Source organism: Gottfriedia sp. NPDC058432, assembly GCF_042721555.1.
In the GTDB taxonomy this organism is placed as follows: Bacteria; Bacillota; Bacilli; order Bacillales; family Bacillaceae_G; genus Gottfriedia.
Genome location: NZ_JBHXLC010000001.1, coordinates 1 through 230,686 on the forward strand (window position 1 = coordinate 1; position 230,686 = coordinate 230,686).

A 230,686-nucleotide genomic window follows, 5' to 3' on the forward strand; every position below is an offset into this window, starting at 1 on the left:
CACACCCGTTCCCATACCGAACACGGCAGTTAAGCTCTTCAGCGTCGATGGTAGTTGGGGGTTTCCCCCTGTGAGAGTAGAACGTCGCTTGGTTTGATGGAGGATTAGCTCAGCTGGGAGAGCACCTGCCTTACAAGCAGGGGGTCGGCGGTTCGAGCCCGTCATCCTCCACCATATGCCGACTTAGCTCAATTGGTAGAGCAACTGACTTGTAATCAGTAGGTTGGGGGTTCAAGTCCTCTAGTCGGCACTCTTTATGAGCCATTAGCTCAGTAGGTAGAGCATCTGACTTTTAATCAGAGGGTCGAAGGTTCGAATCCTTCATGGCTCACCATTTTCTAAAAAGAAAATATTTGCGGGTGTGGCGGAATTGGCAGACGCGCTAGACTTAGGATCTAGTACTTCGGTGTGGGGGTTCGAGTCCCTTCACCCGCACCATTTATCTTGTTAATCAGTATATGCGGAAGTAGTTCAGTGGTAGAATACAACCTTGCCAAGGTTGGGGTCGCGGGTTCGAACCCCGTCTTCCGCTCCATGTATACTGCCGGGGTGGTGGAATGGCAGACACACAGGACTTAAAATCCTGCGGGGGTTGACCCCGTGCCGGTTCGAGTCCGGCCCTCGGTACCATTTTTATAATATGCGCCCGTAGCTCAATTGGATAGAGCGTTTGACTACGGATCAAAAGGTTATGGGTTCGAGTCCTTTCGGGCGCGCCATATTGCTTCACCTGTAATTCTGAACGGGAAGTGGCTCAGCTTGGTAGAGCACCTGGTTTGGGACCAGGGGGTCGCAGGTTCAAATCCTGTCTTCCCGACCATTTAAAACATGGGGCCTTAGCTCAGCTGGGAGAGCGCCTGCCTTGCACGCAGGAGGTCAGCGGTTCGATCCCGCTAGGCTCCACTTGAAGAACTTAAATTAATTTATTATGGCGGTGTAGCTCAGCTGGCTAGAGCGTACGGTTCATACCCGTGAGGTCGTGGGTTCGACTCCCTCCGCCGCTACTTATTTAAGGACCTTTAGCTCAGCTGGTTAGAGCAGACGGCTCATAACCGTCCGGTCGTAGGTTCGAGTCCTACAAGGTCCACCACTTATAATGGAGTAATACCCAAGTCTGGCTGAAGGGATCGGTCTTGAAAACCGACAGGGGTGTAACAGCCCGCGGGGGTTCGAATCCCTCTTACTCCTCCATTTTTATTAAACTTTATATAAATGGAACTAACTTAGTTAGTATCCACATTATCGCGGGGTGGAGCACGAACGAATATGCTTCGAAGAAATTACTTCAGCATACCAATCGAGCTGCTACTTGCATAATCATCCTAAGATTGGGATGGTCTTAACAAAATAACTTTATTGGAACTATATTAAATAGTATCCTCATTATCGCGGGGTGGAGCAGTCTGGTAGCTCGTCGGGCTCATAACCCGAAGGTCGCAGGTTCAAATCCTGTCCCCGCAACCAAATGGTCCCGTGGTGTAGCGGTTAACATGCCTGCCTGTCACGCAGGAGATCGCCGGTTCGATCCCGGTCGGGACCGCCATTTAAGTTGGCTCGGTAGCTCAGTCGGTAGAGCAGAGGACTGAAAATCCTCGTGTCGGCGGTTCGATTCCGTCCCGAGCCACCATCTTAAATACAAAAAATGATTATTATAATAAGCCGACTTAGCTCAATTGGTAGAGCAACTGACTTGTAATCAGTAGGTTGGGGGTTCAAGTCCTCTAGTCGGCACTCTTTATGGCGGTCGTGGCGAAGTGGTTAACGCATCGGATTGTGGTTCCGACACTCGTGGGTTCGATTCCCATCGGTCGCCCCATATTTTGCGGGTGTAGTTTAATGGTAAAATAGAAGCCTTCCAAGCTTCGGTCGTGGGTTCGATTCCCATCACCCGCTTTTTATAAAATTTAATGGGCCTATAGCTCAGCTGGTTAGAGCGCACGCCTGATAAGCGTGAGGTCGATGGTTCGAGTCCATTTAGGCCCACCATTAATTTTTATAATTAGTTTTTCCGCAGTAGCTCAGTGGTAGAGCACTCGGCTGTTAACCGAGTGGTCGTAGGTTCGAATCCTACCTGCGGAGCCATATGATAGAGAAGTACCCAAGTGGCTCAAGGGGCGCCCCTGCTAAGGGTGTAGATCGGGTAACCGGTGCGAGGGTTCGAATCCCTTCTTCTCTGCCATATTTTTTTTTGGCCCGTTGGTCAAGCGGTTAAGACACCGCCCTTTCACGGCGGTAACACGGGTTCGAGTCCCGTACGGGTCATAACTAAAGCTCAGTTATTTGTGATAACACAGGTAACTGAGTTTTTTATTTGTCTTTTTTAGGACTTTAGTGAACGACATTTAATTGAATACGCCTTTCTTCATATATTAGAGTGTTCTTCTTTCATTTTAGGATGTACAGGGAGGGAGCTCTTATAGTTGTAATATGTTTGCTGTCAATTTTACAAATAAAGTAATAGAAACAGCACATCGTAGTCCTAGCTCTCCACGGGTTTGCTATTCCTCTTTTCCATTATTCTTCATTCGAGTCACAAATCCTTATTTTTCAATACTAATATCCTTTTCACTCATTTTAAATCTAAACATCATCAGTTGATCTATTAACTATTATCCTTCTTCCATAGAAATTAGAAAGCAAGAAATTGAAAGCAAGCGCAATATCTTAGTGTTAAAATGTGAATAGCTAAAGATGAGGTGATTAAATGAACGGATTAAATAATGAGGTCATGTGGAATGCAGTTGAATCATGCGATGAAAACTACGATGGAGTGTTTATTTATGCAGTTAAGTCCACTGGGATTTGTTGTAAACCTTCGTGTAAGTCAAGAACTCCATTAAAAGAAAATGTATCATATTATCCGTCATTTTCCTTGGCAATTAACGAAGGATACCGTCCATGTAAAAGGTGTCGCCCTGATTTACTTCACACAAATGAAGAGGATATTATTTTATCAGCTAAACATTTTATTGAAAAAGAATATCGAAATAGCTTAACATTGGATCGGTTAGCAAAGGAAGTTGGAGTAAGTAAATTTCACTTGCAAAGATTATTTAAAAAATCCACAGGTTTATCACCGTTAGAATACGCAACTAAGTTAAGAATGATAGAAGCTTTAGGATTGTTACAAGATACTGAGAAAACTATAACTGAAATAGCGCATAAACTTGGCTTTAAAAGCTCGGCACATTTTTCAAGCATGTTTCGTCATCATTTTCATTACACTCCAACCATATTCAGAAAGGGGTTAAATAAATGAAATTAAAAGATGGAATAGCTTTATTGAGCCTAGCTGCATTATGGGGAGCTTCATTTTTATTTATTCGAATAGCTTCACCAGTTTTTGGACCAATTTTAACAATACAAGGAAGAGTTACAATTGCAGCGTTTGCCCTGGTGCTATATTTGGTAATTACTAAAAAGTCATTACACTTTAAAAAGAGATGGAGACAATATTTAATAATAGGGGCATTAAATGCAGCAATTCCATTTACATTAATTGCTACATCAGCATTGCATCTGACAGCCTCAATGTCATCCATTCTAAACTCTTTGACGCCATTATTTACAGCGCTTGTTGTCTTTTTATGGACGAAAGAAAAGTTGAGTATGCGAAAGTGGATTGGAATAATAGTGGGAGTAATAGGAGTGATTTTGTTAGTAGGGTGGAGTTCAATTCCGTTTACTTATGATGTTAAAATAGCAATTGGACTTGCAGTTTTGTCGACTATTTCATATGGAATTGCAGGTGTTTATGCAAAGAAAGCATTTGCTTCAGTGCCACCACTATCAATTGCAGCAGGTCAACAAATTGGTGCTGCAATTTTACTTTTACCTTTTACATTTTTAAATTTTACTGCATTTACAGATAAAATTTCGGGAGTTGCTATATTAGCAGTTCTAGGATTAGCATTATTTTGTACTGCTATAGCCTATTTATTGTACTTTTATCTTATCGAAAGTGTTGGGCCAACCAAAACATTAAGTGTTACTTTTTTAATTCCTGTGTTTGGAATGATCTGGGGAGTTCTTATTTTGAAAGAACATATTACATTAGGAATGTTGTTTGGTTTTCTTGTCATTTTATGTGGTGTATTTCTAATTTCAGATATTCGTTCACGTGTAGTATCATCAAGTAAACGAATGCAAGTTTAATAAGCAATTGAAGAATATGACAAAAAAGGATTTTCGTAAAAAACGAAGATCCTTTTTACTATATTACGATTGTTATTTAAGTGAGCTTAAAGTCAGTTCAGGAAAATAATGAAATTGACACGAGCTTTAGTAAGTTTGAAGTGAACCTATATAAATGGATCTCAATAATTTTTGTTGAATTGCCTCTAACGTAAGTCAGTTAATTTAATTACACTATTTTGATCAACACATATATTTGCTTGGTCTTCCATATTACCGTATAAATTGAATTCAGTTTAGAGATTATTTTTAATTTCGCATCTGAATTTCTAAATAGTTTGTTGTTGATTTCTAAATATTTTCCCCCAAAAAACTCTCCTACTTAATCCGACAATCTTCTACAAATCTTTTTAAATATAAAGTTTATATGAGATAAAAGTGTGAAATATGTATGAAATTTTATGAAAAATCAAATTTTTACAAATTGTTACAAGGGAATTTCGGAATATGATGTATAAATATACATGAATATTCGTTCGACAAATTCGACATTTTTACGACAAGTGCAATAATGACAACGGTTTCATGAATGGTTATTCATTTTCGGAAAAATTTTTTTGAATTTTTTTTGCATAAAAACAAGGTGAATATATATATTTGTAGAATATTAAGAGATAGAAGAATTTAAGAGATTGTAATGAGGTGAGGATGTTGCTTTTGACACGGCCAACTGAGTTTGATGTGCATTTATTCCATGAGGGAAGTTTATTCCATAGCCATGAATGCTTTGGGGCACATGTAGTAAAAAAAGGGAATAAAGTTGGAACTAATTTTACAGTGTGGGCTCCACATGCGAAAGGTGTCTCAGTTGTTGGGGACTTTAATAATTGGAATGGTTCTGAACATGAAATGGAAAAGTTGAACGATCAAGGGATTTGGACGATATATATCCCCGAAATTGGTCATGGGACGATATACAAGTATGAAATATCAACCAAACATGGTGATGTTTTATTAAAAAGTGATCCTTTTGCATTCTATAGTGAACTACGACCAAGCACAGCTTCGATCGTTTATGATCTTTCGGGCTACAAATGGAAAGATGCAAAATATCGTAAGCAGAAATTTAAAAAGTCTGTATATGAAGAACCAGTTTTGATTTATGAAGTACATTTAGGATCTTGGAAAAAGAAGAAAAACGGTGATTTCTACACTTATGCGGAACTAGCGACAGAACTAATTCCATATGTAAAAGATCATGGTTTTACACATATTGAAATATTACCATTAGTTGAACATCCATATGATCGTTCTTGGGGGTATCAAGGAGTAGGATATTTTTCATCTACTAGTCGATATGGAAATCCTCATGAGCTAATGAGCTTTATTGACGAATGCCACCAGCAAGGATTAGGAGTCATTATGGATTGGGTCCCAGGTCATTTTTGTAAGGATTCTCACGGACTATACATGTTTGATGGTGAACCGACATATGAATATGAAGGTTATGATGCTAGAGAAAATGAAGTATGGGGAACAGCGAATTTTGATTTATCAAAACCAGAAGTAAAATCATTTCTTATTTCAAACGCCTTATATTGGATGGAATATTTTCATATTGATGGTTTCAGAGTAGACGCAGTTGCAAATATATTATATTGGAAAAATAGAAATGAAGAGAATCCTTTTGCAACTCACTTTTTAAGAAAATTAAATGAAGCGGTATTTGAACATGATCCACAAGTATTAATGATTGCAGAAGATTCTACTGATTGGCCATTAGTTACTGCACCTACATACGAAGGTGGATTAGGTTTTAATTTTAAGTGGAATATGGGTTGGATGAATGATGTTTTGACTTATATGGAGAAACACCCAACGGAAAGAAAGCATCATCATAATAAGATGACTTTCTCGTTTTTATATGCCTTCTCAGAAAATTTTGTTTTACCTTTTTCACATGATGAAGTAGTACATGGTAAGAAATCTTTGCTAAATAAAATGCCAGGTACATACGAGGAAAAGTTTGCTCAATTAAGGGTACTATTTGGTTATTATTTAGCTCATCCAGGTAAGAAGCTTTTATTTATGGGAAGTGAATTTGGGCAATTTGATGAGTGGAAGGATTTAGAGCAAGTTGATTGGATGATTAAAGATTATGAATATCATTCCAAGATGAACAAATATTTCAAAGAATTATTATCGATTTATAAAAAAAATAAATCACTTTATGAAGTTGATAATCATTGGGATGGATTTTCATGGATTGATGCAAATAATGCAGATCAAAGTGTATTTTCATTTATCCGAAAAGGAAAAAACAAAGAAGATTATGTCATCGTAATCTGTAATTTTAGAGAAGTTTCCTATGACACATATCGAATTGGAGTACCAGCAAAGCAGCGTTTTAAAGAATTGCTTTCAAGTGACTATGTACAATTTGGTGGCGATAGTAAAATAAATCGTTCTGCCATTGAATCAGAAGAAATACCATTTCATGGTTTACCATACAGTATTGAAATAGCATTACCTGCCTTTAGTTTTACAATCATACGTCCAGTTAAAATGCGAAAGGGGATTAGCAGCAATGGTTCAGAAAAAATGCGTAGCAATGTTACTAGCAGGGGGAAAAGGGAGTAGATTAAGTTCTTTAACAAAGGAACTAGCAAAACCAGCCGTGGCTTTCGGAGGTAAATATCGAATAATAGATTTTACTTTAAGTAATTGCACAAATTCAGGTATTGATACTGTTGGGGTGCTAACCCAATATCAACCACTAGTACTAAACTCATATATTGGTATAGGAAGTGCATGGGATTTAGATCGCTTAAATGGTGGGGTAACTGTTCTACCTCCATATTCAGAAGCATCTGGCGTTAAATGGTATACAGGTACTGCAAGTGCGATTTATCAAAATTTAAATTATATAAAGCAATATCAGCCTGAATATGTGTTGATTCTTTCAGGCGACCATATTTATAAGATGGATTATAGTAAAATGTTAGACTATCATGTTGAAAAAGAAGCAGATGTATCTATTTCAGTTATCGAAGTTCCGATTGATGAAGCTAGCCGTTTCGGGATTATGAATACAAATGATGAAATGGATATTATAGAATTTGAAGAAAAGCCTCAATATCCAAAGAGTAATTTAGCATCAATGGGAATTTATATTTTTAAATGGAATGTTTTAAAAGAGTTTTTAGAGATGGATGATCGCAATCCAGAATCAAGTAATGACTTTGGTAAAGACGTTATTCCACTTTTATTAGAAGAAAAGAAAAAAGTAGTTGCTTACCCTTTCAAAGGTTATTGGAAAGATGTTGGTACAGTAAAAAGCTTATGGGAAGCTAATATGGATTTGTTAAATGAGGATAGTGAACTAAATATATATGATCGTGATTGGCGCATATATTCAGTTAATCCGAACCAACCACCACAATATATTGCACCTACGGCAATCGTTGAAGACTCTCTAATTAATGAGGGGTGTGTAGTTGAAGGATTTATATCACATTCTGTATTATTCCAAGGAGTAACAATCGGAGAAGGCAGTATGATAAAAGATTCTGTCGTTATGCCAGGTTGTGTTATTGGAAAAGATGTTCGAATTGAAAGTGCAGTAGTAGCTCCTGGAATGGTTATTCCTGATGGAAGTCTTCTAGGTCCTGAGAAAGATTATGAAGAGGTAATTCTAGTTACAAGCGGAGAATAAGAGGTGGCTCATTCCTCAAATAGAAAAATAGATTGAGAGGGTTATTTGATGAAACATACTATGCTAGGAATAATTGAGGCGTCAACACATTTTGAATCTTTAAAGCCGTTAACACAGCATCGACCATTAGCAACACTTCCTTATGCAGGTCGATATCGTTTAATCGATTTTATGTTAAGTAATATGGTGAACTCAGGTATTACGAGTGTCGCTGTATTTCCTGATCAACCTTATCGATCAATTATTGATCACTTAGGCTCTGGTAAGCATTGGGACTTAAATCGTAAAAAGGATGGACTATTTATTTTTACGCCTGAGCCAACTGATGGAGCTTTTGGTACATTCGATTTCATCGAAAAGCATATTCAATTTTTACAACGTTCTACTCAAAAGTATGTAGTAGTAGCAAATACTTATACGATTTGTTCAGTGGATTTTAGACCAGTTTTAAAGAGACATATCGAAACAAATGCTCAAATTACTGAGTTAAAGCAGTTCGGTAAATCTTTAAATATCTATATCCTTGAAAAAGAGTTATTGTTAAAGCTTTTTGAAAACTTCCATGAAAAAGGCTATGAAACAATTATGGACGTTGTACGCGATCAAAATAATGAGGTTGATCTAAGTGCGTATGAAATACCTCAACAAGTTTCAATCATTCAAACAATTGAGGATTATTTCGAGCAAAGTATGAAATTATTAAATCCTGAGACATGGAATCAATTATTCTTAAAATCTTATCCTGTCTTTACTAAGGTTAAAGATGAGCCACCAACAAAATATTCAAAAGAAGCTATTGTAAAAAATTCAATTGTAGCTAATGGATGTGAAATTGAGGGAACGGTTGAAAATAGTATTATTTCAAGAGCTGTGAAAATTGGAAAAAATACAATTATTCGCAATTGTGTTGTTATGCAAAAATCAATCATTGGAGATAATTGTATATTAGATGGCGTTATTTTAGATAAAGATGTTCGAATTGAAGATGGTGTTGAAATAAAAGGAAGCTTAAGTGAGCCAGTAGTGCTTCAAAAAGGTTCAGTCCAAGGAGCGTTGATTCAGTGGTAAATGTTTTATATATTGTTTCAGAATGTGTACCATTTGTTAAATCGGGAGGGCTTGCAGATGTTGCAGGCGCTCTCCCGAAGTATTTAAATAAACTAAATATGAATGTAAGAGTAATGCTTCCATTCTACTCGTTAATTCCCGCTAAATATAGAGAAGAGGCTAAGCTAGTAAAAGAGCTTTCTATAAATCTAGGCTGGAGAAAACAGTATTGTGGTTTATTTGAATTGAAAGTAGAAGGAACAACCTATTATTTTATTGATAACGAATACTATTTCAATCGTGATAAGTTGTACGGTCATTTTGATGATGGTGAGCGTTTTGCATTCTTTTCTTTAGCTGCAATTGAATGTATTAAAGAATTAGACTTTAAACCAGATGTAATTCACTGTCACGACTGGCATACAGCAATGATCCCATTTTTCATGAAAGAGTATGGCGCATTAAAAGAGATTAATCCAAAAATGAAATCTGTTTTTACAATCCATAACCTTCAATTCCAAGGCGTATTTTCAAAAGAAGTAATGGACGATATGTTAGGTATTGATGAACAATATTTCCGCGATGACTATTTGAAATTTTACGATTGTATCAACTTTATGAAAGCTGGAATCATTTCAAGCGATTTCGTAACAACTGTTAGTCCAACTTATAAAGAAGAAATTAAGCATGAATTTTTTGGAGAGCAATTAGATGGACTATTACGTGAGCAAGATCACAAACTTTTTGGGATTGTAAACGGAATCGATGAAACAATTTATAATCCATCTACTGATCGAAAAATTTACTCTAATTTCGATGAATTTACCATCGAAAATAAGACAGAAAATAAATTGAAATTGCAGGAGTCACTTGCATTAAAAGTGGATGAAAATATTCCTATTATTGCAATGGTTTCCCGATTAACAAGTCAAAAAGGCATTGACCTCATTCAACACGTATTCCCTCAAATGATGGATCATAATGTCCAAGTAGTCATTTTAGGTTCTGGTGATGAAGAATTCGAGAACTTTTTTAAAGCAATGGAGCATAACTACTACGATAAAGTAAGAGCTTATATTGGATTTGATGAAGGCTTTGCTCATCAGATTTATGCAGGTGCAGATTTATTCCTTATGCCTTCTCTATTTGAGCCATGTGGACTAGGTCAGCTTATTGCGATGAAGTACGGGTGTGTTCCTATTGTAAGAGAGACTGGGGGGCTAAATGATACTGTCCAGTCATATAATGAAGAGACGAAGAGTGGAACTGGTTTTACTTTTAGTAACTATAATGCTCACGATATGCTTCACACAATTGAACGTGGATTGAGTATTTATGAGAATAAAAAACATTGGAAATCAGTCAGAAGGAATGCAATTAGAAGAGATTCAAGTTGGTTAAAATCTGCTAAAGAATATGCAAAACTATATATGCAGTCTTCAAAGTAAAAATCTTTTAGGGCGAGGTGATTCCATGTTTTCTAGTGTGGAGGAGTTTGAGTGGTGTTTTAAAGAGAAACTAGAAAGTATGCATGGAAAGAGTACTGCAGATAGCACTACTCAAGAGCAATTTCAAACACTTGGAACGATGATTCGCGAACATATAAGCGGTAATTGGTTAGGAACGAGTGAACAATACCGCTTAGAGCGAAAGAAACAAGTTTATTATTTATCAATTGAATTCTTATTAGGAAAGCTTTTGAAAAGTAATTTAATTCATCTAGGGCTTAGAGAGTTATGTGAATCTGGCCTCGAGAGATTAGGAATTTCTTTAAGTGATCTTGAGGAGTTTGAAAGTGATGCTGGACTTGGAAATGGTGGACTTGGACGATTAGCATCATGTTTTCTGGATTCGTTAGCATCACAAGACTTGCCAGGTCATGGATGTGGCATCCGCTACAAACATGGTCTATTTGACCAAAAAATTGTTGATGGATATCAAGTGGAGCTACCTGAGCAATGGCTGAAATACGGAAATGTTTGGGAAGTTAGAAGAGATGATGAAGCAATTGAAGTTTTATTCGGCGGGGAAGTAGAAGCATTTAATAATAAAAATCGATTGGAATTCCGCCTTCATGATGCAGAAGCAATCACAGCGGTACCGTATGATTTACCGATTATTGGCTACCATACAAACACGGTAAATACATTGAGACTATGGAGTGCTGAAGCGTCTACTCATTCCTCAAATAAATCACTGATGAAATATAAGCGAGAGGCAGAAGCAGTTTCAGAATTCTTATATCCAGATGATACACATGATGAAGGAAAGATTTTACGTCTAAAACAGCAATATTTTTTAGTTTCTGCAAGTATTCAAAGAATAGTAGATTCATATAAGGAGCAGTATGGTAATATTCGTAAGCTTCATGAAGAAATTGCTATTCATGTAAATGATACACATCCAGTTTTAGCGATTCCAGAGTTAATGAGAATTTTAATTGATGTTGAAAAGTTATCCTGGGATGAAGCATGGGAAATTACAACTCAAACGATTTCATATACGAATCATACAACTTTATCAGAAGCACTTGAAAAATGGCGAGTTGATTTATTTAAGCCTTTATTGCCAAGAATTTATATGATTGTAGAAGAAATAAACGAAAGATATTGTAAAGAGCTTTGGAACAAATACCCTGGTGATTGGGATCGAATTGAACAAATGGCTATTATTGCTCATGGAGTCGTTAAAATGGCTCATTTAGCAATTGTAGGCAGTAAGAGCGTTAATGGGGTTGCTGAAATCCACACCGAAATTTTAAAACAAAGAGAAATGAAGCTTTTTTATGAGTATGAACCATTCAAGTTTAATAATAAAACAAATGGTATTACACATAGAAGATGGTTACTCCAATGTAATCCTGAGCTTAGTAGCTTAATAAATGATTCGATCGGAGACGGTTGGATACACGAACCAACTCAACTTGAGAATCTATTAGAATATCAAAATGATGATGCATTCTTATCGCAATTTATGGATGTAAAGAAAAAGAGAAAAGAAGTTCTCGAACATTATGTTCACTATACAAATGGAATTGCATTAGATACAGATTCAATCTTTGATATTCAAGTAAAAAGGATGCATGCATATAAAAGACAATTATTAAATGTTTTACATATCATGTATTTATATAATCGTTTGAAGGAAGATTCACATTTTAAAATGCATCCTAGAACCTTTATTTTTGGAGCAAAAGCATCTCCTGGCTACTACTTTGCTAAGAAAATCATTAAATTAATTCATTCAGTGGCTGATATTGTTAATAATGATCGCTATATAAGTCAATTTATTAAAGTGATTTTTATTGAAAATTATCGAGTTTCATTAGGTGAAATTATTTTTCCAGCAGCGGATGTTAGTGAACAAATTTCGACAGCAAGTAAAGAAGCTTCAGGTACTGGTAATATGAAATTTATGATGAACGGTGCTTTAACGCTTGGTACACTTGACGGTGCAAATATTGAAATTTTAAGAGAAGTTGGCGAGGAGAATATTTTTACATTCGGACTTACAGCTGATGAGGTATTGAATTATTACCAATACGGTGGATATAAAAGCAGTGATTATTACCATCATGATCTGCGAATAAAAAAGGCGTTAGATCAATTGCTTCACGGATTATTTCCGTTACCAAGAGAAGAATTTGAACCAATTTTTGATTCGCTCATGTCTTATAATGATGAGTATTTCTTACTTAGAGATTTCTCTTCATATGTGAAAGCGCATGAATGTATTAATAACACGTATCAAAATAAAAGGGATTGGGCTATAAAGAGTCTTAACAATGTTGCGAAATCAGGTTTTTTTACGAGTGATCGCACGATTCGTCAATACGCATCAGAAATATGGAATATTCATCAAAGAACTTTACACCATTCTTAACCTCCTCTTAGATTATTAGGAGGTTTTTCATATCATGATGAAAAGCGAGAAAGGAGAGATACGTTGAAATTCCTTTCAGTTGACTATGATAAGGCCTTAGAATTATTACTTTGCATTGAACAGGCATATGCTCAGTTTGAGAATGATGGTAAATTTATGATTCCAGCAAGCTATTCATTAGTAGATACAATTAAAGCATGTGCAATTAGCGAGCTAGAATGGTTTGGCTATATTATTGAAAATGATGAATCCGTGAACATTGTGTTTCGAGGAACGAAATCAGATTTGGATTGGTTAGCTGATTTAAAAATTGATCAAGACTTATTTCCTTATGTGATGAACGGTGGGTGTGTCCATTCGGGGTTTCTATCAATTTATCAATCTTGTCGAGAAATGCTTTTAGAAATTGTGAAGGAAAAGGCTCTTTCAAAAAAAATATTCATAACGGGTCATAGCTTAGGTGGTTCATTGGCCACGTTATTAGGATATGAAATAGCAATGACTGGAATTTGTAACCCGAATGTCTATTCATTTGGCTCTCCTAAAGTAGGGAATATAAAGTTTAAAGAAAACTACGATGAAAATGTTAGGCATAGTTTAAGATTTGTAAATTTATATGACATGGTCCCTTTAAGCCCACCCTTTAAAGTAGAAGTGAAGCCATTAAACATTTTTTTAGAATACGTACAAGTGAAACATCCAATCACTTTTTCACTAAATAAAGGGTCTATTAAGAATAGTCACCTTCTATCGACTTATATTGAAGGCGTTAAAAAGATGCAGTCGGATTATGATTATACTCCAACCTTTACTTACAAAATACGTGAAGCAGAACCAGAAGAAGAGGAAGTAATCTAATGGTTAATAGAACAAAAAAAAACTAGTCAAGATTTCGTTGACTAGTTTTTGTATGTATACAAAAAATGTTTTTAAAGTAGTCTAAATTATTCTTTACCATCCAACAAATTACCAAGTCCACCTAATATACTTCCTTCTTCTTTAGATGAATTTGGTAAGTATTGACCAATTCGAGAAGCTAATCTTGCTAAAGTTAATGATTGAACCCAAATTGTTCCAGGACCTTGTAATGTAGCGAAGAATAGACCTTCTCCTCCAAAAAGTGCAGTTTTTACATTTCCAACATATTCAATTTCATAATTAACATCACCAGTGAAGCCAACAATACATCCGGTATCGATTTTAACTTTTTCACCTGGCTGAAGTGTTTTTTGGTAAATTGAACCACCAGCATGCAAGAAAGCAAGACCATCACCTTCGAGTTTTTGCATGATAAAGCCCTCACCACCGAATAGACCGGTACTCAATTTCTTTCTAAACTCGATTCCAACTGAAGTTCCTTTTGCTGCTGCTAAGAAAGAATCTTTTTGACAAATGATTTTATTTCCATACTCATGTAAATCTAACGGTATAATTGTTCCAGGGTATGGAGCGGAGAAACTAACAGTTTTTAAAGAGCTTGAACGGTTTGTAAAACTAGTCATAAACAAGCTTTCACCTGTAACAAGGCGCTTACCTGCTCCGACCAATTTTCCAAATAATCCACCTGATTGCGTTGAACCGTCACCAAATATTGTTTCAAGTTCGATACCATCATCCATCATCATCATTGCTCCGGCTTCAGCAACCACGGTCTCTTTTGGATCAAGCTCTACTTGTACAAACTGCATATCATGGCCATGGATTTTATATGTAACTTCATGAGAATTTTTCATTTTTATTCCTCCTTTTAGTTTAACTATACAAATATTGTAATACTAAAATCTAGTTATTTAATAATAAAAAATTTGATAAATTATTACAGAATCCTCGATTATTTTGACTAATTAATGAGAAAATATACCATTTTTAAAGAAAGCTAGGTAGGTCAAAATGTATAAAAGATAAATATTAAGAATTATATAAAAAATTCTCTCAATTTAGCCCGAGTGTCATTGACGCTCTTTTTCAGATATGATATATTTAAGTTACTATTAACTGCATATTTATTTGAAGGTAAGAAATTAACGATACATTTGCACTACAAAATTTTTAGTAACGCTCATTTTTCTTTGTCTTGAAAAGAAGTTTTGACCACTTTCAATGTTGTAGCAATCCTTTAGCCGATTGGACAATGACGTTCTTTTTCTTTACCCCTCTTTTATGCACGCATTAATAGTGTATATATGTATTTTTAGGAGGTATTATCGATGGAATTCGGTAAAGTTAAATGGTTTAACAGCGAAAAAGGATTTGGATTCATCCAAACTGAAAGTGGAAACGACGTATTCGTACACTTCTCTGCAATTCAAGGCGAAGGTTTCAAAACTTTAGAAGAAGGTCAAGAAGTTCAATTCGAAATCATCGAAGGAAACCGTGGACCACAAGCAGCTAACGTAAACAAAAAATAATTTTTGTTATGTTCAAGGCATCCTTTTTTAGGATGCCTTTTTATATTAATCTAGAAATCTATCTATTTAGTACGTAGATATTGTAGTTTAAATAGGTTGCAAATAATGACCAAATAGAATAGGGAATGAGTAATACAAATGAAGTTTTTGAATGTTTGTAAGCGATGGTCGTTAAAAGAATTGCTGTAACAAAGACGAGTCCGCAGTCGATTGTAGCCATCAATAAATCTTTTTGTTTGAATTGGAAATAGCTAAACAACTGGTTAAATACATAATTAATAATAAATACAAAATAAAACCATTTTGCTTTTTTAAAGGATTTTCCTAAAGAAACGATTATACATACGCTTAAAGAAATAAAAGAATATAAGAATGCCCAAATGATTCCGATTGTTTTACCTGAAGGAGTATAGCTAGGTTTAATTAAATGACTATACCACTCGTAGTCGATTGGAAATAAAATAGATGAAATAAAAAATAAACAGTATAAGGAGAAAAATAATACAATTAACTTAATATCCATAAAACCTCCTCAATTAAGTTGTCTTGATTAAGTATATGTATTTAATTTAAAAATATAAAAAAAACGACCACATTGTAGTAATCGTTTTTTAATGAAATTTCAACTCATTTAGTACTTTTCAATGTCTTTCACATCAATTTCAGATAATTCTCCGTTTAAAGCTTGTTCTTCGTAATCATCAAGATCTTGTTCATATTGTTCATGTTTTTTTGTAGGGTAGACAGTTTGATTTTTTCCGTAAATATCAGTACCGATAAAGTTTTCAAATTCTTCTACATAACCTACATTTTCATAGCTCTCAGTAAATGTGCTTCCATACTCCTCAATATTATTAAATTCAAAATCAGACGGTGTTTGAGAATTTCCGTATCTTTCAACATCTTGTAAAGCATCTTCGGCGTCATACATCATTGAGCGATCTTTAGGATCTCTACTAAATGGAGGGTTTAGTACTTCTTCCTCAACGGGACGATCGTATCTTATACTTGAACTTGAAATATGCTGATCATGAGTATGTTCGATCATCGCTTTTGCTGTAGGAAGAGCTTGTAACCGTTCAAACGGTATTTCTTCACCACTTACTTCACATATACCATATGTTCCATTTTCAATTTTTTCTAACGCTGCATTAACATCAATTAGTTCGTTTCTTAAATGCTCATGAAGTGAAATGTCCTTTTCACGTTCAAATAATTCAGTTCCTAAATCTCCTGGATGGTTGTCTGCAAGTGAAAGCTCATCAACAGAATCTCTAAGTGAGTATGGTGTAAAGGCTGGATCATTAAGTCTTTCTTCTATATGTTGTTTTTGTTTCAGTAATTCGTTTTTAAATGTTTGGATTTGTGATTGTGAAAGCATCATGCTCCCCCTTTTCAATAAATGAATATGACTATCCATATTTTGTTCAAAAAGGAGGAAAACATGAATTAAGTTTTTTGAGGAATTGTTCTGTCTTAATTAGGAAAAAATATTTCCAATTATTAAGCCTATAACAAGAAGGAATCCCATTATAGTATTTGTTTTTGCTGTTGCTGCCATGGCTGGCATCATTTCCATTGGTTGAGTTTTACCTATAAATCCTTTTGTTGCTTTTATTGCAACAGGAATACTTATTAATGAAATAAGTGCAAAAGGTGTAATTAAATTCATGATAACAAATACAATAACTAAAGCATATGCAACGGCAAATAGTGAACCAATAAAGATAATTGCATTCTTTTTACCTAATAAGATAACAAGTGTTTTTCGTCCATTTTCCTTGTCATTATCTAGGTCACGAATATTGTTTGCTGTTAAAATTGCTCCAATTGTAATTGAAGTAGGAATAGAAAGTAAGATCACATTTGATGGTAAATTTCCAGCTTGAATATAGTAAGTAATACCAATAATTACAACTCCCATAAAAAAGCCCGCAACTAACTCACCAAATGGAGTGTATGCGATTGGAAGTGGTCCTCCAGTATAAAAATAAGCTGCTGCCATACAAATAAGTCCAATAACTGCTATCCACCAGCTACTTTGAATACAAATATAAATGCCTAGTAGAAGAGCGATACCAAAAAAAGTAAAAGCAAGATTTAAGACAGTTGAAGGTTTAATACCATCCCTTACGATTGCTCCTCCGATACCGACAGAACCTTCATGATCTAGCCCTCTTTTATAATCATAATATTCATTAATCATATTTGCAGCGGCTTGGATCAGTAAACTTGCAATAAGCATTGAAAGAAATAAAAGTAAATGAAATGAGTGATCTATGTGCGCTAACATTGTTCCAATCGCAACAGGAATGAACGCTGCGGTTAATGTATGTGGTCTTAATAAATTCCACCATGTTCTAAAACCTGTTGAGGAAGTTGGAGATTGAACAGTTGGTTGCATGTTAACATCCTCCTTTTTAATATTATTTGAAAATGTAGGTCATTTTACTTTAAAAAAGTATGGACGAACTTCATAAAATTGACAGTCTACATTCATCGTTGTATCTTTAGTTATATCATGTATTTAACGTATATTTAAGCTAGGGGGAACTATTATGCTTAGAACAGGTCAACTGGAATCGATTGCCTTCTTTGAGCATTCTCTTCAAAAGGCAAAAGCTTGTTCAAAACGCTTCATTTGTAAAGTGGAAAAAATAATGAATATCCATCCCCTAAGTGTTTACCATTTTTATCATGAATTGGGTTTTACTGAACGCTTTTATTGGTCAAACCAAGAAAACTCGTTAATTCTCACAGGAATTGGTACTTTAGTTCCTTTTCATCATAGTACAGAAGAACAGTATTCTGCAATAGAAAAAGAATGGAAACGCTTTGGAGAGCAAGTGTATATCGAGCAAGAAAATTGCTTTGGTACAGGACCGATAGCTCTTGGGGGTTTCTCTTTTTTTGATAACTATAAAAATGATCAAGATTGGAAGAATTTTGGTACCTCTCATTTCTATGTACCTAAATTAATGGTGACGGTTACAAACGAAGGGACATTCATCACCTCTAATTATGAAATAAATGAACAAACTTCAGTAGAGGATTTATTGCTTCAATATAAAGAATATGATGACTTTTTAGAAAAGTTTGGAATGAAGCAACCAAGCTTTACACAATCAGAATGTATTAACAAAGATGAATTTGAACCAAATGAATGGATTCAGAGTGTAAAAGAAGCAATTCATCAAATGAAAAACGAAAAATTAGAAAAAGTTGTTTTAAATCGAACTTTAAATGCAACATTTTCTTCAGAAGTAAATTCAACAAAAGTAATTTATGAACTAGAAGCAACAAGAAATGTTAACTATGTTATTTCTTATCAATTAAAAGATACTGTATTTATAAGCGCTACACCTGAGAGATTAATTTCTAAGAAAAATAATACAGTTTCTTCGATGTGTCTTGCTGGATCTGCCGCAAAAGGAATAACTAAGGAAGAAAACACAGAAGCAGCCGATTGGTTATTAAATAGTAAAAAAAATAATGGTGAACATGCTTTTGTTGTAAACTATATACGAGAAACGCTCCAACAATATTGTAATGAATTATCAATTCCTTCAACACCAAGAATAATGGCGACAAAAAGTTTATTGCATTTATTCACGCCAGTTGAAGGGAAATTATATAATCATGTTTCTTTATTTGAATTAATTCAAGCATTACATCCAACACCTGCACTTGGAGGATTTCCTAAGGAAGAGGCATGTAAATTAATTCGTGAACTTGAACCTGTGGACCGGGGATGGTATGGTGCACCGATAGGTTGGATTGATTTAAACGGAAATGGTGATTTTGCTGTAGGTATACGTAGTGCCTTAATTAAAGAAGATAAAGCAAAATTATATGCCGGTTGTGGTGTTGTACAAGATTCAAAACCAGAGGAAGAATTTTTTGAAACTGGTGTAAAGTTTCTGCCAATGCTAAATGCATTAGGAGGGTTACGAAATGAAAGATAATGAAGCACTAACAAAATATATTGGTGCTCTTGTAGATGAAATAAGTGCACTAAATATTCAAAACGTTGTAATAAGTCCAGGATCACGCTCTACACCAATATCGATGTTAGTAAATGAGCATCCAAAATTAAAGTCTTATATCGCAGTAGATGAAAGAGGGGCAGCATTTTTTGCTTTAGGTATCGCTAAAAGCACGAAACAGCCTACAGTATTAATCTGTACTTCTGGAACAGCTGCTTCTAACTATATGCCAGCTATCTCTGAAGCAAAAGAATCTAGAATTCCATTAATCGTATTGACAGCTGATCGACCACATGAGCTTCGAGATATAGGCGCACCACAAGCTATGAATCAAATTGGTTTATACGGTTCATTTGTAAAAAAATTCATTGAGCTAGCCTTACCAGAAGCTTCTGAGGCAATGTACCAATATGCACGTTCAAGCGTTAGTCGACTTTACCGTTCTTGTGTGACCGCTCCAATGGGGCCAGTACATATGAATGTGCCACTTCGAGAACCACTTGTTCCAAACTTTGCGATTGATGATTTATTTTCAGCAGGAAAGCGTAAAAATTCTGCACACACTATACTTACTGAAACTCTTGCGACAATTTCAAACGAAACAAGTAGTGAGTTCACCAAGCTTTTTCAATCAAAAAGAAAAGGCTTATTAGTTTGTGGTCCATACGTTGAAGAAGGAGCTTTAAAAAAGATTAAAGCTTTAGGGAATTTATTAGACTATCCAGTTCTATGTGATCCTCTTTCAAATGGAAGAACAATTAGTGGTAATGAAGACTCGAATGTAATTGATACATATGATACATTTCTTCGTTTTGAAGACGTTGTGGATTCACTTGATTCTGAAGTGATCGTACGTTTCGGGGCAATGCCTGTTTCTAAAACGTTTAGCCAATATGTACAAAGGCAAAAAGATTGCGAGCTAATTGTAATTGATGAAGGAGACTTATGGAGGGATCCGACGTTAAAAGCAACTCAAATGATTTCTTGTGATGATATTCAGTTTTGTAATGCAATATTGGAGTCATATCAGAAAACAAGTAGTCTAGAAATAGATTGGTTGAATAAATGGAAAACAATTAATGAAAAAACAAAAAATGGACTACAACAAGCAGAACAGTTTGATGAACTTTTTGAGGGGAAAATCGTTCAAGCTTTAGCAAAAAATTTACTTGAAGAAAGTACATTGTTTGTTTCAAACAGTATGCCTATTCGTGATGTGGATACGTTTTTACTTAGCCAATCTAAAAAGTTAAAAATTGCTTGTAATCGAGGGGTAAATGGAATAGACGGGACAATTGCTACCGCATTAGGAATGGCAGCAGCTGGAGAATGTGTAACATTATTAATTGGAGATTTATCTTTCTATCATGATTTAAATAGTCTAGTCCTTTCTAAACTACATCATTTACCTTTAAGAGTGATACTTGTTAATAATGATGGAGGTGGAATCTTCTCATTTTTACCTCAATCAAAAGAAGAAAAACATTTCGAGGCACTATTCGGAACTCCTTTAGGATTAGAATTCGAGCATGCAACAGCCCTTTTCGGTGGTGTTCATACGAAAATTCAAAATTGGTTTGAACTTGAAGATGAATTAGCGAAAAAGAATAATGGATTACATGTAATTGAAATTCAGACAAATCGTAAAGAAAATTATGATCTTCATCAAAAAATTTGGAGCATTGTAAAAGCAGAATACGAGAAATGAAATTAGGTGTTCTTGTTCATGGAAATTATAATAAATGAGGTCACATATTCATATATTGAATCTGGCCAAGGGCAAACAATTCTATTATTGCATGGTTTCACAGGTTCGAAGGATACATGGGGAAGTTTAATAAGTAAACTAGAAAAAAATTATCATGTAATAGCAATTGATTTATTAGGACATGGAAAGACAGATTGTCCAATTAATGATGAGCGGTATAGAATGGAGTTTGCTGCTAAAGATTTACATGATTTTTTAGTACAAAAGCAAATTGATTCTGTGCATCTATTAGGCTATTCGATGGGAGGTAGACTAGCCCTCTATTTCGCTTTAGCCTATCCAACAAAAATTAGATCGCTTATTTTAGAAAGCTGCACGGCTGGTCTTATAACTGAAAATGAAAGATTAGCTCGAATTGAACAAGACAATCATTTATCTTCAATGATCCTAATTGAAGGTATTGAAGAATTTGTTAATTATTGGGAAAACATTCCGTTATTTTCAACTCAAAAAAATTTGACATTAGAGTCACAGCAAAAGATTAAACAAGGAAGATTAAATCAGTCACCAATTGGCTTAAGTAATAGTCTAAAAGGGATGGGCACGGGCATTCAACCATCTTTATGGAGTGATTTGGAGCAATTTAAAAAACCTACTTTATTAGTTTGCGGAGAATATGATGAAAAGTTTTGCTTAATAATGGGGAAAATGAACGAGAGGCTAAAAAATAGCGAAATTATTAAAATTCCACATGCAGGCCATGCAATTCATGTGGAACATTCGGAAAAATTTGCTACAATAGTAATTGGGTTTTTATTGAAAAGTGAAAAGGAGGAAAATTCATGACTATTGAATGGGTACAAGAAAGAAAGTATGAAGAAATTTTATATTCTACATATAATGGAATCGCTAAAATTTCAATCAATCGTCCGCACGTACATAACGCATTTACACCATTAACAGTTTCAGAAATGATTGATGCTTTTGCATATGCAAGAGACGACGAAAAAATTGGTGTTATTATTTTAACAGGTGAAGGTGGAAAAGCATTCTGTTCTGGGGGAGACCAAAGTGTTCGCGGACACGGTGGTTACGTTGGACAAGACCGCATTCCTCGCCTAAATGTATTAGATTTACAACGTTTAATTCGTGTTATTCCAAAGCCTGTAATTGCAATGGTTGCTGGTTATGCAATTGGTGGAGGTAACGTATTAAACGTAGTATGTGACTTAACAATCGCTGCTGAAAACGCTAAGTTTGGACAAACTGGTCCAAAGGTAGGTAGCTTTGATGCTGGTTATGGTTCAGGCTATTTAGCTCGTATAGTAGGGCACAAAAAAGCTCGTGAAATTTGGTACTTATGCCGTCAATATAATGCACAAGAAGCATTAGATATGGGCTTAGTAAATAAAGTAGTACCTTTAGAAGAATTAGAAGCTGAAACAGTTAAATGGGCTGAAGAAATGCTAGAAAAGAGTCCAACTGCACTTCGCTTCTTAAAAGCAGCAATGAATGCAGATACAGATGGATTAGCTGGACTTCAACAGCTAGCTGGAGATGCAACACTTCTTTACTACACAACTGAAGAAGCAAAAGAAGGTCGCGATGCATTTAAAGAAAAACGTACACCTGATTTCGATAAGTTCCCACGTTTTCCTTGATTTGAAAGATGATAAAAGCTTGATGAGAAATCATCAAGCTTTTTTTGCACATTAAGAAAGTATAAATTGGCAGCGGAGAAGAAATCTCGTAATTGATTAAATATATGTGCAACTACGCTTCTGTCTACGCCTAAAGGCTCGCCAATCGGAGAGTTTTCTTTAAATAATATTTTGTACATTTTTAAAATAGTCAGGAAGTGTTTTATGATGAACCAAATTCCGAATTTTTTGCTTGAGAGAGTCAGATTAACTCCTAGTCGAATAGCAATTGCAACAGATGGGGACGAAATTACGTTTAAGGAGTTACATGATCGAGTTATCAATCTTGCATACAAATTTCACTATTGTGGCATTAAAGACGGATCTCATGTTTCGGTTTTAATGAATAATTCCGTTGAATTTATAGAAGTTGTTTATGCACTTCATTATATTGGAGCAACATCAATTTTACTGAATATAAGATTAAGTGATGACGAAATAGTATATCAATTAGAAAATAGTGATTCTGAATTTTTAATCGTGGCGAATTCAAATACGTTGAAGATACCTGAAAATATAAAACTGTTAAATTGCAATGAAATGGAGAACAGTGGTTCTAAGGAATTTCCGATTAAGTCAAACTTTGATGGAGATAAAATTGCAACTATGATGTACACATCTGGTACAACAGGTTTCCCAAAAGCAGTTTTACAAACTTATTTTAATCATTGGAGCAGTGCAATTGCTTCAGTATTAAATTTAGGATTAGATCATAAAGATGTATGGTTAGTTTGTTTGCCGATGTTCCATGTGGGCGGCTTATCTACTGTATATAAAAGTGCGATTTATGGCATGAAAATTGTGTTAACGAATAAAGCTGATGCACATACCATTAAGGACTGTGTCAAAAAGCATAATGTAACAATTCTATCTGTTGTAACAAAAGTATTAAATGACCTCTTAACGATTGTTGAGGGTACAAATGATTTAAACAGCGTAAGGGCAGCTTTACTTGGTGGAGGACCTGCTCCGTTACCTCTTTTACAAAAGGCAAGAGCATTAAATGTGCCAGTATATCAAACTTACGGAATGACTGAAACTTGTTCACAAATTGCAACCCTTTCTCCTGAATATATGCTTTCTAAAATTGGTTCGGCAGGTAAAGCTTTATTTGGATGTACGCTAGGAATAAGAGACGATCATCGAACTTGTTTACCAAATGAAGTAGGAGAAATTGTAGTCAAAGGGCCAAACGTGAGTAAAGGTTATTATAAACTTGCCAAGTTATCTGATTCGCCTGAGTATCTATATACAGGAGATTTGGGCTATGTAGATGAGGATGGTTTTTTATTCGTAGTTGACCGTCGAAGTGACTTAATTATTTCCGGTGGAGAGAATATATATCCAGCAGAGATTGAATCAGTATTATTATCGCATCCAGATATCGTTGAAGCGGGTGTAACAGGCAAAGAAGACCCTAGTTGGGGAAAAGTACCTGTTGGATTTGTTGTAAGTAAATCCTCTAATCCTCCGTCACAAGAAGAACTAATCGAGTATTGTCGAGATAAAATCGCAGGGTATAAAATACCAAAGGAAATATTTTATGTAGACAACCTACCAAGAAATGCAACAAACAAGCTAGTTAGAAGAGAGCTACTTAAGCTTCTATAAGGGGAATAAACATGTTGATATCGCAAATTGAATTATTGTTAATTGAACAGCCTCTAAAAATACCTTTTAAAACAAGCTATGGTACATATGAAAAACGTGAAAGTATTATTGTTAAAATTTTAGATGCTAATGGAATATGCGGTTATGGAGAAGTCGTTGCTTTTTCAGAGCCTTGGTATACCGAGGAAACGATTCAAACGGCTCTTCATACTTTAAATGATTTCTTTATTCCAATCCTATTAAATAAACAGTTTAGTCACCCAAGTGAAATCGCGATTCTATTAAATAAATTTAAAGGCAACCAAATGGCTAAATCTGGGCTTGAAGGTGCATATTGGGATTTGTATAGTAAACTAAATTCAATCTCTTTAGCACAAGCTTTAGGGGGCAATAAGGCAGATATACCAGTTGGGGTTGTAATTAGTATAGACGAGCCAATAAAAATGTTAAAACAAATTGGTTCATATATAGAAGAAGGCTATGAACGATTTAAAGTTAAAGTTTCAAAAGAAAGTGATTATGAAATTGTATCAACTATACGAAATAGCTATCCAACAATCCCCCTAATGATTGATGCCAATTCAGATTATTCGATTACAGATATTCCGAAACTAAAAAAATTAGATGAATTTAATCTGTTAATGATTGAACAGCCCTTCGGCGAACGCCAATTCATCGAGCACGCAATTCTTCAAAAGGAAATTTCTACGCCAGTCTGTTTAGATGAAAGTATATGTTCCTTAGAGGATGTTAAAATTGCGTATGAATTAAAAGCTTGCGAAATCATTACTGTAAAGCCTGGGAGAGTCGGGGGATTAACTAAATCAATTGAAATTCATGATTATTGTGTAGAAAAGAATATTCCAATTTGGGTTGGAGGCATGATTGAAACAGGGATTTCTAGAATTCAAAACGTTGCACTAGCATCTCTACCCGGATTTACAATACCAGGAGATATTTCGGCTTCATCTAGACATTGGGAGCAAGATCTCATTTTTCCAGAGGTATCTTTAATAAATGGAAAAGTTAATGTACCAGTTAAACCAGGTTTAGGGGTAGAAGTGGATGAAGAGAGAATCCGAAGCATTTCTAAAAAGATTTATAAATATTCTTCTCAAAAATAGAAATTTGGTAGCTCAGGTCTCCGCTAGGAATTCAACACACAGTCAATCTATACAGAAATAACCTAATAAAAAAATACGATCAAATTAAACTTGTTTTTCGTTTCAAGTTTCTTTGACCGTATCTTTTTTTGTTTCCTTATTTATTTTATCAGGTACAGGATCATATCCACCTGGATGTAGTGGGTGACACTTAAGTATTCTTTTAGTCGTTAAATAGGTTCCTTTAAGCGCACCATGGGTTTGTAATGCCTCTAGTCCATAACTTGAGCAAGTTGGATAGAATCTACATGATGGTGGCGTTGCAGGTGAAATCCATTTTTGATAAAATCTAATGATTCCAATTAAAATTTTATTCATATACAAACCTTTCGTCTGCTAGAATTATTTCTCTTCATGGTTATTTTTCATTTTTACGTCTTCTAGCTTATCGACTTTGTGTTGTACACCATATCCTTTATTTACAGTAAGAACGAAAGCACCGAATACAACAACGATAATAATACCACTAACAATAAATACTCCAGTCATACTATGTCCTCCTAAATAGTTATACTACTATGATATAGTATACTGGCTAATATGCAAGGCAATCAAATATTTTCATAAAAGTTTCAGGAATATTATTTCAATAATGATGAAACATTTTAATAGAAATAGTACAATGGAAAAACAAGTATGAATGTAGGAAGGTTAAAATGTACATATTTAAAGATTTTTACCATAATACAGTTGAATTATCGTTTGAGAAACATCCATTTTCACCCGCTCCAAAACATGTTTGGGTTATTTGTAAATACAATGACCAATGGTTACTTACAGACCACCAAAGAAGAGGTTACGAATTCCCAGGCGGAAAAGTCGAGGAAGGCGAATCACCTGAAGAAGCAGCTAAACGCGAAGTTTTAGAAGAAACAGGTGGAAATGTTTCTAAAATTAAATATTTAGGGCAATACCGTGTTACAGGTAAGGATAAAATTATCATAAAAAATATTTATTTTGCCGAAATAGGAGAACTTTTAACTCAAAAGCACTACTTTGAAACAAACGGCCCTGTATTGTTAGACGAATTTCCACCAAACATAAAAAAAGATCGCCGATTTAGTTTTATCATGCGTGACGAAGTATTTTCACAAAGTTTAAGTTACTTGAATACTAAAAAAAGCTCACTTTTATAAGGTGAGCTTTTTTACTGTTTCATTATAAATTTGACACCGTAATATAAGATTCATGAGTAATCAATTATTAAGTTTGAGCTATTATACTTACTCATGGAGCCTTTATGAGTAACCAACTTTCAAGTTTGAGCTATTATACTTACTCATGAAGCTCTTATGAGTAATCAACTTTGATGTTTGAGCTATTATACTTACCCATGAACTGATTAATAAACTGTTATTTTAAGTAAAGGATATTAAATTAGCTTTTTAACGTAACCTTTTTTTGATGAATAAGTTGATTGGAATGGAGGGGTGCTCGACTCCTATGGGATAAGCGGGAAGGCTGAGACCCCGCAGGCTAGCCGAGGAGGCTAAGGTCTCGCCCCATGGAAAGCGAGCACCCCCGTAGTGGAAATCAACATCACTCTACTCTTTTACGAAAATTTGGTAATTAATTGAAAAGATTATTTTTGAACGTAAAAAAGCTCACTAAGTTAAGTGAGCTTTTTTACGTTCCTATACTTTCTCTCATATTACCTCAAATTATTTCTTTATAGTTTTTCTTTCAATAAATTCAACAATAATATACATCAAACCAGCACATACACTTATGATAAATACACTCATTAGAACAAGAGTGAAATTAAATACTTGGAAACCATAAACGATTAAATAGCCAAGTCCGCTTTTTGAAACTAAGAACTCTCCGACAATCACTCCTACCCAAGCTAATCCGACATTTACTTTTAATGTGGAAATGACGGTAGGTATACTAGCAGGAAAGATCACATTTTTAAAGATTTGAGTTTTAGTAGCTCCAAAACTTTTAATGACTTTTACATAATTTTCATCTACCTGTAAGAAGGCTTGATAGATAACCAGCGCTGTTATGACAAAACTTATTATGATTCCCATCGCAATAATGGACGAATATGAAGGACCAAAAATTACAATGATGATTGGGCCAAGAGCGACTTTTGGCATGGCATTAAAGACTACTAAGAATGGATCAAGGACTTTCGAGGCAAATGGATACCACCAAAGAATGATGGCCAGAATGACCCCGATAATTGTTCCTAAAATAAATCCTACGAGAGTTTCAGTGATTGTAGTCATAGCATCATGATAAATAGAGCCATCTCCCAATTTTGCGCTGAGTAAATCGTAAATTTTAGTAGGTGAACTAAACAATAAAGGATCAATTATTCTTCGATGACTTAAAAGCTCCCAAGCTATAAAAAAGACAATAATAATTAATAGTTGGAAGAAAAATATGAGTAGCTTTTTACGGCGGTTTTTTTTGACGATACTGGCGTGATAGGATTTTAGTTCGTCATTTACTTTAGCCACGTTTCTCCAACTCCTTCCAAATCGCAGAAACATAAGAAGAAAAGAGTGATTGGTGTCGTGTTTCAAAAGGGGAGCGAATACGTAATTCTTCTGGTAAATTGAAAATTTTTGATATTTTTGTAGGGGCATTTGTTAGCGTAATAACCCGATCACACATGGCTACTGCTTCTTCAATATCGTGTGTTACTAAGATAGCAGTAGTATTTAACTTCTTAAATAAGTTGAAAACTAATTCTTCAAGCTTTACTTTATTTTGATAATCTAGAGCGGAAAATGGTTCATCTAATAATACAATTGATGGACTTGTAGAAAGAGTTCTTACTAATGCAACGCGTTGTCTCATCCCACCGGATAGCTCTCTTGGGTATGCATTTTCATAATCCTTTAATCCAACTTCATTTAACAATTCTAGCGTTCGATTTTTATTTTCTTCGGTATCCTTATCTAGAATCTGAAGACCGAGAAAGATATTTTCTTTAATTGTTTTCCAAGGGAATAAATAGTCATGCTGAAGCATGTAACCAATTTCTCCCGATTTTATATCATAAGGCCTACCTTTAAACTTTACTGAACCGTCATATGGGGTAAGTAATGAAGAAATGATCGATAAAAGTGTGCTTTTTCCGCAGCCACTTGGACCTAATACAGATACAAATTCACCTTTTTCAACTTCAAACGTTAAGCCATCCAATATTTTAATTGCCTTTTCCTTCGATAAAAATACATGAGAAATATCATTAACTGTTAGATAACTCATTTTGTTAACCTACTACTTCTCCGTAGATTTTTCGGCAAATTTTGTATCTACTAAAACTGAGTGTGGAACTTCTTTTGGTAATACACCAGAGTTCTTCATAATCTTTTGAAGATTATTCCACTCATCTTTTTCTAATATTGGATTTGTTGAATAAGAATTTTGAGACTTATAGCGATCTATAACTTTTATTGAAATGTCTAAAGGAGTATCTTTAAAGAATGGTGCCACACTTTTTGCAATCTCTTCTGCAGAATGAGTATCAACCCATTGTTCAGCTTCATAAATTGCATCTGTAAATTGTTGAGCTGTTTTCGCATTTTTCTTCAAATAACTTTCTTTTGCTATAAAAGCAGTGTAAGGAACTTTTCCAGATTCCAAGCCGAATGAAGCAACGATTTTACCTCTTCCTTCTTTTTCCATAATACTTGCGGTAGGTTCAAATAATTGAACATACTCTCCAGTACCTGAAGCATATGCATTCGCGATATTTGCGAAGTCAATATTCTGAATAAGGTTCAAATCTTTATGTGGATCGATCCCATGTTTACTTAGGACATATTCGCCAACCATTTGTGGCATTCCACCTTTTCTTTGACCTAAAAATGTTTTGCCTCTTAGTTGATCCCAATTAAATGGTACCGTTTGATTTCTAGCTACTAGAAATGTGCCATCAGTTTGAGTCAATTGGGCAAAGCTTTTCACTGGGTCATTTGCACCTTGAGCGTATACATATATTGTTGTTTCAGGCCCAACTAATCCTATATCTGCACCGTTTGACAATACAGCAGTCATAGTTTTATCTCCACCAGCAGTAGTTGTGATCTCAACATCCAATCCATGCTTTTTGAATATTCCTTCACTAATAGCCACATATTGAGGTGCATAGAATAATGAGTGTGTCACTTCTGCAACTCTCACCTTTGTAGTACCATCTTTAGGTTTATCTTTCGAACATGCACCTAAAATAGAAGCAACTAATAAAAACAAAATCACGAGCCATTTGATTTTCATTTAATCCCTCCTAATCGAAAATATACAATTAGCCTATGCAATAGGAGAAAATGGGTGAATGCGGAGTACTGACTCTACTAAAATAGCTCGGTTACTTATGTGTAAGTCTTTAGGTGGTTGAACAAAGAAAAACCTCTCTTACTTCCTTTTTTAGGAAATTAGAGAGGTTTTTTATTTACTCTTTGAAAAAAAATTTCGAGTATCTTCCCGTATTTCGTTAGGTAAAACACTTTCTAATTCTTTGTTTAACCATGAAAGTGTTTTATTACGTAAATAATCATGCATTTTTTCTTCGGCAGAGAGCATGACTAAATTAATCGTGCAGGTGGCACTTGGAGTACAACCTTTTTCTCTATAAAGATATCCGTTATCTTTAATATTTTTACATTGAAAGATTGGTTTAGGACCTTCAATTGCTTCAATTACATCCCAAAAAGAAATTTCTTCTGGTGACTTGGCAAGTTTGAAGCCACCCTTAACTCCGGGAACGGAACTTACAATACCAGCTTTAGACAGCTTACTAAAAATCTTTGAAAGATATGTATCTGAAACACCTTGAAAGAAGGATAGTTCCTTTATTCCAATTGGAGAATCTTCAGGAGTGTCAATTAAATAAACAAGGCAATGAAGTGCATACTCAACTCCAACGCTATATTGCATGAAAACACCTTCTTCATAAATGAGATTATTTTTAATTAATCTTAGAAATGTTTTATTTCTTTGTCAAACATTTACTTTTAAGAACAATTCAAACGTAAAAGGTGTTTGACATAATGAAATATAGGTTTTAATATAGATGGTATAAATCGTCGATTAATTTTGTCGCTAATTTAAGTATTTCCAAAAACTACATTTAATTATTTTTAGAATTAACTTTTTTAGGGGGAATTAAAATGGAAAATCAAATTAATTATTCAAAATTAGCACCAGAAGCACTTAAAATAATGATGGAAATGGAAAAGTATATTAAAACAACGGGTATAGATCATAAACTTCGTGAACTGATTAAAATTCGTGCTTCACAAATAAATGGATGTGCATTTTGCCTTGACATGCATTCCTCTGAAGCGAGGGAAATAGGAGAAACTGAACAACGTTTATACTGTGTTAGTGCATGGAGAGATTGTGATTTTTACACAGATGCTGAAAAAGCAGCTTTGGAGTTAACTGAGCATATTACACTAATTTCGAATAAAGGTATATCTGCTGATCTATATAATCGTGTAAGTAAACACTTTAGCGAAAAAGAATACGTAAATCTTGTATTCACAATCAATCAAATTAACAGTTGGAATCGTATCTCTATTTCAATGGGGAATAGACCAGCTGAAAAATAATATCCTAATAAAACTTGAAAAATAAAAATGAGCCGAAGATTGGCTCATTTTTTATATGTAACTTTTCAATTCTTATTAAAATTTTTTACTTTTATAACAATGCTTTTTATTAATTTATTTTCATTAGAAAAAATTTTTATAGTGTAAAGATCATAATGATTTTTAATATAATTTTTTTGATCTATTGTTATATTTGAAGTAGCAATGGAGCTAGATAAACTAAATTGGCTCTTCCATTATTGATTTTGTATCTTTGATTCTGATTGATTTCTTCAATATTGACTCCAAATATTGTTTGGACTTTTTTAGGTAGTAGGATTTCTATTTGAGCATTTTCTATATCGTTTTTATAACGTTCTGGTACTGATAAGACCAAATAATATTCAACTCCATAAAGTAATTGATTATCCACAGAATCTTTGATCTCATAATATCTTTTGGATAATGATTCAATTTTTGGCTCAATTTCTTTAGAAGATAGTGAAACATGATTATCTAAATTTTTAGACGAGGTACCAGTATTAAATAAAAACAAGGAAGTTAATAAAATTGCAGTAAATGAAAAAATCAGAGTTAATATCTTTATGGATCTCATTTTAATCCTCCATTTAATTCGATAAATAAATAGTGATTATTATCCATGTTCAGTTTATTTAATGTTACTTTAATCTTATTCTTTAAATGTTAATAATTTCCTTTTAATGAGTGAGGTTGTTTTTTAATACTGAAAATAAAAAGAGGCTACCAATAAGTCATAAATCCCGACTTATTGGACAGCCTTTACATTTTACTTTATTAGATTATTTTAAAGGTCCACCAAGTTCAGCTAATTGAGCATCAAAGCCTTCAAACTTTTTGAAGTTTTCTTTGAATTTAGTTACTAATTCAAGAGCTTTTTGATCATAAGCTGATTTATCTTCCCAAGTTGTTGAAGGGACTAATACGCTATCAGGTACACCAGGTACATGAGTTGGAATTGCTAAACCGAAAAACTCATCTTGAGTAGTTTCAATGTTGTTTAAATCACCTTCAAGTGCAGCGTGAACCATTGCTCTTGTGTAAGATAGATTCATACGTTTACCAACACCGTATTCTCCACCAGTCCAACCAGTGTTTACTAAGAATACATTTACATTATGCTTTTCAATTTTTTCACCAAGCATTTTTGCATATTCTACAGCTGGAAGCGGTAAGAATGGTGATCCGAAACATGTTGAGAATGTTACTTGTGGAGAAGTAACACCACGCTCAGTACCTGCTAATTTACTAGTAAATCCACTTAAGAAGTGGTACATAGCTTGCTCTTTTGTTAATTTACTGATTGGAGGTAATACTCCAAATGCATCAGCAGTTAAAAAGATAATTGCATGTGGATGTCCAGCAACGCTTGGCTCAATGATATTTTGAATTGCTTGCATTGGGTATGCAGCACGAGTATTTTCTGTTAAAGTTGTATCATCATAGTCAGCTAAACGGCTATCAGGTTTAACAACTACATTTTCTAAAACTGTACCAAATTTAATTGCAGAGAAAATTTGTGGCTCTTTTTCAAATGTTAAATTGATACATTTAGCGTAGCAACCGCCTTCAATATTGAATACACCATTATCTGACCAGCCGTGCTCGTCATCACCGATTAGTTTACGGTCTGCATCTGCAGATAATGTAGTTTTACCAGTTCCTGAAAGTCCAAAGAATAATGCTACATCGCCTTCGCTACCAACGTTAGCAGAACAGTGCATTGGTAAAACATTATTTTGTGGTAATAGGAAATTCATGATTGAGAAAATAGATTTTTTCATTTCTCCAGCATATTCCGTACCACCAATTAAGATTATTTTCTTTTCAAATGATACAATAACAAATGCCTCTGAATTTGTTCCATCAACTACAGGGTCTGCTTTAAATGTCGGAGCCGAAACAATTGTAAACTCTGCTTCATGTGTTGTAAGTTCTTGCTCAGTTGGGCGAATAAATAATTGATGAGCAAATAAGTTGTGCCATGCAAATTCGTTAATTACTTGGATAGGTAAACGATACTCAGTATCTGCACCAGCAAATCCTTTAAATAAGAATAATTCGTTACGATCTTTTAAGTAGTTAAGTACTTTGCTATATAATTTTTCGAATACGTCAGCAGAGATTGGTTGATTTACTGAACCCCAATCGATTAAATTTTCAACAGATGCCTCTTGAACAATAAATTTATCTTTAGGTGAACGTCCAGTATATTTGCCTGTTGAAACGCTAACTGCTCCCGTTGACGTTAAAATTCCTTCTTGTCTTGTTAGGACTTTTTCAACTAACTCAGAAACGCTTAGTTGGTTATACATTTGATTACTAGTAAGTAATTCGTTTAATTCAAAGTTTACATCAACTGTCTTCATATACTAATACCATCCTTTAAATATAATTTGTCTGCCATGTAGGTATCTCGATAAATAGTATAACACATTTATTTTAATAGTGTATACTATTAGTTGGCAAAATGTGTTATGAATTTGATTAAAAAATAAATTTGAGCAAAATTTACTTATTAAATGAAGTAAGTTATTTAAATGTAAGTATAATAATTAGTAATTTCCCATTAAATAGAAATGAATGTAGGGATAAAGTTATTGTAGAATTATGTCTAAGTTATGATGAAAATTGTTGACAAGAAAGTGAAATTTTAATATGATACTTTTCATACGGATACTCTCTTATCCCGAGTAGGTGGAGGGATACAGGCCCTACGAAGCCCAGCAACCTCACTTTTAGTGAAAGGTGCTGAACCTGATGCAAGACTATTTTTTATGTCTTGGACGATAAGAGCGAAAGGCAAATACCAAGAACCCTTTCCTCAGGTAATATTTGATAAGAGGAAGGCTTTTTTTTTGCTCAAAACTTAAATACAGTGGCAATTTCGTAATTTACACTGAGTTATCTTTATCTTAAATGGGAAACATAGGAATAGGAACAAACTTTTTATTCTTATGTTGAGAAAAAAGAGATCCGTCAATTCAATTTAGGAGGGGACTCAATGTCACAACGTCGTTTATTTACTTCAGAATCAGTTACAGAAGGACATCCAGATAAAATCTGTGACCAAATCTCAGATTCAATTCTTGATGCAATTTTAGCAAATGATCCGAATGCTCGTGTAGCAGCGGAAACTTCAGTTACAACAGGTTTAGTACTTGTTGCAGGTGAAATTACAACTTCTACTTATGTAGATATCCCAAAAATCGTTCGCGAAACAATCCGTGAAATCGGTTATGACCGTGCAAAATACGGATTTGATGCAGATACATGTGCAGTTTTAACTTCTATTGATGAGCAATCAGCAGATATCGCTTTAGGTGTAGACCAAGCATTAGAAGCTCGTGAAGGTAGCATGACAGATGAAGAAATTGAAGCAATCGGTGCAGGAGACCAAGGTTTAATGTTCGGTTTTGCTGTTAATGAAACACCTGAATTAATGCCACTTCCAATTTCATTATCTCACAAAATTGCACGCCGTTTAACTGAAGTTAGAAAAAATGAAACAGTTTCTTACTTACGTCCAGACGGTAAAACTCAAGTAACAGTTGAGTATGATGAAAACAACAAACCAGTTCGTATTGATGCAATCGTTGTATCAACACAACATGGTCCAGAAGCTACTCAAGCTCAAATTGAAAATGATATTAAAGAACTTGTAATCAAACCAGTTGTACCAGCTGAGTTAATTGATGAAAACACAAAATTCTTTATCAACCCAACAGGTCGTTTCGTAATCGGTGGACCTCAAGGTGATGCAGGTTTAACAGGTCGTAAAATTATTGTTGATACTTACGGTGGATATGCTCGTCACGGTGGTGGCGCATTCTCTGGTAAAGATGCAACTAAAGTTGACCGTTCTGCTGCTTACGCTGCACGTTACGTTGCGAAAAACATCGTAGCTGCTGGCTTAGCTGATAAAGCTGAAGTTCAATTAGCATATGCAATTGGTGTAGCTAAACCAGTTTCAATCGCTATTGATACTTTTGGTACAGGTAAAGTTTCAGAAGAAAAATTAGTTGAAGTAATTCGCAACAACTTCGACCTACGTCCAGCTGGAATTATTAAAATGCTTGACCTACGTCGTCCAATTTACAAACAAACTGCTGCTTATGGTCACTTTGGCCGTACAGATATCGATCTTCCTTGGGAGCGTACTGACAAAGCAGAAGTTTTAAAAACTGAAGCAGGTCTATAATAAAATGATTAAGGCTGAATATGGCATATGCTATATTCAGTCTTTTTTGTTTAATTAGAATTACGAATTACATTACATATAGGTATACTTAAAAATCATTTTTCATAGGTTTAAATGACTGAATTAAAGTTTGTAATGGAGGAACCTATGAAAGCGATTATATGTACAAAATATGGTCCACCAGAAGTTCTTCAAATAACAGAAGTTGAAAAACCAAAATTAAAAGATGAAGAAGTATTAATTAAAATACATGCATCAACTGTTACAGCAGGTGATGTAAAACTTCGAAGTTCCGATTTTCCATATATGTACTGGCTGCCTTCCCGCCTAATGTTTGGCCTTACCAAGCCGAAAAATAAAATAACAGGTTGTGAGCTTGCGGGAGAAATAGTAACAGTTGGCAAAAACGTAAGAAATTTTAAAACAGGTGATCAAGTTTTTGGGTATAGTGGATTTACTTTTGGGGCTAATGCTGAATATATCTCTTTACATGAAGATGGTGTTCTAGCTAAAAAACCAATAAATATGACATTTGAGCAAGCTGCAGCAGTACCTGTTGGGGCGATTACAGCATTACATTTTCTAAGGAAAAGTATTATTCAAAATGGACAAAAAGTACTTATTTATGGTGCTTCAGGAAGTGTTGGAACCTATGCAATTCAGCTAGCTAAATATTTTGGTACAGAAGTTACTGCATTATGTAGTACATCAAATTTAGAATTGGTGAGATCTTTAGGAGCAAATGAAGTTATAGATTATACAAATGAAGATTTTGCTAAGAGTAAGAAAACTTACGACATTATCTTTGATACGGTAGGGAAGAGCTCTTTTTCAAATTGTAAAAGATTGCTTAACAAAGATGGCGTCTATTTATTAAGTGCAGTATGGAAGCTTTCAGTTTATTTTCAAGCGATTTGGAGTAATTTATTTGATAACAAAAAGGCAATACTTGGTTTAGCAAATATGAACAATGAAGATTTAAACTATTTAAAAGCACTGATTGAAGCGGATAAGTTAAAAGCTGTTATTGATCGACAATACCCACTTGATCAAATTGTGGAAGCCCATCGTTATGTTGAAAAAGGGCATAAGAAGGGGAATGTCGTTATTAACATTCGAGGGATATGAGACTGTTGACAAACTCTAGCTTTCTTCGTTAAAATCGCCTGCTTGTACCATGTTCACTACAATTTTAGGTAACACTTGCGCTTCGAAAGACAAGTACAACTTTTTAACTTTATTTACACAAAGAAATCCCTCAAAATGACCTTTTGAGGGATTTCTTTTATAAGTTTTCATTTTGCTGTCTGATTTCTTCTCCAGCTAATATTATATTAGTCGTTTCAATTTTACGGTGCTCATCCACAGAATGCCCTGGATCGAGATTATTAAGATCTGCTTGTATTTTCATTTGCTCTTCATTTATGAGTGGTTTATCTTTTTTGCTCAATTATATTACCTCCAATATAAATAGTAGAAAGTCGATGAAACTCATCGTCGTTTTAGTCTTAACGAATTGACTAACTTCATTCAAATTTATAGAAGTAATGATTTACACGCTTAATTCATTTATTAATTTTTGAAAGGTTAGATAAGCAGGCTTAATAGTATAATCATCCTTCATAATTCCAAATTGATGAAATAGGTCGTCTTTGGAACTATCAGCATCCCTTAAACCAAAAAATTCATAATGAGTAATATTTAGTTCCTGACGCAATGAATAGACTGTTCGAATAATTTTCTCGAGTACGATTGATTGTTGTTCATATGACCTTTCAATTTGGATAAACGGATTTTTCCCGGTTGGCCATCCATTCTCTGTAATGTGAATTGGAAGAGTGGAAGGGAAACCATTACTATTCAATGTTTCTCTAAATTTTCGTAGTATATTTTCTACTGAAACAGCAACTTCCTCAATTTTTAATGGTTCCTCAAATACATCCACATAAAAATTATGACCTACATAATCAATTGAATGAATTAATTCGTCCCCACCAATTTTTATTAGATTTTCCCAAAAGTGTGGAATTGTCTCTTCTCCCTCAGGTACAGAGCCAAATCCAATTTTAATAGGTAAATTTCTTTTTTCAATTTCTTTTTTTGCAGTTAGAACACCTTGTACAAGCGCTTCTAATACATATGGTTTAGATCCATCCATAAACGATAAATTAGGCTCATTCGTGATTTGAATTGAATCAAGGAAGATGCCAAATTCTTTAATTACTTTACGAACAAAATTCAACCAATAATCCAGTGACAGGCTTGGATCCATGAGGCAGCCAATTGTTAAATCACCTAATAAACCTGCGTTTTTATATCGATTTAGAGCGTTAAATACTCTTTCTTCTGTTTCTGGTCCCATATAGACAGCATACATTCTTGGTAAAAGCTGATTAGTATTACCCTTTAGCTCTTTAAGAGCAGATGATATTTTTTCATAATTATCATCGGGACCTGTAGCTAATCCTATTGGAGTACCAGCTACGCTAAGTGGATAGATACCAAAAGTTAATCCAGTTGAATTCATCTGTATCACTCCTTCAGTTTAATAGTAAATAAATATTTACTTGTTAAATTGGTTTTATTTATATAAATATGATATTATCGAATAAATAATAAACTTTTATTTACTATATGTCAATTTTGAAATTTTTTCTAGAAAGGTTTTTATAAAATGAATTCAAATCATCAAATTGCAAAGAAGTTTATCCAACTACTTCCTCTAGTTTTTAATAAGTTTAACAAGCCGAGCTCAAAAAATTCTTTAAAGAATAAGCAGTCCGAGTTAACGCATTTACAAAGTCATATACTAGAAGAATTGTTTCAAACAGTAGATGGAATCTCAATTACAGAGCTAGCTCAAAATATAAGTATTTCAAAACAGCAAATGACTCCATTAATTATGAAATTAGAAGAAAAAGAATATGTATCTAAAATTCAGGATCTGAATGATAAACGAAGTGTAAAAATTATACTTACTGAAAAAGGAAAAAACGTTGTCACAAAACGATGGGAAGATTTTTATCATATTTTTTGTGAGCGGATTGGTCAACTTGACGAGGAGGACTTGCTTGATTTAGATTATTCAATGCACAAGATCATAAAAATACTTGGCAAATTAGAGTAGAGAGTATATCAAAGGGGAGGAATCTTGATGATGACTTCTCGTGTTTGTTAAATTATGGAAATACTTGAACATAACTTACTAATCATATATTATGTTTTATTATAACAACATACAAAACTTGTATAACCTCGTTGATATGGTATGAGGGTCTCTACCAGGAACCGTAAAATCCTGATTACGAAAAAGAATGTAATTTTATTTACATCCTTCTTCGTAATCAGGATTTTTTTTATTTTCAAATAATTTAAAAAGGATTAGGGAGGAAATAATAATGAAAACAGTCTATATAAATGCAACAATTTTTACAATGGATCAGGAGAATCAAATTTTTGATAATGGGATGATGATTGTACAAAATCAATTCATTACTTATGTCGGGAATCATTCTGAAGAATTAATGAAGGATGCGGATCAAGTAGTTAATCTTCAAGGGAAATGGGTAATGCCAGGACTTGTAAATACACATTCTCATATTCTTATGACGCTTTTACGTGGGATTGGAGATGATATGCTACTAAAGCCTTGGTTAGAAACTAAAATATGGCCAATCGAAAGACAATATACAACGGAAATTGCTTCGGTAAGTGCACAGCTTGGTATTTTAGAAATGGTTAAGTCGGGAACTACTACATTTTCAGATATGTTTAACCCTAATGGAATCGATCCAAATATTGTCATGGAGACAATTGGTGAAACTGGAATTAGAGGAGCATTTTCATATTCAATATTTAGCTTTGGAACAGAAGAAGAGCAAAGATTGAATCTTAAAGGTGCTGAGCAATTTTCAAAAGACTACAAAAGGTTTGCTGAGGGCCGTCTAACAACGATGGTTGCACCTCATAGTCCATACGCTTGTACACCAGAAGCTCTAATCGAAAGTGCACGTATTGCAAAAGAAAATGATCTGATGATGCACATTCATGTATCTGAAACAGATTTTGAAATTCAAGATATTGAAACTCGTTATTCGAACAGACCTGTAGAACATCTTCGCAAATTAGGTGTATTTAATCAGCCGACAGTAATGGCTCACGGTGTAGTTCTTAATGATGAAGAAAGAGCAATTCTAAAGGAATATGATGTAAGAGTTGCCCATAATCCAATTAGTAATTTGAAGTTAGGTTCTGGGGTTGCTGATGTGGTTAGTTTATTAGACGCCGGAATAAAAGTAGGTATAGCAACGGATAGCACAGCATCTAATAACAATCTTGACATGTTTGAAGAAGTGAGAATAGCTGCTCTTCTACAAAAAGGAATGTATAAAGATGCTACGAAATTCTCAGCACAAACTGCATTAACATTGGCTACTCGAGGTGGTGCAGAAGCTATAGGAATGGGGCATACTGGCTCACTTGAAGCCAATAAGAAGGCAGACTTTATTACAATTTATCCATATGATAAAGAGCATTTACAACCATTAAGTAATGCATATTCACACTTACTATACGCTGCACGTGGTAGCGATGTATGTGATGTATTCATTGATGGGAAAGCAATCGTAAAAGACCGTATTAGCTTAACAATTGATGAAGAAAAAGTAATCGCAGAAGTAAATCGATTACAGGGTAGATTTGCTTAATCTTACAAAGTAGAGCAGGAAAAGGATTTTCCTGCTCTTTCTATTTTAAAAATATCGTTCATTGATGATTTTTAAGTGATGTAACTCATGTCCTGCAATAATATAAGCAATAGCGCGAGGTGTCGTTGGGTGATTTAGAACATTACCTTCATTTTCTAATGTTTCATTAGATAAATTTTCAAGCATAGATAAAGTCGCTTGACGAACAGTTTGAAATTCATAAATAATTTTCTCTAGCTCAAGTCGGTTAAAATTAGCATGATCATTATAGGCATTCTCATCAAACGATGGTAATGGGGTATGCTCGCCTCTTGCAATTGCCAATAGACGATAGCACATTATTCTCTCAGTATCGACTAAATGTCCAAGAACTTCCTTAATACTCCATTTACCTTCCGCATAACGATATTCGGATTTTTCTTTAGAGATTGCTTTAAAAAAGCTTATTGATTCATCTAACTGCTTCCTCAAAATAGTTTGTAAGTCCCCTTCAGGAACTAGCTCAATATAACCTTTGAAGTGTGGATTATATTCGTTTGAATTTGGTTTAGACATCAATTAATCACCTCATAGTATTAGATTTAAGATCAACAAAACATAGTACATTAAGGAAATTATATAATATGGTAAAATTATGTAAATAGAAGTTTGAAAAATAAAAATATTAAGGATGATTGATATGAATATTCAGCTGAAGCAACGTTTTAAGCAATTTGCAAAAAATGAATGTGAAAATTCTAGTGGATTATATGAATATTTATCATTATCCGACAGAAGATTCCTTCCTCAATTACGTGAAGGTTTGATAACACCAGTAATAGGTGGGAGATGAACGTCGGTTAGGAGTGCGTATGTCTAAAAGCTTTTTTGTTGTCTGGTTCATAGCTCAATGCTATGCTCAGTCTTAAGTAAAAGAAAGGCTGATATTAAAGTGAAATTAGAAAGCAATAATCATGTCAAACGTACCTTTCCACAAATTAGAAAAAAGCTATGTGAAGAATTTTTTTGGCCAAGAAGTTTTTGCTTACTAATTACTGGTGGTTCTCCCATCAATGTAGTTAAGAGATAGATTGAAAATCAAGGAATGAAGTGAGGTGAAAACAATGCTAGTCAATAAAGCATATAAATTCCGTATCTATCCAACTAAAGAACAGGAAACTCTAATCGCCAAAACGATTGGATGTAGTCGTTTTGTATTCAATCACTTTTTAGGACAATGGAACGACACATACAAAGAAACTGGCAAAGGATTAACGTACAATTCTTGTTCTGCTGAATTAACAAAGTTGAAAAAAGAATTCGTATGGCTCAAAGAAGTTGACAGTATAGCTCTTCAATCCTCACTGAAAAACCTCGCAGATTCGTATTCAAGATTCTTCAAAATGCAGAATAAAGCACCACGCTTTAAGTCTAAAAAGAATCGCGTTCAATCCTATACAACAAAAGAGACGAATGGAAATATTGCCGTTGTCGAAAACAAAATAAAACTCCCTAAACTTGGTCTTGTTCGCTTTGCTAAAAGTCGCGAAGTACATGGTCGTGTTTTAAATGCGACCGTTAGATGTACTCCGAGTGGTAAATACTTTGTATCCATTCTTGCAGAAGTAGACGTACTACCACTGGTGAAAGCTGAATCATCGATTGGTATCGACTTAGGCATCACTGATTTTGCCATTTTTTCTGACGGAAGCAAAATTGACAACAATAAATTTACTGCCAAAATGGAAAAGAAACTAAAACGTGAACAGCGAAAACTTTCAAGACGTGCGTTACATGCTAAAAAGAATGGGATTAACCTTCTTGATGCAAAAAACTATCAGAAACAAAAACGAAAAGTCGCTAGATTACACGAAAGAGTAATGAATCAACGTGATGACTTCCTTAACAAGTTGAGTACAGAAATAATCAAAAACCACGATCTAATCTGTATCGAAAACCTGAATACGAATGGAATGTTACGTAATCACAAATTAGCCAAATCGATTTCTGATGTATCATGGTCTGCATTTGTATCTAAATTAGAATACAAAGCTAAATGGTATGGTAAAACAATCATGAAAGTAAGTAAATGGTTTCCATCCAGCCAAATATGTTCTGATTGTGGGCACCAAGATTGCAAGAAATCTCTTGCAATCAGGGAATGGACCTGTTCAAATTGCCATCAACATCACGATCGAGATCTAAATGCTAGTAAAAATATTCTAGCTGAAGGCTTACGAACATTGGCTTTGGTCTAAATAATCATAGAACCGTAGGAATCTACGGGGATAGCTTGGTAAATAAGAGAAACCTCAGCTGGCAAAGAAATAACACTAGCAAGTATGCTTTGTTCCCAAGAATCTCCCACTTCAAACAACCTGTAAAGGTGTTAAGTGGTGAGTAGTTCAACATTAAAAATTGCAGAAGACGAAGAGATACTTGATTTGTGTACTTTTGCGGAAGCTGGTCAGCCTATTCCTAATTTATTATTAGGTTCGATTCATTATTTATTAATGAATGGTAATCATCATCCGTTGAAGGATTACTATCCAAGTCTTGTAGAAAGGCCAAAAAAATTAGAAGATTCTTATCCATATTTTCAGGATTTTTGTAAAAAATTTAGAAACGAAATTATTCAGCTTATTCAAACGAAAATTGTTCAAACAAATGAAGTTAGACGTTGTGCATATCTTTATCCATGCTTTTCCTACATTTATCAAAAGGTTAATAAACCAATCTCATTAATAGAAATAGGAACTAGTGCTGGTCTTCAACTATTATGGGATCAATATAAGTATTCTTATAGCTCAAGCGAAACTATTTATGGAAATATAAAATCTAATGTCCTAATCGATTCAGAGGTAAAAGATAAAGGTTCTACTATTGACCCATTATTAGACAAAGTGCCTCCAGTTGCTGATCGATATGGAATAGATTTACACGTAAATGATTTATCAAATGAAGAAGACTATCTATGGTTAAAGGCTTTAATTTGGCCGGAGCATTTTGAACGAAGAGAATTATTTGAAAAAGCCGTTATAAGTATGAAGGAAAATGATATCCATTTAATAGAAGCAGATGGAATTAAACTACTTCCAGAAGTAGTTAAACAACTATCAAATGATTCCATTCTATGTATTTTTCATACACATGTCGCAAATCAAATACCAGTAGAGGGAAAACAAAGTTTATTAAAAACGATTGAAGGTATTGGTGAAAATAGGGATGTGTTTCATCTGTATAACAATATTTGGGATCGAATGCTACATCTTGACTATTATATTGATGGGGTAAAGCATGAAGAAATAATTGGTGAAACAGAAGGGCATGGGAAATGGTTTGAATGGAGGATTTAGTAAAATATTTATAATTAGGTATGAAGCGAGGGAATAAAAATGGAGATTAAAGGAATCAATCATTTGTTGTTTTCAGTATCTAATCTTGATCTAGCAATCGACTTCTATAGAAACATATTTGATGCAACTCTCTTAGTAAAAGGCAGAACAACAGCCTATTTTGACTTGAATGGAATATGGCTTGCATTAAATGAAGAGAAAGCTATTCCTAGAAATGAAATTCATCATTCATATACTCATATGGCTTTTACGATCGATGAAGACCACTTTGAAAAAATGTATGATAAATTAGTTCAACTTAAGGTGAATATCTTAAATGGACGTGAAAGAGATAAACGGGATAAAAATTCAATTTATTTTACTGATCCAGATGGACATAAATTCGAATTTCATACTGGTACCCTGCGAGATCGAATTGAATATTATAAGCAAACTAAACCACATATGGATTTTTATATTTAGTTGTTGGATAGAAAGTTTAGATAAACTTTCTACAAAAAATATCTTGAATTAAAGATATTTTTTGATACAATATAGTTAAGAGCTCGGTAAAATGAAATAGAAAGTATCGTATTAAACAGATGGATTAATAAGATATCTAGATGGGTTATTCTAAAATAAATATCTCGAATTAAAGATAAAAATTAAAGGAGCGATAAACTATGTTCGAAAAAATCAATAATAAACAATTAGGTCACGCTGATCACGGTTGGTTAAAAACAATTCATCATTTTTCATTTGCAAATTATTATGATCCAAGTAATATGAACTTTGGTGTATTAAGAGTATTAAATGATGATTTAATTAAAGCACATAGAGGATTTGGTACTCATCCACATAGTGATATGGAAATCATAACATATGTCATTAATGGAAATTTAACACACGCTGATAGTATGGGGAATAAACATGAGATAGGACGTGGTGATATACAGTACATGAGTGCAGGTACTGGTGTGTATCACAGTGAACATAATATGGGCAGGGATTTATTAAGATTAATTCAATTATGGATTATTCCTGACAAAGCAGGCCATACTCCAAATTACGGTGACTTAATATCAGATTGGGAAGAGAGAGAAGGAAAATGGTATCATATGGTATCTCCTATTGAAGGGAATGCCCCAATTAAAATTCACCAAGATGCTAATATTTACTCGCTTACATTAAATGAAAATGAAGAAATTACTTTTGAAATGAAAAAGGATCGACAAGCGTATTTAGTCTTATTAGAAGGAAATGCCATTGTGAATGGAGAACTATTGGAAGCTAGTGATGCTGCAAAAATAATTGAAGAAGATATTAAAATAAAATCAAAAGATTTTTCACATTATTTAGTAGTAGAAATGAAAAAATAATAGATGAAAGAATTTATCTATTGGAGGGGGAATAGGGAATGAAAACAAGTATTAAATGGGATGGTAAGTTAGCCTTTTCAGGAATTGCACCATCAGGCCATGAGATAAAAATGGATACTGCCGAGTCTTTAGGTGGAGACAATAGTGCACCTACACCAGTTGAACTTTTAATTAATGCAGTAGCAGGATGTACAGCGATTGATATCGTATTAATCCTTGAAAAAATGAGATTAAAACTAACTTCATTCGAAATTGAAGTAAATGGTGAACGAGCTGAGGAGCACCCTAAGCGATTTACTGATATTCACTTGCATTATATATTAGGTGGAGAGTTAGATACAGAAAAAGTTCGAAAAGCGATCAAATTATCAAAAGATAAATATTGTTCAGTAGCTCATTCTTTAAACGCTAACATTACAGCAAGTTTTACTTTAAATGGAACGAAGGATAATGAAGTACTGTAATTAAATGGAGCTGTCCCTAAAGTAAAAGAACTTTTGGGGCAGCTTTTTTAATTGTAATTAAAAAACCAGCAGTTTGCTGGTTTTAGTTTGTTTGTATATAAAGTATATTAAATTTGATTTTTCAGACTTACTCTTCATTATCTAATTGTTTTTTTACATAAGTAGGAAGCATAAAGCACCCAACATGAAGGTCTGTATTATAATATTTTGTTTCGATCCCTAACTTATTCCATTCATCTGCTTTAATGTCTTTAATTGGATCGTATTTTTTTGAAGCAAATCCGAATAACCAATGTCCAGATGGATATGTTGGCATATGGAATTGATAGACTTTTGAAATCGGAAATGTTTCTTTAATTTTGGAATGAGCTCGTTTCATTTCGTGGGCGTAACTAGCGTAATATGGACTTTCATGCTGGTTAATTAGTATACCTTCTTCGCTTAATACTCGTTTGCAATTGTTATAGAAAGCAACAGTAAAAAGCCCTTCACCAGGTCCAATTGGATCCGTTGAATCTACCAAAATCAGATCGTAATAACCTTCATCAGCTTCTTGTACGAATTTTAGACCATCTTCGAAATATAAGGTTAATCGACTATCTTGATCTAATTTTGAAGCCGTTAAAGGCAAGTATTGTTGGCATAGTCTAACAACCCGCTCATCAATTTCTACCATATCAACAACTTCCACACCTGGGTAACGTAGTACTTCACGAGCAGTACCACCGTCGCCTCCACCGATAATAAGTACTTTTTTTATGTTTGGATTAACGGCCATTGATACATGCGTAATCATATCATGGTAGATAAATTCATCTTTTTCAGTCACCATCATATATCCATCTAGGGTGAAGAATGTTCCAAATGTTTCACTTCTAAAGAAATCGATTTGTTGAAATTCGCTTTTTTCAGAATGAATATGTTCTTGAACTTTTATGGAGAACTTCGTATCTTCTTGGTGATTCTCTGTATACCATAAATCCATTAAATTTTCCTCCAAACTTCGATCGACGACCTTTATTATATAAGGGTCATCATCATCGTTGATTGTGATCGTTCCTTCTGATTTTAAATAAAGATAATGCTGAATCAATTCGGTTGAAATTAATTCACCAGGTATACAAAGAGGGATACCAGGAGGGTAAATCATGATTGATTCACCACTAATTAATCCACTAGCATCATGAATTGAAATAATACGTTTTGGATGATAGTACGCTTCTCTAGGAGTCATGACCATTTTAGGATTTTTTAATGCAACACTTATATCTGTCTCAAGTTTTGGAAGTTTTCCGTAATATCGATCACTAATATCTCTTAATGCATCAATCAATGTTTGAATGGTGTCTTCATTATCACCTAGTGAGATAATTGCTAAAATGACATTAGGTTCAGCAAGTTCGATTTGAATTTTATATTCTTCCGCAAGCATGTCATATACTTTAAAACCAGACATTCCTAAATCAGAAACTTTAACAACGAGTTTTAACTCATCGTAATCGAAAACTCCAACGCCATTTCGATATGAATCTCGCGTAATACATTTTAATCCTTTTATGGAGTTAATCTCTTCTTTAGCTTTTCTTGTTAAATTGAGTAATTTTTCAAAACGCTCTTGACCTTCTAAAACTAATTTCTTTCTTGCAACGTCGATTGAACACATAAGTAAATAGGAAGCAGATGTTGTTTGAAATAAATTAATTGTAGATCGAACCCTATTTTTAGTAATGATCCCATCATTATGTAGTAGAACTGATGCTTGTGTTAAAGCACCACCAGTTTTATGCAAACTAAGGGTAACAAGGTCAGCGCCAAGAAGGGCAGCGTTACTTGGTAAATCAGGGTGAAAAGAAAAGTGAGCACCATGCGCTTGGTCTACTAAAACAGGAATCCCCCTGGAATGACCAATGTCGATAATTTGTTTTAAATCTGAAGTTGCTCCAAAATAGGTTGGATTTATAATAAGGATGGCTTTAACATCCGAATTTAAATCCAGTGCATGTAGGACAGATTTTACTGAAACGCCATTTACAATTCCATACTCATAATCGATTTCGGGTTCAATAAATACTGGCTTAGCACCCGCTAAGATTAATGCATTTATCGCTGATTTATGTACATTCCTTGGCAGGAGAATTTTATCTCCATGTTCAAGTGCACTCATAATCATATATTGAACTCCAGAAGTCGAACCATTTACTAACATATAAGCGTTATCTGAATGAAAGGCATCTGCTAATAAAGTTTCGGCTTCTTGGATTACACCTGTTGGATGCGATAAGTTATCAACACGCTTTGAAGAATTGACATCCATTTTAAGAGCCATATCACTCCAAAGCTCTCTTAATTCCTCGAGTGAATTACCTCTTTTATGCCCGGGAACATCGAAGCTTGTAATATCTTCCTTAGCATATCGGACTAATTCAGTTAAAAGCGGTGTTTTACTGTGATCCATCATCCATCAATATCCTCCACATCAGGACCATTCCACAAATTTTTACCGTAAAAGATTTCATCCATCTCATACTTCACTTTTTCTTCTATTGCTGAAATTTCATCCGCATCTAATTTTTCTTTTGTGTAGCCAAAAAGATAATTATCTAAGTTAAATTGTTTCAACTTACATTTCGTATGAAAAATATTTTCTTGGAACACATTCACATCAATCATTTGATACATATCCTTTATTTTTTGAGGAATGTAATTTTGGATTGAGTTTATATCATGATCAATAAATAATTTATAACCACTAACATCACGAGTAAATCCTCGAACACGATAATCAATTGTCATAATATCGGCATCAAATTGGTGAATCAAATAGTTTAAGGCTTTTAAGGGAGAAATTTCTCCACAAGTAGATACATCAATATCTGCTCTGAACGTACTAATTCCATCATCCGGATGATATTCTGGGTAGGTATGAACAGTAATATGACTTTTATCTAAAGCTGCTACTACTAGCTCCGGTAATGGACCAGGCGATTCGGAAAAAGTTTCAGATGATGGGTTATCGACAGGACCTTCTGAAACGAGAATCGTAACACTTGCACCTTGAGGATCATAATCTTGCTTTGCAACATTTAAAATGTGAGCTCCAATTATATGCGTAACTTCAGTCAAAATTTTTGTTAAACGGTCAGCGTTATATTGTTCATCGATGTACTGAATATATGCTTCACGTTCTGCTTTCGTTTTTGTAAAGCAAATATCATACATATTAAAACTTAGTGATTTCGTTAAGTTATTAAAACCATAAAGTTGAAAATTATTTGACGATGAAATATTCATCTATTGTCCTCCTAATTTTACAAAGTGAAAAAGTACGTACCAAAAGTAAAAGCGACTGTACAATAGTCGCTAGTGTAACTACTCAATATATATTGTTTGTTTTTGAATTATTCATTATTCACATAAGTTGAGGTTTGAGGAGTTGCTGACCGATAAGTTTTTTGTTGTTTTATTTAAAATATTCAGAAAATGAAATCCAGAAAAATCTCAAGCTTTCTTAGATATGAGGATTGGTGATTGTGGTTTAAAGATTAGTTCAAATTCCAGTACTAATTTATTAAAGATACTATTCCAATCTTGCGTTAATGCATAATCTCTTGCTTTTTTTGACATATGCTTCAACATCTCGTTTCCATGTAAGCAATCCTCAATTGCTTGGCAAAAAGAAGATGTATTTTGGGGCTCACAAAGGACACCAGTTGAATAATCTCTAATTATATTTTTAACTCCACCTGCATTTGCACCAATCACTGGTGTTCCACATGCCATTGCTTCAAGTACTACATTTCCAAATGTTTCAGTATCAGAAGGAAACACCATTAAATCAGACACACCGTATATCTCAACTAAGTCCTTTTTTTGAAGATAGCCTGTATATATGATTTGATCAGTACCCGTTTTCTTGATCATTTCTTCTTTTTTTGGACCATCTCCAACGATTAACCAAGTTAAATTTTTGTTAAAACGTTGTTTAGTATAGTTTATTATTTTCGATAAAGTTTCTAAATCTTTTTCAGGTGCAATTCTTCCGACAAAACAAACCGTATATTTAGAAGTAATATTATATTTTTGTTTTATTTCACTATGATTTAAAGTTGGACGAAAGATTGAACAGTCAACACCATGGGTCCAAATAGAGAGATTGTTAAAACCTTTTGTCACTAAATGATTGAATGTATCCTTTGAAGGAACAAATATTTTTTGAGTAGGTTTATGAAACCAATCTAAATACTTCCATAAAATATTTTCTAAAAATGTTAAGTTATAGTACTGAAGATAATGATCAAAATTTGTGTGGTATGAAGCAACCAAAGGAATTTTCATTTTTTTAGCGATATGGAGACCACTTAATCCAATAGTAAATGGCGTTGCGATATGAATAATATCCGGATTAAATTCTTTGAGTGTCTTTTTCATTTTAGAAAGGTTTGGAAATGAAATTTTACATTCAGGATAAATTTTAAATGGTACAGATTTTAATCTTGTCACATCTTCCGTTGAAGATAAACCGTAGTCCTCAGGAGCAAACATATGGTATGAATGGCCATGGTCTTTTAAGTAATTTGTGAATCTATTTAAAGTTTTGGCAACACCATTCACTTGAGGAATAAAGGTGTCTGTAAAAATAGCTACTCTCATAACTTCTCCCCCTTACAAATGATAGATAAAAAATTGTGAAATAAATGTAGTAAATATGCCAAGTAAAATTCCGAAAAATACATCTGTTGGATAATGTAAGCCAAGATAAATTCGAGAGAAAGAAACACACAAAACTAAAGGAAGTAAAATAAATGCTGAAAATGGTAAATAAATCATAATAGGAAGTGCAACAGAAATAATTGCTGTTGTATGACCAGAAGGGAAGGAATGATCTTTTAAAGGGTCCTTTAGAACAAAAGTACCTTCTAGTTTAAGATAAGGTCTTTTACGTGGATAAAAACGTTTAAGAAAATGAACAGGAATATGGCTAAGAGCAAGGGTACAACAACATAAGATTGACGCTTCATGTAATTCACCATTGGAATAAATTAATAAAATTAATGCTGATGCAATTGTAAAAGTAGCTCCTCCAAGATGTGTAATATTACGAAAGAAAAAATTCAAGTAACGCTTCTGGAACAATGAATTAACGCGATAAAACAGTTGACATTCATATGTGTGAATCTTTTGAAGAATAGCGCTCATTTTTCATCCTCCATTATGCTGGTTTGTAACTTCATTATAAAAAGGGTTTATGGATTTAAATAGAAGCTTTTGTAAATGAATAATTTAGATATGTAAATTTTTATTAAACGGATCGGAGCGGGGGATGATTAGTGTATGCATTAAACGTGAAGTGCAAATAAATCCTTGAAGGTGCAAATAAAAAAGCTGAAACTACAAATAAAACTAGCAAATCTACAATTTAAAAAATCAAAACTACAAATTAAACCGGTAAAACTGCAATTAGGACCACAAATAAACTGGGCCAAAACAACAGTAATTACATGAAATTATTAAAAAAAAGACCGAAATTAATAAAATTATCAGTAAAACAAAAAGAGAAGGCTTAAATCCAGTCCTTCTCTTTTGCACTAATATGTAAATAAATCCTCAAATTACTTTGATAGATTTTCTTCTTCTACTTTTTTATAGAATTGGCCTTTTTCAACATACTCTCTACGAATTCGATCCATATCAACGATGTCTTCCTCTGTTAATTCTCGAACTACTTTAGCAGGTCTACCAAACGCTAATGTGTTAGGAGGTATTACTTTTCCGCCTGGAACTAAGCTACCTGCACCAATCATTGCACCTTCACCGATTACGGCACCGTCTAAAACGATTGAACCCATCCCAACTAATGCATTCTTTTTAACTGTACAGCTATGTAAAATAACACTATGTCCAATTGTTACGCCATCTTCTAAAATTAGAGGGCATTTTGGACTTTGGTGTAGTACAGATAAATCTTGAACATTTACATCATTTCCAATGATTGTATCATTAACGTCGCCGCGGATTACTGCACCAAAAAATACACTACTATTTGCTCCAATTGTGACAGAACCGGTAACAGTTGCAGTTGAAGCGATAAAAGCTGATGGTTCGATTTTGGGTTGCTTCCCTTTGTATGGTAATATCATACTATACCGTTGCCAAGCATATTAAAAATACGATGATTGTTTAGTTGAATTTGTCTAAACAACAAGGCAACGTAGTTCACCTCCATAATATTTACTTCAATATGAGTATAACTTATTTAAACAATATGTAATAAATGAAAAATAGGGAGGAGTGAAAAAATGTCACTACCTAAAAATCCAATACAATTAATGCCGAAAGTTTATAAAGGTGTTTTTCCTTTAGTGCATCAGGAATTAAACTATTGGCGAAATTTTGCTACGACAATTCCAGATCCAGAACTTAGAAAACAAGCATTAATGAGTATTGATACAAAAACATTCCATTGTGAAGGTGGTGCAATTTTAGCATTACTTTCTGAAAAGAATTTAAAACCAGTAATAGAGTTTATCGTTGCATATCAAACAATTAGTGATTACTTAGATAATTTATGTGATCGTAGTACTTCGCTTGATCCAGTTGATTTTGAAGCATTACATGAGTCAATGATTGATGCAGTAAAATGTCAAAAATCAGATCAAATGTATTATCGCTTCCGAGAAGAACAAGATGATGGTGGATATTTACGTGCACTAGTTTCAAAGTGTCATAGTAGTTTAAATCAATCGAAGCATTATGAGGGAATTAAAGAGTACTTAGTCCAACTTGCTGATTATTATTGTAAGTTACAAATACATAAGCATGTAAAAAAAGAAGAGAGAGTTCCTAGATTAACAAATTGGTTTGAAAAATATCAACCAGAACTTTCTGACTTAGAATGGTATGAATTCTCCGCGTGCGCAGGTTCAACTCTTGGGATTTTTTGTTTAGTTTCTTATTCATTTAACGAAGTGATTTCTGAAAAATTATTTGAACAAGTTTATAAGAGTTATTTCCCTTATGTACAAGGACTTCATATACTACTAGATTATGTAATTGATCAAAAGGAAGACGAAGAAGGCGGAGATTTAAATTTCTGCAGTTATTACCCTTCTAAAGATGTCATGTTAAATAGGATTGAGTATTTTTCAACTAAGAGTAATCAAGCCTTAAAAGATTTAAAAGACTATCGTTTTCATCGAATGATCTGTCAAGGATTGTTAGGTATTTACTTGGCCGATAAAAAAATGGCAGGGCCAGACGAGATGAAAAGGATTAGAAGAGGGATTGTTAAGAACGGTGGCTTGACATCATTCTTTTTCTACGGAAATGCAAAGTTATATTTTAAATTAAAAGAGTTAAAGGCGAGTAATAAAAGGGTGAAGGAATCAGTTTAAAAAAGAATAAGCAGGTAAACACAAAAAAGGATAGTAAATAAAACTATCCTTTTTTTTGTTTACACATTTTCATTTAAAACTTTACTTTTCTCTGTGAAAAATAACTTCATAAGTGGTGGAGTCACAATTGTTGTGATTAGTACCACTATAACAAGGATCGCAAACATTTCCTTACTTAAAAGATTATTTGCTAAACCAGTTGATGCCATAATTAGGGCAACTTCCCCGCGTGATACCATTGCTGAACCAATTCCGAGTGAATTTTTAGTTGGAAATCCCGCAAGTTTTGCTCCTAATGCCCCACCAATTAGTTTCGTTAAAATAGCGATAATACTTATTATAATAATAGTCGGAATCGAATGACTTAACCCCGTAAATTGAACTGATACACCTATTAAAGTGAAAAACACAGGTACAAATACAGAGTAAGCAATAGTTTCGACCTTTTCAAAAACCTCTTGTTTAAACTTAGTAACGGATATCGAAATACCTGCGAAATAAGCTCCGATTATTGCAGCAATTCCTGTTTGGTCTGCAAAGGCTGAGAATAAGAAGCATACTATTAAAGCAGCAGAGATAAGTGTTTCTGAAACGTTTAGTTTTATAAACTTTTTTAAGAACCAAGGTACAATCTTCCAACCGATTAATATGGAAAATGTAAAAAATATAAACTTTTTAAATAAAAGAATTGGTAAACTAACGGCACTGCCACTGAAACTCATAACAAATGCTAATGCTATGATGACAACAATATCATCAATTACGGCAGCACCTAAAATTGTTGCACCATCTTTTGTTTTAAGTTTACCGATCTCTTTTAATGTAGCCACAGAAATACTTACGCTAGTCGCAGAAAGAATCAGCCCTAAAAAAATAGCTTCAAATTGGCTTAAATTTATAGAGATACCATAAAGATAACCTGCGAATAATGGGAATAGTATTCCAAGTACACCTACATAAGAAGAAGCTTTCCCAGTTCGTTTAAATTCATTTACATCAGTTTCTAAACCTGCAATAAACATAAGTAAAATGACACCAATTTCGCTCATTTCATGTAATGTTTCTGTTTCAGTAATGATTCCAAGTACAGCTGGACCTAGTATGATTCCTATTAATAGCTTTCCTAAAACTGCAGGTTGACCAAGCTTTGTACTTAAATCCCCAAAAACTTTAGAGGCAATCAATATAATCGCAAGTTGCACGTAAAGCATAAATTCATCTCCTGTCTGAACGCATAAAAAAAGAACCTGCCACAATAGGGTAAGTAAAATAGTACATACTTATCCCTATCGTGACAGGCTCCTCCGAACAATGCATTAAATTTAATCTAAGTATAAACTAAAATTGAATTAGAAAACAAGCTTAAGTAATAGATTGCTAACAATTAAAATAGAAAATTAGTTTAATAGAATTAATAAAATAAGTGAAATAAAATAAGCAAAATGAAGGAGTATAAACGAAATGGCACTTTTAATTTTTCGAAAAAATAACATATGTTTTAGGACGAAAGAGTGTACATAAATTAAAATCATACTCCCGAAAAAACCATAGAAATACCCATAAATTACCCAAAGGGTCATCTGATTTACTTGTGAAGATTCAGTACGAAATCCTCTGTATAATGAAACAAGATAAAAAACTGACCAGTAATTGATGAACGCAATTAATCCAATCAATAATAATATCCAATTCGAATTCCGTAAAACGAATTGAAAAACATTACGAAATATTTTATTCATATTGTTTAGATTTGTAGTCAACTCTTCACGCCCCTAGAGTTGGTATAGATCAATCAACTACGAATTGGTTTGTATGAACAAATCAATTAAGTGGTTATATCTTTACATAATATTCAATTAATTTCATGAATACGCCGTAATTAGATTTTATTAATAATTTTTTGTAAATATTTATAGATCGATAAAGTTACTAGATAAATAAATTTTATGTTATATCTAAAAAGGATATGTTCTTAATAAAAAACTTGATAGTTTGTTTATAACACTTCTTTAGAAAACGAGTAATTTAAACAAAAAAAAGGCCCAATAAGTAAAATAACTTAAGGGGCGCTCGGGTTAATTTATTTTTTAGTTGGTTCAATTTGAGTAAATATATCTCGATGAACTCTTTTCATTTCTTCAAAAAATTGCTCACGTTTTATATTATTATTATCTAAAATTTCTTTAAATGAATTTGTTTTACCTTTTTGAGCGATGATATTTTCCAAAGGTTTATTTGAAAGTTTTGCTACAACTGCAATAAATATTAACTTCTTCATTTCCATTTTGTGTTGCTTAACAGCTTTATTTATATTAGCTTCAGGTTGATTTAAGTAATTTGAAATATACTTAACAACTTCTTTTTTGTGGTTTTCTAACATTTTATTTGCTTTGTGGTGGTGATGATGTCTATGATGCTCACCTTCTTCTGTTGTTGCATCGTGATCATGATGTGGATGGACATAATAATTTGCTGCCGCGATGTTTTCGGCATTTACTGTAATTGTACTAAGTGTAAAAAGACTAACTACTGCACCTGCAAAAATAGCTTTTTTCATTTTGATTACCTCTTTTCTTATTTTGATTTTTTTATCTTTACCAATTTCCAAAGAAAAATTTACCATTAATGAATTTTTAATGAATTTTTAAGGTGTTTATAATGGGTATGAAGATTTTATTTAATGTCCGTTTTCCCTATTGACCATTTTATTTTTCAGCAATCTGAAAAAAGAAAAAAACTGTCTTAAATTAGACAGTTTTTTCTTAAGCCCTTTTTTCAATTGCTAATATAAAAGGCGGATTATTTGCTTGGTTAATAAATCGATAAGTTAATACATGTGCCAAGTCTTGAGGGATGTTTTGAGCAAAGTTCATTAATGCATCTTTTTCAATTTCTCCGCCTTCATGACCATGATAAATCACAACTACGATTATCCCTTCAGGAGCCATCATTTCGAGTATTTGTTCTATTGCAGAAATGGTTGATTCGGGTACTGTTACAACTGACTTATCACTACCAGGTAAATAACCAAGATTAAAAATTGCACCTTTTAATTTCTCATGAAATGAAGCTGGAATTACTTGTTTTACTTCTGCATGACTTCTTTGCAAAAGTGTAACTTGAGTGCTTAAATTTTCATTATTTATTTTTTCAGACGTCTTTTGAATAGCTAATTCTTGGATATCGAATCCGTAAACATGACCAGTTTCACCAACCAATTTTGCTAAAAATACTGTATCATGACCATTACCTATTGTGGCATCAATCGTAATATCGCCTTCTTTAACAGTTGATTGGAGGAGCTTTCTAGCGTACGGTAAAATACGATCTAGAATCATGTTAGTTGTACTCGATTATTTGCGAATTTACCTTGCCAGCTATTTCTACGTTCAAACTCACGATCAATTGCATTCAATACTTCCCATTTTTTTAAGCTCCACATTGGTCCGATTAATAAGTCAGGTGGACCGTCTCCAGTAATACGATGTACGATTACATCACTTGGAATGATTTCAAGCTGATCAACGACTAAGTTAATATAAGCGTCAAAATCCATGAATTCAACTAGTCCTTTTTCATATTGCTTCATCATTGCCGTACCTTTTAATAGGTGAAGTAAGTGAATTTTAATTCCTTGGATATCAAGTTTAGCAACTTCCATCGCAGTTTCCATCATCATTTCTGGTGTTTCAAGAGGTAACCCGTTAATAATATGTGAACAAATACGGATGTTGTGCTTTCTTAATTTTTCTACGCCTTCTACGTAAGTTTTATAATCATGTGCACGGTTAATAATATTTGCAGTTTTTTCGTGAACAGTTTGTAATCCTAATTCAACCCATAAATAAGTTCGTTTATTTAAATCTGCAAGATATTCAACGACATCATCTGGTAAACAATCCGGTCTTGTTGCGATTGATAAACCTACTACGCCTTCTTGCTCTAATATTGGTTCGAACTTTTGTTTTAATACTTCTACTGGTGCGTGAGTATTTGTGTATGCTTGGAAATAGCCTAAGTACTTTCCGTTTTGCCATTTCTCATGCATTTTATCTTTTATTTTATGAAATTGAGTTACAACATCCTCAGCTCGATCACCTGCAAAGTCGCCCGAACCAGATGCGCTACAAAAAGTACAACCCCCAAACGCAACTGAACCATCTCTATTTGGACAATCAAATCCAGCGTCAATTGAAACTTTAAAAACTTTTTCGCCAAATTGTTGTCTTAAATGATAATTCCACGAATGGTATCTTTTATGATCTATTGTATATGGAAAAGGATTGTTTTTTGTCATTCCTCATCCCTCCCTTAATTTAAGTCAATATTATCGATTTTATCATGCTCTAAAAAGAAAACCAAATGGAAAAACCTTTCTTATTTGTAAAGAAATAATTGTACTCCGATTGAAAGGTTCGGAAATACTATTTTTGAGGTAACCTACATAGCGGATACTTCATTAAAGTCTCAAAGGAGGTATTTTCTTGGGAATAACAGATCGCAATTTCGGACAAGAACAAGTACAAAAAGCAAAAGAAGCATATGATTACGCAGTAGGACAATTAGAAATTGGAATGAGACAAGAGCATTATAATGATATTGAATATTCACAAGCACAAGCAGGTATTGAAGAAGCACTTATTGAGCTTGAAAAAGTTGCAAACCTTGCAAATGCAGAAAATAAAGATGAGTTCTATCGTTTACGTAGACAATTAACACAACTACAACATCAAATGATTATTACTCCGCACTAAAGGAGATTAGAATATGCAAGAATACGTACAAGAATATGCAATCCTCGGGAGGAATCCAAAAGTGGTAAAAAAGAAATCAAAAAGTAATAACCCTGAACAAACAACAAAAAATAAAACAAAAACAGAATTCTCTGGTGAACTTTCTGCAGTAGATCAAGTGAAAATAAATAACGCTAAAAAAGGTCAACCACAGAGATCAAAGCAGGGATAATGAAATAGAAAAGCAATCTTAAAAGAAGGCATCAGCGCCTTCTTTTTTCTTTGTTTTTTGGTAATTTTAGGGTTTATATGATGCTTTCCTAATACTTTCTAGGTTTATTGTCCTTCCTATCTCTCCGCACTCAATGCTTGCCTCTTGAAAGTAGGTCGATTCTCCTCTACAATTAATGAGTTAAAGAGATAAAAATAGATAAAAAGGGACAGCTTTGAGGGGAGTAAGGAATGCCAAAAAAACTATGGTTTTTGTTAATCGGTATGATTTTAAATGTTACAGGTAATTCTTTTTTATGGCCATTCAATACAGTATACATCCATATATATTTAGGAAAGTCCTTGTCTGTTGCAGGGCTTATTTTAATGTTTAATTCATTGGCTGGTGTATTTGGTAATATGCTGGGGGGGTGGCTATTTGATAAATTTGGAGGATATAGGTCAATCCTAACTGGTATTAGTATTACGTTTTTGTCGATTTTAGGTTTGGTTATTAATCATTCTTGGACATATTACAGTTGTTTCTTCGTAATATTAGGGTTTGGAGTTGGTATTGTATTTCCATCAATGTATGCAATGGTTGGAGCGGCATGGCCAGAAGGTGGACGTAAAGCTTTTAATGCAATTTATGTAGCTCAAAATCTTGGTGTTGCGATTGGTACGGCTTTAGGTGGATATGTTGCGGCTGCTAATATTAATTATATTTTCTCTGCTAATTTGCTATTATATATTGTTTTCTTCTTAGTCGCTTTATTTGGATTTAGAGATATCGGAGTACCTAAGGAAATAATAGAAACTTCTCCTGTAGAAAAAGCAGAAAAACAAAAATTTTCATTTACTCCTTCAATGAAGGCTCTGATGATTGTTTGTTGTGCGTACGTTTTATGTTGGTTAGTTTATGTACAATGGCAAACTACGATTGCTACAGAAATGCAGAATCTACACATTGGCTTAAAAAAATATAGTCTGTTATGGACTGTAAATGGTGCACTTATTGTAATAGCTCAACCAGTAATATCATCTGCTATTCGTAAATATGCGTTAAGTATGAGAAAGCAAATGTTATTTGGAATTGGATTCTTTATCGTTTCGACTATTTTTGTAAGTACTGCAGAACAGTTCTCAATGTTTATGGCTGGCATGATCATTTTAACAATTGGAGAAATGTTCGTATGGCCTGCAGTACCAACAATTGCAAACATGCTTGCTCCAAAAGATCGGATAGGAATGTATCAAGGGATTGTAAATAGTGCAGCAACGGTTGGAAGAATGTTAGGACCTGTTATAGGTGGAGCACTCGTTGATACATTTAATATGAGAGTATTATTTATCATTTTAGTTGTCTTTTTATTAATAAGCATGGTTTTCTCTGTGCTCTATGAAAGATTAGCAAAAAAAGTAGTAAAAGCTGAAAATCAAACTTTTGCTTCTTAAAAATAGGCGATGTATAATTGACCTTTTTCTTTGGTTATAATAAAATGGTATAAATTAAATCTAAATGATCGGCAATGATTGGGAATAGTAGTGAATATGAAGAGGTTTAGAGAGTTGACGGCTGGTGAAAGTCAATCCATTCTATTCATGAACTCACCCATAAGCCACATTTGTGAACGGTTTTTACCAAGTAATAAATGTCGTGTTCCACGTTACGGAAACAAGTGAATGTATTTTTACATTAATTTGGGTGGTACCGCGGGAAATCCTCTCGTCCCTTTTGGGATGGGGGGATTTTTTTATTTTTAAAGCGCAAGCCACAGCCGAGCCATTTATATGAAATAAGGAGGCTATAAAATGAGTTTTAATCATCGTACTATTGAACAGAAATGGCAGAAGTATTGGTTAGAAAATAAAACGTTTAAAACAACTGACGATACAAGCAAGCCGAAATTTTATGCACTTGATATGTTCCCTTATCCATCTGGAGCGGGATTACATGTAGGTCATCCAGAAGGGTACACAGCTACTGATATCCTTTCAAGAATGAAAAGAATGCAAGGCTATAATGTACTTCATCCAATGGGTTGGGATGCATTTGGTCTACCAGCAGAACAATATGCATTAGATACAGGTAATGATCCAGCTGAGTTTACTGAAAAGAATATTAATACTTTCCGTAATCAAATTCAGGCTCTAGGATTCTCTTATGATTGGGATCGTGAAGTAAATACAACTGATCCTAATTATTACAAATGGACTCAATGGATTTTCCTAAGAATGGTTGAAAAAGGATTAGCTTATGTAGATGAAGTTCCAGTTAACTGGTGCCCAGCTCTTGGTACAGTTTTAGCTAATGAAGAAGTAATCGATGGGAAAAGTGAGCGCGGAGGACATCCGGTTGAACGTCGTCCAATGAAGCAATGGATCTTAAAAATCACAGCTTATGCTGATCGTTTATTAGAAGATCTAGAAGAATTAGATTGGCCTGAAAGCTTAAAAGAAATGCAACGTAACTGGATTGGCCGTTCGGAAGGTGCAGAAGTTTACTTTAATGTTGATGGATTCGATGAGAAAGTAACTGTATTTACAACTCGTCCTGATACATTATTCGGTGCAACTTATGTTGTATTAGCTCCAGAACATGATTTAGTAAGTAAAATTACTACAGTAGAGCAAAAAGAAGCTGTTGAAGCATATATCGATTCAGTTAAATCGAAAAGTGATCTAGAGCGAACTGATTTAGCGAAAGATAAATCTGGTGTATTCACAGGTGCATATGCAATAAATCCTGTAAATAACGAAAAGCTTCCAATTTGGATTGCTGATTATGTACTTGCAAGCTATGGAACTGGTGCAGTTATGGCAGTACCTGCACATGATGAGCGCGATCACGAATTTGCAGTTAAATTTAAATTACCAATCATTGAAGTTGTTGAAGGTGGAGACGTTCAAAATGAAGCTTACGCTGGAGATGGCAAACATGTTAACTCTGATTTCTTAAACGGTTTAAATAAAGAAGAAGCACTTGGAAAAATGATTGAATGGTTAGATTCTTCAAAAGCTGGTGAGAAAAAAGTTACTTATCGTCTACGCGATTGGTTATTCTCTCGTCAAAGATATTGGGGAGAACCAATTCCAGTAATTTTCTGGGAAGATGGTACGATGACAGTTGTTCCTGATGAGGAATTACCATTAATTCTTCCAAAAGCAGAAGATATTCGCCCAAGTGGAACTGGAGAGTCACCATTAGCGAATATTGCTGATTGGGTTAATGTAGTTGATCCAGTAACAGGTAAAAAAGGAAGACGTGAAACAAATACAATGCCACAATGGGGCGGAAGCTGTTGGTATTACTTACGTTATATTGATCCAAATAATAGCGAAGCAATCGCAGATTCTGAATTACTAAAGCATTGGTTACCAGTTGATGTATACATTGGAGGAGCAGAGCATGCAGTTCTTCACTTACTATACGCTCGTTTCTGGCATAAATTCCTTTATGATTTAGGTGTAGTTCCTACAAAAGAGCCATTCCAAAAGCTATTCAACCAAGGAATGATCTTAGGGGAAAATAATGAAAAGATGTCTAAGTCTAAAGGAAACGTTGTAAATCCTGACGATATCGTTGCTAGCCATGGTGCTGATACATTACGTTTATATGAAATGTTCATGGGTCCATTAGACGCATCAATCGCTTGGTCAGAAAATGGATTAGATGGTTCTCGTCGCTTCTTAGACCGAGTATGGCGTTTATTTATCACTGATAACGAAGAACTTTCAGATAAAATTGTTGAAGGTCTTACTTCTAGTAGTCTTGAAAAAACATATCATCAAACAGTAAAGAAAGTAACAGAGGACTTTGAAGGTTTACGCTTTAACACTGCAATTTCACAAATGATGGTATTTATCAATGAAGCATATAAAGCTGACCAATTACCAAAAGAAATGGTTGAAGGTTTCGTAAAACTATTAGCACCAGTAGCTCCACATATCGGTGAAGAACTTTGGAGTAAATTAGGTCATAGCGATTCAATTTCATATGCTACATGGCCAGCATACGATGAAGCTAAGCTTGTAGAAGACGAAATTGAAATCGTAGTACAAATTAATGGTAAAGTAAAAGCAAAATTACTTGTTGCAAAAGATGCTTCTCGTGAGCAAATGGAGCAAATTGCATTATCAGACGATGCAGTTAAGGAACAAGTTGAAGGCAAAACTGTTCGAAAAATTATTGCTGTACCAGGCAAATTAGTCAATATCGTTGCTAACTAAATAGTTAATTCGAAAAACCTCTTATGAGGTTTTTTCTTTTTTTTATTTCATTTCTGTAAATTGATCCATTGAAACGTACTTTTTGCATAGAAAATAATTAGTTGTTAAGATGTTGCTATATAGGGAGGATGAATTAAGATGAATACGATTTCTGCAAATGAAGTTAAAGAGCGTTTAGAAGCAGGAGAAACGCTATTTTTAGTAGATGTACGAGAGGATTATGAGGTTGAGTATGGGAAAATTCCAGAAGCAGTTCATATTCCAATGGGGCAAATTCCTAGCAAATTAGATGTTTTTAATAAAGAATTTGAATACATTTTTATTTGTAAGGCAGGCGTTCGTAGTGAGAATGTTTGTGAATATTTAAATGAGCAAGGCTATAAGGCGATTAACATGGAAGGTGGAATGATGGCCTGGGAAGGCGAGATTGAATAAAAAAAATTGTCTGTGTCTATACTTTGTCTAAACTACTGAAATCCAACGTTTTTGTTGGATTTTTTATTTATTTGATTTAAATTAGGCTAATGTTTTTTGGCATAAGGAATATTAACCATGGAGTTGTGACATATATTAAAGTAGAACCTCATATATTTTTTCATTGAGGTCTTTGCTTGTTAGAAAGGAGGGGGTTGATTTGCCTAAAACATTAAAAATTGATATTACCGATAAAATAATTGGTAAATTTAAAGATGGGCATATGGAATTGTATTCTTCCAAGTATTTAATTGGAAAGTTTTACTTTAAAGACTTAAAACAATCTTTCGAATTGGCAGATGGATATGTTGAAGAGGATGGACGATTCTATTTATTAGTGAACTTGCAACACGAACAATCGAATGCTCGCCTTTGACCTTAAATTAGGGACGGTGGATTTGTGCCAAAGAAAAATATAATAATTGAAAAGCATAAGTTAAAACTAGAAAATCAGTTTGATTGTTTTTCGAATACAACTATGGCAATAACCTTGGGGAATAACAGTTTAGCTTTTTTAAAGTTTCTTATGGATCAATCCTTATGCTTTTCTATATGTAAAGATTATAGGACCTAGCGAAAAAAAGTATTCGTTCGGTCCTTTGTTTATTCGTTAAAAATTCGTTTGAGAGTATTCAGCAGCTGATGCTCCTGCTAATCTACCAGTTACCAAAGCAGCGGTTATGTTATAGCCACCAGTGTAACCGTGAATATCTAATATCTCACCACAAAAATAAAGACCATTCATGATTTTAGATGACATTTCTTTTGGATGAATTTCCTTTGTTGAAACGCCACCACCTGTTACGAATGCTTTTTCAATTGAAAGAGTTCCGTTTACTACAAATGAAAAGCTCTTAAATAATTGGACAAGCTCTCTTAATTTCATAGTAGCAATTTCATTACAAGGAGTTGACTCTTCAATTCCACATCTTGAAAGCAGAAATAGTAAATATCTTTCAGGTACATAACCTTTTAGTACGTTCTTAATCGCTTTTTTAGGTTCTTCTTTTAGAATACTGTTTACTTCTTGAAATAGTGATTCTTCATTTTGCTCTGGGAAACAATCAATCGCCATCGATACATTTTTTGTTTTAAACTTTTGTTGTACTTTATATACAAATTGGCTACAACGCAGTGCAGCAGGGCCAGAAATTCCAAAATGAGTAAAGAGCATGTCCATTTTATGGGCAATCACTTTTTTGCCTTTTGGATTTAATACACTTAATTCTATGTCTCTTAAAGCCAGGCCTTGTAATGATTTATTTTGAATAAATTCTTCACTTGAAGTAATCGGTACTTCTGTGGGAAAGAGTTCAGTAATTGTATGACCAGCTTTTTTTGCCCAAGCGTATCCGTCACCTGTCGAACCTGTGTGTGGAACAGATTTACCACCTACCGCAAGGACAACACTTTTTGAGTGAATGACTGTTCGATCATTCAATATGATTCCTACTACCTTACCATCTTCATAGATTACGTCTTTAACAGTTCGATTGGTTTGAATATCTACATGATGCTTTTTTAGTTTTTGCATTAATGCATTTAACACTGATTTTGAGTCATTTGACACAGGAAACATTCTCCCGTGATCCTCTTCCTTTAATGCGACTCCCATGTTTTCAAAAAACTGTATGATATCCTCGTTATTATATATAGAGAATGCGCTATATAAAAACCGGCCATTTCCAGGTATATGTTTAATTACTTCCTCAATAGGTAAGCGATTTGTTACGTTACAACGACCACCACCTGATATAAGGAGTTTTTGTCCTAATTTAGTTCCTTTTTCAAGTAAAAGTACTTTAGCTTTGTTTTCAGCAGCGCTAATTGCAGCCATCAGACCAGAAGTTCCGCCACCAATTACAATCACATCATAAACCATTATTTCACTACTTTCGTTACAAATTTCTTTTAGTAAGTTTACCATTATTTCAAGTAAGCTCCAACTTCTTATCATTTTTTAATTTTTTCTTTTTAGATGATATGGTAAGATAGATTAGTTAGTTTGATCGAGAATTGGTAGGAGGCAGTTTATGTCAGATTCAAAGTTGCTACGAGGTACCTTCATATTAACTGCTGGTACATTTTTAATAAAATTTCTAGGAATGATTTATACATTCCCTTTTTATGCGCTAGTTGGTTCAAAAGGCTCTGCATTATATAATTATGGTTATGTTCCATATACATTGTTTATCAGTATAGCTACTGCAGGTGTTCCGTTAGCTGTAGCAAAATTCGTTTCCAAATACAATGCTATTGAAGAATATGAAACAAGTAGAAGGCTTTTTCATGCAAGTCAGCTACTCCTAATATGTACAGGTATATTTTCGTTTTTAACGTTATATATCATTGCACCTTATATTGCACCTCTTATGATTCCAAAGGATTCAAAAGGTAATAGTGTAGAAGATGTTGTTACAGTTATGCGAATAGTAAGTACTGCGTTAATATTAGTACCTTCTCAAAGTTTATATAGAGGTTTTTTCCAGGGGCATCAATCAACAGGCCCAACTACTGTTTCACAGTTAATTGAACAAATTGTACGTATTGTATTTACACTAGTTGGAAGTTATATCATTCTAAAATTTATGGGTGGAACAATTACACAAGCAGTAGGGTTATCAACGTTTGCAGCTACAATTGGTGCTGTAGGTGGTATTTTAAATTTACTATGGTATTGGAGAAAGCGAAAAGTTCATTTAGATGAACTTCTTCCAAAATCAAAAGGATTAATCTATCCTACTAAAATGGAAATGTTTAAAGAGTTATTTTCTTATTCAATTCCATATGTGTTTGTTGGACTTGCAATCCCGTTATATCAGTTAGTGGATCAGTTTACTTACAATAGAGCAATGGAATCAATTGGATTAAAAGATATTGCAGAGAATACTTATGTAATGTTTTCATACACAAGTCACAAACTAGTAATGATTCCAGTTTCATTAGCAACGGCATTTGGTTTAACACTTGTTCCTGCTATAACTGAAGCTTTCGTAAATAAAAATCATAAAAAGCTACAAAGTCAAATTACCCAAACTTACCAAGTTGTATTCTTCCTAACTCTTCCTGCTGTAGTAGGTATATCAGTTTTGGCTGAACCAATTTATAGTGCTTTTTATCAAAAAAGTACACTTGGTGGAAGTATACTAGGCTTTTATGCTCCAGTAGCTTTATTGTATTCACTTTTCACGGTAAATGTAGCGATTTTACAAGGTTTAGATAAACAAAAATATGCGATTATTGGTTTAATAGGCGGAGTAATATTAAAAATTGTTTTAAATGTACCATTAATTTATGCATTTAAAACATATGGCGCGGTATTAGCGACCGCATTAGGCTATTCATTTTCAATCGTATACAATTTCTATTATATTCGTAAAAATGCGCAGTTCTCTTTCAATAAAGTGTTTAGAAGGATTGTCTTTATGATTATCTTATCTGGCTTAATGGCCGGAGCGGTTTTTGCTGTAGAATACTTATTAGGATTCTGGTGGACTTATAAAGATGGTCGAATAATTTCAATGTTCCTTGTCATCATTGGAGCAATTGTAGGAGCCATTGTTTATTTAGGTGTTGCATACAAATTAAACCTATTTGAAATTATTTTAGGAGCTCGTTTAAATAATCGTTTTAAGTTTGGAAAAAGAGGATAAAAATATATGGTGAACCTTCTTTTGTAATGGTTCACCTTTTTTTACACATTAAGAAAGTAAGTATAAATTGATAGCGGAGAAGAAAAACGAAGTAGTAGCCAATTTCAGAAATTAGTGTAATTGCAACTACGCCTCTGACTTCGCTAAAAAAGCTCGCTAATCGGCGAGTTTTCTTGAATTTTTATTTAGAAAGAAAAGGTGCTAATTAATGAGAATTGATAAAATTTTAGCCAATATGGGATATGGCAGTAGGAAAGAAGTAAAGTCTCTACTAAAACAAGGTGTTGTAAAGGTTGGAGATAATATTGTAAAAAGCCCAAAAGAGCATGTTGATATTGAACAGCAAGTTGTAACGGTAAATGGTGAAGTAGTAGAGTATAAAGAGTTTGTTTATTTAATGATGAACAAACCACCAGGTGTTATATCTGCCACAGAAGATTCTGAGCATGAAACTGTAATCGGATTATTAGAATATGAAGATATCATTTTCGAGCCATTTCCAGTTGGACGTTTAGATAAAGATACTGAAGGATTATTATTAATAACGAATGATGGTCATTTGGCACATCAATTACTTTCTCCTAAAAAACACGTACCAAAGAAATATTATGCAACGATTGACGGAGTAGTAACTGAAGCTGACATTAAAGCATTTGAAAAAGGCGTAACACTAGAAGATGGTTATTTAACGAAACCTGGCTATTTAACAATTCTTGAATCCGGAGAAGAATCTGAGATCGAATTAGTTATTATGGAAGGTAAATTTCATCAAGTTAAAAGAATGTTTGAAGCAGTAGGAAAGAAAGTTACTTACTTAAAAAGATTAGAGATGGGTCCTTTAAAGTTAGATGAAGATTTAGAGTTAGGTGAATATAGAGAACTAACTGATGAAGAAATTGACCTATTAAAGTCGGTTAACGAAGAGAAATAAAGTGTTACTTTTAAATGAGTTTAGATGAATCGAATGTAAACATAAAGTTTATCGGAGCATTTTGTGTGATCAGGTGAGACTAAAATGAAGTCGAGCAACCGTAAATCAGATATTAGATAGAGAGCCAAAAGAAAAACAAAAACCCTTGATTAGACGTCAGACAAGACAATCAGAGGTTTTTGTTTTTCTTTTTTTTACGAAGAAGCTTTTACTTTTTTCCCTGTTACGGCCCATTTTCCCCTACTTGGACTATAAACTAGATTATTAAACTCTAAAATGTTTAAATCTCGTTGGATTGTTCTAGGTGTAATACCAAACTCCTCCACTAGGTCTTTTGTAGAAACGGTGCCATTTTCACTAATATACATGTAAATGGCTTTAATTCGAGTCAGCATTCGAGAAGTTCCAGAATTCAAAAAACCACTCCTTTACCTACCGCATTGTTTCATAACAGGTTAGTTAAGTATATTACTAGTTAAGCTTATATTTTCATTTTACTCTTTTTCAGTAGTTTCATAACGAAATTTATGAAAATAATACAAAAATTTAATGAAAATTTGCGCAAACGTAATCATTTTGCAAGTTTAAGGTAATATATTCTACAAAGAGTGTCATATTCCTTCTTTTTTCGTTCCATTTATTAATAAATTATGTTTAAATTTTAAAAGATGATAAACTATTTATATTAAAGGAGGTATTACTATGACACAAATTAATTGGATGGAAGAAGTTTTAAAACGTAAAGAAGATTATTTAAAGCAAACGATTGAACTTCTTAATATTGAAAGCGTTTATGATGAAGCGACTATTTCAAAAGAAGCACCTATGGGTAAAGGGATTAATGAAGCACTTACATACATGTTAAATTTAGGTGAAAAAGACGGTTTTATTCCAAAAAATGTTGATGGATATGCTGGTCACTTAGAAATGGGAAGCGGCGAAGAACTAGTAGGAATTCTTTGTCACTTAGATGTAGTACCTGCTGGTGATGGCTGGTCTCATGATCCATTTGATGCAATTATTAAAGATGGAAATATTTATGCACGTGGCGCAATTGATGATAAGGGTCCTACAATGGCTGCTTATTATGCAATGAAGATTGTGAAAGAATTAGGTTTGCCTATTAATAAACGTGTCCGTATGATTCTTGGAACAGATGAAGAAAGCCAATGGCGTTGTGTTGATCACTACTTTGAAAAAGAAGAAATGCCAACAATGGGCTTTGCACCTGATGCAGATTTCCCTATTATTTACGCTGAAAAGGGAATATTGGATATTAATTTCAAACAAGTGCAGTTAAATGAAGATAACGAGAGTGAATATAAATTAGTATCATTCTCTTCAGGTAGAAGAGTAAATATGGTTCCTGATTATGCAAAAGCTATCGTTTCAGGACCAAATTTTGATCAAGAAGCATTTACAAAGCATATTAGTGAATTAGGTTGTAAAGCTCAAGTTTCTGAAGAAAATGGACACAAAGTTTTAGAAGTAGAAGGCGTTTCTGTACATGGTATGGAGCCTGATAAAGGTAAGAATGCTGGTATTGCATTAGCAAGCTTCTTAAATCAATTTGAATTTAATGTTAATGCTGATCGATTCTTAACATTTATCGTTGAAAACTTCAAAGGTGACTCTCGTGGTAAAAACTTGGGCGTTGCATTTAATGATGATATTACTGGAGATTTAACAATTAATTTAGGAATTATGCAATACGAAGAAAATAATGGTGGTTCATTTGGCTTAACTTTACGTTATCCAGTGACAACTGATATTGACTTTGTTATTTCAGCACTTACTGAACGTGGAAGTAAATATAGTTTTGAATATAATGAAATTAAAAACTCGAAGCCTCACCATGTTCCACAAGATCACCCATTAATTCAAACTTTACAAAAAGTATATGAAGAGCAAACGGGTGAGGAAGCAACATTGTTAACAATTGGTGGCGGTACATACGCACGTTCATTAAGTGCAGGTGTAGCTTTTGGACCATTATTCTTAGGAAAACCGGAAGTAGCTCACCAAAAAGACGAATATGCTGAAATTGATGATTTATTAAAAGCAATTGCAATTTATGCACAGTCTATTGCGGAATTAGTTAAGTAAAAATAAGATTTAGACTGATTAAACGACTCGATTTTTTGAGAAAATAAGGTGAAGCGAGCGTTTTTCGGTTAGTCAGTAAGGGGAGAAAAGTTCCTCCCCTTTTTTATGTATTTTTTTGGGAGTTGAGAATAATTTTGAACACGTTACAAGCACGTAAAAATAGCATCTTACTAATTTTTAAGGGCTATTATTTTTGTTTATTTTTTGCAATAGGATCGCTAGGACCTTTACTTTCTTCTTACTTTAAAAATGTGTTGGATTTATCAACTCCACAAATTGGAATATTAATGTCTCTAACACCGATCGTTGCTATTTTTTCACAGCCTTTATGGGGAATGGTTAGTGACATGACGCTTAATCCTAAAAAAATGTTGCTTATAGCACAAATCTCCACAATCGTAATTGCACTTTTCTATTCTACAATCACTTCGTATGGCATGCTTTTATTTGTTGTCATCATGTTATCAATGACACAAAGTGCTTTAATTCCTCTTTCAGATAGTATTGCACTGAATTATGTCCAAAAAATTGGTGGGAATTACGGAGCTATTCGATTATATGGCTCAATTGGTTTTGCTTTTGCTGTATTAGTTTCGGGAAGATTAGCTGAAATTTTTGGTTTAGTTATTATATTTTTCGTATTTGCTTTTTGCATTTTAGTTGGCTTAGGTATTTCAATTTTTATTCCTAACGCTACCACAATTAGCAAAAGGGAGCCAATCTTAAAAGGTGTTCCGATTTTGCTATCTAATAAAAGATTTTTATTATTTTTAATTTGTGCCTTTTTAGTTTTTGGACCAATTAGTGCAAATAATACTTACTTCGGTTTATATATTCAATCCTTAGGTGGAACATTAACAGGTGTTGGTATTGCATTCCTAATTTCAGCAGGTAGTGAAGCACCATTTTTGCAAGTAGCAAAGAGATTAATTAATCGATTTGGGATATATAATATATTAATTGCAACCGCTTTAGTATCAGCTTTAAGATGGTATTTTTATTTTACAAATCCTCCAATATCGGTTCTTTTTTTATCCTGTCTTACACAAGGACTATCGGTTGGATTATTTATTCCAGCAGCTCTCCAGTTTGTAAGAGATCAAGCACCAGATTCTTTAAAAGCAACTGCTGTTACAATATATTCTGGTTTAGGTTTAGGGATGGGAGAATGGTTCTGTACTTTCATAAGTGGATTTATATCAGAGGCATTTTCAATTAAAGCAATTTATATTTTATTTGGTTCTCTGAGTATAGTTGCAGTTGGAATCATGCAATACTTAAAGAAGGATTCTAACATAAAAGATAAAAAGGAGATTGCGTAGTTTGAGTGAACATTATTTTCTTGCTGTTCCTTTGCCAATACAAATAAAAGAAATTTTAGATGATTATTCAAAAAAATGGGATACAAAACTACCATTAAAGAAATGGACTTTTAAAGATGATTTTCATATTACTTTATCATTTTTAGGTCCAGTTACATATTCAAAAAGTGAAGAGCTCATGGATCATTTAGAAAAAGAGCTAAACGATTTTAAAAGTTTTGATTTGTCGATTGATCAGTTAGGTATTTTTGGGAGTACTGTACAGCCACGGGTATGGTGGTTTGGTATAGAGAATAGTGTTGAATTAATGGAGTTACAAAATAGAATTTGTAAGATATGTGAAGAAATCGGTTTTTCAATTGATAAACGTCCATATAATCCGCATATTACAATCGCAAAGAAATATAATGATAGGTTCGATAAAGAATTTGAAATCCCACTTAATTGGGAAGAAGAACCTTTAAAATTCAAAGTGAATGAAGTAATTTTATATAAGATTCAACCTTCAAAAAAACCAAGTTACCATATTGCTGAATCAATTAACTTAAAGTAAATAAATAGATTGAAAATCTTGAACAATTTGATGAAATAAAGAAATATTTGAAGAAACTAATGAATACTTTCTGAAGAAGCATTAAAGTGGAATGAATGGCATTCAAATTATGTAGGTAACATCATTAAGGATTTGTTCTTTAGAATCCATTTGATCTCTTTGTGAATATACTAATCATATCGATTTAATAAATAACGAAAAATGCGTAGTTTTAATGTAAAGTTTTAAATTTATAGTCTGGATGGTGAATAGCGTTGTTTCATATTAAAAGGGCTTTTGAAGCTTATATAGATGGATTTCAAGAAATAACAATGATTATTCCCAAGTCGAACAAACATACCGTGCAGTCATATTTTGAACTAATTGAAGAGGATGGTCGGAAAACTAGGCTTCCTGTCGTATCTCGAATAGAGTTTGATAGATTTTTTAAATATACTGTTTTGACAACTGAAGTCCTTTTGTTAGAAAAAAAGTATGAGATTGAAGATGAATTTGGTATTCGCACAGATTTACAAGTAGGTGGAGTTATTCGTTCAAAGGACTTTGATGAAAAATATGCCTATGATGGAGAGGATTTAGGTGCGATTTACTCTAGTAAATCTACACAATTTAAATTATGGGCACCTACTGCTTCTAAGGTTAAGTTAAGAATGTATCAGGAATACGGTGAAAAAGAAAAGTTTACCGAAATGTTTATGGAACGTGATGGAAAAGGGACATGGAAAGCTGTAATCGATCGAGATTGTGACGGTTTAGTTTATAATTTTTTAGTATGTGTGAATCTGATTTGGCGAGAAGCTGTCGATCCTTATGCAAAAGCAGTTACTGTAAATGGTAAACATAGTGTAGTGATTGATTTATCAAAGAGTAGCAAAGTTAGTAAAGTAAATAGTACACCACCAAGTAAGTATACTGATTGTATTATTTATGAAGCCAGTATTCGAGATTTTACTTCTCATCCACTAAGTGGGATTCAAAAAAAGGGGTCTTTTCAAGGGTTTCATGAAAAAGATACGATGTACAATGGTTTTTCAACAGGTTTGGATTATATATGCAAGCTAGGAGTTACACATATTGAATTATTACCATTTTTTGATTTTGAAGGAATAGATGAAAATAATCCTTTCCAAAGCTATAATTGGGGCTACAATCCATTGAATTTCGATGCACCAGAAGGTAGTTATAGTTTAAAACCGGATGAACCACTCGAAAGAATAAATGAATTAAAAAAACTTATTTCAGTTTATCATGAACATGGTTTACGGATTATTATGGATGTTGTTTACAATCATGTTTATGAATTACAAACTAGCCATTTCGAAAAAATTGTGCCAGGATATTACTTTAGACAAGATGAACGTGGATTACCATCGAATGGAACAGGAGTAGGGAATGACTTTGCATCTGAAAGATTGATGGCTAGACGTTTTATTCTGCAATCAATAAAGTATTGGACTAAAGAATATGACATTGATGGGTTTAGGTTTGATTTAATGGGAATATTGGATACGGATACAATGAATCAAATTGTAACTGAACTGACTATCTTAAAACCAGAAATAATCATTTTTGGAGAAGGTTGGGATTTAAATACATCATTAAGTCCATCTTCTCGAAAAGCTACAATTAACCAAAGTCATCAACTATCAATGGTTGGGTTTTTTAATGATAAATTTCGAGATGGAATAAAAGGAAGCACTTTTTCATTTCAAGAAATTGGGTTTATTCAAGGTAATAATATTCATAATGAATATTTGTCCGATTTACTTTTAGGAAGCGTTGGCATTAATAAACAAGTAAATTTATTTAAAGAGCCATACCAATCAATAAATTATGTAGAATCACATGATAATCACACTATGTGGGACAGATTAAAGCTTTCCAATCAAAAAGAATGTGAGGAAATACTTAAGAAAAGGCATATCCTTGGAACGAGCATTGTATTATTTTCGTTTGGTGTACCGTTTCTTCATAGTGGTCAGGAGTTTTTTCGAACAAAAAAAGGTATAGAAAACAGTTATAATTCAGGCGACACAATTAATAGTATTGATTGGGCAAGAGCAGAACGTGAAGCGTCATCGATTAATACTGTTAAAGAATTTATCGCAATTCGAAAGCGCTTTAAATGTTTCCGTTTTTCTTTAAAAGAAGAAATAGAAAAGTATGTAAAGCCAGTCAATTTTCATCGAGATCTAATTGGTTACCGGATTAGCGGATTAGAAGAAATCGACCAAGTTAAAGAGATAATGGTGTTATTTCATAATGGTCTGACTGATAAATACATTGATTTAGGAACTGAAGAAGCCAATTGGGAATATATATGGGATGGTCATAATCATTATGTTAATAAAGGGATGAAAGTGGAATGTAAAAAATTACCAATACCATCACTTTCGACCGTTGTATTAGTAAAATACTAGCAACTACTTGCAGATTCTAATTAAACAATGTAAACTTGTAAAAGATGGCTTATTACAGCTGATTGTAATAGGCTATCTTTCTTTTTGTAATAAAATAATTTTAAATACAAACATATATAACACAAGGAACGGAAGAACAATGGATAATCATATACAAGAAATACTCGGAAAAGAATGGACAATCTCGCCAGCCGGTGGTTTTACTGGTGAAGCGTATATAGCAGAAAATAATGATAAGAGATTATTTCTAAAACGAAATTCTTCTCCTTTTTTAGCAGTGTTATCAGCAGCTGGTTTTGTTCCAAAATTAGTTTGGACTAGAAGACTAGAAAATGGTGATGTACTTACTGCTCAAGAGTGGGTAATCGCACGCAGTTTAGAACCTTATGAGCTCTCTGCGAAAGGGGTTGCGCAATTTTTATATCGTATCCATTCATCCAAAGAATTGTTATATATGTTAACGAAGCTGGGGATTAATCCATTAGAACCTCAGGAATTACTGCAAACAATTGTAGGAAATCTTACTGAAGAGTTTACACAAAGCCAGATCATTGTAAAAGGCATCGAATATTTAGAGGAAAATATGCCATCTTTTGATTCAGAGGATTTAGTCGTTTGTCATAGTGATTTAAATCATCATAATTGGTTACTTACTGAGTCAAATAATTTATATTTAATCGATTGGGATGAGGCAATCATTGCTGATAAAGCATTTGATTTGGGCATGTTTTTATTCACATATGTAGAACAGAACGATTGGGACAAATGGCTTCGGAATTATGGAATAAAATTAACTGAAGACCTATTAAATCGAATGACTTGGTATGTAGTCGCTCAAACAATCATTTGGATTAAATGGTACACTCTTCGTGAAAATGAAAAGCAGACTCAAAAAATGAAGAGCCTGCTAGAGAAGATATTAGATTAAATAAAAATTTCCTCGGAAATTGTCATATAGATTAAGAATAAGTATTGAAATCAGTCACCCATTGAGAGAGTTGATTTTGGTGGTTTGTAATGTGCTGATCTAAATCAGCAGAATACTTTCCAGACTGACTATAATAATAAACGTCATTTAACATGCTTTTTACATCATCTGTTATTTGGTCGTTCGTTAATAAGGATTGAACAAGTCTTTCTAATTGCTCACATTCTGATATAGTTCCACAACAGTCAGATTGGTGATTCATTAAAATATCACGTAAAATGGTTAATTGATGTTCATGATTTAAAGGCATAAATTCACATCCTTGTTTTATTAAGTACACTTGAAATAGTTTGTGTTATAAGAAATGATTTTATACTATACCTGAATAACCGAGTGCCATAGTGCTTGGTTTTTTCTTTGAGTAAATATAAATTGCAAAATCGAGAGGGAGTAAAATCTTATGAGATTAAGACATAAGCCAGGTGCGGCAGATCAAGTTAAAGAAAATGCTCATTATGTAATTCCAAATCCGTCTGAACAAAAAGGGAAATGGAGAGAAGTTTTCCAAAATGATCAACCAATTCATATCGAGGTTGGTACGGGTAGAGGTCGTTTTATGGTCGGTATGGCTAAAGCCAATCCTCATATTAACTATATTGGCATTGAGAAATATACAAGTGTAATTTCTGATGCATTAGATAAATTAATTGAAGCTGAAGTTCCGAACTTAAAGCTGTTAAATGTAGATGCTCAAAAATTAACGGATTTCTTTGAGGACGGAGAAATAGATCGAGTATATTTAAACTTTTCTGATCCATGGCCAAAGGTACGTCATGAAAAACGTCGATTAACATATAAAACATTTTTAAATATGTATCAGCAAATCTTGAAAAATGATGGGGAAATTCATTTTAAAACAGATAATCAAGATTTATTCGAGTTTTCAATCATGAGTATGGCGAACTACGGAATGACAATGCATTTCTTAAGCCTAGATCTTCATAATAGTGATTTTGAAGGAAATATTATGACTGAATACGAAGAAAAGTTTTCTTCAAAAGGTAACCGTATTTACCGTGTTGAAGCTGCTTACAGAAACTAATCAAAAGACTATCGTGATATATTGATCATGATAGTCTTTTTTATTTTGCTACAGTACAAGAAATTTTAATAAGAATCTTTATGTTCAAGCAAACTAAACCGATTTTTGATTTCATATTCACTAGTGATTCCTTTCTTTCACCTATTCATGGTCTTAAAAAATTCAGTAAATTCGTAAAAGTGGTATAATATTTAGGTCTAGTAAAAAAGAAAGGGGATAAGTATGGAACAGTTGAAAATTGGAACTTGTACAATTCAGTGGCTTACTGGAGGAAATACCCATTTAGATGGTGGAGCAATGTTTGGAGTTGTTCCAAAGGCACTTTGGTCAAAAAAATATATAGTTAATGAGAAAAACCAAATTCCTTTACGTACTGATCCAGTATTTATTCAAACAAATGGTTTAAACATTATTATTGATAGTGGAATTGGTGTTAACAAATTAAATGAGAAACAAAAAAGAAATTTTGGCGTTACAGAGGATTCAATGTTAGAAGAATCATTAGCAAAGCACGGATTAAAACTAGACGATATTGATTATGTCATTATGACACATTTGCATTTTGATCATGCAAGTGGATTAACAAAACTTGAAAATGGTGAATTCAAACCTGTATTTTCGAATGCGAAAATTATTACTTCTCAAATTGAATGGGATGAGATGAGAAATCCGAATATTCGCTCAAGTAATACATATTGGAAAGAAAATTGGGAAGCAATCGGGCACCAAGTAATCTCATTTGAAAAAGACTATTCTTTAACAGATGAAATAACGATTATTCACACAGGTGGACATAGCGATGGGCACAGTATTATAAAAATTGAAACTGAAGATGAGCTATTATTACATATGGGGGATTTAATGCCTACACATGCACATCAATCACCTTTATGGGTTATGGCATATGATGATTACCCAATGACATCTATTTACGCAAAAGAAAAATGGGTTAATTTTGGTTTGCAAAAAAAATCTTGGTTTACGTTCTATCATGACGATGTATTTAGAGCAATAAAATGGAGCGCCGAAGGACAAGTATTACAGTCGATCGAACGCTCCAAATAATTTGGCTATTGTAGTTAAACAATTTGAGCAGAAATTAGCTCACCATTTACGGCATTAATGATGAATGAATAGTTTGTAGTATCATTATCTGATTCTACTACTGTAAAACCACCTTCATAAACATCACCTTCATAATCAGGTAAATCTGCCCACTTTGGTTCTGAATGAATCCAAGTTCCAGTTACATTACCATATGAAAGAAATACTGGCTTAATTGTTTTTAATGCTTTTTCTGCTGGAATATATTGTGAAGATAATTTTTTTTGTAAATATAGTCCACCAGCAACACCTAAACCTAGGCCAATTAGGACGCGTTTAAGTTTCATTTGTACCACCTCTATTTAAGTATTATGTGCTTGAAAAAATATTCTACTACTTATCTTAGTCAAACCGGAGCAACATTTCAACGGTTAGCATTGGTATTATGTGTTATTTTTAGATAAAATAAAAAAAGAAGATATGATTTGTACAGAGAGGAACTTTAATTATGAATCAAGATACTCTACAGCTTTTTAAATTTTTAACAGAATTACAAGGTGCATCAGGATTTGAGCATGAAGTTCGTCACTTCATGAGAAAAGAACTTGAGAAATATACAAATGAGATTGTGCAAGATCGTTTAGGAAGTATTTTTGGAGTTAAACGTGGAACTGAAGATGGACCTACTGTAATGGTGGCAGGTCATATGGATGAAGTTGGTTTCATGGTTACTCAAATTACAGAAAACGGAATGCTAAGATTTCAACCACTAGGAGGCTGGTGGAACCAAGTATTACTTGCTCAAAGAGTTCAAGTAATGACAGATCAAGGACCAGTAATTGGCGTGATTGGTTCAATTCCACCACATTTATTAAGTGATGAGTTAAGAGCTAGACCAATGGATATTAAAAATATGTTAATCGATATTGGTGCAGATAACAAAGAAGATGCAATAAATATTGGCATTCGTCCAGGTCAACAAATTGTACCAGTTTGTCCGTTCACTCCTATGGCTAATGAGAAAAAAATCATGGCAAAAGCTTGGGATAACCGTTACGGTTGTGGACTTGCGATTGAATTATTAAAAGAAGTTCAAAATGAAACTTTACCAAATATTTTATATTCAGGTGCTACTGTTCAAGAAGAAGTTGGACTAAGAGGGGCACAAACAGCTGCAAATATGATTAAACCTGATATCTTTTATGCACTAGATGCTAGCCCAGCTAATGATATGTCAGGTTCTAAATCCGAGTTCGGTCAATTAGGTAAAGGTGTTTTATTACGGATTTTAGACCGCACGATGGTTACTCATAAAGGAATCCGTGAATTTATTTTAGATACTGCAGAAACGAATAAAATTCCTTACCAATATTTTGTTTCACAAGGTGGAACAGATGCTGGACGAGTACATGTTTCAAACGATGGCGTACCATCTGCTGTAATTGGTATTTGCTCTCGTTATATTCACACTGCAGCATCAATTATTCATGTTGATGATTATTTAGCTGCAAAAGAATTACTAGTTAAGCTAGTTAAAGCGACTGATAAAACAACTGTTGAAACATTACGTAATTATTAAGAAAGTAAAAAAAGAAGCCTTAAAAAGAGGCTTCTTTTTTTATTGGAAATCCTTACCTTGCCTTCCCAAATCCCTACACTTCACATCTTTTCTTATCTATTACCTAGAACTTTAACTCTTCTTTCAATTAATGTTATTAATAAATTCTTAACATACAGTTAATGTGGGTTTTACGATGTTGTTTTATGATAAAACCGTAATAACCAGTAACAAACATTAAACAAACCACATTAATGTGAGGAGATCTAAAATGAAAACTGAATTTAAAAAGAAAAGTTACAAGGCAGTGCAAGTTGTCGTTTTGGGTATGACAGTTCTAGGATTAACAGCATGCGGAAAAGCCGTAGAAACGAAAAGTGAATCTGTATTAAATCCAAATTCATTAACACTTGAAGAAATTGAAACAAAAGCAAAAAAAGAAGGTGAAATAAATAGTGTAGGTATGCCAGATTCATGGGCTAACTGGGTTGAAACTTGGAATGAAGTTAATAAAAATTATAATTTGAAACATACTGACACAGATTTGTCTAGTGCGGAAGAGATTGCAAAAATGGAATCTGAAAAAGAGAATGCTACTGCTGATATTGGAGATGTCGGAATGTCTTTTGGTCCAATCGCTGAACAAAAAAACTTAACTATTCCATACAAAACATCTTACTGGAACGAGATTCCTGATTGGGCAAAAGATGACAATGGTGACTGGGTAGTCGGATATCAAGGAACTATTTCTTTTCTGACAAATAAAGAACTAGTAAAAACACCTCCTAAATCTTGGAACGATATTTTAAAAGGGAATTATAAAGTAACAGTTGGAGATGTTCAACGTGGTACACAAAATCAAATGGCAGTACTTGCTGCTGCTATTGCATACGGTGGAGATGAAAAAAATATCCAACCAGGGATCGACTTTTTTAAAAAGCTCGCTAAGCAAGGGCGATTAAGCTTAACAGATGCTAAACCAGCAAATATCGAAAAAGGAGAGGTTGAAGTAGCACTTGTTTGGGACTTTAATGCGCTTGGTTATGCTGAAGCAATTAAGCGTAGTCAATTTGATGTATCGATCCCAAGTGATGGATCAGTTGTTAGTGGATACTCAACTATAATCAATAAATATGCTAAACATCCTTATGCTGCTATGGCTACAAGGGAATATATTTTAAGCGATGAAGGACAAATAAACTTAGCAAAAGGATTTGCTCGACCAATTCGTAATGTTGAACTTCCAAAGGATGTAGCTGAAAAAATGGTTCCAAAAGAGGAATACAAAAATGCAAAGCCAATTAGAGATTTTAAGGCTTGGGAAGAAACTGCAAAAACTTTACCTCAAAAATGGCAAGAAGAGGTGTTAGTAAATGTCAAATAAAGTTATAGCTATAGTTGTTGATGGAATGAGATATGACAAAGCATGCGAAGCGCTTGGATATGTTCAGCATTTAGTGGAATTAAATCAAGCAGCACTATACAAGATGAAATCGGAGCTTCCGAGTCTTTCTCGCCCATTATATGAGGTGTTATTAACTGGAACACCTTCATCTGTAAATGGAATTACATCTAATCAAGCAGTTCGTTTATCCAATGAAAAAAGTATCTTTCATCTTACAAAGGAAAATGGTTTAAGAAATGGAGCGGTTTCGTATTACTGGGTAAGCGAACTATATAATCGAGCACCATTTAATTTTATTGAAGATCGAGAACAAGATGATCTATCTAAAGCGATTCAATACGGAAAATTCTATTGGGATGATGACTATCCAGACAGTCACGTGTTTATGGATGCAGAAGCTTTACGTAGAAAATATGATCCTCACTTTTTATACATTCACCCTTTAGGTGTAGACGTTAAAGGAGAACTATTTGGTTCCGAATCGAAAGAATATCGTGAACAAATTTTAAAAATAGGCAGCTTGTTAGCGCAACTTCTGCCAATTTGGATGTCAGAAGGTTATCACATTTTAATTACTTCTGATCATGGAATGAGCGAAACTGGTAATCACGGAGGAATAACAGCGGGCGAACGAGATATACCACTTTTTATCATCAGTCCAAAAGTTGAGCCTGATGTTTATAAAGAAGTAATCCCTCAGTTAGCTTTTGCTCCACTTGTTTGTGAGCTCTTAAATATAGAGCCATCAAATAAGATGATTTCATATCAGCTACCCGGATATAAAGAAATTAATTGACGTTTTAATGATATGAAGATTTTTATGGAAGGGGAATTGGTTTAGTGAAAATTTTACCAATTCTCTAACGTTTAAAGAATTTTAAGGAGCGAGAAGCTTTGCAAAAAATAAAAAAACATAAGATTTACTTACTAGCTCTTTTATTGCCATTTGTATTGTTTGTAATAGGATTTGAATTAGGGCCAATGATGGCAATGTTTAAGAATAGTTTTTACGCAGATGACGGAATCCATCTAACTATGAATCAATATATAACTATTTTTAAAAGTAAGTTTTACTTACAAGCTATCAAAAATAGTATAGTTATTTCAATTATTTCGGCAGTGATTTCGATCCTAATAGCTGTTGTCACAGCTTATTCCTTTACAAAGTTTTCACGTAAAATACAAAATCGTCTATTAATGATTGCTAATGTGACTTCAAATTTTGAAGGAATCCCTCTTTCTTTCTCATATATTATTTTACTTGGAAACAATGGACTATTTACTTTGCTTTTTGCAAAACTCGGTTGGAATCTATTTGCGGATTTTAATTTATATTCTTGGACCGGACTGATACTTGTCTATATTTATTTTCAGATTCCATTAGCAATTTTGTTGATATACCCTTCTTTTCAAGGAATAAAGCAACAATGGAAAGAAGCGTCTGCATTATTAGGAGGATCAACAATATCATTTTGGCTAAGAATTGGAATTCCAGTACTATTACCAAGTATAGTAGGCACATTTAGTATTTTATTTGCTAACGCTATGGGTGCTTATGCAACAGCCTACGCATTAGTTGGTAGCAATTATAATCTATTGTCATTACAAATTGCTTCACTAGTCTCAAGTGACGTTACATTAAAACCACAATTAGGAAGCGCACTAGGAGTCCTTCTAGCAGTTACCATGATTGGAGCGATGTGGATTAATGAAAGAATGATGCGTCGCATTAGGAGGGATTTAAGATGAAATTACAAACAACATTTTTTAAAGTAATAGTTGGATTACTTGTAATCTATTTATTAATTCCACTAGTCGGTACATTTTTATTTTCAATTGCAACTAAATGGGATCATTCAATCTTACCTGAGAGCTATACATTAAATTGGTATATTGAATTATTTCAAGATGGACGATTTTTTGAGGCTTTTCAACGAACATTATTTTTAATTATCATAACTGTCTTTTTAAGTGTTTCAATCATGCTCCCAACAATCTTTATTATAAGTGTATATTTTAAAAAATTTGAAGGAATTCTCCAAGCAATTGCGATGCTTCCGTATGGTATCCCACCTATTGTAGGAGCAGTTGGGTTAATTAAGCTATATTCTAATGGGCCATTACAAATTGCCGGTACTCCATGGATACTAGTTGGAGCTTACTTTATAACCATTCTACCTTTTATGTATCAAGGTATTCGTAATAGTCTTAGAACAATAAATGCCATTCAACTTGTAGATGCAGCTGAATTACTTGGTGCAACTAAATTTCAAGCGTTTAGAACGGTTGTGCTTCCGAATATTTTATCTGGAATATTAGTATCAAGTTTATTGTCCGTAGCGCTTTTATTCAGTGAGTTTGCATTTGCAAATTTACTAGTAGGTGGAAGATTTGAAACCCTTCAAATCTATCTTGCCGATAAACTAAATAGTAGTGGTCATTTAACAAGTGCCATAGTTATTACTTATTATTTGGTGATTTTACTTTTAACTGGAACAGTCTTAAAACTCACGTTTAAAACTAAAAAAAATCCTGCCGTATTTAATAAAAGGCGGTCTATTTTTAAAAAACAAGGTCATTTAAAAAATACTGCAATAGAAGGTGAAGTTAAATGAGCTACGTAAATATTGATCAAGTGACTAAACAATATCAAAATCAAGTCGTCTTAAATAATATTTCCTTAACATTAAATAAAGGAGAATTCGTAACGCTTTTAGGTCAAAGTGGGTGCGGGAAAAGTACTTTATTACGTTCGATCGCTGGACTGGAAGACGTCGATGTAGGAAATATATTAATAGATGGGAAGAACATAACCAATTTATCTCCGCGTCAACGCGAGGTAGGTATGGTATTTCAGTCATATGCACTTTTTCCAAATATGACAGTATTTGAAAATATTGCATATGGTCTAAAAATGAAAAAAGCTAAAAACATTCAAGTAAATGTAAAAAAAATGATTGAATTAGTTGATTTAATAGGTAAAGAAGAATCATACCCTCACCAATTATCAGGAGGACAGCAACAAAGAGTTGCTTTAGCACGAGCACTTGTCATGGAACCAAAAGTACTACTGTTGGATGAACCGTTAAGTGCATTAGATGCAAAAATTCGAAAAAGCTTACAAAAAGAATTAAAAAGAATACAGCAAGAACTAGATATTACGACTATTTTTGTTACACATGATCAAGAAGAAGCAATGACAATGTCGGATCGAATTTTTGTGATGAATAATGGAAATGTAGTACAAGAAGGTACGCCTTCTGAGATCTATACAACACCAGTAAATAAGTTCGTAGCAAAATTCATCGGAAATTATAATGTTTATGAGATGGACGTTTTTCATAAACTTGTCCGTAGTAATGAATTAATTGGAAATGATGTAGCAATTCGACCTGAAGTATTAAAATTAGTAGCTGTGGGAAATGACAGCATGGATTTACAACGAAATTGGGGAATAAAGGGGATTATTTCAGATGTTACGATGACTGGTAATGTCTTAAGATACGAAGTTGAAACCGAAGAATCTGCATTTCTTGTAGACAACCTTAACCACCGAGGTGAAATGTTCCAGCAAGGGGAGCAAGTTAACATTATTGTACCTAAGAAAGAATGCGTTATCTTATAAATTATTAAAGCTTCTGGAGGATTAAAATGTCTGTTTTACCTGAGGAAAGAAAAAACGAGATTTTAAAAGAACTTAATAAAAAAGGAAAAGTTAAAGTTATCGATTTAGTTGAACAATTTAATGTATCAGAAGAAACGATTCGTCGAGATTTAATGATTTTAGAAGAAAAAGGCCTTTTAAAAAAGGTGTATGGTGGAGCAATAAAAACAGTTTTCCAAAATGAGGAGCCTCCTTTTAAGCAGCGTACGACTGTTAATCAGGAAGCAAAAGTAAAAATTGGTAAAAAGGCTATGGACCTAATTTCCAACGGAGATGTTATTGCAATTGATGTAGGCACAACAATGCTTGAATTTGCTCAGTGTATTGAAAATAAAAAAGACATTACTATATTGACTAATTCATTACCGGTATCTTCCCTGTTAACAGAATCTCTAAATCAAAATAAGTTTACCGGACAAATATTATTACTTGGTGGAATAGTTGATCCAAAGCAACAGTCAATAAGTGGAAGTATTACAGAACAATTACTAAGTCAATTTAATATAGATAAGGCATTTATTTCAGCGGGTGGTGTTTCAGCTCAAAATGGAGTAAGCAATTATCATTTCCATGAAACTTTAGTTTCTCGAAAAATGGTTGAAGTGTCTAAGCAAGTGATTTTATTAACAGATTACTCGAAAATTGGTGTAGATACATTTTGTAAAGTTTGTTCTCTTGATAAGGTTGATGCAATAGTATGTGACCATTCATTTCCAGAAGAATGGAAAGAGCATTCAATATTAGAAGAAATCAAATGGATTCAAGCAAATTAAAATCGATGGACTACATTCTATTTATTCTTTTTTTAGTAGACAATAACGTAATTAATGAATCGTTATTGTCCTTCTAAAGCTTGTCATTTTGGTGATGACCTATTACTTAACACTATAAAACTAGATGAAAAGCATAATAAATTAAAGGGGATATAATCAATGAGTTTCATTGCAATAGATTTAGATGGAACATTATTAAATAATGAGAATGAAATTAGTGAAGAAAATATTAATGCAATTAAATTTGCAGGGGAAAATGGAATTGAAATCGTTATTTCAACCGGTCGAGCGCATTTTGATGTCAAAAAAATTTGTGAAAGATTCAGGATATCGCCATATGTGATCGGAACAAATGGGGCAACAATTCATTCAAAAAACGGAGAATGTATCTCATCAATTACAATCTCAAAAACGAATATTGAACAAATATTAAGTTGGCTTGATGACCGAGGTTATTATTTTGAAGTTTTTACAGATAAAAGCATTTATGCTCTTAAAGAAAGAAGAAAAATTTTCCAAAATGAGATTAATACCCTTAAAAGAGATGAGTTAGATGAAGAAATGAAAGAATTAGTTAATGTTGCTGAAAGACAATTCGATCAGTTCGGGTATGTATTAGTTGATAACTGTCAGGAAATCATACAACATAATGAAGAAGTTAATAATATTTTAGTATGTACGTTTGATATGAAAAAATTAGAAGAAGCTAGTAATCAATTTAATAAGTGTGTTGAGCTGATGGTTGTTTCATCTGCGGAGCATAATATTGAGATTACGAATCGCTCTGCATCAAAAGGATTAGCATTAGAAAAGTTACTATTTTTATTGAATGGCTCTTTAGAGCAGTCTATGGCTATTGGCGACAGTAATAATGATATTTCGATGCTTGAAAAAGTAGGATATAGTGTTGCAATGGGGAATGCAAAAGAAGAAATCAAAGCAATTTGTACAACGGCAACTCTAAATAATGATGAAAATGGCGTTGCCCATGCTATTTATCGATATATAGATACTTTTGTATCTAAAAGATAAAAGTTTTGGAAAGTGTGTAATGTTTCTATGTTATCTCTGTAGAAAAATTTTTGACCCAAATAAGGTAATAGTTGAATGATTCAATGGATCGTAAAGATGCTTTCATTTTGAAAGTGTCTTTTTTATTGTATATTAAAATTATATTTATAACTTAATAATACATAAGACCAGTGAATGGAGTTAAGACAATGAAAATAATAATTGGTTCTTTAAATCCTACAAAAGTAGGAGCCGTTAAAAAAGTTTTTAATCAGTATCAAGTTGAGGGAATAAATGTTCCATCAAATGTTTCGAATCAACCTTTGACTGATCAAGAAACTATGCATGGTGCTATAAATAGAGCGCATAATGCTAGAATCGCAGGTGAGTCTGAAATCGGTATTGGACTAGAAGGTGGGGTCATTATAGAAAACGATCGGCTTTTTCTTTGTAACTGGGGAGCACTTGTATATGAAAATGAAGTAATACTAGCAAGCGGAGCAAAAATTTTATTACCTAGCGAATTTATTAATGAGCTACGAAATGGAACCGAGCTTGCAGTATTAATGGAACGATATACAAATGAAAAAGATATACGTAGTAAAGAAGGGGCAGTAGGGGTATTTACGAATGGCCGAATTACTAGGACAGAGATCTTTGAACATATTTGTGAATTACTATTAGGACAATATGAATTCAAGAAACGAAAAGAAGATAACCATTGAGAGTCGTCCTTTTTGCATATCGATAAAAATAAGATAAAATAAAAGAAAATGAATTAAGCGAGGGAAAAAGAATGGAAAAAATTACATCAGTTGAACAATTTGAACAAGCGAAACAAGGAGAAAAAGTTGTTTTCCAATTTTCAGCAAATTGGTGCCCGGATTGCAGATTTTTAGATATGTTCTTTCAAGAAATAATTGATGAAAATAAAGATTTTACGTTTTATTATGTAGATCGTGACCAATTTATTGAGGTATGCCAAAATCTAGATATTTTTGGAATACCAAGTTTTGTAGCGTTTAATAATGGTGAAGAAATTGGCCGTTATGTAAATAAAGATCGTAAAACAAAAGAACAAGTAGAAGAGTTTCTTGAAGGATTAAGAGGCTAATAAGGTAGGTAAAACAATTGGCAAAGAAAACAACACTAGACTTAAAAAAAATGATCGAAAACCGCCTTGGAAATGAAGATTGGCGTTTTATCTATGATCGTGAAAAAGAAGACCTTCGAATTGAAGGGATTGAAAGTAATAAAGGGATGAGTGTCTCTTTAAATAGTGCAGTAGCAAAGTATGAAGCAGAAGGTGAAGAGGCATTTAATGAATTAATTTATTATATAAAAGAAGCACTTTCTGCTATGCACTCTGAAACTGTATTTCTTGAAGAACAAATTCGACCAGTTATTCGAGCTACATCGTTTCCGACAGAAAAGGAAGAAGGAAATTTATTTGTAACTGATGAGCATACTGCAGAAACTAGAATTTACTATGCTATTGATTCAGAAAAAACGTATCAACTTATTGATGAAAAATTATTAGTAAAGTCAGGTTATACAAAAGAGCAGCTCCATTCTATTGCTTTATTTAATTTAAGAAAAATGCCCGTTCAAGTAAAAGAAGATATTGTTGCAGATAATACTTTTTATTTTGTACGTACAAATGATGGATACGATGCGAGTAGAGTACTGAATAGTACTTTTATAAAAGAAATTCAATCAAAAGTAAAAGGTGAATTATTAGTAGGAATTCCACATGGAGATGTACTAATCCTTGCTGACATTCGAAATAACATAGGTTATGATATAATGGCGCAAATGAATATGAGTTTCTTTGCAAGTGGGAAAATACCAATTACATCATTGTCATTTGCTTACGAAAATGAAAAGCTAATGCCAGTATTTATTTTAGGGAAACAGAAGAAGCAATAGAGAGGAAGAAATCAGTGAATATTTTTTATAACAAAGAAGGAATCGGCGATACTCTATTAATTACACTAAAACAAATTCCATCAGAAGATCGTCAAGTTGAGCGAAAAGGGAATATTGCACGCGTATATAGTTCAGTTACAAATGAAACAGTTGCTATTAATGTGTTTGAGGCATCTACTTATGTAGATGTTCAAGAAAATGGTATCGTTACGATTACTGAACACATTGTGAATACGGTTAATGAACAACTAGCAAAAGAAGGGTTTGAAGATACATTAGTATTAGACCTTTCACCTAAATTCGTTATTGGATATGTGATTGAAAAAGAAAAACATCCAAATGCTGATAAATTAAATATTTGCAAAGTAGATGTTGGAACAGATACATTACAAATCGTTTGTGGTGCTCCAAATGTTGAACAAGGACAAAAGGTTGTTGTTGCAAAAGTTGGTGCAGTAATGCCATCAGGATTAGTCATTAAGGATGCTAATTTACGTGGAGTGGATTCATTCGGTATGATTTGCTCTGCACGTGAACTTGATCTACCTGACGCTCCACAAGAAAAAGGAATCTTAGTTCTAGAAGCTGATGCTGAAGTTGGAAAAGCTTTTTTTAACTAAATAATATGTCGTATAAATACTAGACCTTAATTGGTCTAGTATTTTTTTATGATTTCAATAAAAGAATTATTATTTTAATAATAATTTGATTAAATTATATATTTGATATGGAAATATGAATGAACTAGCGTAATTTGTAATAATAATGTGTTTTTTGTCATTATGTCACATGGTAAAATAAAAGGTATGAAAAGAAATAGAGAGAGTGAGAAAAATGAAAAATTGGTTAAAAAGCCTTTTTAAGGCGAATAGCCTTAATGAGATGGAAGAAGAGTTTGAAGAAGGGTTTAAAGAAAAGCCTGTTGAGGAGAAAGTTTATCAATCACACTCTATCGAAAAAAAGAGAAACGCTTCACATGAGCGTCCAAAATTTAGATTTCCAATTGAATTAGATGAAGAAATACCGGCACCAAAGCCGATAAAGGAAACAAAAAATGAACCAGTTTTAAAACAAGAAAAAAATGATGATATTTGGCAAAAGTCACCAAACAGTTTAAAAAAAGAATATAAACCTACATATAATCAGAGTAATAATTTTATAAGAAATACTTTACAAAGCAATACTTCTCAAAGCAATACTTCTCAAAGCACTCAATACGATAAAAGTAATTTATCTAGTCGGCTTGAAAAAAATCAGGTCTCAAAAAGTGAGGAAGAACCAGTAAAAGTAGAAAAAGAAGAAAAGGTCGATATTGTATTTCGTCCAAAAAGAAAAACACCATTTCGACCAAGTGAATATATTTCACCAATTTATGGTTATCAAAAACCTACGATAAAAGAAGAAAATACTACTGCTGTTAACCTTTCTTCAACTAAAGAAGAAATGAGAGATGAAGCTTCTCAAATTAATAATGTACTTGAAACTTCGTTTGAAAAAGTTGAAATCGACACTTTCGAAAATAGAAGTTTCGGCAATCAAAATCAAGGAATAATTGAAGTATTAGAGCTAGTAGAAAAAGAAGAAAGTCAAACTGCAGCTAATCAAGTTGAAAATGAAGAGCTACATGTTGAAGTTCATCAAAGTGAAATAGAACATGAAGTTGAAGATGTACAAGCTGAAGTTCATCAAAGTGAAATAGAACATGAAGTTGAAGAGACGAATGAAGATTTAGAACGTGAAGTTCATCAGGTAGAAGCGGAAGATGAAGAGACGAATGAAGTTGTACAGCTTGTGGTACATCCAATTGAAACAGAAGCTGAAGTGAAAGATGAAGTACAACTCGAAACTCTTAAAATCGAAACAGAAGCTGCAGTGAAAAAGGAAGAAGTACAATTCGGAACCCTTAAAATCGAAGCAGAAACTGCAGTGAAAGAGGAAGAAGTACAATTCGAAACCCTTAAAATCGAATCAGAGGCTGCAGTGAAAGAGGAAGAAGTACAACTCGAAACTCTTAAAATCGAATCAGAAGCTGCAGTACAGCATGAAGTAAATATTCATGGGTCTGATCTTGCCTCCATTAAAGAAGACAAAGAAAACGATGATTTTACTCTAAATATGGAAGACATCATTGAACAAAATGACTCGAATAATCATGATGAGACTTTGGTCCAATATGATGAAAACGAAGACAAAGGTATTGATTCTGTTCAAAATAATGAAGTGTATGAAGTAGAGCCTGAATTAACAGATGAGGTTATAAAAGAGATTAAAGAAGAGACGGTACAGCATGAAAGTTCCAATGTAGAATCTAAAGTAGAGGAATCCGTTGGAATTAATCAACATTCTGATACAAACATTAATGAACAGATAAAGCCTGAAATTGAAGCTAATCAAGAGGAATCTGAACCTAAACCAATCGAGAAACGTCAGAAAAAACGCCATTTTCCTTTTAATGTAATGATGCTTAGAAGTGACGTAGAGTCGTCAAGAAAAGCGAATATAATGAGACAACTTCGTGAATTACAAAGTGAATCTGCTGCAACAGTAGAAAAGGTAAATGAAGAAGTTGAGACAAAACATAATGAACTGATGATTGAGAATGCAAATTTATCTGTACAAAGTGAAACTTTATCTATAGAGAAAGTTCAACCAAGTGAAATAATTAGTGAAGCAATCACTCAGGAATTTACACCTGAAGGAATTCAAAATAAGCCAGTTCTTGAAACTGAAGAAAGTAAAACAGAAACGAACTTAACGAAAGAGAATGTTCAGACTGATGAACCTCAAAGTTTAGAAGAAATGCCACCAGTACTTTATGAATTACCAGAATTAGATTTATTAGTTGATCCTCCAATGGAACAATTTAATGATGGAGATTGGGTTGAGGATCAAAAGCAACTTCTACAAGAAACATTACATAATTTTAATGTAGGAGCTAAAGTAATTGCTGCAACCCAAGGTCCAACAGTAACTCGTTTCGAAGTACAGCCTGATCCTGGGGTTAAAGTAAATAAAATAACGAACTTACAAGATGATATTAAATTGAGCCTAGCAGCTAGGGATATTCGAATTGAAGCACCGATTCCTGGTCGAAGTGCCATTGGTATAGAAGTGCCAAATAAAGAAAGTAAGCCTGTATACTTAAGAGAATTAGTTAGTCAGGATAAATTTTTGCAAAGCGAGTCACCTTTAACAGTTGCTCTAGGACTTGATATAGGTGGAGATCCTGTCTATGCAGATATTTCAAAAATGCCACATGGTTTAATTGCTGGAGCAACAGGATCAGGAAAGAGCGTATGTATTAATTCAATTCTAGTTAGCATTTTATATAAAGCGAAACCTCATGAAGTGAAATTAATTTTAATCGATCCTAAGATGGTTGAACTTGCACCGTACAATCATATTCCACATCTTATTTCGCCAGTCATTACTGACGCTAGAGCCGCGACTGCTGCTTTAAAGTGGGCATGTGATGAAATGGATCGACGTTATGATTTATTTGCTCATGCTGGAGCAAGAGATATTAAGCGATTCAATGATTTAGCGAAGAAAAAAGGTGCTTATAATGATGAGTTACCTTACTTAGTCATTATTATTGATGAATTAGCGGATTTAATGATGGTATCTCCTGGAGATGTAGAAACTTATATTTGTCGTATTGCCCAAAAAGCGAGAGCATGCGGAATCCATTTATTAGTTGCAACTCAAAGACCTTCAGTTGATGTCATTACAGGTATTATTAAATCAAATATACCGACGCGTATTGCGTTTACAGTATCTTCACAAGTAGATTCTAGAACAATTATTGATATTGGCGGAGCTGAAAAGTTACTTGGACGAGGAGATATGTTATTCTTAGATAATGGAAAATCTCAAGCAATTCGATTACAAGGAGTTTATGTTTCGGATGATGAAATCGAACATGTTGTAGAGATTGTTAAAGACCAACAAAAACCGAATTACTTATTTAATCAAGAGGAACTTGTAGCAAAAGCGGATGCACAAGATGTTGATGATGAACTTTTTGAAGAAGCAGTGGAGTTTGTCATTGATCAAAAAGGTGCTTCTGTTTCAATGTTACAAAGACGTTTTCGAATTGGGTACAACCGTGCAGCTAGATTAATTGACCTAATGTTTGATCACGGGATTGTATCGAATCAAAATGGAAGTAAACCTCGTGATGTACTGATCACATCATTAGAGGAGATTCGTTCTGAGTGAAATATTAGAAATTCGATAAAAATTAAGTAACGAATGTTAAAGTTTTTTTAACCCATACTAGAAAAAAAGAACGATACTTTTCAGCAGGTGAAGATTCATGGAAAAAGAATTAGATTTAAAATTACAAGGTAAAATAAGCCGATTAACGAATCAAACATTTAAATTTGATGAGAGAATCGGAGAAGGCTGGTTTTCAGCTGTATATTTTTTAAAAACTAGAGAAATCATTCGAAAAAAGAAGCCAGATACTGAAGTAACAATGCAATTTTTCCAAAGAGAAAGTGCAGTATTATGTGGCACGGATGAAGCAATTGCGATTTTACAAACTTTTGCAGATCATCCAGAAAATCTTATTGTTCATTCATTAAAGGATGGAGATATGATTGAACCATTTGAAACTGTATTAACAATTAAAGGTAAATATGCTGATTTTGGCTATTTAGAGGGAATTATTGACGGTATTTTGGCTAGACGTACTTCTGTTGCGACAAATGTTTACAATGTAAAACATTCTGCAAAATCCGCAGGCATTAAAAAGCCTGTTATTTTCATGGGAGACCGTGATGATCATTTCACGACACAAGCAGGTGACGGTTACGCAGCATTTATTGGTGGTGCAACTGCACAAGCAACTCATGCAATGAATGAGTGGTGGGGCAATGAAGGTATGGGTACAATGCCTCATGCATTGATTCAAATGTATAATGGTGATGTTGTGGAAGCTGCGCGTGCATACACAGAAGTTTATCCACAAGATGATTTAATTGTCTTAGTAGATTATAATAATGATGTCATAAATGACGCTTTAAAGGTTGCACGAGAATATGGTAGTAAATTAAAGGCTGTACGTGTAGATACATCGAAAACAATGATTGATCAGTATTTTATAGGCAATCCAGAATTGTTAGGAAGTTTTGATCCTAGGGGTGTAAATCCTCCATTAATTTTTGCTTTACGAAATGCACTAGATCAAGAAGGGTATCAGCATGTACAAATTGTAGTAAGCGGTGGATTTACTGTAGAAAGAATATTAGCTTTTGAGAAACAAGGTGTACCAGTAGATTTATATGGTGTAGGCGGAAGTTTATTAAAAGTTAATGTAGGCTTTACGGGTGATAATGTTGAACTAGATGGTGTACAACAAGCGAAAGCTGGAAGAAAGCTTCGTGAAAATCCGCGATTAGAAAGAGTAGAAATGAGCCCTAAACTATAAAGGGGTAAAAAATCAATTTAAGATTGATAGTATTTTAATATAATCAGATAACTAAAAGTATTTATATTTCCACCTATTTCCGTATAGTGCGACTTAAAATAAATAGTCCTATGGGAGTTAAAGTGATATAATACTAATTGCGTAAAAATTTAAGTTAGTTATCATTAGAAAATTAACTAGACTCGGCAAAGTAACAATGCATCAAATTTATAAAATATTGATGCCATTTCTTTTATTCACACATATACTGTCTAAGAGATAGGCCGTTGTATTAGTGATCGATTTTGGAGGTTCTTTTAATATGACAGTTTACCATTTTGTAGGGATTAAAGGTACTGGAATGAGTGCTTTGGCACAAATATTACATGATTCTGGTTTGACCGTTCAGGGATCAGATTATGAAAAGCACTTTTTCACTGAAAATGAATTACGAAAAAAAAATATTACGATTTTACCATTTGATAAAGCAAATATTCAAGAAGGCCAATTCGTTATAGCAGGTAATGCATTTCCTGATACTCATGAAGAAATTGCAGCTGCTATTGAAAAAGGAATCCCGATGGCACGCTATCATAAATTCCTAGGGGAATATATGAATAAATTTACTAGCGTTGCAATTACTGGAGCACATGGTAAAACCTCTACGACAGGTTTATTAGCCCATGTAGTTTCTGGTGCGCGTCCAACTTCTTTTCTAATTGGAGATGGTACTGGTAAAGGTGAAAAAGACAGCGAGTATTTCGTATTTGAAGCTTGTGAATACCGTCGTCATTTTCTTTCATACTTCCCAGACTATTGCATCATGACTAATATTGATTTTGATCATCCGGATTATTATAAGAGTGTAGATGATGTATTCGATGCTTTCCAACAAATGGCTGATCAAGTAAAGAAAGGTATTATTGCATGTGGAGATGACGAACATCTTCAACGTATTTATGCAAAAGTACCTGTAATGTATTATGGATTTAACGAGGACAATGATTTCCAAGCTCGTAATATCGAAAAACATACAAATGGTACAACATTTGATGTATTCGTCCGTAATACGTATTACGCTACTTTTGATATTACTGGATATGGTGATCATAGTATTTTAAATGCTTTAGCAGTAATTGCGCTTTGCCATTATGAAGAAATTGATGTTAATATCATTAAAGCTAGATTATTAACATACGGTGGCGTAAAACGTCGTTTCAGTGAAAAACGCTTTGGAGATCAAATGTTAATTGATGATTATGCTCATCATCCAACTGAAATCCAAGCGACGATTCAAGCAGCACGTCAAAAATATCCTGATCGTGAAATCGTAGCAGTGTTCCAACCGCATACATTTACACGCACAAGTAAATTTTTAGATGAATTTGCTGGTACATTAGAAAAAGCAGATAAAGTTTACTTATGTGATATTTTTGGTTCTGCAAGGGAAGATAAAGGTACTTTAACAATTGAAGACCTTTCTTGTAAAATTGCAGGTGCTGAACTATTGACTGATGACAATATCAGCAATTTACAAAACCATAAAAATAGCGTCTTAATTTTTATGGGTGCTGGAGATATTCAAAAATACCAAGCAGCATACGAAAAACTATAATAACTATAAAACCCGTTTATGAATAATCATAGACGGGTTTTTATATTTTAAGTAAATAAATCTCATATGAAAGTCTTCTAATATTTTTTTCTTTGATCATGAATTATGATTTCCATAATCCAGAACATAAAAGATTTATAAATTTGTCACATGGCATTCTGTGTGCAAATAACCTAACATGTTTTAATTAATATGAGGTGATTAATTTGAAAATAGATTCAATATTTGAATTTGCCCGGAAAATTGGAAGAACTGAACAAACTCTTAGAAATTGGGATTCTGCCAACGATTTTAAACCCGTGCTTGTTTTTGCTGGTGGTTGATAATGATACTCGCGAAGAAAGTGAGATTAAGACCAACTAAAGAACAAGAAATTCAATTATGGAAATCAGCAGGTACAGCTCGCTGGGCTTATAATTGGGCATTAGCTAAGCAAGAAGCTAATTATCATAAAAATGGGAAATTCATTTCTGATCATTTGTTGAGAAAAGAATTAACTGTATTAAAACAAACGAATGAATATTCTTGGCTGTATGATGTATCTAACAACATTACCAAACAGGCGATTAAGGACCTTTGTGAAGCATATAAGAGATTTTTTAAAGGATTAGCTAAGAGGCCTCGATTGAAACGTAAAAGTAAGTCAAAACCATCGTTTTATAATGATAATGTTAAATTAAAAGTTAATGGATCTAAAGTATTAGTTGAAAAAGTTGGCTGGATCATTGTCTCTGAAAAAGTACCAGACGCTAAATACACTAATCCTAGAATCAGTTATGACAATAAATATTGGTATCTTTCGATTGGAATCGAGGTATCAAAATCAAATGTTGAGTTGACAGATGTATCTCTAGGAATAGATGTAGGAATTAAAAATTTAGCTGTCCGTTCAGATGGAAAGAAAACGAAAAATATTAATCGAACATTTGTAATTAGAAAAGCTGAGAAGCGCCTACATAGATTACAGCGTCAAGTTTCTCGAAAATATGAAATGAATAAGGAGGGAACCCGTTTTGTCAAAACGTGCAATATCATAAAAATCGAAAGGAAGATACGACACCTACATAGACAGTTATCAAATATCAGAAATAATCATCTTCATCAAACGACAAGGGATATTGTGAAAACCAAGCCGTATCGAATTGTAATGGAAACGTTGAACATTATGGGTATGATGAAGAATAAGCATCTTGCAAAAGCCATTGCGAAACAATGTTTGCATGAGTTTAAGAGACAAATTCAATACAAGTGTGAAAAATATGGAATTGATTTTATTGAAGCTGATAAATGGTACCCATCTTCAAAAATGTGCTCCTGTTGTGGAAGGATCAAGAAGGATCTGAGAATTTCTGATCGAGAATATAAATGCTCTTGTGGTCTAGAAATGGATAGGGATTTGAATGCTTCTATTAATTTAGCGCAGTATATCAACTAGCAAACTAACACATAAACGTTCATACTAATATGTAGGATTCGTTGTATCCGAATTTAAGCCCTCGGAGTGTCAGATCAAACGAAAGTAGCTTGTCATTTAGCGAAATCGGATACATAGAACAGGGAAATAAACAAAAACTTTAAAAATTATCGATTTTTATTAATTTTTATAATTTTTTGGCAACGGTAAGGAGTGAAATGGTTGAATAATCACTATGATGTAATAATTGTTGGAGCAGGCTCTATGGGAATGGCAGCAGGATACTACTTATCAAAAGGCAATCAAAAAACATTATTAATAGATTCTTTTGATCCGCCTCATAGCTTAGGTAGCCACCATGGCGATACTAGGATCATTCGTCATGCATATGGAGAAAGTAGAGAGTACGTGCCGCTAGCATTGCGAGCACAAAAATTATGGGAAGAACTAGAACAATTGTCTGGAAAACAATTATTCTCGAGAACAGGCGTTTTATGTGCTGGTGCACCTGGCTCGACTTTTACTAATGAAGTAATAAATAGTGCAAAAGAATTTTCGTTGCCACTTGAAATATTGGATAGTAATGAGATCAATGCAAGATGGCCCGGCTTACGTTTACCGGAAGGATTTATTGGCTGTTTAGAAACGTCTTCTGGAATTCTTTTTAGTGAAGAATGTGTTCGAGCGTATAGAGAACTATTTATCCAGGAAGGAAATAGTCTTAAAACAAACTCACCTGTTATTGATATTGAAGTAGGTATTAATAAGACACAAGTGCGTACAGAGAATGCTGTTTACACAGCGGATAAACTTGTAGTATGTGCGGGTGCATGGTCTAGTAGAATTCTTGAAAAGACTGGTATTAATATACCACTAAAACCTACTCGTAAAACAGTTGCTTGGTTTGAATGTGATCATAAGCTATATGATTCTAGTTCGCTGCCAGCATTTACAATTGATCTAATTGATCGACATTACTATGGCTTTCCAAGTCTTCATAATAGTGGATTGAAAATTGGTCGACATGATGGAGGACAAATTGTAGATCCGGATCAATTTAACCGAGAATTTGGAGAGTTCATTGAAGATGAAACGGATCTGAGAAATTTCTTAAGCGAGTATATGCCACTTGCAAATGGTAGATTAATAAAAGGTAAAACATGCTTATATACAATGACTCCGGACGAGCACTTCATTATTGATCAGCATCCAGAATACAAAAATGTAATCATTGCCACAGGTTTCTCCGGCCATGGCTTTAAGTTTGCAAGCGTTGTAGGTGAGATTATTGCTGACCTAGTAACAAATCAGAAATCTGCTTTTGATTTGAGTATGTTTTCATTAGATCGTTTTTTAAGTAAGAGATTATAAACTTGAGAAAGTGCAAATAAAAATGTTCAAACTGCAAATATGCCAATGAATCATGGAGAAACGGTATGAATGAATCAAAAAATAGAAGGAATAACAGTAAAACAGATTAAGAAACAGTCAAATCGAATGATGATTGATTAAAACTATAAAAAATTTCTAAAATAATCTTCAAAAATAGTTCGCAGACTTCTGAGAGATAGCCAATAAGCTATCTCTTTTTCTTTTAAATCCTTTTCCTCCTATTTCCATCATGGTTAGCATCCCTTTGGACTTAACATTTCAGCAATATTGTGCTAGTAATCCGAAACTTTATCTAGAGATAATTTAAAGCGTAATAATTATAATTTATTAAAAATACTGAAAATTTTGGAAGCGCTTTAGGAACGGTTAAGTAAGTAGTTATTTTATTAAATATTTTTTTTACAACTCATTTTATCTGAAAAGTCAAAAAAGGGGGTATTCTTTTGAAAGAAAAAAAATTTATGATGGACGATGCACCGCTTAACAAATTCCATATTCGAATTACTGCACTTACTTTTGGATCGAATTTTTCAGATGGCTATGCTTTAGGAATTATAGGTATGGCACTTTCGCTCCTTGGTCCACAGATGAAATTAAATTCTGTATGGGAGGGACTAATTGGTAGTTCTGCATTAATCGGACTTTTTTTCGGTAGTTTGTTTCTTGGCGGATTATCAGATCGCATTGGTAGGCAGAAAATCTATTTAGCAAACTTTGTTATTATTACAATCGCATCTGCTTTACAGTTTTTTGTTCATGATCCATATACGCTTTTTGCATTAAGGATTATTATCGGTGTTGCTCTTGGAGGAGATTATGCCGTAGGATCTACTTTACTAGCAGAGTTTGCACCTAGAAGATATAGAGGAATGTTATTATCCTCATTAAACGTTTTATGGACAGTTGGATATGTAGCTTCAAATCTTGTTGGTTATTATTTAGAAAAAACAGGGCCAGACGCTTGGCGTTGGATGTTAGTGAGTGCAGCTGTTCCTGGTCTAGTTGTCTTGCTTTTACGTTTCGGAACTCCGGAGTCTCCACGTTGGTTATTAAAGATGGGTCGTGTTGAAGAAGCTCGTGCTATTGTAAGAAAGTATATTGGTGAAAATGCTGTAATGGATGAATCAGTTAATGCAAATTCTAAACATGCATACAAAGTTACAGATTTATTCAATAAGCAGCTTTGGAAACGGACAACATTCGGATCACTTTTTTATATGTGTCAGGTAGTTCCATATTTCGCAATTTACACATTCTTACCAACTATTTTAAGTAAATTGGGGTTTGAAGAAACATTCGGTGTAGATATGGTTCTAAACTTGTTCCTTCTAGTGGGAGCGTTAGCTGGTGTATGGTGTACTGAAAAATTAACTCGTAGAGGGTTTACAATTAATACATTTATTATTTTAACAATTTCATTATTCGTATTAACAGTCTTACCACAAGGTCTACATACAATCGCAATTATTGTGTTTGCAATCTTTACATTTGTCATGTCGGCAGCTTCTAATTTAACATTAGTGTATCCTGCTGAACTATTTCCGACTGAGGTTCGTGGAACGGGGGTTGGTTTGACAACAGCAGTTAGTCGAATTGGCTCAGCTATTGGAACATTCCTACTACCTATAAGCGTTAGTTCAATGGGGATGGCACCTTCTATGATTGGAATGTCTATTATTCTATTCATCGGTACAATCGTTTCAATCGCTTGGGCCCCGGAAACAAAATCACTTTCTTTAAATGAGGCTAGTAATCCATTACTTGATGAGGATCAGCCTGAGCCGAGTAAACAATCAGTTTCAAGTCACTAAACTTAAGATTTCAATGTAAGAGGTGTTTTGATGACCAAGAACAATTTTATTCATCCAAAAAATATTAAAGAGGTTATTCTTGGAGACCATGAGTTATCAATTAATGAAGTAATTGCTGTTGCAAGATATGGTGCAAAAGTATCATTTACAGAAAACTATTATCTTAGAATAAATATGTCTCGTAATCTAATTGAAAAATTTCTTGAAGAAGAAAGAGCGGTTTATGGTGTAACTACAGGATTTGGGAGTAATGTAACCGAAGTGATTTCAAAGGAAGATGCTCATACGCTTCAACGAAATATTGTCCGTTCACATGCCGTTTCTGTTGGTGAACCACTTGAAAAAGAAGTGGTCAGAGCCATTCAATTAATGGTTTTAAATAATATAGGTCAAGGTTATTCAGGCGTTAGAATTGAAGTGTTAGAGCTTATAGCAGACATACTTAATCATGATATATTTCCGTTTGTACCTGGCGAGGGATCTGTAGCATATTTATCACCTGAAGCTCATATGGCGCTAGTGTTAATGGGTGAGGGAAAAGCTTGGTATAAAGATGAGTTAATAAGCGGCCACGAGGCATTGGAGCGGGCCGGTCTAAAGTCAGTGACCTTCGAATGTAAAGAAGGACTCGCACTATTAAGCGGTACAACATCTGTAACAGCATTCGCTATACTCTCGATTTACAATGCAATTCAAGCAGTTAAAATAGCGGATGTCACTGGTGCTATGTCATTAGAAGCACTAAAGGGAACGATAAAAGCCTTAGATCCTCGTCTGCACTCAGTAAAAAAACATGTGGAACAAGCAAAGACAGCTCGAATCGTTTCAAAAATTCTAGATGGAAGTGAGATTGCCGAACAGTATAAAGACTATCGATTACAGGATGCACTTAGCCTTAGATGTATACCGCAAGTTCATGGGGCGGTTAAGAAGGTATTTAAAAATGCATTGGAAAATATTCAAAATGAAATGAAGTCTTCAAGTGATAATCCGATTATATGGCCGGAGGAAGAAGACGGGCTTGCATTAATGGGTGGCAATTTTGATGCTTCTTATGTGGGGATTGATGCGGATACTATTTGTATCGGTATGGCAAACTTAGCAAAAATAACAGAACGTCGTATTGATCGATTAGTAAATTATCATGTAAGTGAGCTTCCTAGTTTCTTAGTTGTCAATCCTGGATTAAATAGCGGCTATATGATACCACAATATACTGCCGCAGGATTACTAAATGAAATAAGGGTTCTGTCGAATCCGGCAACGGTTGATAATACATCTACATGTGCAAATCAAGAGGATGTTGTTAGCTTTGCTTATTTCGCGGCAAAGAAAGCCTATCAGATTTCAAAAAAACTTGAACATATATTAGCAATCGAGCTAATGGTTGCTACTCAGGCACTGGAATTCCATGATTCACTAAAACCGTCACCGGTAACGGCAAGTGTACATCAGCTAATTAGAAATCAAGTTCCAGCAGTTGAAGAGGACCGCTATTTTTATCAAGATATTGAAACAATTCGTAATCAAATTCATGATGGGGGCATCGTTAATCTTGTTGAAGAGAAAATAGGCGTTATGGAATTATGAAAATTGTAAGGGAGCAGTTATACTCTAAGAGTACGACAGCTTCTTTTTTTATGGCTCAATCATTTTCGATACTTACTACAAAATGTCCAACTAAGAAAAATCAAAGGCTAAAAAGGAGATCTAAAGATGAATCGAAATGCTACTCAATCAGCTTTTTCAAATTTGTTACTCTCTGGTACGCTCGTCCATATAGGAACTTTTGATGAAGTTCAAAAAAGATGTGGCATTAATACTTATCCAAATGTTGTAATGGTGATTTCCATCGATCGCTATCCCGATTTAGCAATAGAAAACCCAAAGCAGTGGAAAAAAGAAATTGGCCATGAACTAATTAATCAAATTGATCAGACGATCGGAGTTTCTTATTTATGGAACTGGGTAGAAGAAGGTGTGCTTGCACTTCTAATTGAGCTAGATGATCAAGATAGTGAAATCAAGTTCAATAAAAAGATTTATAGAATGGCAGAAGAAATTCAAAATTCATTGGATAGGGTTCAGATTACAGTTTCAATTGGAATAGGTAAAAAATATAGTGATCCTTATTTGTTATACCACTCTTTTGAAGAGGCTAGAAAGTCAATGTCAGGTCGTTTTTTTCAAGGGAACAAACTGATATTTTATAGTGGGATTAAACCAGTGGAAGAAAATACACTAAGAGCACGATCAACTGAGGATCGTATTGAATTATTAGCACTTGTACGTATTGGTGATGAAGAAGGTGTAGTCAATCAATTAAAAAGCTTCCTTGAAAAAGTAGCAAATGCATGCCGATTAAATGAAGACGTATTTAAGACTGAAGTAGTCGATTTAATTATGTTAATCTCTAGGGTTGTAGTAGAGTCAGGCGTGAATGCAACACTCATCATGTCAAAAAACGCTCAAATGATTCAGGAACTATATCATATTATTCGCTATGATAAATTTGTTAAAAAGGTTTGTGAATATGCTTACTGGCTAACGGTTCAAATAGCCAATTCATTTAATAATCAGATGAGTCCTGTTATTCGTAAAGCAACTAAGTATATTCGAGAAAATCATCAAACTAGCATAACACTGGAAGAAATAGCTCAATTTTGTAACGTAAGTAAATATCATTTCAGTCACCTATTCAAAAAAGAAATTGGCACAAGTGTGATTGATTTTTTAAATAGAATAAGGATTGAAAAATCAATGTTTTATTTAGAAATGACTGATTTAACCATGCAAGAAATTGCTACACGAATTGGTTTTCAAGATTCGAATTACTTTAGTCGTATATTTAAAAAATACATAAAAAGTAGCCCTTCTGAATATAGGGCTACTAAATATCCACATTTAAATTTAGTTTTAGAAAATTAAAATTAGGATGCAGAGTTTAAGGTTATAGAGGAGGTTGTAAAAGACTCTTCTTACCCTTAATCCTGCCTTTCTAATCTTGTTGCATAAGGGTAAAGTGGATCTAATAATTGGAATTCATAAGTAATTCCATCGACTTTTCCTACCACCTTTTCACTATCATAAAGCTCCAACATAAAACCGGCCATTTCTTTTGCAGTATGATATTTTGGTAGAACGCCTTCAAATTTAATGTTTTCTTCTAAATCATATGATACTTTTGCAAATTCTGTTTCAGTTGCAGCAGGTGCTAATACTTTTGCTTGCATTTTTGCCCCTTTTTCTTTTAATTCATGAGCTAGCCCTTCTGTAAAGGCACTCACATAGAATTTAGTCGCACAATATGTGACGGCATTTCCGATAATTGTATATCCTCCACCAGATGAAACATTGATAACTTGTGTACCTTCGACAGTTGAATAATCGCGTACGTATAGTGAAGTTAAAATCGTTAAAGCTTCAATATTCAAATTAAGCATAGTTTCGATCTTTGCTAAATTTTGTTCACCAACTGAAGCGAAATTACCAAACCCTGCATTATTAATCCAAGTTTCAATATCATATTCTTTAAGTCCTTCATATAAATCAAAAGCATTTTTAACAACAGATAAATCAGCCGTTTTTATGACTACATCAAGATCTGAATTCAATTTAGCGATTTCTGATTTTAATTTTTCAAGTTCTTCCGTTCTACGAGCAACGATGATTAAATCTTTTCCACGTGCGGCAAACGCAAGAGCTGATTCATACCCTATTCCTGAACTAGCACCTGTAATGACAGTATATTTTTTCATCTAAATTCCTCCCAATGATTTGGTTTATACTAAAATTAAATTAATTGTGTATCAGTTACGGATTCATTATACTGGTTAGAGTAAACTCTAAGTCAAACTGTTTTTATTTATGACTCAAACTGGAGGTATTTATGTATTCAATTGGTGAAGTCGCTCAAATGTTAGGAATAAGCACACATACATTACGTTATTATGAAAAAGAACAGATCATTCTTCCAGATCGAAATGCAAATGGTGAAAGATTGTATTCTGAATCACACATTCAGTGGTTAAGATTTGTTCTAAAGCTAAAAGAAACGCAAATGCCAGTTAATAAGATTAAAGAGTATGCACATTTATATACAGAAGGTGAGCATACATCTTTGGCAAGATTAGGATTATTAGTTGAGCATAAACAGTCTATTGAACATCAGCTTAAAACATTAGAGGAGACGAATAAAATATTAGAGCAAAAAATCAATTTTTATAAAGAGGTAATTCATAATAAAAACATAGTCCATAAATAAAACCTTATTGGAGAAAACCCCAATAAGGTTATTATTTTTATTCAACTCTTTCTTTTTTTCGAAGACCCGCAAATCCTAATAATCCAAGAAGCCCAAGCCATCCATAATTGAAATGATTATTATTGGTATTGTCAGTAGTATTTAAAGTGTTAGTAACAGGAGTAGGCGTTACATTTACATTTCGTCGATAATAATTTCCATCATTATTTACTGGGTTATTTACTCCGTTATAATTGTTATTTAACATGTCATTTGATGTATTTTTTATATTATTTTTTGTATTATAATACCCTTCTTTAACCGTATTTTTAGTATCATAATACCCTTCTTTAACTGTATTTTTTGTATTATTTACAACATGGTTTGGATCATTAAAATTATTGTTAAAACTTCTTTTGATCTGTTTACCGTTATGATCATAGCTTGGTTCTAATTGTGTAGCATCAGGCCCAGGTGACGCAGCATGAACATTAGTTGAAATTATAAATGATAATGAAACAGTGCATAATGTAAGACAAATTTTATTCATCTTTAACCCTCCTTCTTTATGCATTAATATTTTGTGCATCTTCTAAAGGGATTATATGTGGCAAAAAAGTCCATTAAATAAAGGCTCTTTTTTTAGAATTTGATGAATTGTACCAGAAATAACAAAGTACAGTAATGATTAACAAATCAACAAAATCCCCTCCATAATACATTAAGACTGCACCAAATTGAACATCATTAAAACCGAAACTGTCTAATGGATTTGAAAAAAGCAATTTCGATAAAATATCATGACCTGCTATTGCAAGGATCATAATCGATGAGCGAAACAAAAAACTGAATTTATGAGAAATTGGTTCAATAGCAATGATTGAGATGGTAAATAGATATCCCGAGAGAAACAAATGGATATGTACAAAATTTAACAATAAGGTACTCTTATGCATTAAATTAAATACAGTGGATGTATATAGTAACCAAAGTCCTCCGATATTTAAAAGTAATGTACTAATAGGGTGAGTTAATAACTGAACTGGAGCACTTCTTAAAAGACGTGACACACTCCTTGCATGTTGCGTTTTTAATGATGTTAATAATAATGTAATCGGTCTAGATAAAGCGATAAAAAATGGAGCGAGCATACCAAGTAACAAATGCATAATCATATGGAAAACAAATAGATGGTGACTTAGTTTGGCAATTGGTCCAATGACGGAAATTAATATACAAACAAAACCAGTTACCCAAAATATAGAGCGAAACTTTGGCCATGGCTTTTTTTTATGTTTCATCGCAGCAACTAAATATCCAACAATAAAAAGTAAGATTAATAAAATAATGAGTGGATCAAACGAATTGAAGTTATCTCTCAAATTGACCACCTTTATTTCGAGTTTTAAGAATTAGAATGCAACCTATTAATGTCATAATAGAAGCAGTGATATTCCAAGTTAAATCATAGGGCATAATATCGACGTTATATCTAATTTGATGTAGCTTCATCCACTTATGCTGTACGGTTCCATCATAAAGTTGAAACAAACCTGCTCCGAGTAAAACTCCACCTACCCATCTTTTAATATAGAGTGATTTTTTTCTCCTTAAATTCGCAAGCATAAATAATGAGCCTATTGTCGAAAACCAACTAAAGGCATGAAATAGACCATCAGAGATAAGCCCTATACTTGTTGTAGACTTATCGTAAAAATGATGCCAATGAAGTAGTTGATGAAAAACTGCTTCGTCAAAAAATGCAACCAATCCAAGTCCAAACAAAATTCCTGACCATAAATTCAAATGAAAATAACTAGCTGAATTCTCTTGGGTAGTCATAAATACTCTTCCTTTCGAAAATGGTATATCTTTCATTTTGCCCCGATTTTTACCTATAAATCGTAATTAGTAAAAATTACAATTCAATCAAAAGAGATACTTGGGAATTATAAAGACTGGTGATTGTTTTTAGTTACACAAAACGCGGAGGTAATATGGATAAAAAACAAACGCGGAGTTTATGGGCGCTATCTACAGTACCTCTAGTAATGACTTTAGGTAATTCAATGTTGATCCCCGTACTTCCAAAATTAGAACAACAATTAAATATATCTGGCCTTAAAGTTTCAATGATTATAACTGTGTATTCAGTTTTTGCGATCATTCTTATCCCTATAGCAGGTTATCTATCTGACTTATTTGGAAGAAAAAAAGTAATCATTCCTAGTTTAATTATTGCGGGAGTTGGGGGGGCCTTAGCTGGCTTTGTTTGTTGGAAATTAGAAAATCCATACGCGTGGTTAATTGTCGGGAGAATCATTCAAGGTATCGGTTCTGCTGGGGCAATGCCTGTTGTTATTCCGTGTGTGGGAGATATGTTTAAGGATGAAAATGAAGTTAGTAAAGGATTAGGCTTAGTTGAGACATCGAATACTTTTGGAAAAGTACTTAGCCCAATACTCGGTTCTGCATTAGCAGCGGTTGTTTGGTATTTACCATTTTTATCAATACCGTTCCTTTGCTTACTATCAATTATTTTAATTTTAATTTTTGTAAAACCTCCAAAACAACCTATGAGAGCAAAAAGAAAAGATAAAAGAAAGAAAAAGTTTAAACTGTTTATTAGATCAATTCGAAAAATATTTCGAAATAATGGAAAATGGCTTTATACGATCTTTATTTTAGGTGCCATTATCATGTTTATTTTATTTGGTATGCTTTTTTATTTATCAAAAATATTAGAAAAGCGTTATCACATAATTGGAATATGGAAAGGTTGTGTGCTGGCAATCCCACTTGCTGCATTATCCTACACTTCTTATAAAACAGGTAAAAAAATTGGAAATCAAAAAGGCGCCATGAAAAAATGCATTGTCATCGGATTTATTCTCATAAGCCTTTCTTTTGTAATACCGATTATCAACAAAGATATCTATATGATTATCACGAGTTTATTGATCAGCGGGATTGGAATCGGAATGTCATTACCAAGCTTAGATGCATTAATCACAGAGGGGATTGAGAAGGAACAAAGAGGGACTATTACTTCTCTTTATAGTTCTTTACGCTTTGTGGGGGTAGCCGCAGGACCTCCTGCTTTTGCCTATTTAATGAGTAAACCAGATAATTATATGTTGTATTGTTCCATCATTTTAGGAGTTCTTGGACTTATTTTGTCCATCAAATATATTAAGCCTAACCAAGATGCAGAAACGGCTAAATCTAATTAAAACAAGTCTAGGAATGGCGGGGATTTAAACATAATCGAACCTCCAAAAGTTTTTTCAGTTCCAAAATTTCCTAATATGCCGAATGAACATTGAAGGAGTTTAAAATTAAATATAGAAAACTCCTTACAAAAGTAGGGAGTTTTAATTTTTTACCTATAAATTTAGCCAATTAAGGAGAGTCATTTTTTAAACATATCGTCCATAATCAGGTTTGGCGATTGTGTTGAAGTTTTTAACTAAGTAGTCTAATTGTTCATTTAAATTGTCTTCTAGCAATGGAAAGCCGTGACCTGTGATTGCTTTTTTAGGGTGTAAAGCCTGCAGTTTTTTTACAGAATTCAATGCTGCCTCCCAATCTGTCGTCAAATATCTAGGAGGGCCACTTATTTCTCTTTTTTGAGTTAGAACTCTGTAAATAGAGTCTTGTTTAACATTAACAAAGGCGTCTCCAGCAATCAGTAATTGATCATCATCTCTAAAAAGTGAAATATGTCCAGGTGAATGACCCGGTGTGTGAATCCATTTCCAATGTGGCATTTCTGGTACAGAACCATCTGCAGGAAGAACATGGATATATTTTCCTAAATTAATTCCTTCGTTTGGTAACAATGGCGATAACTTTGCAATTAATCCACCTTCAACTGTACCATCTGGTTCTGGATAATTCTTTTCTCCTGTTAAATATGGTAACTCTTTTTCATGCGCATAAACAGGAATATTAAATTCTTTTACTAAATCAAAGATTCCCCCGATATGATCAAAATGTCCATGAGTAAGTATGATTGCTTTTAATTTGTGTTTTTCACCGAATCTTTTTTCAGCTATATCCAAAATATTATCAAATGATTTTGGCATACCGGCATCAATTAATACCCACTCACTTGATAAATTAGGATTTCCGTATAAGTAAAAATTCACAATTTGATTTGTTTCATAAAATAAATCATTCGCTAATTCCATCCCATTGCCACTCGATATTGATGTAATAGGTATATAATGAAATTCCTTATTTATTTTTTGTAAATCATTTGAGTTATTCATACGACCCTCCATTTAAGACTTATGTTGATTAACTTTTTTAGTCTTCTTTTATAAGAGTTTTTTATTCTGATGGAGAAAAAAGCAAATTGAATTAAACCCATTCATTTAACAAAAGCTAATCATAAAAATAAAAAAGGTAGTGAGTATATGCATACAGTTTGGAAAGGGACAATCAGTATGGGATTAGTCACAATCCCAGTAAAGTTGTTTTCAGCAGTTGAAGATAAGGATATAAAGTTTCGTCAATATCATAAGGATTGTAAAACGCCCATCAACTATAAAAAGGTTGCAAGTTGTGATGATGAAGTTACTCCCGAAGAAATTATTAAAGTATTTGAAACACCAAATGGTAGAGTTGTGGAAATAACTGAGGAGGAAATGAATAAATTAAAAGAAGAATTTGAACTGAAAACTGTATCAATTATTGATTTTGTCAAACTTTCAGAAATTGATCCAGTTTATTTTGATCGAACATATTATATTGGTCCCGATTCTGGTGGGACAAAGGCATATGCTTTACTTTCGGAAATATTGAAGAAAAGTAAGAAAATCGGTCTTGCAAAAATTACGATTCGTAGCAAACAGCATTTAGCTGCTATTCGGCCATATAAAAACGCGATTATTCTTGAAACATTACATTTTCCAGATGAGATTAGAGCAATTGAAAATCTTCCTGGTGGTGTGCCTGGATTGGCGGAGCGGGAATTACAGGCTGGTATGATGCTAGTTGAACAATTAACGACAACGTTTAATCCAGAAAACTATACTGATACATATCGTACAGCTTTAGAACAATTAATTTCGGAAAAAGTTAATAAAAATGATTATATAGCTACAGGACAGGAGAAACCGGCAGAACAAAAAAATGTTGTTGATTTAATGTCTGCATTACAAGCGAGTATCGATCGAACAAAAGGACAAGCAACCCCTCCGAAAAAGCCTAAAACTAAAGCACCTAAAAAAGCAACGAGTTAAATAGGAGGTAGTAATGGAGCTAGATCCAATTTTTCCTTTTGAGCCTATTTCTTCAGATACTGTACCAATTGGTTCCGAGTGGATTTCGCAAATTAAATGGGATGGTGTTAGAATCCTTACCTATTTTGATGGAAAAGAAGTTAAATTATTTAACCGCAAATTAAATGATCGTACAACTATTTTTCCAGAGCTAACAAATATAAAATCCTATACGAATGCCCAATCAATCATTTTAGACGGGGAGGTCATTGCTCTCGATCAAAATGGTAATCCATCGTTTCATGAGGTAATGCGAAGGGATGGAATTAGGCGCATGGATCGGGTTGATTCAGCTACAGAAGCTGTACCTATTTTCTATATGATTTTCGATATTCTCTTTTACAATGGAGAATGGGTTACTCAATTACCTCTACAAGAGAGACAAAATTTATTATTAGAAGCGGTTCAACCTAGCAATCATATACAATTAGTTCCAAATAATACGGACGGGGTTGGATTATTTGAGGTTGCGAAACAACATAATTTAGAAGGGATTGTATGTAAAAATTTAAATAGTAAATACTCGATCAATGGAAAGCACAATGCGTGGCAAAAAGTAAAAAATTATAAAGACATTATTGCTGTAATCGGTGGGGTAACGTATCGCTCTGGAATTGTTAATTCTATTTTAGTAGGACTTTATGACGAAGAGAATCAACTCGTGTTTATAGGGCATGTTGGAACAGGGAAATTAACGAAATCAGAATGGAAAGACCTTACTACAGTCATTAATACGATTAAAATAGAAAAAAATCCATTTAGTAGCCAACCGAAAAGAATAAAAGAAATTCAATGGATTCAACCATTGTTAACTGTGAAAGTTCAATTCATCGAATGGACTGAAGGTCATTCATTAAGACAACCAAGTATCCAAGCTTTTATCGAAAAAGATCCTAAAGAATGTACTCTTACTGATTAGGGGAAGTAACATATGAACAATTACTTTTTTCAAAAACGTAATAAAATTTATACAGGTTTTTTCTTTATTTTAGGTTTCAATTTAAAAGACGAAACCTTTTTAGTGGGTCTAAAAAAAGAAAATGATATTTTGCAAATGGGGTCATTCTCCAATGGACTTAGCGAGGAAGAGAAGGTTATTTTGATTAAAGCGATCGGAGCAAATAAAAAAAGCAAAAAAGGTAATATAAAATTTGTTGAGCCTGGGATCTGTATTGAACTTGAGTTTCAAAGTATAGAAAATAACCAATTAACAAATGCAAAATTTATATCTTTTCAATTACAGCATGCGTGGAATGAATGTACTTGGGATGGTTTACTATTGGGGAATCTTAATTTAGAGGAAGAATTAACACTTACTAGTCCAGAAAAAGTAATTTGGAAAGATCCCTATATAAATAAAGAGAGTTTTGTTTCGTATTTAGCTCAAATATCCACTTATATGCTTCCATTTCTAAAAAATCGTTTATTAACAACGATTCGTTTTCCGAATGGAATAGACGGTGAATCTTTTTTTCAAAAGAACCGACCAGATTATGCTCCGAGTTTTATTAAAACCAAAGAACATGAGGGAAATAATTTTATTATTTGTAATGATGTATCAACATTACTATGGTTAGGAAATCAATTAGCTATTGAATACCATATCCCTTTTCAAACATACGAGGCTGAAAACCCGATTGAAATTGTATTCGATTTGGATCCACCTAATTCAGAGGCGTTTTCTTTAGCAATAAAAGCTGCATTGGAAATGAAATTAATTTTTGATTCTTTTCAAATAAAAAGTTATCCAAAGGTGTCTGGTAGTAAAGGAATTCAAATTCATATCCCGATTAAAGAAAATTCGCTTACCTATGATGAAACAAGAGTATTTACATCTTTTATTGCACATTATTTAATTGAAAAATATCCAGATGATTTTACGATTGAAAGATTTAAAAAAAATCGCGGGAATCGTCTTTATATTGATTATATACAGCATGCAAAAGGAAAAACCATTATTAGTCCTTACTCTACAAGGGGAAAGGAAAAACCAACTGTTGCTACGCCACTATTTTGGGATGAGGTAAATCATGAATTAAAAATCGAAACTTTTACAATCCCGTTTGTTCTAAATCGGTTAGAAAATAGTTCTTGTCCGATGAACGACTATTTTGATCAAGAAAACGGTTCTTTGGTCGATTTAATTTCTAAAATTATAGAAAATGAATCAAAGTAAAAACTCCCTAATTATAATTAAAAGGGAGTTTTTTAAGTTTTATATCTCAATGATTATTGGTAAAATCATCGGTTTTCTCTTCGTTTTCGTAAATAAAAATTGTCCAAGAGATTTTTTAATATTTTGCTTCATAACTCCCCATTGGAGCTTGTTTTCATCAAGTAATTCGTTTATGGATGATGTGACGATTTGATTTACTTCCTTCAATAAACTTTCAGAGTCACGTGCATAGACAAATCCTCTTGAAATGGTATCAGGACCTGAGATAATCTTTCTTTCCATTTTATTAATGGTGATGACGATTACAAGCATTCCATCTTCAGCAAGCTGTTTTCGGTCTCTAAGGACAATGTTACCGACATCTCCTATGCCCATTCCATCAACATAAATATTTCCTGCTGGAATTCTTCGGCTTTGAATTGCTTCTGATTGTAGAATATCGACAACATCACCATTTTTAATAATAAAAATATTATTTCGTTTGACACCAACAGATTCAGCAAGAGAACGATGATGGTGAAGCATTCTGTACTCACCATGAATCGGAATAAAATATTTTGGCTTCATTAATGTAAGCATGAGCTTAAGTTCCTCTTGATAAGCATGACCAGAAACATGCATTCCGGTCGAACTTCCTGAACCATATATAACATTTGCTCCGAGATTGTAAAAATTATCGATAATTTTAGAAACGTCACGCTCATTACCAGGAATTGGTGAAGCAGCTAAAATCACAGTATCACCAGGATAAATGTCAACGCCTCTAAAGCTAGAACTAGCTAGACGGGCAAGTGCTGCAAGCGGTTCACCTTGACTACCTGTGCATAAAATTGTAATAGCTTCTGGTGCGAAACTATTAATTTCATCTTTATCAATTAACATACCTTCAGGGATTGATAAATATCCTTGCTCCATCGCAACTTGAACAACATTCACCATGCTTCTACCTAGTAGAGCGATCTTCCGATTTGTAATAATAGATGCATCAACTATTTGTTGCACGCGATGTACATTAGAAGCAAATGTTGAAATAATGACTCTCTGTTTTGCTTTCATAAAAGCATCTACTATATGCTCTCCAACAATCCGTTCCGATGGTGTTGAACCTGGCCGTTCAGCATTTGTACTCTCAGATAGAAGTAATAAAACCCCTTTACTACCTATTTCGGCCATTTTATGAATATCTGGGTATTGATTGTTAACAGGAGTTAAATCAAATTTAAAATCTCCAGTATGCACAACAGTGCCTTCCGGCGTTTCAAATACAATGCCTAAGCAATCAGGAATACTATGATTTGTTTTAAAAAATGAAATCGAAAAATGTTCAAATTTAATAACTGAATCAGAATCGATTAAAATTAGTTCAGTTTCTCCTAATAGACCATGCTCTTTTAATTTAAGCTCTATTAATCCAAGCGTTAATCTCGATGCATAGACTGGAATGTTCAATTGCTTCAAAAGATATGGGATTCCACCAATATGGTCTTCATGACCGTGCGTAACAAATAAGCCTTTAATCTTTTCTTGATTTTCCTTTAGATAAGTAATATCTGGAATGATTAAATCAACTCCTAATAAACTTTCATCTGGAAACTTAGAACCACAGTCTATTAGAATAATTTCTTTTAAAAATTGAATGGCATACATATTTTTTCCAATTTCATTAATTCCACCCAAGGCAAAGACTGATAGCATACTTTTTGTTGGACTCAAAAACCTATACCTCCTAGTACATTGAAAAGTATAAACATTTTCCCTTTAGAAATTTCCATATTTTTCTTAGTATGTACTTAAGCGTTAAAATCATTCAATCAACGGTTTTTATAAAAAAAATGAGCCGGCCGGGCCGGGCTCATTTTGAATTACTCTTCGAAATAATTTTTAAATGGTTTTTTAGGTGTATGTGTTTCGTTACGATAATAAGGATTATCTTCAGTAGAATCTTTAGGATCCAAGTTTGTTTTAATTACTAATGTAGGTCCTGTTGTCCCATGCTCTGCAATAATCCGATCATTTAATTCATTAAAATCAGGTAGTTTTTTATTCCCTGGTTGTAATGGCTCTGACATATAAACACCTCCTGACAATAGGATGGTTTCTTCAAGAAAAATTATGTATTTAGGTTCGAATAAGTCTTAATTAGAACAAAAAGTGGAGTGTACTTGCTTTTGCTAATGTACATACTGTGAAAGCATAATAATCAAAGTGATATTTCAACTAAAAAGGTGGAATTATGAATGTCAGTAATAGAGAAATTAGCAAGTTCTTTAAACCGTAGAGATGAAGAGGCCAACATCGAATTAGCGATTCAAGTTGCGGATCAAAATGATGAAAGCGCCGTAAAAGAACTGATCGAAAATCTTACCAACAAAAATAAAAACATCCAGAATGATTGCATAAAAGTTTTATATGAAATTGGTGAACGCAGACCATCTTTAATATCCGATTATACTAATGAATTTTTTTCGCTTTTAGAAAGTAAAAATAATAGACTTCAATGGGGAGCTATGACTGCTTTAAACAGTATTACAAGTGACGTTCCTGAAAGGATATTTTCAAATATCCAAAAAATCATTGTTGCAGGTGACAATGGTTCAGTTATTACAAAAGATCAAGTTGTAAATATCCTTTTAAAATTATGTTCCATTAAGACATATGCCAAAGAGTCATTTAATTTTCTTATTAATCAATTAGTTAAAAGTCCAACAAACCAACTCCCGATGTATGCAGAAAGATCGATGTCTATTATTAATGAAGAAAATAAAAGTTTATTTATTGAAACATTAACTTCTAGGTTGGATGAAATTGAAAAAGAAACAAAAAGAAAACGAATCGAAAAGGTCATTAAAAAAATTAGTTAAGGATAATGAATTTGAACCGAACAAAATGTGTATTTTGTTGATAAAAGTTCTGGATTGAAAGAATATTACTTTTAAACAAAGTATTATAGGAGGACTAAAAGTATGGCATACACTTGCGGATGCGCAAAACTCTTTCGAAATGGGTAATGCCTAATGATATCAAACCTGTCGTTGGACATAAATTTAACTTTCGATTGGAGCAGTACAATTTAATTCTTGATTGTGAAGTACTTGAAGTAGACGAACCAAATAAGCTTTCTTACACATGGGTCGGGGGTTGGAATAAACACTAAAGTTACATGGACATTGAAGCATGAAGATTGTACAACCTATTTACATCTTGAACAAACAGGATTTGAAAAAGAAGTTCAACCGTTCAATGGTGCGAAATTTGGTTGGGTGAGAATGGGCGACGAGCTTAAAAAATTGTTAGGGGATCTGTAAGACCAATCCTCTAAAAACTATTTTTAAGCGTAAAGATAAAATAGGAAAAGCAAACGGATCAGTTTAAGGCTGATCTGTTTTTATTTACTAGATTATTAGGATGTTGTAATAGGACAAAAATTCATTCGCTATAAAAATCGACAGGATTACTGATTTTATTTTTGTTTTTCTATCTTTTTTTGATGAAAATATTCGAATTATAAAAAAATTTGCATTTGATGAAATTTATGAAATCTAAAATTCTGTCAAATCTCAATATAATAAAACTATCAAAAGAGAGAGAGGAAGATGGGGGAAAATGAAAAAGAGAATCAAAAAAAATGTTACGACCCTAGCAGTAACAACGGGTCTTGTAACTAGCGTATTTAATCCAATTTCTATTCAACACAATGTTCATGCACAATCAACGTCAAAAGTTGAACAAGTTTTATCGGCACTTACACCAGCTCAACGTGAGGCGATTAAACAATTAAAAGTTAGTGACAAAGAAGGTCTTCAAGTATCACCTGATTTAGATTTAACAAGTGATGCACCAACTTCAATTATTGTTGAATTTAAGGACAAGCCTGCACAAACAGCGGTAATGGTGGCTGAGACGGAAGGCACAACTCTTTCTGAATCAGATGCACAAGCAAAAGTAGATGCTTCACACGAAACGTTTGATAACGATTTAAAAACGATTTTTAGTAAAGAGCTAAAAGAGAAGAAAAATCCATACAAAATTAAACGTTCATACAAAAAAGCATTTAATGGGGTTTCAATGACACTCCCTGCTAATAAGGTAAAATCTTTACTTAAATCGGATGCTGTTCAAGCAGTATGGAGTGATTTACAAGTTCAATTAGATGATCCAACTGTTAAAGAACAAGCCACTGGGCAACAAGGTCCAACGCATAATATGGTAACGTTTCCTGGTGTTGAAAAACTTCATGAAGAAGGTTATACAGGAAAAGGTGTAAAAATTGGTATTATTGATACTGGAATTGATTACAATCACCCGGATTTAAAAGATGCTTATAAAGGTGGTTACGATTTCGTTGATAATGACAATGATCCGATGGAGACAACATATGCGGATTGGAAGAAATCGGGACAACCTGAAACAAATGCTGGTGAAGCCTACTATACTGAGCATGGAACGCATGTAGCTGGAATTATTGCTGGACAAGGTAAAAACAACGCAGACTATGCGGTAACAGGTGTAGCACCTGATGCTGATATATACTCTTATCGTGTTCTAGGCGCATATGGATCTGGTCAAACTTCAGCAATTTTAGCCGGAATTGACAAAGCAGTTTCAGACGGAATGGATATCATTAGTATGTCACTTGGAGCAAACTACAATGACCCATTATTCCCTACGGCAATTGCAGTAAATAATGCCGTGCTAACAGGTGTAACAGCAGTAGTAGCAGCAGGTAACTCTGGAAATAAAATGTATACTTTAGGTTCTCCAGGAAATGCACCTTTAGCAATTACAGTTGGAGCAAGTGATACATCTGTTACGATACCACAATATACAGCAACAGCACATTTATCAACAGGAGATTCACCAGCTGATCTGAAGTTAGCCGCACAAGGTAATGCTGATAATATAGCTGATTTCCAAGGACAAACATTACCAATGGTGAATGTAGGATCTGGTGCAGAAACTGCTTATTCAAAACGAATTTCAAACGATGTATATGAACCGATAGATGTAAAAGGAAAAATCGTACTTGCACAACGTGGTAACCTTGCAATCGCAGATATCGTCCGTACAGCTAAATCTCACGGAGCAAAAGCTGTCGTTTTACTGAATACACCTGGAGATACGTTACAAGATGTATTTTTAGGAAACACATATGGTTATATTCCAACATTCTTATTAAGCAACAAACAAGGTAATGCTATTTACACTCAATTACCTCTAGCTGGAGTAAATCAAGGGAAATCTATTGACTTTACATTTGGTAATATGAGCCAAACTGTCACGATGGGTAATAAATTAGCAGATTTTAGCTCTAGAGGCCCATCTCGCGTATTATATGATATTAAACCAGAAGTAACAGCACCAGGGGTTTCTGTATTCTCAACTGTTCCTGCCTATATGCATAAGGACGATAATGGGAATGCATTAACGGATTATCAAAATGCTTATGAGCGCTTATCTGGTACATCAATGGCTACACCAAACGTTTCTGGAGTTGCAGCATTATTAAAACAAGCTCATCCAGACATGACACCAGCAGATATTAAAGCATCACTTATGAATACAGCAGATCCACTAAATGATAAATATAGTGTGTATGAAGTAGGTGCTGGACTTGTTAATCCGTACAAAGCTGTTCATTCACAAATGGAAATTCAAGTAAAAGACAAAACTAAAACATTTAGTGGTGACGCTAATAATTCTGATAGTACAATTACGCTTGCAAGTAAAGGTATTAAAACAATTAAAAATATTACTGGAGCATTAAGCTTTGGTGAACAATCTATTGATGGCAAAAATCTGACAGATTCACGTTCAATGACTTTATTTAATAAAAGCTCTGAAGATAAAACTTTTGATGTAAAAGTTCAATTCCAGACATTGGATGGTCGATTTACAAATGACTCTAGAGCAGACCAAGATGCTGCTGCTAACGGCGTTACATTAGATGTGAAATCATCTGTTAAAGTGAAACGATACAGCAGTGCAAATATGGATGCTACAATTAACGTTCCTAAAACTGCTAAACTTGGAACATATGAAGGCTATGTAGTATATACAAATCAAAAGAATCCTGATGAAACATATAAAATTCCATTTGCTATTCATACAGTAAAAGAAGGTATTGCATATGTAACTGGTAATCCATCAGCATTTACATTACCATATGAAGCGGGAAGTAATGCAACAAGATGGTCGATTGGAGTAAACTTTAAGCTAAACTCTCATATGCGTAATTTTGATTTCTTCCTAGTAGATCCAAAAACAAACGAAGAGATTGGTTACCTTGGTTCTGCAGATGGAATGGGTGCAGATGAAAATATTGAATATTATTTCCAAGGTGTTTTGAATAATGGTCAATATTATCCATTAACTGGAAATGCAGAAAACCCAATTGCATTCGATTATAAGGAAGTTGACCCAGGATTATGGAAAATTAGATTAGTAGGTACAAATGATAATGGAGAAACCTTCTCTAGTGATGCACCAGTTTATTATGGTGAGAAAGAGCCAAAGGTTACGATGAACTATGAAGCTGGACAAATCGTTGAAACAGCTAATGCAACTGATAAAACTGTTTCAGTATCAGGTACTGCATTTGATAAAGACATAGCTGAAATGCAAGCAGCAGGTATTACTGCTTCACAAGGCGAGAATAAAATGTATTATTATAATCCGAATAATTCTGCTGAAATTAACATCCCAGTAGACCAAAATGGTAACTTTAATAGCTCAATTCCATTGGCTACAGCTGGACCAGTATCATTGCCAATTACACATTATGATTTTTATGACAGAAATAAATCAACTGTTGAAAATTATGGAAGTGTAAAAGATGTCTATTTCGTGAAAAAAGGAACTGCTTATACTACGGCAATTTCTGATAAACAAAGAATCAACATGGGCGATTCAACGACGGTTAAATTCTCTTCAAAAAATGTAACTACAAATGTAAAGCAAGCGGTATATTCTTTCCTATATCCAAGTCAATTCCTTGATGTGACGAAAGTACAACCGAACGCTGGATTCAAAGATAAACTTAATGTTCAATATACTACAGAACCTTTTAATGGCTCGCTGACTAAAATGACGATTACTGCAACGGCGACTGGAGACCTAGTGAATACTGGAATAGCTGGAGATGCATCATTAGTAGATGTGACATTTAAGGCAAAAGATAAATACTATAAAGGTCCAATGAATTTCTACGATCCAACGGGTGCAAGTTTATTCTTTAAAGCAGTTTATACAAATGTAGATAATAGTACAGTAACTACTCAAGGTATCCAACCTTATTTCTATGTTACTCCTACTTATTCACTAATGAGGGGATCAGTTCAGCCGGAAGGATTAGTTACAGGGATTGGCACTGCAGGAGTAGTTGTTGCGAAAAAGATTGACTTTAACAAAGCTGGAACAAAAATTAGTGTGAAGGATTCCGATGGAAAAGAATACGGAGTATCTGATCCTTTAGGAAATAGTGTAACCGCACCAAATGGATTTACAACTAGATTACCAATCACAGATAAACCGTTTACATTATCAATTGACGTACCAGGACATTTCACATTCAAAAAAGATTTTACAGTTGGTTTGAAAGAAGACGGTAAGGTTACAGCTGGATCTAAACCAGTTGATTATAGCTATATCCCTGGTGGAGATGTTAATAAAGATAATGTAATTGACGTGAAAGATGCTCTATACATTCAAACGTATTGGGGAACAAATAAACGTGATGCAGATATCAACTATGATGGCGTAGTTGATGAGAAAGATATGCAGTACGTAATTAATAACTATTTAATGCAAAATCCATGGAACGACAATGCAGGTAAACCAGTTAAGAAATATAAAGGAAAAGATTTAGATGGTGTTTTAACTGATCTAGGATTATAAATCAGTGATCGGAAAGAAAGATAAAAGTTTATATAAATAGAGGTATAATTACCCAGAAATCACTGGTAAAAATGGTTCTAAGAATGGATTACTGAATGGAACGGCAGTGGTAAGTTTCAGTCGAATATAGAATTTATGTCAAATGAAACAAGGCAATGGTGTAAACGGATGCGTTGGAACGAAAAAATATACTGGTAGAGGGAAAAGAGTCATAACGACTCTTTTTTTTGTTTAAATTAGAAGAATAGTAAGAAAAAATTAAATATTACTTTATACGGTGTGAAGAAAATTGGTGGAAAGATAAACCTTGTATGGGTAAATTTTGGTTAATATGATGTATAATTAAAAATATAATAGAAAATGTTCTGACTGGGAATAACGTTTGTTCTCAATCGAGAACAAAATAAAAGTATAGGAGATGAGAAAATGAATTTTAAGAAGACAAGCTTAAAAATCGGTTCTATTGCACTATGCGCTTCACTGTTAGCAGTTCCGTTTACTTCGAATGCTTCAGCCGCAACAAAAAAAACAGTTGTAGATACAACCAAGCAAGGTACTGCAATAGCTGCATATTATTATGTTAATGGAAAGAAAATTGAAATCCCTAAAGAGGATCTTGTAAAATTAACAACTGCGGGAAGTACTTACAAATTACCGAATGATCCGCTTAAACCTAAAACGAAAACAATTACTACCAATGGAGTGCAATGTATAGCTGGATATGAGTATGATGGAAGATTAATATCTGGTAATTTTGAAAATAAAAAATCAGGAACTAGATATGCAAATACAACAAGCTCTAATATGAAAAAAGTTTCTCAAATTGGTTCAGAACAAACCATCAATGCAGGATTCAGTGCTTCTGGAGAATTTAAGTGGGGTCCAGTAAAAACTACTGTCGGTTTTGATATAAGTGCTGGACAAAAATGGTCAACAACTGAATCATCTGAAGTTACAATTAAACCAGGCAAAATGGGATGGAATGACTACGGTTCATATAAAGAATCATGGACAGGTACATATTATTACTTAACAAACTCTTGTGGTCAAACATCAAAAGTAACAGTTTCACCTTATGGTCCTAAATATAAACTGGCAGTAGCTAGGGAATCAGCTATTCCGCCGGGTGTAACAAGCGCAAGCGTATCAAAGTAAAATGAAAAGAGCGATTTGTTTATCTCAAGCTATTATTCTACTTATTACCCTAGCAGGCTGTACACCATTTAATTCAAAAGATAATAATCTACAAAAAACAAGCAATTCACAAGAAGTTAGCAAAATTAAACAGAATCGTGAATTAGAATTAGTTGCTGTAAAAGAAGCTACTGAGAAAGATTCTTCACCTTCTAAAGCAGCTATCCACCAGTATGAGTTTCATTTTAAAGATAACTCAAAATCGAGTCCTTCAAAGGATTCAATCGTAAATGAAGCCACATTAGGAAATAGAAGTATAGTCATATTGAATACTCAAGAACTGGATTGTAACTTTGCTGTATTTGATTATGAAAATGAAAAGAATTTATGGAGAATCCGAAGTTTGATTACTTTAGATGTGAAGAATGGACAGTATTTTAAAGATAAAGGTGGTTTAAAATTACCTTTTGAAAAATTTGTAGTTGCCACATCTACTGATTCTAATCCAGAGATTTGGTCATTTGCAGATCATAAAAATATCGTAGCAGTTGCTAAATATAAAGAGTTTCCTTTCGAATCATCTGGTATAAATACCTTAACAAGTGATAGTGGTAAGAGAAAATATTATTCTTACAAGAAAAACAAAAAAGAATTTATATTCTACCACGATTCTGAATATATCGTAGTTATATCAGGTAATTTAGCATTTAAAGATATGATAAAGCTTGCAGATTCTTTACCGACTGTTAGCTCAGCGAACTTTCCAAGAAACAATTAGATAATAAAGTAAAAAGAGCAAGAGGAGCCGGGTCATATTTTAGGAGTCGGTGTGAAAAAATTAAACTGAAATTTACGATTGAAGATCCTAATGGAAATGTGGTTGACACTTGGACAGAAAAAAATAATGAGAATGCTTATAAAGTATGGGCTCCAACAGCTGACATGCCTGCTGGAAAATACAAAGTGACATGTGAGATGGAAGATGAAACGGGTCTAAAAATTACTGCAAAAGTATGATATATGACTGTGGTAAAACCGTAGTATATTAAACTAAAAAAACCTCAATCCGATATGAGTCTTAGTTTGATTGAGGTTTTTATTTTCGGAAATAGGGTTAAGCCTATAGTACGAGTGGGTTTATATTAATCAAAAAAGCTATCAATTCCTTAAATCAGGAATGATAGCTTTTTTAATTATTGTACTACTGTTATTTTTTTAGGTGTAGAAGTAATTTTAAATCCATCCTTCGTAACTACATCAGCAGAGATATAGTACGTGCCATTCGGAAGGTCAGGCTTTGGTACCCATGTTGTATGGATTTCTTTTTCATTTTTAAATGCAATCGTATCGACGACATTACCATTTGCATCTTTTACATTGAATGTCCAATCACTTCTATTTTGAGCAAAATAGTCGATATCTGCTTGTCTATCTTTATTTATTTTAGTTGTAGGATATACACTAGCATTTGAAAGAACCATCCAATCACTCATATATTTTCGACTCTGATCTCCCCAGACTGTGTATGAGTGATTAAATGCATTGTCAGCTCCAATAACGACAATACTTTTCGGTTCTGTATTTACTACTAATGTTTGTGCTGAGCCTGGCATATAGTTATTACCGTCAACCCAAACAGATGAAGCAACATAACCACTTCCGTTTTCGTTATCTGTACCTTTCCATGAAATTTCATATTTACCATTAGTTGGTGTTACTTTTATATCTGTAACCTTTGGTAGAGTAGAATCTACTTTTACTGGCATTTTTACTTCTTGTGGTCTAGCACCTGGATAGTCTAGAGTTGTTCTGATTACATATTGATAAGTTCCATCAGGTACAAGATTGCCTAACTGATCAGTCATATTCCAATAGTAACTGTCAGCATAAGAATAATCACCGTATGACATAATATTTTTTCTAAATTTCCAAGGTGTTCCTGTAAATTCACTAAAGTCTCCTAAATAATTAACGATTTTTCCTGATTGGTCTTTAATATACATTTCAGTTTTTTGTAAATTTCGTAATGCTGTAAATCCAGCATATATACCTTGTAAATGATAGTTCGGAGAGATGGCAATTTTATTTAAATTGAAAGTTCCAGTTTTACCATCATACCCCTTTGGTGCACTTCCAGAATATTCATCCCATAGTGCCGTATAGCCTAAAAATGCATCTTTATCCCATGCTGGAGCATCTATATTACGTGGTTCATCCCATTTTCCGTAAAAGCCCATATATGGAACTGATATAGTAACTGCTTTACTCTTGTCAACAGGAACTAGACGTACAAATCCTTCTACGAAACTATTATTCTTTATTGAATCAGGTAAAGAAACATTCACAGTTAACATTTTTGATTGGCCAGGTTTAATTTTTAGTAATGCTCCAGTTTTATCTGTTACTTTATTATCATTTACTGTGATCGATGCACCTTGAATTCGTTCACTAGTTAAAGTTAGATAATCTTTTGAATCCATCGTTCCATCGTTATCTAAGTCAAATTGCTTCGTTTCAGTTTTATCCTTAAGCAAGTCAACATAAACATTGTATTCAATATCAGCACTATTATTTTTACCTTTAGGTGCATCAAAAGCATCTACGTTTAATTTAAAACTTGTATTTTTGCCGATTTCTTTTAATGCTACAGCGCCAGCTTGTTCTAAAGGTGTGTTTCTACTTGTAACAATAATCGGAGTGTTGATTGCATTTTGAATTTGCATTAAACCAGCGCCTTGTAAGCGAGGAGAATAAGGAACCTCTCCATTAGTTTTTGGATCCATTACAATACTTGATGTGTTCATTAATGCAATTTTTGCTTTTAAAGCGGTATCTTCAGAATGTTGTAGCCCTTTTTCATAAAGTGACTGTAACACTAAAGCTGAACCACCCGCAACATGAGGGGTTGCCATAGATGTTCCACTCATCACTTCATAATCATTTCCAGGTACAGTTGAATAAATATTTCCACCAGGAGCAGAAATTTCAGGTTTAAAATCTAATGTTGATGGCGTACCATACGATGAAAAACTAGACATTTTGTTTTTGTTAACATTATCGACCCAAGTATCGCCCGCTAATTTCATTTTTACAATTTGTCCACTTGTTAGTTTATTTATTAACTCTTGCCCTACTGCTTTACCAGTTGTAGCAGCCGGGATGGAGTACTCGCTCCAACCCAAGTAAGGATAATCAGGTAAATCATCAGGTGGAATTGCAATTACTGCTTTAGCTTTAGCTCGTGCAGCATTAAATTGTAAGAAGGAGTAGTAAGTATATTGATTTTTGAATTTTGCTACTACAATTTTTCCTTCTACATTTTTATTAGTAAAATCAGCATTAGATGCTCCTTCGCCGACATATACTAGTTCATATTCCTGACCAAGTGTCAAGTTTTTAGAAAGCTTAAAATTAACACTTGGGGCAAACATTGTTTGATCTTGGAAAGGAAGTTTAAAACCACTTGCATCACCTAACGTGTTTAAATGCATTTTAGTATTTTCATAGGATGCAACCGATAAAGCATATGGGCTGACTCCTGGTGCACCGACTGTCCCAATATCAGGATCTTCTGCATAAGGTTGTTGGGCAGAAGGAAAAGGTAATGGATAATCAGTACTGTATGCCGAATTACCCGCCGCTACTACTACGAGGCTACCATGTTCTGTTGCAACTCGAATTGCTTTTTGAATAGGGTCGTCATCTTCACTAACATATCCTGCATCTACACCTAAACTCATATTGATTACATCTGCGCCCATTGTTACAGCATGTTCAATACCAGCAATAATATCGTCCTCGTAAGCAGCTGCATCATTATCCGAGAATACTTTCTCAGCCAATAATTGTGTACCTGGAGCTATACCTTGAACGCCACCAGTTGAGTCATCACCATTTGCACCGACGATTCCTGAAACATGTGTACCATGTGGACTACCATCACCTCTAGGGATTACATCAGTATCGTGATCAGCCCAGTCATAACCAGTAGGAACTTTATCTGTATACCAAATATCACCTACAGCTGTAGCATCCAATTTACTTTGAATTCCACTTTTAGTTAATTTTTCCTTTTGTTTACCCTTTTCCGTAATCGTCATATCCTTATGTGTGTAATCAATACCCGAATCAATAATAGCTACAAGTAATCCCTCACCTTGGTAACCATATTGACTCCAAACCTTTTGAGCTTGTACTAATTCTTTGCTTGCTGCCATCGTTTCGTGGAATGTTCTTGCAATATGTACGCTAGTTACACCAGGAGTTTTCTTAATCTCGTTCAAGTTTTGATACTCTGTCTCAACACTAAATCCATTAAATCCTTCATAAAAGCGTTGTTTTAGCTTTGGAGAATGCGATTTAGCCCTATTATTCTTTTTGATTCCGTCCATTACTTTGTCTTGCTTTTCTTTGAATAATGATCTTTTGTTAGCAGATGTAAGATTAGTAGTTGAAGGCTGTGCAACTTCAACGATAAAACGAACTTTATCAGTTGGTTTATAATTCTTTTCTGCTTTTTGACCATCTTTATATAGGTTTTCTTTCCCTTTTTGATCTAGTTTATGCGGTTCTTGAAAGTTAAGTGGTTTAGAAAGTGGTGTTGATTGTTTTGCAGATGCGAGTGCAGTATAAGATGAAAAAATTAAAGATGATAAAGCTGCGGTAGTCATTACTTTAAATGCATTCATTTTACTGATTTTCATTAAAACTCTCCTTTTCAATATGAAAATTTGTCAATAATCGTATTTCTTAAACACGCTTTTAAGAGAATAGTAGGTTTTTAAAGATAAATGTTTGGAAATGTTAAACCAACTCTTATTTTGGGTGACTAATTAAATACAATTATTAATATATATCCCACTAAATTTTAAGTAAATTGGGGAAATTCCACACTTTTAATATGTGAATCTTCTGACTATATATACAGAAATAGACAATTTCCGAACTTGGTTAATTATTCCAAGACAATTATTTTTAGGGAATCTGTTAGAATTTGGTGAAAAAACATTATTTGCTGGACTATTGATTTGGGGAAATTTTGTCAAAATCAATTATTTTTTAATGATTCGATTAAAAAAAGTTAAAGTTTTTTAATAAGTGTAGGCTTAGGTTTGGGAAATCGCACGATTATTTTTAAATTACATTTTTAAAGGGAGGTTATTAGAAGAAACTGTTACATTAAAATAGGCACATAATCGGACCCTCATTCATAATACTACGATAAAGGTTACTTTTAGCAGGATGGTGGTTGAAATGGGAGACGAGTCTAAAGCATTAGTGGGATCTGTGATTGTATCGATTGGAACAATTACAGCTGCAATTGGCTCCACGCCATCTAACTATATAAAAAGTAGTGTTCGTGATGACTTATCTATAATCGGAAATGTTTTGCAGGCTACAGGAAATGGAATTGATGCTGATGTTGAGGGTACTGTACTCAGAGCACCTGGAAAATTAATAGGAGCAAGCGGAAATATTACTGTTCTTTCAGGACTGGTTTTCGACATTCGAAAAGAAGCATCCTATAAATTATTCATTGCAGGAAACTTGTTACAAGCTTTAGGGCAAGGCGTTAATATTGGAGATGTAGTTGACCTTACTCCTTTCCCAGGTCAGGCCGAAAACATTGTAGGGAGCCTAACATCATTTGTTGGAAACTCTTTACAGGCAATTGGATGGTCAGAAGCATTATATGATCTTAAAGAGGATGAAACGAAGCTTAATTATTATGAGGAATATCTAAAAAAAGTAACGGCTACCGAATCCGAAACATTGGTTGCAATAGGAAGTTGGATTCAAGCAATTGGTACTGTTATTTCAGTAATTGGGGTAGTGAAAGAAGTAAGTGGCGCAAATTAATCGAAAAAAGGTAATTTACGAATGCTACGAAACTTTGAGGAATTTGAGTTTAATAAGTTATACGTACATTAGTATAAAATATAGACAGAAGCGGGGATCAATTGTTCACGCTTTATTTGTATTGATCGGTTTTTAGCTCAACTATGATAAAATGCATTAAAAGTAGAAAACAAACGATAATTATAGAAGAGTTTTTAGTTAAGTTACATAAATTAAATAAAAAAACTTTTTATCCCCGTATCTTTTTATACTTCTATTCCGTTTATAGGTTAGAGAGTGTTAATAAAGGAGTGAACATAAATGTCTAGTAAGTTTAGTCTTCACAGCATAGAAAAGGAAAAACAGGATGAAGCAACAGTTGAATTCTATTGGAAGAATTACTATCCTAAATTGCAACGCTATTGTCGATTTCTAGCCCAAAATGAATGGGATGGTGACGATATTGCGCAGGAAGCTTATTTTAAAGCAATAAAATATTATAGTAAGGAAAAAATGAATTCAGCTTTATTAAATAAAATAGCTTATAATCATTGGATTGATACTTTACGAAAAAGAAAAGAAGAAACGATAACTCCTGATTTTGAACTTTCTAAATATGCAGCTAGTCATCTGATTGATCATAAAATGAATAGTGTGGATCTCTTACTTAAACATTTTACTCCAAAACAAGCGGTTATCTTTTTTCTAAAAGAAGCATTTCAATACAAATCTAAGGAAATAGCAGACATTTTAGGAACAACAGAAATAGCCATAAAATCTAGCCTGCATCGAGCGAAAAAGCGTCTAGATAAAACGAACAAAGAGGAACAATCCCTTTCTGTTGACTATTTTTGGAATGAGGAAGAACGCATGAAGCTTGAAGAAATTTTTCATTCAGCTTTAGAAGTCCAAGATCCTACCGTCTTAATTCAAGCGATCCCTTCCTTTGATCGAATTATAGAAAGTCCTAAAATGCTATTCGGTAATTTCCAATCAGCTCGAACTCAAACTCCTTCAAGCACTCTCTGCATGGCTGCATAGCCAATTAACGCTTTAAAGGAGGATTTTTAAATGACGACAGTTCCTTATGTAATTGAACAATCTAATCGTGGCGAACGTTCATATGATATTTATTCCCGTTTGTTAAAAGATCGAATTATTATTATCGGTGATGAAATAAATGATCATGTAGCAAATAGTGTAGTTGCACAATTATTATTTTTAGCTGCAGATGCACCTGATAAAGAAATTTCACTTTATATAAATAGCCCTGGTGGGTCAACTTCAGCAGGATTTGCGATTTATGATACGATGCAATATATAAAGCCCGATGTTAGAACCATTTGTACGGGAATGGCAGCATCGTTTGGTGCAATGCTTTTGCTGGCAGGAACAAAGGGGAAACGTTTTGCACTTCCAAACAGCGAAATCATGATTCATCAACCATTAGGTGGGGCAAAAGGCCAGGCAACAGAAATTGAAATATCAGCACGCCGTATTTTAAAATTACGTGAACATATTAATCAAATAATTGCCGACCGAACAGGACAGTCAGTTGAGAAGGTGGCAAAGGATACAGATCGTGATTATTTTATGAGTGCAGAAGAAGCGAAAGAATATGGAATAATTGATGAGATTCTATATCCAAATAATTAGCTTTATAAATTAACTAAAGTAAAAAGGTTAGCGATGCTAGCCTTTTTTTCGTGCACGGAGACAAGAATTGTTTTTACTTGTTTAAAAATGTAAAAATAATACCGAGATTACTATAACGGGAGATTGTAATTGGAATGAATAAGCTAATTTTCTATGAATAGCATTAATTAGTACGTTAAAAGTTGCTCTTACTAAATACAATAAATTAGAAGTGGGGGATAAAAATGACTTTCAAAAAGAGTATAGCAAGCTTTATGCACCGAGGCATTACAGAAGAGAATACTTACTTCTTTTTAAATGATTTTGCTTCCATCTTAGTAAGTGGGGAAGATACAAACGGAGCATTTTGCGTCTTGCACTGCAACGGTAAAAAAGATGGTGGACCTCCTCTTCATGTACATGAATTAGAAGATGAAACGTTTTATGTATTAGAGGGAGAAATTACTTTTTTTATTGGTAAACATACAATTTTGGCAAAGGCTGGAGATTATGTATTTGCACCTCGAGGAATTCCCCATACATTTAAAGTGCGTTCTGAAGATACTAAATTTATTGTTACTGCTTATCCATCAGGTTTTGATCAATTTGTAAAAGAACTATCTGTACCATTTTATAAAGGATTCAAAAAGCCTGAAGGTCCTCCATCAGCTGAAAAACTTCATAAGTTAATCGAGGTGTCAAAAAAATATAAAATTTCTTATCCAAGTTTATAAATTTAATAGAAGACTATGTTCTCCTTGGAATCTTATGTATTCTTTAATTAAATGGTTTTCTTAGGAAAAGAGGATACGATCATGAAAAAAAAGTTAAACCCAATTGAAGCAGCACAACATTTTATTGAAAAGTACTTTCCAAAGTGTCAGGGAGCATTACTAGCAGGCAGCGTAGTCCGCGGCGAGGCAACAGAAACATCTGATCTCGATATTGTTATTTTCGATAAAAACTTTAGCTCTTCATATAGAGAGTCATTAAAAGAATTTGGTTGGGACATAGAAGTTTTTGTACATAATTTATCATCATATAAACAATTTTTTAAAAGCGATTATGAGAGAGCTAGACCTTCACTTCCAAGGATGGTTTCAGAGGGGATGATCTTAAAGGATGAAGGCGTAATTGAGGATATTAAAAAAGAAGCAAATGATTTGTTAGAAAAAGGTCCAGAAAAATGGTCAGAAGATACGATCAAAATAAAGCGATATTTTATTACAGATGCACTAAATGATTTTAAGGGTTCCTCTAAAAGAGCGGAAGAAATATTTATAGCCAATACACTAGCCGAACTAGTAAGCGAATTCGTTTTAAGAACAAATTGTAAATGGATTGGTTCATCAAAATGGGTCGTGCGTTCATTGAGAAATTATAACGAAGAATTTGCTAACTGTTTTGTAAAAGCTTTTAATTCATTTTATACGACAGGCGAAAAGAATCAGGTTATCAAATTAGTGAATGAAGTTTTGCAACCATACGGAGGGCAGTTATTTGAAGGTTTTTCTTTAGGCAAAATGTAGCTTTGTAATTCAATCGTATGCATGTTAAGTAATAGGGGTCATTTATGACTCTTTTTATTTTGGAAAGATTTAAAAGCTTTACATTAAACTATTAAACTTTCTTTAATAATTATATTTATTATAAAATCCATAATTTTTCGATGTTTCTCTTGCAATATAGTAGGTAATTTCTCCTGTTTTTTCGTCAAGGTTATCGAATTCTAGCTAAAAAATTATTTATTTTGTTTTATTTTTCCCAATTTTCAGTTTTATTTTCTCTTTCAAAATATAAAAAATCCGACAAAAAAATATCTTTTTTTCCATAAAATAACATGTATTTTGCATATGTCTAACGTTTCTATGTATAAATATGATGAAAAATTTTACAAAAGAACTAAGTAGATTCCCCCAATATACGTTCATATATGACAGATGTACAATTTAAATGTATTTAATTAACAGCCACGAAAATCAGGTGAATAGGAAAACTTAAGTTTCTCATTATATTTAACTATTACTCTATAGATCCATGGTGGATTTAAGTAAATACAGAATAAAATTGTAGGAGTGTTGTTATGAAAAACGGAAAATTTAAAGCGTTTAAAGTTATGTCTACAACTGCTTTAGTATCATTACTTTTTACATCATTAGCTTTTGCGGATAATGATAATGTTACACCTCAAACTGATTCAACTGATGGAATGGTTGAACAAGGTGCATTTACTAAGAATAATTTAGATTTATCTCAAGAAAACTCAATGTATAAAGAAGGCAACACTCAAGAAGCTACAAAAACGTTCAAACCAGATGAGGAAGTTCATTTAATCGTTGAGGTGAATGAGCCAGCTGATAGTGATCAAGCGACACCTGAGCACAAGAAAGCAATGTTTAAACAAAAGCAAGACAATGTAATTAATGAAATCTCAAAAGAAAAAAATTCTAAATCAAATGCAGCTTTTAAAGTGAAGCACCGTTACTTTGAAGGTTTTAATGGATTTAGTATTGAAACAGAATACAAAAATTTAAAAGATATCCAATCAATACCTGGCGTTAAGCATGTTCAAGTTGCTAGAACATTCCACGAAACAATGGCAGCAAGTAAAGAATTAGTACAAGCTCAAAAGGTATGGGAGCAATATGGTTATAAAGGGGAAGGCTTAGTAGTTGGAGTTGTCGATTCCGGTATTGATTGGACTCACAAAGATCTGACACTATCAGATACAGCTAAGGCGAAAGAAAAATGGACAAAGGATAAATTTGACCAGTTTGCAACAACAACAGAAGTAAACGAACAATGGTATTCAGATAAAGTACCATCTGGATATGACTGGGCAGATAACGATACGAATGTTATTCCAGGACCAAAAGGTAGTTCGCATGGTACACACGTATCTGGAACGATTGGAGCAAATGGTAATGATTCAACTGGCGGAGTAGCTGGTATTGCACCTGGAGTTCAACTATTAGCAGAAAAGGTATTTTCTGATAATGGTGGTGGAGCTTATGAGGATGATATTATCGCAGGTATCGAGCATGCTGTTACAATGGGCGCAGATGTAATTAACATGAGCTTAGGTAGCGATGCAGGTTATGTAGACGAAAATTATGATCCGATTCAAAAAGCAATCCGAAATGCGACTGAAAAAGGTACATTAGTTGTAGTAGCAGCTGGAAATTCAGCATTCAGTTCAGAAGCTTACCTAACGTCTGCAACAGTAAAACCTTTTGCAGAAAATCCTGATATTGGAACGGTTGGCTCACCTGGTGTAAGTCCATATGCTATATCAGTTGCTTCCTATGAAAATACTAAAATTCATATGAATGCAATTTCAGATGGAAGCCTAGCAGTACCATTCAAAGACCATTCTCAATATGGACAAGCTTTCAATGTATCTAATAATCTATTACCAAATACAAACTATGATTTGGTATACGTAAATGAAGGGAAAAATGCTACAGATTATCCTAAAGGAAAATCAAATTATATTGCTGTAGTTAAACTTTTAAATTCATATAGTACTGTTTCGAGTATTCAATTTACTGCAAAATCTGCAGGAGCAAAGGCTATCATTATGATACCACCTTCAAAAGATCCTGATTATGTAACATTACCAGTAACTCCTTCTGCAACACCGACTGCTTCAACAAGTAAATCAATCGGTCAAGCATTACTAGATAAAATGAGTAAATTACCTACTGGTCAATATTTAAGTATGAAAAATATCGGCGATTATTGGGTAGATAATCCAGATAAAGACACAATGTCTTATTTCTCATCAATGGGTACAACTCCAACATTAGACTTTAAACCAGAAATGTCGGCTCCGGGTGGAAATATTTATTCAACTATTCCTGGAAATAAGTATCAAGTAATGAGTGGTACATCAATGGCGACACCACATGTTGCAGGTGGTTCAGCATTAGTATTACAGTCACTTTATGAAAAAGGATTAAAACACTCAGAAGATACTGTTTTAAAAGCGAAAGTTGCATTAATGAATACATCTAAAGTCATTATGGATCCAAGAACAAATAGTGAAGTTCCATATTCACCACGTATTCAAGGGTCTGGTTTAATGCAAATTCAAAATGCTATTAATACACCAGTTGTTGTAACAAATCGAAACGCTCCTTTAGAACAGGCTGGTTCAGTAGCATTAAAGGAAATCGGAAAAAATACAAGCTTTAAATTAAACGTAGATGCTTTTGATGCACCTAAAGGGAAAAATAATAGTGCTGATATTGAATACAATGTATATGTGGATTTATTAAAAGATAAGACAGAAACAAAGCAATTTGATTTTGATCATGATGGACAATTAGATCCAAAAGATTATTTAACTTTATCAAGTGAACAAATTAAGGGTGCAAAAATCACTGTAAATGATAATGTAGTAACAGATAAAGTCGGATCTACATTGAAAATCAAACCAGGTCAATCAAAAATGTTAACAGTTAATATTTCATTACCAGATTCATTAAAGAAAAATGGTTTTGTAGAAGGATATGTACGTCTTGTACCAGTAGCAAAAGACCAAGATAAAGCTGTACCGTTAACTATGCCTTATATGGGCTTCTATGGAAAATGGGATGAGCTACGTAACATCGATGCTCCGGCTTGGGAAAAAGATTCATTTGCAGGTCATACAGCACTTTGGAATGATGCTACAATTGGTGGGGCACCATTAGGATACAATGGAGTAGGCTTTAATTTAAACCATATTGCTTTCTCGCCAAATTATATAGATAAGGGAATCATTGGTGGAATGTCTGTTTTACGTAACTTAGATAGCGCTGAGATCTCTGTTGAAGATTCTGCTGGTAAACAAATAAGATATTTAGGTAACTTTAGTGAGTATACTGGAACTGGAGAACCTTGGAAATTTAATAAAAACATTATGTTTAATGGCGATTATGGGATTAGTTTATACCAATGGGATATGAAGGACGTATCAGGAAATTTTGTTCCAGACGGTACTTATTATTACGTAATTAAAACAACATTAGCATATCCAAACGCTAGACCACAAACAGTTAAAATGCCAATGATCGTGGATTCAGTTGCACCAAAGATTTCTGATATTAAAGTAACACCAAACAACGGTAAATATGATATTACATTTAATGCGACTGATAATGCAACTGACTTTAACTATGCTGATGTTTATGTAAATGGAACATTTTATGAACTAAGACCAGGCGTAACGAAACTAACGGTTAATACAGAACCAAAAGGTATGGTAATCAGATATAATGATTATGCAGGAAACAATGCTTGGACAACATGGGGAGACCAAAGTTATAATAAACAAAGTATGGCAATGGTAACTTGGGGGATTTCTCCATCTACTGGTGTAAGCGCATCTAAGCCTGCGAGAATTTCACTATATGGTTATAGCAGAGTAGACTGGACGATTAATATTAAAGATGCTAAAGGAAATCTTGTAGATTCGTCTACATTCGATAATGAACATACTTTTAGTACACAATGGGCGCCAGAAAAAGATCTACCAAGTGGCACATATACGGTTACAGTAGATGTTGTTACGAAAGATGGTTTTAAAGTAACAACAACGCCTAAAACAATTACGGTTACTCAATAATATTTAATTTTAAAAGTATAATATAAAAACAAAAGGCTCAGTGAAAACTGAAGCCTTTTTGTTATGTCTTTTTAATTGTTAATTGTAATTTATGTCTTCTTTATTACTTTTTATCTTCCCTTGGACTAAGTGAACTAGTAATAAACAAACTGGAATAATTACTTGTAGTGGAATGTGTAACAAATATGGTACTAAATGGATCCCCTCAATATGGTGTTCAAGAAAACTAGAAGCCAGCCAGAGTGAACTAAGAACTGTAATAATACCAATTGGGTAGACTAGCTGATTGCTTTTCTTAACATTAAATAAATCTGCTGCCCCAGATACCGCACAAAAAAAGTAAATTGTGATTTTTACAAAGGCGTTACATACTGCAATTACAACAATGAACGTATCCAATCTTTGGATGAAATCGGCAATATTAATATAACTAACAGATGTTAGAAGTGGGTAGGTTGTTCTTTCAATAACGGATGGGCCTAATATTGCAGTATTTAAAACTGCAAATAAGGTTAATATAAGTCCCGAAAATAATAAAGCTGGTATTCCTACTTTAATTGCTAAATTTTGTTTAGTTAAATGTGGCATAATCATTGTAAATGTAAGGACTTCGCCAAAAGGAATGGTTAAAGAAATTGGGAAAGTCTTAAATACTGGTTTCCATCCGTGTTCTAAAACCGGTCTTAAATTATCCATTTTTATTAATTTTGAAATGATTTCAAATCCTATAAATATAAAAACAAGAAACATGATCATGATAAATATAAATTCACATGAACGAGCGAATGTTTCTAGTCCTTTAGACATTGCATACATGATTAATAACATCATGATTAAACCGATTGAAATTAGAGAAGAAGCATTATATAGAGTGATTGTTAATAAATCCTCAAAATCACGTAAAGCACGTGCAGCGATATAAAGAAAATATAAGATATATACTAATGCAAATATTTTTCCGATATATTTTCCTAAAATAATTTGAATATATTTTGTTAAGGGGAGATCAGGAAATAATGAATATAACTTAATATACACTGCAAAAATTAAACAAGCTGCAGTGAGTCCTATTAATAAACTAATCCATCCATCTTGTTTAGCACTAGCAAATATTTCGACTGGTGGAGAAGCACCGACCCCAAACATAAAAATCATAGAAAAGAATTGAAAACCACTTATATTTAATTTACGATTCATTTGAATTCCTTCTTTTGACTTCTAATTTTTCTTCTAGATTATTATTTTTTCCATAAAATTCTATTTTATTTAAGAGTTAATGAAGTAATTTTTTGTGACTAAAAAACCAATTAGAAGTTTATCAAAATTTAGTATAATAATAGCAATCATAAAAAAGAAGAATGAGGTGATTATTACGTGGAAATTAAGGTTGATGATTTGACTGGAACTGAAGTTGTTAAGCTAATTAGTGAGCATTTACAAGGTATGACACAGCATTCTCCACTTGAAAGCATACATGCTTTAAATCTTGAAGGATTAAAGAAACCGGAAATTACGTTTTGGAGTGTATGGGAGCAAAGTGAATTAGTTGGATGTGGAGCTCTAAAAGAACTTGACGCTTTACATGGAGAAGTAAAATCAATGAGAACTTCCTCAGCTCATTTAAGAAAAGGTGTGGCAAGGTGCATGCTCCAACACATTATCAAAGAGGCGAAAAATAGAGGCTACAAGAGAATTAGTTTAGAAACCGGTGCAATGGAAGCATTTGATCCAGCAAAAAAACTATATGAACTTCTTGGTTTTAAGTATTGTAAGCCTTTTGCTGATTATAAAGATGACCCTAATAGTGTTTTTATGACACTAGAATTGTAAAATTTTTGAAAGTAGAGTTGCTGTTGTAGCAACTTTTTTTAGTTTAATACCTTTTATATACACGCTTAACTAAACAATCACCTTCGATAAATTAAAAGAATGAAAAAATTTTAAAATAAAATTAGTACCTAGTATTAATATCTGGTGATATAATATTGAAAAGAGATTAAAAAATATGACTGAGGTGACCAGAATGCAAAATTCAAAAGCACGTATCACTGCAATAGGTTCATATGTACCAGAAAAAGTATTAACAAATAAGGATCTAGAAAAAATAGTTGAAACAAATGATGAATGGATTGTAAAGCGAACTGGCATTAAAGAGAGAAGAATTGCAAACGAAAATGAAAATACAAGTGACTTAAGCTTTCAGGCAATAAAAGACTTGATGGAAAAATACAATAAATCTGTTGAAGATGTTGATATGATTATCGTTTGTACTTTAACGCCAGACTTCAAAACGCCAAGTGTTGCTTCAATTATTCAAGCAAAGCTTGGAATAAAAAATGCTGGGGCAATCGATTTAAATGCTGCTTGCGCAGGTTTTACTTACGGTTTGTATATGGCAAATGGATTAATTACATCAGGATTAAACCGAAAAATTTTAGTAGTCGGTGCAGAAACTTTATCAAAAATAACCGATTACGAAGATCGCACTACTTGCATTCTATTTGGTGATGGCGCTGGCGCAGCCTTAGTAGAGTATGATGAAGAACAGCCTAGCTTCATTTCCTCCTACTTAGGATCAGAAGGCGAAAAAGGAAAACATTTATATTGCTCAAATTTATCAAATCAAATGTTTGGCGATGAGATAATTAATAACAATAACATCATTCAAAATGGACGTGAAGTATACAAATGGGCAGTTACGACAGTACCAAAAGGAATGCAAGCTGTTCTAAATAATGGATCCACTTTATTAAAAGAAGTTGATTGGTTTGTACCTCATAGTGCAAATTTAAGAATGATTGAATCAATCTGCGAAAGAAGTGAATATCCAATCGATAAAACGTTAAATAGCTTAGTAGATTGCGGAAATACATCATCAGCCACGATCCCATTATCTTTAGTTAAGGGCGTGAAGGAAGGGAAACTTAAATATGGAGATAAGGTTTTATTGTATGGCTTTGGTGGTGGATTAACTCACGCAGGATTACTTATTAATTGGACTTTGTAAAAGGAGTAGGTTACTCGAGTGGGGCATGAGTAAGTAACAATGCAAAAAGAAGAAAAAAGGTTATTCATGAGAGGTTCATGAGTAAGTAAAACAGCAAAAAGATGAAAAAGGTTACTCATGAGGGGTTCATGAGTAAGTAAAACAGCAAAAAGAAGAAAAAAGGTTACTCATGAGGGGTTCATGAGTAAGTAAAACAGCAAAAAGAAGAAAAAAGGTTACTCATGAGAGGTTCATGAGTAAGTAAAAAAGTAAAAAGAAGAAAAAAGGTTACTCATAAAAAGTTCATGAGTTAGTAAAACAGTAAGATGAAAAAAACTTACTCAATACAGGCTGTAGCCATACTCAACTTTACTTGTGAAAACTCATTCTTAAACAGTCTAATAGGTTACTAAATTAGACTTCTTTTTTGAGTTTTTTGGTTAGTCCAGTTACTCGATTATAAATTTTGGAAGGAAGAGTGGTGTATGAATGTATCTGTCTTAGGCTGCGGTAGATGGGGAACTTTTTTAGCTTGGTACGCTAATCGAGTTAGCCATAATGTAGTTTTATGGGGAAGAGAAAACTCTAGAAATTTTATCGGCTTAAATCAGACAAGAAAAAATGACTATTTAAGCCTACCAGATGGAATTGAGTTAACGAGCTCTTTAGAAGGTGCATTATCTTTTGCAGAAGTCATTATTATTTCAATTAGTGCACAAGAGCTAAGAACATTTGCAAATCGCTTAAGTCAATATAATGAAATACAAGGTAAAACTTTTATCCTCTGTATGAAAGGCATAGAATCTTCAACAGGAAAAAGACTCACACAAGTCTTTCGTGAAGAAGTTGGGAAAAATAGCAATGTAGCGGTTTGGGTAGGGCCTGGTCATGTACAAGACTTTGTAAGAAATATACCAAATTGCATGGTTATCGGTTCGGAGAATATTGAAGTAACAAAACAGATTGCTAAAGCATTTAACAGCGAGTTAATACGATTTTATTACGGCCAAGACTTAATTGGTAATGAAATTGGTGCTGCAACAAAAAATGTCATGGGAATAGCTGCAGGAATGCTTGATGGATTGAACTATAGTAGTTTAAAAGGATCATTGATGGCTAGAGGCACGAGAGAAATTTCTCGTTTAATAAGGGCAATGGGTGGAAATGATTTAACAATTTACGGTTTAAGTCACTTAGGAGACTACGAGGCAACACTCTTTTCAATGCATAGTCATAATCGAAAGTTTGGGCAGGCATTTGTTGAAGGAAAATCATTTGATAAATTAGCGGAAGGGGTTTCTACAATTAAGGCTTTAAAGGAACTTTCTGATCAGTATGATGTTGAACTACCGATTTGTAACGCATTGTTTGAAATAATTTATGAACATAAAAACGCGAAAGAAACTTTAGAGGAATTATTTTTAAGACCACTAAAATTTGAATTCTGAAAAAATGAAATTTTATTTCGGTTGATTTAGAAAAAGATAATAAATTCATTGTTTTCTTAGCTTATTATACAGATTAAACCTTTTGTTTTCCTTAAAATACGAACGTTATTGTTTTTTTTATAAAAAAAGTTCATATTTTATATTGAAAATGTATTTCGAGTTTGATATATTAGCAGTGTAATCATTCATAAACATTACTCGTATATGCTCAGTAATATGGTCTGAGCGTTTCTACCTGGTTCCCATTGAAAGAACTAGACTACGGGTTAAAGTATACTTGGTTTCATTTTTTTGTAACCAATAATGAGGGTTTAGCATTAAATTTTATTTATTGCTAATCTATACTTTAACTTTCGTAGGTCTAGAAGGTAGAGATTGTTCTACTTTTTCTAGACCATTTTTTTTGACTAAAACATCGAGTGTGATCATCATCAAGGGGGAAAAGACATTGTTAAAAAAATACGGTTTATTAGGAATTATTTCTGCACTATTAATCTCTGTGTCTGTAGGTTATAACTTTAAATCGAATACTGCAGAAGCAAAAACTAAACATCTTAGACCAATTATTATTGAGGGACCAATGCCAATTGAGGCTGAAAAGTTTGCAAGTAAGTTAGAACATGTAAAAGTTGAAAAATCAGGTAGCTTCGTATTTTACAAAGGTACTTTAAATCATTACCCAGTTATCGTAGCAAAAACAGGTAAAGGTATGGAAAATACTGCTGCAGCTACAGCGATTGCAATTGAAAAATATAAACCAATCGCAATTATTAACCAAGGAACTTCTGGTGGTCATGACCCAAATTTAAATGTTTTTGATATCGTATTAGGTAAAAATACAACGAATATTGGTTCTTTAAAAACAGAAACGAAGGACGAAAACCAAGGAATTGATGCTACTCAATGGAAACCAATGGACTTAATGGCTTCTGAAGGTAGTGCAGGTGAAGATCCAAATGCTGAAAAACCACGTTTTTACGAAGGTAATAAAGATTTATTAGCAGCTGCAAATGCAGTGAAAAACAAATACACTAAAGGTAAGGTAGTAGAAGGTACAATCGGATCTGCAGACGTTTGGAACAATGAAGTTGATCGCATTAAATGGTTCCATACTAAATATGGAACTTCAGTAGAAGAAATGGAAGGCGCTGCTGCAGCTCAAATCTCTCAAGCATATAATGTAGCTTTCTTAGGAATTCGCGTATTATCAAACAATAAAACAAATGGCGGTAAATATGATCCAACTACAGCTGATGCTTGTCAGGAGTATGTAATGGAAGTAGTTAAGAAATATATTTCTACAAATCCAAGTAAATAATAAATTGAAAAAGAGATATTTTAAAGTATCTCTTTTTCTGTTTTTCTTTCTATTTACTTCATCCACCATAATTCAACTGGATTTAATTCATACTGATTGTTTTCGCGATACATAAATTGACACATAATCAGCTCTCGTCTTAAAGTAGCGTAATCTTCATGATATTCCTTCAAATATTCATTGATTTCCTTTTCTTGATAAACTCTACCAAATTCTAAGCCTTTAATCATATGTACTAAAACGACAAGCTTTTTCTTTCGCTGAGCAGGATAAATTTTAAGTTTGCCATCCTTAGTAAAGAAATTATTGATAATACTTGAACGTTCACTTTCAGTAACTGACATTTCCATATTGGAATCTCCTCCTGTTCCTACTGTAAAAATTGCTTTCGCACTCATTTCTAAAATTTTAGTATTTAGAGAGAAATAGATTGTATTTTTATCTCGGCGCTCTTTAACCAGACCAACTTCTCTAAGCTTTGACATATGATGGGTAATTGTTGGCGGTTTAAGACTTAATTTACTGGCAATTTCTTGCCCACTTAATTGACCTTGTTGAAGTAAAGCAATAATGCGTACTCGAGTAAGATCACCTAAAGCTTTATGGAAATCTACAATTTTATTTAATTGCACTTAATATACACCTACTTTTATACTTATCTAATTAGATGATAATCTAATTAGTGTTTCATTTCAATAAGTACCTTTAACTGAACGCAAAATTTAGTTATTTTTTACTAAATATTTATATTTAATAACTTAGATAGGATAATGATAAGCTTGTAACGAATGTTGCAACTAGATTTTACATCTGGAAATCTTAAGGTATTAGATGAGCTTATAACAGACGATTTTGTCTATCATTCTGGAAATGGAGTTAATACGCATACAGTTTTTTAAACAATTCAAATTGGTTTGCTTTAGATATTCCAGTTTTTCTCATTTATATAGGATAAAAGTATGGGGATTGCATATTGGCATAATCAAAAATAACTGCTATGCTAATTGAGTGAAAAATTTAAAAAGGGGGAATTTTCATGCAAATAATGGGTTTATTCGGTACTAGTTTAAAACGAAGGGATTCAATAGATAAAGAAAGGTTGAAACAACATGGGGATACTTAAGTTTCACAAAAATATCAAAATTCGAATACTCGAATCATTCTTAAGTTCGTCAATTGGAAGTATGATTTTTCCTTTTATGGCGATTTATTTATCTAAACATTTTGGGGTAAAACAAGCAGGATTACTTTTGCTTGTAAATGTATTTATAGGAATTATTATGAACTTTTTTGGAGGCTATTTTTCGGATCAGTTTGGCCGGAAAAAGACGATTGTGTTTGCCGAAACAATTCGGTTACTCGCGTTTATTACAATGATGTTTTGTAATTCACCTTGGTTTTCATCACCTCTTATTACATTCTTTATGATGACTTTAAATAGTATTTGTTGGGGACTAGCAGGGCCAGCTAATCAGGCCATGTTAATAGATGTGAGTAAGCCAGAAGAACGGAAGCTTATGTACTCAATCATGTATTGGTCGAACAATTTATCAATTGCGATTGGTGGTATGCTTGGAGGATTTTTATTTAAATCATATTTATTTGAATTATTATTAGCACTATCAGTTGCTTCACTTGTTACATGGGTCTTAATTACGTTCTTTGTCGAAGAAAGCTTAGTTACTGAAAAGGAAGAAACGAAGACGATTGCTCATCATGCTCAAAAGATGATTTCAAATTACCGTGACGTTTTTCAAGATAGACTATTTATTCTTTATGTACTGGCGGGTTTGTTAGTACTTTCAATGGAATTTCAGTTAACAAATTATATAAGTATTCGATTAGCGAATGATTTCCACACACAACATTTATTGAACTGGACATTTGGCGGAATCGAGATGAATGGTTTTCTGCGAACAGAAAACACGATACTTGTAGTCGTAATGGCCCTTTTTGCTTCTAAAATTGTAGGGAAATTGGATGATCGAAAAACGTTAATTTGGAGTTGTATTGCATTTGTTGGTGGATATGCAGTGATTTCATATAGTAACTCTATTTGGCTATTATTTATAGCAATGTTCATCGCAACAGTTGCGGAAGTATTAAGAGTGCCTGTTCAACAAAACTATATGGCTAACTTACCAGCTGACGAAACAAGGAGTTCCTATATGGCGGTTGCAGGTTTAACATTTAATTTAGCGATGTTTATCTGCTCAATAACTGTTTCACTAAGTGCATATTTATCTAATTTCGCGACATCTTTCTTTTTAACGAGTTTAGGTGTAATCGGTATACTCATCTTTGTTCGAATTACTCCTGCATTGGAAAGAAGAATTAAGGGAGAAATATTGCAGGAGCAGGGACAGACAGCTGGAATAAATTCTTAATTTACAGGGAGTTGCTTTTTGCAGCTCTCTTTTTTTGTGGATAAGGTGAGTAGGCGAATCCTTTAGATTGAGGTTATATTTTCCATATTAGGACACCTTAATGGTAAAGGTGGTGTTTCGATGAACCGACGTTTAATCGCTGTTTTAATTAGTACTTTTACATTTTTTTCTTCTTCATCTGTAAGTGCGCGGCAAGCTGAACGAGTGGTTATGAATGGAATCCCAAGCGATGTGTGGCAGGAAAATATCTATCTAATCGCTGACCGAATTGATTGGAAAGAATACCGGAATTTTGACGTTCAAATTGGTAATGAAGGATTGCTATATCACTTTCCAACATGGAAAAGTGGGAAGTATGGTACCAAAATGTTTAGTGAAGATTTAAATAAAGATAAACAAAATGAAGTCATTATCGTATTGGATAATTTCAATGATCCGATTCATTTATTGCAAATTAGTAAGAATGATGACCAAAGCGAAGAATATAAGGAAGTTCCAATTGAATCGGTGTCTGAAGCAGTTAAACGCCTTGTGGAAATGGAGAAAAAAGGGGATATTGTAACTATATCAACTAAACAAAAAACGTATAAAGTTAATTTAAAATCGTTAGGATTTAAAGAAACCTCTTCTGACGATAGTGTATATACCCACGTGCCAGTGGACTATATTGTTGATAAGAAAAAACTAGTTGCAGATGCTGTCGTAATGATATCAACAGACGGCGGAGGAGCGATCGGAAATTTGAAGCTTTTATATGATTGGAATGGAAAGAAATATGAGGTTCAGTCAGTTTCTTTTGAGAAGTATAATCGGAAAAGGTAGAGCACCTGTGGAGGTGCTTTTATTTTTTGTAGGAATTGAAAATCTCAAAAAAGTGAATCACAATTAAAAAAGGGTAATCGCAAATAAAAAGAGAGAATTACAATTAAAATTGGCAAAATCGCAATTAAATCCCTGAAACGCTCTTAAAAGTAGCTACTTTAAATAGAAATTACTACTTTTTACGTCACTACAATGAAAATTCATGAAAAATTAAAGGACTTATCGTCACTTTGAAGGTATATATTTCTTAAAAGAGTGGTGTGAGGTGGAAGGGTTGATTATAAGGAAAGCTACAATGTCAGATGCAAAAGGCATCGCTAAAGTTCATGTTGATAGTTGGAAAACTACTTACCGAAATATAATTCCTAACGAGTTTTTAGAGAAGTTATCTTATGTACAAAGAGAGAAATTGTGGGAGCTTAATCTTTCAAAAGTAGAGGATTATGTGGTTGTTGCGGAAAATGATAATGGGGAAATTATCGGTTTTGCAGATTGTGGAAAAAGAGAGAGGAATCAAGTCGATCACTCTGGTGACTTAACATCTATTTATCTACTTGAGGAATATCAAGGTAAAGGAATCGGAAAACAGCTAATGAAACAGCTGTTTCTACAGTTTCAAAAATGGGGTTATAATCGGGTATTCGTCGAGGTTTTAGAAGACAATAAAACACGCTATTTCTATGAATATTATGGTGCTGATTTATTGAAATCAGATAAGATTACATTTTCAGGATCTGAATTGAATTTACTAATTTATGAATGGGGAAATATAAATGAAGTATTAGCTAAATTGTAATAAAATCGTATTTTATTATTTATCAAAGCATGATAAAACTACCAATTATTCTATAAGAATAGTTGGTAGTTTTTTATATTATTTTGGCCCTAATTGACTTATAAGAGTTGGTGTATCAAATAACCCACGATGAGTTAAAATTTTTCCATTTTCAACTTTGAATTCCCTAAATAAAGATACTTTTACCGAATTTTCGGTTGGGGCGTTACCTCTAAAAAATCCAGTGTTTGTTCCTGTGAATTCAAGTCTTGTGATAACAGTTTCTCCTTGGGAGACAATTTCTTCAATCGTGTAATGGCTATCTGGGAAACCTGTGAAAATTACGTTAGCGAATTGTTTTAATCCTTCTGTTGAACCATAAGAGTAATCTTTGTAATCAGGTGATAAAAAATGGTTAGTGCTGTCTAGTTTATTCTGATTCCAGAAAACTTCAATAAATTCTTTTACTAATTCTTTATTATTTTGTTCGATTGATTTCATAACATGATTCTCCTTATTTGTTTGGCTTAATACATATGTTAAATTATAATAGTGACAAAAACTGTCATAGTTATAAAATAAGGTGAAAATATGTCTGCGAAGTCAAAACGATTAATTGAATTAATGATGCTCGTCAATCGGAAGCGTAAGTTTACAGTTAAGGAATTAGCTTATGAATTTAACGTTTCTACTAGAACAATCTTAAGAGATTTAATGGAGTTAAGTGAATTAGGTGTGCCTTTATATTCTGAGGTTGGTCCTCATGGTGGATATCAAGTACTAAACGAAAGAGTTTTACCTCCGATTACTTTCACAGAAGAAGAAGCAGTTTCAATATTTTTTGCTAGTCATGCATTACGGCACTTTTCCACTCTTCCATTTGAAGCGCAATCTAAATCCGCTTTGAAGAAATTTTATGCTTATTTACCTACTGATGTAAAAGATCAGATTGATGAAATGAAAAATCGGTTTGATTTTTTCGTACCAACAAAACAAGCAAAATCCCCATTTCTCTCAACACTATTAGAAACCGCTATTCGCCAAAATGTAATTAGTATTGACTACGAGTCGTATAAAGGAAAGTCGAATCGAGAAATTCAACCACTCGGAATATATGCATCTAGTGGACTATGGTATTGTCCTGCATATTGTTTTAATAGTCTTGATTATCGGTTATTTAGATGCGATAAAATTGTTTCGATCAGTCATGAAGTGGATAATGAGCCGCTCGATTTGCCGCTAATTCCGCTTGGAAAGAAATTAAAAAGTATGAAAGAAGAGAAATTAATTAAGTTTTACGTGGAGCTTAGTAGAGAAGGGGTCCAAAGATGTGAAACGGTAATTGATCCAAGGTTTAAGGTACAAACGCGGGAGAACGGAACTGGGTGGATTGAAGATTGGATTAGACCGAATGAAATACCTTTTTTAGCCCAAATATTCATTGCAATTGGAAAAGATGCATCTGTGAAGGAACCAACCGAGTTAATCCAAAGTATAAGGGAGAAGCTTTCTGAAGTGATGGAGTGGTATAAAATAGAATAAAGTCTTAAATAAATTTCCAAAGAAAAAACTGTAATAAAGCTATAGCCTTATTACAGTTTTTTACTCATGTTATACCATTTTACTCCACCATGTGTTGAGCTAGAACTACCGTTATTGATGAAGCCATGGTTTTCGTAAAAATGAATTAAGTTTTCTTTACACGTAAGAGTTATTGAATCACGCTTATGTTCTTTTGAAACTTTTTCGATATGAGAAAGCAATTTTGATGCAATCCCTTTATTTTGGTTTTGTGGAGAAACTGCTATGCCTAAGATACTTTGATGACCACCAGTAGATGGATTTTTTTTAATTTCGCTAAATAAATCATCAGTAATGAAAGTCTCATTTATAACAGGGCCGTTTACTAAACCAACTAATTTACCATTCTCCTCAGCTACAAAAAAACTATCGGGAATTAATTTAATGCGTTTTTCGAATGCCTGTTTTGTAGCTGCCTCTTCTTTTGAAAAACAAAGATGCTCAATTTCTACAAGTTCAGTTAAATCTTCTAATCTTACATTTCGTATGTTTAGCATGATTTTCTTCCCTCCATTTTTCTTAATTATATTATATTATTTTCATAGTTCACAAACTATTTAAACTAGCATTTTGTATAGTAGTTGAACAAAATGAAATAAAAAGATGTTGACAGAATTATGAAATAACCCCTATAATACAAAACATATTAAAAAAAGAAACAAGTTACTAATTTTAGATTAATATAGTTTTAAGCAATGAAGGGAATTTAAGTAGTACTTATCTCAATGTAATAGAGAGCTGATGGTTGGTGGAAATCAGTACAAAGATAAGCATGAATTTCGGTCCTGGAGCTATTTTTTTCGAAGTAAAGTCTAATCTTTACTGAGGGAAAAACGGTCAAATTTGATCGTTATCAAATTTTAAGAGGCAGAATATTTCTGCAACTAGGGTGGTACCGCGAATAATTCGTCCCTACTGATACAATCAGTAGGGACTTTTTTATTATTTTAACTTAATATAGAAAATGCAATGAAGGGAATACAGTAATGTTTGTTTCACTGTTTAAGAGAGCTGGTGGATGGTGTGAATCAGTACAAAAACAAGCATGAATTACAATCCTGGAGCATCTTTTTCGTAGTAAAGGTCGACATTTACTTTGAAAAAGACGGTCATCGATCGTTAAATAAAACAAGTGGCAGATTTTATTCTGCAATTAGGGTGGTACCACGGTGAAAATCGTCCCTGTCGTTAGAGGCAGGGGCGATTTTTTTTTTATAAAATTATAAGCTAGAAAGAGGAGATAGAAAATGGAATTACAAAAAAATTTACTACCAAGACATATCCGTTTCATGGCACTCGGTGGAGCAATTGGCACGGGTATTTTTAAAGGAACATCAGAAACTGTATCGATTGCAGGACCAGCAGTTATTTTTTCATATTTGTTTGCTGGATTATTACTTCTTGTTGTGATGAGTGCGATTGCGGAAATGGCAATTGCGTTCCCAGGTTTGAATATGAAAGGATTTATTCGTAAAGCGTTTGGTACAAGAGTTTCTTTCGTAATTGGTTGGTTGTACTGTTTTATGTGGTTAGTTGTTTGTGTGATTGAAGTAATTGCAGCAGGTAGCTTTCTACAATATTGGTTTCCTTCAATGTCTTTATGGTCTTTAAGTTTTATTAGTGCAATTTTTATTGTGGCAGTTAATTTTATGAATGTTAAACGATATGGTGAAATAGAATTCTGGTTTGCAGGAATTAAAATTACAATGATTGTTTTATTTATTGCGTTAGGCGCTGGAATTTTATTTGGAATTATTCCAAGTGATCATAGTGGATATGTACAAAATTATGTTCAGCATAAGGGATTTTTCCCACAAGGCTGGTCAGGAGTATTTTCTGCTTTATTAATAGTCATTTTTTCTTACGGTGGTTCAGAATTAATTGGATTGACTTTAACAGAAACAAAAGATGCAGAGAAAGTAATACCAAAAGTTATAAAAGGGGTTATTTGGAGAATTGTTTTATTCTACACGCTTCCAATTCTGATTATTTGCGGATTAATTCCATGGAATGAAATTGGTAATCAAGAAAGTCCATTTGTTCAAGTTTTATCAACAGTAGGTTTCCAAGGTTCAGCTCATATTATGAACTTTGTTCTAATTACAGCCGTTTTATCTGCTGCAAATTCAGGGATTTATGGTTGTACACGAATGATGTATTCATTAGCAACTGAAGGTGAAGCTCCAAAAGCTTTTGCAAAAATTTCTAAAAATGGTGTACCAGTTTATACGGTTATTGTAAGTGCAATTATTTTAATTGGGGGCACTTTTGTAGCTTATTTTTCTCCAGATCGCGTATTCGGATATTTAATGGCGATTCCTGGATTTACAGTATCATTAGTATGGATCAGCATTTGTTTAGCACAATTAAAGCTTCGTAAAACTTATACTAAAATGCCACACTTTAAAGTATGGGGATTTCCATATATAACATCATTTACAGTCATTGCTTTAGGTGTAAGTTGCGTAGCATTTGCATTCAGTGAACAGAACAGGTTAAGTATTTTTGTATGCTTAGGAATGTTAATTGTATTAATTTTATGTTCATTTATAAATGGTAAAAAACGAGCTCAATAAACACATAAAAAAGGGCACCTTATTGGGTGCCCAAATTAATTACAGTATATTAATTATTGTTAGCTAATGCTAAAAGCTGTTCATTTACATTTTCATTAACTACTCCGCCATGGTAACAAATGACTGTTTCGATATCATATTTTGTGAATTTCTTAATGGACGTAAGAGCAGTATCCATATCAGGTGTATTACTTGGATTTGGCCCCATGATTACACCATTCTCTGAAGTTAGAGCATCTCCTGCAATAAGAGTTTTACTTTGATGATGATATAAACTAATGTGACCAGGAGTATGTCCAGGAGTAAAGATGACAGTAATTCCTCCAGTATATGGTAATACTTCTTCATCAGTTACTGTAGTATTGACCTTAGCATTAAGTGGTATATTGAACATCGCTTTTATTTTTTGACTTTGTTCGTCAGGAAGGGATTCGATCATTTTTGCAATTCGTTCAGGATTCATTTTAATAAAGGTTTTGTCGCCTTCAATATAAGGTTTGTCTTCATTATGGGCTAGTACTTCAATTTTTTGATCAGCAGTTTTTAAGATTTCAGTAAGGCTTCCGATATGATCGATGTCTTGATGTGTAAGGATGATTTTAGACAGTTGATTAAATTCTAGACCGGCTCTCTCAATCGCTTCACGAATTTCTCCAGTTTGTCCCGGCATTCCCGTATCTACTAAGATTACTTCATGATCATCCCATAGTAAAGTTGGGTGAATAATTCTTTCTTGTCCCATAAAGTTCATTACTAATTCAATTGTTTCAATACCTTTATCTATTTTCATTTAGAAGGTAAAAGCACTAAGCTTTTACCACACCTCCCTTTGTTTTATGTGAGCACTAAACTAGACATCTAAAGAAAGTTGCCTAGTTTAGTGTTCACATTTTTTGTTGTTAAAAACTTATTCTACTTCCTGTGTTTTTGAAACAGAAGAAATAAAATCATCAATCATAACATCAAAGCTATCATCTACATTTACTGGATGTTGGAAATATCCAAGGAAATTCATCGAGACAAATCCATGTAAAATGCTTCTCAGTGCTCGGCCTTGATGTATCAATAAAGTAGGGTCCGTAATATAAAACTTTAGTATTTGATGAATAATTCCAGTCGTTTCCCTAGCAAGTCGTTTAACATCATCATTTTCTGTACTCGGGATATTCATAAAAAGTCCATAACCAGTTCTATTTTCAAATGCAAAATCACGGTATACATATGCGATTTCTCTAATCGCTTGTTCACCACTTTTACCGACCAATCTTTGCATTAAAGTCGAATTTAATTTATTTAAAAGAGAAATCGTCATTTTCAATTTTAAATCATCCATATTCGCAAAATGGTTATATAAAGATGGATATTTAATATCTAGCTTCTCTGCAATTTTTGGAAAAGTAACTTGATTAAGTCCGATTTCATTAGCCAATGAAAAAGCCACTTCAATTATTTTTTCTTTTGTTAAATTTCTTTTTTGAACCATTTTTTTGCTCCCGTCTCATGTTTAGGTTTTTTACGATAGATTGTTTTTTTAAGATTAATTAGGTTGATTTCCACTGCCAATCAACTTATGCCCTTAAAGATACAATACCTAAATACAAAGTATTTTTAAAGAGAGACTATATTTACAGAAAATAGTTTAACACTTCTAATGATAATTAGTAAACTATATAATATAATTTACAAACTATAAAATATAGTTTAGTCTTATGTGTATATGAAAACTCATTGTTATTTTTTTATTTGTCTCATTCTCGAGACTTTTTAATATTGATTTTATTTTTATCAAAAAGGAGGGGGATATGATGTTATTGTGGAAAAGAAATTTGATTGTCTGCTGGTTTGGCATGTTTGTAACGAGTATCGGAATGAGCCAACTTGGTCCGGTATTACCCCTATATATTGATAAACTTGGTGTTCATAATTCTGCATTAATTAGTCAATTTTCTGGGATTGCTTTTGGGGTAACTTTTATTATTTCAGCAATTTTTTCTCCTATTTGGGGTTTGGCAGCGGATAAGTTTGGACGAAAACCAATGCTTTTAAGAGCAAGTCTTGGTATGTCAATTATTATTTTTTGTATGGGTTTCGCACATAATGTCTATGTTTTAATTGGTTTAAGACTTTTACAAGGCGTCATTACCGGTTATGGTACAGCTTGTACAACTTTAATCGCAACGCAAACAGATAAAGAGCATGCGGGTTCGGCATTAGGTACACTTTCAACTGCAAGTATAGCAGGTTCATTACTTGGTCCTATGATTGGAGGCTATATCGGTGAGACTGTAGGCTTACAAAATGTGTTTTTTGTAACAGGCGGACTCATGATGGTGGCGTTTATTACAACAGCATTATTTGTAAAAGAATCATTTACTCACCAAAATAAAAAAGTGCTTAAGTTTAAGGAAATTTGGTGTCTTATTCCGGATAAAAGCTTAATGATCACAATGTTCATTACTTTTTTTGTTTTAACAATAGCTCTTTATTCGATTGAACCAGTTATTACTGTCTACATTTCTCAGCTATCTGCTCATTCTACACATGTTGCATTGTTAGCGGGTATGGCATTTTCAGCATCAGGATTGGCAAGCATTATTGCTGCTCCGAGATTAGGGAAGATTTCAGATCGAATTGGTCCTCATAAAGTTATATTCGTTGCACTGATCGTTTCAGGTTTAATGGTTATTCCACAAGCATTTGTAAAAAACGCTTGGGAATTGATGGGACTACGATTTATTTTAGGTTTGGCAACGGCAGGATTAACTCCAGCTGTTAATACATTAGTTAAACGAATTACACCGGATGCCATTACCGGTCGAGTATTTGGATTTAACATGTCAGCTGGATATTTAGGTGTATTTGTCGGTTCCGTTTTAGGTGGGCAAATTGGAGCATATTTAGGTGTGAAATATGTATTTTTTGTTACAAGTGCATTATTGCTACTTAATGCAATTTTGGTTTATGTTAAAGTTAATAAGAAATTGAATGTAAAAGAAGATTTTAAATTATCGATGTAAAAAGTTTTAAATTTTGGGAGCTACTTAATGTGGCTCCCTTTAAAAATAGTAAATGAGAACACCCTACATAACTTAGCATGAAAAGTCGGATTGATTAATTTCGTTCCTGTTATTCTATTGAAGAAGGAGGTTATAAAATGGATTTGTTAAAGAATATGAATGATGCTTTAGTATATATTGAAGAAAATTTGACGAGTGAGATTGACTATAAAGAGCTTTCTAGACGGGCTTATTGTTCTGAGTATCACTTTAAAAGAATGTTTTCGTTTCTTGCTGGAATTTCTCTTTCAGAGTATATACGTCGTCGCCGCCTTACCGCCTCTGCGTTTGAACTTAAAGATCATAACAAGAAAATAATTGATATTGCTTTAAAATACGGATACAATTCTCCGGATTCCTTTTCGAGGGCCTTTCAAAACTTACATGGAATTACTCCGTCAGAAGCTAGAAATAACGGCAATTCGCTCAAAGCATATCCACGAATGACCTTCCAATTATCAATTAAAGGGGGAAATGAAATGAACTATCGTATTGAAGAAAAAGAAGCATTTCGAATCGTAGGGATAAAAAAGAGAGTTCCGATTATTTTTAATGGAGTTAATCCCGAAATTGCATCCATGTGGAAAACTTTAACGATGGAAAAAATAACGAAACTAAAAGAACTCTCCAATGTTGAACCGATTGGCATAATTAGTGCATCAACAAATTTTTCAGAAGGTAGAATGGAAGAAAAAGGAGAGCTTGATCATTATATTGGTGTTGCCACTACAAATGACTGTCCAAAAGAGTTAATTCAACTTGAAGTTCCTGCATCTACATGGGCAGTATTCGAAGCAATTGGAAAATTTCCAGATGCATTACAAGAAGTGTGGGGACGAATTTATTCTGAATGGTTTCCATCCTCTGATTACCATCAAGTAGAAGGTCCCGAAATTTTATGGAATGAACAGAAAGACATCACATCACCAAATTTTAAGAGCGAAATATGGATACCAATCTCTAAAAAATAAAAAAAGAAAGAGACATACGCTCTTTCAAGTTTCTGATTGATTGTTATTTAAGTGATCTAGTTTATCTGAAATACTTTTGAGAATTTGATTTTTTTCTTGTTGAATTTTTAGGAATTTTAAAAGGAACCAAATCATAAAAACAAAAGGTGCTATGTAAAACAAAATCGGTATGATTGAAAATAGAGGAAAAAACACGTTATCCATATAAATTCCACTCCTTTTGGAAGATTATACCATAATATTTAGATTAAAACCTTCTAATTTTTGAAGGTTTTTTTGTTTCGATCTTATTCAGTAGGGTTCTTGGTTAAGAATGGTTTTAAAAGGAAAATAACGTTATTTAGAGAATGTACTATTAAATAAGTAAATTTAGTTGCTATAAGTCGAATATAATAATGGGAGAAAAAAATGAAAATAGTGAAACAATGGGTACAAGAAGATAGTGATTTTATTAGAAAAAAAGTAATTGAATATAATGCTAAAAACCTTCCAGATGAGAAGAGTGCACCATCTGAAGAAATAAGCTTTGTCGTTAGAAATGATCAAGAGGAAATAGTAGGTGGAATTACAGGAAGGATGTATTGGCACCATTTATCTATAGACTTCTTATGGGTGTCTGAGGAGTATAGACATGAAGGCTTTGGTAGTCAGCTAATCAATCAAATGGAAGAATTTGCAATCGAAAATGGATGTCGCCTTATTAAAGTAGATACTTTTAGTTTTCAAGCTCCAAAATTTTATAAGAAGCATGGTTTTAAAGTATTTGGCGTAATTGAGAATCATCCAAAAGGGTATAATCAATATTATTTTGAAAAAAGATTATAAGAGACAATCTAAATTTTTGATGGCATGAAGTTGCTTTTGCAGCTTATTTTTTTTAGCTTTTAAACTAAAATGGTATGATTAATTAAAAGTTTGATGAGACAGGAGGAATAGTAAATGAGCGAGCTTAATTTATTGTTTCGAAAAAGAATCGGATTACGAGATAATGAAGTGATTAACTTTAATAATTTAAATGACATTCTTGAAAAAACAGCAAAAAATATACCTTTTGAAAATCTTTGTATTATAGAAAATAATACGAATGAGATCACCCGAGAAAATTTAATTAGTAAATTATTAGTAAAAAGTGAAGGTGGTCTCTGCTATGAATTGAATTCATTGCTTTATTTATTTCTTCTTGAAAATGGGTTTAACGTGAAATTAGCAAGAGGAGTTGTTTATGATAATATTGCTCAAAAATATCCTACTTTTGGAAGAACACATGTCACGATCCTATTAACACAAAATGAAGAAACATACTTAATTGATACGGGATTTGGAGCGAATCTTCCTTTAAAAGCAGTTCCCTTTACTGGTGAGAAGATAACTTCTAGTAATGGTGAGTTTCGAATTAAAAAAGAGGATACAGAATTCGGGGATTATGTTTTGATGTTAAAACTAAAACATAAAGATCCTAATTGGAGAATTGGATATGCATTTGATTCACGCGATGTGATTTCGGACGTGTCCGAATTTAATGAGATTCAAACAATTATTGCTGAGCACGAGGAATCACCATTTAATAAAAATCCTTTAATAACTCAATTGACAAATGAGGGAAATAATACTTTAACGAATACTTCTTTTACACAATGGATTAACGGAGTGGTAACGAAAGAGGATATTGATGAAATGAGATATAAAGAATTAGCAAAGCAACATTTTGGGCTTTAAAATTTTTAGTAAACGGCTTCTTTGAACAAATTGTTGAGTAATTAATGGTAAAAATTGTTAATAACATTCTTCTAACCATTCTATTGCCTATGAAAATTTATTGTTCTATCATTTGCTTAATAAGTATTCAACCAAGTAATTATAGGAGTGAAAAGCAATGAGTAGTGCAAACAGAGGTGTCAATATTGGCCCACCTCGTTTTAAAATAGCAGTTCATGCAATAGTTTGGTTGGCAAATAGTGGTGGTATGTTATCAAGTGCAATGATCGCAGAGCAAGTTGATTCTCATGCGACATTCATGCGAAGAGTAATGCAATCTTTATCCTCAGCAGGTATTGTAGAATCCAAAGGTGGCCGTGAAGGCGGTTATATTTTAAAAAAGGCGGTTGATTAAATTACCTTAGGTGAAATCTATACTGCTGTTAATAAGGTTCCCATAGAACAAGAAATGTCAGTTGACTGTGGTGAAGCCGGAGAACAGTTAGATTTAGAAATAGAAAGAATATTATTTGAAGCCGAACGCCAGGCTTTAGATTATTTAAAGCAATTTACAATTGAAGATGTTATGAATCGAATTGACTTTTTTAAGGATTAAAATGTAGATTAATAGCTTGATAAGGAATTAAAAGCACAAAATAATATAGCAGGTAACACTGCTTTTTTATTTTGTCTAAATTATTTTTTTAATTGATTACTAATAAAAAAGATGAATAATGAACTAATTAAAAAACCTCTAACTATTTTTACTGATTGTAGTAACCATTCTAATCAAAATTTTACATTGAATAGTTACTTTTGGAGTAATATGTGCTTTTTTCAATTGCATATATATTAGTAAAGGGGTGATAAAAAATGGATATTTTATCAATTATCTTGCAAATTTTATTAGCTCTTATGTTTTTAATTGCTGGGTTAGGGAAAGTTTTTGGTTCAAAAACGAGTGTTGAAAGTTTTAATCACTTAAAATTAGCACAATGGTTCAGAGTAATTACCGGATTAGTAGAATTAGTTGGGGCAGTTTCATTGATTATTGGATTTTGGGAAGAAAGTTGGGTTCCAGCGGGTGGTTTATTATTAGGAGTTGTAGCTATCGGTGGAATAATAGCACATATCCGTGTTAAGGACTCGTTTAAACAAACTTTTACAATATTATTATTAGGTATTATTGCGTTTGTACTTTTATGGATTAATTATTCTGATCTCTCAAGTTTCCCGGGATTTAATTAATTTACGATCAATTCATGCAGGGATTATTAAGGCGACGACAGAATAATAATTACAGTACTTAAATCAATCTTATATGTAAAAAGGAGCGATTTTAATAATGTATGATATCGTAATTATCGGCGCCGGACCAGCGGGAGCAAGTGCTGCTTTATTTGCAGCAAAAGCTGGTAAAAAAACTTTAGTATTAGACAACGACAAGAGTATAACGAAAAAAGCATGGATTGAAAATCATTATGGGGTTTCAGAAATTACGGGTCCAGATTTAATAGAAACAGGAAAAAATCAAGTTAGAAAATTTGGAGCTGAAATTATTCAAGGTACTGTAGGTAATATTGTGAGTTCAGAAAATGGCTTCAATATTGAAACTGAAACAGCAACTTATGAAGCAAATCAAGTGATTTTAGCTACAGGCTTAAGTGTGGAATTAGCTCAAAAAGTAGGACTAAACACTAAAGCTGGAACAGAACCTCGCATAAAGACCGTACTTGATGTAGATTCGACTGGTAAAACAAATATTGAAGGAGTATGGGCAGCGGGAACTGTTGCAGGAACAAGTGTTCATACGATTATTACAGCAGGCGATGGAGCAAAAGTTGCGATTAATTTGATTAGTCAATTAGATGGTAAACGATATGTTGATCATGATGTTTTGAAATCATAATCTATGATTAAATAAATACTCTAGCATTACTTCTATTGAAGTAATGCTTTTTTTATAAACTAAAATTTTAGTAGTCTAATAGCTATTCTACTTAATAAAGATGTATCTGTAATAATTCATTTTTTCATCAATATATTAGGAAGTGAAATAAATTATGTTAGGAGGGGTCCGATTTGTCGGATGCATTTATAGCACGTTCTTTAGATGAGATTCTGTTTTGGTCTAGGATTATGAAAGAGCATTCTCTATTTCTTAAATTAGGATTTAATTGTGATGATACTGAATTAATTCAAGAAGCAGATCACTTTTATCAGCTCTTTGAAGGAATTGGAAATAAGGCCCAATCATTTTCGCTTCAAACGGATCCTCAGCAAATTAAACAGTTTAATAATGAGGTTCATCAAGCAGCTTCTATGATTTGGGCTTATAAGCGTAAAATTCTTAATTTACTCCTAACTTGTAAAATAACGGGCAATAACTTTCCTTTATTAGTTGACCATACAAGTAGGGAAGCTGCTTATTTTGCAAATCGCTTGACTGAACTAAATAATGGTCAACTTCAACCGCTACCTGCTGCAATTATCCAAGAAAATGTTTTCTTTTTAAGAATTATGGCAGACCATGCAAAATTTATTGGACATTTATTAGATCCGTCGGAAAGAAAATTAGTAGATCAAGCGAGGGAATTTAGTCATGATTTTGATCAGCTTTTATACCAAGCCGTAGATTTAGAATCAATGAGACCACAATCGGAAACAGTTCCTATACTTGACCAATTCCTTGATGAAAACCGTGTATCGGTAAAATCACTTAGAGATTTTAAGAAAACAGCACGCGACCTAATAGAAGCTTGTAGAATTAAAAGTATCATTCACCCACTGCTAGCAGACCATGTATTTAGAGAAGCAGATCGATTTTTGCATATAATTGACGCGTTCGAAGCACAGTTAACCGGGAATGGAAACAGAACTATTGTACTGGACGACCATTAAGAACAACGCGAGCTAACAAAATAGACACGAAAAAAGAATCTGATTAAAGATTCTTTTTTTATTGCGCGTTGAAAGATCACATCGGTGAAAAAAGCAAAAATATAAAAATCCTTACTCATAAAAGGCTCATGGGTAAGTATAAAAGTAAGTACAAGAATATAGGTTACTCATGAGTGGTTCATGAGTAAGTAAAACAGCAAAAAGAAGAAAAAAGGTTACTCATAAGTGGTTCATGAGAAAGTAAAACAGCAAAAAGAATTAAAAAGGTTACTCATGAGTGGTCCATGAGTAAGTAAAACAGCAAAAAGAATTAAAAAGGTTACTCATGAGTGGTTCATGAGAAAGTAAAACAGCAAAAAGAAGAAAAAAGGTTACTCATGAGTGGTTCATGAGTAAGTAAAACAGCAAAAAGAAGAAAAAAGGTTACTCATGAGTGGTTCATGGGTAAGCAAAAATGCAAAAAGACGAAACTACCTTACTCATAACACGTTTTGGATCTTTTTATGTAGAAATTACTTTCTCTCTCTATAACTCTTTAACAAATCCTCAACTAAAATGCCATTAATTTTCAATCCTGATAAATTGCAATTATTAATTTCGACATGACTTAAATCACAGTCTGTGAACTGACTAGTTGTTAAATTGCATTTCTCAAATTTAATAGAATTAGAGTGATCGTTTTGATTTAGATCCTCCGGAATGACAATATTGCGGAAGCATGTACCAGTTAAATGAACATGATCAATTACTAAGTCTCTTAAATTTCCATTTGCTATTTTAGTATTAGATAAATTAACATCTGAAATTCGAGCTCCAAATAAATTCACATCATTCAATTCGAGATTTCTCATGTTTGCATTTTTAAATTTCGAGTTCGCCAAGCTTACATTATTAAAGTCTAAGTTCTCAGCTCTTACTTCATTAAATGTTGAAAAAGACATATCCGTTTTTTGTAACTCAAATAATGCAGTCTTCCAATTTGACATTTGGTCTCCTCCTAAAGCTTTGATAATTGAATATATTTAACTTTTTTCCTGAGAATCCCTTCACTCTTAATCATTTTTATTTTCGACAACTAACCATGTAAATGAAAAAAATAATAAAATAAAGCATTAATAATCAGTTTGATCATTAATGCTTTATTAAGGAAAAATATAAAATAATTGCTAAGGAAATTAATATAGAACGCTTATAAATTCAAAGGCTGTAAAGATAAAAGATCCAAAAATAATAGTTGCTCCTGTTGAAGTGAAATATTCATCAGGATCGATGATTACAGATGTTGTATGCCATCCATCAATATCAGGTGTTGCTTCACCAGTTGTACGTGGGGCAAATTTAATATAAAGCATGAGTAATAGAGCAAATAGACCGACAAACGGTGCAGTAGATGAAAATGGCATATCAAAATAAAGTGCAATTAAAAAAGATATAAAATATAAAACTATAATTGATATACTTAATTTTAAGAATTGTTTAAGCCAGTAATTGCGGCGATTAATTGGTTGGTCACGCAATACTTCTTTCATTTTCTGCGCATCCTTGTATCGAAAATATAATCCAATTGGCCATGCAATTAAGAAGCAGATTAAGGTAAATGCTAAGCATAGTATAAGTTTTACTCCGAAAGCTGTTATGAATAATGACATATTTTCCTCCAAAATTTTAATGATTATTACTATTTTATCAAACTTTCAAAATAAAAATATTAGAAAAATGTAAACGGTTTAATTTATCAATTTAATAATGTATATTATAAAATAATTGAATATAAGCACTATTCTAGCAATCTCATAAAATTAATATTATTTTTAAATTAATATTAGAGAATAGATTTACCTAAAAACTAAATGAGGTGGGAAAATGAAAAGTATTACTGTATACCATTACGATGCTTTTAGTAAAGTGCCCAATAAAGGAAATCCAGCTGGTGTCGTTTTAGATTGTGATTCTTTGACTGATTATGAAATGCAGGATATTGCGAAACAAGTGGGATTTAATGAAACTTCATTTCTATTAAATTCGAAGGTTGCTGATTATAAAATTCGTTATTTTACACCGGGGCATGAAATGGATTTATGTGGTCACGGGACAATGGCAGTAATATATGCTTTGGTTACTAGAGGGGTAATTGAGTTTAAAAGTGAGTTAACAATTGAAACAAAGGCTGGTATTTTGCCAATCAAGATTCATAATTCGAATAATGAGATCTATATAACGATGAAACAAAAACAACCAGAATTTGTAGAGTTTAAAGGTTCAATTGATGATGTAGCGTCCTCAATTGGTCTTACTGTAGAAGAAATCGATAAAAGTCTACCAACTCTTTATGGGAGTACAGGTGCCTGGAATTTACTTTTACCAATAAAAAAATTATCTTCATTTGAAAAGATGAAACCTAATAATCTACTTTTTCCTAGTATTTTGAATGAAATTCCAAAAGCGTCGGTTCATCCGTTTTGCTTAGAAACATATGATTCAAATGCTGATTTTCATGCACGTCATTTTTCTTCTGCGTTTTCGGGAACGATTGAAGATCCGGTTACAGGTACTGCCTCTGGGATAATGGGAGCTTATTATGCTAAATATATTAATAAAGATGTTAATGATGCAATTGAATTAGTTGTTGAGCAAGGTACTGAAATTCAAAAAGACGGACGTGTAAAAGTAAATGTAAAAAAAGTAATTACGACTTATGACATAGAAATTACTGGGAACGCTGTTTATGTTAAGGAGATGGAATTTCAAATTTAATATTTAAAAGGAGTACAGTATGATTTTGAGCGATAGACTATATGGACAATACAATATTGATCAAGTTCTTGTTGAATTAATCGATACAAAACCAATTCAACGGTTAAAAAAAATTCATCAAGCTGGTGCTACCTTTTTAGTGGATCATCACTTTAATGGAACTCGATATGACCATTCTATTGGTGTTATGTTGTTAATAAAAAAGTTAGGGGGCTCTCTTGAGGAACAAATAGCGGGTTTATTACATGATGTTTCTCACACAGCATTTTCTCATGTTATTGATTATGTTTTTGATAATAGCGAAGAAAATTATCATGAAACAATCTTTGAAAAAGTAATTATAGATTCGGAGATCCCTTCAATACTTGAAAAATATCATATTGATATTAAAGAAATTTTTGATATAGATAAATGGGAAATACTTGAAAAAGAGCTTCCGAAGCTATGTGCAGACCGAATAGATTATACATTAAGAGATATGCATACATATTTTGGAACACCTAAAAAAGAAATTGAAGCGTTTTTAAATTCATTAGTTATTGTAGATGGAGAAATCTGTGTAAACTCTATTGAAATGGCGGAGTGGTTTACAGTTATTTATTATAAACTTGCTATTGATTATTTTTTAGGTCCAATCAGCATCTATTCTTACGATTCACTTGCAAAGATTATTAATCTTGCATTACAAAAAGAAATTATTAAGTTAAACGATTTATTACTGGATGATATGCAGTTAATGAAATTAATTCAAGAAAGCAATGATAAAGAAATACTAGAATTAATAAACAGTTTATATGCAAAAGTTGAGCTCGAAGAAAATGATCAGGATTATGATATTCATAGAAAAGCTAAAAGAAGGATTATCGATGTTTCTGTATCATTAGACGGTAAAACTGTCCAACAATCATCACTTTTATCAGATAATATTACTAAAATGAATAAGGCCGCAATTGAAAAGTCCGAAAAAGGAACATTTGTAAAAATTAAAAGATAGGGTAAAAAGAAAATTTAAGTATGTAAATTAACTAGTTTGAAGCTAGGGGGAGTCCTTTTGAAATCAGAGCTAGAACTTATGGAAATGCATATTAACGTATTATTTAAACACAATGAAGTTGGAAAAATAACACAAATAAATGAACCACCATATACAAAAGCACCAAGGTTTTATATAGGAAGCACCAAAATTGGATATGTAAAAAGGTTTTTAGATTGTCTTAAAAAAGAGGAACTAATTGAATTAGAGAAAGCCTTAGATACAAACTCTAGTATACCGTTAGTAAATATCATGCAGATTTTGAGTAAAAATCATCAGATAGACAGTTTATGGATGGGTCCGGCATATGTATTTCAAACAGTTGGCAAAACATCATCGAAAGCAATCAAAATTACCCAGGCAAATAAACAATATTTATTACCAAACTTTCCTTATACATATGAGGAGCTAGAATGGAAAAATCCATGTTATGCAATTATTGAAAATGACATAGCTGTGTCGATCTGCTGTAGTGCCAGACAATCAGCCGAAGCTGCTGAAGCGAGCGTATATACACTCGAGGATTTTCGTGGAAAAGAGTATGGTTTAATCGTTTCAAATGCATGGGCCGCGGACATTCAAGGCCAAGGACGAACTGCTTTGTATAGTACTTCTTGGGATAATTATGCATCACAGGCCGTCGCGCGAAAATTACAATTAGTACAATATGGAACGGATTTACATTTTAGTTAAAGGATATGTATAAGGTGTATTGACCTATTTTAAGAAATAATTCTCTTAAAGGAGGATTTAAATGCAATACTTTATCGGGATAGTACACCAGATGATTTAAAGAAAAAATAGTAAAATTCCAACACCAATGGGAGAATAATAGACTAGTTGAATGCGTCGAACCACATATTACTGTGAAAGCACATTTTGGCTTAACAAATTTAGAGTTAAACGATATGGCAATAAAAGCTAAACAAGAACTAACTCCTACTGAAACAATTAATGTAGAATTCATTAGAATTTTTAAATCGACAGAAACGGGTAATTACTTAAAATTAATAGATATTCCACTAAAGGAAATGTAATTAAAATGACTAAAGAAGTGGCTATCAATTATTTAAGAACAATAAGTAGCATTACTTCTTAAATTGAAGTAGTGCTTTTTAATTTAAATATATGTGTATTATTACTTGAAAGCTTATATAATTATGAATGACATTTAATCAATTTGAGTGTAATAAATCTGCTTGAAAGAAGGGCATTTGATGGATCAATATTCAGTTAAACAGGCAAGTTTCCTAATATTAGTAACTTTGACTGGAATTATTAGTTCCGTCATATTACATATCTCTCTCGTATTTGGAATTTTACCAGGATTAATTTTTTTAATCGTATTAAGTTTAAAAAGAGGATATGAAGTTAGAAATATTATGAAGTTAAGCTACCAAGGAATGGGAAAAGTTAAAATTGTACTCTTTATCTTATTTTTAATTAGCTTTTTACTTCCATCTTGGTATCTATCAGGAACGATCACATCGATGGTTTCGATTACTTTACAGGCGATCAATCCACATCACTTTTTTGTCTTTTGTTTTTTAACGACGATGATTTTTTCAATGATTTTGGGCTCGTCGATTGGAACATTAAGTGCTTTAGGAGTTCCTCTTATTAGTAGTGCTATATTACTGCATATACCTGTGGAAATATCGGCTGGAGCTGTTATTTCTGGCGCATTTGTCGGTGATCGCACGTCACCTTTTTCAAGCGCACATCAACTTTTAGCTAACATTCTTGAAACAACTGTCAAAAAACAAGGTAAAGCGATGCTCTTAACATCAATTACTGCTGTAATCATTACAATCTTATTTTTTAGCGTAATGGATTTACAATTTGCGCAAGGAATTACTCAGACACATCATGAAATCGTGAGTAATAATGACATTACGTTCATTCAATTTATTCCACCGATCTTATTAGTTGTACTTGTTTTATTTAGAATCAATATTATTTATTCGTATGTCATTAGTATTTTGTCTGGTAGTTTAATAGCTTTATTTAATGGAATTTCTTTTAGTAAAATTGTGAATTCTTTTTGGCACGGAATTAATGGACTTGGTGGAGGGCTAAGTCATATGTATAGCTTGTTATTGTTTATTGCTGTAGCAGGAATTTATAATGCGTTATTGGAGGAGCTTAATATCATTCAACCTATGCTAGATAAATGGCTTCAAACCTCAACTTCAATGCTATCCGATTCTTTGAAAACAATTGGTGCTACAGCAGTTATATGCGTAATAGCAGGTAACCAAACGATGCCTATTATTTTAACAGGACGCTCTTTTTTAGCACATTGGTCAAATAAATATAACAAAGAGGAATTGGCTCGGTTAATGGCGGATACAACTTTATTATTTCCAGCGATGATACCATGGAATGTACTTGCGATCATGAGTAGTACAGTCATTAATATGAAATTACATGAGTATTTACCTTATGCAATATTCTTATGGCTTCTTCCATGCTTAACGATTTTCATCAATGTGTTTAAAAAAGTTAAGACATACGAAACTAAGTATGAGGTCAGTTCTTAATCAGTTTAAGGGTGAAAACATAGAAAAAGAGATAAATAGCTAATAAGCTATTTATCTCTTATTTTCATACAACACTAGTACTAGTAGATTGTATTTCCTTCAATTGTCTAACAGTAATACTATACTTTGTACGGATAGCTTCTAATTCCATAATTGCCACATCAATGTATTCAGGATCGGCATAAATAAAATTAATTTCTTTTAACTCTAAAAGTTTTTGTAAGCTTCTTAACTCATTATGTAAAATTTGTGATGGCGTTTCATCAATTAATTGGTTTTTAGTAAAACGTTGAAAGAAAGATTTAAAATTGACAGTTTTTCTTCTAGTTATTTTTTGTTCTTGAGCCGTTATTAATTTTGACATTTAGTAATCCTCCCTAAATATAGAAAATATCTACTATTTGAAGACATTGAGCTTGTCCAACTTAATAAACTTGAAAGAAACTTAAGAATTGGTTGTTCTAAATCTTATTACAGCGTTAGTAAGAATATTCATGTAAATTTTTTAAAATCAATTTTTTTTACTAAAATTGATTCTCCAGAAAAAGATGGTTTAAAAGTAGAACGATTTAGAAAAGCTTTAAGTGTATTTACAATTTAACGTTTTGCATCATTCTGTTACACTAAAGGAACATAAAGGTTTTCCTTTGTGCAAAATGAATTTGAAATAAGTGAGGTCAAGATTTATGGAAAAGATTGAAGTAGGCGAAATTCTTACACTTAGCTATGATGAAGGAGACGAGCAAGATTACGAAGTATTAGGCTCAATTACGATTGAAGGTCATGAATACATAGCTGTAGGTTTACTAGAAGAAGTAGAAAAAGAAAGTGAAGAGGATATTGACGTTTTCTTCTTAAGAGTCGCAGAAGATGGCGAGTTTTACGATATTGAAACAGAAGAAGAGTTTGAAAAAGTATCAGCTGCTTTTGATGAAGTTTTAAGATAAAAAGATCATATAAAAGTAGGATTAAAGGATAGGAATACCAGCAAGGGTATAGGAAGTATTTCTTAATTTTAATGAAAAGAGAACACTTGTAGATGATACAAAGTGTTCTTTTTTGTATGTTTATGTAGAAATATGTAGGTTTTATTAAAAATTTGGGGTACAAACTATTAAATTTTCGGTATACTACAAATAGCAATTATATTAGGAGGAAGCTTATGCAATTTTCATTTAGAAATTACGCTTTCCCTTTGATTTTACTTTGTTGTATCATCATTGGTTCAGTCATCGGTTATAACTTTGAAAGCGTCGGAGTTGCCCTTAAACCAATAGGGGATTTATTTTTAAATTTATTATTCGCAGTAGTTGTACCGCTAGTATTTTTCTCTGTAGCCTCAAGCTTTGCAAATGGTGGAGGAGAAAAATTCGGTAAGATTATGCGAAATATGTCAGGGGTATTTTTATTTACAGGTATTATTGCAGCCATCATAATGCTTGTTGTTATGAAATTATATCCGCCTGCACATGGGGTTCATATCCCAATCGTTAAACCGGATGCAACTGATAAAGTTTCAGTAGCGGAGCAAATTGTAAACACATTTACAGTTAATGACTTCTCTGGCTTGTTTACAAGAAGCAATATGTTGGCAATCATCGTTTTTGCTGTATTAGTTGGATTAGCAACGAATAAAGCTGGTGATAAAGCAGACATCGTAAAGAAATTATTATCTAGTGGAAATGTAGTAATCATGAATATGGTTAACTATATTATGTATCTTGCACCTCTAGGACTTGGAGCTTATTTTGCATATCTTGTACCAACATATGGCGAACAATTACTAGGTTCATATAAGAGAGTTTTTATTTTATATTATGTAACTGCTATTCTATTCTATTTTATTTTTTATAGTATTGTTGCTTATATGGCCGGTGGTAGATATGGATTTAAAATTTATTGGAAAAATGTATGGCCATCAACATTTACGTCTCTAGGAACTTGTAGTAGTGCTGCAACGATTCCAACAAATTTTGAATATGCTGAAAAAATGGGTGTATCTAAAAATGTAAGAGAAGGTGTCATTCCTATAGCTAGCGCACTACACAAAGATGGCTCTGTTATGGGTGGCGTAGTAAAAATTGCTTTTGCCTTTGGGGTATTTGGAATGAATTTCTCAGGCATGAATATCTATCTTGTAACAATCGGTATTGCATTACTAGTTGGTATGGTAATGGGAGCAATTCCGAATGGTGGAATGATCGGGGAGATGTTAATTCTTTCTCTGTTTGGTTTACCGGTAGAATCTTTACCAATTCTTGCGGCAATTAGTGCGCTAATTGATCCACCTGCAACAATGTTAAATGCAACAGGTGATTTGTCTGTGAGTATGTTAGTTGAGAGACTGACTAACGGTAAAAAAGCCGCATAAATTATGAAGACTGGGAATCTCCCAGTCTTTTATTTTTTTTAATAGTATTATTCCTTCTCATTTTTTAAGTTTCAGTCATAATACTGCCATTCAATATGGTATAGCGGTTTTCGTTAAGTAAAACATTGGTAAAATATTGTCAGCATCATATCAAACAATACAAAAAAGAACACATAGCTAAATATGTGTTCTCTTTTTAAAAAATTATTTTAAGTTTTCAGGGTTTAATCCTTTTAATTCTTCGATTACGAAAAGACCATCTTTACGGATTAAAACGTCATCGAAATAGATTTCTCCTCCACCGTATTCAGGACGTTGGATACAAACCATATCCCAGTGGATATTTGAGTTGTTACCGTTGTAAGCTTCATCATAAGCTTGACCTGGTGTAAAGTGGAAACTTCCATCGATTTTTTCATCGAATAAGATGTCTCCCATTGGGTGTAAGATGTATGGATTTACACCAATTGCGAATTCACCGATAAAGCGTGCACCTTCATCTGTATCAAAGATTTTGTTGATACGTTCAGTGTCGTTAGCAGTTGCTTCAACAATTTTACCATCTTTGAATTTAAGTTGAACATTTTCAAATGTAAAACCATTGTTAGGAGATGGTGTGTTATAAGAAAGTGTACCATTTACTGAATCACGAACTGGTGCTGTAAATACTTCACCATCAGGAATATTCATTTCACCAGCACATTTAATAGCTGGGATATCTTTAATTGAGAAAGTAAGGTCAGTTCCAGGACCTTTAATTTGTACTTTATCAGTACGGTTCATTAAATCAACTAGAGCATCCATTGCATTGTCCATTTTACCGTAATCTAAATTACATACGTTGAAATAGAAATCTTCAAATGCTTCTGTACTCATTTTTGCTGATTGAGCCATTGAATCAGTTGGATAACGTAATACTACCCATTTCGTTTTTGGAACACGAATTGCTCTATGTACTTTTTGACCTACAGTTTTACCATGGATTTTAGTTTTTTCGTTAGGTACATCAGAAAGTTCATTAATATTAACACCTGAACGTAAACCGATGTATGCGTCCATATCTTTCATTACATTTGCTTCGTATTCTGCTACTTTATTAAAGTGTTCTTCAGTAGCACCCATTAATAATGCGCGATCTACTTTATGATCTTTGATTGATACGAAAGGAAAACCACCAGCAGCATATGCTTCTTTAACTAAAGCTGTAACTAATTCTGTTTCTAGCTTAAAGTTTTCAATTAAGATTTTTTCTCCTGGTTGTAATTTTACAGAGTAATTGATTAAGTTTTTAGCTAATTTTGAAATACGTGGATCTTTCATTGAAAATTCCCTCCAATAATTATAACTATATACCTATTGTAAACTATTTAGTCGGTTTTGTTTACTAAAGTAATCTTTTTTTACTAAAGAATTTGAAAACTTGTTTTACGACTAGTTTAGTGTTTGGTAAAATTTGTAGTATAATACGAAATAAGTGATTAAATTTGTGGAAAGCTATGAATGAAAGGGGTTTTTTCGAATGGATTTAATTTCTATTAGTGCATTAATCGCAGCTGTTGCATTTGTGATCTTAGTTGTATTTATTAGTCGTACTTTATTCCGACTAGAAAGGGTATTTAGAGGTGTAGAGTCTACTATTGCTGAAACACAAAAGGATTTACATAATGTTTGTGTTGAAGCCGTTCAATTAGTACATACTTCGAATCATTTAGCAAATGAGGCTAAAATTTTTGTGAATAATTCGAATGAACTTACGAAAGATATGCGTGAACGAGCAAAATCCCTTGATGTATTAGCTAAATCAGTCGAAGAAGTCGGGGTTACAATCTCAGAAATGAATGAAAAAGTACGAGATACTGCTAATAATGTATCGAATACTGTAAAAGTTAGTACTGAAAAAATGTCCCAATTCGTAAATTGGGGAAATACAGCAATGGATTTATGGGAAAAGTACAAAACGAAGCGTGAGGGAAAAAAGAGAAATGGTAAATCGAATATCAACGATTCAACAGTTTGATGAACTAATTAACAACGAAGAGAAATTTGTGTTTTTAAAGCATAGTACAACATGCCCAATTAGTCATGCAGCTTATACTGAATTTTTAGCATTTGCATCTGCATATGAAAATGTACCATTGTATTTTTTACAAGTTCAAGATGACAGAGAATTATCTAACTATATTGCTGAAAAAGTGGCAATAAAACACGAATCTCCTCAATTATTTATTTTTGAAAATGGAGAAGCAGTTTATAATACTTCTCATTTTTCAATTAAGAAAGATTCAATTGAAAATGCTTTACTAAAAAAATAAAAAAACTGCACCTAAGGTGCAGTTTTTTTATTCTACGTCAAATCCAGCGGCTTTCCATGCAGCAGTACCACCATCGATATATGAAACATCAGTGAATCCCATTTTTTTAAGTAAATATGCTCCTAAAGATGCTTGGCCACCTGCACCACATGTTACAAGAACTGGGCGATTTCGATCTGCTAATTTAGGCTCGCGTAAATGTTCTGGTAATTCTAAATCAGCACGAATTGGTAGCATTCCAAGTGAGATATTCAGACTGCTTGGTATTAATCCACATGCACCTGCATCAGCTGCGTCTTGTACATCAATTACTAATGTTTCAGGATTAGCATTAATTTTTTCACGAGCATCTGCTGAACTTATTCCTTCTACATTTTCGCGTGCTTCTGCAACCATTTGTTTAAATGTAATTGCCATTTTTACTCCTCCAATATAATAAAGTTAGAAATTCCTTAAATTGGAAATCTCATCTATACAATACACCGAAAGTCTTATGTAATTCAAATTGATGGAACTGATCTTAGTGTTTATAGGAAAAAAGTAATAAAAATTAAAGGTTAAAACAAGGGAAATCAAGTTATGTGCAGAAATTAATTATAGTTAAATTATTTTTACATATTAAAATTGAGCGGTGAAAGAAGGAGTAAATATGCAAGAGACATATAAATTTAAAACATCTAATCAGCATTTGCATGCATCTTTTAGTAACGAATATAAACCTATTCAAAAGATTCGTTCTGGTGATTTAATTGAATTTGATACGATTGATATCGGGTGGGGTTATTCGCATCAAAATGGAGAAAGAGTTAGATTCCAGTCAAGGGAAAAGGAAGAAGAATGGGGCCATCCTATGATTGGTCCAATTTATGTAGAAGGTGCTAAACCGGGGATGACACTTGAAATTAAAATAAACGAATTAAAAGCTGGCTGGTACGGCTGGAATTGTGCAGGTGGTAATAAGAATTGGCAAAATGACGCATTAGGTATTTCTGAAGAACCAGAAGTAACTTTAAACTGGCTAATCAATGAAAAAAATAATACAGCGATGACTAAAATTAGAGATAGGGAAGTTACAGTACCAGTAATCCCATTTTTAGGAGTCCTAGCTACAGCGCCTTATGAATCAGGTGTTCATTCAACTATACCGCCAAGATATTGTGGTGGAAATATTGACTGTAAAGAGTTGGTAGAAGGTAGTACTTTGTATTTACCTATAGCCGTTGAAGGAGCACTTTTTTCTGCAGGTGATGGACACGCTGCACAAGGAGATGGGGAAGTATCTGGTCAAGCGATTGAAGCTCCTTTTGATAAAGTGAATCTTACTCTTACAGTAAGAGAAGATATGCAGATTAATATGCCACGAGCTAACACACCAGTAGGGTGGCTTACTTTTGGTTTTGATGAAGACTTAAATCTAGCAACTAAAACTGCATTAAATGGCATGGTCGAGTTAATTCAAGAGCTATACGATCTTGAAAAAACAGAAGCAGTTGCTTTAGCTAGTGTTTGTGTTGATTTGAGAATAACTCAAATTGTTAACCATGTTAAAGGTGTCCATGCTGTTTTGCCTCATAATATGAATATCACTTCAATTTATAAATAGATTTGAAAATTGGAGGTTAATTAAATGCCGTTTTGTACTATAAATAATGTTGATATAAACTATGAAATAATGGGTGAAGGAAAACCAATTGTTATGATTCATGGGTTTACCCCAGATTCTAGGTTAATGCAAGTTTGCATGGAACCTATTTTTGCGATGCGAAACGGTTATAAAAGAATTTACTTTGATCTTCCAGGTATGGGTAAAACAAAGGGCGATACTAACATTAATACGACAGATGATATGCTGAACATAGTCTTAAAGTTTATTGATACGATCATACCAGGTCAATCATTTTTATTAGCCGGAGAATCTTATGGGGGATATTTAGCACGAGGAATTATTGCTAATAGACCTGAAAAAGTAAAAGGTGTTGCTTTTATTTGTCCGCTGATTATTCCCGATTTTGAAAAAAGGTCGCTACCAAGCCATACGATAATAGTAGAAGATAAAACTTTTTTGAATCAATTAAATGAACTTGAAGAAGCTGATTTTCGTTCAAACAATGTTGTTTTAGATAAGAAAACTTGGGTCCGTTATAAAGATGAAATTGTTAGCGGATGTTCAATCGCCGATCAGGATTTTTTATCTAAAATAAGGAATAATTACGGATTTTCATTTGAAATAGATAAAATTAAGTTTAATGAACCAAGTTTATTTTTATTAGGATTACAAGACTCGGTCGTAGGATTTAAAGACGCATTTGCTATTCTTGAAAAATTTCCAAGAGCAACATTTGCAATTTTAGATAAAGCTGGCCATAATCTTCAAATAGAACAAGAGGATCTATTTAACTCGCTGATCACTGAATGGTTAGACAGAGTGGTGGAAGTAGAAGAAGGACTTACTATTAATTAAGATAAGAAAGAAGAGTTATTTTAATAACTCTTCTTTTTTATTTGGTCCAGCAACTTTTCCCATAGAGAATACAAAATATTCACTAAAAAAACATTTTTTTAAAATAATGCTCAAGTTTTGATTAGCTTTCAATAAAGTGTCATAATAACAAATGAGATATTGGTATTTGCAAGGAGGATTTAAATTGACTAAAAATGATTTAGAGCAACTTAGAATTGAAATAGACGAGATTAATCATCAAATATTTGAGTTATTAAATAAAAGAGGCGAAATCGCTAAAAAAATTGGGATAGCAAAAATTGATCAAGGCGTTAAACGTTATGACCCAGTTAGGGAACGTAAGATGCTAGATCATATTGCCGAAATTAATGAAGGTCCCTTTAGTACGGCTACCCTCCAACATATTTTTAAAGAAATTTTTAAAAGTAGCTTAGAACTTCAAGAAGAAGACGATAAAAAAGTTCTACTTGTTTCAAGAAAAAGAAAATCAGAAAACACGATCGTAAATGTAAATGGTGTTAATATTGGTGATGGAAGCCCAATTATTATTGCAGGCCCATGTGCAGTAGAGAGCTATGAACAAGTTGATTCTGTAGCGAAAGTGTTAAAGGAACAAGGAATTAAAATTATGCGTGGCGGTGCATTTAAACCACGTACTTCGCCTTATGACTTCCAAGGACTTGGTGAAGAGGGCTTAAAGATTTTAAAAGAGGTTGGCCAAAATCATGGGCTGGCAATTATTAGTGAAATAGTAAGCCCAGAACATATTGAAATGGCATTAGATTATGTTGATATCATTCAAATCGGCGCAAGAAATATGCAGAATTTTGAACTACTAAAAGCAGCAGGTTCTGTAAATAAACCAATCTTATTAAAAAGAGGTTTATCAGCGACAATCGAAGAATTCATTTATGCAGCTGAATACATTATGTCAGAAGGCAATCAAGAAATCATTTTATGTGAACGTGGCATAAGAACTTATGAAAAAGCTACGAGAAATACTTTAGATATAACAGCTGTTCCAATTTTAAAACAAGAAACACATTTACCAGTATTAGTTGATGTTACACATTCGACTGGTAGAAGAGACTTGCTAATTCCTGCAGCAAAAGCGGGCCTAGCAATTGGAGCTGATGGTATCATGGCAGAGGTTCATCCTGATCCTGCTACTGCTTTAAGTGACTCATCTCAGCAAATGAATTTTGATCAATTTGATCAATTTATGTCTGAAGTTAATTCTTTCATAAATCGATAATCAACATAAAAGCGCTGGCTGAACAAAATCAGTCGGCGCTTTTTGAATAATTTGTGAACGTTTGTTTTAAATTAGCAATATATAGTGATAAACTACAAATAATTTACAATTTTTTCTAATAGGTCTATTGAACGAATATTGGTTTCACTATAAGATAGAATGAAGCACTTTTTTGTGGAATATTGCGTTTTATGACTATTTTACCTAAATAAAAAACAAACTACATAATAGATAGAATAAAATAGAGGAGTGATGAAAATGACGGTTACGATTTATGATGTAGCACGCGAGGCAAACGTTTCTATGGCTACAGTTTCACGAGTAGTTAATGGTAATCCAAATGTTAAACCTACTACACGAAAAAAAGTAAACGAAGCAATCAGCCGTTTAGGATATAGACCAAATGCAGTAGCAAGAGGACTAGCAAGTAAAAAAACAACTACAGTTGGTGTAATTATTCCAGACATTTCAAATACTTTTTATGCAGAACTAGCACGTGGTATTGAAGATATTGCAACAATGTATAAATACAATATTATCTTAAGTAACTCGGATGAGAATGTTGAGAAAGAAATTACTTTAATAAATAATATGTTAGCAAAACAAGTTGACGGAATTTTATTTATTGGTGGAACAATTACCGATATTCATCAAGAAGAGTACGAAAAGGCTGGAGTTCCAATCGTATTAGCGACTACATATGATCAAGCTAATAAGATCCCTTCAGTAAATATCGATTATACTCAGGCGGCATTTGATGCAGTAGATTATTTAATTAAAAAAGGTCACCAAAAAGTAGCATTTGTAAACGGTCCTACTGAAACGAATATTATCGGATTAAGTAAGTTAGAAGGATATAAGCGTGCTTTACAAGAAAATGGAATCGAATTCGATGAAGATTTAGTAACTTATGGTGATAATACGTATGAATCAGGCAGTGAAGCCTTTGAAGCTTTCCATGAGCGTAATATTATCCCAAGCGCGATTTTCGTAGCATCTGATGAAATGGCGATTGGTGTAATCCACAGTGCCCAAGATCATGGAATATTAGTACCGAATAACCTTGAAGTTTTTGGATTTGATAATACAAGGCTGGCATTAATGGTGCGTCCAAAATTATCATCTGTTGCTCAACCAATGTATGATATTGGTGCAGTTGCAATGAGATTATTAACGAAGTATATGAATAAAGAGACAGTGGAAGATCATACAGTCATTCTTCCGCATCATCTTCAAATTAGACAATCAACAAAGTAAATGATGAAAGTAGCTTAGAATTTTAGTGATTCTAGGCTTTTTTGTTTTTAGGAGGAACTTATGGGGGAAAGAAAGATGGAGTAACGTTGGCCTGCAAATAAATCTAAGAGGCCAGCAAATAAAGTTTAAATAAGTGCAAATAAAAGTAGAACTGCAAATAAAATCCAAGAACCGCAATTAAAAATAGCAAAACTGCAATTAAAATCGAAGAACTGCAATTAAATATAGTAAAACAGCAATTAAAACTTTGTAAATCGCAAATAAAGCAATAGAATACATTTACCGGTAATCGTATTTCATACCTTTTTTAACAGATATTAGTTCGTTTTTAGTAATAAGCTAGCAAATTTGTTCTGATTCTATCTTTAAAAGAACCATATTTGAATTGAATTCTACTAATTCACGCTCAAAAATCTATCCGAAATAAAAAAACGCCGTCGAGATACCCTCTCAAGCGGCGCGTAGTATTTAAATAAAAGGCTTCTTTTGCTGAACGTGCAATGGTTCAAGTGCACGGTATAAGACTTGTTCATTGTATTCCTCTATTTCCTTTTTCCTTGGAATAGGCTTTACGATTGATGGATTGTCTGTCCAGGTTATAGGTAACTCAACATTAGCAATTTTCTGCCATTTCTCTAGCCAGTTATCCGGTATTAGGTTTGAAGTTGGTTGTTGATTTGTCATAGCTATCCATACTTGTGACCAAGCTCTTGGTACTACTCTCCAGTAATCGTATCCCCCGCCAGCAACAGCAATCCATTTGCCATCGCAATATTTATGAGCGATTTCATGTGCGATTTTGGGGATTTCCTCGAATGTTTTCATTGTCGTACAAAGATGAGTTAATGGATCGTAACAATGCGAATCAGAGCCATTTTGGGTGAGAATTACATCTGGTTTGAAGTAGTCAGCTATATCGTTTATTGCTTTTTTATAGCTTAATAGAAATGATTCGTCTTCGGTGAAAGCATCAATAGGAATGTTAAAAGAGTATCCGAAACCTTTTCCTTGTCCTCTTTCGGTTACCGCACCTGTACCGGGAAATAGATATCTACCAGTTTCATGTATTGAAAGTGTGCAAACAGTCGGGTCATCATAAAATGCCCACTGAACTCCGTCTCCATGGTGTGCGTCCGTATCTACATATAACACCTTTAAACCGTATTTCTGTTGAATATATTTTATGGCGATTGCACAGTCATTATAAACACAAAAACCAGAGGCTTTTCGTTTAAAACCATGATGTAGTCCACCACCTAAATTAAAAGCATGATTGGATTTTCCCTCTAGAACGGCATCTACTGCTGTTAATGTGCCACCAACAATTAATGAACTGGCCTCGTGCATATTTTTAAAAATGGGTGTATCTTCAGTTCCAAGCCCGAATTGTTCAGCAATATTTGCACTAACTGGTTCGAGACTTGCTTTTTTAACTTGATTGATAAATTGTAAATCATGAAAAAGGAGCAGCTCGTCATCTGTTGCTAATCTTGGTGGAATAGTATCATCATTATTTAATAGATTACTAGATTTTAATAGTTCATAAACTAATTGAGAGCGAATCGGATTAAATGGATGTTTTTCGTTGAATTGATAGGCATGGTATTCTTCACTATAAACTAAGTATGCATCCTTTTTCATCATGATTCACTCGCTTCATTTGGCCAAAGAATTTTATATCCTTCAGTTTTTAATGTTTGAATGATCGTAAGTGGATTCATCGTTTGAATTCTAAATACGAGAACCTTATGATCCACTTCTTTTGCAGGGTAAACAAGGACACTTACAATATTTATGTTTTCTTTTGAAAAAACGTTAACAACGTCACTTAAAATGCCTGGATGATCATGGACTAAGATTTCTATTTGGGAGCTAGGTTGATATGCTCCTGTTAAAGTTACTAGAGTGTGTAATACATCAATTTCGGTTACAAGTCCGATTAATTTTCCGCTAGATACGACTGGTAAACAGCCTATTTTATATTGATAGAAATAAGTTGCTACTTCTTCAACAAAGTCAATTGGACTGCAAGTTATGACATTAGTCGTCATAATTTTTTCAACAGGAACCTCAAGTACAGATGAAAATGCTTGTGGAAATAATGTTGAAGGTAGGGCATCGCGTACATCTCGATCAGAAATGATTCCAACCACTTGGTCATCTTCATTAATGATTGGAATATGACGAACATCACCTGTTCGAAAAATTGTTACTGCATCGCCAATTGTATTTTCTTTTTTTAAAGTAATGTTTGAACTGCGCATAATATCTTGAATAAGCATTATTTGAATCCTACCTTTCGAGAATAAAGTTCAATTAGTACATATATCTTTGTAAAAAGCGTAGTGCGTCAAATGCTTGAATTTCTTCAGTTGTAACTCGTTTTCCCATTCTTACCATTAAACAGTTTGCTGGATGCGAACAGATTTCAGGATCATCAGTTGCAAATTGGATGAGTCCACCGGCATTCATCATTTTTTCCATCATTTTTCGGTATTCCCATACATTTAAACCAGTACCTTTTAAATCCCAATGCCAATAATACTCTGTTGTGATAATGATATAGTCTTCCATTGCATCATCTAGCATTGATAGAATTAACATGTTTTTAGCAACTGAAAAACCTCGAAATTCAGGTATTACTTCAATTGCTCCAAGCTCGATTAAATTTTCTAAAGTTGTTTTTGACCATCTTTCAAGTGGGTCTGGATATAAATAAGTTACATAACCTACTATTGTTTGTTCAAGTCTAGCAATAATAATTCTAGCTTCAGGTAGACTAGCAATTTCAACAATTGCTTTATGTTGTTGTACTGGTTGTCTAAAAGATGTTAAATTTTCATGAAATTGATATGTTTCAAGTAAGGCAGATTCGACTGGTCCCTCTATAATTAATTCACCATGTACAGTTTGGATTGTTTTTGAAAAATATTTTTTTGGGTGATCCAATATTACTCACTCCCTTTAGAAAACACCTTTTTAATAATCATACTAAAAAATGCAGGAAAGACATACAGGAAAAAAAACAGTAGGTGTCTAATACATATAAATGGTTAATTTATTAAAAATACTGAAAATTAAATCTTATCATTGTATAATGATAGTAGAGAATATCAAGGAGGGATTTAGATGAAGGTGGAAGCGCTTCCTGTAAAAAACGGACAATTTAATTTAAAAAACTACGAGGAAACTTATAAAAATTTTAAGTGGGAAGATGTAGAGAAAGAGTTTTCTTGGTATACAACACAAAAGTATAATGTAGCATTTGAAGCTATCGATCGTCATGCAAATTCTGATCGAAAAGATAAAGTTGCGTTGTATTACAAAGATGATAAGCGAAATGAAAAATATACGTATGAAGAAATGAAAATTAATTCAAATAAGGCTGCAAATGTTTTAAAACAATTCGGTGACGTTGAAAAAGGTGATCGAGTATTTATTTTCATGCCTCGTCAACCAGAATTGTATTTTGCGCTTTTAGGAGCTTTAAAATTAGGTGCTATTGTTGGACCTTTATTCGAGGCATTTATGGAAGGTGCTGTTAAGGATCGTTTAGAGGATAGTGAGGCAAAGGTATTAGTAACAACGCCAGAATTATTATCACGTGTCCCAGTTAATGATCTACCTGCGTTAAAAACAATCTTCCTTTTAGGCGATGACGTTGAGGAAGGCGGTAAATTTGTTGATTTTAAAGCTCGTTATAAAGAGGCGAAATCAGATTTTGAGATTACATGGTTAAATCGCCACGATGGTTTAATTTTACATTATACTTCAGGGTCAACTGGAAAACCAAAAGGTGTTCTTCACGTTCAACAAGCGATGATCCAACACTATCAAACTGGTAAATGGGTGACAGATCTTCAACAAGATGATGTTTACTGGTGCACAGCGGATCCAGGTTGGGTAACTGGAACTTCTTACGGTATTTTTGGACCTTGGTTAAATGGTGCTTCTAACGTAATATTAGGAGGTCGTTTCAGTCCAGATGCTTGGTACGAAACAATTCAAGAATTCGGAGTAACGGTTTGGTATAGTGCTCCAACAGCATTCCGTATGCTTATGGGTTCAGGGGAAGACGTTATTAAGAAGTATGATTTAAGTTCACTTCGACATATTTTAAGTGTTGGTGAGCCTTTAAATCCAGAGGTAGTTCGTTGGGGAGCAAAAGTATTTAATTTACGAATCCATGATAATTGGTGGATGACCGAAACTGGAGCTTCATTAATTTGTAACTATCCATGTATGCCAATTCGCCCTGGTTCAATGGGTAAACCATTCCCAGGAATCGAGGCAGCTATTGTTGATAATAACGGAAATGAAGTTGCTCCATATACGATGGGAAATCTAGCGATTAAAAAGGGTTGGCCATCGATGATGAACACAATTTGGAATAATGAAGCAAAATTCCAATCATATTTCTTAAATGATGAGTGGTATGTTTCAGGTGATTCAGCATATATGGATGAGGATGGATATTTCTGGTTCCAAGGTCGAGTAGATGATGTAATTATGACTTCAGGTGAGAGAGTAGGTCCATTTGAAGTAGAGAGTAAACTTGTCGAGCATCCTGCGATTGCAGAAGCTGGTGTAATTGGAATACCAGATCCTGTAAGAGGTGAGATTATTAAAGCGTTTGTTGCGCTAAGAGATGGGTATGTTGCTTCAGATGAATTGAAGGAAGAAATCCGTAACTTTGTAAAACTAGGACTAGCAGCTCATGCAGCACCTAGACAAATCGAATTCCGTGATAAATTACCAAAAACTCGAAGCGGAAAAATTATGCGAAGAGTATTAAAAGCATGGGAGTTAGACCTTCCAACTGGTGATTTATCAACGATGGAAGATTAATAAAAAAGAAAACCATTGGAAAAATATCCATGGACTTACCCCTGTCAAGTAGACACATTTAAATAAGACCGACTAAGCAGCCGTTGTTAACCTGTATTTTACAGGGGAACAACGGTTGAGTCGTTTTTGTGACCGTTCATTATTATAGAAGTGGATATACTCTTCAATCGCTTGAATAAGTTCCTGTTCTGAATTAAAATTAGATAGATACACCATTTCACATTTGAAGTGTGAGAAGAATGATTCAACGCAAGCGTTGTCTAGACAGTTTCCTTTGCGAGAGTGGCTGCCTAACATATTATTCTTTTCTAAGAACTGGCTGTATTTTGTAGACGTGTACTGGAATCCCTGATCTGAATGCAGGATACTTCCATGCACGTTTCTTTTTTTACATAAATCACTAACTGTTTCGATGACTAATTTAATATCATTTCGATCTGAACACTTCCAAGATACAACTTCATTATTATAAAGATCCTGAATAACTGAAAGGTAATAAAACTTGTTTCCTACTTTGATAAAAGTAATATCTGTCCCAAAAGCAATATTTGGCATTTGTGTTTTAAACTGGCGATTTAAGAGATTAGGATAAACATTCGATTCATCTCTCCCGAAATATTTTCTTTTCTTTCGAATGACTGATTTGATATCTAGTTCCTTCATTAATCTATATACTTTTTTATGGTTTACAACTAAACCTTCTTCTCTCAAACGGTCAGTTATTCGTGGATAGCCATAATACGGACGTATTGAATGAATCGCGTGAATGTGTGATTTTACAGCTTCTTCTTTAATTTTATTGGATTGTTGATTCTCGGCTGATTTTCTCCATTTATAGAAACCAGACCTTGATACTTCAGCGATTTTAACAAGCATAGTGATAGGATATTTATCTTTCATCTCTTCAATAATTTCGAATCTACTTTCTTTCGGAGTTTTCCCTCCTTGATTTAGATTTTGATATCGCTTTTTTAGAAAGGCTACCTGTGCTTTCAGATAATCTCTTTCTTCCTCAATACTTACAAATTTTGTTCTTTGAAACCCATTAAAACGATGGTTTGTATGTTTACCCCGTTTATCTTCAAAAGATCTACCTTCTCTGTATCGATTTACCCAATCTTTAAGTGGAGAAGGACTAGGCATTCCAACTTCAAGGGCAACTGTTTTATAACTTTTATCTCCTTCAAGATATAGTTTTACGGCTCTAAGTTTAAAATCCTCAGAATATTTTTTAGATGTACGATTAATTTTAGACAAAATAAAATCCCCCAATAGTAGACTACCTATCCTTATTATCGGATGGTCTTTTTTGTGTGTCTACTATAAGGGGATAATATCATCCAATGGTTTTTTGTTGTTTTAAAATTTACGATCGGAGCCACCACCGTCGGAGCTTCCCCCGCCGCCCGAAGAGTTTAATAATGCAGGTAATAAATTCAAAATGAAATAAGTAAGTACACCATTAAAGAACATCATATCAATGATGATGAATACTTTTAAAGTGTCCCATAAATGACTTGTTTTAGAATGACCAGTTTGTTCAGATCCATTTAAAATAACATTATATAGTGATTTATATGTGTTTGTTAATGCAAGGGATTCTTCGCCTTTTTTTAAATAGGGTATAGCATTCTGGTCTAGGATTTTACCAGATCTAATATCTGTTACAACACCTTCTAAACCATATCCTACTTCGATTCTTATTTGTCTGTCTCTTTTAGCATAAAACAAAAGAACACCATTATTTTTCTCTTTATTACCTAAACCATATTTTCGAAATGCTGTATTCGCATATTCTTTAATAACATTTCCTTCGAGACTTGGGATTGATAATACCGCAAGTTGAGCAGAGGTAGTGTCTTCCAATTTTTTCCCTAATTAAATTAGAGTTTGCGTATCTTCTCTGTTAAGAACATTTGCATAATCTTGTACATAAATGTCTCCTACTTGAGAAGGTACTTTAATTTCAGCATTTGCTCCTGTAGCAAATGAAAAAAGAAATCCTATTAGGAATATTGATGAGAGAAATTTTCTCATTTATTACCTGCGCCACTAAAGTCAACCTCAGGTGTGGCTTTATCTTTTTCAGATACCTCAAAGTAATCCTTCTTCTCGAATCCAAAAGGGCCAGCTACTAGTACACCAGGGAATTTTTTGATTTTTTGGTTGTAAACAGTTACTGCATCATTGTAATCTTTACGAGCAATAGCTAGTCGATTTTCAGTTCCTTCTAGGCTATCCATTAATGCTTGGAAATTTTGATTTGATTTTAAATCAGGATAGTTTTCTACTACTACTAATAGACGACTTAATGCTCCAGACAATTCTGCATCAGCTTTACTTTTATCAGCAGTCGTTTGAGCACCAGCTAATTTTGCGCGCGCATCTGTTACTGAAGCAATCACATCTTTCTCTTGTGTAGCATATCCTTTTACTGTATTTACTAAGTTTGGTATTAAATCTGAACGACGTTTTAGTTGGTTATCAACTTGTGACATTTTATTTGTTACATTTTCTTCCTGAGTCACAAAGCTATTATAGCTTCCGACACCCATAAAGATTAGAACGACTACAATAATTAAAGCAATCCATATTCCTTTATTCTTCAAGAAAAAACACTTTATTTCCAAAATATGTATTTTTAAAGATGTTAGTATTAATATTTAACCATATTATTTGATAGAAAGCATTTTTATTCAAATATTGAATGACAATTTAAATAAAATTAATAAAAATTTAATTATCTATTTGACTTAAACGTTTTATTTGTGATATAAATGTTTCATAACATTTTAATAGTGAGCGTTGAAAGGCTTAGTAGTGTGAATGGTATTGGATCAGAGAGCTAATGGTTGGTGAGAATTAGCACAGACATTGACATGAATTACACCCTGGAGCATTCTTTTTCGAAATTTGTTTAATGCAAATTAGGATTAGAACGGTTAACAACCGTTAATTGTATGAGAGGTAGCTGTTTTATTAGCTACAACTAGGGTGGTACCGCGATTATAATTATTCGTCCCTACTGTTTATCAGTAGGGACTTTTTATTTTGTTTAAACGACGTATAGAACATAAAAGGGGTGGGCTAAAAATGGAAAACATCTTACAAGATTTAGAATTTCGTGGATTAATTAATCAAATGACAGATGAAGAAGGTCTACAAAAATTATTAAGCGAAGAATCTGTTTCATTATATTGTGGTTTTGACCCAACTGGTGATAGCTTACACATTGGTCACTTATTACCAGTGTTAATGTTAAAGAGATTTCAAGTTGCAGGACATAAACCAATTGGTTTAGTAGGTGGAGCAACTGGAATGATCGGTGATCCAAGTGGTAAGAAGGCAGAACGTACGTTAAATACTACAGAAACAGTAAAAATGTTCAGTGAACGAATTCGTACACAATTATTACCATTTTTAAACTTCGAAGGTGAAAATGCTGCTAAAGTAGTTAATAACTTTGATTGGACAGGCGAATTAGATGTTATTACATTCTTACGTGACATCGGTAAAAACTTCGGATTAAACTACATGCTTGCTAAAGATTCAGTTGCATCTCGATTAGAAGCAGGTATTTCATTTACTGAATTTAGTTATATGATTTTACAATCATATGATTTCTTAAAATTATACCAAGACCATAACTGTAAATTACAAATTGGTGGTAGTGACCAATGGGGTAATATTACAGCTGGTATGGAATTAATCCGTAAGACAGAAGAAGATTCAAAAGCTTTTGGACTTACAGTACCTTTAGTAACAAAAGCTGATGGTTCTAAATTTGGTAAAACAGAAGGCGGAGCAGTTTGGTTAGATCCAGAAAAAACAACTCCATACGAATTCTACCAATTCTGGATTAATACAGATGACCGTGATGTAGTTAAATACTTGAAATACTTTACTTTCCTATCAAAAGAGGAAATTTTAGAGCTTGAGAAACAATTTAATGAAGCACCAGAACAACGTGTTGCTCAAAAAGCATTAGCTGCTGAAGTAACAAAACTAGTTCACGGTGAAGAAGCGCTTGATCAAGCAATTAAAATTACAGAAGCACTATTTAGTGGATCTGTAAAAGAATTAACTGCTGCTGAGATTAAACAAGGTTTTAAAGACGTACCTTCATTTAATTTAAGTGAAGCAGAAAAAGGATTAGTAGACTTACTAGTTGAAGCGAAAATTTCTCCATCAAAACGTCAAGCACGTGAAGATGTACAAAATGGTGCGGTATATGTAAATGGAGATCGTATACAGGACGTTGCAACAGTGTTAACTAAACAAGATGCAATTGAAGAGCAATTTATTATTATCCGTCGTGGTAAGAAGAAATACCACTTGGTTACATTATAATATCGAACAAACAGTGAACGAAAAAGCAGTAGTTTGATTGGTAGTAGTTCAGAGAGCGAGTGGTTGGTGAAAACTCGTCTACACAATCAAATGAATTACATTTCGGGAGTTTTCTTTTCGTAGTTAGTTGATCTAATGAAGGGAAGAACGTAAGTCTACGTTACAGATTCGAGTGATAAGGAATTTTTCTTTTATAAGTATTTATTTCTTATAACTAGGGTGGTAACGCGATCGAGGTCGTCCCTATATTTTATAGGGGCGCCTCGATTTTTTATTGGTTTTTTTTGAAAGGGTGAAAATCATGGAGATATTTGCAACGAAAGATTACCGAATATTGGCAAAACTTAATGAAGGTGTTCAAAACCTACATGCTGATTTATTTCCAGAGTTTTTTAAAGTTCATAATCCGGCTGAAATAACTGAGTTTTTCAAGAGTGTAGTTGATAAACCAGAGCATCATTTTTTCGTCGTAAAAGATGTCGAAGAATTAGTCGGTTATGCTTGGATTGAAATAAAAAATATTCCTGAAGGACCTATTAAAAAGGCTTTTCGGTTAGGGTATGTTCATCAGATCAGTATTAATGAAGAAAAAAGAAATAAGGGATACGGTTCATTCTTAATTCATAAAATTGCTTCATTTGCACGTGAGAATAATCTTTCTAGAATTGAGTTAGATTATTGGATCGATAATAAAAATGCAAGTAGCTTTTATGAGAAACTTGGGTTTGTAAAGTTTCGTGAACACGTATATATGGATGTATAAATAAGGGAGAGTATATAAATGAAAAATATAGAATTAGGTACGTTAATCGTACTATTCGCAGTTATTATGTCTAGTTGTCTAGTTATATTAAAATCAGATCCACAAATTCCACTTCTTCTATGTGTTGTTTGTTTAGCTGTATTTGGACTATTTAAGGGATTTAAATGGGAACAGATTGAAAATGGTATGAAAAAAGGTATTCAAAATGGATTGTCACCAACATTAATCTTAATGATGATTGGTTTATTAATTGGTTCTTGGATGCTAAGTGGTACAGTACCTACATTATTATTTTACGGAATTTCTGTTCTTTCAGCGAAGTGGTTTGCGATCAGTGCAATTTTTATTACAATCATTGTTGCTAGTTTTACAGGTAGTACGTTTACAACAATCGCTACAGTTGGTGTTGCGTTAATGGGAATCGCTCATATTATGGGGATTCCACCAGCAATTGCTGCAGGTGCGATTATTAGTGGAGCGTGTTTTGGTGATAAGATGTCACCGATATCAGATACAACGAATTTCGTTCCAAGTATTTTAGGAATAAAGGTTAATGAGCATATTCGACACATGGCATATACAACAATTCCAGCATTAATTGTTACCGTTATTTTATTCTTAATCATTGGTATGGGTCATGGTAATACAGATATGGCGCAAGTTACAGAAATGAAAAAAGCAATTTCATCTAGCTTTGAAGTGAATCCATTGTTATTAATCCCATGTTTAATCGTTTTTATTATGGCATTTAGAGGTTTTTCAACTTTACCAACAATGTCTGCAGGTATTGTTAGTTCATTAGTTTTAGCGTTTTTCATTCAAAAAGGTATTACGCTTGCAAAAGTGTTTAAAACCTTACAAGATGGATTCCAAACGGATACAGGAAATGAAATGCTTAATTCGATTGTTAACCGTGGAGGATTACAATCGATGATGTGGTCTGTGTCATTAATATTTATTGCACTTGCTTTAGGCGGATTATTACAAGAGCTACGTGTATTCGAGACATTAATACAGTCATTATCTAATTTGAAACGTAAAGGGAATATTATTATTGCAAGTACATTATCGGCTATGAGTGTAAATCTTTTAACAGGTGAACAATATTTATCAATTCTACTTCCTGGGCAATTATTAAAGGATGTATTTATCAAAAAAAATATTCCACTTAAAAACTTATCACGTGCATTAGAAGATGGAGGAACACTTTTTAATCCAATCGTTCCTTGGAGTGTAAGTGGAGCATTTTTTGCTTCAACATTAGGAGTACCTGTTATTGATTACTTACCGTTTTCATTTGTATTATTTATTACGCCATTATTCAGTATGATAGCTGCTTTATTAGGTAAAGGATTAGAAGTTGAAAATAAAGGTGAAAGTTCAAGAAAAGTCGCATAAACAATTTGTTTCTACGTAAACTAGTTTTTGTACGAACTGGTTAATGGAGGGAAAAAAATGAGTCATGCAGCAGGTGGTTCTAAGAAAAATCGTCCTAGTGATGCAAATCATGTAGATGCAAAAACGAAAGCACATCAAAAGAGACTTTCGAAGGATCAACATAATCCTATGGGCGAGAAGTATCCTAGATAAATGAATAAATAATTTTGAATCAATCAATCCCTTATACGAAAGAAAGGCAAAGGCATTTCTTTTCGGATAGGGGATTTTTTATTTACAGGCTATTTCAAATAATGTTAAATATTTGTGGAATATTCCAAAATTTAGTGAAATCCACTTAATTATTAGATAGAATAAAAGTTAAAGTAATTTTATTTAAGGGGATAAAGGTAATGAGCTTATTTAAAATAATTACATATATAATAATTATTGGGATACTAAGTTATGTATTCTGTATCGTTTTTATCGGTGTAAATAGCTTTTTGCAATATCAGCATAAAGTACCTAAAAACGCCGATTATGTTATTGTGTTAGGTGCTGGTTTGAAAAAAGATAAGCCTACAAGAGCTTTACGTTATCGAATTGAAACAGTAGCTAAATATGCTAAGGAAAATAAAAGTGCAAAAATTATTGTTTCAGGTGGAAAAGGTAAAGATGAATTGATATCAGAAGCTGAATGTATGAGGCTTGAATTAATCAAATTAGGAATTGAAGAAGAACGAATCATAAAAGAAGATTTATCTACAAATACATACGAGAATATGAAATTCTCCAAAAAACTCATTCACAATGATCAAGCCCAAGGAGTCGTTGTTTCAAATGATTATCATTTATTTAGATCTTTAAAATTGGCTAAAAAACAAGGGTTAAATGTAGTCGGTCTTCCTGCAAAAACACCAAAAGTAATCATACCAACAGCATACTTTAGAGAATGCTTATCTATTTTAAAAGCTATTTACTATAAACAAATCTAAAGATTGCGGTCAACTATACCTTTTTTATAAAAACTATCTTTTAATTTGTACCAATGTCCGTTTCAATTCTTCTTGTTGAAACATTTTATATTATATGGATTTGCTTGTCCAAATAATATAAAAGGAGTGACGTTGATGTCGTCAAAATGTTCGAAATTTTTATCAACTGGGGTATTAAGAAGACATTCTGATACTCAGTTTTTAACAGTTGAAGCAGTTAATCTTGACCCTGATGACGCTCGTTCTGTGAGTGTATTCATGTTTAACTGGTCCAGCGGTTCACCAGTGATTCTTCCTATGGTTGACCCAACTACAGTAACAATTCCACCAAATTCTTATAGAACATTTAGATCTTTCCAACTTCCACCAAATTTATTTGCTTATGAAGTAAGAATTCTTCATCCAAAAGATCAAGATGTTATAGTAAATGTATTTGGACTTAGTGACATTGCATTTGACCCTCAAGAAGGTAATAATGCACTGCAACATGACTTAGCGGTAGTGAAATTAAAATAATATAAAAGATTATTTAAATACACCTCTCATTTCCGCATAAGTAGCCCTTCGAGTAAAGTCGAGGGCTCTTTTTATTAAGCTTATATAAAAAATGAAGAGGAATAAATAAACGCCCTATCAAGTCTGGTAGGGAGTTTATGATGTATGCATTATTAAGTTAATCTAGGTATTATATAATATTTATGATTCTTTTTTGGTTGTAAATTTTTACCTGAAATCAGAAAGTTAAATATGAATGATCTATTTAATCACCGAATATGTAAAAGCAATTCCAACAGGTCTTTTATATTTACCGGAGGATTCTTTTTTGTCGGTTCCGATCCATGGATCATTCCATACTTCAAAATTATATATCTTTAAGTAATCCTTTGCAGTGATACGATAAGTTTTACCGGCTGGAATACTTACTTCGTAGGTGTCAGAAATAGTATAGTTGCTTTTATAAGAAATTCCTAATTCCCCAGCTATTGCTTTAATAGGTAAACCTGCTGTACCAGAAACTTCTATCTGTCTTGACTCAGTTATAGACATTGATGCGGTACATTTACCTTTATAAGAACTCATACGAATCACTTCACCATTCCCATAAGTAGTATTACCTTTTTTTACATATAACCCGTTTCCCCATCTAGCTTTAATAGGAGTTGCAACTTCCTTGTCGAGATAACTGTCAATTTGGTCCTCTTTAATAACTACAGTGTATCCAAGAATATTTTCATCTTCTAATGGATTAATGACACCTGACTTCTGGAGGTCGTTTAAAACATCTTTGTTTGAGACATCTATTTGTAAATCTCCAATTTCATTAACCCCTATTTCAACTCCAGGTTCATCTTTTGAAACTACAACATCCTGACCTATTTCAAAGGTATTTTTCTTTGCTAATTCCTCATTAACTTCTTTTAGAGTATCTATATCTGTCAAAAGTTCAGTAGAAGGAGCATTCGAAACTTGTTTCTCTACTGTGAAATTTTTAATTTCTTCAGCCATAACATTCTCGGCCTTTTTGGATAAAAATAGATAGGAACATGTAAAAGCTAAAACTAGAGAAAGAATAACGACAAAAGCTTTTTTCATATCAAACCTCCGAATTGATAGTATGTAAATCTATTCACAATGTAAGTGTATAATAAATATTGAGATTTGAGTGTGTCTAAAAAAAGGCATTTTGTTTTAAAAATGGAACATTCCGAAGATCGATAGTGGATGTAGTTTTAAGTTAATTTTCTTCAACGCTTTGTAAAGACAAAAGCCTATTATACTAAAATAAAAATTGAATTTATAGAACTACATTAAAAACAATTTAGCCGATGTTTCTAATGGTTTAGTTAGTACTAGTACAAACTTGAAATAAATAAAACCCCCTATTACTATAATAGGGGGGTTTAGAGGTGTGCCCTGCATGCGCATAACCTATAGGGTGACAGTCCCTAGCCACGAAGTCATCCTTTATAAGATGACTTTTTGTGCGACGGGCAGTCGCATAGGGTGCTGACCTAGTCAGCGCCCTTCAATTATTTTATTTAGACAGAGACGACACTTCGGTGTAACGACTGGATGAAGGATAAAATTATGAATTCCAGATGGTGAAAATCCATCCTCGAGGAGACTGACCTAGCTCGAGAAGTCTAATCTAGGGCATTATCGCGAGGTATTGTCTGAAGGAGATGCGGTAAATCGAGAGACCCGTAGACGAAAAGATAGACCCTAATGCAAGAAGTGTGAAGCACGGCGGCGGGATAAGTTGGTGACTCTGCGAAAAGTGAGGAAACCCACTAAAACGGCATTTTCTTTAGAAGTCAGAGCGAGAAAATGTGGCTTATAACGTGATGGTGCAGGGTATGTCTTGAAGGAAAATGCGATGACCCCGTGAGGTCTCCACCTTACCGAACAGGCAGGGTTCTAATCTATAAGGGCAATCCGAAGTGATGAAGAACGGGTGGAGAAGTCAGACGTTCTCATAGTACGGAAGTAGTTCGATGACCATAACATCGAATGAACGGAAGGGGAACGACCTATGGCTCCAAGTCATGGACGAGATGGAATGTTAACAATCAAGTTACTGAGGTAAAACCGTTTGAATGGACATCAAGGAAAGGCATGGAATATCTAATGAATCAAGAGTGGAAATTTAAATTACACAGTGTATATGGTCAATTATTATTCGACCGAAAATTAACCCAAAGCTTTGAACAAGTAAAAGCGAATAAAGGTACAGGTGGCATTGACGGAGAATCAATCGAAAGTTATGAATCTAACTTAGATAGAAATATACTGTCACTACTTGAAAAGTTGAAAACGAAAACCTACCAAGCACAACCAGTCAAAAGAGTATACATACCTAAGAAAGATGGAAAGAAACGACCTTTGGGAATCCCTACAATTGAAGACCGAATTGTCCAACAGAGTTTAGTTAATGTACTCCAACCAAAATTTGGAGACCTTCTATTTCATAGTTGGTCGGTAGGATACCGACCAAATCGAGGAGTCCAAAGAGCTTTACAGATTATTCTATGGAACAAGTCCTAAGTCTAATTGAACAGTGGTTAATGGTTGGTCATATGGAAGAAGTCAAACTAATTCATTCTGACTACGGGACTCCTCAAGGTAGGGTAATCTCTCCTTTACTAGCAAATGTCTATCTTAATGAATTGGATTGGGAATGGGATTTGAATGGTATTCGCTTCGTTCGTTACGCAGATGATTTTCTTTTATTTGCGAAATCAAAAGAATCAATCAAAAAGGCAGCGTCCTTAACTAAAGAAAAGTTGAAAGAATTAGGATTAGAGATTTCAAAAGAGAAAACTAGAGTAGTCAACTTTGAGAAGGACGATTTCGATTTCTTAGGATTTACATTTCATCATTGGAGACCGAATAAGAAAGATAATAAACCTATATTTCATGTAACCCCTAAAGAAGAATCAATCAAAGACTTTCGATTGAAAATTAAAGAAAAGACTCGAAAGACATTAACTCTGAACAAAGAAGAGTGGATTAATCGAGTAAATCCAATTATACGTGGAAAAGTGAATTATTATGTGACGATCATTAAAGCGATTAAGGCTAATGAAGAACTAGGTCAGACAAGTCATTGTAAAACGAGATGGACGAGAAAAAGGCTTCGAAATTTCCTACTTTCTTACTGTTTAATGGGCTAAGTTTTCTAAAAAATTTACAAAATCTAGAAAAATTTCGTCATGTTCACATGCTTTTATTACTAGTGTCAATGAAACGTTTAATTTTTTGTCAAATATTGATGTTAGTTTCGATTTAAAATTTGTGTCCACTATATCAGGTAAATCTAGATCGGAATATTCTTTTCTTATCATGTATAATGCAGCACTTTTTCTATTATCTAATAAAATAATATTGTATGTGGCACATATATCATAAATAATTCCTCTTGCTTCTCTATTGGTGTTAGTTAATTCGGTAAAATTCATAAAAATATCCAATCTGCAGCTTTAATTGCGTATGAAACTGCGTTTGCTATCATTTCTCGAGTACCTTTGTTTGTAATTCCCCATTTCCTTAATTGCTCAGGTAAGTGTGTTCTAGCATAAGCAGCCGCAGAGTCGCCTTTAAAGATTAAAACTGTCATTATAATAGCTTTCTTATAAATCTACCTATTACAATAATTAAAACAACACTTAAAAATTGTATAGTAAATAGTGATAAAGTAGTTATGTCCATATAGAATAGATTATTGAGAATGGAATCTCCCCAAAATCCTATAATGATGCATAAAAGTACTTCTGTCTTGAATTTAAAATTACTAAAGATAAATTTAAATACTTCGTTAGTATTCTTAAACATCAATCCACCCATTCTTTGGTTTTTTATCTTTACTATCAATAAAACTTGCTAGTTTACCACCTAAATCCATATAATCTAATGCAAAATCTAAGCCTTTGCTAAGTAAATAAGCTACTGGAGCTGCACCAATTGCCACCAATTTACTTTTTAAAGTTTTTGTAAACATTTTTTAGCTTGGTCTTTCCCGACTTTTTTTATATATGCAGAAACAGAACCATCAGTACCATCTTCATTAGAAAATCCTTCAACTGTTGGTGCAGGCATTTGAGGATACTTATCGTTTACTGCACGACCTTGTAAAATTGGTGGAGCAGGCAAACTCGATTGAGAGTTTACATGTTTGGCATTGTTCTCAGTAATATGTTTAGTAATTCCTTTATTTAGCGTTTTCATTATTACCTCCAAAATGATTTTTTTGGATATATTATCCAATGAAAACTTTACCACATTACATCGATAAGTGTGAGATCATATTTGAAATATTGCATTTCAAATATGACTTGTACATTTCGATTAGTACAAGATACTGACAAAATATAAAAAAATCCCTAGAATTGTTGATATAACAACGTTTCTAGGGATTTTATAAATGCTATTTACATAGCATTTTAATTAACGGTTGTAGAATTCAACGATAAGAGCTTCGTTGATTTCAGCTGGTAATTCAGAACGCTCTGGTAAGCGGTTGAAAGTACCTTCTAATTTGTCAGCGTTGAAAGTGATGTACTCAGGTACAAAGTTGTTAACTTCAACAGCTTCTTTAACTACAGCTAAGTTTTGTGATTTTTCACGTAAGCTGATAGTTTGGCCAATTTTCACGCGGAAAGAAGGGATGTCTACACGTTTGCCATCAACTAAGATGTGACCGTGGTTAACTAATTGACGAGCAGCACGACGAGTACGAGCAAGACCCATACGGTAAACTACGTTGTCTAAACGAGTTTCTAATAAGATCATGAAGTTTTCACCGTGTTTACCAGTTAATTTACCAGCGATATCAAAAGTGCGACGGAATTGGCGCTCATTAACACCAAACATGTGACGAAGCTTTTGCTTCTCTTGTAATTGTAAACCATATTCTGATAATTTTTTACGTTGGTTAGGTCCGTGTTGACCTGGTGCGTAAGGGCGTTTTTCTAATTCTTTACCTGTTCCGCTTAATGAAATGCCTAAACGGCGAGATAATTTCCAAGTAGATCCTGTATAACGAGACATTGATTGTCTCCTCCTTTAGTTTTTATTTTGGAGTAAAATAAAAACGTTCGTGTAGCTCCAGATTGTTTATTTTGCTTTCATGTATCCTCGCTCCAGCAGCCAGAGTTACGCGATGACACCTCTTAAACAGTAGAGGAACAAAATAAATATCAAGCCTGTGCTTACAACGCTGCGTTATTTTACACAAAAAATATTATAACCAGATAGTATAAAATAGTCAAGGGCAGTTTTGTTTTTAACTTTTTACTATAAAGAAAAAAGAAATCCACAAAAGATTCCTTTTTAAAATCAAATTTTCTTATCTGATTGTTTCTTCAATTAAATTGACGATTGCTTGAAGATATTTTTGATCCGTTTCATCAAAACGATTGAATTCAGGACTATCGATATCTAAAACTCCAATTACTTCACCGTTATTCATTAAAGGAATAACGATTTCTGAATTTGATGCAGCATCACAAGCGATGTGGCCAGGAAAGTCGTGAACATTATCGATTCTTTGAACTGTTTTTGTTTCGGCAGATGTACCGCAAACACCTTTGCCGTATGGTATACGCACACAAGCAGGAAGACCTACAAATGGGCCTAAAACTAATTCATTACGATCTCCATCTTTTAAATAAAATCCAACCCAATTTATTTGGTGCAAAAACTGATTTAATAAGGCAGATGTATTTGCTAAATTAGCAATTAGGTTATGTTCACCATCTATTAAAGCTTTTACTTGAGCTGTTAGAGTATTATATTGTTGTTCTTTCGTACCTGAATATTCGACTTTTTGAAACATTTGTAGACCCCTTTCCCTATTTCATGTGAAATATCATAGCATATTTAGAAAGAATACTGGTAATTTTGTCGACCGATTTGTAGAGGAAATTATCAATATTTCGCTAATTAGTAAAGGAATTGATGTTGTAAAAGAGGGTGACGAGTATGGAGCAAGATAAACTTGCAACAAAGAAGAAAGTCATCGAGACAGCGCTTACGTTATTTAAAATTAATGGATACCATGGTACTTCAGTAAGGGATATTTCTAAAAAGGCAAATGTAAATATTGCGACGATTTCATATTATTTTAAAGGTAAACAAGGTTTACTTGAACATATTATAGTAGAGTTTTTAGAAGGATACGTTGAAATTTTAGATAAACATTGTTTGTCATTATATGATAAAAACGCAAATTTAATTTTAATGAACCTTGTTGATGAAGTATTAAATTATTACTTTTTAAAAAAGGAATATGCTTCGATTTTTTACAGAGAACTGACAATCGACTCTGTCTTCATTCGTGAAATTATGATGACTTATTTAGCAAGAGAGCGTTATACTTTTACTCAAATTTATGATGCCATTCGTATATCTAATACGAAACTAACGATGCCATTTTCAGTCTTTTTCGTCCAGCTAAAATCCTTCCTTTCAACACCGTACTTATTTCCAAGCTATTTAAATGAGGTATTGTATATACAGCAAAATGATCTATATTTTTTTGAGAGATACAAAGAGTATGTAGAGAAGTGGATCGAATCACTTATCGATAAGGATGAGCGTCTAGTTAACCGAGTAGAACTATCATCCTAAATGGTCGCCTTTTCATTGTGAAAAATCACAATAAAAGGCGTTTTTCGTTGCTTAAAAATCTGAAATTTCTACAAGCTTTTACAGTATTTATTATAGTTTGATAAAAATATGAAAAAATTGAAAAAATTAAGCCAAAAATCAACTTTATCATGTTATTATTAACTATGACCTAAATAAAGAGCGATTTATTAATTCAAAAATTAACGTACAAATAAATAGATTCTAAAATAGATTCAGATGGCAGTAGAGGAGGTACATCAGGAAAAATGACAATGACATTCTATGTAATTTTAGTCGTAATAGGTATTGTTATCGCATTAATGATTGTAGCCTTAACAATTCGACAACGTTTATACAAAAAGCTTGATGAACTTGAAGCGTGGAGAATGCAGTTAATGAGTAAGCCCGTTACGGATGAACTTTCAAAGCTAAAGGCCTTAAATATGACCGGCCAAACGGAAGAGCTTTTTGATAAATGGAGAACCGATTGGGATGAACTAGTTACAACTTTTTTACCGAAAGTAACTGATTCGATCTCAGTAATAGATGAGGCAATTAATAAATATCATTTCATGAAAGCTAAAGCAGGGATTAGTGAAATTGAGGGAAGCTTAACCGAAGCAGAATCAAGCGTCGAAAAAATTCTAAATGAGGTAAGCGACTTAGTAGGTAGTGAAGAACAAAATAATTCGGATATTGAAATGTTAAACCAAGAGTATCTAGAGCAAAGAAAGCTTTTATTAACTCATCGTCATCTATATTCAATTTCTGAAACTCAGTTGGAACAAAAGATGGATGAAATCAAACAACAAGTCCAATTATTTAATGAAACAACTGAAAAAGGAAACTATTTAGAGGCAAGAGGCTTAGTAAGAGAAATTGCTGATCAAGTACATATACTGAAAACAAATATGGAAATCATTCCGGATTTATATATTGAATCTTCTACTACAATGCCCTCTCAAATACATAATTTAGTTGATGGCTTAAAGCAAATGAAAGCAGAAGGATATGCGCTTGATTTTGAAGTATTAGAAAATGAAACAATTGATTGTTCTAAAATATGCATCGAATGTGTCGAATTAATTAAAAAACTAGAAATCACAGAAGCAAATGAAAAGCTTGAATTTGTGAAAGCAAAAGTCGATTCAATTTATGATTTATTAGAAAAAGAAGTAGAGAGTAAATTTGTAGTAGAAAAAGAAATATGGACTGCCCAAGAAGAAATTCAAAGTATTCGAGAAGATAATTTAAAAACAAAAGAAGAGACTCAATTAGTTCAGCAAATTTATGAATTAAGTGAAGAAGATACTCAAGCTCAAAAAATGGTTGAAAAACAAGTAAGTATCATTACAAAACGGTTTGAATTATTGCAGATTCGTGTAGCAGAACAAGATCTTGCATTTTCTGTAATAAGAGAAGAATTAGATTTACTAAAAAACCAAATGGAAGATGTTAAAGAATCTCATTTGATGTATGTTGAAATGTTAAAAGCACTTCGAAAAGATGAATTACAAGCTCGTGATCAATTAATTGAAATGAAACGATTAATGTTAGAGGTCAAACGTCTTGTTCAAATTTCTAATTTACCTGGTATGCCAGTTTCTTCTATGAAACAAATACAAGATGCTCAAGAAAGTATGCAAATTGTTTATTTGGAATTAGAGAAAAAGCCATTAAAAATGACGCACGTATCATTTTTACTAGAAAAAGCAGTAACAACTGTAAGTGATTGCTATAATGATACGAAATATATGATTGAACAAGGATATTTCGTAGAAAAAGTGATTCAATATGGAAATCGCTATAGAAGTAAAAATGTACAAATGGCAACGTCAATGGACAAGGCAGAGCAATTATTTAGAGAATTCCAATATAACGAAGCTCTAGAAGAAGCTGCCGTTTCAATTGAAAAAGTTGAACCTGGTGCAATCGATAAATTACAAGAAATACTAAATGAACAAAAGTACACACTACCCCTATAGATGAAAATCTTAGGGGTTTCGTCTGTTTTCAGATATAATGAAAAATGGACTCAAGCAATATGGAGGTACGGAAAAAATATGATTTATTTTGATAATAGTGCGACTACTAAACCTTATAAAGAGGTATTGGACACATATATTACTGTTTCAGAGCAGTTTTTTGGAAACCCCTCTTCGATCCATAAGCTTGGTGGACGCTCAGAGCAATTACTCTCAAAGGCTAGAATCCAAATTGCAGAGCTTTTATCAGTTCAGCCGTCAGAAATCATCTTTACATCAGGTGGAACAGAGGGTAATAATCTAGCAATAAAAGGAACTGCCATGATGCATCGCTCGAGAGGGAAGCATTTAATTACGACTGAAATTGAACATCCGTCAATTTATGAGGCATATAAACAATTAGAGGATCTAGGGTTTGAAGTAACCTACTTATCCCCAAACGAAGATGGATTTATTTCTGTAGACCAATTAAAAAATGCGCTAAGAGATGATACGATTTTAGTTTCTGTAATTCATGTAAATAATGAAACAGGAGCAATTCAACCAATAGCTGAAATTGGGCAATTATTAAAGGGTTATCCAAAAGTATTTTTCCATGTTGATGCTGTTCAAGGGATCGGTAAAGTACCATTAAATATTAAACAAGCCGCGATCGATTTATTAACTATTTCTGGTCATAAATTTCATAGTGTAAAAGGAACTGGAATTTTATATATTAGAGAAGGTGTAACATTATCGTCTTTAATGACAGGTGGTTCACAGGAAAGAGAGATTCGTTCAGGAACGGAAAATCTAGCAGGAATTGTTTCGATGGCAAAAGCTTTAAGGATCACACTAGAAAAACAAAAGACAATGAATGACCACTTATATAACATGAGAAATGAACTCATTCAAAATTTAGAAATGAATGACGCTGTGTTGAACTCACCAAAATCAGATTTTGCTCCTCATATAATAAATATTTCATTTGTTGGATTAAAGCCTGAGGTAATTGTCCATGCTCTATCTGAAGAAAATGTTTTTATTTCTACAAAATCAGCATGTTCTTCTAAAACTTTTGAGATAAGCCGTGTATTACAAAGTATGGGTAAGAGCGAAAAAGTAGCAAGTAGTGCTGTCAGAATTAGTCTTTCTTATGAAAATACAATGGGTGAAGTAGAGCAGTTTAATAAAATAATTAAAGAAGTAATTAAAAATTTATATAAAATAATGAGGTAACAGCATGAATGTAGAATATATTTTAATTCGTTATGGAGAAATGACTACAAAAGGAAAAAATCGAGGTCGATTTACAAGTATATTAAGAGAAAATGTTCGTAATCGATTAAAAGCTTTTGAAAAAATTAAAATCACTGCAACGCGTGATCGTATGTATATAAAATTAAATGGTGAAGACCATGAGAAGGTTGCTGCCAATTTAAAAGAAGTTTTTGGGATTCATACGTTTAGTTATGCTAGAAAAGTTGATACTGAATTGGAAGCAATTAAAGTAGGTGCTCTTGAAGCGATTAACGAGCTTGGTGATAGCGTTAAAACGTTTAAAGTTAACGTACAACGTAGTTATAAACAATTCCCATTAAATACGCCGCAGTTAAATCGCGAGCTAGGCGGGTATATACTCCAAAATACAGAACACTTAACTGTAGATGTTCATAAGCCAGATGTAGCTGTTCGAGTAGAAGTACGTGATGATGCCACTTATATTACTTGTGGAGAAGAATATGGTGCAGGTGGCTATCCAGTTGGAGTTGGCGGAAAAGTTATGTTATTACTATCTGGAGGAATCGATAGTCCAGTAGCAGCGTATATGTTGTTAAAACGAGGCGTATCAATAGAGGCGATTCATTTTGAAAGTCCTCCATTTACGAGTGATCGTGCAAAACAAAAAGTAATTGATTTAGCAAGTAAACTAACTAGATATTGTAGACGAGTGACTTTACATGTTATACCATTTACTGAACTTCAAAAAGCAATTCATAAAGAAATGCCTGCAAGCTACACAATGACAATCATGAGACGTGTTATGCTAAGAGTTGCTGAGCAAGTTTCTGTTGATCGTAAAGCACTTGCTTTAGCAACTGGTGAAAGCCTAGGTCAAGTGGCGAGCCAAACATTGGAAAGTATGCATACAATCAATGAAGTAACTAATTATCCAGTTTTAAGACCTCTATTAGCTATGGATAAATTAGAGATTATGGATATTGCTAAAAAAATTGATACGTATGATATCAGTATTAGACCTTATGAGGATTGCTGTACAATTTTTACTCCAGCTAATCCAACAACAAAACCAAAACGTGATAAAGTGGCTCGCTATGAGAGTCGTTTTGACTTTACAGAACTAATAAATGAAGCTGTTGTTAATAGAGAATCAATCATTTTTGAGAACGAAATGATTCGAAATCAATCGTCAACAAAAGAAGTAGAAATCGATATCGACGCACTTTTATAAAATTACTAAAAATTACCAACAGAAATATGAATGAAGATATGTGTTTTATCACACTCTATACTCACAAGGAGGTGACAACACATGTCAAATAGAAATAATTCAGGTAGCAATCAATTATTAGTTGATGGTGCACAATCTGCTTTAGATCAAATGAAGTATGAAATCGCTACAGAATTTGGTGTAAATCTTGGCGCTGATACAACTTCTCGTGCGAATGGATCTGTTGGTGGTGAAATCACAAAGCGTTTAGTACAAATGGCTGAACAAAGCCTTGGTGGATATTCAAGATAATAAATTTAAATAATTATGGATTAAGGGGTAGGGTAAAACCTACCTCTTTTCTATTTGCTCAGACTACCTGTAAAACGCTCGCTTTCTTCGTTGCTTCGCCTGCCTGCGGTGCTCATTACCGTCAAAGGTAACTCCGCTCCTCATCAGGCTTCGCGCCTCGAAAGGCAAACGTTTTCAGGTAGTCTGAAATCTGAATTTTTGGGACTTTGTCTTTACCCATTTTTAAAATTTTGGAGATTTTGTTATACACTTTTCGGTTGATTTAATATTTAAGATTAACTTTGCTATAATAAAGGGAAAAATTAAAGGAGAGGCCTGTTCATGTCATATATTGAAAATGAATTTATTAAAGTTATAACAAAATCACAGGGAGCAGAGTTGACGGGTATCTATACAAAAAAAGATAATTTAAATTATTTATGGAATGCTGATCCAGTTTATTGGGGGAGACATGCACCTGTTTTATTTCCGAATGTAGGTAAATTAATTGATAATCAATATAAAATAGATAATAGAGTCTATGAGCTTTCTCAACATGGTTTTGCAAGAGATATGGATTTCCAATTAACTGAATTGAAAGAAGACTATATCAACTATGAGTTAATCAGTAGTGAAGACTCGCTTTTAAAATATCCATTTCAATTTTCATTAAATATTAATTATAAGATTGAAAATAATACTGTTTTTATTAAATATGTTGTAACGAATAATGATCAGAAATCAATGCCATTTTCAATAGGGGCTCATCCAGCGTTTAACATACCTCTAAAGGAAGATGAAACTTTTGAGGATTATTACTTACAGTTTGAAGAAGAAGAGAGATTAGAAACAATTAAATTAGAAGGACCATATCGAAGTGGTAAAAGAGAACTAATCGCTCAAAATATTAAAAAATTACCATTAACACGAGATTTGTTTAAGGATGATGCATTAATTTTTGAAAAACTTAATAAAAATGTGCTGACAATTCGTTCGAAAAATCATAATAATAAAATCAAAGTTGATTTCGAAGGGTTTCCATACGTTGGAATATGGACTACACAAACAGCACCTTTTCTATGTATTGAGCCATGGTATGGAATTGCAGATGAAATCGGCCCAGTAAAAGAAATGAAAAATAAACTTGGTATTCAAATTTTAAATCCAAATGAAACATTTACTTGTACATATAGTATTACAGTTGAAAGTGATTGATTTACTGGAAAGGTACGTGACGAAAGTTTAGGTCTAGCCCTTTTGAAAGCGGGATCCTGTAGTGAAAATCAAGTTCACCCTAATTCACTTTTTATCATGAAATAAACTATCTTTTTTAGGTAGTTTATTTTTTTTATGAGTTTTTGTTTAAATTTTCTGAAAAATAGTCGAAAAATAGCAGGAATTGACTAGACAAGTAACGAAACCATTATTATTCTATTTTGCAAAATTCAAAATATAATTTTAGTAATGATCAAAAGGGGGACTAACTAAGATGAACAGTACAAGTCTAATCGCTCCAAAAGTATATAATCTCGTTTGGGAAATTGAAAAGTTTGCTACAACCGACAAAGTGGCGTTAAAGTGGGTTGACCTAAATGGAGAATCCCATCAGTTAACTTATAAGGAACTTTATAATCAAGTTCACCAATATGCTTTTACATTTAAAAATAGTGGCATCGAAAAAGGGGACAAACTTTTTGTCATGATGCCAAGATGTGTTGAGACTTATGTAGTTTATTTAGCTATTTTAAAAATTGGTTGTGTTGTAATCCCAGGATCTGAAATGTTAACGGTTAAGGATATTCAATACCGTCTAGAACATAGTGAAGTAAAAGCGATTGTATCGCATGATGAATATATAGGTACTTTTAGCGATATTGCTAAAACTGGAAAATATAAATTATTTACTATTCATAATCAACAAACCGTGTGGACTTCATTGAATGACCAAGCAATTAGTGGAGCTCATGTATTAACTGTGGAAACAAAAAGTGATGATTTAGCGTTTATTTCTTATACGTCAGGAACGACAGGCAATCCTAAAGGTGTTGTACACACTCACAGTTGGGGGTACGCTCATATTCGTACAGTTGCTTCGAATTGGCTAGATGTGACTGAAGATGATACTGTATGGGCGACTGCAGGACCAGGATGGCAAAAGTGGATATGGAGTCCATTTTTAGCGACATTAGGCAGTGGGGCAACAGGGTTCTTTTATGAAGGGAAATTTGATGCAGATACTTTCCTAACATTGCTTAAGGAACAAAATATAACAGTATTTTGTAGTACGCCAACCGAATACCGATTTATGGCAAAGGTTGAAAATCTAGATCAATATCAATTACCAGCATTAAGGAGTGCTGTATCAGCAGGAGAGCCTTTAAACCAAGAAGTAATCCGTACATTTAAAAAGCATTTCAATGTTGATGTAAGAGATGGTTATGGACAAACTGAAAATACATTATTAATCGGAACGATGAAGGATATTAAAGCAAAAGTAGGTTCAATGGGTATCCCGACTCCAGGAAACTTAGTTGAAATCGTTGATGATGAAGGAAATCCAATCGGGGTTAATGAAGTGGGGCATATCGCAGTACATATAAGCTCTCCAGCATTATTTAAACATTATTATAATGATATGGAACGTACAAAAGCTCAGAGAAAAGGTGAGTATTATTTAACGGGTGACCGAGCTAAGAAAGATGAAGATGGCTACTATTGGTTTGATGGACGTAGTGATGACATTATTATTAGTTCTGGTTATACAATAGGTCCTTTTGAAATAGAAGATGCGTTAGTACAACATAGGCTTGTAAAAGAATGTGCGGTTGTTGCTAGTCCAGATCCGTTACGTGGTAATGTTGTTAAAGCTTTTGTTGTTTTGACTGAAAATGCTACAAATCAAGAAGACTTAGTATCTGAACTACAAGAACACGTTAAAAAAATTACTGCTCCATATAAATATCCACGTAAAATTGAATTTGTCCAAGAGCTACCAAAAACAACTTCTGGTAAAATTCGCCGAGTAGAATTACGTGCGATGGAACAATTGCGTGAATCGAATTAACTAAATACTTATGTTAAAATGAGGGAAAATTCCCTCTTTTTTGTTTTTAGGTAAAAAAATAAACGAGATGAATGAACGGATGGTGGAATGCAATGAAGAAGCTTTGGCATAATGGTTTATTTTATACGATGGAAAGCGAAGGCGAAACTGTAGACTCAATCATTACTGAAGAAGATCAAATTTTAAAAATAGGAACATATGAAGCTTTACTTTCTTTTTTAGAAGGTGAACAGTTTGAGAAAATTAATTGTAATGGAAAAATCGGCTTTCCAGGTTTTATTGATAGTCATTTACACTTAATTGGTCATGGTGAAGCGATGAATCGTGTTGATTTGTCAAAGTGCCAATCATATGACGAGATGCTTGATCGAATGAAAAGAGTTGTAAAGGATGCACGCCCGAATGAGTGGATTGTTGGGGAAGGGTGGAATGAAAACGAATGGGAATCAACAGCAGTATTCAGCATTGATGATTTAAATAGTTTATCAAATACAAATCCACTTGTATTAAAAAGAACTTGTAGACATGTCTACTTTGTAAATTCTATTGCACTTAGTCATGCAACAATTAGTGAACATATGCAAATCGAAGGAGGACAAATTGGTTGCTCTGATGATGGGCGTTTGAACGGATTATTGTATGATGAAGCCGTTAATTTAATTATTAAAGCGATGCCGGCACCTGACGATCAGTATTTGTCAAAAGCAATCATTTCCGCTATTAAAGATTGTTACCAATACGGAATCGTTGGAGCGGTAACAGAGGATTTATCATATTATGGAAACGCAAATCTAGTGATCGATTTATATGAGCGATTATTAAATGAAGTTCCCTTTCATACTCATGTATTAATTCATCATACGACTTTGGATGAAGTCAAAGGAAGATTACATAAAGGTAATAAGAATGTCTCATTTGGAGGCGTAAAAGCATTCATTGATGGTTCATTTGGTGGTCGTACTGCACTATTAGAAAAACCATATGACGACGATCAAAGTACAACAGGACTACAAGTGACTTCTCCAGAAAAATTAGAAGTTATTACAAAAAAAGCACGTGAAAATGAATTGCCAATCGCATTTCATATGATTGGTGATTTAGCCGTAAAGCAGGCCATTGAAGTTGTTAAAAAATATCCTAATCAAACTCAGCTACCTGATCGATTTATACATTGTGCACTTTTATCTCCAAAATTAGTTGAGGAAATGAAAGAATTAAACATCGTTGTAGATGTTCAAACCTCATTTATATATGCAGACTATCCATGGTTAGTTGAACGTATTGGTCAAAGCCGAAATGAATATGCGTATTTAATTAAAACACTGCTAAATGAATCAATCGCTATCGCAAATGGTTCAGATACACCGATTGATACAATTAATCCGTGGCAAGGGATATATACAGCGGTTACTCGAAAAGCAAAGGATCAGATAGCATATAATATCGAGGAAGCAATTAGCCTATATGAAGCAATTAAACTTTATACGATTGATAGTGCGGCTTCGTTTCGTCAAGAAGGCAAGAGAGGTCTCATAAAAGAAGGATATACTGCTGACTTTATTTTATTTGATGAAAATCCATTTGAGTTAGAAAAAGATGATCTACTGTATGTAAAATGTAGTGAAACTATTTGCCGAGGAAATATTGTCTATAAAAGGCAGGGGTAAGTTAAAAGATAATTTTGGTTGTTATCAACAAAAAACTAGAATTGATCAACATAGTTGAAAAGAATGGTATGTAATTTTACCATTCTTTTTTGTTTATCCAGAAGTTGGTTTGCCCATACTGATACAAAAAAGGGTGGTTTCTTGCTTTACATATACTCTATTCTAATTTTTATTGCGATCGTAGTTATACTTTTAATATTTTTCGTACTTTTTATAAATATGAAGGTCAATATTCTATCTGTTTATACAAATGAAGAACGATTTATGAATATTAAACTGTCTATTTTGAACAACCTATTGCGTTTCACCTTTACGATTCCTTTAAAGAGACCGAAAGAGGTAAAGGAGGACGTTTCAGATTTAGAGAAAAAAAGGGATTTGTCTGTCTTTCAACAAATTGATTTTTTCATAAATTTATACTCCAACGGACATACTATCATTACAAAATTTTTAAACACTGTAGAAATTTACAATTTAAATTATCATATTCATTTCGGTGTCGGAAATTCTGCTTTAACAGGGATATCTATTGGAACAGCTTATAGTGCGATCGGAATTTTTGAAAACTTATTAAAGAAATTTACGATATTACATCATCCGCCAACTATAGATATCACGCCCAACTATTATACATCCATAATGGAAACTACTGGAAAGATACGGTTTTCATTTTCGGTACGAAAGGCAGTCTTTGCGGGACTATTATTACTTAAAGCATATTTGAAAACTAGAAAAGACTTTAAAGCAACACATCCAATCGAAACTAATTAGAGGTGATTAACAATGAGTCAACATCCTATTGGAGACTTAATGCACGCGGCAATGGAAAATTTATCAGCAATGATTAATGTAAATACAATTATTGGTGATCCAATTTCAACACCAGATGGAAGCTTAATCTTAACCGTATCAAAAGTAGGGGTTGGCTTTGCGGCTGGTGGAAGTGAATTTCGAAATTACCATTTAGTAGATGGTGTTAAAGAAGCTGAAGTAAGAAGTCCACATCCATTTGGAGGAGGTACAGGTGGAGGTGCCTCAATCACTCCGATTGCATTTTTAATTGTAAGTAGAGATGGTGTTAAACTACTTCACCTAGATCAAAATACACATTTAATTGAAAAGCTTATGGATTTAACACCTCAAGCGTTAGAAAAAGTAAAAAAATATATGAAGAAAAAAGACGATTCAGATAATCAAGAGGAAGATTTTGATTCAAATTTAGATTAAATACAAAATTTAAGTAAAGTTAATTGCAATCAAGGTTTCCTTCCAGTAAGATAAATGTTGTGAACATTTTGTAATTTTGGGAGGAAATATCATGGCATCTGTAACATTTAAAAACAATCCAGTAACTCTTATTGGACAAGAAGTAAAAGTAGGAGAAAAAGCTCCAAGCTTTACTGTATTAGCAAACGATTTAAGCCCTGTAACTTTAGAAGCTTCAGCTGGTAAAGTACGTTTAATCAGCGCAGTACCTTCTGTAGATACTGGAATTTGTGATGCACAAACTCGTCGTTTTAACGAAGAATTATCAAACGTAGAAAACGTTGAAGTTTTAACAATTTCAATGGACTTACCATTCGCACAAAAAAGATGGTGTGCTGCAAGTGGTTTAGAAAATGTACATACATACTCTGATCACCGTGATGCATCTTTTGGTGAAGCATTTGGTGTTTTAATGCAAGAATTACGTTTATTAGCTCGTGCAGTATTCGTAGTAGATTCAAATGACGTTGTTACTTACGTTGAGTACGTAGCTGAAGGTACAACTCATCCAAACTATGAAGCAGCAATCGAAGCTGTAAAAGCTGCAAAATAATAACGATAACTCTATTAAGAGGTAAAAGGCTGTCGAGTAGAACTCGGCAGTTTTTTTGCATTTAAAAAGACATTCATAAATATGAATGTCTCAGATTGTATAAAGTACATAAACTTAAGTATCAGACTGTTGCCAAGATTATTTACCTAAAGACACTGATTTCTCAGTACAACGTTCCATAGCCGAAATAATAGATGAGCGGAAGCCTTGTTTTTCTAATTCGGCAATCGCTTCTATTGTTGCCCCACCTGGTGTGCAAACTTGGTCTTTTAGTTCTCCAGGATGTAATTCAGTTTCAAGTACCATCTTTGCTGCTCCTAAAACTGCTTGGGCAGCTAATTTATATGCTTGGTCACGCTTTATCCCTTGTAATACAGCTCCGTCAGCTAATGCTTCGATCATTAAGTAAACATAAGCTGGAGAAGAACCACTAACTGCAGGAATCGCATCCATTAATTTTTCATTTACTAATTCGCATTTTCCAAAGCTATTGAAAATTTCCATTACTTCACTTAACTCATCATGGGTAACTATTTGATTATGACAAAGTGCACTCATACCTTCTCTAACTAATGAAGGAGTATTTGGCATCGTTCTAACGATTTTAACTTCTTTACCGAATGATTTTTCAACACCTTCTAAAGTAATTCCAGCGGCAATCGTAATGATCACAGTATTATTTGTAACAACTTCTTTAATTTCTTCAATAATTGTAGGATATAAATCAGGTTTTACTGCTAAAAACAAATAATCAACTTGCTTTGCTAAATCGATATTACTATTTAATGTTTGAACATTATATAAATCTTTCACTTTTACAAGTGTTTCATTAGACCTTGCACTTACATAAATTTGCTGCTTCTCAATTACATTCGAATCAATTAACCCACCAATCATAGCTTGGGCCATTTTACCGCAACCAATAAAACCAATCTTCTTATTCATTTGTTCTCACATCCATTATATTTATTAAATTGAATTATACAGGAGGGGTTAAATATTACCAAATAATAGATTATTAAAAAAAAATAATGAATGGATATCCACAAGGAATTATTTTTTGTAAAATAGAAATTGTAAAGAAAATTGACTCTTTATTTTGGGGGTATTATGAAACAAATTTTAAAAGAATCAAATCATAAAACTACAATTGAGATTATTCAACAACTTATTCAAACATATGGTGGAACTTCATTAACACATTTAGGATTACTTGGTGATAAAAAAGTATTTCTTTCAGAAGATCAAAAATCTGCATTTGTTTACCGTAAACAGAGGAATAAATTAGTTGTTCTATGTGATCCAATTGGAGAGATTTCTTTTGAAAAATTAATAGAGTTTGAAAATTATTCTAAGAGTATAAAATGTATTCCGTGCTTTTATCAAGTAGATGAAAACTCAAAAATGTTATATGAAAAAGCTGGCTATCGATTACTAAAATTAGGTGAAGAAGCAATAGTTGAACTAGAAAATTTCGAAATTGCAGGTAAAAAAGGAGCAAAACTAAGAACAAAAAGGAACAAATTTATTCGACAAGGATATCAATTTGAAGTGTCTATGCCAGGACATTCTAAAGGTCTACTTCAAGAGCTAAAAGGAGTTTCAGATGTATGGCTAAATGGAAGAGAAGAGCTGTCTTTTTCAGTTGGTTCATTTCATTTTGATTATGTGTCAAATTTTCCAATAGGTATCCTAAGAGATAAAAATGATCAAGTTATTGCTTTTGCGACATTACCGGTTCAAGGCGAAAATATAACAATCGATTTAATGAGATATTTAAAAGAATTACCATATGGAACGATGGATATGCTTTTTGTTTCAATTATGTTTTGGGCAAAAGAAAATGGATTTAAAAGCTGCAGCCTTGGAATGGCTCCGTTAGCAAATGTTGGCCAAGATTCAAAAGCATCAATCATCGAAAAATCTGCAAAGATGATCTTTAAATATGGTAACTCAATTTATAACTTCAAAGGATTATTAACTTTTAAAAGCAAATTTGCAAATAAATGGGAATCAAAATACTTAGCATACAAACCATATACATTACTATCGGTTATCACAAGCTTATATCGCCTAGTTCATGGAACAAAATCTTTGAACTATATCACTCGATTTATGAAGCCGATAGAAAAGAAAGTAAAAATTAGTTAAACTGACGACCTTGAAAAATAGATCTACATATACTTAATTATTTCAACACAGTAAAGACCTCAAAAATTGGAGGTCTTTATTTGTTTTGTTAATATGTACTAATAATTTAAAACTACATAAAAAGTTCAAATTGTATTAAATAAAAGTAAACAATCATCGATTAAAATTAAATTAACAGTACTGGATTAAAATTTATAAAAAAAACCAAATACTTTCTAATAGAAGAAATTTGTTAAAGTGGACACGTTTAAAAGCCATACGTATAATGAAACACAATGACTGTTCTATAATGAAAGTGAGGAATTAATAATGGTAAAAGAGAATTCAGTGGAATTTTTATTTAACTACATAGATGAATCGACAGAATGTTTAAAAGATAATTTAGAAATTTCTTATTTAGAGGCATTAATTGAGACTGGTGAAAATTTCTTTGAAGGGGAAGTTTTGCAAGGAGAAATTAATGGTCCGCAAAAAGATCAGCTTATGAATACAATTCATCAATTTACATCGGCGTCAAAAGATAATGAGAGTATTCGTAGAGCATTTCAATTAGCAATATTAAAAGGAATGAAGCAAGGGGTACAAACAAACCATGAAATGACCCCAGATGGTATTGCTTTTATTATTACGTATTTAGTTGGAAAGCTTACAGAGGGTAAACAAAATTTAACTATTTTAGATCCGGCAATTGGTACTGGAAATCTTTTATTAACAATTTTAAATTCTTCGAAGGATAAATTTACTGATTCTGTCGGAATCGATGTAGACGACGTTCTTGTTAGAATAGCATTTGTTATTGGCAACTTACTCGGACATGAAATAGAACTATTTAATCAAGACAGTTTAGCGCCTTTATTTGTAGATCCGGTTGATCTTGTTGTTTGTGATCTTCCTATTGGCTTTTATCCAAATACTGAACGTGCAAAAGAGTATACTTTAAAAGCAAAAGAAGGCATGTCTTATGCTCATCATTTATTTGTTGAACAAAGTATGAACTACTTAAAATCTGGAGGATTTTTCATTTCATTAGTTCCAAATCACTTATTTACTTCAGAGCAATCTGCACAATTACAGAGCTATATTAATGAAACAGGTGTTATTCAAGGATTGATACAGTTGCCAGTATCTGCCTTTAAGGACGAAAGACATCAAAAAAGTATATTAATAATCCGCAAAAATGCAGAAAATATGAAGAAGCCAAAACAGGCTTTACTAGTTGATTTCCCTAAGTTATCGAATATGAAGGCAGTTGAAGATATTATGCTTCAAATGAACGAATGGTTTAAAGAAAATTTACAATAATTGAACTTTTAAACACGTAAACTAATTTGTGTTATAATAATTTCAGCTAAAAAAATATAACAGTTTCATGTTTAAAGGAGATGTAAAAACATGGCAAATATTCTTGCTATTAATGCAGGTTCATCGTCATTAAAATTTCAATTAATTGAAATGCCTAGCGAAAAAGTACTTACAATTGGTTTAGTAGAACGTATCGGATTAAAGGATAGCGTTTTTGTTATTTCAGTAAACGGCGAAAAAATTAAAGAAGTAACTGATATTGCTGATCATTCTGTAGCAGTAAAAATGCTTCTTGAAAAGCTAACAGGTTTAGGAATTATTTCTTCATTCGATGAAATTCATGGAGTTGGACATCGTGTAGTTCACGGTGGAGAATTATTTACAGATTCTGCTTTAATTACTGAAGAAGTTGAACAACAAATTGATCAACTTTCAGATTTAGCACCGCTTCATAACCCAGCTAACCTAGTTGGTATTCGTGCATTTAAAGAATTATTACCAAATATTCCTGCAGTTGCTGTATTTGATACTGCATTCCATCAAACAATGCCTGAAGAGTCTTACTTATATAGCTTACCTTATGAGTACTATAAACAATTTGGTATTCGTAAATATGGATTCCACGGTACATCTCATAAGTATGTAACAGAAAGAGCTGCTGAATTAATCGGTAAACCTCTTGAAGAATTAAGACTTATTTCATGTCACTTAGGAAATGGTGCAAGTATTGCTGCAGTTGAAGGTGGAAAATCAATCGATACTTCAATGGGATTCACTCCACTTGCTGGTGTAACAATGGGAACTCGTTCAGGTAACTTAGACCCAGCTTTAATTCCATTTATTATGGAAAAAACAGGTAAAACAGCTGAGGAAGTACTTGATGTATTAAATAAACAAAGTGGTATGCTTGGTATCTCTGGATTCTCAAGTGACTTACGTGATATTGAGACTGCAGCTGAAGAAGGTAATAAACGAGCTAAAATCGCTCAAAGTGTATTCATTGAACGTATCCACAAATATTTAGGTTCTTACGCTGCTCGTATGAAAGGCGTAGATGCAATTATTTTCACTGCGGGTATTGGTGAAAATGGTCCGGAAATTCGTCAAGCCGTTTTAGAAGGTCTTGAATTTATGGGTGTTTATTTTGACCCAAGTAAAAATAACTTTAGAGGAAAAGAAGCTTTCATTAGCTTTGATCACTCTCCAGTTAAAGTAATCGTTATTCCTACTAATGAAGAAGTTGTAATCGCAAGAGATGTAGTACGAGTTGGAATGAAATAATCTTTTAGTAAACATAAACGTAGAGCATACAAAAATAGATGACCTCATATTCTTAAGATGAGATCACTTTTTGGCTCTACGTTTTTTTATATTTGAGGTGATAGTATGGATCAAATGAAAGAGTATAATCTATGGCTTGAACTTAACGAATTGATTGAAAAGAAACAACAACAGCAAAATTTAAATAAATTTGAATTGATGTATCAAAATGCTTCTAATTTTCTCCTCCAAAAAATACCTCAGAGTTATTCGAGTACTTTTAATGAATTTTTTTCAACTGCTTTTTTCCACACTCAATCTTTAATACAAACAACAAAACAGTTTCAAGAAAAAAAATTAGATATTCTTACTCGAGCGCAAATTTTAAGAAGTGATATTAAGACAATAAGCGATTTAAGAAAGTTACCATTAAGACAATTAAATTTCTTAGCTGAGCAAGAAATATCGAAAGCATTAATTGTCTCAAGTGTTCAAGGTGGTATAAGTGGAACTAGCTCAAAACTTGCTTTATTTGGCGATTTACCGGCATTATTATTTATTAATCTTAAAACGGTACAGGAAATAGCTCTTTGTTATGGATATGATGTAAGTATTCCAAAAGAGATGGAATGTAGCTTAAAAATATTACAAGGTGCAATTCTCCCATCAACTGAAAAATATGTTGTTTGGAGTAATTTAATGAATGATATTTTAAAGCATGAGGATTCTGACGTATTTGCAACTTGGGAAAATGAATTTAAGGGAGAAGGGGTTTATTACACAGTCATATTACAAATGTGCAAGTTATTAATGATCCATTCATTACGGAATAAAGTTTTAGGTGGTATTCCATTATTAGGCGTTTCTGTAGGGGCGAAATGGAATGAATCTTTTACAAAAAACGTATTAGAATATACAAAGAAATTTTATCAATATCGTATATTATCGGAACGGGTAAATCAGGAACCAACAGATTAAATCATTATTAGAGAAGCTAACAAATCTACTGTTAGCTTTTTAAGTGTGTAGAATGAGTGAAAACCGAAATACTTCGAACCTCCAATGGTCTATTTACTCTTAGTTCATCGAATACCCGTATGGTTGTAAACGAGTATATGGTATGCTAAAAGAAAACCATTCAAGGAGGCAATTATGAAGCCTACATCAAGTTTTCAACTAGAACAATCTGTCGGGAAGTTACGAAAAGTGATAGACCAACTAAACAAGCAAATTAAAGAAGCATCCTCCGAAAAAGTTGCCAATGAAACCATCAGACTCAAAGAGGAACTAAAAACAATCGGAGACACGCTTTTACAAATTCAAAAGCGCGAAAATGAATAAACAAAATAATAGTGATACAGAAAAAAAGCTAACAAATTTATTGTTAGCTTTTTAACCATGTATTTTTGTATCATTCGACATTTGTTGGTTACTTCTAAACCAAATCCAAAGATCATTAATAACTGATGCTAAATCTGCAATTTCAGAATTTAATTTACAGCTCAAAGCAAAATCTGATTCATGATTTAATTGTTCTTGTTTATGATTAATCGAAAACTCTAAACGCTTAATTTGATCAGGTATTCCACCACGTATATATTCCCATTCCGTAAGAATCATTTGTTGTTGGTCGTGAGAGTAATCTTCCCAATCTAAATTTAGGCTGGGTAGAAAAATACCTAATCGTTCATCGTATGAAAAATAATCTTGTAACATTTTTACTCCACCTCTTGACTATATTATACATTGAAAAAAATATGTGAAACATATTGATTTTTAAATTTCTAGATTTGCGAGATAAAAATTGTTTGTAAAAAGCCTAAAATCTAAAAATAAAAATTATTAAAATAAAAGGAAAATAATTCATAATAATAGAAAACATAGTTATCTTTTAATAAAATAATCTTACTAAATTAAAGATATATGTATAAGATAATGACATAATTTTTAAAGGATAGGTCTTTTGGCTTAAATAACCTTTTAAAAAGGTTAATGAGAATAGAATTTACAAATACATACAATTGATTGATTTATCTAGATGATTTTCACAAATATATAAAATTATTTAGACTTGAAAGGAAGAGTTTTATGAGGCATGCTGTCATTACGGCAGGATCGAAGGGGTTAGGGAAGAAAGTAACTGAAGCATTTTTAAACGAAGGTTATTCAGTAACTGTTACGTACTTTTCTGATGAACAAGCTGTCAAAGAGCGAAAAGAAGAATGGAAGGATTATTTAGACCGAATTCTTTTTGTAAAAGGTGATATTTGCGATAAACAATTTATTAATGAGATTGTCTCAAAAACGATGGAGAAATTCGGTAGGGTTGATTGTCTGATCAATAATGCTGGTCCGTATTTATTTAACCGTAAAAAACTGGCCGACTACACTGATGAAGAGTGGGAATACTTGATGTATGGAAATTTGCACAGCGTGTTTTATCTTTTAAAGCAAATTATTCCAATTATGAGAAAGCAGAAATATGGCCGAATAATTAATTATGGATTTCAAGGTGCCAACTCAGCTTCGGGATGGATTTATCGTTCTGCATTCAGCGCAGCTAAAGTAGGGCTAGTTTCATTAACGAAAACAATAGCCTATGAGGAAGCTGAAAACGGTATAACTTCGAATATGATTTGTCCAGGAGATATTGTTGGTGATATGAAAGAAGCAAGTCAAACTGAGGCAAGTAAGGATGGAAAAGGTCTTGCACCAGTTGGAAGATCTGGCACTGGAGAAGATATAGCAAGAATGGTGCAATTTTTGTGTAAGGAAGAGTCTGATTTTATAACGGGTGATATATTTGAAATCACTGGTGGTTTAGATGTCATTAATAAATACAGACATATTCCATTATCATAAGAAATCATGGGACAATTCCATTTTTAAAGCATAATTTATAGTAAAAAAGATTCTGAATTTATTTTTATTAAACGAAATTAAGCGTTTTCATTTTCTGCACATATGTTTTGTGTTAATATAAAAATGTATTAATTTTTACTAAATAGAGCTCATCCTAAGAGGCACGAATTAAATATATTTCAGGGGGAAATAACATGCGTATTGGGGTACCAAAAGAAATAAAAAACAACGAAAATCGTGTAGCAATGACACCAGCTGGAGTAATGAACCTAGTTGGACATGGACATTCAGTTTATATTGAAACAAATGCAGGAATTGGTTCAGGATTTACAAATGAAGAATACGTAAATGCTGGCGCAACAATTGTTGAAACAGCTGAAGAGGCTTGGAATAATGAAATGGTTATGAAAGTTAAAGAACCAATTCCAAGCGAATATGGATATTTCCGTGAAGGATTAATTTTATTCACATACTTACATTTAGCTCCAGAGCCTGAATTAACTAAGGCTTTAATTGATAATAAAGTAGTAGGAATTGCTTACGAAACTGTACAAGTTGGCAATACATTACCGTTATTAACTCCAATGAGTGAAGTAGCAGGACGTATGTCAGCTCAAATCGGTGCTCAATTCCTTGAGAAAAATAAAGGCGGAAAAGGTATTTTATTAGGTGGAGTACCAGGAGTACGTCGTGGAAATGTTACAATCATTGGTGGTGGTGTAGCAGGAACAAATGCTGCTAAAGTAGCTGTTGGTCTTGGTGCTCATGTAACGATGATTGACTTAAATCCAGATCGTTTACGTCAATTAGATGATATTTTTGGTCATCAAATTACGACTTTAATGTCAAACCCTTACAATATTGCTGAAGCGGTTAAAGAATCTGATCTTGTAATCGGTGCAGTATTAATTCCAGGTGCAAAAGCACCAAAACTTGTAACAAAAGAAATGATCGAATCAATGGAACCAGGTTCAGTTGTAGTTGATATTGCAATTGACCAAGGTGGTATTTTCGAAACAACAGATCGTATTACAACTCATGATTTCCCAACATATGAGAAGCATGGAGTAGTACACTACGCTGTAGCAAACATGCCTGGTGCAGTACCTCGTACTTCTACAATGGCATTAACAAATGTTACAGTACCTTATGCAGTTCAAATTGCAAACAAAGGTTATCAAAAAGCTTGCTTAGATAACTCTGCATTATTCAAAGGTATTAATACACTTGATGGATATGTAACATACGAAGCAGTAGCGGAAGCTCACGGCTTAGAATACAAAGAAGCAACTACTTTATTACAAGGTACTTCTGTTTCTACAAACTAATAAAAAGAAAAATCCCTTTATCGATGATGGTAAAGGGATTTTATTTTATTCACAATTCCAATAACATTCATTTTATATTTATAGTAAAATGATATTATAATTTCCATTTTATGTAAAAAGGAGTGAGGATATTGGAATTTATTTTTATACTTATTTTTCTAATTGCAGGTGTTTTCGGGTTTAACTGGCTAATGGGTTATCGTAATCAAAATATTACATTAGATTTAGATGAGCGTTATTTAAATCTGAATGAATATGCGAAGGCTGTGAAGGCCGAGCTAGAAAGCCAAGGTAAAACAGTTGATTACAGAGGAAATAGACTTTTTATAATAAATGGCAAACAGTATCATCTAATTGAACGAAATGTATCAATGGGTGGTGTTCCGTTACAGCATACAATCCTTCAAAAAGTTTTTTCAGACTGTTGACAAACGCTCGCTTTCTTCGTTGCTTCACCTGACTGCGGTGCTCATTACCGTCAAAGGTAACTCCGCTCCTCACCAGGCTTCTCGCCTCGAAAGACAAGCGCTTGCAATCAGTCTGAAAATCAAGTTTTAGTATTTTGTCTATACAACTAAAGAATCCCAATCTTCATCTGAAGAAAGGGATTCTTTTTCTTTAAACCTGACTCAAATTATATTCTTCTTTCAAAATGCTATATTGATACATATCACGATGAGCGCCTTTAAAAAACTCATGCTTGCGCAATATACCATCTAATTGAAAGCCTAATTTTGTAAGGAAATTTTGTGAAGCGATATTAAATTCGTATACTTCACCGTATATTTTTACGAGTTTTAATTCATTAAAAGCATAATTTAGTAGATAGTTTAATGCAAATGAACCTATTCCTTTCTTTTGCATTGATTGATCCCCAATTACGATTCCAAAAGCGGCATGATTATTCTCTTGATCAAGATTTCCTAATTCAATTCTTCCAACACAAATACCATTGTATTCGATTGTGAATAAACGGAGATTAGGTTTAAGTCCGTCAAAATATTTTTCATAGCCTTGTACCATTTCATCTAAAGAACGTGGCTTTTCTATTCCTACAAGCTTACCAATCTCATCATCACATTCCCATTTATGCATAATAGGGATATCTGATGGAAGTACTTGTCGGATATTTATTAATTGGCCTTGATTCATATTATAGGATGATTAATTCTTTAGGGAACTTTGTTAAAGTTATTGCACCAGTTTCTGTAATAACGATATCATCTTCAATACGAACTCCACCAACATTTGGCACATAGATTCCTGGTTCAATTGTATAAGACATACCAGTTTTAATAATATCAGTATTTGAATCATTTACTGATGGGTAATCGTGGATGCCAATACCTAAACCGTGACCAATACGGTGAACGAAATATTCGCCATATCCAGCGTCTGTGATGATTTGACGAGCAGCGCGATCAACATTTCCTAATATCTCACCTGGTTTACTTACTTCGATTGCAGCAAGTTGACCTTTTAAAACGGTTTCATAAATTTCTCGTTGTTGTTCATTTGGTTGACCAAACATTACTGTACGAGTAATATCTGAGCAATATCCATCAACGATAAAACCTAAGTCCATAAGTACGAAATCACCTTTTTTAATTGGGTTTGTACCTGGATTTCCATGTGGTAACGCTGAGTTTGCACCAGTTAAAATTAACGTGCTAAATGATGTTTTAGAAATGCCTTTTTTCTTCATTTCGTATTCCATTTCAGCAATTAAATCCATTTCTGTTTTGCCTTCAGCAATACGATCAACAATAATTTGGCAAGCCATGTCAGCCGCTTCAGCAGCAACTTGCATACGACGAATTTCTTCACTATCTTTAATTAAACGTAAGTCATGTAATTTTTCTTCAGCTGCAAGGAATTGCACTCCAGGGAAAAGTTGTACTAATCTTTCATAGCGGCCAACAAGAAGATGCTCTTTTTCGATCGCCATACGATTTACTGTAATATTACGTTTTGCTAATGATTCCTGTATCATTGCCCAAGGATCTTGACTATCATTAAAGCCGATTACGTCATATTTCCAGCCAGCATTTTGTACATGTCCAACTTCCATTTGTGGACATACAAGAATAGGCTCTTCATTTGGAAATACAAGACAAGCTAAAAGACGCTCATGTGGATTACAATGGAAATTAGTTAAATAAAATACGTTCTCAGTAGATGTAATAAATCCTAGTTGAATATCTTGCTCTTTTAACCAAGTTGATAGATTTTGTATACGGTGTTCCATTTGTAACATCCTTTCTTAAAAAACAAATTACTGCAATAAACAAAAAAAGTCTTTACAGTTTATAACACTCTTATTTTATCATTTTTTATCGAATTTCGTAAAATAGTTAACTTATTTCTTATTTTTGTAATAGAAAATAATCTGTTAAAATGTGGTAGAGACTAATTTTATAATAAAGGAGCGACTTCATTTGAAAATTACATATTTTGGGCACAGTGTTATTTTAGTAGAACAAGGTCAAGATTCAATTATTATTGACCCATTTATTAACGGCAATCCACATACTAATGTAAAAGTAGAAAATATTAAAGTGAATTATATTTATGTAACACATGGTCATGGTGATCATTTAGGTGACACAGTTGAACTAGCAAAACGAAATGATGCAACTGTTATTGCTCCTGTGGAATTAGCAACTTGGATCTCGTGGCAAGGTGTCAAAGTTGTCCCTATGCATATCGGGGGAGAAAAAGAGTTTTCATTTGGTAAATTAAAATTAGTAGAAGCAATCCATGGTTCAAGTATTGTTGATGAAGAAAATAAACAAATAATTAATGTAGGACCACCATCAGGCGTTTTATTAAAAATAGCTGGTAAAACAATTTATCATGCTGGTGATACTGCATTATACAGAGGAATGAAAACTTTAGGTGAGTATGAGAATATCGATATAGCCTATTTACCAATTGGTAATCATTTTACAATGGGAATCGATGATGCAGTAATTGCTTCTGAATGGATTAATGCACAGCAAGTAATTCCGATGCATTATAATACATTTCCACCAATCCAAGTAGACCCAAATGAGTTCCTTGCAAAATTACCAAAGAAAAATGGTTTCATTCATGAGCCAAATACAACAATTTCACTATTGTAGTATAGGCAATCGAAAAAAATATTAGTACAGTTTTAGTAGCACGTTGAAACGTGCTTTTTTTCATGGTATGAATTGTTATATAATAGTTAATAAAAATATTAATACAACCATTGAAAGCTTGGTGAGGTAATTGACTACAAAGCACGATCAAATACTAGAACATATTGAACAACTACCGGTCGGTCATAAAATATCAGTAAGACAAATTGCAAAAGATTTAAGTGTAAGTGAAGGTACTGCATATAGAGCAATTAAAGATGCGGAAAACAAAGGTTTCGTTAGTACCATTGAGCGTGTAGGTACGATTCGAATTGAAACGAAAAGAAAAGAAAATATTGAAAAATTAACTTTTGCCGAAGTTGTTAATATTGTTGATGGACAAGTTTTAGGTGGTAAAGAAGGATTACATAAAACACTTAATAAGTTTGTTATTGGTGCAATGCAGCTTGATGCGATGATGAGATATATTAGTGCAAATAATTTATTAATCGTCGGAAACCGAGTGAAGGCGCATGAATTAGCATTAAAAGAAGGATCAGCGGTTTTAGTAACAGGTGGATTTGATACTGAAGAAAGTGTAAAACGTCTTGCGGATGAAATGAAAATGCCGATTATTTCTTCTAGTTATGATACGTTCACTGTTGCGACGTTAATTAATAGAGCAATTTATGATCAGTTAATTAAGAAAGATATAGTACTAGTTGAGGATATACTCATTCCAACTGAAAAAACAGCTACACTATCTCCATTTGATGTAGTTGAAAAGTGGTATGAACATAATAGAGACACAGGTCATGGAAGATATCCAGTAATTGATGATCGAGGTAAGCTAATTGGAATTGTAACTTCAAAGGATATCATACATGAACAACGTACTCAAAGAATTGACAAAGTTATGACTAGACAACCAATAAGTGTAAATGAAAAGATGTCGGTTGCGGCAGCTGCTAGAATGATGGTTTGGGAAGGCATAGAGTTGCTACCAGTTGTAAATACATCGAATAACTTAATCGGTATTATAAGTCGTCAAGATGTACTTGAAGCACTACAGCAATTGCAACGTCAGCCTCAAGTGGGAGAAACAATTGATGATATAGTTACGAGTCAATTCCATAATAATAAAGATCAAAAAAATGATGACTTTACAATTAGATGTAATGTAACTCCGCAAATGACGAATGTAATTGGTACTCTTTCACATGGCGTATTTACGACTATTGTAACCGAGGCAGGTAAACGAGCAGTTCGTGACATGAAAAAAGGGGACTTAATCGTAGAAAATATTACAATTTACTTCGTACAGCCAGTTCAAATTGATGATGTAATTGAAATTAAACCAAAAGTTTTAGAATTAGGTCGTAAGTTTGGAAAAGTTGATGTTGAAGTATTTCAGCAAGGAATATTAGTAGGTAAAGCATTAATGATGATGCAGTTATTAGATCGATAAGTTTGGAAGCCTTTTTAGGGCTTCCATTATTTTTTAGTCACATAAAAAAAAGCAGGAAACCATTCCCTGCCTTTGAAGTTTATGAAAAAATCATCCCGTATTTTTAATTCGAAAGTAGTTTATTAACTCGATTAACAAATTCATTATTTTCGTTTCTAGTATCAAAATCTTTTGCTAAGTCATATACAATTTTCTCTAATTTCTCTAAATCATAAATAAATTCATCTTCATTTATTTTCAATTTTTTCGCCATAAATAATGCTGCTAGCCAAAATTCGAATTTATGTGATAGATTCGAAAGATTGTCACATACATCAACATGTTTATAAAACAATTCAATTGCTCTGTCAGGATCACAAAAAGTTAAAAAGATCATTTGCTCACTTAGTTCAGGAATGTATTTTGTGCGATTATATGTTACAAAATAAGCTTTTTGTTGAATGATTAATGCTTCGTCTATTTTGCCATCTTCAAATAAAGGAAGAAGTAATTTGGAATAGGATTTGTGAATCGCTTCATCACAATCAACTGAGCTATTCATTATTTTATTTTGTAAATTTAAAGCTTCTTGAAGATGATCAGTTTTTAATAGATAAATCATTTCACCATACATTTCGCATTTTTCACAATTACTTAGATCATCCCTTGGAGATTTTTTAAATAGTTGATAGTTTTGTTTTGCGTAATCAATTTGATTTAAATATAAATTCATTATAAATAGAGCTTGAAAATAAGGTCTTAAAGAATAGTTAGCAATCACTAAACGATTCTTAAAATCTTCGAAATAATGGTGAATTTCTTCTAAAGTGAATCTGAGGGACTGAGGTATTATTTCCAACAACCATTTGTACAGCCATAGGATTTGCTCTTGCTCGATACGTTCTTCGTTTTGATCATATAAATCTACACACCACAAGAAGGTATCAATAAATAAGTCTATTTCACCAATAGAAAAAGCAGTTTCTGCTAATTCCATATTTACATAATATAGATATCCCCATTCCTCTTGATTCTCTAATTCTTCTGCAAAAGTAAGTAGTTTTTGAAGTTTATTACTAGAATGTGATAATTCTACTAGTTCATCAAATTTTGATGAAAATAGTTCTTCTGTCATCATGTAAGTTTTCTCACTTTCTAGATTACTATAAGATTAAACAGTTTGTTTATTTTCAATTGCTTTATAATGCTTATTCTGTAAGTATCCACGATATAGATTTGCCACACCAAATAGAATGAAAAGAATACCGACACAAATTGTTATTAATTCAAGCTTTGCTACCATTTGATTTATACCGTAAAGCAATAAGAATAATCCAAAAGTTAATCTTGCACGTGATCCTGCAATTTTTTTTGTTAATAGTTCGCTTGTAAAGAAAAATTTGGTAACGTAAAATAAGAAGAATAGAAAAGATATAATTACGATTGTTGCAATGCTATTCACTTAGCTTCCACCTTTCAATGACTAATACATAATTCTATTTTACAGTCATAGATACTATATTTCAAAAGTTTTCATATAAAGGAGAGTTTAATGTTGAAAGAACAAATTTTAAAAGATATACATTCATTTGATACGATCATAATACATCGTCATGTTCGACCAGATCCAGATGCAATCGGTTCTCAGTGCGGTTTAGCAGAGATGATTAAAGCAAGTTATCCTGCAAAAAAAGTATATGTTGTAGGACATTTGCCACAATCTCTAGAGTATTTATATAAAATGGATGAAATTGAAGATGAAGTATATAAGGATGCACTTGTCATTGTTTGTGACACTGCGAATACAGAACGAGTAGATGACGCTAGATATTCAACTGGAAAGAAACTGATTAAAATTGATCATCATCCGAACGTTGATCCATACGGTGACATTATGCATGTTGATACTACTGCCAGTTCAACAAGTGAGTTAATTTTTGAACTTGCAGAAAGTAGCAATGAACAATTAGTCGTAACTGACAAAGCTGCAAGACTAATTTATGCAGGTATTATTGGAGATACAGGAAGATTCCTATTTCCAAGTACAACAGAAAGAACTTTTCATGCAGCTAGTAATTTGATAAAAAAGGATTTTTCTATTAATGAAATATATGACAATATGTACGAAACATCAATTGAGATGGCACATTTAAATGGATATGTTCTTCAAAATTTTAAACTAACAGAAGAGGGAGTCGGTCATATAAACATGACAAAGGCTCTAATGGATGAATACAATGTAAACTCTGAGCAAGCTTCATTAGCTGTAAGTTCACTTGGGCATATAAAAGGGGTAAAAGCTTGGGTTGTCTTTTTAGAAGAAGAGGATTTAATTCGAGTTCGTCTTCGTTCAAAAGGACCAGTTATAAACGGAGTAGCTGCTATGTTTAACGGTGGTGGGCATCCGCTTGCATCTGGAGCGAAAATCTTCTCATGGGAAGATGCAGAAAAAGTAGTGGAAGAATTAAAAAAGGTTTGTAGGGAAGAAAAATAAAGCTTAAAAAATAAATTTGAGAGGCTAATTGTAAGTTCTAGCCTCTCATTTATTTTGTGCTTTTTATTTTTAGGGTAATTTCTAATACGGTATCAAAATAGATTGTATCTATTTCTAGTTTAAATCGCCGATCATCTTTAATATAAACTTTGTTTTCAATTGCACGTCTTAATAACTCTCGATTTTGGGAAACACTTTTTATATCTTGAGTAAGTAAATTACTTAGATCATCCTCTACATCATTAACAAGTTGAAGTTTAGTAAATTCATTTAAATTGTATTGTTTGTAATTTAATATTGTCACTTTGATTTCTTGGACTGTTAATTTTCGTTTGTTTTCTTTGTTCATTCGCTCCATATTTTCAAAAAATATATTTTTATCTCTTAAATACTCTTTATTGAGCATTTTTAATTCAGATATTTGTTTTACTTGTTCTTCTTCTGTCACTCCATAAAAATAAATAAAAACAAGCCAACTAATGATAAATCCAAAAAAAATGCCTACAAAAAATTTAGCCCAACCGTGGGAAAGTTGTTCTGGTGGAGCTTTCATTAAACATGTTCTCCTGTAAACCATTGAATAATGATTGTACCTGTATGTGTTCCTCCCATGGCGGCTATAATCATGAAAATTTGCTTAATGAATTCGATTGTTTCTCCTTCAAATAATCCTTTTTCAAAACTATAAAATGTATCAAATGTTCCGCCAATCGCCCCAACAATTGCCCAAATTCTTAATTTCATTGATAAATCATACATGCTGCTTAGTGGTGGTTGCCCAATTACGTAGTAACCGATTGAACCGATGATTGATCCGCCTATTATGATTCCTAGTGAAATAAAATACATTGAAATTAATGCTGGTATAAATGGCAACTTAAGCTCCAATTGTCCTCACTCCCTCAATTAATATATATGGACAAAGTGTTATGTGTATGATGAGTATTAAAGTAAGCCTCAAAATAAATGATTTGTTTTATTTTCTCCGAACAAAAATAGAATGTAAGTTCGTGTTTTGTGATAGAATAGATTATATTGAAAAGATGGTAAGGAGGAATGTAGATGAGTTTTGTTCATTTGCAAGTTCAAAGTTCTTATAGTTTATTGCAAAGCGCATGTAAAATAGATGAATTAATTAATGCTGCTGTTAGAGAAGGACATCCTGCGCTTGCTATTGCAGATGAAAATGTCATGTACGGGGTAATTCCTTTTTATCATGCGTGTAAAAAAGCAGGGATTAAGCCAATTATTGGGGTGAAACTCTCAATTTTAATGGATGAACAGCAGTCTTATCCGATGATTTTACTAGCAAAAGATTTGACTGGTTATCAAAACCTTTTAAAACTTACGAGTATTATAGGGACTAAATCACCAGAAGGTATTCCTAAAAAGTGGTTATCGGCATATAGCAGCGGCGTGATTGCAATTACGCCGGGAATCGAAGGAGAAATTGAAAACTTACTTTTAAATGGAGAAATCGAAAGAGCTATTGTTCATTTAAAAGAGTATCAATCGATTTTCGATCACTTTTTTGTCAGTATTCAAGATCACAGTTTACCTGAAGATCGTTCGCTATATCCATTAATTAAACAAGTACAAAAAGAAACAAACATCGGTCTAGTTGTAACAAATGACATTCGATATATTGAAAAAGAGGATGCACTTATTCAAGATGCATTATTTTCAGTTAAAAATGGTACTAAGTTATCGGACGAATCAAGACCAAGATTACATTCGAATGAATATTATTATAAATCAAAGGCCGAGTTAGTAAAGCTGTTTTCTGATGAAGAAGAAGCATTTCAAAACACGATACATATTTCAGATCTATGTAATGTAACGATTCCATTTCATCAGCCGTTATTGCCTAAGTATCCAGTACCAGATGAGTATTCAACGTTGGAATATTTAAAAATGGTTTGCGAAAATGGGATAGTTGAGCGGTACGGGGAAATAAATGATGAACTTAAACAAAGATTAGAATTTGAGTTAAATACAATCAATAAGATGGGATTTAACGATTATTTCCTTATAGTTTGGGACTTCATTAAATATGCACATGAACAAGGAATATTTGTTGGCCCAGGACGTGGGTCCGCTGCGGGATCTTTAGTGGCTTATGTATTAAAAATTACGAATGTAGACCCATTACATTATAATTTACTATTTGAACGATTTTTAAATGAAGAAAGAATTACAATGCCAGATATTGATATCGACTTTCCAGATCATCGAAGAGATGAAATGATAGATTATGTAGCTTCAAAATATGGTGATGTGCATGTTGCACAAATTATTACATTTGGAACATTAGGAGCAAAAGCGGCCATTCGAGATATTGCCAGGGTAATGGGGCTTACTCCAACAGAAATAGATCGGTATTCGAAGCTAATTCCATCATCATCACTAGGATTAAAAGATGTCTATGAGCAATCAAAAGCATTTAAAAGTCATGTTGAACATTCTGGTATTCATAAAAGGATATTTGAGGTAGCTTGCCAAGTTGAAGGATTACCTCGTCATACAAGCATCCATGCAGCAGGTGTTATTATTTCTGAACTTCCGTTAACAAATGTTGTCCCGTTACAAGAGGGGAATCATGGAGTGTTTTTAACACAATATCCCGCAGAAATACTTGAAGAGCTTGGATTAGTAAAGATGGACTTCCTTGGCCTACGTAACTTAAGTTTATTGGAAGAAGTCTGTCGATTAATTTATGAAGCAAAAGGCGAAGTAATTAATTTGGAAGAAATTCCATTACAAGATCTAAAAACATTTGAAATTCTTAGTAAAGGAGATACTTCAGGTGTATTTCAGCTAGAATCTTCAGGGATGAGAAGAGTGTTACAGCAATTACAGCCTAATCAGTTTGAAGATATAGTGGCTGTAAACGCGTTATATCGTCCGGGTCCGATGGAGCAAATCCCTAGATTTATTCAATATAAGCATGGGTTGGAGCAGGTAACTTATCCTCATCCTGTTTTAGAAAAAATATTAAAACCAACCTATGGTGTAATTATCTATCAAGAGCAAATCATGCAAATTGCTTCAACTCTTTCAGGGTTTACTTTAAGTGAAGCAGATTTACTTCGAAGAGCTGTAAGTAAAAAGAAGAAGGAAGTTTTAGACAAAGAAAGAATTCATTTTGTAGAAGGTGCAATAGCTAAAGGTTATGATGAGCAAGTTGCAAATGAAGTATACGATTTAATTGTCCAATTTGCTAACTATGGATTTAATAGGAGTCATGCTGTTGCGTATAGTATGATTGCGTATCAACTAGCATATTTAAAGGCAAATTTTCCTCTTGAATTTTATGCAGCACTTTTATCGAGTTTTATAGGAAGTGAAGAGAAAGTATCGAATTATATTGGTGAAGCAAAACTGAAAGGAATCCCAATCTATCCACCTTCAATAAATAAAAGTCAATATGCATTTGTAGTTGAAGGAAATGGAATTCGATATAGTTTATTAGCTATTAAAAATATAGGAATAGCAACTGTAAGAGAAATTCTACAAAAGCGACCATATAAAGACTTTTTTGAAGTATGTATTAAAATTTCACCAAAAGCATTAAACCGTAAAAGTATAGAAAACTTAATTTTTTCAGGGTGTTTTGATGAGTTTGAGCTCGACCGAGCAACACTATTAGCAAATATTGATATGATTTTTGATTATGTGGATATAGTAAGACCTGAAAATGAAGATCAATATGATTTATTTCTTGATGAAGATTTTGTGCCTAAACCAGAAATTATTAAAGTGGAGCCAATGAAAGTTTCAATTAAGCTTGAACTCGAAAAACAGGCTTTAGGTACTTACTTATCAGGTCATCCAATTAGTCAATACGAGAAGTTGGTTAATGAAAGTGATGCTGAGAATATTTCATCAAGTATGATGAAGAAAGATACAGAGCATCTACTGTTTGTCTATATTAAGGATTTAAGAGTTACAAAAACAAAAAAACAACAGCATATGGCTTTTTTACAAGTTGAAGATTTAAGTACTTCGATTGATGCTGTCGTATTTCCAACTACTTTTGAAAAATACCGTCATAAATTAAAAGAAAAAGAAGTAGTCGTAGTTAAAGCAAAAGTTGATGAACGGGATGAAAGAAAACAATTAATTATAAATGAAGTTCTTACAATCGAAGAAATGGAAGAACTAAACGATCAAAAGAAGTATACTTTATTTATTAAAATTACGGGACATACTAATAAAAATATTTCATATACAATACAGCAAACAATCTCTAAGTTTAAAGGGCATACGAAAGTTGTGCTTTACTATGAGGAAGATAAAAAAGCTGTTCAATTATCTGAACACTATTATGTAAATCCATCTGTGAATTGTCTTTCGATGTTAAGGAATATTGTAGGGGATGCAAATGTTGTATTAAAGAAATAGACATTCTTCTCTAAACTATTTATTATTAACATACATGTGATATCATACAAAAAGAAAATTGTACCTTTTAAAGAGAAAATCACAAAGAAATATACAGTTGAAAAGTCAACTCGTCAACATTAGGGAGAGTGAATAGTTTGTCATTATTAAGTGAAGAAGCATTACATATGCATAGAGTACATCAAGGTAAATTAGAAACAGTTTCTAAGGTGCCAGTTACAAATGCTAAAGAACTAAGTTTAGCGTACTCACCAGGTGTTGCCGAGCCGTGTAAAGAAATTTACGAAGAAAAAAGCAGAGTTTATGAATACACAATGAAAGGTAATATGGTTGGTGTAGTTTCTGATGGTTCTGCCGTTCTTGGACTAGGTAATATAGGACCAGAGGCTGCATTACCTGTAATGGAAGGTAAAGCTGCGTTGTTTAAAAGCTTTGCTGGTGTTGATGCATTTCCTATCTGCTTAAATACACAAGATGTAGAGCAAATCATTCAAACAGTAAAATTGTTAGAACCTACATTTGGTGGAATAAATTTAGAGGATATTGCAGCTCCAAACTGCTTTATAATAGAAGAGCGCTTAAAGCGTGAAACGAATATTCCAATATTCCATGATGATCAACATGGAACGGCTATCGTTACACTTGCAGGTTTAGTTAATGCTTTAAAAATAGTGAATAAAAATATGGCTGATATTAAAGTAGTCCTAAATGGTGCAGGGGCTGCAGGTATTGCTATATTAAAATTATTATATCGTTTTGGTGTTCGTCAAATTATTATGTGCGATACAAAAGGCGCGATTTACGAAGGTCGTCCAAATGGTATGAATAGCGTAAAAAATGAAGTTGCAAAATACACGAATAAAGATAAAATACAAGGTAGCCTTAAAGAAGTACTTGAAGGAGCAGACGTATTTATTGGGGTTTCTGTAAAAGGAGCAGTTACACAAGAAATGGTTCGTTCAATGAACGAAAATCCTATTATTTTTGCAATGGCTAATCCTGATCCGGAAATTATGCCTGAAGATGCAAAAGAAGCTGGAGCTTTAGTAATTGGTACTGGTCGAAGTGATTATCCTAACCAAGTAAATAACGTTCTTGCATTCCCAGGAATTTTCCGTGGAGCATTAGATGTTCGGGCTACACATATTAATGAAGAGATGAAAATTGCTGCAGTAAATGCAATTGCAAGCTTAGTAAGTGAAGCGGATTTATCGCCAGATTTTATTATTCCAGCACCATTTGATCCTCGAGTAGCTCCAAAAGTAGCTGCTAGTGTGGCAAAAGCTGCAATGGAAACAGGGGTTGCTAGACTGAATGTTGACCCGAAAGAAATCGAAGAAAAAACAAAAAAACTAGCTTTAATTAAATAGTTTTATTACCAGATATCAATATTAATGGGGATAGTATTACAATACTAAAATTAAGTAATGTAGTACTATCCTTTTTTATCTGATATAATACTTAGATGTGGTAAAAAGCGCAGAGATTGTTGGGAATTAAAGGAATTTCATAAAAAATGTATAAATTAATTTTTTAAGATTTTCTACAAATTTCATGTTGTTTAAATCGTTGAAATGACGAAATTTAGCTGAATTTTATCGACAAATGTTAACAAAAAGTGTATAACATTTATAGTATCCTATTAGTATTTAGTACTAAAAAAGTTAGGAGGAATTAGGTTGCAAATAAAAGACTTATTTTCCAAAAAGAAAAAATATGCATCTATACCTTCAGAAGTAATGAGACAAGATTTACCTGACGGTGTTATGACAAAATGTCCTAAATGTAAAAAAATTAGTATTACAAAAGAATTAATAAAAAACCTAAAAGTTTGTAATAGTTGTGGATATCACCATCAAATGACAGCATTCGAAAGAATCGAAAGTTTAATTGATGAAGATACTTTTGAAGAGTTTGATCAAAATATGATTTCTGCAAATCCTTTACACTTCCCTGATTACATAGAGAAGCTTGAAGGTGATCGTAAAAAAACAGAGCTTAACGAGGCTATTGTAACAGGAAAAGGAAAAATCGACGGAATTCCTGTTGTAATTGCAGTTATGGATGCAAGATTCCGAATGGGAAGCATGGGATCTGTTGTCGGAGAGAAAATAACTCGTGCAGTTGAGCGAGCTTCATCTGACGGATCACCATTTATTATTTTTACTGCATCTGGCGGAGCTCGTATGCAGGAAGGTATTTTAAGTTTAATGCAAATGGCAAAAACTAGCGCTGCGCTTAAAAAGCATAGTGAACTAGGTTATTTAGCCATTTCAATTATGACAAATCCAACTACAGGTGGAGTATCTGCTAGTTTTGCGTCTTTAGGCGATTTTAACTTTGCTGAGCCTGGTGCTTTAATCGGTTTTGCAGGTAGACGTATTATCGAGCAAACGATCCGTGAAGAATTACCTGAAGACTTCCAAACTGCTGAATTCCTAATGAATCATGGTCAGCTTGATGCAGTCATTTCACGATTAGAATTACGTTCAAAATTATTTACAATCCTTAACTTACATCAAGGGGGTGTCTTGCAATAGTGGTTATGTTAGAATTCGAAAAACCGATTCATGAACTAAAGACGAAAATAGACGAACTAAAGGTTTATACAAGTCAACATGATGTTGATTTTTCTGAAGAAATCAGACGTTTAGAGGAACGTTTAAAAACCTTAGAAAATGAAATATACGGTAACATGGGAGTTTGGGATCGTGTACAAGTTGCTAGACATCCAGAACGACCAACTACTTTGGATTATGTTAATAGATTATTTACAGATTTCTTTGAATGTCATGGTGATCGATTATTCGGAGACGATGCTGCAATCGTATCAGGTATCGCATCTTATCGTGGATTGCCGGTTACTGTCGTTGGACATCAACGTGGTAAAGATACAAAAGAAAATATTAGACGTAATTTCGGTATGCCACATCCTGAAGGGTACCGAAAAGCACTTCGTTTAATGAAGCAAGCAGAGAAATTTAACAGACCGGTTATTGCGTTTATCGATACAAAAGGTGCATATCCTGGTAAGGCAGCTGAAGAGCGTGGACAAAGTGAAGCAATTGCCCGTAATATTTTTGAAATGGCAGGCTTAAAAGTACCTACTATTTGTATTGTAATTGGCGAAGGTGGTAGTGGTGGAGCGTTAGCATTAGGAATTGGTAATAAGTTACTAATGTTAGAAAACTCAACTTACTCTGTTATTTCACCAGAAGGTGCAGCAGCATTATTATGGAAAGATTCCTCACAAGCACGTAGAGCAGCTGAAACAATGAAAATAACAGCTCCTGACCTTTTAGAATTAGGTGTAGTTGACCAAATTATACCTGAAGTAAAAGGTGGAGCACAAAATGATGTTGAACAACAGGCTAAATATATCGATAAGTACTTATACGAAACATTAAAGTCACTGTTATCTATGGATAGTGATGAGCTAGTTCAACAGCGATATGAAAAACACGCAAAGTTAGGAAAAATTTCTTTTAACCAATAATATTTAGTTTAACTTCTAGAGTGTGTGAAACAATATGTTAGCATGCTCTTTTTGTATTTTTTTTTAAAAATTAGTGAAAAATAGCAATATGCATAAAGATGTCGTCATACTTTTTAAAAGTGCTTCATTCATTAAAAAAAGTTTATGAAAAAGTTCACATAATTTCTATTGTTTAAATAGGCATTACATGGTACTTTATAAAAATGAATAAATGCATAAGGTAAAATCATTGAGGTGAATACATAATGAAAAGAATTGGCGTATTAACTAGTGGAGGAGATTCTCCAGGAATGAACGCAGCTGTACGTGCAGTTGTAAGAAAAGCGATTTTCCATGGCCTAGAAGTTTATGGTGTATACCAAGGTTATTCTGGTCTTATCAATGGAAATATTGAGAAGCTAGAGTTAGGTTCTGTTGGTGATATTATTCATCGTGGTGGAACAAAACTACTTAGTGCACGTTGTCCGGAATTTAAAACATTAGAAGGACAAATGAAAGGGATCGAACAACTTAAAAAGTTTGGAATTGAAGGATTAGTTGTTATTGGTGGAGATGGATCATATCAGGGGGCAAAGAAGCTGACTGAACATGGTTATCCTTGCGTTGGTGTTCCAGGTACAATTGATAATGATATTCCAGGTACAGATTTTACAATTGGATTCGATACAGCATTAAATACTGTTATTGATGCGATTGATAAAATTCGTGATACAGCGACATCACATGAGCGTACATATGTAATTGAAGTTATGGGTCGTAATGCAGGTGATATTGCATTATGGGCAGGGTTAGCTGATGGAGCAGAAACGATTTTAATACCTGAATGTGACTATGATATGGATGATATTATTAGTAAATTAAACCGTGGTAGTGAGCGTGGTAAAAAACATAGTATCATTGTTGTTGCAGAAGGCGTCGGAAGTGCAATTGAGATTGGTAAAGTAATTCAAGATCGAACTCATTTTGACACGCGTGTAACAGTTTTAGGACATGTTCAACGTGGTGGTTCACCAAGTGCTGCTGATCGAGTTTTAGCAAGTCGTCTAGGAGCGAGAGCGGTTGAACTTCTTATGGGGGGCAAAGGCGGACGTTGTGTTGGAATCCAAAATAATAAGTTAGTTGATCATGATATTATCGAAGCACTATCTCAAAAGCATGAACTTGATCGAGATATGTATCAATTATCTCAAGAACTTTCAATTTAATTAGGTAGATTTAATTGAGCAATCGATTTCATAAATTTCGAATAGTTTAGAGTTTTATATAAATTTGGAGGGTAAAAAATGCGTAAAACAAAAATAGTTTGTACGATTGGTCCTGCTAGTGAATCGGTAGAAAAATTAGTAGAGTTAATTAATGCAGGAATGAACGTAGCACGATTAAACTTCTCACATGGTTCTCATGAAGAGCATGCTGCAAGAATTACAAGTATCCGCGAGGCTTCAAAAAAAACTGGTAGAACTGTAGCGATTCTTTTAGATACAAAAGGTCCTGAAATTCGTACTTTAGATTTTGAAGGCGGCCAAGCAGAATTAACAACTGGAAATGAAGTGATTATTACTACTGAACCAGTAGTAGGTACAGCAGAGAAATTTGCAGTATCTTACGAAGGATTAATTGACGACGTACATGTTGGTTCTAAAATTCTTATCGATGATGGATTAATCGGATTAGAAGTAATCGGTATTGAAGGAAAAGATATTCGTACGAAAGTGTTAAACAGCGGTTTAGTAAAAAATAAAAAAGGTGTAAACGTACCAAATGTACGTGTAAATTTACCTGGTATTACAGAAAAAGATATAAGTGATATCGAATTTGGTATTGAGCAAAATGTGGATTTTATTGCTGCGTCTTTCGTTCGTAAAGCTTCTGACGTATTAGAAATTCGTGAACTTTTAGGTAAACATGGCGCTGAATATATTCAAATTATACCGAAAATCGAAAACCAAGAAGGAATCGATAATATCGATGAAATTCTTGAGGTTTCAGATGGTTTAATGGTTGCACGTGGTGATATGGGCGTAGAAATTCCACCAGAAGAAGTACCAATTGTTCAAAAACTATTAATTAAAAAATGTAATAATTTAGGTAAGCCTGTAATTACAGCTACTCAAATGTTAGATTCAATGCAACGTAATCCTCGTCCTACACGAGCAGAGGCAAGTGACGTTGCAAATGCCATTCTTGATGGAACTGATGCAATTATGTTATCAGGTGAAACTGCTGCAGGTACATACCCAGTCGAGTCTGTTTCAATGATGAACTCCATTGCGCTTCGCATTGAAAAAAGCTTACAATACGAAGAATTATTTAAAAAGCGTCAAAGAGAAAATAAAGGTACAATTACAGATGCAATTGGTCAATCGGTTGCAGCAACAGCTTTAAACTTAAAAGTAGCTGCGATTATTGCTCCTACTGAGAGTGGACATACTGCGAAAATGATTTCAAAATATCGTCCAAAAGCACCAATTTTAGCTATTACATCTGATATTCGTATTTGTCGTCGTCTAACTTTAGTTTGGGGAGTTCAAACTGAATATAGAGAAAGAGCAAACTCAACTGATGAAATGTTACAACATGCTATGGAAGCGGCTCAAGACGCTAAATTTGTTTCAAATGGTGATACTGTCATCATTACTGCTGGATTACCAGTTGGCGAAACAGGTATGACAAATATGATGAAAATTCATGTAGTAGGTGACGTGATCGCTCAAGGTCAAGGTATTGGTCGCAAAACTGCTGCAGGAAAAGTTGTCATCGCAAAAACAGGTGAAGAAGCTGTTTCGAAAGTTACTCCAGGAAGTATTTTAGTAACAAATAGTACAGATAGAGACATGATGCCAGCAATTGAAAGAGCAGCAGCTATTATTACTGAAGAAGGCGGATTAACTAGCCATGCTGCAGTAGTAGGTGTTAGCTTAGGGATTCCAGTAATTGTTGGAGTTGAAAATGCAACAAACATTTTAGTAAACGGTCAAGCTGTTACAGTAGATGCTTCAAGAGGAATAGTTAGTACGGGACATAAAAGCATATTTTAAGATATAATAAAGAGAAGGACAAAGTTTCCTTCTCTTTATTTTTTGACATGAATAAGATGAATAAAAGATATTTTTAATTCTAAGCAAGAGGTGAAGCTATCATGAAAAAACTTGTTGGTTGGCTATTGTTAATCCCATTAATTGATTTAATCTGTTTAACATTACTTGGTAAAGTAATTGGTTCCTTATCAGTATTTCTTTGGCTAATCGGTACGTTTTTGATTGGTATATATATCATGAGAACCGTTTGGGTTACAGTTAAACAACAAGCCGGAGAACAGCTTCAGGCAGGCAAAATGCCAGATTTAATCATGATAGAGGGACTATCATTCTTTCTAATTGGCCTCCTATTTTTTATTCCGGGACCAGTTACCGACTTATTAGCAATCGTGTTGCTAATTAAACCAATTAGAATCAAGTTTGTTCAACAACTTATTTATTTTGTCATGAAAAGGCTAAAAGGTAATGTTGTTTGGACTGGATTTATAAAGAAATAAACACTAGAAATGCAAAAGGTGTTTTAATAAGATACAAAAAACGAGAAAGCAGTGTTAGCTTTCTCGTTTTTATTTGTAAAGAAATAAAAATTTGCTATTCAGTTCACTGTGAACCTCTAATATAATACCAAATTTCATGGAAGACTCTTGCTCGATACAAGGTTGATAAAATTACTAAAGTTACTGGACCGGCAATCAATCCTAGTAGACCAAAAAATTTAAAACCAACAAATAACGAGATTAAAGTAGGAAGTGGTTGTAATCCAATATTTGAAGATAGAACTTTTGGCTCTGCAAGTTGACGTTGGACAATTACAACACCATATAAAATTGCGAGACCAATCGTTAATTTATAATCGCTAGACAGAAATGTATATAAGATCCATGGAACGAAAATTAAGCCAGTTCCTAAGTAAGGAAGTAAGTCGATGAAGCCGATTAGAATAGCTATAGTGATTGCAAAAGGAATTCTTAATATTAATAATCCGATTAAGACTAGCACAGTCGTCATAGAAATAAGAGTGATATGTGCTTTAATAAAACCAAATAAAGCTTTTCGTAAATCAATAAAAATTGTTTTGCTGTAATGTTGAATTCGATCTGGAGTATATTTTGCGAATAAATTTTTTATTTTGTACCAATCTTTACTAATAAAGAATGTTGCTAATAAAGAAACGAATATTAAGGTAGCAGTATTTGGTAATAAAGCGATTACTAATTTAATCCCTACAATAATTCCGTTTAATGCTTCTTTTCCTAGATTAATTGCAGAATCGCCAATCGATTGTATATTTGTGCGAATCGTTTGTTGTTGCCCTGCACCGAGTTGACTATATTTACTCATAATTAAGTCATATATAGGAATCACTTTATCGGTAACAATATTTTCAACGAAATAAATTAATCGTTCAAAGCTTTCTGGAACAACTTGAATTAAATAGGTTGAACCTGAAATGATTTCCGTAATCAGTAATGTAAATAATCCTGCTAGAACAGCTAATAGTAAAATAATTGATAAAAATGCCGCTATTCCTCTTGGTATCCTGGCTTTTTCGTTTAACAAATTTACTAGTGGATTTAAAAAGTATGCAATGATTAAAGCAATGATGAAAGGGTATGTAAGTTTTGTGATGAATAGTGCCACGTAAAGACCTAAAATAATACATGCAATTACAAATAAAAACCGGATGATCTGAAAAACTAAAGTTCTATTCAAACTTTTACCTCCTTCCAAAGTGAAATGAGTCCTCTTGTCTTATTTTATCAAGAATTATTTTTTTATAATAGTAAAGTTTGGTAGTATTTATTAATAAATTATACATTAAGGGGATACTAACAAATGAGTGAATCGACAATATTTCTCTTAGTTTTATTATTAATTGGTGCAATTGCTAAAAATAACTCTTTAATTATTTCAATTATAGTATTGTTGGTACTAAAATATACTCCTCTAGGAGATCGAGTATTTCCTTATATGCAATCAAAAGGTATTAATTTAGGGGTAACGGTTATTACGATTGCTGTATTAGTACCAATCGCGACAGGGGAAATCGGTTTTAAAAATTTGATTGATGCATTAAAAACCCCTGTTGCCTGGATCGCACTACTCTCAGGTATCGCAGTGGCACTTTTGGCAAAAGGTGGAGTACAATTATTAGCTACTAGTCCACAAATAACAGCGGCATTAGTACTAGGTACAGTACTTTCTGTAGCAGTATTTAAAGGGGTTGCAGTAGGGCCTTTAATTGGGGCTGGAATCGCATATCTATTCATTTGGATTGTAGAATTAATTAAGTAATTGCATAATAATTATATTTTAGTAAATTGTTTTCATTCACAAAAGTCAGATTATTGTTTATAATAAATGATAGTAGGGTTCCTTTCTATGTATACTCGGTAATTTAAAAGAGTTATACCAGTATATGTATGTATTAAATACTAGGGAAATTTTTGTGTAAAGGAGAGAGGGGAATATGACAGTTAAAAGTGGTTTAGAGGGTGTTGTAGCAGCTACGACTTCTATAAGTTCTATTATTGATGATACATTAACGTATGTGGGTATCGGAATTGATGAATTAGCAGAATATGCAAGTTTTGAAGAAGTAGTATATTTATTATGGCATCGCAAGTTACCAAATAAGGATCAACTTAAAAAACTTTCTTCTCAATTAGCT

At 33.3% G+C, this 230,686-nt stretch carries 222 protein-coding genes, 22 tRNA genes, 1 rRNA gene, 1 pseudogene, 3 riboswitches and 5 other annotated features (1 of these 254 cut by a window edge); of the genes and pseudogenes, 176 read left to right on the forward strand and 70 right to left on the reverse strand.

Annotated features, from left to right (window positions below):
- The 31 genes from rrf to ACFWM3_RS00155 all read left to right on the forward strand — a co-directional run.
- Positions 1 to 93: ribosomal RNA gene (rrf, locus tag ACFWM3_RS00005) — 5S ribosomal RNA — on the forward strand; the annotation flags it as partial.
- Between the two features lie 5 nt (positions 94 to 98).
- Positions 99 to 174 (forward strand) — tRNA-Val (locus ACFWM3_RS00010).
- 3 nt (positions 175 to 177) lie between these two features.
- A tRNA-Thr gene (locus ACFWM3_RS00015) sits at positions 178 to 250 on the forward strand.
- Positions 251 to 258: 8 nt separating this feature from the next.
- Positions 259 to 334 (forward strand) — tRNA-Lys (locus ACFWM3_RS00020).
- 21 nt (positions 335 to 355) lie between these two features.
- Positions 356 to 438, forward strand: a tRNA-Leu gene (locus tag ACFWM3_RS00025).
- Positions 439 to 460: 22 nt separating this feature from the next.
- Positions 461 to 535, forward strand: a tRNA-Gly gene (locus ACFWM3_RS00030).
- Between the two features lie 8 nt (positions 536 to 543).
- Positions 544 to 630 (forward strand) — tRNA-Leu (locus ACFWM3_RS00035).
- Between the two features lie 12 nt (positions 631 to 642).
- Positions 643 to 719, forward strand: a tRNA-Arg gene (locus ACFWM3_RS00040).
- A 24-nt stretch (positions 720 to 743) separates the two neighbouring features.
- A tRNA-Pro gene (locus ACFWM3_RS00045) sits at positions 744 to 820 on the forward strand.
- 10 nt (positions 821 to 830) lie between these two features.
- Positions 831 to 903: transfer RNA gene (locus tag ACFWM3_RS00050), tRNA-Ala, on the forward strand.
- A gap of 27 nt (positions 904 to 930) precedes the next feature.
- A tRNA-Met gene (locus tag ACFWM3_RS00055) sits at positions 931 to 1,004 on the forward strand.
- Positions 1,005 to 1,013: 9 nt separating this feature from the next.
- Positions 1,014 to 1,090, forward strand: a tRNA-Ile gene (locus tag ACFWM3_RS00060).
- Positions 1,091 to 1,098: 8 nt separating this feature from the next.
- Positions 1,099 to 1,191, forward strand: a tRNA-Ser gene (locus ACFWM3_RS00065).
- A gap of 196 nt (positions 1,192 to 1,387) precedes the next feature.
- Positions 1,388 to 1,464, forward strand: a tRNA-Met gene (locus ACFWM3_RS00070).
- A gap of 3 nt (positions 1,465 to 1,467) precedes the next feature.
- Positions 1,468 to 1,543 (forward strand) — tRNA-Asp (locus ACFWM3_RS00075).
- A gap of 8 nt (positions 1,544 to 1,551) precedes the next feature.
- Positions 1,552 to 1,627 (forward strand) — tRNA-Phe (locus ACFWM3_RS00080).
- Positions 1,628 to 1,658: 31 nt separating this feature from the next.
- Positions 1,659 to 1,731, forward strand: a tRNA-Thr gene (locus ACFWM3_RS00085).
- 9 nt (positions 1,732 to 1,740) lie between these two features.
- Positions 1,741 to 1,816: transfer RNA gene (locus ACFWM3_RS00090), tRNA-His, on the forward strand.
- A gap of 6 nt (positions 1,817 to 1,822) precedes the next feature.
- Positions 1,823 to 1,893: transfer RNA gene (locus ACFWM3_RS00095), tRNA-Gly, on the forward strand.
- 16 nt (positions 1,894 to 1,909) lie between these two features.
- Positions 1,910 to 1,986: transfer RNA gene (locus ACFWM3_RS00100), tRNA-Ile, on the forward strand.
- A gap of 21 nt (positions 1,987 to 2,007) precedes the next feature.
- A tRNA-Asn gene (locus tag ACFWM3_RS00105) sits at positions 2,008 to 2,082 on the forward strand.
- A 6-nt stretch (positions 2,083 to 2,088) separates the two neighbouring features.
- Positions 2,089 to 2,179: transfer RNA gene (locus tag ACFWM3_RS00110), tRNA-Ser, on the forward strand.
- A gap of 11 nt (positions 2,180 to 2,190) precedes the next feature.
- Positions 2,191 to 2,262, forward strand: a tRNA-Glu gene (locus tag ACFWM3_RS00115).
- A gap of 442 nt (positions 2,263 to 2,704) precedes the next feature.
- Positions 2,705 to 3,259 (forward strand): bifunctional transcriptional activator/DNA repair enzyme AdaA, encoded by a 555-nt coding sequence (locus ACFWM3_RS00120; RefSeq protein WP_390309551.1) that lies wholly within the window; start codon positions 2,705 to 2,707, stop codon positions 3,257 to 3,259.
- Positions 3,256 to 4,155, forward strand: a complete 900-nt coding sequence (locus tag ACFWM3_RS00125) for a DMT family transporter (protein WP_390309553.1) — start codon at positions 3,256 to 3,258, stop codon at positions 4,153 to 4,155. Before ACFWM3_RS00120 ends, ACFWM3_RS00125 begins: the two co-directional genes overlap by 4 nt.
- A gap of 687 nt (positions 4,156 to 4,842) precedes the next feature.
- On the forward strand, positions 4,843 to 6,774 hold the full coding sequence (gene glgB / locus ACFWM3_RS00130) for a 1,4-alpha-glucan branching protein GlgB (protein ID WP_390309554.1): 1,932 nt from the start codon (positions 4,843 to 4,845) through the stop codon (positions 6,772 to 6,774).
- On the forward strand, positions 6,722 to 7,849 hold the full coding sequence (locus ACFWM3_RS00135; protein ID WP_056473255.1) for a glucose-1-phosphate adenylyltransferase: 1,128 nt from the start codon (positions 6,722 to 6,724) through the stop codon (positions 7,847 to 7,849). Before glgB ends, ACFWM3_RS00135 begins: the two co-directional genes overlap by 53 nt.
- Positions 7,850 to 7,897: 48 nt before the next feature.
- Complete coding sequence (locus tag ACFWM3_RS00140) at positions 7,898 to 8,917, forward strand: GlgC family sugar phosphate nucleotidyltransferase (protein WP_056473257.1); 1,020 nt, start codon at positions 7,898 to 7,900, stop codon at positions 8,915 to 8,917.
- On the forward strand, positions 8,911 to 10,344 hold the full coding sequence (gene glgA / locus ACFWM3_RS00145) for a glycogen synthase GlgA (RefSeq protein ID WP_056473261.1): 1,434 nt from the start codon (positions 8,911 to 8,913) through the stop codon (positions 10,342 to 10,344). Before ACFWM3_RS00140 ends, glgA begins: the two co-directional genes overlap by 7 nt.
- 25 nt (positions 10,345 to 10,369) lie before the next feature.
- Positions 10,370 to 12,778 carry a glycogen/starch/alpha-glucan phosphorylase gene (locus ACFWM3_RS00150; protein ID WP_390309557.1) on the forward strand — a complete coding sequence of 803 codons (2,409 nt, stop codon included), beginning with the start codon at positions 10,370 to 10,372 and terminating at the stop codon, positions 12,776 to 12,778.
- A gap of 63 nt (positions 12,779 to 12,841) precedes the next feature.
- The gene (locus ACFWM3_RS00155; RefSeq protein ID WP_056473264.1) at positions 12,842 to 13,636 is read left to right on the forward strand and encodes a lipase family protein; all 795 of its coding nucleotides are present in this window, start codon (positions 12,842 to 12,844) and stop codon (positions 13,634 to 13,636) included.
- A gap of 86 nt (positions 13,637 to 13,722) precedes the next feature.
- Here ACFWM3_RS00155 and ACFWM3_RS00160 read toward each other — a convergent pair whose 3' ends face one another.
- Entirely contained in the window at positions 13,723 to 14,511 is a 789-nt protein-coding gene (locus ACFWM3_RS00160) for a TIGR00266 family protein (RefSeq protein ID WP_056473267.1), read from the reverse strand.
- Positions 14,512 to 14,985: 474 nt separating this feature from the next.
- Between ACFWM3_RS00160 and ACFWM3_RS00165 the strand changes: the two genes are divergently transcribed.
- Positions 14,986 to 15,186, forward strand: coding sequence for a cold-shock protein (locus tag ACFWM3_RS00165; protein WP_056473269.1), 201 nt, complete (start codon positions 14,986 to 14,988; stop codon positions 15,184 to 15,186).
- 58 nt (positions 15,187 to 15,244) lie between these two features.
- Here ACFWM3_RS00165 and ACFWM3_RS00170 read toward each other — a convergent pair whose 3' ends face one another.
- From ACFWM3_RS00170 to ACFWM3_RS00180, 3 genes are all read right to left on the reverse strand, one after another.
- On the reverse strand, positions 15,245 to 15,709 hold the full coding sequence (locus tag ACFWM3_RS00170) for a TspO/MBR family protein (RefSeq protein WP_390309559.1): 465 nt from the start codon (positions 15,707 to 15,709) through the stop codon (positions 15,245 to 15,247).
- A gap of 108 nt (positions 15,710 to 15,817) precedes the next feature.
- On the reverse strand, positions 15,818 to 16,567 hold the full coding sequence (locus tag ACFWM3_RS00175; protein ID WP_056473272.1) for a TraR/DksA C4-type zinc finger protein: 750 nt from the start codon (positions 16,565 to 16,567) through the stop codon (positions 15,818 to 15,820).
- 99 nt (positions 16,568 to 16,666) lie between these two features.
- A complete protein-coding gene (locus ACFWM3_RS00180; protein ID WP_056473273.1) occupies positions 16,667 to 17,590 on the reverse strand; it encodes a 1,4-dihydroxy-2-naphthoate polyprenyltransferase in 924 nt (307 codons plus the stop codon).
- Between the two features lie 154 nt (positions 17,591 to 17,744).
- On the opposite strand from ACFWM3_RS00180, the gene ACFWM3_RS00185 reads away from it, so the two are divergent.
- From ACFWM3_RS00185 to menC, 6 genes are all read left to right on the forward strand, one after another.
- Complete coding sequence (locus ACFWM3_RS00185; RefSeq protein WP_390309561.1) at positions 17,745 to 19,151, forward strand: isochorismate synthase; 1,407 nt, start codon at positions 17,745 to 17,747, stop codon at positions 19,149 to 19,151.
- Complete coding sequence (gene menD / locus ACFWM3_RS00190) at positions 19,141 to 20,880, forward strand: 2-succinyl-5-enolpyruvyl-6-hydroxy-3-cyclohexene-1-carboxylic-acid synthase (protein WP_390309563.1); 1,740 nt, start codon at positions 19,141 to 19,143, stop codon at positions 20,878 to 20,880. Before ACFWM3_RS00185 ends, menD begins: the two co-directional genes overlap by 11 nt.
- Before the next feature lie 18 nt (positions 20,881 to 20,898).
- Positions 20,899 to 21,726 (forward strand): 2-succinyl-6-hydroxy-2,4-cyclohexadiene-1-carboxylate synthase, encoded by an 828-nt coding sequence (gene menH / locus ACFWM3_RS00195; protein WP_390309564.1) that lies wholly within the window; start codon positions 20,899 to 20,901, stop codon positions 21,724 to 21,726.
- Positions 21,723 to 22,541 carry a 1,4-dihydroxy-2-naphthoyl-CoA synthase gene (menB, locus tag ACFWM3_RS00200; protein WP_056473277.1) on the forward strand — a complete coding sequence of 273 codons (819 nt, stop codon included), beginning with the start codon at positions 21,723 to 21,725 and terminating at the stop codon, positions 22,539 to 22,541. The genes menH and menB overlap by 4 nt, the downstream gene beginning before the upstream one ends.
- A 204-nt stretch (positions 22,542 to 22,745) precedes the next feature.
- Positions 22,746 to 24,191: an o-succinylbenzoate--CoA ligase gene (locus tag ACFWM3_RS00205; protein ID WP_390309566.1), complete on the forward strand. Its 1,446-nt coding sequence runs from the start codon at positions 22,746 to 22,748 to the stop codon at positions 24,189 to 24,191.
- 11 nt (positions 24,192 to 24,202) lie between these two features.
- Positions 24,203 to 25,315 (forward strand): o-succinylbenzoate synthase, encoded by a 1,113-nt coding sequence (gene menC, locus ACFWM3_RS00210; protein ID WP_390309567.1) that lies wholly within the window; start codon positions 24,203 to 24,205, stop codon positions 25,313 to 25,315.
- Between the two features lie 102 nt (positions 25,316 to 25,417).
- Here menC and yidD read toward each other — a convergent pair whose 3' ends face one another.
- A complete protein-coding gene (yidD, locus tag ACFWM3_RS00215; protein ID WP_056473280.1) occupies positions 25,418 to 25,672 on the reverse strand; it encodes a membrane protein insertion efficiency factor YidD in 255 nt (84 codons plus the stop codon).
- Positions 25,673 to 25,696: 24 nt separating this feature from the next.
- Complete coding sequence (gene ytzI, locus ACFWM3_RS00220) at positions 25,697 to 25,843, reverse strand: YtzI protein (protein ID WP_156339697.1); 147 nt, start codon at positions 25,841 to 25,843, stop codon at positions 25,697 to 25,699.
- Between the two features lie 167 nt (positions 25,844 to 26,010).
- Here ytzI and ytkD point away from each other — a divergent pair, with 167 nt between their 5' ends.
- Entirely contained in the window at positions 26,011 to 26,490 is a 480-nt protein-coding gene (ytkD, locus tag ACFWM3_RS00225) for an RNA deprotection pyrophosphohydrolase (protein WP_056473282.1), read from the forward strand.
- Between the two features lie 525 nt (positions 26,491 to 27,015).
- On the opposite strand, the gene ACFWM3_RS00230 is transcribed toward ytkD, so the two are convergent.
- The 4 genes from ACFWM3_RS00230 to ACFWM3_RS00245 form a co-directional block, all read right to left on the reverse strand.
- Entirely contained in the window at positions 27,016 to 27,822 is an 807-nt protein-coding gene (locus ACFWM3_RS00230; protein ID WP_390309569.1) for an ABC transporter permease, read from the reverse strand.
- On the reverse strand, positions 27,815 to 28,579 hold the full coding sequence (locus ACFWM3_RS00235) for an ABC transporter ATP-binding protein (protein ID WP_390309570.1): 765 nt from the start codon (positions 28,577 to 28,579) through the stop codon (positions 27,815 to 27,817). The genes ACFWM3_RS00230 and ACFWM3_RS00235 overlap by 8 nt, the downstream gene beginning before the upstream one ends.
- A 12-nt stretch (positions 28,580 to 28,591) precedes the next feature.
- Positions 28,592 to 29,584, reverse strand: coding sequence for an ABC transporter substrate-binding protein (locus ACFWM3_RS00240; RefSeq protein ID WP_390309961.1), 993 nt, complete (start codon positions 29,582 to 29,584; stop codon positions 28,592 to 28,594).
- A 177-nt stretch (positions 29,585 to 29,761) separates the two neighbouring features.
- Positions 29,762 to 30,250, reverse strand: coding sequence for an RrF2 family transcriptional regulator (locus ACFWM3_RS00245; RefSeq protein ID WP_056473288.1), 489 nt, complete (start codon positions 30,248 to 30,250; stop codon positions 29,762 to 29,764).
- Positions 30,251 to 30,483: 233 nt separating this feature from the next.
- Here ACFWM3_RS00245 and ACFWM3_RS00250 point away from each other — a divergent pair, with 233 nt between their 5' ends.
- Positions 30,484 to 30,927 (forward strand): carboxymuconolactone decarboxylase family protein, encoded by a 444-nt coding sequence (locus tag ACFWM3_RS00250; protein WP_390309572.1) that lies wholly within the window; start codon positions 30,484 to 30,486, stop codon positions 30,925 to 30,927.
- A gap of 187 nt (positions 30,928 to 31,114) precedes the next feature.
- Here ACFWM3_RS00250 and ACFWM3_RS00255 read toward each other — a convergent pair whose 3' ends face one another.
- Together ACFWM3_RS00255 and pckA are read right to left on the reverse strand one after the other, a co-directional pair.
- Positions 31,115 to 31,522, reverse strand: a complete 408-nt coding sequence (locus tag ACFWM3_RS00255) for a hypothetical protein (protein ID WP_390309574.1) — start codon at positions 31,520 to 31,522, stop codon at positions 31,115 to 31,117.
- 205 nt (positions 31,523 to 31,727) lie between these two features.
- Entirely contained in the window at positions 31,728 to 33,314 is a 1,587-nt protein-coding gene (gene pckA / locus ACFWM3_RS00260; RefSeq protein ID WP_056473293.1) for a phosphoenolpyruvate carboxykinase (ATP), read from the reverse strand.
- A 312-nt stretch (positions 33,315 to 33,626) separates the two neighbouring features.
- Positions 33,627 to 33,741: riboswitch (SAM riboswitch) on the forward strand.
- 208 nt (positions 33,742 to 33,949) lie between these two features.
- Between pckA and metK the strand changes: the two genes are divergently transcribed.
- Together metK and ACFWM3_RS00270 are read left to right on the forward strand one after the other, a co-directional pair.
- Positions 33,950 to 35,146, forward strand: a complete 1,197-nt coding sequence (gene metK / locus ACFWM3_RS00265) for a methionine adenosyltransferase (RefSeq protein WP_056473295.1) — start codon at positions 33,950 to 33,952, stop codon at positions 35,144 to 35,146.
- A 147-nt stretch (positions 35,147 to 35,293) separates the two neighbouring features.
- On the forward strand, positions 35,294 to 36,274 hold the full coding sequence (locus ACFWM3_RS00270) for an NAD(P)-dependent alcohol dehydrogenase (RefSeq protein WP_390309576.1): 981 nt from the start codon (positions 35,294 to 35,296) through the stop codon (positions 36,272 to 36,274).
- 157 nt (positions 36,275 to 36,431) lie between these two features.
- Here the strand turns inward: ACFWM3_RS00270 and ACFWM3_RS00275 are convergent, their stop codons facing one another.
- Both ACFWM3_RS00275 and ACFWM3_RS00280 read right to left on the reverse strand, forming a co-directional pair.
- Entirely contained in the window at positions 36,432 to 36,596 is a 165-nt protein-coding gene (locus ACFWM3_RS00275; RefSeq protein ID WP_156339698.1) for a hypothetical protein, read from the reverse strand.
- A gap of 102 nt (positions 36,597 to 36,698) precedes the next feature.
- Positions 36,699 to 37,673 (reverse strand): hypothetical protein, encoded by a 975-nt coding sequence (locus ACFWM3_RS00280; RefSeq protein ID WP_390309578.1) that lies wholly within the window; start codon positions 37,671 to 37,673, stop codon positions 36,699 to 36,701.
- A 147-nt stretch (positions 37,674 to 37,820) separates the two neighbouring features.
- On the opposite strand from ACFWM3_RS00280, the gene ACFWM3_RS00285 reads away from it, so the two are divergent.
- The gene (locus ACFWM3_RS00285; protein ID WP_390309579.1) at positions 37,821 to 38,273 is read left to right on the forward strand and encodes a MarR family winged helix-turn-helix transcriptional regulator; all 453 of its coding nucleotides are present in this window, start codon (positions 37,821 to 37,823) and stop codon (positions 38,271 to 38,273) included.
- A 98-nt stretch (positions 38,274 to 38,371) separates the two neighbouring features.
- Positions 38,372 to 38,471, forward strand: a riboswitch (purine riboswitch).
- A 55-nt stretch (positions 38,472 to 38,526) separates the two neighbouring features.
- Positions 38,527 to 39,852, forward strand: coding sequence for an amidohydrolase family protein (locus ACFWM3_RS00290; protein ID WP_390309963.1), 1,326 nt, complete (start codon positions 38,527 to 38,529; stop codon positions 39,850 to 39,852).
- Between the two features lie 45 nt (positions 39,853 to 39,897).
- Here ACFWM3_RS00290 and ACFWM3_RS00295 read toward each other — a convergent pair whose 3' ends face one another.
- On the reverse strand, positions 39,898 to 40,407 hold the full coding sequence (locus ACFWM3_RS00295; RefSeq protein WP_390309581.1) for a DinB family protein: 510 nt from the start codon (positions 40,405 to 40,407) through the stop codon (positions 39,898 to 39,900).
- A gap of 124 nt (positions 40,408 to 40,531) precedes the next feature.
- Between ACFWM3_RS00295 and ACFWM3_RS00300 the strand changes: the two genes are divergently transcribed.
- The 7 genes and pseudogenes from ACFWM3_RS00300 (at position 40,532) to ACFWM3_RS00330 (ending at position 45,009) form a co-directional block, all read left to right on the forward strand.
- Positions 40,532 to 40,684, forward strand: a complete 153-nt coding sequence (locus ACFWM3_RS00300) for a hypothetical protein (RefSeq protein WP_390309583.1) — start codon at positions 40,532 to 40,534, stop codon at positions 40,682 to 40,684.
- A 57-nt stretch (positions 40,685 to 40,741) separates the two neighbouring features.
- Positions 40,742 to 40,921: a transposase gene (locus tag ACFWM3_RS00305; RefSeq protein ID WP_390309584.1), complete on the forward strand. Its 180-nt coding sequence runs from the start codon at positions 40,742 to 40,744 to the stop codon at positions 40,919 to 40,921.
- A gap of 34 nt (positions 40,922 to 40,955) precedes the next feature.
- The gene (gene tnpB, locus ACFWM3_RS00310) at positions 40,956 to 42,089 is read left to right on the forward strand and encodes an IS200/IS605 family element RNA-guided endonuclease TnpB (protein ID WP_390309585.1); all 1,134 of its coding nucleotides are present in this window, start codon (positions 40,956 to 40,958) and stop codon (positions 42,087 to 42,089) included.
- Positions 42,090 to 42,239: 150 nt separating this feature from the next.
- Positions 42,240 to 43,187 (forward strand): annotated as a pseudogene (locus ACFWM3_RS00315) (DUF2332 domain-containing protein); the annotation flags it as partial.
- A 39-nt stretch (positions 43,188 to 43,226) separates the two neighbouring features.
- Positions 43,227 to 43,649 (forward strand): metallothiol transferase FosB, encoded by a 423-nt coding sequence (gene fosB / locus ACFWM3_RS00320; RefSeq protein WP_390309586.1) that lies wholly within the window; start codon positions 43,227 to 43,229, stop codon positions 43,647 to 43,649.
- 200 nt (positions 43,650 to 43,849) lie between these two features.
- Positions 43,850 to 44,545, forward strand: a complete 696-nt coding sequence (locus tag ACFWM3_RS00325) for a pirin family protein (protein WP_390309587.1) — start codon at positions 43,850 to 43,852, stop codon at positions 44,543 to 44,545.
- 38 nt (positions 44,546 to 44,583) lie between these two features.
- Complete coding sequence (locus tag ACFWM3_RS00330) at positions 44,584 to 45,009, forward strand: OsmC family protein (protein ID WP_056473303.1); 426 nt, start codon at positions 44,584 to 44,586, stop codon at positions 45,007 to 45,009.
- A 127-nt stretch (positions 45,010 to 45,136) separates the two neighbouring features.
- On the opposite strand, the gene speE is transcribed toward ACFWM3_RS00330, so the two are convergent.
- The 5 genes from speE to ACFWM3_RS00355 all read right to left on the reverse strand — a co-directional run bounded on the left by speE (position 45,137) and on the right by ACFWM3_RS00355 (position 51,146).
- Positions 45,137 to 47,467, reverse strand: coding sequence for a polyamine aminopropyltransferase (gene speE / locus ACFWM3_RS00335; RefSeq protein ID WP_216600081.1), 2,331 nt, complete (start codon positions 47,465 to 47,467; stop codon positions 45,137 to 45,139).
- On the reverse strand, positions 47,464 to 48,300 hold the full coding sequence (gene speD / locus ACFWM3_RS00340; protein ID WP_056473304.1) for an adenosylmethionine decarboxylase: 837 nt from the start codon (positions 48,298 to 48,300) through the stop codon (positions 47,464 to 47,466). The genes speE and speD overlap by 4 nt, the downstream gene beginning before the upstream one ends.
- Positions 48,301 to 48,507: 207 nt before the next feature.
- Positions 48,508 to 49,659, reverse strand: coding sequence for a glycosyltransferase family 4 protein (locus ACFWM3_RS00345; RefSeq protein WP_056473305.1), 1,152 nt, complete (start codon positions 49,657 to 49,659; stop codon positions 48,508 to 48,510).
- A gap of 12 nt (positions 49,660 to 49,671) precedes the next feature.
- Positions 49,672 to 50,205 carry a phosphatase PAP2 family protein gene (locus ACFWM3_RS00350; RefSeq protein WP_390309590.1) on the reverse strand — a complete coding sequence of 178 codons (534 nt, stop codon included), beginning with the start codon at positions 50,203 to 50,205 and terminating at the stop codon, positions 49,672 to 49,674.
- 413 nt (positions 50,206 to 50,618) lie between these two features.
- Positions 50,619 to 51,146, reverse strand: a complete 528-nt coding sequence (locus ACFWM3_RS00355; RefSeq protein ID WP_056473308.1) for a gamma carbonic anhydrase — start codon at positions 51,144 to 51,146, stop codon at positions 50,619 to 50,621.
- A gap of 159 nt (positions 51,147 to 51,305) precedes the next feature.
- On the opposite strand from ACFWM3_RS00355, the gene ACFWM3_RS00360 reads away from it, so the two are divergent.
- On the forward strand, positions 51,306 to 52,400 hold the full coding sequence (locus ACFWM3_RS00360; protein ID WP_390309592.1) for a tetraprenyl-beta-curcumene synthase family protein: 1,095 nt from the start codon (positions 51,306 to 51,308) through the stop codon (positions 52,398 to 52,400).
- 59 nt (positions 52,401 to 52,459) lie between these two features.
- On the opposite strand, the gene ACFWM3_RS00365 is transcribed toward ACFWM3_RS00360, so the two are convergent.
- The 4 genes from ACFWM3_RS00365 to mnmL all read right to left on the reverse strand — a co-directional run bounded on the left by ACFWM3_RS00365 (position 52,460) and on the right by mnmL (position 56,697).
- On the reverse strand, positions 52,460 to 53,611 hold the full coding sequence (locus ACFWM3_RS00365) for a cation:proton antiporter (RefSeq protein WP_390309593.1): 1,152 nt from the start codon (positions 53,609 to 53,611) through the stop codon (positions 52,460 to 52,462).
- A gap of 869 nt (positions 53,612 to 54,480) precedes the next feature.
- Positions 54,481 to 54,957, reverse strand: coding sequence for a hypothetical protein (locus ACFWM3_RS00370; protein ID WP_390309595.1), 477 nt, complete (start codon positions 54,955 to 54,957; stop codon positions 54,481 to 54,483).
- Between the two features lie 205 nt (positions 54,958 to 55,162).
- On the reverse strand, positions 55,163 to 55,738 hold the full coding sequence (gene mnmM, locus ACFWM3_RS00375; RefSeq protein WP_056473317.1) for a tRNA 5-(aminomethyl)-2-thiouridylate-methyltransferase MnmM: 576 nt from the start codon (positions 55,736 to 55,738) through the stop codon (positions 55,163 to 55,165).
- Positions 55,735 to 56,697, reverse strand: a complete 963-nt coding sequence (mnmL, locus tag ACFWM3_RS00380) for a tRNA modification radical SAM protein MnmL/YtqA (RefSeq protein ID WP_390309597.1) — start codon at positions 56,695 to 56,697, stop codon at positions 55,735 to 55,737. The genes mnmM and mnmL overlap by 4 nt, the downstream gene beginning before the upstream one ends.
- Before the next feature lie 187 nt (positions 56,698 to 56,884).
- Here mnmL and ACFWM3_RS00385 point away from each other — a divergent pair, with 187 nt between their 5' ends.
- The 6 genes from ACFWM3_RS00385 to ACFWM3_RS00410 all read left to right on the forward strand — a co-directional run bounded on the left by ACFWM3_RS00385 (position 56,885) and on the right by ACFWM3_RS00410 (position 62,423).
- A complete protein-coding gene (locus tag ACFWM3_RS00385) occupies positions 56,885 to 57,154 on the forward strand; it encodes a DUF2524 family protein (RefSeq protein ID WP_056473319.1) in 270 nt (89 codons plus the stop codon).
- 61 nt (positions 57,155 to 57,215) lie between these two features.
- A complete protein-coding gene (locus tag ACFWM3_RS00390) occupies positions 57,216 to 57,365 on the forward strand; it encodes a glycogen biosynthesis protein GlgD (RefSeq protein WP_390309965.1) in 150 nt (49 codons plus the stop codon).
- Between the two features lie 230 nt (positions 57,366 to 57,595).
- Positions 57,596 to 58,798: an MDR family MFS transporter gene (locus ACFWM3_RS00395; RefSeq protein WP_390309598.1), complete on the forward strand. Its 1,203-nt coding sequence runs from the start codon at positions 57,596 to 57,598 to the stop codon at positions 58,796 to 58,798.
- 65 nt (positions 58,799 to 58,863) lie between these two features.
- Positions 58,864 to 59,080: a binding site (T-box leader), on the forward strand.
- Between the two features lie 75 nt (positions 59,081 to 59,155).
- Positions 59,156 to 61,573 (forward strand): leucine--tRNA ligase, encoded by a 2,418-nt coding sequence (leuS, locus tag ACFWM3_RS00400; protein WP_390309600.1) that lies wholly within the window; start codon positions 59,156 to 59,158, stop codon positions 61,571 to 61,573.
- Between the two features lie 138 nt (positions 61,574 to 61,711).
- Positions 61,712 to 62,008, forward strand: a complete 297-nt coding sequence (locus tag ACFWM3_RS00405) for a rhodanese-like domain-containing protein (RefSeq protein ID WP_056473331.1) — start codon at positions 61,712 to 61,714, stop codon at positions 62,006 to 62,008.
- Between the two features lie 199 nt (positions 62,009 to 62,207).
- Positions 62,208 to 62,423 carry a DUF2553 family protein gene (locus tag ACFWM3_RS00410; protein ID WP_056473333.1) on the forward strand — a complete coding sequence of 72 codons (216 nt, stop codon included), beginning with the start codon at positions 62,208 to 62,210 and terminating at the stop codon, positions 62,421 to 62,423.
- Between the two features lie 234 nt (positions 62,424 to 62,657).
- Here ACFWM3_RS00410 and ACFWM3_RS00415 read toward each other — a convergent pair whose 3' ends face one another.
- Positions 62,658 to 63,929 carry a BaiN/RdsA family NAD(P)/FAD-dependent oxidoreductase gene (locus ACFWM3_RS00415; RefSeq protein WP_390309967.1) on the reverse strand — a complete coding sequence of 424 codons (1,272 nt, stop codon included), beginning with the start codon at positions 63,927 to 63,929 and terminating at the stop codon, positions 62,658 to 62,660.
- Positions 63,930 to 64,080: 151 nt separating this feature from the next.
- Here ACFWM3_RS00415 and ACFWM3_RS00420 point away from each other — a divergent pair, with 151 nt between their 5' ends.
- Positions 64,081 to 65,700, forward strand: coding sequence for a putative polysaccharide biosynthesis protein (locus ACFWM3_RS00420; RefSeq protein WP_390309601.1), 1,620 nt, complete (start codon positions 64,081 to 64,083; stop codon positions 65,698 to 65,700).
- A gap of 208 nt (positions 65,701 to 65,908) precedes the next feature.
- Entirely contained in the window at positions 65,909 to 66,631 is a 723-nt protein-coding gene (locus tag ACFWM3_RS00425) for a pseudouridine synthase (RefSeq protein ID WP_056473335.1), read from the forward strand.
- A 194-nt stretch (positions 66,632 to 66,825) separates the two neighbouring features.
- Here the strand turns inward: ACFWM3_RS00425 and ACFWM3_RS00430 are convergent, their stop codons facing one another.
- Positions 66,826 to 67,026 carry a DeoR family transcriptional regulator gene (locus tag ACFWM3_RS00430; RefSeq protein WP_056473526.1) on the reverse strand — a complete coding sequence of 67 codons (201 nt, stop codon included), beginning with the start codon at positions 67,024 to 67,026 and terminating at the stop codon, positions 66,826 to 66,828.
- Between the two features lie 307 nt (positions 67,027 to 67,333).
- On the opposite strand from ACFWM3_RS00430, the gene pepV reads away from it, so the two are divergent.
- The 5 genes from pepV (at position 67,334) to ACFWM3_RS00455 (ending at position 73,960) form a co-directional block, all read left to right on the forward strand.
- Positions 67,334 to 68,737 (forward strand): dipeptidase PepV, encoded by a 1,404-nt coding sequence (gene pepV / locus ACFWM3_RS00435; RefSeq protein WP_390309603.1) that lies wholly within the window; start codon positions 67,334 to 67,336, stop codon positions 68,735 to 68,737.
- Positions 68,738 to 68,871: 134 nt separating this feature from the next.
- A complete protein-coding gene (locus ACFWM3_RS00440; protein WP_172795422.1) occupies positions 68,872 to 70,059 on the forward strand; it encodes an MFS transporter in 1,188 nt (395 codons plus the stop codon).
- A 1-nt stretch (position 70,060) separates the two neighbouring features.
- On the forward strand, positions 70,061 to 70,612 hold the full coding sequence (gene thpR, locus ACFWM3_RS00445) for an RNA 2',3'-cyclic phosphodiesterase (RefSeq protein ID WP_390309605.1): 552 nt from the start codon (positions 70,061 to 70,063) through the stop codon (positions 70,610 to 70,612).
- A 254-nt stretch (positions 70,613 to 70,866) separates the two neighbouring features.
- Complete coding sequence (gene pulA, locus ACFWM3_RS00450) at positions 70,867 to 73,032, forward strand: type I pullulanase (protein ID WP_390309606.1); 2,166 nt, start codon at positions 70,867 to 70,869, stop codon at positions 73,030 to 73,032.
- Positions 73,033 to 73,171: 139 nt separating this feature from the next.
- On the forward strand, positions 73,172 to 73,960 hold the full coding sequence (locus ACFWM3_RS00455) for a phosphotransferase family protein (protein WP_390309608.1): 789 nt from the start codon (positions 73,172 to 73,174) through the stop codon (positions 73,958 to 73,960).
- A gap of 31 nt (positions 73,961 to 73,991) precedes the next feature.
- Here ACFWM3_RS00455 and ACFWM3_RS00460 read toward each other — a convergent pair whose 3' ends face one another.
- The gene (locus tag ACFWM3_RS00460; protein ID WP_056473344.1) at positions 73,992 to 74,270 is read right to left on the reverse strand and encodes a YtzH-like family protein; all 279 of its coding nucleotides are present in this window, start codon (positions 74,268 to 74,270) and stop codon (positions 73,992 to 73,994) included.
- 150 nt (positions 74,271 to 74,420) lie between these two features.
- Between ACFWM3_RS00460 and trmB the strand changes: the two genes are divergently transcribed.
- Together trmB and ACFWM3_RS00470 are read left to right on the forward strand one after the other, a co-directional pair.
- Complete coding sequence (gene trmB, locus ACFWM3_RS00465) at positions 74,421 to 75,062, forward strand: tRNA (guanosine(46)-N7)-methyltransferase TrmB (protein ID WP_056473346.1); 642 nt, start codon at positions 74,421 to 74,423, stop codon at positions 75,060 to 75,062.
- Positions 75,063 to 75,284: 222 nt separating this feature from the next.
- Positions 75,285 to 76,127: a YtnP family quorum-quenching lactonase gene (locus tag ACFWM3_RS00470; RefSeq protein WP_390309609.1), complete on the forward strand. Its 843-nt coding sequence runs from the start codon at positions 75,285 to 75,287 to the stop codon at positions 76,125 to 76,127.
- A 14-nt stretch (positions 76,128 to 76,141) separates the two neighbouring features.
- On the opposite strand, the gene ACFWM3_RS00475 is transcribed toward ACFWM3_RS00470, so the two are convergent.
- Positions 76,142 to 76,453 carry a PepSY domain-containing protein gene (locus ACFWM3_RS00475; protein WP_056473349.1) on the reverse strand — a complete coding sequence of 104 codons (312 nt, stop codon included), beginning with the start codon at positions 76,451 to 76,453 and terminating at the stop codon, positions 76,142 to 76,144.
- A gap of 161 nt (positions 76,454 to 76,614) precedes the next feature.
- Between ACFWM3_RS00475 and ACFWM3_RS00480 the strand changes: the two genes are divergently transcribed.
- From ACFWM3_RS00480 to ACFWM3_RS00575, 20 genes are all read left to right on the forward strand, one after another.
- The gene (locus ACFWM3_RS00480) at positions 76,615 to 77,685 is read left to right on the forward strand and encodes a M42 family metallopeptidase (protein ID WP_056473350.1); all 1,071 of its coding nucleotides are present in this window, start codon (positions 76,615 to 76,617) and stop codon (positions 77,683 to 77,685) included.
- Positions 77,686 to 77,935: 250 nt separating this feature from the next.
- A complete protein-coding gene (locus tag ACFWM3_RS00485) occupies positions 77,936 to 79,048 on the forward strand; it encodes an ABC transporter substrate-binding protein (RefSeq protein WP_390309611.1) in 1,113 nt (370 codons plus the stop codon).
- Positions 79,038 to 79,865 (forward strand): alkaline phosphatase family protein, encoded by an 828-nt coding sequence (locus ACFWM3_RS00490; protein WP_390309612.1) that lies wholly within the window; start codon positions 79,038 to 79,040, stop codon positions 79,863 to 79,865. The genes ACFWM3_RS00485 and ACFWM3_RS00490 overlap by 11 nt, the downstream gene beginning before the upstream one ends.
- A 98-nt stretch (positions 79,866 to 79,963) precedes the next feature.
- Complete coding sequence (locus tag ACFWM3_RS00495; protein ID WP_390309614.1) at positions 79,964 to 80,818, forward strand: ABC transporter permease; 855 nt, start codon at positions 79,964 to 79,966, stop codon at positions 80,816 to 80,818.
- On the forward strand, positions 80,815 to 81,684 hold the full coding sequence (locus ACFWM3_RS00500; RefSeq protein ID WP_390309615.1) for an ABC transporter permease: 870 nt from the start codon (positions 80,815 to 80,817) through the stop codon (positions 81,682 to 81,684). Before ACFWM3_RS00495 ends, ACFWM3_RS00500 begins: the two co-directional genes overlap by 4 nt.
- Complete coding sequence (locus ACFWM3_RS00505) at positions 81,681 to 82,694, forward strand: ABC transporter ATP-binding protein (RefSeq protein WP_390309616.1); 1,014 nt, start codon at positions 81,681 to 81,683, stop codon at positions 82,692 to 82,694. Before ACFWM3_RS00500 ends, ACFWM3_RS00505 begins: the two co-directional genes overlap by 4 nt.
- 26 nt (positions 82,695 to 82,720) lie before the next feature.
- Positions 82,721 to 83,506 (forward strand): DeoR/GlpR family DNA-binding transcription regulator, encoded by a 786-nt coding sequence (locus ACFWM3_RS00510; RefSeq protein ID WP_390309617.1) that lies wholly within the window; start codon positions 82,721 to 82,723, stop codon positions 83,504 to 83,506.
- A gap of 159 nt (positions 83,507 to 83,665) precedes the next feature.
- Positions 83,666 to 84,538: an HAD family hydrolase gene (locus ACFWM3_RS00515; RefSeq protein WP_056473363.1), complete on the forward strand. Its 873-nt coding sequence runs from the start codon at positions 83,666 to 83,668 to the stop codon at positions 84,536 to 84,538.
- Positions 84,539 to 84,726: 188 nt separating this feature from the next.
- Complete coding sequence (locus ACFWM3_RS00520) at positions 84,727 to 85,242, forward strand: DUF84 family protein (RefSeq protein ID WP_390309618.1); 516 nt, start codon at positions 84,727 to 84,729, stop codon at positions 85,240 to 85,242.
- 71 nt (positions 85,243 to 85,313) lie between these two features.
- Positions 85,314 to 85,631, forward strand: coding sequence for a thioredoxin family protein (locus ACFWM3_RS00525; protein ID WP_056473367.1), 318 nt, complete (start codon positions 85,314 to 85,316; stop codon positions 85,629 to 85,631).
- A 17-nt stretch (positions 85,632 to 85,648) separates the two neighbouring features.
- A complete protein-coding gene (locus tag ACFWM3_RS00530; RefSeq protein WP_286131727.1) occupies positions 85,649 to 86,446 on the forward strand; it encodes a DUF1444 family protein in 798 nt (265 codons plus the stop codon).
- 14 nt (positions 86,447 to 86,460) lie between these two features.
- The gene (gene ytpR / locus ACFWM3_RS00535; protein ID WP_390309620.1) at positions 86,461 to 87,066 is read left to right on the forward strand and encodes a YtpR family tRNA-binding protein; all 606 of its coding nucleotides are present in this window, start codon (positions 86,461 to 86,463) and stop codon (positions 87,064 to 87,066) included.
- A gap of 214 nt (positions 87,067 to 87,280) precedes the next feature.
- Positions 87,281 to 90,667, forward strand: coding sequence for a DNA translocase FtsK (locus ACFWM3_RS00540; RefSeq protein ID WP_390309621.1), 3,387 nt, complete (start codon positions 87,281 to 87,283; stop codon positions 90,665 to 90,667).
- Between the two features lie 97 nt (positions 90,668 to 90,764).
- Complete coding sequence (locus ACFWM3_RS00545) at positions 90,765 to 91,880, forward strand: nicotinate phosphoribosyltransferase (protein WP_056473373.1); 1,116 nt, start codon at positions 90,765 to 90,767, stop codon at positions 91,878 to 91,880.
- Positions 91,881 to 92,181: 301 nt separating this feature from the next.
- Positions 92,182 to 93,474, forward strand: a complete 1,293-nt coding sequence (gene murC, locus ACFWM3_RS00550; protein WP_056473375.1) for a UDP-N-acetylmuramate--L-alanine ligase — start codon at positions 92,182 to 92,184, stop codon at positions 93,472 to 93,474.
- A gap of 325 nt (positions 93,475 to 93,799) precedes the next feature.
- Positions 93,800 to 94,909, forward strand: coding sequence for an RNA-guided endonuclease InsQ/TnpB family protein (locus ACFWM3_RS00555; protein ID WP_390309622.1), 1,110 nt, complete (start codon positions 93,800 to 93,802; stop codon positions 94,907 to 94,909).
- A 201-nt stretch (positions 94,910 to 95,110) separates the two neighbouring features.
- Positions 95,111 to 96,259: an N-methyl-L-tryptophan oxidase gene (solA, locus tag ACFWM3_RS00560; RefSeq protein ID WP_390309624.1), complete on the forward strand. Its 1,149-nt coding sequence runs from the start codon at positions 95,111 to 95,113 to the stop codon at positions 96,257 to 96,259.
- A gap of 464 nt (positions 96,260 to 96,723) precedes the next feature.
- Positions 96,724 to 98,091: an MFS transporter gene (locus tag ACFWM3_RS00565; protein WP_390309626.1), complete on the forward strand. Its 1,368-nt coding sequence runs from the start codon at positions 96,724 to 96,726 to the stop codon at positions 98,089 to 98,091.
- Positions 98,092 to 98,121: 30 nt separating this feature from the next.
- Positions 98,122 to 99,681, forward strand: a complete 1,560-nt coding sequence (locus ACFWM3_RS00570) for an HAL/PAL/TAL family ammonia-lyase (protein ID WP_390309628.1) — start codon at positions 98,122 to 98,124, stop codon at positions 99,679 to 99,681.
- A 126-nt stretch (positions 99,682 to 99,807) separates the two neighbouring features.
- Positions 99,808 to 101,019, forward strand: coding sequence for an AraC family transcriptional regulator (locus tag ACFWM3_RS00575; protein ID WP_390309630.1), 1,212 nt, complete (start codon positions 99,808 to 99,810; stop codon positions 101,017 to 101,019).
- Positions 101,020 to 101,075: 56 nt separating this feature from the next.
- Here the strand turns inward: ACFWM3_RS00575 and ACFWM3_RS00580 are convergent, their stop codons facing one another.
- The gene (locus ACFWM3_RS00580; protein ID WP_390309631.1) at positions 101,076 to 101,849 is read right to left on the reverse strand and encodes an SDR family NAD(P)-dependent oxidoreductase; all 774 of its coding nucleotides are present in this window, start codon (positions 101,847 to 101,849) and stop codon (positions 101,076 to 101,078) included.
- A 131-nt stretch (positions 101,850 to 101,980) separates the two neighbouring features.
- Between ACFWM3_RS00580 and ACFWM3_RS00585 the strand changes: the two genes are divergently transcribed.
- Positions 101,981 to 102,355 (forward strand): MerR family transcriptional regulator, encoded by a 375-nt coding sequence (locus ACFWM3_RS00585; RefSeq protein ID WP_390309633.1) that lies wholly within the window; start codon positions 101,981 to 101,983, stop codon positions 102,353 to 102,355.
- A gap of 37 nt (positions 102,356 to 102,392) precedes the next feature.
- On the opposite strand, the gene ACFWM3_RS00590 is transcribed toward ACFWM3_RS00585, so the two are convergent.
- The 3 genes from ACFWM3_RS00590 to ACFWM3_RS00600 form a co-directional block, all read right to left on the reverse strand.
- Positions 102,393 to 102,884 (reverse strand): WGxxGxxG family protein, encoded by a 492-nt coding sequence (locus ACFWM3_RS00590; protein WP_390309635.1) that lies wholly within the window; start codon positions 102,882 to 102,884, stop codon positions 102,393 to 102,395.
- 73 nt (positions 102,885 to 102,957) lie between these two features.
- Positions 102,958 to 103,716 carry a cytochrome c oxidase assembly protein gene (locus ACFWM3_RS00595; protein ID WP_390309637.1) on the reverse strand — a complete coding sequence of 253 codons (759 nt, stop codon included), beginning with the start codon at positions 103,714 to 103,716 and terminating at the stop codon, positions 102,958 to 102,960.
- Positions 103,706 to 104,176 carry a DUF2243 domain-containing protein gene (locus tag ACFWM3_RS00600; protein ID WP_056473386.1) on the reverse strand — a complete coding sequence of 157 codons (471 nt, stop codon included), beginning with the start codon at positions 104,174 to 104,176 and terminating at the stop codon, positions 103,706 to 103,708. Before ACFWM3_RS00600 ends, ACFWM3_RS00595 begins: the two co-directional genes overlap by 11 nt.
- A 155-nt stretch (positions 104,177 to 104,331) precedes the next feature.
- On the opposite strand from ACFWM3_RS00600, the gene ACFWM3_RS00605 reads away from it, so the two are divergent.
- Positions 104,332 to 105,567: an MFS transporter gene (locus ACFWM3_RS00605; RefSeq protein ID WP_390309639.1), complete on the forward strand. Its 1,236-nt coding sequence runs from the start codon at positions 104,332 to 104,334 to the stop codon at positions 105,565 to 105,567.
- 186 nt (positions 105,568 to 105,753) lie between these two features.
- Here ACFWM3_RS00605 and ACFWM3_RS00610 read toward each other — a convergent pair whose 3' ends face one another.
- Positions 105,754 to 106,620: an MBL fold metallo-hydrolase gene (locus tag ACFWM3_RS00610; RefSeq protein ID WP_390309641.1), complete on the reverse strand. Its 867-nt coding sequence runs from the start codon at positions 106,618 to 106,620 to the stop codon at positions 105,754 to 105,756.
- Between the two features lie 135 nt (positions 106,621 to 106,755).
- On the opposite strand from ACFWM3_RS00610, the gene ku reads away from it, so the two are divergent.
- From ku to ligD (ACFWM3_RS00625), 3 genes are read left to right on the forward strand one after another with little or no spacing between them, the layout of a single operon-like run.
- Complete coding sequence (gene ku / locus ACFWM3_RS00615; protein ID WP_390309643.1) at positions 106,756 to 107,583, forward strand: non-homologous end joining protein Ku; 828 nt, start codon at positions 106,756 to 106,758, stop codon at positions 107,581 to 107,583.
- 13 nt (positions 107,584 to 107,596) lie between these two features.
- Positions 107,597 to 108,541: a non-homologous end-joining DNA ligase gene (ligD, locus tag ACFWM3_RS00620; RefSeq protein WP_390309645.1), complete on the forward strand. Its 945-nt coding sequence runs from the start codon at positions 107,597 to 107,599 to the stop codon at positions 108,539 to 108,541.
- A 12-nt stretch (positions 108,542 to 108,553) separates the two neighbouring features.
- The gene (gene ligD / locus ACFWM3_RS00625; protein ID WP_390309647.1) at positions 108,554 to 109,798 is read left to right on the forward strand and encodes a DNA ligase D; all 1,245 of its coding nucleotides are present in this window, start codon (positions 108,554 to 108,556) and stop codon (positions 109,796 to 109,798) included.
- 39 nt (positions 109,799 to 109,837) lie between these two features.
- Here the strand turns inward: ligD (ACFWM3_RS00625) and ACFWM3_RS00630 are convergent, their stop codons facing one another.
- Both ACFWM3_RS00630 and ACFWM3_RS00635 read right to left on the reverse strand, forming a co-directional pair.
- The gene (locus ACFWM3_RS00630; RefSeq protein WP_390309649.1) at positions 109,838 to 111,511 is read right to left on the reverse strand and encodes a ribonuclease J; all 1,674 of its coding nucleotides are present in this window, start codon (positions 111,509 to 111,511) and stop codon (positions 109,838 to 109,840) included.
- Between the two features lie 149 nt (positions 111,512 to 111,660).
- The gene (locus tag ACFWM3_RS00635) at positions 111,661 to 111,867 is read right to left on the reverse strand and encodes a hypothetical protein (protein WP_056473396.1); all 207 of its coding nucleotides are present in this window, start codon (positions 111,865 to 111,867) and stop codon (positions 111,661 to 111,663) included.
- 168 nt (positions 111,868 to 112,035) lie between these two features.
- Here ACFWM3_RS00635 and ACFWM3_RS00640 point away from each other — a divergent pair, with 168 nt between their 5' ends.
- From ACFWM3_RS00640 to ACFWM3_RS00670, 7 genes are all read left to right on the forward strand, one after another.
- A complete protein-coding gene (locus tag ACFWM3_RS00640) occupies positions 112,036 to 112,659 on the forward strand; it encodes a HEAT repeat domain-containing protein (RefSeq protein ID WP_390309651.1) in 624 nt (207 codons plus the stop codon).
- Positions 112,660 to 112,805: 146 nt separating this feature from the next.
- Positions 112,806 to 112,952, forward strand: a complete 147-nt coding sequence (locus ACFWM3_RS00645; protein WP_390309653.1) for an SRPBCC family protein — start codon at positions 112,806 to 112,808, stop codon at positions 112,950 to 112,952.
- 13 nt (positions 112,953 to 112,965) lie between these two features.
- The gene (locus tag ACFWM3_RS00650) at positions 112,966 to 113,103 is read left to right on the forward strand and encodes an SRPBCC family protein (RefSeq protein WP_390309655.1); all 138 of its coding nucleotides are present in this window, start codon (positions 112,966 to 112,968) and stop codon (positions 113,101 to 113,103) included.
- A gap of 298 nt (positions 113,104 to 113,401) precedes the next feature.
- Positions 113,402 to 117,691 (forward strand): S8 family serine peptidase, encoded by a 4,290-nt coding sequence (locus ACFWM3_RS00655; RefSeq protein WP_390309657.1) that lies wholly within the window; start codon positions 113,402 to 113,404, stop codon positions 117,689 to 117,691.
- A 426-nt stretch (positions 117,692 to 118,117) separates the two neighbouring features.
- Positions 118,118 to 118,846 (forward strand): hypothetical protein, encoded by a 729-nt coding sequence (locus ACFWM3_RS00660; RefSeq protein WP_390309659.1) that lies wholly within the window; start codon positions 118,118 to 118,120, stop codon positions 118,844 to 118,846.
- Between the two features lies 1 nt (position 118,847).
- Positions 118,848 to 119,603 carry a hypothetical protein gene (locus ACFWM3_RS00665; protein ID WP_390309661.1) on the forward strand — a complete coding sequence of 252 codons (756 nt, stop codon included), beginning with the start codon at positions 118,848 to 118,850 and terminating at the stop codon, positions 119,601 to 119,603.
- Between the two features lie 98 nt (positions 119,604 to 119,701).
- Positions 119,702 to 119,842: a hypothetical protein gene (locus ACFWM3_RS00670; RefSeq protein ID WP_390309662.1), complete on the forward strand. Its 141-nt coding sequence runs from the start codon at positions 119,702 to 119,704 to the stop codon at positions 119,840 to 119,842.
- 176 nt (positions 119,843 to 120,018) lie between these two features.
- Here ACFWM3_RS00670 and ACFWM3_RS00675 read toward each other — a convergent pair whose 3' ends face one another.
- Positions 120,019 to 123,528 (reverse strand): S8 family serine peptidase, encoded by a 3,510-nt coding sequence (locus ACFWM3_RS00675; protein WP_390309664.1) that lies wholly within the window; start codon positions 123,526 to 123,528, stop codon positions 120,019 to 120,021.
- A 550-nt stretch (positions 123,529 to 124,078) separates the two neighbouring features.
- Between ACFWM3_RS00675 and ACFWM3_RS00680 the strand changes: the two genes are divergently transcribed.
- From ACFWM3_RS00680 to ACFWM3_RS00705, 6 genes are all read left to right on the forward strand, one after another.
- Positions 124,079 to 124,684 carry a DUF6944 family repetitive protein gene (locus ACFWM3_RS00680; protein WP_390309665.1) on the forward strand — a complete coding sequence of 202 codons (606 nt, stop codon included), beginning with the start codon at positions 124,079 to 124,081 and terminating at the stop codon, positions 124,682 to 124,684.
- A 300-nt stretch (positions 124,685 to 124,984) separates the two neighbouring features.
- Positions 124,985 to 125,704, forward strand: coding sequence for a sigma-70 family RNA polymerase sigma factor (locus ACFWM3_RS00685; protein WP_390309667.1), 720 nt, complete (start codon positions 124,985 to 124,987; stop codon positions 125,702 to 125,704).
- A 30-nt stretch (positions 125,705 to 125,734) separates the two neighbouring features.
- A complete protein-coding gene (clpP, locus tag ACFWM3_RS00690) occupies positions 125,735 to 126,319 on the forward strand; it encodes an ATP-dependent Clp endopeptidase proteolytic subunit ClpP (RefSeq protein WP_056473411.1) in 585 nt (194 codons plus the stop codon).
- Between the two features lie 224 nt (positions 126,320 to 126,543).
- Positions 126,544 to 127,032, forward strand: a complete 489-nt coding sequence (locus tag ACFWM3_RS00695; RefSeq protein ID WP_390309669.1) for a quercetin 2,3-dioxygenase — start codon at positions 126,544 to 126,546, stop codon at positions 127,030 to 127,032.
- An 81-nt stretch (positions 127,033 to 127,113) separates the two neighbouring features.
- On the forward strand, positions 127,114 to 127,827 hold the full coding sequence (locus tag ACFWM3_RS00700) for a nucleotidyltransferase domain-containing protein (RefSeq protein WP_390309670.1): 714 nt from the start codon (positions 127,114 to 127,116) through the stop codon (positions 127,825 to 127,827).
- 554 nt (positions 127,828 to 128,381) lie between these two features.
- Positions 128,382 to 131,909, forward strand: a complete 3,528-nt coding sequence (locus ACFWM3_RS00705; protein ID WP_390309672.1) for a S8 family serine peptidase — start codon at positions 128,382 to 128,384, stop codon at positions 131,907 to 131,909.
- A 78-nt stretch (positions 131,910 to 131,987) separates the two neighbouring features.
- Here the strand turns inward: ACFWM3_RS00705 and ACFWM3_RS00710 are convergent, their stop codons facing one another.
- The gene (locus ACFWM3_RS00710) at positions 131,988 to 133,106 is read right to left on the reverse strand and encodes a GerAB/ArcD/ProY family transporter (RefSeq protein WP_390309673.1); all 1,119 of its coding nucleotides are present in this window, start codon (positions 133,104 to 133,106) and stop codon (positions 131,988 to 131,990) included.
- A gap of 177 nt (positions 133,107 to 133,283) precedes the next feature.
- Here ACFWM3_RS00710 and ACFWM3_RS00715 point away from each other — a divergent pair, with 177 nt between their 5' ends.
- From ACFWM3_RS00715 to ACFWM3_RS00730, 4 genes are all read left to right on the forward strand, one after another.
- Complete coding sequence (locus ACFWM3_RS00715) at positions 133,284 to 133,739, forward strand: GNAT family N-acetyltransferase (protein ID WP_390309674.1); 456 nt, start codon at positions 133,284 to 133,286, stop codon at positions 133,737 to 133,739.
- A gap of 193 nt (positions 133,740 to 133,932) precedes the next feature.
- On the forward strand, positions 133,933 to 134,916 hold the full coding sequence (locus tag ACFWM3_RS00720; protein ID WP_390309676.1) for a ketoacyl-ACP synthase III: 984 nt from the start codon (positions 133,933 to 133,935) through the stop codon (positions 134,914 to 134,916).
- A gap of 464 nt (positions 134,917 to 135,380) precedes the next feature.
- Positions 135,381 to 136,343 carry an NAD(P)H-dependent glycerol-3-phosphate dehydrogenase gene (locus ACFWM3_RS00725; RefSeq protein WP_390309678.1) on the forward strand — a complete coding sequence of 321 codons (963 nt, stop codon included), beginning with the start codon at positions 135,381 to 135,383 and terminating at the stop codon, positions 136,341 to 136,343.
- Between the two features lie 178 nt (positions 136,344 to 136,521).
- A riboswitch (purine riboswitch) is annotated at positions 136,522 to 136,625 on the forward strand.
- Positions 136,626 to 136,842: 217 nt separating this feature from the next.
- Complete coding sequence (locus tag ACFWM3_RS00730) at positions 136,843 to 137,661, forward strand: 5'-methylthioadenosine/S-adenosylhomocysteine nucleosidase (protein WP_390309969.1); 819 nt, start codon at positions 136,843 to 136,845, stop codon at positions 137,659 to 137,661.
- Between the two features lie 53 nt (positions 137,662 to 137,714).
- Here ACFWM3_RS00730 and ACFWM3_RS00735 read toward each other — a convergent pair whose 3' ends face one another.
- Entirely contained in the window at positions 137,715 to 138,293 is a 579-nt protein-coding gene (locus ACFWM3_RS00735) for a DUF2087 domain-containing protein (protein ID WP_390309680.1), read from the reverse strand.
- A 477-nt stretch (positions 138,294 to 138,770) separates the two neighbouring features.
- Here ACFWM3_RS00735 and ACFWM3_RS00740 point away from each other — a divergent pair, with 477 nt between their 5' ends.
- The 3 genes from ACFWM3_RS00740 to ACFWM3_RS00750 all read left to right on the forward strand — a co-directional run bounded on the left by ACFWM3_RS00740 (position 138,771) and on the right by ACFWM3_RS00750 (position 141,666).
- Positions 138,771 to 140,048 (forward strand): MDR family MFS transporter, encoded by a 1,278-nt coding sequence (locus ACFWM3_RS00740; RefSeq protein ID WP_390309682.1) that lies wholly within the window; start codon positions 138,771 to 138,773, stop codon positions 140,046 to 140,048.
- A 120-nt stretch (positions 140,049 to 140,168) separates the two neighbouring features.
- Positions 140,169 to 140,870, forward strand: a complete 702-nt coding sequence (locus ACFWM3_RS00745) for a hypothetical protein (protein WP_390309684.1) — start codon at positions 140,169 to 140,171, stop codon at positions 140,868 to 140,870.
- 274 nt (positions 140,871 to 141,144) lie between these two features.
- The gene (locus ACFWM3_RS00750; protein WP_390309685.1) at positions 141,145 to 141,666 is read left to right on the forward strand and encodes a GNAT family N-acetyltransferase; all 522 of its coding nucleotides are present in this window, start codon (positions 141,145 to 141,147) and stop codon (positions 141,664 to 141,666) included.
- Between the two features lie 78 nt (positions 141,667 to 141,744).
- On the opposite strand, the gene ACFWM3_RS00755 is transcribed toward ACFWM3_RS00750, so the two are convergent.
- Positions 141,745 to 142,146, reverse strand: a complete 402-nt coding sequence (locus ACFWM3_RS00755; RefSeq protein ID WP_056473430.1) for an ester cyclase — start codon at positions 142,144 to 142,146, stop codon at positions 141,745 to 141,747.
- Between the two features lie 90 nt (positions 142,147 to 142,236).
- Between ACFWM3_RS00755 and ACFWM3_RS00760 the strand changes: the two genes are divergently transcribed.
- Complete coding sequence (locus ACFWM3_RS00760) at positions 142,237 to 143,187, forward strand: helix-turn-helix transcriptional regulator (protein ID WP_390309687.1); 951 nt, start codon at positions 142,237 to 142,239, stop codon at positions 143,185 to 143,187.
- Between the two features lie 50 nt (positions 143,188 to 143,237).
- Here the strand turns inward: ACFWM3_RS00760 and ACFWM3_RS00765 are convergent, their stop codons facing one another.
- Positions 143,238 to 143,723, reverse strand: coding sequence for a GNAT family N-acetyltransferase (locus ACFWM3_RS00765; protein ID WP_056473433.1), 486 nt, complete (start codon positions 143,721 to 143,723; stop codon positions 143,238 to 143,240).
- Positions 143,724 to 143,912: 189 nt separating this feature from the next.
- Positions 143,913 to 144,143: a binding site (T-box leader), on the forward strand.
- Positions 144,144 to 144,186: 43 nt separating this feature from the next.
- Positions 144,187 to 144,413 (forward strand) — a binding site (T-box leader).
- A gap of 60 nt (positions 144,414 to 144,473) precedes the next feature.
- Between ACFWM3_RS00765 and ACFWM3_RS00770 the strand changes: the two genes are divergently transcribed.
- The gene (locus ACFWM3_RS00770; protein WP_390309689.1) at positions 144,474 to 145,802 is read left to right on the forward strand and encodes an amino acid permease; all 1,329 of its coding nucleotides are present in this window, start codon (positions 144,474 to 144,476) and stop codon (positions 145,800 to 145,802) included.
- Between the two features lie 49 nt (positions 145,803 to 145,851).
- On the opposite strand, the gene ACFWM3_RS00775 is transcribed toward ACFWM3_RS00770, so the two are convergent.
- Positions 145,852 to 146,592 (reverse strand): MBL fold metallo-hydrolase, encoded by a 741-nt coding sequence (locus ACFWM3_RS00775; RefSeq protein WP_390309691.1) that lies wholly within the window; start codon positions 146,590 to 146,592, stop codon positions 145,852 to 145,854.
- A 117-nt stretch (positions 146,593 to 146,709) separates the two neighbouring features.
- The gene (locus ACFWM3_RS00780) at positions 146,710 to 147,285 is read right to left on the reverse strand and encodes a TetR/AcrR family transcriptional regulator (RefSeq protein ID WP_390309693.1); all 576 of its coding nucleotides are present in this window, start codon (positions 147,283 to 147,285) and stop codon (positions 146,710 to 146,712) included.
- A gap of 322 nt (positions 147,286 to 147,607) precedes the next feature.
- On the opposite strand from ACFWM3_RS00780, the gene ACFWM3_RS00785 reads away from it, so the two are divergent.
- The 9 genes from ACFWM3_RS00785 to ACFWM3_RS00825 all read left to right on the forward strand — a co-directional run bounded on the left by ACFWM3_RS00785 (position 147,608) and on the right by ACFWM3_RS00825 (position 154,425).
- A complete protein-coding gene (locus ACFWM3_RS00785) occupies positions 147,608 to 148,819 on the forward strand; it encodes a multidrug efflux MFS transporter (protein ID WP_056473442.1) in 1,212 nt (403 codons plus the stop codon).
- Between the two features lie 137 nt (positions 148,820 to 148,956).
- Positions 148,957 to 149,829: an AraC family transcriptional regulator gene (locus tag ACFWM3_RS00790; RefSeq protein WP_390309695.1), complete on the forward strand. Its 873-nt coding sequence runs from the start codon at positions 148,957 to 148,959 to the stop codon at positions 149,827 to 149,829.
- A gap of 408 nt (positions 149,830 to 150,237) precedes the next feature.
- Positions 150,238 to 150,654: a GNAT family N-acetyltransferase gene (locus ACFWM3_RS00795; RefSeq protein ID WP_056473448.1), complete on the forward strand. Its 417-nt coding sequence runs from the start codon at positions 150,238 to 150,240 to the stop codon at positions 150,652 to 150,654.
- A gap of 114 nt (positions 150,655 to 150,768) precedes the next feature.
- Positions 150,769 to 151,545: an arylamine N-acetyltransferase family protein gene (locus tag ACFWM3_RS00800; RefSeq protein ID WP_390309698.1), complete on the forward strand. Its 777-nt coding sequence runs from the start codon at positions 150,769 to 150,771 to the stop codon at positions 151,543 to 151,545.
- 157 nt (positions 151,546 to 151,702) lie between these two features.
- The gene (locus ACFWM3_RS00805) at positions 151,703 to 151,939 is read left to right on the forward strand and encodes an RrF2 family transcriptional regulator (RefSeq protein WP_390309700.1); all 237 of its coding nucleotides are present in this window, start codon (positions 151,703 to 151,705) and stop codon (positions 151,937 to 151,939) included.
- A gap of 54 nt (positions 151,940 to 151,993) precedes the next feature.
- Positions 151,994 to 152,140 (forward strand): hypothetical protein, encoded by a 147-nt coding sequence (locus ACFWM3_RS00810; RefSeq protein WP_390309701.1) that lies wholly within the window; start codon positions 151,994 to 151,996, stop codon positions 152,138 to 152,140.
- Between the two features lie 257 nt (positions 152,141 to 152,397).
- Entirely contained in the window at positions 152,398 to 152,772 is a 375-nt protein-coding gene (locus ACFWM3_RS00815; RefSeq protein WP_056473454.1) for a DoxX family protein, read from the forward strand.
- A gap of 97 nt (positions 152,773 to 152,869) precedes the next feature.
- Entirely contained in the window at positions 152,870 to 153,433 is a 564-nt protein-coding gene (locus ACFWM3_RS00820; RefSeq protein WP_390309703.1) for an FAD-dependent oxidoreductase, read from the forward strand.
- A gap of 173 nt (positions 153,434 to 153,606) precedes the next feature.
- On the forward strand, positions 153,607 to 154,425 hold the full coding sequence (locus ACFWM3_RS00825) for a DUF2935 domain-containing protein (protein WP_390309705.1): 819 nt from the start codon (positions 153,607 to 153,609) through the stop codon (positions 154,423 to 154,425).
- A 512-nt stretch (positions 154,426 to 154,937) separates the two neighbouring features.
- On the opposite strand, the gene ACFWM3_RS00830 is transcribed toward ACFWM3_RS00825, so the two are convergent.
- The gene (locus ACFWM3_RS00830; RefSeq protein ID WP_390309707.1) at positions 154,938 to 155,411 is read right to left on the reverse strand and encodes a pentapeptide repeat-containing protein; all 474 of its coding nucleotides are present in this window, start codon (positions 155,409 to 155,411) and stop codon (positions 154,938 to 154,940) included.
- Between the two features lie 189 nt (positions 155,412 to 155,600).
- Complete coding sequence (locus tag ACFWM3_RS00835; RefSeq protein ID WP_390309709.1) at positions 155,601 to 156,074, reverse strand: hypothetical protein; 474 nt, start codon at positions 156,072 to 156,074, stop codon at positions 155,601 to 155,603.
- 214 nt (positions 156,075 to 156,288) lie between these two features.
- Here ACFWM3_RS00835 and ACFWM3_RS00840 point away from each other — a divergent pair, with 214 nt between their 5' ends.
- The 5 genes from ACFWM3_RS00840 to ACFWM3_RS00860 all read left to right on the forward strand — a co-directional run bounded on the left by ACFWM3_RS00840 (position 156,289) and on the right by ACFWM3_RS00860 (position 160,755).
- On the forward strand, positions 156,289 to 157,179 hold the full coding sequence (locus ACFWM3_RS00840; RefSeq protein WP_390309711.1) for a PhzF family phenazine biosynthesis protein: 891 nt from the start codon (positions 156,289 to 156,291) through the stop codon (positions 157,177 to 157,179).
- 19 nt (positions 157,180 to 157,198) lie between these two features.
- The gene (locus tag ACFWM3_RS00845; protein WP_056473464.1) at positions 157,199 to 158,173 is read left to right on the forward strand and encodes an HD domain-containing protein; all 975 of its coding nucleotides are present in this window, start codon (positions 157,199 to 157,201) and stop codon (positions 158,171 to 158,173) included.
- A 57-nt stretch (positions 158,174 to 158,230) separates the two neighbouring features.
- Entirely contained in the window at positions 158,231 to 158,905 is a 675-nt protein-coding gene (locus tag ACFWM3_RS00850) for a GNAT family N-acetyltransferase (RefSeq protein WP_390309713.1), read from the forward strand.
- 215 nt (positions 158,906 to 159,120) lie between these two features.
- Positions 159,121 to 159,249, forward strand: a complete 129-nt coding sequence (locus ACFWM3_RS00855; RefSeq protein WP_286131731.1) for a hypothetical protein — start codon at positions 159,121 to 159,123, stop codon at positions 159,247 to 159,249.
- Between the two features lie 180 nt (positions 159,250 to 159,429).
- Positions 159,430 to 160,755: a Na+/H+ antiporter NhaC family protein gene (locus ACFWM3_RS00860; protein WP_082459539.1), complete on the forward strand. Its 1,326-nt coding sequence runs from the start codon at positions 159,430 to 159,432 to the stop codon at positions 160,753 to 160,755.
- A gap of 64 nt (positions 160,756 to 160,819) precedes the next feature.
- On the opposite strand, the gene ACFWM3_RS00865 is transcribed toward ACFWM3_RS00860, so the two are convergent.
- Complete coding sequence (locus ACFWM3_RS00865; protein WP_056473468.1) at positions 160,820 to 161,119, reverse strand: hypothetical protein; 300 nt, start codon at positions 161,117 to 161,119, stop codon at positions 160,820 to 160,822.
- 322 nt (positions 161,120 to 161,441) lie between these two features.
- On the opposite strand from ACFWM3_RS00865, the gene ACFWM3_RS00870 reads away from it, so the two are divergent.
- Together ACFWM3_RS00870 and ACFWM3_RS00875 are read left to right on the forward strand one after the other, a co-directional pair.
- Entirely contained in the window at positions 161,442 to 161,702 is a 261-nt protein-coding gene (locus ACFWM3_RS00870) for a DUF1292 domain-containing protein (RefSeq protein ID WP_056473469.1), read from the forward strand.
- 215 nt (positions 161,703 to 161,917) lie between these two features.
- Positions 161,918 to 163,126: a dicarboxylate/amino acid:cation symporter gene (locus ACFWM3_RS00875; RefSeq protein ID WP_390309715.1), complete on the forward strand. Its 1,209-nt coding sequence runs from the start codon at positions 161,918 to 161,920 to the stop codon at positions 163,124 to 163,126.
- 204 nt (positions 163,127 to 163,330) lie between these two features.
- Here the strand turns inward: ACFWM3_RS00875 and ACFWM3_RS00880 are convergent, their stop codons facing one another.
- Positions 163,331 to 164,446 (reverse strand): aminopeptidase, encoded by a 1,116-nt coding sequence (locus ACFWM3_RS00880; protein ID WP_056473474.1) that lies wholly within the window; start codon positions 164,444 to 164,446, stop codon positions 163,331 to 163,333.
- A gap of 199 nt (positions 164,447 to 164,645) precedes the next feature.
- On the opposite strand from ACFWM3_RS00880, the gene ACFWM3_RS00885 reads away from it, so the two are divergent.
- Together ACFWM3_RS00885 and ytxJ are read left to right on the forward strand one after the other, a co-directional pair.
- Entirely contained in the window at positions 164,646 to 165,143 is a 498-nt protein-coding gene (locus ACFWM3_RS00885; protein ID WP_056473476.1) for a DUF948 domain-containing protein, read from the forward strand.
- Positions 165,109 to 165,438 carry a bacillithiol system redox-active protein YtxJ gene (gene ytxJ, locus ACFWM3_RS00890; protein WP_056473479.1) on the forward strand — a complete coding sequence of 110 codons (330 nt, stop codon included), beginning with the start codon at positions 165,109 to 165,111 and terminating at the stop codon, positions 165,436 to 165,438. The genes ACFWM3_RS00885 and ytxJ overlap by 35 nt, the downstream gene beginning before the upstream one ends.
- A gap of 27 nt (positions 165,439 to 165,465) precedes the next feature.
- Here ytxJ and ACFWM3_RS00895 read toward each other — a convergent pair whose 3' ends face one another.
- Positions 165,466 to 165,855 carry a rhodanese-like domain-containing protein gene (locus ACFWM3_RS00895; protein ID WP_056473481.1) on the reverse strand — a complete coding sequence of 130 codons (390 nt, stop codon included), beginning with the start codon at positions 165,853 to 165,855 and terminating at the stop codon, positions 165,466 to 165,468.
- Between the two features lie 232 nt (positions 165,856 to 166,087).
- Between ACFWM3_RS00895 and ACFWM3_RS00900 the strand changes: the two genes are divergently transcribed.
- The 4 genes from ACFWM3_RS00900 (at position 166,088) to ccpA (ending at position 170,411) form a co-directional block, all read left to right on the forward strand.
- The gene (locus ACFWM3_RS00900) at positions 166,088 to 167,041 is read left to right on the forward strand and encodes an acetamidase/formamidase family protein (RefSeq protein WP_390309717.1); all 954 of its coding nucleotides are present in this window, start codon (positions 166,088 to 166,090) and stop codon (positions 167,039 to 167,041) included.
- Positions 167,042 to 167,065: 24 nt separating this feature from the next.
- Positions 167,066 to 167,899 carry an alpha/beta fold hydrolase gene (locus tag ACFWM3_RS00905; RefSeq protein WP_390309719.1) on the forward strand — a complete coding sequence of 278 codons (834 nt, stop codon included), beginning with the start codon at positions 167,066 to 167,068 and terminating at the stop codon, positions 167,897 to 167,899.
- A 184-nt stretch (positions 167,900 to 168,083) separates the two neighbouring features.
- Positions 168,084 to 169,154, forward strand: coding sequence for a bifunctional 3-deoxy-7-phosphoheptulonate synthase/chorismate mutase (locus ACFWM3_RS00910; RefSeq protein ID WP_056473486.1), 1,071 nt, complete (start codon positions 168,084 to 168,086; stop codon positions 169,152 to 169,154).
- Positions 169,155 to 169,412: 258 nt separating this feature from the next.
- The gene (ccpA, locus tag ACFWM3_RS00915; RefSeq protein ID WP_056473487.1) at positions 169,413 to 170,411 is read left to right on the forward strand and encodes a catabolite control protein A; all 999 of its coding nucleotides are present in this window, start codon (positions 169,413 to 169,415) and stop codon (positions 170,409 to 170,411) included.
- A gap of 468 nt (positions 170,412 to 170,879) precedes the next feature.
- Here the strand turns inward: ccpA and ACFWM3_RS00920 are convergent, their stop codons facing one another.
- The 3 genes from ACFWM3_RS00920 to ACFWM3_RS00930 are packed head-to-tail and all read right to left on the reverse strand — an operon-like array spanning position 170,880 to position 173,360.
- Positions 170,880 to 172,052: an acetoin utilization protein AcuC gene (locus ACFWM3_RS00920; RefSeq protein ID WP_390309721.1), complete on the reverse strand. Its 1,173-nt coding sequence runs from the start codon at positions 172,050 to 172,052 to the stop codon at positions 170,880 to 170,882.
- Positions 172,052 to 172,693, reverse strand: coding sequence for an acetoin utilization AcuB family protein (locus ACFWM3_RS00925; RefSeq protein WP_056473491.1), 642 nt, complete (start codon positions 172,691 to 172,693; stop codon positions 172,052 to 172,054). The genes ACFWM3_RS00920 and ACFWM3_RS00925 overlap by 1 nt, the downstream gene beginning before the upstream one ends.
- Positions 172,694 to 172,727: 34 nt before the next feature.
- Entirely contained in the window at positions 172,728 to 173,360 is a 633-nt protein-coding gene (locus ACFWM3_RS00930; RefSeq protein WP_056473493.1) for a GNAT family N-acetyltransferase, read from the reverse strand.
- Positions 173,361 to 173,540: 180 nt separating this feature from the next.
- Here ACFWM3_RS00930 and acsA point away from each other — a divergent pair, with 180 nt between their 5' ends.
- Complete coding sequence (gene acsA / locus ACFWM3_RS00935; protein WP_056473495.1) at positions 173,541 to 175,259, forward strand: acetate--CoA ligase; 1,719 nt, start codon at positions 173,541 to 173,543, stop codon at positions 175,257 to 175,259.
- Between the two features lie 72 nt (positions 175,260 to 175,331).
- Here acsA and ACFWM3_RS00940 read toward each other — a convergent pair whose 3' ends face one another.
- The 4 genes from ACFWM3_RS00940 to ACFWM3_RS00955 form a co-directional block, all read right to left on the reverse strand.
- Positions 175,332 to 176,516 (reverse strand): IS3 family transposase, encoded by a 1,185-nt coding sequence (locus ACFWM3_RS00940; protein WP_172795395.1) that lies wholly within the window; start codon positions 176,514 to 176,516, stop codon positions 175,332 to 175,334.
- 102 nt (positions 176,517 to 176,618) lie between these two features.
- Positions 176,619 to 177,125 carry a TPM domain-containing protein gene (locus ACFWM3_RS00945; RefSeq protein ID WP_390309724.1) on the reverse strand — a complete coding sequence of 169 codons (507 nt, stop codon included), beginning with the start codon at positions 177,123 to 177,125 and terminating at the stop codon, positions 176,619 to 176,621.
- A gap of 12 nt (positions 177,126 to 177,137) precedes the next feature.
- On the reverse strand, positions 177,138 to 177,296 hold the full coding sequence (locus tag ACFWM3_RS00950; RefSeq protein WP_390309726.1) for a hypothetical protein: 159 nt from the start codon (positions 177,294 to 177,296) through the stop codon (positions 177,138 to 177,140).
- Positions 177,293 to 177,868: a LemA family protein gene (locus ACFWM3_RS00955; protein ID WP_387366421.1), complete on the reverse strand. Its 576-nt coding sequence runs from the start codon at positions 177,866 to 177,868 to the stop codon at positions 177,293 to 177,295. The genes ACFWM3_RS00950 and ACFWM3_RS00955 overlap by 4 nt, the downstream gene beginning before the upstream one ends.
- Positions 177,869 to 178,055: 187 nt before the next feature.
- Positions 178,056 to 178,286 (forward strand) — a binding site (T-box leader).
- Between the two features lie 66 nt (positions 178,287 to 178,352).
- Between ACFWM3_RS00955 and tyrS the strand changes: the two genes are divergently transcribed.
- From tyrS to ACFWM3_RS00985, 6 genes are all read left to right on the forward strand, one after another.
- Complete coding sequence (gene tyrS, locus ACFWM3_RS00960) at positions 178,353 to 179,609, forward strand: tyrosine--tRNA ligase (RefSeq protein ID WP_056473501.1); 1,257 nt, start codon at positions 178,353 to 178,355, stop codon at positions 179,607 to 179,609.
- A 4-nt stretch (positions 179,610 to 179,613) separates the two neighbouring features.
- Positions 179,614 to 179,857: a binding site (T-box leader), on the forward strand.
- Between the two features lie 53 nt (positions 179,858 to 179,910).
- A complete protein-coding gene (locus ACFWM3_RS00965) occupies positions 179,911 to 180,372 on the forward strand; it encodes a GNAT family N-acetyltransferase (protein WP_056473503.1) in 462 nt (153 codons plus the stop codon).
- A gap of 18 nt (positions 180,373 to 180,390) precedes the next feature.
- A complete protein-coding gene (gene nhaC, locus ACFWM3_RS00970; RefSeq protein ID WP_390309728.1) occupies positions 180,391 to 181,770 on the forward strand; it encodes a Na+/H+ antiporter NhaC in 1,380 nt (459 codons plus the stop codon).
- Positions 181,771 to 181,827: 57 nt separating this feature from the next.
- The gene (locus tag ACFWM3_RS00975; protein WP_088013475.1) at positions 181,828 to 181,962 is read left to right on the forward strand and encodes a hypothetical protein; all 135 of its coding nucleotides are present in this window, start codon (positions 181,828 to 181,830) and stop codon (positions 181,960 to 181,962) included.
- Between the two features lie 200 nt (positions 181,963 to 182,162).
- On the forward strand, positions 182,163 to 182,744 hold the full coding sequence (locus tag ACFWM3_RS00980; protein ID WP_390309730.1) for a YdcF family protein: 582 nt from the start codon (positions 182,163 to 182,165) through the stop codon (positions 182,742 to 182,744).
- Between the two features lie 135 nt (positions 182,745 to 182,879).
- On the forward strand, positions 182,880 to 183,260 hold the full coding sequence (locus ACFWM3_RS00985) for a hypothetical protein (protein ID WP_390309732.1): 381 nt from the start codon (positions 182,880 to 182,882) through the stop codon (positions 183,258 to 183,260).
- Positions 183,261 to 183,500: 240 nt separating this feature from the next.
- Here ACFWM3_RS00985 and ACFWM3_RS00990 read toward each other — a convergent pair whose 3' ends face one another.
- A complete protein-coding gene (locus tag ACFWM3_RS00990; protein ID WP_390309733.1) occupies positions 183,501 to 184,337 on the reverse strand; it encodes a hypothetical protein in 837 nt (278 codons plus the stop codon).
- Positions 184,338 to 185,372: 1,035 nt separating this feature from the next.
- Between ACFWM3_RS00990 and ACFWM3_RS00995 the strand changes: the two genes are divergently transcribed.
- Positions 185,373 to 185,789, forward strand: a complete 417-nt coding sequence (locus tag ACFWM3_RS00995; protein WP_390309735.1) for a hypothetical protein — start codon at positions 185,373 to 185,375, stop codon at positions 185,787 to 185,789.
- Complete coding sequence (locus tag ACFWM3_RS01000; protein WP_390309737.1) at positions 185,774 to 186,418, forward strand: reverse transcriptase domain-containing protein; 645 nt, start codon at positions 185,774 to 185,776, stop codon at positions 186,416 to 186,418. The genes ACFWM3_RS00995 and ACFWM3_RS01000 overlap by 16 nt, the downstream gene beginning before the upstream one ends.
- Here ACFWM3_RS01000 and ACFWM3_RS01005 read toward each other — a convergent pair.
- From ACFWM3_RS01005 to ACFWM3_RS01030, 6 genes are all read right to left on the reverse strand, one after another.
- Positions 186,407 to 186,703 carry a hypothetical protein gene (locus ACFWM3_RS01005; protein WP_390309738.1) on the reverse strand — a complete coding sequence of 99 codons (297 nt, stop codon included), beginning with the start codon at positions 186,701 to 186,703 and terminating at the stop codon, positions 186,407 to 186,409. The genes ACFWM3_RS01000 and ACFWM3_RS01005 overlap by 12 nt on opposite strands.
- Positions 186,700 to 186,861, reverse strand: coding sequence for a hypothetical protein (locus ACFWM3_RS01010; RefSeq protein WP_390309740.1), 162 nt, complete (start codon positions 186,859 to 186,861; stop codon positions 186,700 to 186,702). The genes ACFWM3_RS01005 and ACFWM3_RS01010 overlap by 4 nt, the downstream gene beginning before the upstream one ends.
- A gap of 207 nt (positions 186,862 to 187,068) precedes the next feature.
- Positions 187,069 to 187,242, reverse strand: coding sequence for a hypothetical protein (locus tag ACFWM3_RS01015; RefSeq protein WP_390309742.1), 174 nt, complete (start codon positions 187,240 to 187,242; stop codon positions 187,069 to 187,071).
- Positions 187,224 to 187,469 (reverse strand): hypothetical protein, encoded by a 246-nt coding sequence (locus ACFWM3_RS01020; RefSeq protein ID WP_390309744.1) that lies wholly within the window; start codon positions 187,467 to 187,469, stop codon positions 187,224 to 187,226. The genes ACFWM3_RS01015 and ACFWM3_RS01020 overlap by 19 nt, the downstream gene beginning before the upstream one ends.
- A 219-nt stretch (positions 187,470 to 187,688) precedes the next feature.
- Positions 187,689 to 188,291, reverse strand: coding sequence for a 30S ribosomal protein S4 (rpsD, locus tag ACFWM3_RS01025; RefSeq protein ID WP_056472146.1), 603 nt, complete (start codon positions 188,289 to 188,291; stop codon positions 187,689 to 187,691).
- 298 nt (positions 188,292 to 188,589) lie between these two features.
- On the reverse strand, positions 188,590 to 189,078 hold the full coding sequence (locus ACFWM3_RS01030; protein ID WP_056472149.1) for a GAF domain-containing protein: 489 nt from the start codon (positions 189,076 to 189,078) through the stop codon (positions 188,590 to 188,592).
- Between the two features lie 146 nt (positions 189,079 to 189,224).
- Between ACFWM3_RS01030 and refZ the strand changes: the two genes are divergently transcribed.
- From refZ to tpx, 11 genes are all read left to right on the forward strand, one after another.
- Positions 189,225 to 189,872, forward strand: coding sequence for a forespore capture DNA-binding protein RefZ (refZ, locus tag ACFWM3_RS01035; protein ID WP_056472152.1), 648 nt, complete (start codon positions 189,225 to 189,227; stop codon positions 189,870 to 189,872).
- A gap of 266 nt (positions 189,873 to 190,138) precedes the next feature.
- Positions 190,139 to 191,857 carry a septation ring formation regulator EzrA gene (ezrA, locus tag ACFWM3_RS01040; protein WP_390309747.1) on the forward strand — a complete coding sequence of 573 codons (1,719 nt, stop codon included), beginning with the start codon at positions 190,139 to 190,141 and terminating at the stop codon, positions 191,855 to 191,857.
- Between the two features lie 78 nt (positions 191,858 to 191,935).
- A complete protein-coding gene (locus tag ACFWM3_RS01045; protein WP_390309748.1) occupies positions 191,936 to 193,075 on the forward strand; it encodes a cysteine desulfurase family protein in 1,140 nt (379 codons plus the stop codon).
- 4 nt (positions 193,076 to 193,079) lie between these two features.
- On the forward strand, positions 193,080 to 194,309 hold the full coding sequence (thiI, locus tag ACFWM3_RS01050; protein ID WP_056472158.1) for a tRNA uracil 4-sulfurtransferase ThiI: 1,230 nt from the start codon (positions 193,080 to 193,082) through the stop codon (positions 194,307 to 194,309).
- A gap of 81 nt (positions 194,310 to 194,390) precedes the next feature.
- Entirely contained in the window at positions 194,391 to 194,600 is a 210-nt protein-coding gene (locus ACFWM3_RS01055; protein ID WP_056472162.1) for an alpha/beta-type small acid-soluble spore protein, read from the forward strand.
- A 321-nt stretch (positions 194,601 to 194,921) separates the two neighbouring features.
- Entirely contained in the window at positions 194,922 to 195,794 is an 873-nt protein-coding gene (locus ACFWM3_RS01060) for an aldose 1-epimerase family protein (protein WP_056472167.1), read from the forward strand.
- 274 nt (positions 195,795 to 196,068) lie between these two features.
- A complete protein-coding gene (gene mbcS, locus ACFWM3_RS01065) occupies positions 196,069 to 197,643 on the forward strand; it encodes an acyl-CoA synthetase MbcS (protein WP_390309750.1) in 1,575 nt (524 codons plus the stop codon).
- Positions 197,644 to 197,735: 92 nt separating this feature from the next.
- Complete coding sequence (locus ACFWM3_RS01070) at positions 197,736 to 199,310, forward strand: amidohydrolase (protein WP_390309752.1); 1,575 nt, start codon at positions 197,736 to 197,738, stop codon at positions 199,308 to 199,310.
- A gap of 141 nt (positions 199,311 to 199,451) precedes the next feature.
- Positions 199,452 to 200,081 (forward strand): DUF2953 domain-containing protein, encoded by a 630-nt coding sequence (locus tag ACFWM3_RS01075; protein ID WP_056472174.1) that lies wholly within the window; start codon positions 199,452 to 199,454, stop codon positions 200,079 to 200,081.
- A gap of 12 nt (positions 200,082 to 200,093) precedes the next feature.
- Positions 200,094 to 200,537: a GerW family sporulation protein gene (gene ytfJ, locus ACFWM3_RS01080; protein ID WP_056472177.1), complete on the forward strand. Its 444-nt coding sequence runs from the start codon at positions 200,094 to 200,096 to the stop codon at positions 200,535 to 200,537.
- 91 nt (positions 200,538 to 200,628) lie between these two features.
- Positions 200,629 to 201,129: a thiol peroxidase gene (tpx, locus tag ACFWM3_RS01085; RefSeq protein ID WP_056472180.1), complete on the forward strand. Its 501-nt coding sequence runs from the start codon at positions 200,629 to 200,631 to the stop codon at positions 201,127 to 201,129.
- 138 nt (positions 201,130 to 201,267) lie between these two features.
- Here the strand turns inward: tpx and proC are convergent, their stop codons facing one another.
- Positions 201,268 to 202,074, reverse strand: a complete 807-nt coding sequence (proC, locus tag ACFWM3_RS01090) for a pyrroline-5-carboxylate reductase (RefSeq protein ID WP_056472182.1) — start codon at positions 202,072 to 202,074, stop codon at positions 201,268 to 201,270.
- A gap of 165 nt (positions 202,075 to 202,239) precedes the next feature.
- Between proC and ACFWM3_RS01095 the strand changes: the two genes are divergently transcribed.
- The 5 genes from ACFWM3_RS01095 to ACFWM3_RS01115 all read left to right on the forward strand — a co-directional run bounded on the left by ACFWM3_RS01095 (position 202,240) and on the right by ACFWM3_RS01115 (position 207,183).
- Positions 202,240 to 203,280 (forward strand): phosphatidylglycerol lysyltransferase domain-containing protein, encoded by a 1,041-nt coding sequence (locus tag ACFWM3_RS01095; protein ID WP_390309755.1) that lies wholly within the window; start codon positions 202,240 to 202,242, stop codon positions 203,278 to 203,280.
- Between the two features lie 309 nt (positions 203,281 to 203,589).
- Positions 203,590 to 204,582, forward strand: coding sequence for a class I SAM-dependent methyltransferase (locus tag ACFWM3_RS01100; RefSeq protein WP_390309757.1), 993 nt, complete (start codon positions 203,590 to 203,592; stop codon positions 204,580 to 204,582).
- Positions 204,583 to 204,672: 90 nt separating this feature from the next.
- The gene (locus ACFWM3_RS01105; protein WP_056472190.1) at positions 204,673 to 205,863 is read left to right on the forward strand and encodes an acetate kinase; all 1,191 of its coding nucleotides are present in this window, start codon (positions 204,673 to 204,675) and stop codon (positions 205,861 to 205,863) included.
- 105 nt (positions 205,864 to 205,968) lie between these two features.
- A complete protein-coding gene (locus tag ACFWM3_RS01110) occupies positions 205,969 to 206,820 on the forward strand; it encodes an EcsC family protein (protein ID WP_390309759.1) in 852 nt (283 codons plus the stop codon).
- Positions 206,821 to 206,994: 174 nt separating this feature from the next.
- Positions 206,995 to 207,183 (forward strand): hypothetical protein, encoded by a 189-nt coding sequence (locus ACFWM3_RS01115; RefSeq protein ID WP_056472195.1) that lies wholly within the window; start codon positions 206,995 to 206,997, stop codon positions 207,181 to 207,183.
- A gap of 51 nt (positions 207,184 to 207,234) precedes the next feature.
- Here ACFWM3_RS01115 and ACFWM3_RS01120 read toward each other — a convergent pair whose 3' ends face one another.
- Positions 207,235 to 207,558, reverse strand: a complete 324-nt coding sequence (locus tag ACFWM3_RS01120; protein ID WP_390309760.1) for a hypothetical protein — start codon at positions 207,556 to 207,558, stop codon at positions 207,235 to 207,237.
- A 372-nt stretch (positions 207,559 to 207,930) separates the two neighbouring features.
- Between ACFWM3_RS01120 and ACFWM3_RS01125 the strand changes: the two genes are divergently transcribed.
- From ACFWM3_RS01125 to ACFWM3_RS01135, 3 genes are all read left to right on the forward strand, one after another.
- Positions 207,931 to 208,704 carry an SDR family oxidoreductase gene (locus ACFWM3_RS01125; protein WP_390309762.1) on the forward strand — a complete coding sequence of 258 codons (774 nt, stop codon included), beginning with the start codon at positions 207,931 to 207,933 and terminating at the stop codon, positions 208,702 to 208,704.
- Positions 208,705 to 208,898: 194 nt separating this feature from the next.
- Positions 208,899 to 210,032 (forward strand): alanine dehydrogenase, encoded by a 1,134-nt coding sequence (ald, locus tag ACFWM3_RS01130; protein ID WP_069034611.1) that lies wholly within the window; start codon positions 208,899 to 208,901, stop codon positions 210,030 to 210,032.
- Between the two features lie 131 nt (positions 210,033 to 210,163).
- Positions 210,164 to 210,460 carry a hypothetical protein gene (locus ACFWM3_RS01135; RefSeq protein ID WP_390309764.1) on the forward strand — a complete coding sequence of 99 codons (297 nt, stop codon included), beginning with the start codon at positions 210,164 to 210,166 and terminating at the stop codon, positions 210,458 to 210,460.
- Positions 210,461 to 210,650: 190 nt separating this feature from the next.
- On the opposite strand, the gene ACFWM3_RS01140 is transcribed toward ACFWM3_RS01135, so the two are convergent.
- Both ACFWM3_RS01140 and ACFWM3_RS01145 read right to left on the reverse strand, forming a co-directional pair.
- On the reverse strand, positions 210,651 to 211,184 hold the full coding sequence (locus tag ACFWM3_RS01140; protein ID WP_390309766.1) for a GNAT family N-acetyltransferase: 534 nt from the start codon (positions 211,182 to 211,184) through the stop codon (positions 210,651 to 210,653).
- A 1-nt stretch (position 211,185) separates the two neighbouring features.
- Positions 211,186 to 212,280, reverse strand: coding sequence for a M24 family metallopeptidase (locus ACFWM3_RS01145; protein ID WP_056472208.1), 1,095 nt, complete (start codon positions 212,278 to 212,280; stop codon positions 211,186 to 211,188).
- A 190-nt stretch (positions 212,281 to 212,470) separates the two neighbouring features.
- Between ACFWM3_RS01145 and ACFWM3_RS01150 the strand changes: the two genes are divergently transcribed.
- Positions 212,471 to 213,157, forward strand: coding sequence for a metal-dependent hydrolase (locus ACFWM3_RS01150; protein ID WP_056472210.1), 687 nt, complete (start codon positions 212,471 to 212,473; stop codon positions 213,155 to 213,157).
- A gap of 130 nt (positions 213,158 to 213,287) precedes the next feature.
- Positions 213,288 to 214,604, forward strand: coding sequence for a DRTGG domain-containing protein (locus ACFWM3_RS01155; RefSeq protein WP_056472212.1), 1,317 nt, complete (start codon positions 213,288 to 213,290; stop codon positions 214,602 to 214,604).
- Between the two features lie 103 nt (positions 214,605 to 214,707).
- Here the strand turns inward: ACFWM3_RS01155 and ACFWM3_RS01160 are convergent, their stop codons facing one another.
- Complete coding sequence (locus ACFWM3_RS01160; protein ID WP_390309768.1) at positions 214,708 to 215,721, reverse strand: hypothetical protein; 1,014 nt, start codon at positions 215,719 to 215,721, stop codon at positions 214,708 to 214,710.
- A gap of 33 nt (positions 215,722 to 215,754) precedes the next feature.
- Complete coding sequence (locus ACFWM3_RS01165; RefSeq protein ID WP_056472217.1) at positions 215,755 to 216,045, reverse strand: YtpI family protein; 291 nt, start codon at positions 216,043 to 216,045, stop codon at positions 215,755 to 215,757.
- 93 nt (positions 216,046 to 216,138) lie between these two features.
- Here ACFWM3_RS01165 and ACFWM3_RS01170 point away from each other — a divergent pair, with 93 nt between their 5' ends.
- Positions 216,139 to 217,077, forward strand: coding sequence for a DHH family phosphoesterase (locus ACFWM3_RS01170; protein WP_390309970.1), 939 nt, complete (start codon positions 216,139 to 216,141; stop codon positions 217,075 to 217,077).
- A 49-nt stretch (positions 217,078 to 217,126) separates the two neighbouring features.
- On the opposite strand, the gene ytrI is transcribed toward ACFWM3_RS01170, so the two are convergent.
- Entirely contained in the window at positions 217,127 to 217,630 is a 504-nt protein-coding gene (gene ytrI, locus ACFWM3_RS01175; RefSeq protein WP_390309770.1) for a sporulation membrane protein YtrI, read from the reverse strand.
- Positions 217,630 to 217,965, reverse strand: a complete 336-nt coding sequence (gene ytrH / locus ACFWM3_RS01180; RefSeq protein WP_056472224.1) for a sporulation membrane protein YtrH — start codon at positions 217,963 to 217,965, stop codon at positions 217,630 to 217,632. The genes ytrI and ytrH overlap by 1 nt, the downstream gene beginning before the upstream one ends.
- A gap of 174 nt (positions 217,966 to 218,139) precedes the next feature.
- Here ytrH and dnaE point away from each other — a divergent pair, with 174 nt between their 5' ends.
- From dnaE to ACFWM3_RS01215, 7 genes are all read left to right on the forward strand, one after another.
- Positions 218,140 to 221,481, forward strand: coding sequence for a DNA polymerase III subunit alpha (gene dnaE, locus ACFWM3_RS01185; RefSeq protein ID WP_390309771.1), 3,342 nt, complete (start codon positions 218,140 to 218,142; stop codon positions 221,479 to 221,481).
- 137 nt (positions 221,482 to 221,618) lie between these two features.
- Positions 221,619 to 222,851 (forward strand): NADP-dependent malic enzyme, encoded by a 1,233-nt coding sequence (ystJ, locus tag ACFWM3_RS01190; RefSeq protein WP_056472228.1) that lies wholly within the window; start codon positions 221,619 to 221,621, stop codon positions 222,849 to 222,851.
- 369 nt (positions 222,852 to 223,220) lie between these two features.
- Positions 223,221 to 224,021 carry an acetyl-CoA carboxylase, carboxyltransferase subunit beta gene (accD, locus tag ACFWM3_RS01195; RefSeq protein WP_335410905.1) on the forward strand — a complete coding sequence of 267 codons (801 nt, stop codon included), beginning with the start codon at positions 223,221 to 223,223 and terminating at the stop codon, positions 224,019 to 224,021.
- The gene (accA, locus tag ACFWM3_RS01200; protein ID WP_390309773.1) at positions 224,021 to 224,977 is read left to right on the forward strand and encodes an acetyl-CoA carboxylase carboxyl transferase subunit alpha; all 957 of its coding nucleotides are present in this window, start codon (positions 224,021 to 224,023) and stop codon (positions 224,975 to 224,977) included. The genes accD and accA overlap by 1 nt, the downstream gene beginning before the upstream one ends.
- A gap of 245 nt (positions 224,978 to 225,222) precedes the next feature.
- A complete protein-coding gene (pfkA, locus tag ACFWM3_RS01205) occupies positions 225,223 to 226,182 on the forward strand; it encodes a 6-phosphofructokinase (protein ID WP_390309774.1) in 960 nt (319 codons plus the stop codon).
- A 78-nt stretch (positions 226,183 to 226,260) separates the two neighbouring features.
- Positions 226,261 to 228,015, forward strand: a complete 1,755-nt coding sequence (pyk, locus tag ACFWM3_RS01210) for a pyruvate kinase (RefSeq protein ID WP_056472230.1) — start codon at positions 226,261 to 226,263, stop codon at positions 228,013 to 228,015.
- Between the two features lie 101 nt (positions 228,016 to 228,116).
- Complete coding sequence (locus ACFWM3_RS01215) at positions 228,117 to 228,512, forward strand: FxsA family protein (protein WP_056472234.1); 396 nt, start codon at positions 228,117 to 228,119, stop codon at positions 228,510 to 228,512.
- A 103-nt stretch (positions 228,513 to 228,615) separates the two neighbouring features.
- On the opposite strand, the gene ytvI is transcribed toward ACFWM3_RS01215, so the two are convergent.
- A complete protein-coding gene (ytvI, locus tag ACFWM3_RS01220; protein ID WP_056472237.1) occupies positions 228,616 to 229,728 on the reverse strand; it encodes a sporulation integral membrane protein YtvI in 1,113 nt (370 codons plus the stop codon).
- A gap of 123 nt (positions 229,729 to 229,851) precedes the next feature.
- Between ytvI and ACFWM3_RS01225 the strand changes: the two genes are divergently transcribed.
- Positions 229,852 to 230,310 (forward strand): DUF441 domain-containing protein, encoded by a 459-nt coding sequence (locus ACFWM3_RS01225; protein WP_056472239.1) that lies wholly within the window; start codon positions 229,852 to 229,854, stop codon positions 230,308 to 230,310.
- 175 nt (positions 230,311 to 230,485) lie between these two features.
- Positions 230,486 to 230,686 carry the beginning of a citrate synthase gene (citZ, locus tag ACFWM3_RS01230; protein WP_390309775.1) on the forward strand. It continues 918 nt past the right edge of the window, so the window shows 201 of its 1,119 coding nt (coding positions 1–201); its start codon is at positions 230,486 to 230,488; the stop codon falls past the right edge of the window.

What these genes read in the sequence shown, in the direction of transcription:
- ACFWM3_RS00120 (WP_390309551.1), top strand. Translation starts at nt 2,705, where the DNA reads ATGAACGGATTAAATAATGAGGTCATGTGGAATGCAGTTGAATCATGC.
- ACFWM3_RS00125 (WP_390309553.1), top strand. Translation starts at nt 3,256, where the DNA reads ATGAAATTAAAAGATGGAATAGCTTTATTGAGCCTAGCTGCATTATGG.
- glgB (WP_390309554.1), top strand. Translation starts at nt 4,843, where the DNA reads ATGTTGCTTTTGACACGGCCAACTGAGTTTGATGTGCATTTATTCCAT.
- ACFWM3_RS00135 (WP_056473255.1), top strand. Translation starts at nt 6,722, where the DNA reads ATGGTTCAGAAAAAATGCGTAGCAATGTTACTAGCAGGGGGAAAAGGG.
- ACFWM3_RS00140 (WP_056473257.1), top strand. Translation starts at nt 7,898, where the DNA reads ATGAAACATACTATGCTAGGAATAATTGAGGCGTCAACACATTTTGAA.
- ACFWM3_RS00150 (WP_390309557.1), top strand. Translation starts at nt 10,370, where the DNA reads ATGTTTTCTAGTGTGGAGGAGTTTGAGTGGTGTTTTAAAGAGAAACTA.
- ACFWM3_RS00160 (WP_056473267.1), bottom strand. Translation starts at nt 14,511, where the DNA reads ATGAAAAATTCTCATGAAGTTACATATAAAATCCATGGCCATGATATG.
- ACFWM3_RS00165 (WP_056473269.1), top strand. Translation starts at nt 14,986, where the DNA reads ATGGAATTCGGTAAAGTTAAATGGTTTAACAGCGAAAAAGGATTTGGA.
- ACFWM3_RS00170 (WP_390309559.1), bottom strand. Translation starts at nt 15,709, where the DNA reads ATGGATATTAAGTTAATTGTATTATTTTTCTCCTTATACTGTTTATTT.
- ACFWM3_RS00175 (WP_056473272.1), bottom strand. Translation starts at nt 16,567, where the DNA reads ATGCTTTCACAATCACAAATCCAAACATTTAAAAACGAATTACTGAAA.
- ACFWM3_RS00180 (WP_056473273.1), bottom strand. Translation starts at nt 17,590, where the DNA reads ATGCAACCAACTGTTCAATCTCCAACTTCCTCAACAGGTTTTAGAACA.
- ACFWM3_RS00185 (WP_390309561.1), top strand. Translation starts at nt 17,745, where the DNA reads ATGCTTAGAACAGGTCAACTGGAATCGATTGCCTTCTTTGAGCATTCT.
- menD (WP_390309563.1), top strand. Translation starts at nt 19,141, where the DNA reads ATGAAAGATAATGAAGCACTAACAAAATATATTGGTGCTCTTGTAGAT.
- menH (WP_390309564.1), top strand. Translation starts at nt 20,899, where the DNA reads ATGGAAATTATAATAAATGAGGTCACATATTCATATATTGAATCTGGC.
- menB (WP_056473277.1), top strand. Translation starts at nt 21,723, where the DNA reads ATGACTATTGAATGGGTACAAGAAAGAAAGTATGAAGAAATTTTATAT.
- ACFWM3_RS00205 (WP_390309566.1), top strand. Translation starts at nt 22,746, where the DNA reads ATGATGAACCAAATTCCGAATTTTTTGCTTGAGAGAGTCAGATTAACT.
- menC (WP_390309567.1), top strand. Translation starts at nt 24,203, where the DNA reads ATGTTGATATCGCAAATTGAATTATTGTTAATTGAACAGCCTCTAAAA.
- yidD (WP_056473280.1), bottom strand. Translation starts at nt 25,672, where the DNA reads ATGAATAAAATTTTAATTGGAATCATTAGATTTTATCAAAAATGGATT.
- ytzI (WP_156339697.1), bottom strand. Translation starts at nt 25,843, where the DNA reads ATGACTGGAGTATTTATTGTTAGTGGTATTATTATCGTTGTTGTATTC.
- ytkD (WP_056473282.1), top strand. Translation starts at nt 26,011, where the DNA reads ATGTACATATTTAAAGATTTTTACCATAATACAGTTGAATTATCGTTT.
- ACFWM3_RS00235 (WP_390309570.1), bottom strand. Translation starts at nt 28,579, where the DNA reads ATGAGTTATCTAACAGTTAATGATATTTCTCATGTATTTTTATCGAAG.
- ACFWM3_RS00245 (WP_056473288.1), bottom strand. Translation starts at nt 30,250, where the DNA reads ATGCAATATAGCGTTGGAGTTGAGTATGCACTTCATTGCCTTGTTTAT.
- ACFWM3_RS00250 (WP_390309572.1), top strand. Translation starts at nt 30,484, where the DNA reads ATGGAAAATCAAATTAATTATTCAAAATTAGCACCAGAAGCACTTAAA.
- ACFWM3_RS00255 (WP_390309574.1), bottom strand. Translation starts at nt 31,522, where the DNA reads ATGAGATCCATAAAGATATTAACTCTGATTTTTTCATTTACTGCAATT.
- pckA (WP_056473293.1), bottom strand. Translation starts at nt 33,314, where the DNA reads ATGAAGACAGTTGATGTAAACTTTGAATTAAACGAATTACTTACTAGT.
- metK (WP_056473295.1), top strand. Translation starts at nt 33,950, where the DNA reads ATGTCACAACGTCGTTTATTTACTTCAGAATCAGTTACAGAAGGACAT.
- ACFWM3_RS00270 (WP_390309576.1), top strand. Translation starts at nt 35,294, where the DNA reads ATGAAAGCGATTATATGTACAAAATATGGTCCACCAGAAGTTCTTCAA.
- ACFWM3_RS00280 (WP_390309578.1), bottom strand. Translation starts at nt 37,673, where the DNA reads ATGAATTCAACTGGATTAACTTTTGGTATCTATCCACTTAGCGTAGCT.
- ACFWM3_RS00285 (WP_390309579.1), top strand. Translation starts at nt 37,821, where the DNA reads ATGAATTCAAATCATCAAATTGCAAAGAAGTTTATCCAACTACTTCCT.
- ACFWM3_RS00295 (WP_390309581.1), bottom strand. Translation starts at nt 40,407, where the DNA reads ATGTCTAAACCAAATTCAAACGAATATAATCCACACTTCAAAGGTTAT.
- ACFWM3_RS00300 (WP_390309583.1), top strand. Translation starts at nt 40,532, where the DNA reads ATGAATATTCAGCTGAAGCAACGTTTTAAGCAATTTGCAAAAAATGAA.
- ACFWM3_RS00305 (WP_390309584.1), top strand. Translation starts at nt 40,742, where the DNA reads ATGCTATGCTCAGTCTTAAGTAAAAGAAAGGCTGATATTAAAGTGAAA.
- tnpB (WP_390309585.1), top strand. Translation starts at nt 40,956, where the DNA reads ATGCTAGTCAATAAAGCATATAAATTCCGTATCTATCCAACTAAAGAA.
- fosB (WP_390309586.1), top strand. Translation starts at nt 43,227, where the DNA reads ATGGAGATTAAAGGAATCAATCATTTGTTGTTTTCAGTATCTAATCTT.
- ACFWM3_RS00325 (WP_390309587.1), top strand. Translation starts at nt 43,850, where the DNA reads ATGTTCGAAAAAATCAATAATAAACAATTAGGTCACGCTGATCACGGT.
- ACFWM3_RS00330 (WP_056473303.1), top strand. Translation starts at nt 44,584, where the DNA reads ATGAAAACAAGTATTAAATGGGATGGTAAGTTAGCCTTTTCAGGAATT.
- speE (WP_216600081.1), bottom strand. Translation starts at nt 47,467, where the DNA reads ATGATGGATCACAGTAAAACACCGCTTTTAACTGAATTAGTCCGATAT.
- speD (WP_056473304.1), bottom strand. Translation starts at nt 48,300, where the DNA reads ATGAATATTTCATCGTCAAATAATTTTCAACTTTATGGTTTTAATAAC.
- ACFWM3_RS00345 (WP_056473305.1), bottom strand. Translation starts at nt 49,659, where the DNA reads ATGAGAGTAGCTATTTTTACAGACACCTTTATTCCTCAAGTGAATGGT.
- ACFWM3_RS00350 (WP_390309590.1), bottom strand. Translation starts at nt 50,205, where the DNA reads ATGAGCGCTATTCTTCAAAAGATTCACACATATGAATGTCAACTGTTT.
- ACFWM3_RS00355 (WP_056473308.1), bottom strand. Translation starts at nt 51,146, where the DNA reads ATGATATTACCATACAAAGGGAAGCAACCCAAAATCGAACCATCAGCT.
- ACFWM3_RS00360 (WP_390309592.1), top strand. Translation starts at nt 51,306, where the DNA reads ATGTCACTACCTAAAAATCCAATACAATTAATGCCGAAAGTTTATAAA.
- ACFWM3_RS00365 (WP_390309593.1), bottom strand. Translation starts at nt 53,611, where the DNA reads ATGCTTTACGTGCAACTTGCGATTATATTGATTGCCTCTAAAGTTTTT.
- ACFWM3_RS00370 (WP_390309595.1), bottom strand. Translation starts at nt 54,957, where the DNA reads ATGAAAAAAGCTATTTTTGCAGGTGCAGTAGTTAGTCTTTTTACACTT.
- mnmM (WP_056473317.1), bottom strand. Translation starts at nt 55,738, where the DNA reads ATGATTCTAGATCGTATTTTACCGTACGCTAGAAAGCTCCTCCAATCA.
- mnmL (WP_390309597.1), bottom strand. Translation starts at nt 56,697, where the DNA reads ATGACAAAAAACAATCCTTTTCCATATACAATAGATCATAAAAGATAC.
- ACFWM3_RS00395 (WP_390309598.1), top strand. Translation starts at nt 57,596, where the DNA reads ATGCCAAAAAAACTATGGTTTTTGTTAATCGGTATGATTTTAAATGTT.
- leuS (WP_390309600.1), top strand. Translation starts at nt 59,156, where the DNA reads ATGAGTTTTAATCATCGTACTATTGAACAGAAATGGCAGAAGTATTGG.
- ACFWM3_RS00405 (WP_056473331.1), top strand. Translation starts at nt 61,712, where the DNA reads ATGAATACGATTTCTGCAAATGAAGTTAAAGAGCGTTTAGAAGCAGGA.
- ACFWM3_RS00415 (WP_390309967.1), bottom strand. Translation starts at nt 63,929, where the DNA reads ATGGTTTATGATGTGATTGTAATTGGTGGCGGAACTTCTGGTCTGATG.
- ACFWM3_RS00420 (WP_390309601.1), top strand. Translation starts at nt 64,081, where the DNA reads ATGTCAGATTCAAAGTTGCTACGAGGTACCTTCATATTAACTGCTGGT.
- ACFWM3_RS00425 (WP_056473335.1), top strand. Translation starts at nt 65,909, where the DNA reads ATGAGAATTGATAAAATTTTAGCCAATATGGGATATGGCAGTAGGAAA.
- ACFWM3_RS00430 (WP_056473526.1), bottom strand. Translation starts at nt 67,026, where the DNA reads ATGCTGACTCGAATTAAAGCCATTTACATGTATATTAGTGAAAATGGC.
- pepV (WP_390309603.1), top strand. Translation starts at nt 67,334, where the DNA reads ATGACACAAATTAATTGGATGGAAGAAGTTTTAAAACGTAAAGAAGAT.
- ACFWM3_RS00455 (WP_390309608.1), top strand. Translation starts at nt 73,172, where the DNA reads ATGGATAATCATATACAAGAAATACTCGGAAAAGAATGGACAATCTCG.
- ACFWM3_RS00460 (WP_056473344.1), bottom strand. Translation starts at nt 74,270, where the DNA reads ATGCCTTTAAATCATGAACATCAATTAACCATTTTACGTGATATTTTA.
- trmB (WP_056473346.1), top strand. Translation starts at nt 74,421, where the DNA reads ATGAGATTAAGACATAAGCCAGGTGCGGCAGATCAAGTTAAAGAAAAT.
- ACFWM3_RS00470 (WP_390309609.1), top strand. Translation starts at nt 75,285, where the DNA reads ATGGAACAGTTGAAAATTGGAACTTGTACAATTCAGTGGCTTACTGGA.
- ACFWM3_RS00475 (WP_056473349.1), bottom strand. Translation starts at nt 76,453, where the DNA reads ATGAAACTTAAACGCGTCCTAATTGGCCTAGGTTTAGGTGTTGCTGGT.
- ACFWM3_RS00480 (WP_056473350.1), top strand. Translation starts at nt 76,615, where the DNA reads ATGAATCAAGATACTCTACAGCTTTTTAAATTTTTAACAGAATTACAA.
- ACFWM3_RS00485 (WP_390309611.1), top strand. Translation starts at nt 77,936, where the DNA reads ATGAAAACTGAATTTAAAAAGAAAAGTTACAAGGCAGTGCAAGTTGTC.
- ACFWM3_RS00490 (WP_390309612.1), top strand. Translation starts at nt 79,038, where the DNA reads ATGTCAAATAAAGTTATAGCTATAGTTGTTGATGGAATGAGATATGAC.
- ACFWM3_RS00500 (WP_390309615.1), top strand. Translation starts at nt 80,815, where the DNA reads ATGAAATTACAAACAACATTTTTTAAAGTAATAGTTGGATTACTTGTA.
- ACFWM3_RS00505 (WP_390309616.1), top strand. Translation starts at nt 81,681, where the DNA reads ATGAGCTACGTAAATATTGATCAAGTGACTAAACAATATCAAAATCAA.
- ACFWM3_RS00510 (WP_390309617.1), top strand. Translation starts at nt 82,721, where the DNA reads ATGTCTGTTTTACCTGAGGAAAGAAAAAACGAGATTTTAAAAGAACTT.
- ACFWM3_RS00515 (WP_056473363.1), top strand. Translation starts at nt 83,666, where the DNA reads ATGAGTTTCATTGCAATAGATTTAGATGGAACATTATTAAATAATGAG.
- ACFWM3_RS00520 (WP_390309618.1), top strand. Translation starts at nt 84,727, where the DNA reads ATGAAAATAATAATTGGTTCTTTAAATCCTACAAAAGTAGGAGCCGTT.
- ACFWM3_RS00525 (WP_056473367.1), top strand. Translation starts at nt 85,314, where the DNA reads ATGGAAAAAATTACATCAGTTGAACAATTTGAACAAGCGAAACAAGGA.
- ACFWM3_RS00540 (WP_390309621.1), top strand. Translation starts at nt 87,281, where the DNA reads ATGAAAAATTGGTTAAAAAGCCTTTTTAAGGCGAATAGCCTTAATGAG.
- ACFWM3_RS00545 (WP_056473373.1), top strand. Translation starts at nt 90,765, where the DNA reads ATGGAAAAAGAATTAGATTTAAAATTACAAGGTAAAATAAGCCGATTA.
- murC (WP_056473375.1), top strand. Translation starts at nt 92,182, where the DNA reads ATGACAGTTTACCATTTTGTAGGGATTAAAGGTACTGGAATGAGTGCT.
- ACFWM3_RS00555 (WP_390309622.1), top strand. Translation starts at nt 93,800, where the DNA reads ATGATACTCGCGAAGAAAGTGAGATTAAGACCAACTAAAGAACAAGAA.
- ACFWM3_RS00570 (WP_390309628.1), top strand. Translation starts at nt 98,122, where the DNA reads ATGACCAAGAACAATTTTATTCATCCAAAAAATATTAAAGAGGTTATT.
- ACFWM3_RS00575 (WP_390309630.1), top strand. Translation starts at nt 99,808, where the DNA reads ATGAATCGAAATGCTACTCAATCAGCTTTTTCAAATTTGTTACTCTCT.
- ACFWM3_RS00580 (WP_390309631.1), bottom strand. Translation starts at nt 101,849, where the DNA reads ATGAAAAAATATACTGTCATTACAGGTGCTAGTTCAGGAATAGGGTAT.
- ACFWM3_RS00585 (WP_390309633.1), top strand. Translation starts at nt 101,981, where the DNA reads ATGTATTCAATTGGTGAAGTCGCTCAAATGTTAGGAATAAGCACACAT.
- ACFWM3_RS00590 (WP_390309635.1), bottom strand. Translation starts at nt 102,884, where the DNA reads ATGAATAAAATTTGTCTTACATTATGCACTGTTTCATTATCATTTATA.
- ACFWM3_RS00600 (WP_056473386.1), bottom strand. Translation starts at nt 104,176, where the DNA reads ATGACTACCCAAGAGAATTCAGCTAGTTATTTTCATTTGAATTTATGG.
- ACFWM3_RS00605 (WP_390309639.1), top strand. Translation starts at nt 104,332, where the DNA reads ATGGATAAAAAACAAACGCGGAGTTTATGGGCGCTATCTACAGTACCT.
- ACFWM3_RS00610 (WP_390309641.1), bottom strand. Translation starts at nt 106,620, where the DNA reads ATGGAGGGTCGTATGAATAACTCAAATGATTTACAAAAAATAAATAAG.
- ku (WP_390309643.1), top strand. Translation starts at nt 106,756, where the DNA reads ATGCATACAGTTTGGAAAGGGACAATCAGTATGGGATTAGTCACAATC.
- ligD (WP_390309645.1), top strand. Translation starts at nt 107,597, where the DNA reads ATGGAGCTAGATCCAATTTTTCCTTTTGAGCCTATTTCTTCAGATACT.
- ligD (WP_390309647.1), top strand. Translation starts at nt 108,554, where the DNA reads ATGAACAATTACTTTTTTCAAAAACGTAATAAAATTTATACAGGTTTT.
- ACFWM3_RS00635 (WP_056473396.1), bottom strand. Translation starts at nt 111,867, where the DNA reads ATGTCAGAGCCATTACAACCAGGGAATAAAAAACTACCTGATTTTAAT.
- ACFWM3_RS00640 (WP_390309651.1), top strand. Translation starts at nt 112,036, where the DNA reads ATGTCAGTAATAGAGAAATTAGCAAGTTCTTTAAACCGTAGAGATGAA.
- ACFWM3_RS00645 (WP_390309653.1), top strand. Translation starts at nt 112,806, where the DNA reads ATGCCTAATGATATCAAACCTGTCGTTGGACATAAATTTAACTTTCGA.
- ACFWM3_RS00655 (WP_390309657.1), top strand. Translation starts at nt 113,402, where the DNA reads ATGAAAAAGAGAATCAAAAAAAATGTTACGACCCTAGCAGTAACAACG.
- ACFWM3_RS00660 (WP_390309659.1), top strand. Translation starts at nt 118,118, where the DNA reads ATGAATTTTAAGAAGACAAGCTTAAAAATCGGTTCTATTGCACTATGC.
- ACFWM3_RS00665 (WP_390309661.1), top strand. Translation starts at nt 118,848, where the DNA reads ATGAAAAGAGCGATTTGTTTATCTCAAGCTATTATTCTACTTATTACC.
- ACFWM3_RS00675 (WP_390309664.1), bottom strand. Translation starts at nt 123,528, where the DNA reads ATGAAAATCAGTAAAATGAATGCATTTAAAGTAATGACTACCGCAGCT.
- ACFWM3_RS00680 (WP_390309665.1), top strand. Translation starts at nt 124,079, where the DNA reads ATGGGAGACGAGTCTAAAGCATTAGTGGGATCTGTGATTGTATCGATT.
- ACFWM3_RS00685 (WP_390309667.1), top strand. Translation starts at nt 124,985, where the DNA reads ATGTCTAGTAAGTTTAGTCTTCACAGCATAGAAAAGGAAAAACAGGAT.
- clpP (WP_056473411.1), top strand. Translation starts at nt 125,735, where the DNA reads ATGACGACAGTTCCTTATGTAATTGAACAATCTAATCGTGGCGAACGT.
- ACFWM3_RS00695 (WP_390309669.1), top strand. Translation starts at nt 126,544, where the DNA reads ATGACTTTCAAAAAGAGTATAGCAAGCTTTATGCACCGAGGCATTACA.
- ACFWM3_RS00700 (WP_390309670.1), top strand. Translation starts at nt 127,114, where the DNA reads ATGAAAAAAAAGTTAAACCCAATTGAAGCAGCACAACATTTTATTGAA.
- ACFWM3_RS00705 (WP_390309672.1), top strand. Translation starts at nt 128,382, where the DNA reads ATGAAAAACGGAAAATTTAAAGCGTTTAAAGTTATGTCTACAACTGCT.
- ACFWM3_RS00710 (WP_390309673.1), bottom strand. Translation starts at nt 133,106, where the DNA reads ATGAATCGTAAATTAAATATAAGTGGTTTTCAATTCTTTTCTATGATT.
- ACFWM3_RS00720 (WP_390309676.1), top strand. Translation starts at nt 133,933, where the DNA reads ATGCAAAATTCAAAAGCACGTATCACTGCAATAGGTTCATATGTACCA.
- ACFWM3_RS00725 (WP_390309678.1), top strand. Translation starts at nt 135,381, where the DNA reads ATGAATGTATCTGTCTTAGGCTGCGGTAGATGGGGAACTTTTTTAGCT.
- ACFWM3_RS00740 (WP_390309682.1), top strand. Translation starts at nt 138,771, where the DNA reads ATGGGGATACTTAAGTTTCACAAAAATATCAAAATTCGAATACTCGAA.
- ACFWM3_RS00745 (WP_390309684.1), top strand. Translation starts at nt 140,169, where the DNA reads ATGAACCGACGTTTAATCGCTGTTTTAATTAGTACTTTTACATTTTTT.
- ACFWM3_RS00755 (WP_056473430.1), bottom strand. Translation starts at nt 142,146, where the DNA reads ATGAAATCAATCGAACAAAATAATAAAGAATTAGTAAAAGAATTTATT.
- ACFWM3_RS00760 (WP_390309687.1), top strand. Translation starts at nt 142,237, where the DNA reads ATGTCTGCGAAGTCAAAACGATTAATTGAATTAATGATGCTCGTCAAT.
- ACFWM3_RS00765 (WP_056473433.1), bottom strand. Translation starts at nt 143,723, where the DNA reads ATGCTAAACATACGAAATGTAAGATTAGAAGATTTAACTGAACTTGTA.
- ACFWM3_RS00770 (WP_390309689.1), top strand. Translation starts at nt 144,474, where the DNA reads ATGGAATTACAAAAAAATTTACTACCAAGACATATCCGTTTCATGGCA.
- ACFWM3_RS00775 (WP_390309691.1), bottom strand. Translation starts at nt 146,592, where the DNA reads ATGAAAATAGATAAAGGTATTGAAACAATTGAATTAGTAATGAACTTT.
- ACFWM3_RS00780 (WP_390309693.1), bottom strand. Translation starts at nt 147,285, where the DNA reads ATGGTTCAAAAAAGAAATTTAACAAAAGAAAAAATAATTGAAGTGGCT.
- ACFWM3_RS00785 (WP_056473442.1), top strand. Translation starts at nt 147,608, where the DNA reads ATGTTATTGTGGAAAAGAAATTTGATTGTCTGCTGGTTTGGCATGTTT.
- ACFWM3_RS00790 (WP_390309695.1), top strand. Translation starts at nt 148,957, where the DNA reads ATGGATTTGTTAAAGAATATGAATGATGCTTTAGTATATATTGAAGAA.
- ACFWM3_RS00795 (WP_056473448.1), top strand. Translation starts at nt 150,238, where the DNA reads ATGAAAATAGTGAAACAATGGGTACAAGAAGATAGTGATTTTATTAGA.
- ACFWM3_RS00800 (WP_390309698.1), top strand. Translation starts at nt 150,769, where the DNA reads ATGAGCGAGCTTAATTTATTGTTTCGAAAAAGAATCGGATTACGAGAT.
- ACFWM3_RS00805 (WP_390309700.1), top strand. Translation starts at nt 151,703, where the DNA reads ATGAGTAGTGCAAACAGAGGTGTCAATATTGGCCCACCTCGTTTTAAA.
- ACFWM3_RS00810 (WP_390309701.1), top strand. Translation starts at nt 151,994, where the DNA reads ATGTCAGTTGACTGTGGTGAAGCCGGAGAACAGTTAGATTTAGAAATA.
- ACFWM3_RS00815 (WP_056473454.1), top strand. Translation starts at nt 152,398, where the DNA reads ATGGATATTTTATCAATTATCTTGCAAATTTTATTAGCTCTTATGTTT.
- ACFWM3_RS00820 (WP_390309703.1), top strand. Translation starts at nt 152,870, where the DNA reads ATGTATGATATCGTAATTATCGGCGCCGGACCAGCGGGAGCAAGTGCT.
- ACFWM3_RS00830 (WP_390309707.1), bottom strand. Translation starts at nt 155,411, where the DNA reads ATGTCAAATTGGAAGACTGCATTATTTGAGTTACAAAAAACGGATATG.
- ACFWM3_RS00835 (WP_390309709.1), bottom strand. Translation starts at nt 156,074, where the DNA reads ATGTCATTATTCATAACAGCTTTCGGAGTAAAACTTATACTATGCTTA.
- ACFWM3_RS00840 (WP_390309711.1), top strand. Translation starts at nt 156,289, where the DNA reads ATGAAAAGTATTACTGTATACCATTACGATGCTTTTAGTAAAGTGCCC.
- ACFWM3_RS00845 (WP_056473464.1), top strand. Translation starts at nt 157,199, where the DNA reads ATGATTTTGAGCGATAGACTATATGGACAATACAATATTGATCAAGTT.
- ACFWM3_RS00855 (WP_286131731.1), top strand. Translation starts at nt 159,121, where the DNA reads ATGGCAATAAAAGCTAAACAAGAACTAACTCCTACTGAAACAATTAAT.
- ACFWM3_RS00860 (WP_082459539.1), top strand. Translation starts at nt 159,430, where the DNA reads ATGGATCAATATTCAGTTAAACAGGCAAGTTTCCTAATATTAGTAACT.
- ACFWM3_RS00865 (WP_056473468.1), bottom strand. Translation starts at nt 161,119, where the DNA reads ATGTCAAAATTAATAACGGCTCAAGAACAAAAAATAACTAGAAGAAAA.
- ACFWM3_RS00870 (WP_056473469.1), top strand. Translation starts at nt 161,442, where the DNA reads ATGGAAAAGATTGAAGTAGGCGAAATTCTTACACTTAGCTATGATGAA.
- ACFWM3_RS00875 (WP_390309715.1), top strand. Translation starts at nt 161,918, where the DNA reads ATGCAATTTTCATTTAGAAATTACGCTTTCCCTTTGATTTTACTTTGT.
- ACFWM3_RS00880 (WP_056473474.1), bottom strand. Translation starts at nt 164,446, where the DNA reads ATGAAAGATCCACGTATTTCAAAATTAGCTAAAAACTTAATCAATTAC.
- ACFWM3_RS00885 (WP_056473476.1), top strand. Translation starts at nt 164,646, where the DNA reads ATGGATTTAATTTCTATTAGTGCATTAATCGCAGCTGTTGCATTTGTG.
- ytxJ (WP_056473479.1), top strand. Translation starts at nt 165,109, where the DNA reads ATGGTAAATCGAATATCAACGATTCAACAGTTTGATGAACTAATTAAC.
- ACFWM3_RS00895 (WP_056473481.1), bottom strand. Translation starts at nt 165,855, where the DNA reads ATGGCAATTACATTTAAACAAATGGTTGCAGAAGCACGCGAAAATGTA.
- ACFWM3_RS00900 (WP_390309717.1), top strand. Translation starts at nt 166,088, where the DNA reads ATGCAAGAGACATATAAATTTAAAACATCTAATCAGCATTTGCATGCA.
- ACFWM3_RS00905 (WP_390309719.1), top strand. Translation starts at nt 167,066, where the DNA reads ATGCCGTTTTGTACTATAAATAATGTTGATATAAACTATGAAATAATG.
- ccpA (WP_056473487.1), top strand. Translation starts at nt 169,413, where the DNA reads ATGACGGTTACGATTTATGATGTAGCACGCGAGGCAAACGTTTCTATG.
- ACFWM3_RS00920 (WP_390309721.1), bottom strand. Translation starts at nt 172,052, where the DNA reads ATGAAAAAGGATGCATACTTAGTTTATAGTGAAGAATACCATGCCTAT.
- ACFWM3_RS00925 (WP_056473491.1), bottom strand. Translation starts at nt 172,693, where the DNA reads ATGCTTATTCAAGATATTATGCGCAGTTCAAACATTACTTTAAAAAAA.
- acsA (WP_056473495.1), top strand. Translation starts at nt 173,541, where the DNA reads ATGAAGGTGGAAGCGCTTCCTGTAAAAAACGGACAATTTAATTTAAAA.
- ACFWM3_RS00950 (WP_390309726.1), bottom strand. Translation starts at nt 177,296, where the DNA reads ATGAGAAAATTTCTCTCATCAATATTCCTAATAGGATTTCTTTTTTCA.
- tyrS (WP_056473501.1), top strand. Translation starts at nt 178,353, where the DNA reads ATGGAAAACATCTTACAAGATTTAGAATTTCGTGGATTAATTAATCAA.
- ACFWM3_RS00965 (WP_056473503.1), top strand. Translation starts at nt 179,911, where the DNA reads ATGGAGATATTTGCAACGAAAGATTACCGAATATTGGCAAAACTTAAT.
- nhaC (WP_390309728.1), top strand. Translation starts at nt 180,391, where the DNA reads ATGAAAAATATAGAATTAGGTACGTTAATCGTACTATTCGCAGTTATT.
- ACFWM3_RS00975 (WP_088013475.1), top strand. Translation starts at nt 181,828, where the DNA reads ATGAGTCATGCAGCAGGTGGTTCTAAGAAAAATCGTCCTAGTGATGCA.
- ACFWM3_RS00980 (WP_390309730.1), top strand. Translation starts at nt 182,163, where the DNA reads ATGAGCTTATTTAAAATAATTACATATATAATAATTATTGGGATACTA.
- ACFWM3_RS00985 (WP_390309732.1), top strand. Translation starts at nt 182,880, where the DNA reads ATGTCGTCAAAATGTTCGAAATTTTTATCAACTGGGGTATTAAGAAGA.
- ACFWM3_RS00990 (WP_390309733.1), bottom strand. Translation starts at nt 184,337, where the DNA reads ATGAAAAAAGCTTTTGTCGTTATTCTTTCTCTAGTTTTAGCTTTTACA.
- ACFWM3_RS00995 (WP_390309735.1), top strand. Translation starts at nt 185,373, where the DNA reads ATGAATCAAGAGTGGAAATTTAAATTACACAGTGTATATGGTCAATTA.
- ACFWM3_RS01000 (WP_390309737.1), top strand. Translation starts at nt 185,774, where the DNA reads ATGGAACAAGTCCTAAGTCTAATTGAACAGTGGTTAATGGTTGGTCAT.
- ACFWM3_RS01005 (WP_390309738.1), bottom strand. Translation starts at nt 186,703, where the DNA reads ATGAATTTTACCGAATTAACTAACACCAATAGAGAAGCAAGAGGAATT.
- ACFWM3_RS01010 (WP_390309740.1), bottom strand. Translation starts at nt 186,861, where the DNA reads ATGACAGTTTTAATCTTTAAAGGCGACTCTGCGGCTGCTTATGCTAGA.
- ACFWM3_RS01015 (WP_390309742.1), bottom strand. Translation starts at nt 187,242, where the DNA reads ATGTTTACAAAAACTTTAAAAAGTAAATTGGTGGCAATTGGTGCAGCT.
- ACFWM3_RS01020 (WP_390309744.1), bottom strand. Translation starts at nt 187,469, where the DNA reads ATGAAAACGCTAAATAAAGGAATTACTAAACATATTACTGAGAACAAT.
- rpsD (WP_056472146.1), bottom strand. Translation starts at nt 188,291, where the DNA reads ATGTCTCGTTATACAGGATCTACTTGGAAATTATCTCGCCGTTTAGGC.
- ACFWM3_RS01030 (WP_056472149.1), bottom strand. Translation starts at nt 189,078, where the DNA reads ATGTTTCAAAAAGTCGAATATTCAGGTACGAAAGAACAACAATATAAT.
- refZ (WP_056472152.1), top strand. Translation starts at nt 189,225, where the DNA reads ATGGAGCAAGATAAACTTGCAACAAAGAAGAAAGTCATCGAGACAGCG.
- ezrA (WP_390309747.1), top strand. Translation starts at nt 190,139, where the DNA reads ATGACAATGACATTCTATGTAATTTTAGTCGTAATAGGTATTGTTATC.
- ACFWM3_RS01045 (WP_390309748.1), top strand. Translation starts at nt 191,936, where the DNA reads ATGATTTATTTTGATAATAGTGCGACTACTAAACCTTATAAAGAGGTA.
- thiI (WP_056472158.1), top strand. Translation starts at nt 193,080, where the DNA reads ATGAATGTAGAATATATTTTAATTCGTTATGGAGAAATGACTACAAAA.
- ACFWM3_RS01055 (WP_056472162.1), top strand. Translation starts at nt 194,391, where the DNA reads ATGTCAAATAGAAATAATTCAGGTAGCAATCAATTATTAGTTGATGGT.
- ACFWM3_RS01060 (WP_056472167.1), top strand. Translation starts at nt 194,922, where the DNA reads ATGTCATATATTGAAAATGAATTTATTAAAGTTATAACAAAATCACAG.
- mbcS (WP_390309750.1), top strand. Translation starts at nt 196,069, where the DNA reads ATGAACAGTACAAGTCTAATCGCTCCAAAAGTATATAATCTCGTTTGG.
- ACFWM3_RS01070 (WP_390309752.1), top strand. Translation starts at nt 197,736, where the DNA reads ATGAAGAAGCTTTGGCATAATGGTTTATTTTATACGATGGAAAGCGAA.
- ytfJ (WP_056472177.1), top strand. Translation starts at nt 200,094, where the DNA reads ATGAGTCAACATCCTATTGGAGACTTAATGCACGCGGCAATGGAAAAT.
- tpx (WP_056472180.1), top strand. Translation starts at nt 200,629, where the DNA reads ATGGCATCTGTAACATTTAAAAACAATCCAGTAACTCTTATTGGACAA.
- proC (WP_056472182.1), bottom strand. Translation starts at nt 202,074, where the DNA reads ATGAATAAGAAGATTGGTTTTATTGGTTGCGGTAAAATGGCCCAAGCT.
- ACFWM3_RS01095 (WP_390309755.1), top strand. Translation starts at nt 202,240, where the DNA reads ATGAAACAAATTTTAAAAGAATCAAATCATAAAACTACAATTGAGATT.
- ACFWM3_RS01100 (WP_390309757.1), top strand. Translation starts at nt 203,590, where the DNA reads ATGGTAAAAGAGAATTCAGTGGAATTTTTATTTAACTACATAGATGAA.
- ACFWM3_RS01105 (WP_056472190.1), top strand. Translation starts at nt 204,673, where the DNA reads ATGGCAAATATTCTTGCTATTAATGCAGGTTCATCGTCATTAAAATTT.
- ACFWM3_RS01110 (WP_390309759.1), top strand. Translation starts at nt 205,969, where the DNA reads ATGGATCAAATGAAAGAGTATAATCTATGGCTTGAACTTAACGAATTG.
- ACFWM3_RS01115 (WP_056472195.1), top strand. Translation starts at nt 206,995, where the DNA reads ATGAAGCCTACATCAAGTTTTCAACTAGAACAATCTGTCGGGAAGTTA.
- ACFWM3_RS01120 (WP_390309760.1), bottom strand. Translation starts at nt 207,558, where the DNA reads ATGTTACAAGATTATTTTTCATACGATGAACGATTAGGTATTTTTCTA.
- ACFWM3_RS01125 (WP_390309762.1), top strand. Translation starts at nt 207,931, where the DNA reads ATGAGGCATGCTGTCATTACGGCAGGATCGAAGGGGTTAGGGAAGAAA.
- ald (WP_069034611.1), top strand. Translation starts at nt 208,899, where the DNA reads ATGCGTATTGGGGTACCAAAAGAAATAAAAAACAACGAAAATCGTGTA.
- ACFWM3_RS01140 (WP_390309766.1), bottom strand. Translation starts at nt 211,184, where the DNA reads ATGAATCAAGGCCAATTAATAAATATCCGACAAGTACTTCCATCAGAT.
- ACFWM3_RS01145 (WP_056472208.1), bottom strand. Translation starts at nt 212,280, where the DNA reads ATGGAACACCGTATACAAAATCTATCAACTTGGTTAAAAGAGCAAGAT.
- ACFWM3_RS01160 (WP_390309768.1), bottom strand. Translation starts at nt 215,721, where the DNA reads ATGATGACAGAAGAACTATTTTCATCAAAATTTGATGAACTAGTAGAA.
- ytrI (WP_390309770.1), bottom strand. Translation starts at nt 217,630, where the DNA reads ATGAAAGCTCCACCAGAACAACTTTCCCACGGTTGGGCTAAATTTTTT.
- dnaE (WP_390309771.1), top strand. Translation starts at nt 218,140, where the DNA reads ATGAGTTTTGTTCATTTGCAAGTTCAAAGTTCTTATAGTTTATTGCAA.
- accD (WP_335410905.1), top strand. Translation starts at nt 223,221, where the DNA reads ATGAGACAAGATTTACCTGACGGTGTTATGACAAAATGTCCTAAATGT.
- pfkA (WP_390309774.1), top strand. Translation starts at nt 225,223, where the DNA reads ATGAAAAGAATTGGCGTATTAACTAGTGGAGGAGATTCTCCAGGAATG.
- pyk (WP_056472230.1), top strand. Translation starts at nt 226,261, where the DNA reads ATGCGTAAAACAAAAATAGTTTGTACGATTGGTCCTGCTAGTGAATCG.
- ACFWM3_RS01215 (WP_056472234.1), top strand. Translation starts at nt 228,117, where the DNA reads ATGAAAAAACTTGTTGGTTGGCTATTGTTAATCCCATTAATTGATTTA.
- ACFWM3_RS01225 (WP_056472239.1), top strand. Translation starts at nt 229,852, where the DNA reads ATGAGTGAATCGACAATATTTCTCTTAGTTTTATTATTAATTGGTGCA.